Genomic DNA, 230,686 nt, shown 5'->3' on the forward strand with positions numbered 1-230,686 from the left:
TCCCAACTGTGTACTATTTCAGGAGAGGACATATTCGAGAAAGGAGAGAATCGGACGAATTTCCCCGTAAAGATATGTAAAGCGACAAGAGACGAAAATCTCAGAAATCTAGGGCTGACGAAGTTCGAATGCGACGACTAGCGACCCGAGCGGATCGGTGCGCTGCCCCAGCAGAGCTGACGCTGAGGATCGTAGATGGTGGCAAACTGCCCAGCGGCGATACCCTGTATCGGCACGCTGCTGACCAGCTGATAGCCCCCCGAGGGGAGTCGCTCGAGGCGACCCGCGGTGAAGTCGGGCGTGTGACGAATCTTGAAGGTGACCTCCAGCGGACGATCTGATGGGGTCTCCGTCCAGAGCCACGGATCGACCGTGAGCCAGTGCATATCTTCGGTCTCGATGATCGTGCCGTACTGCGTCTTGGGGTCGTAGCCTCGTGAGGCGTAGAGGACGTTGTGATCCACATCTTTCGCCACGACATACCACGGACCGCCTGAGAGCCCCAGCCCTTTGCGCTGCCCGATGGTGTGAAACCAGTAGCCACGATGCTCACCGATCTTCTCGCCGGTCTCATGGTCTATGATGTCGCCCGTCTGAGTGCCTAAGTAGCGCTCGATGAAGTCGTTGTAGTTGATCTGTCCTAGGAAGCAGATGCCTTGGCTGTCCTTGCGCTGTGCATTGACAAGATGCGCCTCGAGGGCAATGCGACGCACTTCCTCTTTGGGCAAATGACCGATAGGGAAGAGAAGACGCTCCATCTGTCGAAAGCCGATCTGCGCCAAGAAGTCGGTCTGATCCTTCACCGGGTCGGGAGAGGTGCCGAGGAAGGTCAAGCCCTCTGCCGTCTTTCGTATCGTAGCGTAGTGGCCCGTGGCAATGTAGTCGTACTCGGCACCACAACGCTCTTCAAAAGCTCCGAACTTGATCAACTTATTGCACATCACATCGGGATTGGGCGTGAGCCCCCGCTTGACAGCATCCATCGTATAGGAGACCACACGATCCCAATAGACTTGGTGCAGGTCGATGATCTCTAGGTGCAGGTCGTAGCGACGAGCCAAGAGCGTCACCAGCTCGATGTCTTCCTCAGCAGGACAGTCGAGGTAGCCGCCATCCTCGTCCTGCATGCCGATACGTATATAGTAAAGATCTGGGCGAAAGCCCGCCTCGACGAGCAGATGCATCGCCACGCTACTATCCACGCCTCCCGAGGCGAGCAGAGCGATGCGATTATCCCGTGGCAGTGCTGTGTAGAGAGTGGTCTCCATACACCTCAAGAGTCAAGCTCTCAAAGCGAACTACATACGCTCGGGCAACTCGATGCCGAGGAGCCCCATAGCACTATGGATCGTCTCGGCAACGGTCTTGCTGAGCTGCAGACGCATGCTACGTAGCGCTTCGTCCTCCTCACGCAGCACAGAGCACTCGTGGTAGAACTGGTTATACCCCTTGACCAAGTCGTAGGTATAGTTGGCAATGCGGGCTGGCGAATAGCTCTCGGCTGCCTCCTGGACGACTGTCGGATAGTCGAGTAGCTGCTGGACGAGTGCCGTCTCGTACGATGAGAGTGCTAACGCGCCACCCTCGGGGAGCTGGTGCTTGTAGCCCATCTCGTCAGCCTTCTGCAGGAGCGAGCAGATGCGTGCGTAGGTGTACTGAATGAAAGGACCCGTGTTGCCGTTGAAGTCGATAGACTCCTCGGGGTTGAACATCATATTCTTCCTTGGGTCCACCTTGAGGATAAAGTACTTGAGCGCGCCTAGACCGACCATCTCGGCGGTGCGTAGTTCTCCGGCTGTCGGCTCGGTAGCTAGCTCTGCACCCTTAGCTTGCTGGGCTGTCCGTGCCACCTCTAGGGCGGTGTCGCGCATAGCGTCCATCAGATCGTCCGCATCGACCACCGTACCCTCGCGACTCTTCATCTTGCCATTAGGTAGCTCGACCATACCGTAGCTAAAGTGCGTCAAGCTCTTGCCCCACTTATATCCCAAGCGGTCTAAGAGTAGCGATAGCACCTGAAAGTGGTACTCCTGCTCGTTGCCCACGACGTAAACCATCTGGTCTATCGGGAAGTCTTGATAGCGGAGCTTGGCGGTGCCGATGTCTTGGGTGATGTAGACCGAGGTGCCGTCACTGCGTAGGAGGATCTTCTTGTCTAGTCCCTCCGCCTCAAAGTTGGCCCATACGGAGCCATCCTCATGCTGCTCGAAGAGCCCTTCCTTCAGACCGCGCAAGACCTCTTCGCGGCCTACGAGGTAAGTGTCGCTCTCGTAGTAGATCTTGTCAAAGGAGACACCCATACGCTTGTAAGTCTCGTCAAAGCCTTTGTAGACCCACTCATTCATCTTGCGCCATAGCGCACGCACCTCAGGGTCGCCCTGCTCCCACTGACGGAGCATCTGTCGCGCATCAGCCATGAGCTGCGACTTAGCCTCTACCTCCTCGTCGCTCCAGTCAGGATGCGCAGCACGTATCTGCGCTAGCTCGGCACGATACTCCTTGTCAAAGCGCACGTAGTAGTCCCCGATGAGGTGGTCGCCCTTTTTGCCTGAAGACTCAGGCGTCTCGCCATTGCCCCAGCGTAGCCATGCCAACATGGACTTGCAGATATGCACGCCGCGGTCGTTGACGATGTTTGTCTTGACCACACGATGACCGCTCGCCTCCAGGATCTGAGCGAGACTGTAGCCGAGTAGGTTGTTGCGCACGTGCCCCAGGTGGAGTGGCTTGTTGGTGTTTGGTGAGGAGTACTCGATCATCACGAGTGGCGACTGCTCTGTCGGCGTGATGTGACCATAGTGTGGAGTCTCGGCAATCTCTCGTAGGGCTGAAAGCCACGCCGTGTCGGTCAGTGTGAGATTGAGAAAGCCCTTGACCACACCATAGGACGCTATGAGGTCTGTCTGCTCCTGGAGCTTGGCACCGATCGTCTCGGCAGTCTCTTGGGGAGACTTGTGCGAAGCTTTGAGGTAGGGGAAGACGACGAGCGTCACATGCCCCTCAAACTCAGGGCGCGTGGCGGTCAGCGTGATCTCATCAGCGGTCGTGTTGAGACCGTAAAGGGTATGTAGTGTCGAGGCGATTGCCTCGCTAAGCTGTCTGTAAAGGCTCATAGTATATCGTATAAGGTGTTAGAGTACTTTCATGCGCCAGGTGACCCCCACGTTGATCTGCGTGCGCTGATCATGCAGCACGGCCTGCGGGTTCGTGTTGGTGCCAAAGGCGTAGTTAGCATGTGCATGCAGACGCACCTCGGGGATGGGTGAGTACTCGACACCGCCACCGAGACAAGCTATCTGCGTGCCATCGGTGACCCCGTAGTCTGCGTGAAAGCCACTCGTATTCTGATCGTAGCTTCCCTTGAGGTAGAGCTTCGTCTGGTTCGTCGGGTGGAAAGCTAGCTGACCGTAGATAGAGTAGTCGGCAAAGAGCTTCTTGCCATCCCCGTCTAGTGGCGCACGGTGCATCAAGTCTAGATCGATGAATGTGCGACGGGTCAGCTGAAATCGGTTGCCCAGCGAGACATAGTTCATAAAGCGTCCAGGCGCATACTCCATAAAGTTGACACTCCACATCGGTACAAACCAGTCGTGGTGCGCCGTCCAGATGAGGTTGTAGGCATACATGTCGGCTGGCTGTCCGCTCCTCGCCTCGTAGTCTTTGCGATAAGGACTCTGGATCACCTGCGCATGGAGGTTGTCCTGCCCATTGGGCAATGTGTAGCTCACGGTAGCGCCCCACTGATAGGCGGGCATGTGATAGCAAAACTCTCCCAGCTGGAAGACATCTATCGGTGCTGGCTCAAACTCCCACCCACCGACGAAGACGATCCACTTGCCGAGTTTGACACTGAGCTGCTCGATCGGGTTGTACTGTAGGTAGAGGAAGTCGATAGACTCGAAGAAGGTGCGGTCCAGATTGATCGAGCTAAGCCGCTGTCGGTAGAGGTAGCTAAACTTTGGCGAGAGCGTGCCACTGAGTATGACGTTGGCGATATTGCCCTTAAAGCCTGAACCCGCTTTGTCCGCTTGGCTGCCTAGATAAATGCGCTGATAGTCCCCGCGCGCCTCTAGCGAGAGCGATACCTTCTTGTCATGCGGTGCCTCTAGCTCAGCATCGGGTGTAGGCTCCTGCGCCATCAGCGAGCCGAGCGAGAGTGATAGTAGGAGTATGATAGCCGCAAGCGACTTCGTAAGAGGTGACATAGTTCTAGCTGAATCGGTTAATACTAAAAGGTGCTCTCATCAGGCGTATCCGTCTCGACTGGAAGCTCCTCAAGCTGGCTCTTCTTACGCCATAGTCCGTACACCTCGCTGACTGGGTCTGAGGTGATAAAGGGATCCATACGCTCGGCACGCAGATGATCTAGTAGCTTGCCAAACTCATCTCTCGTCAAGATGCACTCCAGCTGCTTGTGCTCCTCGCCCGAGTAGCCACCCGTCACGGGGTGGATCGTCACGCCACGATTGAGCGTGTGGATCACATAGTCACGGATATGCTCCCAATCCTTGGAGATGACGTAAACACGTGTCCGCGAGCTCATGCGGGTCATAAAGTAGTCGAGGATCAAGCCATTGAGCCAAGTACCCACCAGACCCATGATCACCAAGCCCGTAGGACTGGTCAGGAAGGCGGAGCAGCAGATCAGACCTCCAGCGATCGTTACCGACACACCTAGTGGCACATGGAGGAACTTATTGAAGATCTTGGCCAAGATATCTAGTCCTCCCGTAGAAGCGTTGATGCTAAAGAGGATCGCCTGCGCCGCACTCATCACCAAGATGAAGCAGACCAAGTCAAACCCTGGATTAGCCACCATCTGGCCATGCACCTCCTGAGCAAACATCGACCCACTGACAGGATCGATCCACCCCATCAAGTCGACAAACGGCCCTAAGATCAGTGCCGTGTAGCAAGTCTTAGCACCAAACTCGTTGCCGATCAGGATGAAGGAGAGCAGTAGCAAGATCGCATTGATGAGAAACATATAGGACCCCAGCGACATCACTGGTAGCAGTCGCTCCAGTACGATGCCTAGTCCCGTCACCGAGCCGACGATCAGACCACTAGGTGCGAGGAAGTAGTGTACCGCCATGGCACCGATAAACATGGCAACGGTCATCAAGACCAGTTCGTACCAAAACTTACGACTAGTGAGTAGGTCAGCGGCCTGAGCAGGCAGAGCTGCTAGGCGGGCACGAAGTTCATCCTTCCTGGGGAGCTTGTATTTCATTAGAAGCGTATTACTGTAGTGAGAGGTCCATCGCGAGGCTACTACGCTCTAGGCGACGCTCTCCGATAGGTATCTGAGTGCAAAGATACAAAATAGCACATACCCACCAGCTAAATCGGACTTCTTCAGAGCTGATAGAGGGTGCTAGCTAGGCTAATGATTGATCTTCGCGTGGATGTCGACCTAGGTGCCGCAAACCGTTACTCGTCTCCTCGGGGGCGAGTTGCGACATGGACGGACTACTTGAGCTTGAAGTAGCAGATGATCGGCTTGTGGTCGGAGATCTCTGCCGTGCGGTCTACGTAAGCGGCTCGTGCCTCGATCTGGTCGCTGTAGAGCATGTGATCGATCCGTACGCCGATGAGCGACTTAAAGTAGTAGCTGTAGTTGGTCCCTCGCCCTGTCGTGGCGATCGCATCGTGCAGTCCCGTCGAGAGGCGATGATGCGTGTAGGAGATCGGCGTGTCGTTAAAGTCGCCACAGATCAGCACGTAGGGTGACTCCTGATAGTTGACATCCTGATAGATCTGCTCGACCTGCTTAGCACGACGCTTGAAGGCTGGTGAGAAGCGTACGCCGAGGGCTTGGGTGAAGCCTTTGGGGTTGACTTCCTGCGCTAGCTGGAAGTAGTGTGCCTGCTCTTCTTTTGTAAAGCCAAAGGACTCTAGGTGTAGGTTGTACAGTACGAGCTTTTTCTCCCCAACAAGGATCGTGAAAACGGCCCCCCCGTTGAAGTCGGAGTGCAGATCTATGGGGCGTGTCGATAGGATGGGATACTTGGAGAGTACGATGAGGCGGCTGCCGTGATCCTTGACCGCATAGGCTGAGCTGTAGTAGGGGTACGCCTTGAGGATGCGCTGCAATCTCCGCTCAGACATGTACTTCGACTTGTTTGAGCTGAGCCATGCCTCTTGCAGGCAGATGATGTCGGCATCGCTCTCGGCGAGATACTCCGTGGTGGGGTGGTAGTCGTGTGGGCCTAGCTTGGCAAACTGGAAGGCGTTGGCGTTGAGACTCACCACTTTGATCCAGTTCTCCCGATCGATCGGAGGCGTCTGGCGTAGTCGTAGAGGGGCGTACAGCAGGAGCGTGGGGAGGGAGATGAGGAGCATCACCGTATTGATCGCGGCGCGACTCCAAGCGCGGATGATAAACCAATAGATCGCCTGCAGTACGACCAGCGCAAAGAGCAGAGGAAAAAGCAATCCCAGATAAGCCGAGAGGATAATGGTCGTCGGCGAAATGTAGCGACTCAGCAAGGCGCCCGCGAAGAGCAGCAAGAGGAGCAAATTACCAAAGGAGACGAAGGTGTGCCAGAAGCCACGGATCATACCCCAGAGGGTACGTCTCTTGGCGGGCTGCTGGCTCTCCTGGCTCTTTGGGCTAGGAGCTACTGGAGGTTTCGTGGTGCTATCCATAGGTTGAGATTGCATGATTAGTTCTGGTCTGACTGGTCAAGCCACTGATTGTTGTGCTCGATGAGCTGCTCACGCTCTTCGTCAGATAGGCTCTGGTAGCCAGACTGCTGCACCTTGTCTAGAAGCTGGCGGTAACGAGCTGCCTGAGCATCTTGTAGGGTCTCTTGCTGCCGTGCAGTGCGCTGTCGCCGACGCTGGTATAGCCCTAAGCCACAGCCCCACAGGATGCCAGCGAGGTGAGCGATCAGCCCGCCTACGTTGTACCCGCCATAGGCGAGGAGTAGGAGGAGGAAGACGAAGAGCCCTACTTGCCACACACGGAGCGATCCGATCAAGGGTAAGGGCATCTCTTCGCGAGGAGCTGAGCCGATCATATAGCCTACGAGTGCTATGACCGATGCGGAGGCACCCACGAGCGGTAGCCCCAGTAGGAGCACCCCACTGCTACGTAGCAATGTGGTGAAAAGCACGAAGGCGCCTCCACCTACGATAGCTCCCCCGAGATAGCTCCAGACGAACTGCCGCCATCCGCTGAGGCGCAGCAGCATCTCGCCAAAGAGCCACAGCAAGAGCAGATTGAGCAGGAGGTGCAGACCACTATTGTGCAGGAGCGTGTAGGTGACGATCGTCCAGGGGCGACGCCACAGAGCATCAGGCGAGCAGGAGAGGTAGAGCTGATCCACGACACTGCGCGTCCACTGCGTGGGTAGCGGTGCAGGTAGCTGACGAACGATAAAGTCCGCCAGCCAGAAGGCTACCAGCAGGAGCGTGATGCCCCACAGAACTTGCCGATTAGGATCTATACGACTCGCCAAACGCATTGTACAGCTTGCCTTGCTTGCGCCACAACAGTATGAGTAGCAGACCACCTAGCATGCCCCCCAGATGGGCAAAGTGTGCCACGTCGCTCTGTAGATTTGCCACGCCGAGAAGGAGCTCGATCACTCCGTAGCCGATGACAAAGTACTTAGCTCTGATTGGTATGGGGATGAAGAAGAGATAGATCGCTGCATTGGGGTAGAGCCAGCCGAAGGCGAGGAGGAGCCCAAAGACAGCTCCCGAAGCACCTATCGTCAGGAGCTGATTGATAAAGAACCTCGTAGCCATGCGGGTGCCATCGGGGAAGGCGATCACCTCATAGCCCGCCACCTCTCGAACGGTCGTCAAGCCCCAGACGAGCTCCTGCGAGAGCGCTGCGGTCAGTCCGCAGACCAGGTAGAAGAGCAGGTACCGCTTAGCACCCCAAGTGCGCTCGATGGTCGTGCCAAACATAAAGAGCGCAAACATATTGAAGAAGAGGTGCGTGAAGCTCCCGTGAAGGAACATATAGGTCAGTGGCTGCCAGATGTGAAAGTCCTGAGCCGTCACATAGTGCAGCCCGAGGAGTCCCGTCAGATCAATGCCCACTCGGGGCAGTACTTGCTGAGCAATGTAGCAGATTGTGTTGATGATGAGTAGGTTGAGTGTCACGGGCGGAATCTGTATCCGAGGTGATGTATCGAATGAGTGCATAGGCGTTGTGTTCTGATCGTTGTGTAGGGAGTTAGTACCAGCTACTGCCACCATAGGTAGGCAGGCTGTGCTGCTCCCACTTGAGGTCACGGAGTAGAGAGGCATTGACACCGATCACGACGTTGTACGACTTGTAGGCACCGAGCGGGATGACACTCGCCGTCAGAGACCAGCAGTGCAGGTCTCGCGTGATATTGATGGTCATACCAGTCAGCTTCTTCAGGTCGAAGTTGTAGTTGGCGTCAAAGGAGAAGTTCCAGTTTGGCGTAGGCTGTAGCTGTCCGCGGAAGGAGAGGTTTTGCGTAAACTTGTAGTCAAACTCCCGGCGGTGTGTATTGAACTTCTCTCTGTCTTGTACCACATTGACACTATAGTTGAAAGAGAAGCTCCACGGCACGTCAAACTTCAAGTAGCCGTCATCGTCCCAATTGTCCGTTTGGCCGTAACTACTGCGCGGTCCACCACCTGGAGACCCGTCGAGACCCATCCCGTCGGCGCCTGGTCTACCGCCCATTGCCGTCGGGTCATCCGCAGGCGACTTAGCAGTCTCATCGTCAGTGGCAGCCGATTTCTTTTTCTTATTAAAGAGTCCATCGATCCAGTTGCCGATCTTCTTGAAGGTCTGCGGTGTAAAGGTGTAGTTGAAGCTCGTACCCGTGCCTAGGAAAGCGCCGATACCGTGTCCATTGAGCAGGCGCAACTTGTCCACACGATAGGGTCTCACATTGCCCTGTGGGTCGGTGTAGTAGTCCCATTCGTAAGGATCAAAAGAGGCGGAGAGACGCAGCACGAAAGTCTTCGTAAGCCTTATCGCAATGTTGGTGCTGAGGTTGCTCCAGCGGAAGGAGTCCGCAGCCATATTATAGGAGAAGCGGAGACCAAACTGATCGATGAGCGAGATCTTCTTAAACTGCTCCTCGACGGCTGTCGAGTCACTCGGCAAGCGCCACTTCATCTCCACGTTGTTGTCAAAGGAGAAGTTGATCGCCCCCATCTTGCCTCGCCCTGGGTAGCCGAAGATGCCTCGCTCGTAAGGCGTATAGATGAAGTTGTGTGCCTGCCCCAGCGTATCGACATAGTCTATCTCACGATAGTAGCCCCAGAAAGGATCGCCAAAGTCCGGAGCATACGATAGTGATATAGAGGGCGTCAGACGATGCCGGATCATCTGCACACGATCGCCAAAGAGCTTCTGCCACGGCTTGTAAAAGCCGTAGAGCGTCGTACTCATCGAGAGCGACGCACTGAAGTTGTTCAAGTGATAGAAGCCGTAAGTAGTGTCTGCATCGACGATGCGCTGCTGCGCCTCGTCCCACTGCTTCTCCACGCGCGAGGTGTACCAGTAGGCCGTATAGCTGATCGAAGGAGAGATCTTGATATAGTTAAAGAGGTCGAAGGAGGCGGAGATAGGTATCGAGTGCTGCATACCATTGCGCCAGTCCTTGACCAGATTGCTCTTGAGGATCAGATTCTCCTTGGTAGTGATGCTGTTACGTAGCGAGCCGTTGTAGCTGAGGGAGATCTTCTCGTACCAACGCTCCTTGCCGACGCGGTTCTTTCGCTTGAAGGGGTAGATCGTCGAGAGCGAGAGCGAGAGGTTCGGCAGGGTCACACTGATGGTCGAGTCGCGCGAGCGCTGATCAATGTTGAAGGCACCCGTCAGCGAGAGCGGTATGCTCGCAAAGCTCCGGCGGTAGCTAATGCTAGAGCCCTTAGTATTCTCAGCGCGTCGCTGATGGTTGTAGACCGCTTGGGTAGCGTTGTGGTTGTAGCTACTGGTCGAGAAGTTGACCGACGCTGAGAAATTGCGTAGCGGATCCGCTTTGGGGTCTTGCGAGTGAGTCCATCTGAGCGATATATCCTGTGAGCGGCTGTAGGTCGAGGGGATGTCTTTGTCTCCCTGCACCGTCGATATGTATCCCGCCTGCACGCTACCATTGTATTTATAGCGCTTGCGATAGTTTGACGACGCATTGACAGCCCAGGAGCCGTTGGTGTAGACATCGCCCGTGAGCGTCAGGTCCCAGTAGTCGTTCAGATTGAGATAAAGGCCACCATGCGTCAGATACAGCCCTCGTGACTGGTCGATACCGTAGCTCGGCATGATGATACCAGAGGTCTGCTTCTCATTGAAGGGGAAGAAGGCAAACGGCAACCCGATGAAGTAGAGCGGCACGTCCGCCATAACCAGGTAGACAGGCCCCGTGACAATCTTGTCCTCAGGCTTAGCCTTGGCACGAGTCAGGTTGATGTAAAAGTGCGGATGATCGTGCTGGTCGCAAGTGGTGTAGCGACCATCCTTGAGGTACATCGTATTGTCCTTGAGTCGCTTCGTCTGCGTAGCCGTCAGATAGCCCTCGCCCTGCTGGGTTGTCACGTCTGTGATGAAGCCTTGACCTGTCTTGAAGTTGTACTTCATTGTCGTACTCTCAAACTTCTGATCCCCATCGGCAAACTTTGGCTTAGCGGTCGGCTGGCCTAGACTATCCAGGACATACTGCGCATAGACCTCAGAGCTATCGGCGACGATCTTGAGGTAGTTTGCCTCGATGCTCATCGTCTGATACTTGACCTCGCTCGGACCGAAGAAGTACATCATATTATCGCCCGTCATGACGAGCGAATCCTCTGCAGAGAAGGTCACAGGCGCCTCTAGCTTAAAGAGCTCGACCGAGTCGCTCTCTGCGACAGGCGTCTCAGCGTTACTAGCTAACGTATCTGCAGCCGTGGGCATCAGCGTCGTATCCGCCTTGATGGCGAGGCTGTCGACGGTCGTTGCTACGGAGTCTATCGCAGGGGAAGTGGGTAGTGTGTCCAGCAAGCGGGTTGTATCTGCCGATAGATCTGCCACGACCGTGTCTAGCTGCTCCGTCGGTGATGGTGTAGCTACGGGCGACTCAGTACGTCGCACCTGCGTCGCACACGACACGACCGCCACGCCTACGCAGAGCAGGAGGAGCAGTCGCAAGAGCGAGCGAGGGACTATGACAGAGCTAGACATGTGCTATAATAACGCGAGCTGGCTTGTGATGATACATCAACCGCTGGCAAAGGTACTAAATAGTGACGTGCAACGGCATACCGCTCACCGCCTACCACACGTCTGACGCATTATAACCGCCTTTTCAGGAGCAACACATGAGCGACAAGCGAGGCTTGGATGAGTTCACTATATAATGTGTCACCCATGGATTGGCTGTTAGCTATTGGCTGTTAGCTATCGGAACCATCGGAGCTATCAGAGTGATCGGATCTCTAATCTCTAACTTCTAACCTCTAATCTCTAATAACATATCTTTACAGGGAAATTCGTCCGATTCCCTCCTTTCTCGAATATCCACGTGGAAAATCTCAAATCTCCACGTGGATATTTTTTCTTCCCCACGTGGGGGCGAATCATTTCTTCCGAAGTTTCATTTGATTCTTCCGAAGTTTCATTTCATTCCTCCGAAGAATTTTTTATTCTCCACGTGGAGATTTCGAAATATCCACGTGGAAATCAGTTTTCCTCGACACAGCCCCGTATCGATATGTAACCTGTTCTAAATAATCGTAGCGAGTCGGCGCCGATTTTTCCCAGCTAGGGGTGACACATTATTATAATGCGCTCATCTATGCCTCGATTGTCCTTGTCTGTAGCTCCTGATAGAGCGATTGTAATACGTCAGCCCAGCGATCTTTATTTTGTAGTTACAGAAGTTTTTACTACTTTTGAATTAGAAAGGGCGTACCGATGTACTTTCTTAGGACTTTTTTCTCCCGAGCGAGTGAGGCCCCTTCTGAGTAAACACCCCCTTGACGGAGGGGTCACGTGAGAGGGCTTGTAGCTAGATACGTGGAGCTATCTTAAGTCGCTGGATTTATGATAGTCCTTCGAGAGACGGCTAGCTGGCAAGTTCCTACTGATTCATTAACCTTAAGAAGATTCTTATGGCTCTATTCGATCCGCCTGAACATCTCTCTTGCCATCACTATGCCACACAAGCCAATACTGGCTGGATACTGGTCGATGGCTCTGAGCTGCAACTATATCAAGGTGAGACTGAGTACCACTCTGTCCTCTTCTGCATACAAGGCTCCGCGCGTCTAGCTAGTGGAGACGATCTGTGTGAGCTACATGTGGGGCAAATGAAGTTTATCCCTCGCGGCTCCTCTGTACATGCAGCCTTGAGTCGTGACTGCATGTTGCTGAGTGCTTACTTTGACATTCTAGACTTCCTCTGTGACAAGATCACTCTGCAGCAGCTCAAGGAGCTCAAGGAGACGGTCACATACAATCCTGATCCTCTAGAGGTGCGGGGAGCTATACCCTCTATGCTCGCTACACTGAAGGTCTACCTTGAAGACAAGGCCCTTTGTGCCTATCTGCATGAACTCAAGGTCAAGGAGCTCTTTTGGAATCTACGGGCCTACTATAGCCGTGAGGAGCTGGCTGCTTTCTTTTCTCCCGTGCTAGGGGTGTCGAAGTTTCACAATGATGTGATCAATGCCTTCACGTGCAATATTCGAGTCGCTGACCTTGCGGAGCGAGTCTATATGGCTACATCGACATTTTACAAGCAGTTTAGGGAGGAATTTGGGGAGTCCCCTGAGCAGTGGATTCGCACGCAGAGCAATAAGCAGATCCTATTCCTCATCCAGGACTATGATCTGACCATCGGAGAGATTGCTGCTAGACTATCTTTTGGCTCGCCATCGAGCTTCTCACGCTACTGCTCCCAAAACTACGGCTACTCGCCTACAGCCCTGCGTAAGGCACTCAAAAATGGAGTCACCTCTGAAGAGTTACTGCAGGCGGCTCACAAAGAGTAGAGACACGCTAATCGCTACACTGTCCGATCAAATTGCGTTTCCCTCGTAGGGAAGAAATAAAACTTCGGAGGAGCCAAATGAAACTTCCGAAGATTTTTTTTGCGCCTACGTGGAGAATAAACAGCCACGTGGAGATTTGAGATTCTCTACGTGAGACTGCTTGCAAAAGTATCTACGTGGCTATTCTTGTGAGAGGTCGTAACGCTTCGATTCTCTCTGGTGACTTGTCGGTGTCTTTCGCACCTAAACTGATCGTTACTCCTTGAACTGTATCTGGTAGAGCTGGGCGTAGAGTCCGCCGCGCTCGAGCAGCTCTGCGTGGGTGCCTTGCTCGACGATCTGCCCCTCCTGCATGACGCAGATGAGGTCTGCGTGCATAATCGTGGAGAGGCGGTGGGCGATGACGATGGTGGTGCGGTCGCTGACGAGACGCTGGATAGCCTCCTGGACTAGTTGCTCGGAGACATTGTCGAGCGCCGAGGTCGCCTCGTCGAGAATGAGGATGGGCGAGTCCTTGAGCAGAGCTCGTGCTATGCTGAGGCGCTGACGCTGCCCGCCACTGAGCTTGCTGCCGCCGTCACCGATGTTGTACTCGAGTCCCTCGGGGAGCTGGTCGATGAACTCGGTCGCATTGGCTGCCTCAGCAGCAGTGCGCACCTCCTCGTCGCTGACGGCGCGCTCCATGCCGAAGGTGATGTTGTTGCGTATCGTATCGTTGAAGAGGATCGGCGTCTGATTGACATAGCCTATGAGCTCTCTTAGTTCGCTCGCCCGTACCTGCCGTATGTCGGTGCCGTCGATAGTGATGCGCCCTGAGGTGACGTCGTAGAAGCGGGGCAGCAGGTCTACGAGCGTACTCTTGCCGGCACCAGAGGCTCCCACGAGTGCGATCATTTGACCTTTAGGTATGGTGAGGTTGAGGTGGCGTAGGATCCAGGGTTCTTGGTAGCGGAAGGAGACATCTTCGTAAGAGATACTCCGCTCAAAGGTAACGGGCAGTGGCTCCGCGGGATCTGTGATGCGCTCGGGGTAGTCGAGGATGGTTTGTATGCGAGTCATCGAGGCGAGCCCCTTTTGGATCGAATAGGAGGCACGGCTTAGCTCTTTGGCGGGATTGATGATGCTGTAGAAGACTACGAGGTAGTAGATGAAAGCATCGGCCGTGATGGAGCTATCGCCTGCAAAGATCAAGTTACCGCCGTACCAGAGGATGATCGCAATGGCTGTGGTGCCGAGGAACTCGCTCATGGGGTGCGCTAAGCCTTGCCTGGCATAGACCTGCGAGATGGTGCGTCGATACTGTTCGTTGGCTTTAGTAAAGCGGTCAGAGATCTGTTGCTCCGCATTGAACGCCTTGATGATGCGCAGCCCCGAGAGGGTCTCCTCGACCATGCTCATGAGTCGTCCCCACTGCGTCTGCCCCTCGAGGCTGTCTCGCTTGAGTCGCTTGCCCACGGCTCCCATGACGTAACCGGCTATCGGCAGGACGATGAGGACGAAGAGGGTGAGCTCCCAACTGATCGCAAAGAGCGCTACGAGGTAGATGATGATGAGGATGGGGTTCTTGATGAGACTCTCTAGGAGGTTGATGATGGAGTACTCGATCTCGGCAACATCTCCCGAGAAGCGGGCGAGGAGGTCGCCTTTGCGCTCTTCGCTGATCAATGAGATAGGCAGCCGGAGGAGCTTGGCATTGAACTCATTGCGCAGATCCTTGACCACGCCTGTACGGATCGGCACGAGCATATAGATGCCACCATAGGTGACGCCGACCTTGATGAGTGTCATGACGACGAGGTAGATGCAGAGGAGGAGTAGCGTGCGAGCGGGGCCGTACTGCTGGATGAGCTGGTAGACGTAGTAGTTGAAGTTGCCCACGATATAGTCTATCGCCACGCTCCACTCCGAGGGCCGTAACCAATTGATGCCGTCGAGCGCATGGTAGACGGGTGTGGTCTGATCCATGCCAAAGAGGATGCGCAGGATCGGCATGATAAGCGAGAAGGCGAGCAGGTTGAGCAGCGCCGAGAGTATGTTGGCGATGATGCCTCCTGTCACGTAGTGACGGTAGGGGCGGATATACTTGCCGAAGAGCTTGAGGAACTGTCTCACGGATTGGCTGGCTAATTACTACTGTTGGATCTCCTCCTCGTACTCCATGAGCGCAAACTCGGCTTCCTCCCACTGAGGAGTGATCTCTTGGATCTCTTTGTTGACCTGGGTGTACTGATCGATGAGCTGCGGGGTGGCTGCCGTAGCTATCTGCAGCTCTAGCTCAGCAAGGCTTTTCTTGAGTTGCTCTAGCTGCTCACCGAGACTCTCGGCAGTGCGGCGTAGGGTGCGCAAGCGCTTTTGCTGCTCTTTCTGCTGCTGGTAGTCGAGCTGGGGCTGGCGATTGGCCGTTGGCTGTTGGCTGTTGGTTGAGGGCTGTTGGTTGAGCTCTTCGTGGAGGGTGGCTAGATAGCCGTCGAGGCCGTCCATACACTCGCGTACGGCTCCATGGCTAAAGGAGAAGATGCGGTCTACTAGCCCCGAGAGGAAGTAACGGTCGTGCGAGACGACGATGACCGTCCCAGGGAAGGCTGCGATGGCTCGCTTGAGGATCTCTTTGGTTCGGATGTCCAGATGGTTGGTCGGCTCATCGAGGATGAGCAGGTTGGCCGGCTCTAGGAGCATCTGCATGATAGCGACACGAGCGCGCTCGCCACCACTGAGTACGCTGATCGGCTTGTCGGCTACCTCCCCGCCAAAGAGGAAGGCACCCAGCATATCATTGATATGTAGTCTCATATCGCCACGCGCCAAGCTGTCGATAGCGTCTCGGATGGTCTGGTTGGCAGGTAGCTCCTGCGCCCTATTCTGAGAGAAGTAAGCGACCTCTACGCCATGCCCTATCTGGAGCTTGCCGGTGTACTCCTCTTGTCCCATGATGCAGCGCATGAGGGTTGACTTGCCGGAGCCGTTCTTCCCGACGAAGGCGACCTTTTCACCACGCTTGATGGTCATCGAGACGCCTCGTAGCACCGAGAGGGAGCCGTAGCTCTTGTCCAGCTCCTCGATGATGACTGGGTAGTCGCCACTGCGCCCCGCCATCGGGAAGGTGAAGTTGATGTGCCGTGTGTCTATCTCGTCGAGCTCGATCTCCTCGATCTTGTCTAGCTGCTTGATGCGGCTCTGCACCTGTGCGCTCTTCGTCGGCTTGTAGCGAAAACGCTCGACGAAGGACTCGATGTCTTGGATCTTCTTCTGCTGATTCTCGTAAGCTCGCTTCTGCTGCTCCAGACGCTCCTCACGTAGCGTGACGTAGTGGCTATAAGAGGTCTTGTAGTCGTAGATGCGTCCCAGCTCGATCTCGATGGTGCGGTTGGTGACGTTGTCGAGGAAGGTGCGGTCGTGCGAGACAAGCAGGAGCGTGACCCCACGGGCGATGAGGAAGTGCTCGAGCCAGTCGATGGACTCGATGTCTAGGTGGTTCGTTGGCTCATCGAGGAGGAGCAGATCGGGATTGCTCAGCAGCACTTTCGCCAGCTCAATACGCATACGCCACCCGCCGGAGAACTCACGCGTCGGCCGGTCGAAGTCGCTCCGCTCGAAGCCTAGTCCGAGGAGCGTCCGCTCCATCTCGGCAAGGTACTGCGACGGGTGATGCATCTGTATCAGGTCGGTGAGATGTCCGTGACGCTCGATCAGCTCTAGATACTCGGGCGAGTCGTAGTCGGTGCGTGTCGCTAGCTCTTCGCTCAGACGGTCGTACTGATCATTGAGCGACTGCACATCCTTAAAGACCTCCTCAACCTCCGCACGCAGCGTGGTGTGGTCGACAAGCTCTTTGACCTGTGGTAGGTACCCTATGGAGAGGTCTCGGGGGCGGCTGACGACACCGCTCGTCGGTTGCTCGATGCCGACGAGGATCTTCATCAAGGTTGACTTACCCGCCCCGTTGTGCCCAACGAGTGCGACTCGCTCGCCTTTGCTGATGACAAAGTTGATCGAGTCAAAGAGGAGTTGCTTACCAAAGTCTACCGTAAGGTCTTGAACGGATATCATCAGCGTGTCTGGATAGTGTGGATGAGAGAATAAGCCTGATAGATGCCCAGCTCACCTGCACGGCTCAGGTCATCTATCGCCTGCTCATGCTGTCCCTGCTGCTCCAGGAGCAGAGCACGATTGTAGTAAGCTTCGCCAGCTTGGGGCAGTAGCTCGATCGCCTTGGTGTAGTCTGCGATAGCTTGGTCTCTATGTCCCAGCGACTGGTGCAGATGAGCACGGTTATAGTAGAGATAGCCTATCTGCGGGGCATGGCCGATGGCTGTAGTGAGCTGACGCATTGCCAAGTCGTACATGATCGTCTGCTGCTTAGCGTCTGTGAGCGTCTCCGCCTGCATGAGGCGCGCCGTGGTCAGTGCGAGAAGCGCGAGTGGCTGCTGAGGAGCCAGCTCGAGACAAGCGTTGAACTGTGAGACCGCCTCGCCGATGTCTCGCAGCAGGAGCTTGTCGATGCCCATACGCAGGTGCCAGTCGGCCGTCTGCTCTACACCACTAGCCTGCAGGCGCGCTATATCCTCCAGCACGACATGGAGCTGCGTACTGTCTAGCGACTGCGTGCCGACGGCAAGCAAGAGACGAGGCTGGTAGCCCGTGCGCTCATTGTACGCCTCTAGCTCTGCGGAAAAGTTCGAGCGAGGCAAAAGCTTGTCGTGACTCTTCTGCACGAAGTAGGTCAGCTCGTAAGCGGGGCAAGCCTCTGACGAAGTGGCTTGTTCTTGGATCGATCCGCGTAGTGAATTGCCTCCCGTAGTAATCGAAGAGGGCGTCGCGTCGCTGCTCGCAGACTGTAGCTCTGCGTGATGATCTAGTGCGTATAGTTCTTCGCTAGCCACACTCGAAGCGGTGCTGTCGGCAATGGTTGGCTTAGGTGCTTTGACCTGCCCACGCTCTAGCTTGTAGGCGAACCAGTAGTCTCTGTCGGCTCCAGCAGCATCCCCGAGCAGACGCTTCACCTCCGAGCGCTGATAGTAACCCGAGAGGAACTCAGGTCGACGGCCTAATATATAGTCTAGCGTCTCGATCGCCTCACGATACTGTCCCGTCTGAGTCTGTACCAAAGCTAAGTTAAAGTGTGCCGTCAGATTGGTCGGCTGCAGACGCACCACCTCTAGCAGATCTTCGCGAGCTCCCTGCAGGTCGCCCACCTCGATACGTAGCAAGGCGCGGTTGTGGCGAGCGACCGCATCGTGAGGCGTTAGGAGGAGTGCCTGATTGTAGTCCTCCATAGCACCGCGGTACTCTTTCAGCTTGTAGCGTGTCAGTCCACGATTGATGTAGTCGCTAGCTTGGCCTGGCTCCTGCTCTATGCTCTTGTCGTGATAGCGTAGCGCCCCCTCGTAGTCTCCCCGCAGGTAAGCAATCGTCGAGAGCATCCGATAAGGCGCAGCGCTCAGCGAGTCTATCGCCAAGCCCTCGGCTATCCGTCCCTCCGCCGCGACTGTGTCTTGCCGTCGCAAAGCTATCTCCGCTGCGAGGAAGTAGCCTCGCGCCTCCTTCGGGTGACGCTGCGTCAAGGCGTGTGCTGCCGAGTCGGCACGCTCATACTGCTCGGCTCCGTAGAGCGAGCCCGCTAAGTTGAACGAGAGGTAAAAGTCGTCTGGCGTGATCTTGAGCGCTTGCGCATAGTCTGTCGCCGCCTCCGCATAGTGCTGCAGATTGTGCCGTGCCGCCCCCCGTACCATGTAGGCTCTAGAGAGGAAAGGGTTGCGCTCCAGGCAGAGCGTCGCGTCTCGCTCGGCACCCGCATAGTCGCCCAGCATAAGCTTCGCAAAAGCTCTGTAGTAGTACGGATCGGCCATCGTAGGCGACACCTCAATCACTTGGTTAAAGTGCTCGATGGCGACCACATAGTCCTTGAAGCCGATCGCATTGCGCCCGATCGTCATCACCCGCTCTGTATCTATCTGCGACCAGAGCGTAGCACTCCACACACAGAGCGTGCAGAGCAGCAAAGAAAGTGATCGTAGTAGCGGGCGCATAAGGGCTAATGTATCGGATTGCGCATGACGGGATAGTCGACACGTACCCGCCCGTCGGCTATATGCTGTAGCTTCTTTTTGATCAAGCGCTTACGCATCGCCGAGATATGATCCACAAAGAGCTTGCCATCTAGGTGATCGTACTCATGCTGCACCACCCGAGCGGCAAAGCCCGAGAGCTCTAGGTGCTGTGGCTCAAACTGCTCATTCATATAGTCCACCACGATCGACTTAGGTCGTACGACCCGCTCGTTAATGCCAGGCAAGCTCAGACAACCCTCAGCCTCCGAGCAAGTCTCCTCACTCAGGGAGCGCATGTGCGCATTGATCATGACTAGCTTGAGCTTGGCACACTCAGGGTACTCCTCAGCCAGAGGTGTCGCGTCGATCACCTGAAGACGTATGTTGCGCCCGATCTGTGGAGCTGCCAGCCCGATGCCGTCGCTCTCGTACATCGTCTGCCACATATCTTCGATCAGCTCTGAGAGGTTCGGGTAGTCAGGCGTTATATCCTCGCTCATGTTGCGAAGCACTGGTTGTCCGTAAAGGTATATAGGTAAGGTCTTAGCCATAAGTGTAATCGGTTAATTCTCTGTTTTAGTGAAGCATACGCAAGCTCTCCAGATAGCTTTGTAAGATGATGGTCGCACTGACACGATCTACCAACCCTTTGTCCTGTCGGCGACGCTGCTTGCCGATGCCCGCCTCGCGGATCGTCTGCTGCGCCAAGACAGAGGTAAAGCGCTCGTCCACATACTCCAGACGTATCTGAGGGTAGAGATGTTGCAACTTTTTAGCCAAAGCTTGTATCGCCTGCCAGGTCGCCGAGGGCGTTGCGTCCATCTGTGTCGGCTTGCCGAGGACGATCGTCTCCACCTCCTCACGCCCCAGGTAGTCCGCCAGATAGTTGAGGAGCTGATGCGTGGGCACTGTGTCGAGCGCCCCCGGAGTGATCTGTAGCGGATCGGTCACCGCCAGCCCCGTGCGCTTGGTGCCGTAGTCGATAGCGAGGATGCGAGCCATAGGCGTGTGGTCTCTTTATGCGTTGTAGTACTTCTCGCGTAGCTCAGCGACCTTTGGATCGGTGATGTAGTCGTCGTAGTTGATGATGCGGTCGATGATCCCATTTGGAGTGAGCTCGATGACACGATTTGCCACCGTGCGGATGAACTCGTGGTCGTGGCTCGAGAAGAGCACATTCCCCTTGAAGGAGATAAGCGTGTTGTTGAACGCCTGAATCGACTCTAGGTCCAGGTGGTTCGTCGGTGTGTCGAGGATCAGCACATTAGCCCCTGGGGGGAGCATCATACGGCTGATCATGCAGCGCATCTTCTCACCTCCCGAGAGGACCGAGGCGCGCTTGTTCACCTCCTCACCGCTGAAGAGCATACGCCCTAGGAAGCCCTTGAGGTAGACATCGTTCGTATCCTTGGCAAACTGTCCGAGCCAGTCCAAAATGGTCATATCGGTGTCGAAGTAAGCACTGTTGTCCAGTGGCAGATAGGCGGTCGTGATCGTCTGTCCCCACTCGTAGCTACCTTGCTGCGCCTTGCGGTTGCCATTGATGATCTCAAAGAGTGCCGTCATAGCACGTGGGTCGTGGCTGATGAAGACGATCTTGTCGTCTCGCTCCACATTGAAGGTCAACCCCTTGAAGAGTACCTCCCCCTCGTCTGTCACAGCCGAGAGATCGTTGACCTCTAGCACCTTATTGCCAGGCTCACGCTCAGGCTGGAAGAGGATGCCTGGGTAGCGGCGTGACGACGGCTCGATCTCGTTGATGTCGAGACGCTCCAGCATCTTCTTGCGGCTGGTCGTCTGCTTGCTCTTTGCCACGTTGGCACTAAAGCGACGGATGAACTCCTCGAGCTCTTTCTTCTTCTCCTCGAGCTTCTTATTCTGCTGCTGTTGCTGTCTGAGTGCCAACTGGCTAGACTCGTACCAGTAACTGTAGTTGCCGGCGAAGAGTCTCACCTTGCCAAAGTCTATATCCACCGTGTGGGTCGACACAGCATCGAGGAAGTGTCGGTCGTGGCTCACCACGAGGACGGTGCTCTCAGTCTCGGAGAGGTAGTCCTCGAGCCAGGAGACGGTCTCTAGGTCTAGGTCGTTGGTCGGCTCATCGAGGAGCAGGTTGTCCGGCTTGCCAAAGAGACAGCGTGCTAGCAGCACACGCACCTTCTGCTTACCGCTAATGTCGCCCATCAGGCGGTAGTGCAAATCCTCCTTGATGCCGAGACCGCTCAAGAGGGCTGCCGCCTCGCTCTCAGCGTTCCACCCATCGAGGTTGGCAAACTGCTCCTCCAGCTCAGCCGCCTTGACACCATCTTCGTCAGAAAAGTCCTCCTTAGCGTAGATAGCGTCCTTCTCCTTCATAATCTGCCAGAGCTTGTCATGCCCCATCAGGACGGTGTCGATGACGGTGTACTCGTCGAAGGCGAAGTGATCCTGACTCAGCACCGAGAGTCGCTCATCGGGTCCGAAGGTGACAGAGCCACGTGTCGGATCTAGCTCACCGCTAATCATACGGAGCATGGTCGACTTGCCGGCACCGTTGGCACCGATGATGCCGTAGCAGTTGCCCGGGGTAAACTTAAGGTTGACGTCGGCAAAGAGCACGCGCTTGCCAAACTGTATCGTGAGGTCGTTGACTATAATCATCTTTCTATTCTATACTGTCTTCTGTCTTGATCTGATAAGGAGGCGAGCCCATCGCAGTCTCGTCGCCAGCCTTACCCGTAGGCGAGCTGCACATAGAGACGGGCTAATCTGCACAAAGGTACACATTTTTGAGGCGTGACGCCTTATCGTCGCCACCGACTACTCTGCAAATCAAGTAGCGGAGAGCGTTTGAAAACGTATCGTCCCAGGGCTGGCGCGTTATAATGAGACTGTCGCAAAAGTCAGCCGTCTCTATAATTGCTCTGTCAGAAGCTACACATGAGCGACCAGCGAAGCATCAATAAGGTCACTATACATAATGTGTCAACCATGGATTGGCTATCGGCTGTTAGCTATCAGAGTGATCGGATCTCTAATCTCTAACTTCTAATTTCTAACCTCTAGCACCTTTACATATCTTTACGGGGAGATTCGTCCGATTCCCTCCTTTCTCGAATATCCACGTGGGGAATCTCAAATCTCCACGTGGATGTTTTTCTTTTTCCACGTGGACGCGAAATAAAACTTCGGAGGAATCAAATGAAACTTCGGAAGAATCAAATGAAACTTCGGAGGAATTTTTTCTTTTCCACGTGGGAATTTCGAAATATCCACGTGGAAATTGTCCTCTTCCTGAAAAAAGTACACAGTTGGGAAGGTATTACTGAGATGGTACTCGGGTCATTTTTGTTAGTCCTGTGAGTGTACTCATTTGTTAGTTTTGCTCTTGCTGGGGTACACGACTTGTGGTCGTTTTTACTGCGGAGGTACACAAAGATAGGTCTTTGTGTGGAGTTAAGCGGCATGAGCTCGGAGATTTGAGGCTCGGAGCTTTTGGTGAATTGTTCTTAGATGTCTGTTTCTTAGAGGGTTGTGTGGTTATAGGGTTGGGGTAATCTGGTATGAGCATCTGCATCGGAGTCTTCTTGTTGATGGCTCGATGAGGACGCGCTGTGTTATAGAGAGCAATCGTTTGCGAGAGGATCTCTCGAACTTGATCTATGGGCTTATCCTCGAAGTTGTAGAGCCAGTCGTTCTTGATGATCCCGTTAAGTCGCTCTGCCATAGCGTTGTGGAGAGGGTTGCCTGTCTGGGTGACACTGGTTACGATGCCTAGGCTGGCCTCGTAGTCGGTCATCTGCTTGGAGACATATTGACAGCCTCGGTCGCTATGGAAGATGAGCCCTTTGAGGTCAAAGCCATGCTTCTGGTAGAAGTCAACGGTCTGTCTTAGTGCGTTGTAGGGGCCCTCTGTGGAGAGCGTGGGCTGCAGGTCAAAGCCGGTGATGATGCGGCTATAAGCGTCCATCGTCAGGGAGAGATATGCGAAGCCCCCTAAACATTTGACGTAGGTTATGTCTGAGACGGTGAGCCGGCAATGGTCTGTGGCGATGTATTTAGGGGTGGTGTTCAGGTGGTCTTGGAAGCCGTGATTGACCACGCCCTTGGTCGTCTGGGGTGGACGCTTGCGCTTGCGACTTCTCAGTAGCATGTCGTTGGCTCCTAATACTTTGTATAGCCAGTCGCGACCTACTTGGAAGGTCCCTTTGAAGTATTCGTTGGCACACTGCTGGAGGGTGTCTACGCCTGCTTTGGGGAGTTGACCGCGCACATACTGGCAATAGTGTAGGACGGAGGCTACTTTGACATCTTCGTCTTGCTCTGTGAAGGTGTGCTTGTAGTAGCCTTTGCGGCTGACTTCTAGTAGCTGACAAAGGTAGGTTATGGAGAGCTTTTGACCTCTCACTTTGGCGGATTCAAGCGTTTTCACGGCTGCAAATCGGTCTTTTTTTTTTAGATCAATATGGTAGCGATTCAAGACCTCTTCGAGTAGTGTCTTATTGACTAAGGCCTTGCTCTCAGCCTGGAAGAGGGCTGCTTTGAGGCGAGCGTTTTCGCGCTTGAGTTCTGCGTACTCTGGATCTACGTCTTTGTTCTTGTTTGTCTTGCTCATAGTGCTACTGCTGCTTTGGTTGGGTAACTCTACTCCAAAGGTACGCAACCAATTTCGAATGGTGCGTGTGGTAATGCCGTAGCGCTGGCTGGTCGTGGCGATGCTCTCGCCAGTGGCTAGGAGGTCATCAATGACTCTCCACTTGAAATCTAGGGGATATCCCTTTCGTCCTCGGTTACTTTTTTCTTCTTTCATAGTTGTTGGGGTTGGCTTCCCAACTGTGTACTATTTCAGGAGAGGACAAATCACTTTTCCCCGACACAGCACCGTATCGATATGTAGTTGGATCTAAATTATTGTAACGAGCCAGCGGTGAATTTGCCCTATAGGAAAAAGTCTCTAGTTCGTATGGTCAAGGGAATATTACTACCTTTGCGATAGTGAGCCTGCTACAGTGGCTGGCTCCTAGAGTGACGATCTATGTGGACGACTGTACTGACTATCCTATACACGCTCCTCGTCGTGGGCGTGGTGGTGGTGATCCTGACGGGGGGCGATGACATCTATCGGATGTTCTCGTGGCTGATGGTCGTGCTCTTTTTGCCAGTGGTGGGGGTGATACTCTATCTGCTCTTCGGTCGCTCGACGGCTTCGATGAAGCTGATACCTAAGGACTTTCTGAAGAAAATCAATCGTATGCCTGTGGAGCATACGGACTTTGACTTTCACCAAGCGATCCTAGAGAACCCTTACTACAGCTCTCTGGGCAAGCTACTCTACAATAGTGACGATCGTACGGTGCTGGCAGCCTCCTCGATGGAGGTGATCACGGTCGGGAAGGATAAGTACCGACAGCTCTTTGAGGATATTCGCTCGGCAAGGCAGGAGATCCATCTGATGTACTACATCATAATGTCTGACGAGCTAGGAGTCGAGCTGCGTGATCTACTGGTGGATAAAGCTCGCGAGGGGGTCAAGGTGCGCGTGGTCTATGATGGTCTAGGCTCCATCCGAAGTGACTTGAAGGGCTTCTGGAGGCCGCTACGGAGAGCAGGTGGTGAGGTCTATGCGTTTCTTCCGGTGCGTCTCCCCTTTTTCGATCTTCGCATCAACTACCGCAACCATCGTAAGGTGGTGGTGATAGATCAGCGTATCGGTTACTTCGGGGGAATGAATGTGGCGCAGTACTATACGCAGGGCAATGAGCTGGGACAGTGGCGGGATACACACTTTCGCATCGAGGGTAGTGCGGTGGCGGGACTGCAGCGTGTCTTTCTGGTGGACTGGGCTGTGGCGGTGCGCAAGCACTTTGACCTAGAGCCTTACTTCGCAGAGATCGACCGAGGCGCTTCTTACGAGCACCCTATAGCGATGCAATTTCTTACTAATGGGCCCCAAGCGCATTGGCAGACGATCGAACAAGCTTTCATCAAGGCGTGCTCGATAGCTCACGAGGAGATTCTAGTGCAGACCCCTTACTTCCTCCCGCCAGAGGGGCTACTGATGAGCCTGTGCAGTGCCGCTCTGCGCGGTGTACATGTCTCCGTCATGCTGCCTGAGCGCGGCGACTCTTATCTGACGCAGCGTGCCTCAGACTCTTATCTGACACAACTGCTCCAGGCGGGCGTAGATGTGAGACGCTATAGGGGGGGCTTCCTACACTCTAAGCTGCTGGTGGTAGATAGGCGCATCGTAGGCATCGGCAGTGCTAATATGGACTTTCGTAGCCTAGAGATCAACCTAGAGGTGATGTCTTTCGTCTATGACAAGCGGATAGCTGAGGAGCTGAGCGAAGCCTTCGAGGAGGATCTCCAGGAGTGTCATCAGCTAACTCTGGAGGAGTGGAGTGAGCGCTCCTTCTGGATACGAAGTCTAGAGGCACTGGCTCGCCTCTTCTCCCCGCTCCTATAAGTACGGACACAAAAAAGCCTGCCGACTATGGCGACAGGCACAAAAAAGCCGCACTGCGGATTAGAAAAACTCCGAAGAACATACAAGTTTTGAGGATCCATCACCCTCTGAAGTCCACTGGAGCAACGAGTGCTCACACACTCACGAGGAGTCTGTCGAGGCCGGTCATCAGGTAGATAGAATGATCTCGGAATAGTCGATTAAATTTGAAGAGTTTCCGTATCGAGCAGTGCGGCTATGGGTCTGCGCCGTCTACATATACTATGTACTAAGATCACGCTGTGCATGCACCTATCGGTGTCTTGCTACCACAAATATAGAGCAATATTCTGAGTCTTGCAAATTGTGATGGCACGAGACGACGTAAAAAAAGAGTCCCTACGAGGGTATGGATGCTCTCGCAGGGACTCTTTGCTTATTTATCGTATAGCTACTCTGTGTAGCTGGTTATTACTTCTCTAGCTCTACTAGATTACGATCTTTGTCGTAGATCTTGTAGTCTAGGAGTGCTACATCTTGATCTTCGATCAGCTTGATGTTTTTGGAGTATTTCTTCTTCCACTTAGTAAAGATAGAAGATCCCAAGAGGGGAGCCTTCTTGATATAAGCGACGACGTAGGGATGTAGATGCATGGCGAAGTTGCGTATCGGCTTATCGCCAGAGGTCAGCTGGGCTATGACCTCCTCTAGATCATCGGTAAAGGTGATGGAGGTCTTGATCTTTCCCGTGCCTTGACAGGTAGGACAGGTCTCCTCGGTGCGTATGATGGTCGCCTGACGGACACGCTGTCGTGTGATCTGCATGAGCCCAAACTTGCTCAGCGGGAGTATCTTGTGGGTAGCGCGGTCGTCTGCCATGAGCTTCACCATGTGCTCGTACAGCTCCTTGTTGTGAGCTGCTTCGTTCATATCGATGAAGTCGATTACGATGATCCCTCCGAGGTCTCTCAGCCTGATCTGTCGGGCGATGAGGTCTGCCACGGCCATATTGACATCAAAGGCGGTCTCCTCCTGTCCTGAGGTGCGACGAGCCTTCTTGCTACTATTGACGTCGATGACGTGCATAGCCTCGGTCTGCTCGATGATGATGTTGGCTCCACTGCGTAGGGTGACTTTGCGCCCGAAGAGAGTCTTCTTTTGCTTTGTCACACCACAAGCATCAAAGAGGGGTCGCTTACTGTCATCCTCATAGAGCGTGACGATCTGCTCTCTACCTGGGTCGATGTCGGCTACGTAACCTCTGAGCTCCTTGTAGTAGTCTGGATCGTTGACGACGATCTTGGTAAAGGTCTTGTTGTAGGAGTCTCGGATGAGGTTGATAGCACGGTTTCGCTCCTCGTAAATCTGTGTAGGAGCCTTGGCACGGACCAGCTTCTTGATACTTGTCTCAAATCGATCTATCAGATCCATCATCTCCTCGACGAGCTCTTGAGTCTTCTTGCCAGCAGCTTGCGTCCGGATGATGGCTCCGTAGCCACTCTTGATGACACTCTGCACGATCGTCTTAAGCCTCGTACGCTCCTCTGTAGAGCGTATCTCGCTAGAGATGGCTACCTGATCGCTAAAGGGTACTAAGACTAGAAATCGACCCGCTATGGAGAGCTCTGCTGAGAGGCTAGGTCCTTTCGTCCCAAAGGCTTCGCGTGTTACCTTAACGAGGATCTTGTCTCCCTTCTTGAGTCCCGAGTTGATGATATTGCCATCCTTAGGAAGGGGGGTACCTTCTTTGACTTTGTCAATGGGGGGTACCTTCTTCTTTTCCGCTATATCTTCTAATAAGTGAGTTGTCGCTCCAAATACTTTGCCTAGATCATTGTAGTGAAGGAAGCCGTTCTTCATGGGGCCTATGTTGACGAAGGCGGCGTTGTTGCCTCTGACCACATTGTCTACCTCGCCGAGCAGGATGTCTCCGACAGCGTAGCGGATGTTTCGATTCTCCGTCCGTAGCTCTACGAGCTCGCCATCTTCGAGCACTGCCATAGACACCTCTTTGGGCTTTACATCGATGATTAGTTCACTATTCACGGTGTCTCAAATAATCTGTGCATTAATAGATTGGAAACGTGTAGAGGTCTAGTATGACCCGCCTCTTCTCTCCTCTGTCTCACAGCTACGTCGTGCCACTGCACTGCCCCGAGCTGGTGAGCTGTCGAAGTACCTAATCGCTACACCTCTACTGGAGTAGCTGGTCTCTATGCGTATCTCGATCGAGACTCTAGGGAGTCACTAGATACACAGAGAGGGGTGGTCTACAGATGCTGCCGTAGCTCTCGTATCACGGGGTATATCTTCTATAGAGTCTGCTAATTGATGCGACAGACCCCGACAGATGGCCGTGAGAGGTGACTACTGCAGGATGATGGAATGAGTTGCTATGCAACGAAGCCAACCACAACCAGCCCCTCATCGGTGAGAGGTCGGTCATGACGGCTTGCTTGGTACGTTTCGTTCGTCAAGATTAGATCGCCATACATACTGTGATGGCTATCTAGTGAGTAGACTAGGACTCCCTAAGACGATCTGCTCGCCTAGGAGGGATCACATACGGTCTCCTCGACCGAGCGCCTACTACTTCTTCTTATGACGATTCTTACGTAGTCTCTTCTTACGCTTGTGCGTCGACATCTTGCGACGCTTGTGCTTCTTACCGTTTGGCATAATTGATTCTTTTGAATTGGTCTATATTGGATCCAAGGTCATGAGGTCCGTAGCTAGCCTCTATGCAGAAGCAACCGATGTCTTCCTCAGGACTATCTGCCTCGACTCACCCCTGGGATACTATTTGATTATGGCTGTGAATGCCTTCGAAGGCTTGAACGTAGGAACCTTGCGAGCTGGTACGATGATCGTCGTCTGCTTGGATATGTTGCGAGCAGTCTTCTCTGCGCGCTCCTTGACGACAAAGCTACCAAAGCCTCTGAGGTAGACATTGTCTCCCTGGCTCATAGCGTTCTTGACTGTATCCATAAAAGCCTCTACGACCTGTAGTACCTCCTGTCGGTCTAAGCCTGTCGTGTCAGCTATACTCTTTACAACTTCTGCTTTAGTCATGTATTCTTAGTAATGGGTCTTATAGTGATTTGCGATGAGGCATCATGCTATAGCTCCGAGAGCGTGTGTGCATGGTGAATAAGTTGTGCATAAAGCAACTCACACCAACCTGCTCTAGCGTAAAAAATCAGAGGAGTGCTCTCGATCTTGTCCAAGAACACTCCTCTTCTTTTTGATATATACTCGCTTGTGGTATCAGTCTAGTGTCTTAAAGCGACTTAGAGGAAAGGGAGGTGGCTGGCAAGGCTCTATGTGTAGCCCCTAGGGGAGTCGAACCCCTCTTTCCAGGATGAAAACCTGGCGTCCTAACCGATAGACGAAAGGGCCAAATCGTTGCGCCAGTATCCTTAATATAGAGTTATATCCTCAGCGAACTGATACAGTATTGCGATGTGTCGTCGTAGACTAGAGAGAATTGAGGTGAAGAGCCAGCTTGGACTTCAGATTCGCAGCCTTATTGCGATGAATGATATTCTTACGAGCTAGACGATCTAGCGTAGAATATACCTTCGGCAAAGCCTGCTCAGCTTCCTGACGATCGGTCATGGCACGAAACTGCTTGATCATCGTACGCGACGTCTTGCTCGCATAGCGATTGCGAAGGCGACGCGTGGAACTCTGACGGATTCTCTTCAGCGTTGATTTATGATTTGCCATTCTTGTGATACTTAATTACTTGGTGTACGGTCGATATGCCAGACTCGCTAAGCGAAACAATGCATACCAGCGATTACTTGTAGCCCCTAGGGGAATCGAACCCCTATTTTCAGAATGAGAATCTGACGTCCTAACCGTTAGACGAAAGGGCCAGTAGCTACTTGCCAACTAATGCCGAATGTTCGGCTCTCGGGCAATTGTGATGCAAAGGTAATACAAATTTTTCTTCTGGCAAAAGATTCTCGCAAGAAAATTCTCCAAAATAGAGATTATACCGCGGGAAACACAGCTCAGAAGGTTGATAGTCACGCTTTTACGGAAAGTTTACTCAAAACAGACTTTCTATCTCAAGTCACGACCCCAAAGGAGCTTTTCGCGAATTACTTGAGCATAAGGCTTGTGTGAGAGGCGCAGCAGATGGGCTCGCTTGTCACTCTTGCGAGCAACGATCTCGACACCACAATCGTAGACCCGCAGATTACCATCGATCACGATAGAGAAGGTAGGATGTAGCGAGGAGACTCTCATCGTCAGCACACTGGTATCGGGGAAGATGAGCGGAGCCATGTTGAGCGTGTGAGGTGCTATCGGCACCAGCAGCAACGTCTGGCACTGAGGGGTCACGATAGGACCTCCCAGGCTGAGCGCATAAGCCGTCGAGCCCGAGGGCGTGCTCACGACCAAGCCGTCGGCAGCGTACTCGGCTAGCAAGTCGCCGTCTAGATCTACACGTATCTTGATGATAGATCCAGTCTCTCGTTTCTGCACCGCTAGATCATTGAGTGCCGTGCCAACATGCTCTCCCGCCACACTTACATCGATCAGCGAGCGAGTCTCTATATCGTATTGCCCAGCCAGTAGGTCATCAAGATGATGCAGAGCTTCTCGTGGCTCCATCTCGGTCATAAAGCCGAGGTGCCCGCAGTTGATCGCCCATATAGGCAGCTCCACATCTCGCAGCTTGTGCACAGCTCGCAGGAGGGTACCATCCCCTCCGAGACTCAGAGCTATGTCGCCATAGGGCATTTCGCCACCCGGCCACATCTGCGGATAACCCTCAGGGATGCCCGCCTGTTGCAGCGCCTCCCAGAGCGGTGCCTCTATGTAAAGGTCTACACCATGCTCTGCGAGTGCCGTCAGTAGTGCCGTCACATCGTCCGTGAGCCGCATTGTAGCGTGGCTCCCATACACTGCTATCGTATTTATCTTGTGCCTATCCATCGGGGATGTCTGATTGCATCGCTACAAAAGTACCGAAAAGAAGGCAGACCCCCAAAGAGCTGTCCCCCGCAAAACAATCGAATGCGTAGCACTTACTCGATCATAAAGAGCTTGGCCGATATGCGCACCCACTCGTTGATCTTCTTGACTTGGACGACCCGAGCGTAAAACTCTTTGCCAGCGTCCATCAGCCGTGATATGACTAGATTGAGCTCTTGTGGCACATAGCCTATGCGGTGCTCCTCGTAGTAGATGGCGATGGCGTTTTCGTCGTACTCGTTTTGCGGCTGTCGTACCATACGTAGCACTGTGTCAGGCAGTAGCGTAGGGTAAAGCTCCTGTACGATAGGGCAGAAGGTGGTCCCAGCGACTACGATGTCTAGGAGGAAGATCTCCCGCTTGGGTAGTCCTAATGCGTTGATGCCTTCAGTGCCAATGAGCGCTAGTAGCTCGGGACTGACTGGTATGATCTCGTTACTCATAGATTATGTGACTTATATTCCTCCATCAGTGTGATGATCGTCTGCAGCTCCTTCTCGCTCGCTTCGAGCTCCTGTATGATTGCTTCTAGCTCAGCTTGCTTCTCTAGTATCTTTACGGGGCTTGACAGCAACTCTTCTTGATCAAATGGGAAGCTTTTCGACCGCTTGGCCATCCTAATCTCGAGGGTACTCTTCTTCTCTCGTAGTTTTTCGATTTCAGCCGAGAGCGTCTCAGGATCTGAGGGGAGCTCCTCCGAGTGCTTCTCCTTATTTAGTAGAGCCAGCACAGCTCGTAGCTGCGGTAGGTCTCCGATCTGATAAGCCTTCACCGTGATTAGAAAGAGTCGCTTGTCCTCCTCCGTATAGTGTGGGTTGAGGTCTGGGTGGAGTCGCTTGACTAGGGTCTTGTAGATCTCTCTGAGCTCTTTGGTCTCTTGGGAAGAGAGGTGCGGCCTGTCCCAATACTCCTTAGCCGCTTTGAGTTGAGCTAGCTTTCGCTCCAGGAGCTGATGAAACTCTAGCCGCTGCTGCGCCATCTGCTTGTCTATCTCGACGAGGTCGGGTGCTTCGTCTCGATTGATGTAAGCCTGCAGGAGCGACCGCCTGAAGCGGAGCGTGGCTAAGGAGAGCCCTAGACGCAACTGGGTGTACAGCAACTTGCCGAAGTAGTGCATGTAGAGCGCAGATAGGTGAGGCGCCTCGTGATCGGTCATCTCCTGATACTGGGAGACGAGTGCCGTGTAGTCCGCGACGAGCGTCTCGTACTGCTCCCGAAGCCTCTGATACTCTGGAGAGCATGCGAGCGGGTTCATATCTGTCATTGCATTCCGTCTATTAGGGCTAATCTGGGAACTAAGATAGTGCTTTTAGCGCAAAGAGCTTAGTATCTCGAAGGGCTTAACCTTCGATCTGCTGCCAGAATGGAGTCGCCACCACTCGGCTTACCAAAGCCTCTGGCGTGGTAGCTAGTTCCTCGGCGAGGTGAGTGTAGGTCGCCTCTATCGCCTTTCGATGCGTAAGTCCGTTGGGGATCTCATCGGTCTCGACGAGGAGTGCCTTCGCCTCATAGGCTAAGTGCAAAGCCTCAGCATCGTAGCGACGGCCGAAGGAGAGCGCAAAGCCCTTGCTCAGCATCATCTGCGCCACCTCTCCTCTAGCGCGAAAGCCGTGTAGCACCATCGGGGGGAGCTGCGCAAACTCTTGCGCCATCTGACTACGCAGCTCAATCATCTCAGCCCACGCACGTACCGCGTGTAGGAGGATAGGGCGATGTAGCTGACAGGCTAAGCGCATCTGCGCCTCTAGCCAGACGAGTTGCTCTGCGAGTGTTGCATTGCTCCGCACCTTGTCGATGCCACACTCGCCGACAGCGACGATCTGAGGAGCAGACGCCAGGCAACTCTGCATCTGATCAATGAGTGCTGTCAGACTTTGCTCTGGAGGCAGTGACCAGGGATGAAAGCCTATCGAGTAGAGCTGGGCCTCCTCGATTGCGACACCTCCGCTCCACTCGAGACTGTTGCATAAAGGCGAATCCCTGTGTTGCTTTCGGGATTCGGCTTCGGTCACATACGGAGGTATGCTCCCTTCAGACCTTACCCTCAGCGCCTTGCGCTTAATCCTTTCTGCAAAGTCAGGACAATCTTGCAAGCAAGATTGTGAGACTGTTGACTTTTGCAACAGTCTCCACTCTGTGTAGGTGAGCGAGCGAATTGCTTGGCAGCCCGTCTCGGGGCTATGCGTGTGGCAGTCTAGAAGTTTGAGACGGCCTGTGCCTTGCTCTGCTGCTCTGATCTCCTGGCTCATTGTCGTGGTGGCACGGGGTCGTAACCCACATGTCGGTTGAAGGGGTTACACCGTAAGAGTCTCCAGATAGTTAGCCAGCTTCCCTTCAGAGCTCCATGCACCCTCAGAGCCTCTAGTGCGTACTGCGAGCAGGTCGGCGTAAAGCGACAGCTGGGTGGCAGTAGCGGTGAGATAAAGTGACGATAAAACTTGACAGGATAGCTCAGCAGGCGTACCGCTAGCGAGAGTTGCTGTGCGTTGTCTTGTTCAGCTTGTGCAGTCTGCTCCTGACGATCGGTTGCGGGTTCAGTAGCGGGGGAGGTCGGGTTAGCTTTTTCTATCTCCTTGACGATACGTGCTACGGCTCGCTCTACCGCTTGCTCCAGCTCCGAGTAGGTCGGCATCGTCTTGGCGACAGATTGTAGTGCCACTCGTATCGTACAGTGGTGCTGTGTCGCAGTCTGCCAGAGCGGAGCTTTGTGGAGGCGATAAGCAACGCGGGTCATGCGCTTGATGCGGTTGCGATCGACTGCATGCTTGAAGCGACGCTTAGCGACCGAGGTCATGACGGCCACCTGCGCCTGCTCTCCTGGCGTCTCCGTGGCGATAGGCTCCGCAAGCCATACGATGCGAATGGGGTAGGAGACGAACGAACGCCCGCAACTATGCAGTCGCTCTATCTCCTCACGCAGATAGAGTCGCTCACCTTTGGGTAGACGTTGGTTCTGGTGGGAGCGAGGGGAGTCTTCCTCCGTAGTCATCCCTCTTGCTCGGCAAGGTAGTTGTGAAGTAGCTTAGGCATCGGCGGATCCTGACGACTGCCCGTAGACTTGATATCTACTCTGAGCCCTAGCTCCTCAGCTTTCTGTGCGGTCTTAGGACCTACTGTAGCGATGATCATATCCTCTTGCTTGAAGTCAGGGACATTCTCAAAGAGCGAGGTGATCCCTACGGGACTGAAGAAGATGATCATATCGTAAGGTAGTGGCTTCTCAAGCTCTAGCTCACGAGGTATGGTGCGGTACATGACCGACTTGGTATAGTCTATCCCAGCCTCTGTCAGCAGGTCGGAGAGCTTAGCGCTGTGCTCCTCTGCGACGGGGAGGAGATACTTTTCCCCTTTGTGCTTGACAATCACCTTGACAAGGTCTTCGGTACGTCCTGTCGGTGAGAAGAAGACCTTGCGCTTGCGGTAATTGACAAACTTCTGTAAGTATGGCGCGGACATCTCTGAGCTGCAGTAATACTTCATCGTGTCTGGCATCGTGATGCGCATCTCTTTCATCAGGGTGAAAAAGTGCAAGATAGCAGTACGAGAGGTAAAGACGATGGCTGTGTAATCCAATGGATTGATGCGCTGCTGGCGAAACTCTTTTGCTTCAACTGTCTCGACACGAATGAACTGCTTGTAGTCAAGCTCCACTTGATACTTTTCAGCGACTTCGGTGTAGGGATTGGCCATCAGTGGAGCGGGCTGAGAAATAAGTATTTTTTTAATCCGGGACATACGCACAGGCAGGGGCTAATGGTATATGATAGATTCTTTCACAGGATCAGCATTCCAAAGCCTATGAGATAGGCAAGAGGAGCCATTTCCTGACTGCAAAGGTACAAAGAAATAAGCAAAGGAGTCACCCCAGCCTCCCCAAGCCAGCGTGCTGTGGGCACGATGATCGCAAGGCGCCATAAGAGGATTACAGAGATCGTCAGCCATAGTGCGACCCCCTGCCAGACGCCCGCCAGTAGCAGCAAGGAGCTCAGATAGAGAGGCAGCGGCCACAGCCACTCTAAGATGCCGTAGTGACGCACCCAGTGTAGGTAAAAGGCGGAGTCGAGATAGATCCCCGCCAGCAGACGGTTGATACCTAGGTACAGTCCGCTTAGGATCAAGCTGCAGAGTGCTAGCAGCCCTACCTGCGAGAGCGTCGTCCACAGTTCGCCAGAGGGAAGACCAGCATAGTAGCGTAGTAGCAGATAACCAGTTACGCCGACCAGCAGATGACGTTGCAACCCTCCGAGGATCGCATAGGTACCGACAGATACCCGATGTACTAAGCTGCGAAAGAAAATGTGTCCTCTATTATATAGTAGCGCATCTACTGAGCGGGACAAGAGAGAGCCGACCCACATCTGCATCAGTGCTGGGAGTAAGAGCAGTATGAGGAGCAATAGTAAGATGATATCCTCTGCTCCTCGATCTACCCCAAAGGGAGTCAACGTCCACAACCCGACCGAGCTCTCCATACACGCAAGACCAATCTACAGAGAGGCTAGATGGGAGCGTAGCTGCGCCACCTGCTCCTCCAGATCCTGCACCCCATCATTATTGATCTGATAGAGAGGGAGCTCAGGATACCTCTGCTGCAGAGCTGTAAAGGTGTACGACGCTTGACGATCGATCCGGGCCTGCACTTGCTCGCGGGAGGCTCCGTCGCGCTCCTGGACACGAGCCACACGCACCGCCTCAGGCGCCGTCACGACGACCACAGCGTCGCAGAGACGATAGAAGCCTGACTGCCACAAGATAGCACTCTCTAGGACGACCCACCCCTCGGGGGAATCCTGCTCCATCGCCCACGCCGTCAGTCTCTCAGACACATAGGGGTGAATGATCTGCTCTAGCTGGTGCAATAGCGACTTACCCGCATCAGATGGTGCGAAAACCTTGCTAGCGATCTCATCATAGCGAGGCTTTCCATCTGGACTATAAACTTCTGCACCTAATAATGCGACCACCTGTTGACGCACCTGCTCGCTCTCGGTGTAAGCTCCACGAGCTACCGCATCACTATCCATCAGGGGTAGCCCCGCCTCGACAAGCATCTGACCGACGAAGCTCTTGCCCGCACCGATCCCTCCTGTCAATCCTAAGATGCGAGGGGGCGTTGAGGAGGAGGTGAGCTGCTTTTCGGTCATGTCCAGTAGCCACTACGGCTCAGCAGTCTCTAGGATATACTGTACCGCCTTGGGAGAGGGCATAGCGCGCACCACCCAGTCGGGTAGTCCCTCGACTCTCACGGGTAGCATCTCCGGTCGTTTCTCGCCCTGCTGCACAGCTTCTGCGAGCTGTTGCAGATCGACCACCACCGAGACCTTGTCCCCGATAGGCTTATTGTAGTCTGTGATAGGCATCGTCAGGGTCAGAGAGACACGAGCTGGGAGCAACTTAGCGACAAAGCCTGAGGGTGTGTTAAGCGCCTCGACAGGTAGCTCGATGCGTCTCTCCGTCAGCTCGACGACTGAGATCTGCAACTGCACACTATCGGGCGAGGTATAGACGTGGGGGATCTCTTCAAACGGCACCCGCACCGCTTTGTCTTGCGACAGGTTCTTGTAGGTCAACGCTTTGGTATGTATCTCGCTAATCCCCGCCAGGGCTTCACGACTACCATACAGCTCGACCGTCGTAGGAGTCATCGTCAGCGGCAGTACCATATAGCCATCCTTTGCAGAGGCCGACACATGGTTCACCACTGGCACCTCTTTCCTCTGGAGAGGATATGCGCGCAGCGAAATCTGATTAGGATAGATGTCTCGGATCTGTATAGAGCTCCCCAGGCTCTCCCGCACCTTCTGTGTCAAGACGGCACTGCTAAAGAGGATGCGCCCTCCCTGCGGCACTCGCTGTGGCATAGAGAGCGAAATCGGAGGCACGCCCTTCATCCAGCGGAAGAGGAGCTGAGAGCCTTTTGCCGAGACGCTGACATCTAACGCCGTCGGCTGATCCCCCTCTAGTCCTATCTCTCCCGGCATCTCCTCATATACGATTGGTACATGGACTATCGAGGTCGTGCCACGTGAGAGCGTCTGCATAAACCATAAGGCGGTCGCTAAGAGTACCCATACAGCGATCCCCAGCAGTCGTCTCAAGCGAGGAACACGCTGCTTACGCACCACAGGATCTCCACCTGTGCGAGGCTTAGGGGTCAGATTGAGTCGCACCGCTCCCGTCTTAAGAGTTCGGAGAGGCTATTAGCGGGCGTTGGGGTCCGTGCCGAGCGGATAGACCGAGCTCTTGGCAATCTCTATGCGCACGTCACGAGCTATCTCTACCTCAAAGGTCTGCTCGTTTACCTTGCGGATCTCGCCATGCACACCACCAGCCGTTATGACTGCATCGCCTACAGCGAGCGCATCACGCTCCTGTTGCAGCTTCTTCTGACGCTTGCTCTGCGGACGGATGAAGAAAAGCCAGAAGATCAAGATGATGATTGCAAAGAAGACGAGCGAAGTCCAGGCAGGAGCACCCTGCTGTGCTGCTTGTAGAAGGAATATATTCATAGGTATCTATAGTTGATGAATTCAATTACTTCTGCAAACTTACAAAAAACCGACCGCATAGCGCATTTCCTCCCTATCGCTCGATCACACAAATCTCGAGGTACTTGTGCGAATAGGGTTAGAATAACGCCTGTAACCCAATGTAGGAACGTCCTCCCTCTAGACACACCCGAGCGTCCGTCCCCGCTAAAGGTTACAACGTCCAGCTTTTACGATGACGGGTTATATGTCTCGCTCTGACGGGACTGACTTCCTCCGACTGGACGCTCAGACCGTGTGTCTCTATAGGGTGACGTCGGGGGAGGGCAGGGCCACGGGCTGGAGGAGGTTAGGAGAGGCGCTCGAGCCAGACGGGGAGGTCGGCGAGGTGGGCAGCGAGCGAGGAGGGGACGGTGGCGGTGGGCGACGAGAGCGGGTTGTCGGCGAAGATGCCGTAGAGGGCGGTGCCGGAGCCGGACATGGCGGCGTAGAGGGCGCCGTGGCGGTAGAGCGTGTCTCGCAGAGCGGCTAGCGCGGGGTAGTGCGCGAAGACAACGGACTCGAAGTCATTGACGATGCGCTCACGCCACTGCGCTATCGGTTGCTCTAGTAGTGCAGCGAGCTTGCCCTCCGCCTCGGGGTGGCGTGTCACCTGTCGATACGCCTCGGCAGTGCTCATACCGATGGGGGGCTTGACGACGAGGAGCCATTTGCTGAGGAGTGCGGACGGCATCGTGAGCGGTGTGAGCCTTTCGCCACGGCCTGTGACCAGCATGGGGCGGGACTGGATGAAGAAGGGGCAGTCGCTCCCGAGCTCTCCAGCCAGCGTCTCCAGTTGTTCTGGAGAAAGCTCTAAGCGGCACAGTTCGTTGATCGCTAGGAGCGTGTAGGCGGCATCGGCGGAGCCCCCGCCGATACCAGCTTCCGTCGGAATTCGCTTCTCAAGCTTGAGCCGTAGCGGAGGTATCTCCGGGTGGTGCGCTCGGAGTAGCTGCACCGCTTTGTAGATCAGATTGCGCTCGATGGGTAGTTCGCCTGCCAGACCAGCTATCTCGTATGAGTCCGCCGTGGCTCCAGCAGCTATCTCTACCGTGAGCTGGTCCGCCCAGCCAATGGGGAGCATGCAGCTCTCGATGTCGTGGTAGCCGTCTGGTCGGCGACGTAAGATACGCAGCCCGAGGTTGATCTTAGCGTGTGGGTGTAGGATCATATCGTGGTCACTCTTCGATTACTTATTCTTATACAGATGTACCCCGTCGGTACGGTAGCGGTCGTCTGTCTCAAGGAGCTGCTGCAGGATCGGGAGCAAAGCTTTCGGCTTGACCTCAAGTCTCTTAGCCAAAGTCTGCAAAGTAAGCGAAGGCACCTCCATTTGCTCTAGAAAACTCTTGAGGCGTGTCTCTAGATCCTCCTCACTACGCTGGGAGTGCGCCTTACGAGCTAGACAAAGGTCACAGCGCCCGCACGGCTCAGCCAGCTCCTCGCCGAAGTAGTGTAGGAGCATCGCCTGTCGGCACCCCTGCTGACCGTCTAGGTATGCGATCGTGGCGGTGAGTCGCTTGGTCATCGCCTCCTTGCGCAGCTCGTACACTTCGGGGGGTATGAGGAAGTGGTGCTTGCGCTCCCGCCGTGTGTAGAAGAGGATACGGGGCAAACGCTTGCGCGGGACGTAGTGAATGATGCCTCGCTGGCTCATTCGGACTAGGCTGTCATAGACCTCCTCTCCCGTCAGGTGGGTCTGTATGGAGAGGGTTCGCTCGTCGATGAAGACGTAATCGGCAAAGAGTCCCGAGTAGTTTCTCAAGACAGCTCGTAGCACTTTGTCATCTTGGGCGGACAAGCCTCGGATGTAGTATAGCTCTTCTCTAGAAACCTCTACGATGAGCCGTGAGCGTGCCTCGTCGAGGAGTAGCTCCCAGGCGCCCGCCAGCTCGAGGATATGCAGTGCGCTCAAGCTACGTATCGGGTGTAGATGCTCCGTGCGTACAAACGCCTCTAGATCTATCTCATAGCTACGCTCCATGCCCTCGCCGAGACCTATCCCTAGGTAGCTGTAGAGGGTATCGTAGATGTCACGGATGTAAGCTTTGTCGGGAAATTCGTTTTGCACCCGCTGCTGGAGCATGCCACGATCCCGTCGCTCATATAGCACCACGGCAAAAGCGCGTAGCCCGTCACGCCCCGCACGCCCCGCCTCTTGGAAGTACTCCTCCAGAGCCACCGGCATACTCCAGTGCACCACGAGACGCACATCGGGCTTGTCTATGCCCATGCCGAAAGCATTCGTGCAGACCATCACACGCACTTCTCCCGCCATCCAGGCGTTTTGCTTGATCTCTCGCTCCGCATGCGTCAGCCCTGCATGGTAGTAGTGTGCCGAGACGCCCGCCTCTTGTAGCATCTCAGCCAGCTCTTGCGTCTTCTTGCGATTGCGACAGTAGACGATCGCGCTACCACTCGTCGAGGCGAGGATATGGAGGAGCTCCGTCGCCTTGTCCGTTGTGGGGCGTACGATATACTGCAGGTTGTCCCGTGCGAAAGAGCTACTGATGACATGCGGCTCACGAAAGCTCAGACGCGCCATCACGTCCGCCACCACCTCAGGAGTAGCGGTCGCTGTGAGTGCCAGCAAAGGGACCGAGGGGTAGTAGCGACGTATCTCTGCGATCTTCAGATAGCTAGGGCGAAAGTCGTAGCCCCACTGCGAGATACAGTGACACTCGTCCACCACGATCAGCTGTATCGGTAGTTCGGGTAGACAGGCGAGAAAGAGCGGCGAGCTGAGTCGCTCAGGCGAGAGGTAGAGGAACTTACACCCGCCATACAGGCAATTGTCCAAGGCACGATGGATCTCCTTATACTCCATGCCCGAGTGGATAGCCACGGCAGACATGCCCCGCTTGTTGAGGCCATCGACCTGATCCTTCATGAGTGCTATGAGCGGTGTGACCACGAGCGTCAGTCCGTCGTGTAGCATCGTCGGCACCTGAAAGGTGATGCTCTTACCTCCACCCGTGGGTAGCAGCCCGAGCGTGTCTCGTCCCGCCAAGACGCTGTCGATGATCTCCGCCTGCTTGAGCCGGAAGGCGGGGTAGCCCCAGTAGCGATGAAGTACTCCTAGGGGGGTAGTCTCATCGTCTGCAGAGGCGGTCTGCGATGTCTCTAGTTGGTCGCTCGCTGGCTGCGTAGTCGCCTCGCCTAGCTGCTCGTGCTCGGTGTCAACTCGCGGATCGGTCGCTATATCACGCCACAGGTCCTCCTGCTCCTCGAGGAGCAAGTCCCAGTCGACAGCTTCGCTGTGCTCAGAGGAGTTGCCTGCCACCTCATCGCTGGGAGGCAAAGAGGTCCTCTCCGGGTCGTTGAGGTTTGACATCCTTGACTAGTAATTGCAGAGAGACAACTCCGTTAAAGTGGTTTTCATCTATTTGGTAGACAAGGGCAAAGGGCGCATTCGCTCTCCCCGCCGAAGACTTCTTAACGAAGCGGAAGGCTGGTGCTTGGTTGAACGCGATCCCTGGGCAGTGCTTCTTAGACCCCAGAGTAGGTATAGCATCTACCTTAAAGTGCTCGCCATTGCGCCCCACAGCTCTGCTCGCCCCCCCGTCATAGAGTTGCTGCGTCACAAAGAGGGGCTGGTAGTTGTCCGGCCCATACGGGGCAAAGCGCTGTATCGTCGTGTAGAGTCTCTGCGTCACCTCACGCAGCTCTATCTCGGCATCGATCTCTATCGGTGTGGACTGTGCTCGGTCACTAGTTGTCACCGCATTGACTCCCTGTATGTAAGCACGAAAGTCGGGGAGCTTGTCTGGCAGGAGGGTCAGCCCAGCGGCATAAGTGTGGCCACCGAAGTTTAAGAGCAGATCTCTAGCCTCCTCGATGATACTGTAGATGTCTATCCCGCCGACACTTCGCGCCGAGCCCACGATCCGGTCGCTCGTGCCTGTCAGCACGATCGTCGGTCTATTGGTATACTCGGCCACACGCGAGGCGACGATCCCTATGACCCCTTTGTGCCAGTCAGGCTGGTAGAGGACTACGATGGGCTGATGCGCCAGCTCGGGATTGACCTGTAGGAGCTGCATAGCCTCGTCAGTCGTAGAGCGGTCTAGCTCACGACGACGCACGTTGTACTCGTCGATCAGCTCGCTCATGCGGGCTGTCGTCTTCGCATCATTGCTCAGAAGGAGATCAACCGCTTCGCGGCCATTCATCATACGTCCCGAGGCATTGATCCTCGGCCCGATCTTGTAGATGATGTCGGCCATCGTGATCTTACGTCCCTCGAGACCGCAAGTCTTGATGATCCCCTTGAGTCCCATCGATGGATTGCGATTGAGCTGACGCAGCCCGTAGTGCGCCAGGATCCTATTCTCATCCATCACAGAGACCAGATCGGCAGCGATACTGACCGCGACCAGGTCTAGGAGCTTAAAGAGCGAAGCCGAGGGGAAGCCATTGTTCATCCCAAAGGCCTGCATAAACTTAAACGCCACGCCACACCCGCAGAGCTCCTCAAAGGGGTAGTGACAGTCTGGTCGCTTAGGATCTAGGACGGCCGCTGCATCGGGCAACTGGTCGTCTGGGTGGTGGTGGTCGCAGATGATAAAGTCTATGCCCAGCGTCTTAGCATAGGCTATCTCATTGATAGCCTTGATGCCACAGTCCACCACGATGATTAGTGTCGCACCTATCTCGTGGGCATGATCCACGCCTCGATAGGATACACCGTAGCCCTCATCGTCTCGTCCGGGGATATAGTAGCTGAGCAGATGCTCGCTACACCCCGCCGAGCGGAGGTACTTATAGATTAGAGATACAGCCGTCGTGCCATCTACATCGTAGTCGCCGTATATCATGATATGCTCCTTGCGTCCTAGCGCCTTGTTGAGACGCTTGACCGCTAGATCCATATCTTGCATCAGAAAGGGGTCGTGCAGATCCTCCAGCGATGGATGAAAGAATCGCTGTGCCTCTGCTTCCGTACGGATACCACGACGATAGAGTAGGCGTCCCGCCACAGCGGGTATTCTCAAGGCATGCGCCAGTTGAGAGCCACCCACCTCCTCCTCTCGGGTGAAGGGAGTGTATTGCCATTCGTTCGTCATTATATTGTTTTATTTTTTTTGTCATAGGGAGAGTGGATAGGCTAGGAGCAGACCAAGGCACTAGACCCGCTATGGGAGCGGTCCGGGCAACTTGGATAGAAAACGATTTACAGCTCATTACTAGCGTATTATATTGTCATCGCCTAGAGCGAAGCTTGCGATAAGGTCGCATCTCCGCATTTTAGGCTCCGTAAATGTACGAAATAATCTCGAGATGGCGTATGCAGGGCTGACGCATTATAAATGACAAGCTGATTGTGATCTTAAGAGGGAGAATGAAAGGCCTAAAAAGTGAACTCAATATAGTCGCAAAAACTCTTCATTTTTCTCTTCAAAAAGCTTGTCCATGTCGTAGGTTTTTCGTACCTTTATAACTGATAATCAATACAATGAGTAATCTCTATGAGCATATTCAATCAGCTTCTAATGGTCGAAGATCCACGCATAAATCGATGCAAAAAGTTCCCCCTAGGATACATCCTTACGACGGTATTCACAGCTACTCTCTCTGGCTGCTCCTCTTGGTACGAAATAGAAGACTATGCAGAGGAGTACAAGGTTGATCTGGAGGCTCTATATGAGCGTATATCAGGAGAGTCGAGCTCTTGGGGAGTCCCCTCTCACGACACGCTCAATCGGGCTATCAGTCTTCTTGATCCCAATCAGATAGAGCTAGTCTACAAAGCCTTCCTGGAGGAAAGCTTTGAGATAACAACGGGCAAGCACATCTGTCTAGATGGTAAGACGATGCGAGGCGTTAAGAAGCTAGACTTCGATGCCGACAGCCATTGCGTTACAGCCTTTGACCCTCAGCAGCAAGCTTCATTGGCTCAGGTATATATCTCCACTAAGTCTAATGAAATCAATGCCATCAAAGAAATTCTCAAGGCTCTAGATCTGCGAGACACCGTCATCACTATTGACGCTATCGGCACTCAAACCGATATAGCAACCGCAGTGGTCGGGAAGGGTGGTGACTACCTACTCCAAGTTAAAGATAATCAGAAACTAACGAAGGAAGAGATGCAAAGTTTCTTTTGTCCCCTCTACGATGCTCATATCGTGCATCAAGAGCAGAAAGACTTTGGTCACGGGCGAATAGAAACACGCACGATGAGTAGCATCGTAAACCCTTTATCTCTAGATCCAGACTCGACTTTAGACAAATGGAAAGGGCTGAAAAGTATCCATATGATGACAAGAGTACGGACGGACAAGAAGACAGATAAGTCCAGCACCGAAACCACCTTCTATATTTCTAGCCTGACAGACGGAGCGGAGATCTTCAAATTAATACGTGAGCATTGGGCTGTGGAAAACAAGCTACACTATATGCTGGATATGCTTTTTAGAGAGGACTACTCTACCAAGAGAGCCCGCAACGCAGCTCAGAACATGAACATTATAAACAAGATAAACCTGACTATCATTCAACGGCTTAAAGACAAGCTCAAAGGCACATCAACGCTACGCCTGAGGAAAAAGCTTGCACGAATGACTCCAGAGGAAATCTTCGAAATGGAATTATAATGCGTCAGCCCTGATAGCGTATGCCGTCGCGTCACATTTCACAGCTGACACATTATAATAATGAGTTCATCCAAGCCCCGCTTGTCGCTCATGTGTAGCTCCTGAAAAAAAAAGAGACTATGATACATCGGCTCTGGCTAGGTAAACGCAACGCCGAGTCGTTACAATAGCTTAGAACTGACTACATATCGAAACGGTGCTGTGTTGGGGAAAAGTGATTTCCACGTGGATATTTCGAAATCCCCACGTGGAGAATAAAAAATTCTTCGGAGGAATGAAATAAAACTTCGGAGGAATGAAATGAAACTTCGGAAGAAATGATTCGCCCCCACGTGGGGAATAAAAAACATCCACGTGGAGATTTAAGATTCCCCACGTGGATATTCGAGAAAGGAGGGGATCGGACGAATTTCCCCGTAAAGATATGTAAATAGAGACTAGAGGTTAGAAGTTAGAGATTTGAAATTAGGGATCGGAACTATCGGAAGGATCGGGAGTGTTTAGCGAGATGGCGTTCGCCCCCCGAACCAGCCTGGACGGGTAACAAACTTAATGCTGTAACCCTTCGAAACAGCGGACTCATGAGACGTGTAGTGATATGTGAGGATGCGGTAGCAGACGCGGGAGAAGGGGACGCAGAGTTCGTGCGGCTAGCCTTTGCGGTGCTGTATCGTCGAGTAGGCCTGCTGGAGTAGCTCGAGGGTGTCACGCGCTGCCTCCTGCTGAGCGCGCTTCTTACTGCTGCCAGCACCGCGCCCTACGGGCTTGCCATCGATCCAGACGCTGTAGACGAAGTGATCGTGTGGCGCCATATCGTGCTCCTCGAGACGGAATTCGTGCGAGAGGTGATGCTTTTGCACCCACTCGATGAGCTCGCTCTTATAGTTCTGAATGCTCGCCACCGTGTGCGCCTGCATATCGCGATAGGTGGGGAGGATAAAGTCGCGAACGAAGTCCTGCGTACGGGCATAGCCCTGATCGAGGTAGATGGCTCCGATGAGTGCCTCCACGGTGTTGCCGTAGATGTCTACCGAGTTGTCTAATGCGCTCGGCACCATGACGATATAACGCTCTAGATGCAGACGTCGCCCCACCTCGTTATTGACGGGACGGCTCACGAGCGAGCTCTTGCACTTGCTCAGTTCGCCTTCGTCCCATGTGGGATGGAGATGATAGAGGTAGGTGCAGATAGAGGCTTCGAGGACTGCATCACCGAGGAACTCAAGTCGCTCATTATTGAGCTTCTCACCACCCTCCCCGATGATCGTGCAGGAGCGGTGACGCATCGCTAGCAGGTAGAGGTCTGTGCGGACTGGCACGATGCCTATCCGATCGAAGAGTGTGGTCAGATTGGGCGTGCGCTGCGAGCTGCCACTACGTATGCCGCGCCACCAATGCAGCCAACGCTCACCTAGCTCCTGAAGCCACATCCTAGTCCTAGAGCGTCTCATCAAACTCATAGCACTGTCTGTCTAAAGGAGCAAAAAGAGCGACACCCCTCCACACTCGTCGACTCTAAAGTAACGTGCGTGAAGGGGTGTCGCTGATATAGTGTCATGAGTTGATACGGTGCGTGTGCGCTTACTGAACCTTCTTGAAGATGACGCAGGCGTTGTGGCCTCCGAAGCCGAAGGTATTGCTCATGGCTACGTTGACGGTACGCTTTTGCGCCTTGTCAAAGGTGAAGTTGAGCTTGTAGTCTATCTGATCATCTTCGTCGCCTGGCTCATGATTGATGGTCGGTGTGACGACATCTTCCTGGATGGACTTGACGATAGCCATGGTCTCTAGAGCTCCCGTAGCACCGAGGAGGTGCCCTGTCATAGACTTTGAGGAGCTGATGTTGAGATCGTAAGCTTTGTCGCCCCAGACGCTCTGGATTGCTTTGACCTCTGAAGCGTCACCAACGGGTGTCGAGGTACCGTGAACATTGATGTAGTCTACATCCTCGGGCTTCATGCCAGCATCCTCTAGGGCGCGGGTCATCACGAGCTTGGCACCCAGTCCCTCCGGGTGGCTAGCGGTCAAGTGATATGCATCGGCCGATAGACCGAAGCCAGCGAACTCAGCATAGATCTTAGCACCACGAGCGACCGCATGCTCATACTCCTCTAGTATAAGGATAGCAGCACCCTCGCCTAGCACAAAGCCGTCACGACTTGCGCTGAAGGGACGAGAGGCAGTCTCGGGAGAGTCGTTGCGTGTGGAGAGAGCGTGCATGGCGTTGAAGCCACCGATACCAGCGACCGTCACTGCAGCCTCACTACCACCAGCCACCATCATCTTTGCCTTGCCAAGACGTATCATGATAGCGGCATCGATGATCGCATTTGTCGAGGAGGCACAGGCTGAGGCGACACTGTAGTTGGGTCCGTGGAAGCCGTACTCGATCGATACGAGTCCAGCAGCGATGTCGGAGATCATCTTCGGAATGAAGAAGGGGTTGAAGCGAGGCCCTCGCTCGGGATCATACTGCATGATCTCCTCCTGGAAGGTCTCTAGCCCTCCGATACCCGCGCTGATGATGACGCCGACCTCGTTTTTGTCGACATGCTCTAGGTCTACAGCTGAGTCTGCAATCGCCTCTTTTGTTGCCACGAGGGCGAGCTGAGTGTATCGGTCATAGCGACGTACCTCCTTGCGGTCGAAGTGCTCTTCTGGATTAAAACCCTTGACCTCACAGGCGAACTGGGTCTTGAACTTGGAGGCATCAAACTGTGTGATGGGAGCTGCTCCACTCTTACCAGCTAGCAGATTTTGCCAAGTGGTAGGAGCGTCATTGCCAATGGGGGTGATGGCACCTAGGCCAGTCACGACTACTCTGTTAAATTGCATAGGCTATATCAAAGTCAAGCGTCAGGGATATGAGGAATCTGCTGCTACAAGCAACAGGTTCTAGCGGTGTAAACTGAATGTGGGAAAATGCACAAGGGCAAGCCCAGCACCCATGCTGGGAGATCTGAGACTTGCCCTCGGGCTATGTATATACGACAGAGGATATAGGTGGTCGCATTAGCTATGCGATGAGACCTCTGTATCGCATGGTGAGGAGAGCACGGTGTCTACTCCTCGAGGTGCTTATGCTAGCTGCTTCTCGATGTAGTCGATAGCGTCGCCAACGGTCTTGATACCCTCAGCCTCCTCGTCGGGGATGGTCATATCAAACTCCTTCTCGAAGGCCATCATCAGCTCGACTGTGTCGAGTGAGTCAGCACCAAGATCGGTCGTGAAGTTGGCCTCACGAGTTACCTCTGAGAGCTCGACGTTGAGCTTGTCTGCGATTAGGTCTTTGACCTTGCTTTCTACTTCTGCGTTCATTGCTTAATAGGTTATTTGATGAATAATTGATTAGTCATACTAGATCGGTAAAGCATCGGTGCAGACCGCTTGGCTCTGAGGCGTAGCGCATCCGCAGATTTAGCTGTACCTTTGTACAGAAGAGGCGTGAAAGCGTGTAGATGCCACTGCATTTTGCACACATGCGCCCCTTATGTGCAACAAATGTACGAATAAAAATGGAAACCATAGCTATCTTCGCCTCAGGCAATGGAACAAATGCGGAGGCACTTGTCCACTATCTGGCTCATATCGACGACATTTCTGTCGCGCTCATAGCGACCGACAACCCCCACGCTGGAGTTCTCAAGCGTGCTGAGAGACTGGGCATACCGTCCCTCACCTTCCAGCGCAAGGAGATGCGTGAGCCCGCATTTGCTAAGCAACTCCGAGAGCAATATCAGGTGACTGCGATCGTCCTCGCGGGCTTCCTCGGCTTGGTGCCTGAGAGCTTGCTACGCGCTTTCCCGCAGCGCATCCTCAACATTCACCCAGGGCTGCTACCCGACTATGGGGGCAAAGGGATGTATGGCGATCGCGTCCATGAGCGTGTACTAGAGGAGCACTGCGCCATGAGCGGCATCACGATCCACCTCATCGACGAACAGTTTGACCGTGGCTCGACGCTCTGCGAGGTGCGCCTAGCGGTTCACCCTGACGACACGGTCGAGACGCTCGCTGAGCGCATCCATCGTCTGGAGCACGCCTACTACCCAGTGGTCGTCGCCGACTACCTTACACGTCCCGACCTCCCGCCACTCGTCTAGCGCAGTTAAATGAGACTGTTGCAAAAGTCAATAGTCTCTTAATGATAGAGGGGACCCGATCGCACGGTAGCGGTCGAGTCCCCTCTCTATATATCGTGTTTGGAAGCCTAATCCTCTGACGGCTGTTCAAGTGCTCGCTGCGCTTTGAGCTCCTTAAACTTAGCCTGCATCGTCGGGTTCTTGTAGGTGAGCTTGTGAATGGTCAGTTCCTCCGCCTTGTCGTTGGCTAGGCGCAAGTAGTTTTCGCTACCCATAAGAAGCCCTTTGATCTTTTGCAGATGCTCGATAGAGGTATCGATTTCTTTGATCGCCTTCAGAAACTTATCATTTGCTAAGCGTATGTCGCGCCCGAATCTGTTCTTGAAGTCCTTCACTTTCTCCTCAAAGTGTGTGATGTCGATGGACTGCCGCTGCGCCTCGAAGAGCTGCTTGCGTATATCGAGGCTCTTGCGTGAGGCGGAGACGAGGAGCGTGATGAGTGGCACGAAGAACTGGGGACGGATCACATACATCTTCTCGTAGCGGTGTGACTTGTCGACGATACCGCCGTTATAGAGTTCGTTGTCGCCCTCCAGGAGCGACACGAGGACGGCGTACTCGCACCCCTTCTTGCGTCGATCCTCGTCAAGCTTCTTGAGAAAGTCTTCGTTGCGATGCTTCGTGGAGGTCGTGTCAGACTCGTTTTTCATCTCAAACATGATGGAGATGTACTCTAGCTCACCTTCATCGGCATAGTCACGAAAGACAAAGTCTCCCTTGGTGCCACCGACCACGTCGTTGTCCTTCTCAAAGTATGCGTTGGGATAAAAGGGTCTCAGCTTCTGCTCAAACTCCAAGGCGCAGTGCTGCTCGAGTGTCTCACCCAGCATCTTGGTGGACATGCGAGACTTGAGGTCTTTGTAAAAGTCTACCTCTTGCTCTAGCACCTTCTTCTCTAGCTCGTGTTGCTCTTGCAGTTGCTTGACCTCTAGCTGAGCCTCTTTGCTCTGTAGCTCCACCTGAGCCTGCAATGCTGTGATCTCTTGCTCCTTAGCTTGTAGTGCTTTCTGGCTCTCGGCCTGCACCTTCAGGCGCTCATTGTCTCGTAGGCTCTCTTGCTGCGCTAGCTGCGCCTGCAGCTCGATGAGCGTTTGCTCTTTGTTGGCCAGAGCTAGCTTCAGATCCGCTTGGCTCTTCTCGCCCATAGCGTCGAGCTTGCTCTGGAGCTGTACCAGCTCGTTGTCTCGCTTTGAGATCTGCTCCTTGAGCGTCGCCTCAGCCTGTGCCACAGCGAGCTGCTGGGCCTGTCGGCTCTGCTCCTCGACCAGCGCCACGCGCTCAGCGAGCGCCTTGTCAAAAGCCTCGCCACGCACCTGCTCTAGCAGCTGCGCATAACCACGCTCATCGATACTAAACGGCTGATGGCAATTCGGACAAACCAATTCGTGCATAGGGATTAGAGGTTGGATGTTAGAAGTTAGAGATTAGAAGTTAGAGATTAGGGATTAGAAGTTAGAGAGGGATCGGAAGGTATCTGAGCTATCGGAAGTTTCGGAGTGATCCGATCGGCCTCTCTCTACTTGAGACTACGTACATTCCACCCGCTAATGCAATTTCTCAAGAATGATGTTTTTGATGACTTCATTGGGTGTCTTATAGTTTAGGTTTTTACGGGGTCTATTGTTTAGTAGGTTCTGAAAGCGTCTAAGGTCAGCGTCAGTTAAGTCTTCGAAAGTAGAGGCCTTAGGAATAAACTGGCGTAGCAGTTTGTTTAGGTACTCAATATGAGGCTTATCCCAGGATTGATAGGGGTGGGCAAAGTAGACGGGCGTTTTGAGAGACCTCTCTATGGTCTTAAACTTGGCAAACTCACTTCCATTGTCGGTTGTGATCGAGTGTAGCAGTCCCATCTTCTTGTAGTACCTCAGAGCTTTATTCACCTCTCTGGCGAGAGCTTTGGCATCCTTGCCATGCTCCAGAAGTCGTATGATAGTAAAGCCTGTAACACGCTCTACAAGCGTTAAAATTGCTCCTTTCTGCTCTTTGCCTATAATGGTATCCATCTCAAAATCTCCTACTCGTGCCTTCTGGTCAATGCACTCAGGACGAGTCTCTATGGACTTTCGCTTAGGCCAGTCTGTTTTTATTGGTACGGCCAGGCGTCGCTTGCGATAAGCTAGCCCATGCCTTGTGTGTTTGTAAAGCTTGCCTCCAGCTTTCTTGTCTTGATGCAGGAACTTGTAAATGGAGGTCTTACCGACCATCGGCTTGCCCTCCAGCTTTCGCCTTCCAGCAATTTGCTCTGGAGACCATTTATGCTCTACAATGCACTGGACAATATCAGCTTTCATAGCATTCGTCAATTTAGCTCTTGCCTTGTTCTTCCAGTCTTGTCGCTCTTTGGCAAACATCTGAGCCTGAGTAGGGCTATAGTTGCCAGCGGGTGTCAAGTTCCTCTTAATCTCTCTACAGATGGTGCTAGGGTGTACTCCTATGACCTCTGCGATCTTTTTTTGAGGCGTGTTAGTCTTCAGAAGAGCAGCAATTTCGTATCTTTGCGCTTGGGTTAGATGCATACTTGTATATAGCTAAGTTTTTGTTTCCACAGCAAATATACTGCATTAACCTTAAAGGGACGGTGAGCGCATCGTCCCTTTTTTCGTCTCGGCAGCTCGCTACCTGCTCCTCCCGCCCTCCTAGGAGAGGAGGGGGCGTCCGGAGCAGGGCGAGCTCCACTCCAAATTGCATTTTGGAGTGGAAAATACGCTATTGCATAAAGGCGAATCGCTGTGTTGTTTTCGGAATTCGGCTTAGGTCACATACGGATGTGTGCTCCCTTCAGGCCTCACCCTCAGCGCCTTGCGCTTCATCCTTTCTGCAAAGTCCGGATAATCTTGCAAGCAAGATTGTGAGACAGTTGACTTTTGCAACAGTCTCTACTTGCAAATATACACCTTCTCAGTCTAAGGAGATGTGGAAAGCTTGGCTAGTTACGGCTCTAGGCGAACCGTCATAAAACAAGATAAGCGTAGGAGCCATGTAGCTCACTACGCTTATCTGTTCTTACTCTAAACCAATATCTTTGTCTTTCGAAGAGCGGAAGACGGGACTCGAACCCGCGACCCCAACCTTGGCAAGGTTGTGCTCTACCAACTGAGCTACTTCCGCATTTCGGACCTTCCCTCTTATGCCCCTCTTGTATTACTATGAGTATCCCAAAAAAGACGCTACTCAGCCTAACCTCCGAGAGGTGCTAAAGGGTGTCCTGCCGATTTGTGAGTACAAAGGTACGAAAACTTTTTGAATCTGCAATAGCTTCGGGGAAATTATTTTTTGGGATCTCCTCCCGCAGCTAATTTTCCACCTAGGACTTTCGGCTTGCTGCGCTGCTTAGAACTTCGTCGTGTGACGGATGCCAAGGTCAGCGATGAGCTTACGATAGCGCTCGATATCCTTCTTGGCGAGGTAGTCTAGCAGACGACGACGCTTACCTACGAGCATCTTCAGGCTACGTGACGTAGAGAAGTCCTTCTTATTCTCCTTAAGGTGCTCCGTGAGGTGCTGAATACGATAAGTAAAGAGAGCTACTTGGCTCTCGACACTGCCGGTGTCCTGTGCAGAGGCTCCGTACTTTGCGAAGATCTCTTGCTTCTTGGTACTGTCTAGGTACATTTTGTTATGAGGTTATTTGTGAGACATTCATAACATCCTCGCCACCCAAGGCCCCACCTCAATGGGGCGACAATGAGTACGACGATGCATTTCGCCTGCAAAGGTACAAATAATCTTTCACCCCGCAAGCCTGCCCCTCCGCAAAGGGTCACTCGATAACGACGACGAGCGTGGCAAGCGTGGGGCAGTTGTCATAGATAAACTGAGCGTGAGAGCTGGCGTTGCGGACGCACATGTGAGAGCGGGGGGTCGTGCCAAGTGACGGACTGTACTCGACGATCTTACCCTTGGGATTGTTTACGGGCACACCATGTATATAGGCTCCGCAAGTGAAGCGGCTAGCCCACGGTGCAAAGCCGGCGATGCGACTGGAGCCGTCACTGGTGTAAAACATCTTTGACTTCTTCTGCTGTAGGAGGAAGATGCCTAGAGGTGTCTCCTTAGCGTGGGGCGGCTTGTGACGCCCCGTCGTGGCGGGGTTGATACTCCGCACGAGGTAGTGCGCTGGCGACTGACGCTCCAGCACGACGATGTGCTGGTTCTTGCGATCTACTACGACCACGTGCGAGAAGGTGACGTCAGGCTTCAGTAGCTGTATGTAGCGCCGTGGCACATACCACTCCGCCTCGGGAGACTCGACTTTGCCTTGCCAGAACTTGCTACCTAGGGTATCGGTCATCGCTATGAGCGTCCCGTCGCGACCATAAAGCTCGGGCTTGAGGGTGTCTGTGGGTGCGTAGAGTGGCACCGCCTGATAGCGCTCCACACCGAGCGAGTCAGAGACTAGCTTGTAGCTATCGCGAGACCATACTTTCGTGAGGGGAGCTTCGCCGTTTAGGTTCTTATAGTTTTGCAGTACACCCCACCGATGAGGCGCAGCCTGTAGTTGCTCTATGCGGAGGAGCTGCTCTCGTATCTTATCCCACTGTATGGTGCGAGTCTCATCTTTATACTCATAGGAGTCCTCGAGCGTATACTTGTCAAAGGTTAGCTCTCGGTCTATGACGATCTGCTCAGCCGTAAGCTCAGGCTGAGGCTCAGCCACGACAGTGTCTACGGTTGTGATCGTGTCCATAGGTACCTCGGCACTGCTTTCAGTGGAGGGCTGGCAAGCCAGTAGGAGCGTGAGGGCAAGGGGTAGGAAGGTCATAATGTTTTTCATAAGATCTATAAGTTAATGGGAGCTGTCGATCCCTTTGAGCTGGGGCAGGTGCCAGTGATAGTGCGCTGCGAGGATGCGTATCAGGATGACCATACCAGCTGATATGAGCTGTGCGTAGACCGTATCTATAGGTACGAAGCGGAGCATCAGGGTGTAGATGACTCCTCCGGCGATGCAGGCCAAGGCGTAGATGTCTTGGCGACAGATGAGTGGGGTCACGTTGAGGATGATGTCTCGCAACAAACCTCCGAAGGAGCCTGTCACGGTACCCATGATGACAGCCACCCAACTGGGGAAACCCATAGCAAGCGTCTTGTCGACACCCACCACCATAAAGAGTCCTAGTCCGATAGCATCAAAGATAAAGACTGTCGGCGCTGTGCGAATCACGATCTTCCTAAAGATATATACGTAGAGCAACGCAACAAAGGTAATGATCATATAGGAGGGCTGCAGCATCCAGAAGGGGGTCGTGCCGAGAAATAAGTCACGTAGCGTACCTCCGCCCACAGCTGTCGTGACACCCAGCACATAAGCTCCGAACCAGTCCATCTGCTTGGTCGATGCTAGGCGTATGCCAGAGATAGCGAAGGCGAAGGTCCCAATGAAGTCTAGGATCCTCGTCACTGTCTCCTCAGACCATACGAAAGCTGAGAAGTCAAAGCCTAATATCTGATCCAACATCTGTCCGCTAAGTATTTAACCTCTAATGCTTAGCTCTTGAGGATAGGAGCGAGCGCACATTATCTATGAGCAGACGCACCGCTACGGAGTTAAAGCCTCCCTCGGGGATAATCAGGTCAGCGTAGCGTCGTGAGGGCTCGACAAACTGCTGGTGCATTGGCTTGACCGTCGTGAGGTATTGCTCGATGACTGAGTCGACACTGCGTCCCCGCTCCTTGACATCGCGCTGTATGCGTCGTGCTAGGCGCACATCATCGTCCGTCTGTACGTAGATCTTGACATCCATCAGGTCACGTAGCTCCTCATTCTCAAAGATCAAGATGCCGTCGATGATCAGCACACAAGGCGGATCTATGGTGACCGTCTCGGGGATGCGGTTGTGATTGACAAAGGAGTAGACGGGGCGCTCCACGCTGTGCCCCTCGCAAAGCTGGTTTATCTGCTCGCACATCAGCCTCGTATCGAAGGCGTCGGGGTGATCATAGTTGAGCTTAGCACGCTGCTCCAGAGGTAGCTCATCGTGCGCCTTGTAATAGTAGTCGTGACTGAGGACTACGACATCCTCATCAACAAAGGTCTCCTGCAGACGGCGCACTAGGGTGCTCTTGCCCGAGGCAGTGCCGCCCGCTACGCCTATGATAATCGGTTTGTGCTTCATAGCTTCAGCGAAATAGTCTTATGGGTTTACTCTAAATAGGTATTTCCGCGCAGCGCAGCGCTCCATAGTCTCTAGCAGGGCATCGTACGAAGCCCCCGCCAGCGACACTTCTAGTCGAGTCCCTAGGGGGAAAGCCTCTACATCTGCACTTAGCTCGGCAAGTGTCAGCGAAACTGTGTGCGGTGCAGGTAGCGTGACGTGCGAAGCTCTCGCTTTGCGCCGCCCCTGCGCCAAGCGCCGCTGCACGTTGATGGCAGCAAGTACCAGTGGCGTGGTCACGTGCCGGCTCCACCAACTCTCCCCCTGATGCTTGAGGTAGAAGAGGCGCATCGCTCCGTAGAAGTTCTCCTCGTAGCGCACCCTGTCGGCGGCCTGCTCTGACTCGCCCTTGTAGTGTAGTACAGGCGTGGGGAGGTAGTAGTTGTGGTAGCCCGCTCGCTCTATCGTGTAGCAGAGATCTATGTCCTCGCCATACATGAAGTAGCGCTCGTCGAGTCCACCCACCGCTAGGTATAGTGCCCGTCGCATCATTAGGAAGGCACCCGTCAGCACCGGCACCTGCTGCACTTCGTCGGACGAGCGATGCCCCTGGTAGTAGCCATTGAGCCATGCAGAGTGAGGTGCCAAGCGGTAGAGACGTGTGAAGCGACAGAAACTATGCCACAGCGTAGGCACGCCCCGCTTGCTCTCGGGGTGCATCGCTCCAGACTGGTTAATGAGGCGAGGCCCCACGGCACCCGCCTCGGGATGGGTCTGGAGGAAGGTCAAGCAGTAGGCGAGCGTTGACTCCCCGATTAGTGTATCAGGATTGAGCAACAGGAGATAGTCTCCACGCGCCTCGGCAATCGCTTGGTTATTGCCACGGGCAAAGCCTCCATTCGTCGGACTCTCCAGTAGCTTCACCCTAGGCTCTGCGCCCAAGGCTGTGCGGAGACGCTCCATCGAGTCATCGTCCGAAGCATTGTCCAGCACGATCACCTCTACTTCGCCCTCGATCTGACGACAACTAGCCAGCACCGAGCGAACCGCCTCGATGGTCAGTTGTGGCACCTTGTAGTTGACTAGAACGACCGAGAGGAGCATAGGGCTTCCCTTTTTGTGCTAGGCAGAGACCGTGATGAGGTAGTAGTTCTTCTTACCTCGCTGCACGATCAGATACTTGCCTGCGATCAGGTCATCGGTGGTAACCACACATTCTTGGTCAGCAACCTTCTCCTTGTTGAGGCTGATGCCGTTCGAAGCGATCAGCTTGCGCAGCTCGCCCTTGGACTTAAAGATCGGCGCATGCTCTACCAGTAGGTCTAGCAGCTTGACGCCGTCTGCCTGCTCTAGGAGCGTCCGGGCCACATCGTAGTGCGGCACGCCTGCCATCACCTCCTTGAGTAGTTCTTCCGACATCTGACGCAGCTGGTCGTGCGTGTTGTTGCCAAAGAGTATCTGCCCGGCCGACATGCTCTGCTCGTAGTCCTCGCGTCCGTGTACCATGACCGTGAGTTCCTCGGCAAGCGTGTGCTGGAGGAGGCGCTCATGCGGTGCCTGGCGGTGACGCTCTATGAGTGAGTCGATCTCCTCTAGTGGGATGCTGGTAAAGATCTTGACAAAACGCTCGGCGTCCTCGTCCGAGACGTTGAGCCAGAACTGACAGAAGGTGTAGGGCGACGTGTAGCGACGATCTAGCCAGACGTTGCCTTGTTCTGTCTTGCCAAACTTTGTGCCGTCAGCCTTCTTGATCAGTGGGCAGGTCACACCAAAGGCTTCGCCGCCATCGATACGGCGTATCAGCTCCGTACCAGTCGTGATATTGCCCCACTGGTCCGAACCACCCATCTGCACACGGCAGCCGTACTCACGGTAGAGGTGCAGGTAGTCGTAGCCCTGGAGGAGCTGGTAGGAGAACTCGGTGAAGGAGAGTCCCGCCTCAGCATTTGCCTCGAGGCGACGCTTGACGCTGTCCTTCGCCATCATATAGTTCACCGTGATATGCTTACCGATGTCTCGGATGAAGTTGAGGAAGCTGTAGTCCTTCATCCAGTCATAGTTGTTGAGCAGAAGTGCCTTATTGGGAGCGTCAGACTCAAAGTCGAGGAAGTGCCCCAGCTGCCGACCGATGCACTCCTGATTGTGTCGGAGCGTATCCATGTCTAGTAGGTTGCGCTCTTGGGACTTCATCGAGGGGTCGCCGATCATACCGGTAGCTCCACCCAGTAGAGCTATCGGCTTGTGTCCAGCACGCTGCAAGTGCCGGAGCATCATCACGCCGACAAGGTGACCGATATGGAGCGAGTCAGCCGTCGGGTCAAAGCCCACGTAGGCCGTCGTCAGATGCTCTGTGAGTTGCTCTTCGGTGCCTGGCATGATATTATGAATCATCCCACGCGCCTTCAGTTCGCTAATCAGTGAGGAGTGGCTCATAGTTATTCTTTTGTATTACCTAGGTTACAAAGGTACGAATTATTACTAGCTAATAGACGCTTCCTCCCTTGGAGCCGAAAAGTTCCCCTCTTGGAACTAAAAAGTTCCAAGAGGGGAACTGTTTTTGGAACTCGTATGTATAAGTAGTAGAGGACGATACAGGCGATGAGGGGAGCGACTCCTCCTCAGCCACTCTCCCAAACTCTCTAGACGACAACGGGCGGACTCACTACATGGTGAGCCCGCCCGCATTATTGTTGTCGATGTTATATCGCTCGGTCTAGCACTATCGCTTCAGACGACGTGCCATGGGGACAGACGCACTCTTGAAGTTCTCAATAGGACTGAAGCTGAAACCCGTGATGATGGTCCCCTCATCTATCTGAACCATGACGCCCTCCTGCTCGTTGATATAGGTGGGCAGTAGGATGGATCTCGTCTTGTCATAGACAAATCCACGACGCTCCAAGCGATCTATGAGCGATGGAGAGCGGAGTGCCTTGAGATCTGTACAGATAACCATCGCTGCACCATAGAGCGACTCGTCATTGTCACTAGGCCACAAGATAATGGTCGGGAAGTACTTGCTACGTGTCTGTACGGCTGGAAAAGGCATATCAGCGGCAAGCTCCGGCAGAACCGTTGCCGTGTAGTCCTGATCGCCATACTTCTTCATGATATCCTCCATCTTCTCCTTCTCAAAGCCAAAGAGTGGCATCGGGAAGTCTACCTCCTCATAGGGGAGAAGCTGCTCTATATCACTATTGGTATAGTACTGGATACCTGGGCGGAAAGTCTTTTTAGCCTCGGCGGCCTTAGGGATATTCATATCTACGTTGGCAATGAGCTTGATGCTCTTGTCGTAGTAGATGGGGTTGCCCTCCTTGTCCTTGAGGCCTGTAGGCTTGAAGCCCTGAGCCTTCAGGTAAGCGTCAAGCTGCTCAGGCGTGGGGCGATGGAGCGTATCGCAAGAGACTTTGCTCTCCTCGAGGAAGTGGTTCGTCTTTACGTCAAACCAATAGGTGGTCTGTGTGTACACCTCGTGACCCGTCTTGAACTTGTAGACGCCCCTATCAGGCTTGCTCGCCTCGGCATCGAATGTATGTCCCATACGTGCCTCAAAGAGCTGAACCATCTCTAGTGTAGCTCCGTAAGGTAGGAGCGGCATCCAGATGCCAGTAGTCTGATCCTGAAGGGGATCGACACGTAGCCAGTTGGTCTTCTTGTTGTCATTGTTAGTCCACCAGAAGATTGGCTCGGTCTGCTCACCATCCACGAGGATGACTGAAGAGACCTGGCTACCGCGTGGTGCGCTGATGTAGATCTCCTCCGAAGCCTTAGCGGTGCGAAGGTTGCTCTTGACGAAGCCGTTGTTGAGCAGATACTCATCGATGAACTGCTTGGCACTCTCTTGCGAAGCAAACTTTACGCGAGCCACCTGATAGTGGCCAGCCCGATCAAAGTAGTAGACGATCTCTTGTACCACCTTGGTGTCTTGAGGCGTAGCGGTGAGGGTCATCAGCTCGTCTGAGCGCTCGACCTTGTTGCCACGTCCCTCCTCGATCTGAGTTGCCTCATCGAGGGTGATGCCGTAACGCTCTATGGGGAGCATCCACTGCGAGATCCGCTCGGGCTCCTGAGGCGTGTCACCGCCCGTGATGGGGTTATCCCAGCCACAACTAGTGAGGGCGAATAGTCCTGCTACGAGGAGCAGGAGGGTTGATGTGATTCTTTTCATAGGGGAAACGTTTTATAGTTAAACTGCTTAGTGTATATGTGCGCTTAGTACGCATCATCAGCGTAGTGTGTTGATGGCAGCGATGAAGAGTATCTTGCCCGTCTCGGGGTGTACGATAGAGGCAAAGAATGGTCTGTCGAAGGCGATGCTACGAGGCTCAAGCGGGTCACCTACACCAGGCTCCACGACTCCTGTCTTACCCTGAAAAAAGTTGACTCGTAAGTAATATAACTATGAGTACAATGAAACAGACAAAAGACACGAAGTCGAAGCCCACGAAGGGATCAACAAATCGCCCAACCAAGGGACATGCCACAACGGCCGAACGGCTTGAGGCACTCAAGCGCTACTACGTAAATGGCTATTCAATCAAGATTCTAGCGAGCCAGTATCAGGTAACATCATGTACGATTCGCAATTGGATTCGTATCTTTGAGCAAGAAAACCCTGAAGTGGCTAAAGCTATGAACAAAAAGAGAATACCCCCACGATGCACCCCCTCTGAGGAACTCAGCAAGGACGACTATGTCGCTCTGAAAGCACGTATCATGGAGCTCGAAAAAGCTCTTGACCAAGCCTGCTTAGAGCGAGATGTCTTCAAGACCTGCTTGGAGGTGTACAGCATCGATGAGCAAAAAAAAAATGGCCACTAGTTGTGACAGCTGTGAAAGATCAATATGAACATCCAATCAAGCAGGTCTGCAAGGCACTGAACAAGAGTCCACAAGCCTATTACAAGTACCTCAAGTCCGACACGCCCTTGAGAGAATCTGAGCTTGAGTTTATAGTGATAAGCTATATTGTGGAAGCACGTAAAAGCAATCCAGGTATTGGAGGCGTATCGCTTTGGATGCAGTATTGCAGGGAGTGGGGAGCCCGCTATCCCGTTGGCAGAGATAAGTTTGTGAGCTACATACGCAAGCACAAGCTCTACGTCCGCATACCGAGGCGCTACAAAGCTCCCCGCACCACGGACTCCAGCCACGACCAGCCCACCTACCCCAACCTCGTTCGGGACCTTATCCCCGATGGTCCAAATCAGGTGTGGAGCAGCGACATCACCTACATCCCCTTGGAGCGAGGGGACAACAGGGTTGAGTTCTGCTTCTTATCCCTGATTTTGGATAACTATACGAAGGAGATTGTGGGCTATAGTCTAGGGGACAGTCTCGCCTCAGAATACCCCTGCGAGGCACTAAAGCAAGCCCTCAAGCGGCTCCCCAGAAAGGACGCTTCCGATCTCATTCACCACTCCGACAGAGGCACTCAATATGCCAGTCTGCAGTATACTAAGATACTCAAGAAAAGAGGAATACAGATCAGCATGACAGAGTCAGGAGAACCCAAAGAGAACTCCCAGTCAGAGCGGGTGAACAGCACCATTAAGAACGAACTCTTAATGGGCAAAGTGTTCCATAACATCTCTGAAGCGGAAAGTGCAATCAGCAAAGCTATAGAGACTTACAACACTACTCGCCCTCATATGAGCATCGACTATATGACCCCACAAGAAGCTAGGGAATGTACGGGTCCCCTGAAGAAGCGATGGCGCAGCTATCGTGAAGACGCGATTCAGAAAGCTCGAAAAGACAAAGAGTCAAAGGAGCTAGTAACCAGCTAAATAGAACTTATATCAGCAAATAAAGAAGAGACTGGATTTTTCATTTTCAATCGGAACACAAAGAGCGGCAATGCACCTGACACACCAAACGCCCTCCGCTATGCTACAGGCGTTTGGCTTAGTCAGTTGCATTACCAACGGGGTGTTTGTCCGATTTGAAAAAAGAAAAAAAACAAGCCCGGGGTATACCACGAAAAACTACCCCAAATTGCCAGAGTCAACTAAAATCAGTATCTTTGAAAAGTCAAGACAACTCATTCTAGTTTGACGACGAAAACGATGTCAACCGACATCCGTTTTAACAAAAAAAAAGTCAACCATTTTCAGGGAACCACATCCACGTGGGCGTGATTCATTTCTTCCGAAGTTTCATTTGATTCTTCCGAAGTTTCATTTCATTCCTCCGAAGAATTTTTTATTCTCCACGTGGAGATTTTGAAATATCCACGTGGAAATCACTTTTCCCCGACACAATGCCGTTTCGATATGTAGTCAGGTCTAAATTATTGTAGCGAATCGGCGTCGATTTTTCCCAGCTAGGGCTGACGCATCATAATTGCTTTTTCAGAAACTACACATTAGCGACCAGCAAGGAGTAGAGTGGTCGATGAGATCATTATATATAATGCGTCACCCCTGGAAAGGTTGTAGGCTCAACTATCAAATGTATTCATTTGTCCTATCTTTCTTATCTGGGGGGTGTCGGGGAGCTTGTGGGGCATAGGGTCATCTTGAGTCCACTAGAGCTTAGGCGCGATGGACTTTCGTATTTCCTTGGCAATGTCTACCAATGAAATAACGACAAATATCTTGACACCCAATCGTCTAGTCCGACCCTCAAGGGGTCGATCTTCTAGCACGTTCACCTAACCATCGGTCGTTCGGGGCTGTTGCCCCTCCGACCGACGGCTACGAAGCGTCCGACCGCAAGCGGTCGTCTGCTCTCCGTAAAGACGCACGGGACGTATAGCCCGCTGTAGGGCTACAGGCGTAGTCCTAATAAGAGAGAAATAGTTGCTGTTTAGCTCTGAGCGATGTGTCTTTAGCCAAAGCTGTCTGGCAAAAGTTTTTCAGCGGAGGATGAGCCTCATATTTCATCAGACGGCAATAATCAGATATATCCGTTTGTGATCAATTTGTATGTTAAGACGCCAATGATCTCAATAATTATAACAATGAGATTGAGCAACAACGAAGTGAACAACTTCTCCCTGGTAGTCTTGACGTTCAATAGTATTCTTTTGATGATGGCAAGGAGCAACATGGCTAAAGAGGTCACGAATGAAGTTATAACAAACGAGACAGATCCTTTAATGAGAGTGACCTCCAAAGGATTGCTATGATATATTTCCATCAGACCCTCTTTACTAGCCAACGAAAAGTATGATAGAAAGATTATGATTGGGAGTTCAATCGAAGCAAATGCTATGGTCATTGTCCAACTATTATTTCTTAGTGCCGTCTTCATCACAGACCTGAATAGCAATAGTGTTCTAAGCGTTGTCTCTGCTGAACATTAGGAGGGAGCAAAGGCTTTCTCCCCTTAGTTGAGAAAACAATGTGATAATACAGAGCTGTGTAGTTGCCTACATACATGACTTATTGATTTATTTGTCAGGGCGAGCGAAGAGTGCTTTGTAGAGCGTCGAGAGGATTTTGTCGGCTTGGTAGACGGTGGTGACGTTATGCCACTTGACGCTGCGGTGACCCTCACGGGTCTCGCGCACTTCGCACGCTTTGCCGTAGCTAGCCACGCTCTTGAGGAGTATGTCGAAGGCTTTGCTCTGATAGTATGCCGAGCCACTGGGCGGTAGGAAGAGGATCATCTGCTCACGACGTAGCGATACCTTGACGATGCCAAGGTGGCTGGCCATCCGTCGCAGACGGGGTACCATGAGAAGCCCCTTGGTCTGCGGTGGTAGTGCGCCAAAGCGGTCTCGTAGGCGATCGGCGAAGTCTTTTAGTTCGCGGTCGCTCTCCAGCTCGTCTAGTTCACGGTAGAGCAAGATGCGCTCGCTGTCTTGCGGTATGTATTCGTGGGGTAGGGAGAGGTCGAGGTCGGTATCGATCGTGGTGTCGGTGAGCGCATTGCCCAGCTCGGCCTGTTGCTCCGTCTGAGCGGCAAAGAGCGCAGCAAAGTCCTCCTGCTTGACCTCTCGCACCGCTTCCTCAAAGACTTTGCGGTAAGTCTCGAAGCCTAGATCCGCAATGAAGCCACTTTGCTCGGTGCCTAATATGTTGCCGGCACCTCGTATGTCTAGATCCTGCAGAGCGATGCGCATACCGCTGCCGAGATCGGAGAAGCTCTCGATAGCCTTGACACGCCGTGAGGCAGCCTCTGTGAGGGTGCCTAGCGGAGGGGTGATCAGATAGCAGTATGCCCGCTGGCTACCACGCCCCACACGTCCGCGGAGCTGGTGCAGGTCGCTCAGTCCGTAGCGGTGAGCGGAGTTGATGATGATCGTATTGACATTGGGCATGTCGATGCCATTCTCGATGATCGTCGTGGCTAGAAGTAGGTCGTACTTGCGCTCGGCAAAGTCTAGGAGTATCTGCTCCGTCTCGCTTGGGGTCAAGCGCCCGTGGGCAATCGCTATGCGGATGCCGGGGACGCACTCCTGGATCTGTCCCGCCACGCCGTGGATCGACTCAATGCGGTTGTGAACGAAGAAGACCTGTCCGTGGCGTGCTAGCTCGTACCCGATAGCGTCGGCGATGGTCTCTTGCGACCAGCGAATGAGTCGTGTCGTGACCGGCTGACGATTGCGCGGAGGCGTATTGATGTTGGAGAGGTCACGAGCACCCATCAGGGAGAACTGCAGGGTGCGGGGTATCGGTGTCGCCGAGAGCGTGAGCGTATCCACGTTGACCTGAAGCTTGCGGAGCTGCTCCTTAGCCTTGACGCCAAACTTCTGCTCCTCGTCTATGATGAGCAGTCCGAGAGACTTGAAGGTGACTCCTTTGCCCAGTAGCCGGTGCGTACCTATTAATATGTCTACTCGTCCCTCCGCTAGATCTGCTAGGATAGCCTTCGACTGCTTGTCGCTCTTAGCCCTTGATAGGTACTCGATACGGCAGGGCAACCCCTCGAGTCGCTGGCTAAAGGTCTGGTAGTGCTGATAAGCTAGGATCGTCGTCGGCACCAAGACTGCCACCTGCTTGCTGTCGGCGACCGCCTTGAAGGCTGCTCGTATCGCCACCTCTGTCTTGCCAAAGCCCACGTCACCGCAGACCAATCGATCCATCGGACGGTTACTCTCCATGTCCGCCTTGATCTGCTCGATCGCTTTCAGTTGGTCGGGCGTCTCTTCATAGGCAAAGGAAGCCTCCATCTCGTGCTGCAGGTAGCTATCGGGCGAAAAGGCAAAGCCCGGCTGCTCTTTGCGCGCTGCATAGAGCGCAATGAGGTCACGAGCGATCGACTTGATCTTGGTCTTCGCACGCTCCTTGAGCTTTGTCCAGGCTCCCGTACCTAGTTTGCTGAGCTGTGGCGAGCCCTCCTCTTGCGCCTGGTACTTCGAGAGCTTGTGCAGGCTGTGGATGCTCACGAGGAGTACATCTTTGTTTTGGTAAACCAGCTTGACCACCTCACGTGGCTTGCCGTCTACCTCCGTGGTGAGGAGCCCGTCAAACTGCCCCACGCCGTGGTCGCTGTGGACGATGTAGTCGCCAGGCGAGATGGCGTGTAGCTCCTTGAGCGAGATGGCCGCATCGGCATTGCGTATGCGGTCGCTCTTGAGCTGGTAGTGGTGGTAGCGGTCGAAGACCTGATGATCGGTCAGGAGTAAGACGTCCAAGTCCTTGTCCTCAAAGCCCTCGTGGACGACTAGTGGCACCCACTCGGGGAGTAGCTCCTCGGCCTCGCGCTCGATGAGTATCTCCTTGAGACGCTGCGCCTGTGCCGACGACTCGGAGAGGAAGAAGCTCTTGAAGAAGCCCCGCTTGCGCACTTGCAGCTCCTCGACCAATAGGTCAAAGTGTCGATGGATCAGTAGCTGTGGCTTGGTTGTAAAGGTGATCCGTCGGTCAACGATCGACAGCCCCTTCGTCGGAGTAGCTAGGATCTTCGTGCGCTGCTTTACCTCAGCCGTGAGTTTGTCAGGTGGGAGTAGTAGAGCTCGCATTTCCTCCTGCGTGGCAAAAGCACCCTCGTACTCCACTGCCAGCTCCGCATCGTAGAGTGCTCTCCACTGCTCAGAGAGCGACTCGTAGCGACTGATCCAGAGTTGGTAGTCAGGAGAAAGGAGCGACAAGAGCGAGGTCTCTCCGCCAGTGGCATCGCCTTTGACCTGTAGTGCGGGTGCTATCTCGGCACGCTCGCACTGATCTACAGAGAGCTGGCTCTCGATGTCAAAGCGGCGTATGCTATCGATCTCATCGTCAAAGAAGTCGATGCGATACGGATAGGTGCTGCCATAGGAAAAGATGTCCACGAGACTACCACGGTAGACCACTTGTCCAGGGCTGTAGACGTAGTCTACCTCTTCGAAGCCCTCCTCGAGTAGTCGCTCTCGTAGCGTGTCACGGCTGATGACATCGCCCACGCTGAGTGTGAAGCAGCTCTGTGACACCTCCTGCTGGGAGGGTATCGCCTCGGCAAGAGCTTCGGGGTAAGAGACGATCAGCGGTGTATCGCCCGCAGCAAGGCAGGCGAGCAATTCGGCACGCAGCACCTCCTGCGCCGGCTCTCGCTGACCATATTTAATATGTCTATTGAAGGCTGAGGGGTAGTAGTAAGCTTTGACCCCTAGAGCCTCTAAGTCGCCCAGCATATAGCCCGCACTGTCGGCATCCTCGGCGATCACCAGATAAGGGTGCTCACGCGCCAAGGTGGCGAGGATAAAGGCGGGTGCCGAAGCGGTCACCCCCTCGAGCTCTACACAATGATCCTGCTGTAGGGCTTGACGAAGCTCTACGATGCGCGGATGATCGTGCCAGAGATCGAGGAGGGACATAAGGAGAGATTACTTCTGGCGTAGCTGGCGGGCCAGGATTGTATTGCGCATCAGCGTGATGATGGTCATAGGACCTACACCGCCTGGCACAGGCGTGATGTAAGAGCAGAGCGGAGCTACCTCGTCAAAGTCGACGTCGCCCACGATGCGAGAGCCGCTCTTCTTCGTTGCGTCGGGAACACGTGTGATGCCCACATCGATGACGATGGCGCCCTCCTTGACCATCTCCTTCTTGACAAAGAGCGGGATGCCGATCGCAGCGACCACGATGTCAGCCTGACGGCAGATGGAGGCAATGTCCTTCGTGCGGCTGTGGCAGATCGTTACGGTCGCATTACCCTGCGCACCCTTCTGGAGGAAGAGCTGCGCGATTGGTTTGCCTACGATGTTGCTTCGTCCGAGGACTACCACATGTTTGCCCTCTGTGCTGATGTTGTAGTGCTTGAGTAGCTCGATGACCCCCTTAGGCGTGGCTGGCACGAGGCATGGCTCGCCAAGGCTGAGGAGTCCCACGTTGATCGGGTGGAAACCATCCACATCCTTGCGGTAGTCTACTGCGTGAATGACCGCCTGCTCGTCAATATGCTTCGGCAGTGGTAGCTGGACGATAAAGCCATCCACCTCGGGATCTTTGTTGAGTTGCTCGATCTCAGCGATCAGCTCCTCCTGCGTGATCGACTCGTCAAAGCGCTTCGTCAGCGAGATGAAGCCGACCTCCTCGCAAGCCTTGATCTTGCTCGCTATGTAGGTCTCGCTGGCACCGTCATGCCCCACGATGATAGCACCTAGACAGGGCGGACGCTGCCCCGCAGCGACCATCTGCTGTACCTCCTTGGCAATCTCCTTCTTGATCTCGGTCGCAGTGGTCTTGCCATCTAGGCGAATGAATGATTCTTGTGTCATAGAGTGGTATTTGTATAGATGAATTTGTTGTTCTGCTTCTGATAGCGAGGTGGGCAAAGCTATCGCTGTGATGTCCCCCTCTGCAAAGTTGCCGTACAAAGATACCGAAATCTAGGGGATTAACTCAGCCGTAGTCTACCCGCCAATAGTTTCCTACGGAAGAAACTGGAGTGCCAACAGGGGGGGACTAGAGTTCCACCCTATTGGCACCAATGTCTCAGGCGTATTGGAGGGTATGAAGGTTGGGAGCCACGAAGGAGAGCGGCTCGCTAGCGACGCTGGGGGTAGATGTAGGGTCGGCCGGAGGCGGGGGCGGGCTGCACGAGGACGGTGGTGTGGTAGGCCGTCTGGAGGTGCGCCGCGGTAAGGACCGTCTGGGGCGTGCCGTGCGCTAGCAGGCCATCGGAACCAAAGAGGATGAGCTCCTCGCAGTATTCGGAGGCTATGTTGATGTCGTGGAGGATCATCAGGATCGTCAGCCCCTCCGCGTGAAGGGTCTCGAGGAGCTGCATGATCTCGCTCGTGTAGCCGATGTCTAGGTGCGAGATCGGCTCGTCGAGGAGGAGGAGCTGTGGCTCCTGCGTGAGTGCTTGTGCTATGGCGACCATCTGCTGTTCGCCACCGCTCAGTTCGTCGAGTCGCTTGTCGGCTAGCCGGGTGATGCCAGTGCGCTCGATGTAGTGGGTGCAGCGTGCGTGATCCTCCTCGCTGTAACCGATCTGAAAGCGCTTGAAGTAGGGCAGTCGTCCCATGAGGACGTAGTCGTAGACCCTGAGTGGCTGAGGCGTGATCTGCTGATTGACCATCGAGACGAGGCGAGCACGCTCACGGAGGGTGTAGTGGGCGAGGGGTTTGTCGAGCAAACTTATCTTTCCAGAGAGTGGGAGAAGGACGCCCGTAAGGGTTTTGAAGCAGGTGCTTTTGCCCGCTCCATTAGGCCCGATGATGGCGGTCAGGGAGCCACGAGCTATGGCGAGGTCGAGGGGGCCGATGACCGCTTTGCGACCATAGCCACAGATGAGTTGCTCGGCACGTAAGATCGTCTGACTGGTCATATCTGGTGCGAGCGTCTGGTGCGGTGAATGAGGTAGAGGAAGGCGACGCCACCGATCAAGCCAGTGATGACGCCTATCGGCAGCTCGATGGGCGAAAGGATGGTGCGTGCCAACATATCGCAAAGAATGAGAAAGATGCCGCCATTGATGAAGCTCCCGATGAGGAGGACTCGGTAGTCATTGCCTAAAAGGATGCGTGTCGCCTGCGGGATGACTAGCCCGACGAAGCCGATGACGCCAGCGACGGCGACGCAGGCACTAGTCAGCAGCGAACTGAGTACGAAGAGCCACAACACGACCCGTCGGGTGTCGATGCCGAGCTGCTGCGCTTTGAGTTCGCCTAGACGAAGCGCATTGAGCGACTGCACGAAGAGGTAGCTGACCCCTAGGAGGAGCAAAGTGAAGAGGAGCATGCCCCAGACGATGAGCGGTTTACTCTCTTGTAGCGACCCCATCGTCCAGAAGATGATGCGGGAGAGTTGCTCGGCACGAGCTACCGAGAGGAGGAGCATGACGCCTGACGAAGCCATAAAGCTGACCATCACACCGACGAGGAGCATGCGCTGCACGCTTAGCCCGTGACGCTGGTAGCTATTGGCATAGACCAGTAAGATGGTGACCAAGGCCCCGATGAAGCCAAAGGCGGGGAGCGTCAAGAAGGCGGAGGACAAGCCTAAGACGATGGCGAGCGTTACTCCGAGCGAAGCACCGCCCGAGATGCCGAGGGTGTACGGCTCGACGAGTGGGTTGCGAAAAAGCCCCTGCAGGATAGCTCCACAGAGGCTTAGCCCGCCACCGATGGAGATGGCGTTGATGATGCGTGGCAGACGTAGCTGCATTAGGATCGTGTACTCGACCGAGGTGGGGTCGGAGAGTATCTCCGAGAGCTGCCAGAGAGAGATGGGATGCGCCCCGACATGTAGCGACAGGATGGCGACAAAGAGGAGCAGCAGCACCATCAGTGGAAGCGTCCAATAAGACTTCGCAAGAGTCTGTCGGTGAGGCATGGGGAAAAGAACTTTTGCTAGATGAGGGGAACTCTAGGCGGGCGGAGGGGCTAGGTCCTTTTACTCACTAAGGTAGTCAGTCATCAGCTGCAGTGCCTCGACAAAGTGCTGTGGCGTGGGCTGGCTGACGACTTCTCCTGGGAGCGGGCAGTAGTTGCCTTGCTGCACAGCTGTGACCGAGCGCAGCTTGTGCCACGACTCTTCTGATCCGCTCTCGCTACCATGATTGGTGATCAGGAAGAGCACCTCGGGGTCTTGCTCTACGACATACTCCAGATTGAGCTGACCATTGCCCGCCATGGTGACAATGTTTGTACAGCCGCTGAAGGTGATCAGATCGTTCATGTAAGTCGATGTGGAGGCACCAAAGAGCGGGTCAAAAGCTATCTGCATGAAGGCGCGCGGATGCCAAGGACGTACCGCATTGAGCTCCTTGAGCCAGTCGACGCGTTGGTTGATCTCTGCGAGCTGAGCCTCGGCACGGTCGCTCGCGCCGACTAGCGTGGCAATCTGGCGGTACTGCGCCTGTATGGCGTCGTAGCTGGCGGGGTTGGTGAACTGAACGACCTCGATGCCAGCGTTCTCTAGGGCGGAGATGGTCTGTGGAGCGGTGAAGTCTGAGGCGAAGACGAGGGTCGGACGCTGTGCGATGAGTAGCTCTAGATTGGTCTGTATGGCAGAGCCTACGATGGGGACGCTGTCGGCAATCGCTTTGGTGCAGTAAGAGGTGCAGCCGACGAGGAGCGAGTCACACGCGAGGTCGTAGATCTGATTGGTTACAGAGGGTACGAGCGAGACGATGCGTGGTGCTGGTGTCTCCTCTTCTTGCTGACTTGCTTTGTGGCAACCAACTAGGAGGGGGAGCAGGAGCAGGAGCGATAGCAGGCTCAGGAGCGGTCTGCGGGACGAAGAAGTTAGAGCGGTCATAGTACGTTAGGAGTGAATGGTAAAGGTGTCGCTGTCGCGCCATACGGGGAATTTTTGCCGAAAGGCTTCCAGAGGCTCTCGCTCTAGTGTGGCGCTGAGCTGTTGGTCTGCGTATGGCTCCACCTCGCAGATCGGCTGCCCGAGGTAGTCGTAGGCTAAGCTTTCGCCTGAATAGTCGGTGCCAAAGGGGTCAGAGCCGATGCGGTTGACACCGATGACGTAGGCGACATTCTCGATGGCACGAGCTTGTAGGAGTGCGCGCCAAGCGGTGATGCGGGGACGAGGCCAGTTGGCGACGACGAGTAGGAGGTCGTAGTCGAGCGATCCGTCCGTGTGGGTGCGGTTGCGGCACCAGACGGGGAAGCGCAGGTCGTAGCAGGTGATCAGTCGTATGCGCCAGCCACGATAGGTGACGATGTCGTAGCCGTCGCCTGGCGTGAGTCGGCGATCTTCGCCAGCCATGGAGAAGAGGTGCCGCTTGTCCTGCGCATAGATCGATCCGTCAGGGAGCATGATGTAGGCGCGGTTGTAGTAGTGTGTCGGTTGCGTCTCATCGTCCCATACGAAGGCTGAGGAGGCGATCGCTATCTGATGCTCCTGCGCCAAGGCTCGAAGACGCTCCAGCTCAGCCCCTTGCCAGGGACGAGCTGACTGAGCCACCTTGAGGTTGAAGCCCGTGAGCATCACCTCGGGGAAGACGACGAGGTGCGCCCCCCCTTCGGCAACTGTGCGTATGTCCTCTGCCATGAGGCGAAGGTTTGCTTCGGGATCTGTCCAGACGATGGGACGCTGTGCGAGGAAGATCTGTAAAGCTTCGTGCTCCATGTCGAGGACTCCTTATGACTCCGCAAAGAGGTGAGGCTTCTTTGCTTGGTCGGCGTGGTACTTACTCCTTATATATAGTATGTCCTTGTCGAGGTCGCCCGTCGGGACAAACTGCTCGAAGATGCCCAGCACCTTACGCTTATAGTCGATGACGGCCAGCTGTATGGGTACGCCAGCCTCCTCAGCGATATGGTAGAAGCCAGTCTTCCACCTATCTCGAGCTTTACGCGAACCCTCAGGTGTGATTGCCACCGCAAAGTCGTCCTTAGCTCGAAAGCGATCTACGACCTGCCCGACTGTATTTCCCTTGCGACTACGATCTATCGGGATGCCTCCCATTGCCTTAAAGATCCAGCCGAGTGGCGGGACAAAGAGCTCTTTTTTCATCAAGAAGTGCGCTCCCTGTCCCACCGCTTTGTAGTATAGCTTGCCCCATATAAAGTCCATATTGCTCGTGTGGGGAGCTACACAGATGACGCTCTGGCGTGGATAGGTGGCTGGCTCGAGGAGCTGCCAACCACACCAGCGCAGTATGAGCCGTGCTAGCTTCATGCGACAGACTAAGCCTCGGGAACTAGAAGCTCATCGCAGAGCTTGTTAACCTCACCCTCGATCTCGTTGACGAAGTGTGTGTACTCCTCACGGAGCTTGTGGTAGTAGTTGCGGACGAGCTTAGGCTCACCCTTGCCGTCTGTGTGCGAAATGCGAGCGACGAAGTCTCTCTCAGCATCGATCACCTTCATAATGAGCTGCTCGATGGCGTACTCACGCTCCTCGGGAGCTACGGAGTAGAGGATAGATAGGTCAAAGAGCATCTCCTCAACCTCTGTGTGTATTGCTTGCTTTAGTTTTCTACGACTTGCCATAGTTAAATTGGTTATTTGGTTCTTAGCTTACGAAAAATATGATGAGCATCTGTGCCGTCAAGACACGGAGGAACATCGTCAGTGGGTAGACCGTCGCATAGCCCACGGCGGGAGCATCCTCCTCGGTGAGTCCGTTGGCATAAGCGAGTGCAGGGGGATCGGTCATACTACCAGACATCACGCCAGAGAGGGTGAGATAGTTGACCTTAAAGAGCTTCTTGCCGAGGAAGCCGACGACCAGCATCGGTATGATGGTGATGATAAAGCCGTAGCCGACCCAGTGATAGCCCCCATTTACAATGGTATCAACGAAGCCATCGCCCGCACCAATACCGACACAGGTGAGGAAGAGTGCGATGCCGATCTCACGGATCATGAGGTTGGCACTCTGTGTTGTATAGGTTACGATGCCAAACTTAGGCCCGAAGTTGCTCAGTAGGATAGCTACGATGAGGGGACCGCCCGCTAGGCCTAGCTTGACAGGCTGTGGAATGCCGGGGAACATGAAGGGAATAGAGCCGAGGAGCACACCGAGTGCGATACCGATGAAGATGCCGATTAGGTTCGGCTCGTTAAGATGCTTCTGCGAGTCACCGACCAGCTCACGCACCTTGTTGACAGAAGCGTCTGAGCCTACGACACGTATCTGGTCACCCATCTGCAGGCGCATACTAGGATGTGCTACGAGATCTACACCTGCACGGGTCACGCGGGTCACGTTGACACCATAGATCTGACGTAGCTGTAGCTCTCCGAGACGCTTGCCGTTGAGCGTTTTCTTGGTGATAGTGTACTTGTTGCTGATGAGGTTTGACCCCGTGGGGATCCACTTCTTACGATCTATCTCGATGCGCTGTCCGAAGATTGCCTCTGTATGATCCAGCTCATGTGGCTGCCCGATGACGAAGACGCGGTCATGCTCCTGCAGGATGGTGCTCCCGTTAGCGACCGTAATCTCTTGCGTCTCATGACTGTAGTGTCGTGATATGACGATGTCGCCATGCGTGAAGTAGCTCGAGAGGAGCTCCATGATAGACTTACCAAAGATAGCGGGGTTTGCCACGACAAAGGATGCTGAGCGTGCCGTATGCTCCAATGCATCATCTTGAGAGACGAAGTCCTGCTCCTCCTTGCGTAGGTTGATGCGCAAGACGGCGCGCACCACCATCATAGAGAGGATGATGCCGATCACCCCCAGCGGGTAGGCGACTGCATAGCCCATCGCTATGGAGGGGTCGGACGTACCCATGATGTCTGTGTAGGTCTGCTCAGCAGCACCTAGACCAGGCGTATTCGTTACGGCTCCCGAGAGGATACCGACCATCGTCGACATAGGTAGTCCCGAGAGGTACTTGATGACGATAGTGACGCCCACACCGAGCATGACGACTAGGACGGCTAGTAGGTTAAGCTTCAGACCTCCCTTCTTGAGCGAGGGAAAGAAGCCAGGACCCACCTGTAGACCGACTGCATAGATAAAGAGGATCAGTCCAAACTCCTTGACAAAGTGTAGGACGCCAGGGTCGATCTGCATCCCTAGAGCACCAAAGAAGATACCCACGAAGAGTACCAGCGTGACGCCTAGGGAGACCTTGCCGATCTTGATGCGTCCTAGGAGCATCCCCACGGCGATGACTAGGGCTATCAGGAAGACAGAGTGCGCTATCCCCGTGCCGACAAATAAGTTTTCAAACCAATTCATTGTACAATAAGCTTTTTACTTGATATAATGTAGCGTATATAGTGATGAGATGTCTGTGTCACAAGAGGCCTATAGAGAGGTGACTGAGATGTTACTTTCCCTTGAGTAACTGATGATACGTGGTCAAGTCTCCTAGGAGCGAGACAGCGCGCTGTGCTACTTTGTCGCGAGACATATAGTACTCGAGCCTACCCTCATCGTAGTAGCAGCGTGAGAGGATCTCCATGTTGAGGTAGTCACGGATGAAGCTCTCGTAAGTCTTCATCAGCCGAGGCGTGTCGGCCTTGAGACTTTTCTGAAAAGCGGCAAACTCGTCCGATACTTCATCGTAGCGCTGCTCCCCCTTGAGTGCTTCCACCACCTTCTTGACCAGTTCGTCAGCGATAGACTTAAAGGTGAAACCGCTCTCTATCACCTTCTGCTTGTAGGCTGCATACGCCTCGTCTCCGAGGTCGAAGCTCCTGAGCGTACTCCGCTCGGGAGCTTTGTGCGTCAGTAGGTAGTCGGTGACAAAGTCATAGGTGATCGCATCAAAGAGCAGGGTACCTAGCAACGATGGGATCGAGTCTGACGGGCAGACGATGTCGGGCATGATACCTCCGGCAGCGTAGACGGTCCGTCCGCCCGCAGTTAGATAGGGTGTACCTAGCGAATCGGTCGCATTGACCTGCTCAGCACCTCCACGATGGTTGTAGGAGAGCTTCTGTATCGAGCGTCCACTAGGTATGTAGTATCGAGCGGTAGTCAGCTTGAGTAGTCCGCCATCGGGTAACTCGAGCGTCCCCTGTACCAGGCCTTTGCCAAAGCTCTTGCGCCCCACGATCACCGCACGGTCATAGTCCTGTAAGGCACCCGCCACAATCTCCGAGGCAGAGGCCGAGCCTTCGTTGATTAGCACGACGAGTGGGAGCTCTGTGTCAAGCGGCTCTTTAGTTGTCTTGTAGCTGTTGCTCTGCTGCGGGTAGCGTGCCTTGAGTGAGACTACCGGTTGCCCCTTAGGGATAAATAGATTGACCAGCTGTATCGCTTGCTCCATCAGCCCGCCACCATTGTCGCGGAGGTCTATGACTAGCCCGTTTAGCTTGCCACCAGCCTCTTTCTGCAGGCGGTCGTAAGCCTTGAGAAACTCCTGACTGGTAGTCGTGGAGAAGGTGTTTACCGAGATAAAGCCTATACGACCAGCGAGGAGCTCTGTGTAAGATATGGGGTTTAGGTCGATGCGCTCACGATCGAAGATGACCGTCAGTGAATCCTGCGCATACCCAGGACGACGCACTACGAGCGTGATCGGTGTACCCGGCTCGCCACGTAGCTCGTTGCGTACATCGACTACCTTCGTGTGAGAGAAGTCCTTGCCGTTGATGCGCCAGATGATGTCGGCAGGGCGTAGCCCTGCTTTGTCGGCCGCTTTGCCCTGCATGAGCGAGCCAATGATGACGACCGAGTCTTGATGCTGTCGTAGTATCGCCCCGATACCTCCGTACAGCCCTGTCGTACTCTCTTCAAAGGCTTGGGTCTCCTCTTTGTTGAAATAAACCGTGTAGGGATCCAGTTGTTGTAGCATGTAGGTGAGTGCTCCGTCGTAGAGCGTGGTCAGGTCGACCGTGTCCACAAAGAAGTTGCGCACGTTGCTCAGTACGCTCCCCATCACTGCCATGGTGGTGGTAAAGTCATTCGCAGAGCGTGACGTAGAGTTCTCTTGAGCCGACAGCCTCGTCGGGGTCCATGCTAGGACGCTGAGGAGGAGTAGCGTGAGTAGGGTGTTGGGGAGTTGTTTCATGCGATATTCACGACATTGCTACAAAGATACGGAATAAGTAGATACCTCGTTAGAGGTTAGAGCTTAAAGATTAGAGGTTAGAGCTCCGATAGTTCCAGCCAACACCTCTGACTGGGGAAAATCGAACGATGACTCGTTACAATAATTTAGAGCCGATTACATATTGACGTGGTGCTATGTCGGGGAAAACTGATTTCCACGTGGATATTTCGAAATATCCAGGTGGAGAATAAAAAATTCCTCGGAGGAATGAAATGAAACTTCGGAGGAATGAAATGAAACTTCGGAAGAAATGATTCGCCCCCACGTGGGAAATAAAAAATATCCACGTGGAGATTTGAAATTCCCCACGTGGATACTCGAGAAAGGAGGGGATCGGACGAACTTCCCCGTAAAGATATGTAAATAGAGATTAGAGGTTAGAGATTAGAGGTTAGAGATTAGAAGTTAGAGATTAGAAGTTAGAGATTAGAGGGGAGCCTCTAGAGGACTTTAGTTAGAAGCCTCGCACCTCAGAGACGAGCGTAGAGACCTGTGCTTTGAGTTCGTTGAGAAACTGTCCTGGGTCGTACTCCCGACTCTCTATCTGTCGTAGCTTGAGCTCCCAGCGACCCGTCAGCTCGGCACTCTTGAGTAGGGGATCTTGTATCGACTCGATCAGCTGTATGCCAGCCGGCGTGGCACGTAGCGACTTGCCCTCACGAACTATGTAGCCCCGCTTGAAGAGCGTCTCGATGATAGCTGCGCGTGTGGAGGGGCGACCGATGCCGTTCATCTTAAGCGCATCTCGTAGCTCCTCATCCTCGACACCCTTGCCTGCCGTCTCCATAGCACGTAGGAGCGTTGCCTCCGTGTAGTAGCGGGGTGGCGTAGAGGTGCTCTCACGTATCGATGGCTCGTGCGGTCCCGACTCGCCCTCCTTAAAGGGGGGGAGTGTCTGCTCCTTGTCTTTCTCTTTGGCACCCTCAGTGGTGTCGTCTCCCTCCTTGCCACTGTCGGGCTTGAGTACCTCACGCCATCCCTCCACGAGGATCGTCTTGCCAGAGGCGCGTAGCGGGTACTCCTCGACGGTAGCGCGTACGGTGGTCGTCGAGACCTTAGCATCGGGGTAGAAGGCGGCTATGTAGCGCAGTGCCACAAGGAGGTAGATCTGCTCCTCATCGGGCGTGAGTCCGCTACTCAGCTGTCCTGTTGGGATGATCGCATGGTGGTCGGTGATCTTCTTATTGTCAAAGACCTTCTTGCTCTTCTTCAGCGGTTTGCCACTGCTCAGTAGCGGTGCGATGAAGCCCCCGAGAGCCGCATGCCGTGCAATGCCTTGGAGTGTCTCTCCCACCTTAGGGTATTGGTCTTCGGGTAGGAAGGTGGTATCGACACGTGGGTAGGTGGTCACCTTCTTTTCGTAGAGAGACTGTATGAGTCGGAGCGTCTGCTCAGCCGTGTAGCCAAACTTCTTATTTGCCTCTACCTGTAGCGAGGTGAGGTCGAAGAGTCGTGGCGGGTACTCCGTCGACTTCTTCTGCTCGACCGCCTGCACGACGAGTGGCTCCTTAGCGATTCGCTCGATCAGCTCCTCAACCTGCTGTCGCTCGGCAAAGGTCACCTCGACCTCTTGCGTTGTGTCTGCCCTAAAGAGCGTCCCCCGGTAAGTGGTCTGCATCTCGTAGGTTGTGACCGGTACGAAGCTCTCGATCTCCGCCTGTCTGTCAACGACCAGTGCCAGTGTCGGGGTCTGCACACGACCTACTGAGCGCACACCTCGCTGCCGACCGCCATAGCGATCTGTGAGGGTGTAGAGACGTGTCCCGTTGATCCCTAGGAGCCAGTCGCCGATGGCTCGTGCCAAGCCAGCGTAGTAGAGTGTGTCTAGCTCTTTGCTGGGGCGCAAGTTGGCAAAGCCCTCGCGAATTGACTGGTCCGTCAGCGAGGAGATCCAGAGACGCTCCACGGGACAGGTGCAGCCCGCTAGTTGGAGTACCCAGCGCTGTATCAGCTCGCCCTCTTGGCCTGCATCGCCGCAGTTGATCACACGCTCAGCTTGCGAGACTAGCTCTTGGATAATGGCAAACTGCCGCTCGATGTGCTCCTCCTGGATCAGCTTGATGCCGAAGCGCTCTGGGATCATCGGCAGCGAAGCGAGTCGCCATCCCTGCCAACTGGTCTGGTAGTCCTCTGGCTCCTTGAGCGTGCAGAGGTGACCATAGGTCCAGGTGACGGCATAGCCATTGCCCTCGATATAGCCCGAGCGAGCTGTAGTGGCTCCGAGTATCTTGGCTATGTCACGCGCTACGGACGGTTTCTCAGCGATACAGACGATCATAGAGGGTTACTTATTCATTAGTCGTACCAGCTCCCGTCTGCATCAGGTAAGCCTTGATAAAAGCGTCTAGATCGCCATCCATGACCCCGTTGACATCGGAAGTCTGATAGTTCGTACGGTGATCCTTGACACGACGATCATCGAAGACGTAGCTGCGTATCTGGGAGCCCCACTCGATCTTCTTCTTATTTGCCTCGACTTCGCTCTGAGCAGCACGGCGACGCTCCAGCTCCTTGTCGTAGAGCTGCGAGCGCAGGAGGCGCAGAGCGTTCTCACGATTGTCCATCTGTGAGCGGGTCTCAGTGTTTTCGATCACGATCTCCTCCGTCTCGCCTGTGTCGGGGTCGGTGTACTGGTAGTGGAGGCGTACGCCCGTCTCCACCTTGTTGACATTCTGCCCGCCAGCTCCGCTCGAGCGGAAGGTATCCCACGAGAGCAAGCCGGGGTTCACCTCGACCTCTATCGTATCGTCCACGAGGGGTACGACAAAGACTGAAGCAAACGAAGTCATTCGCTTGCCTTGTGCATTATAGGGAGAGACGCGTACGAGGCGGTGCACGCCGTTTTCACTCTTGAGGAAGCCGTAAGCCAGCTCGCCCTCGATCTGCATGGTGACCGTCTTGATGCCGGCATCGTCGCCGTCCTGCCAGTTGGTGATGGTCACCTTGTAGCCCGACCGCTCTGCCCAGCGCTGGTACATACGCACCAGCATAGAGGCCCAGTCCTGGCTCTCGGTGCCACCCGCACCCGCATTGATCTTGAGGACAGCCCCTAGGCGATCCTCCTCAGCGCTCAGCATATTGCGCAGCTCGAGGTCTTCGACCAGCTTGATGGCACGGGCATAGGCGTCGTCCACATCTTGCTCTTCGATGGCCTCCTCTTTGTAAAAGTCGTACGCCAGAGCCACCTCTTGCGTTGCGGCATCGACAGCCTCAAAAGCCTCGATCCATGAGCGTATCTCGCCCACACGTCGCATCTGCTGCTGGGCTCGTGGCACATCATCCCAAAAGTCTGGAGCTTGTGTCCGGAGCTCCTCTTCTTCTAGTTGGACACGTCGCTGGTCGATGTCAAAGATACCTCCCCAGCGCCTTCGTGCGCTCCAACAGCTCTGCTAGTTGGTCCTGTGTTATCATAATATATAGTGTTGTCTAGAGAGCGTATGTCACGATGGTGTGGCGCGCGCTCTTTGATTTATTGTGTGAAATGGGAGGTCAAAGGTACAGCTTTTCGATCAGCTCGGCGTACTGCTCGAGGATCGCTTTGCGCTTCAGCTTGAGCGTCGGGGTAAGTGTACCCGCCTCGATGGAGAATGGCTCGGCGAGCAGGGCGATGCGCTTGACCTTCTCAAAGCCCGCTAGGTGCGCCTGCAGGGGCTCTATGTGACTTAGGAGCATGTCGCACACCTCGCTGCGCTGCGCTAGATCTGCCGTGGGGAGATCGGCCAGTGCCTCCTGACCACGCTCACGGAGTCGACGACGTAGCTGCTCGTAGTTCGGATAGATCAGTGCTGCGACAAACTTGCGCTCGTCGGCCACCACAGCGCACTGCTCGATGAGCGGACTGCTACTCAGGAGTGACTCGATCTGCTGCGGAGCGATGTACTTACCATTGCTCGTCTTGTACAGCTCTTTGATCCGCTCGGTGAAGAATAGTGTACTCCCTTCGAGCCGTCCGGCATCGCCCGTCCGGAACCACCCGTCCTCGGTGAAGGCGGCAGCATTTGCCTCATCATTGTGGTAGTATCCAGGCGTGATAGTCTCGCCACGTAGCTGTATCTCTTGCGTCTCGGGATCTATGCGTACCTCTACGCCTGGCACGACTTCCCCGACGGAGCCTATGACGTAGCGCCCCAGTAGGTAGCAAGAGACTGTGGCTGAGGACTCGGAGAGCCCATAGCCGACGACAATGTTAAAGCCGGCCGACTGCAGGAACTCGTTGATCTCATTCGAGAGGGGAGCCCCTGCTGTCGGGAAGAAGCGTCCTCGCTCCAGTCCTAAGACACGCTTGAGGATATAGAATACGGTGTAGCGGTAGAGGGCGTTGGAGATGCGTAGGCCCCACGGAGCTTTGCGCCCATGGATGCGGTAGTCGATATGATACCTATGCCCCACGCGTAGTGCCTTCCTGTAGATGCGCTGCATCATAGGCTTCGCCTGCTCGATGTGCTCCTGTACGCCTTGGTAGACTTTCTCCCAATATCGTGGCACATTGCACATCACCGTGGGGCGTATCTGTGGCATCAGCTCCATGATGCGCTTTGGGTTCGTCACAACAACCACTTTGATAGCAGTGGCAAGGCAAAAGTAGACCCAGAGCTTCTCGAAGACATGGCTCAGCGGGAGGAAGTTGACCGAGACGTCATGATCGTTTAGCGTCGGGAAGAGCTTCTGGTGCCGCTCTACCTGCGCTAAGATCATGTGATGGGTGATCTGTACTCCCTTGGGAGTGCCTGTGGTGCCTGAGGTGTAGATGATGACAGCTGTCTCATCGGCCGTGCCAGCACCCAGCTGCGCCCGCACCTCTGTCTCGTAGGGCATCGCATCGCCCATCGATAGGAAGGTATCAAAGTACTCACTCCGCTCGTCGGCTGGATCACGCACCACTCGCTCGTCTAGTATGACCAGCTGCTGTAGTGTAGGGTGGGTCGCTAGGAGTGGGTAGACATTGTTGTACTGAAACTGCTCCCCCACGAGTATTAGCTTGACTCCTGCATGCTCCGTGATGTAGGCAACCTGCTCTGGTGAGCAAGTGGCATAGAGGGGTACGCAGACGGCACGTATAGCCATCAGTCCCAGCTCGGTGATGATGCCCTCCATCATGTTTTGCGAGTAGAGAGCCACGCGGTCGCCTGGCTGCACACCAGCCCGTACGAGAGCCTGTGCCGCCAGCATAATCTGCTCAGCAAACTGCTCTCCGCTCCATTCGTGCCACTGCTCCTCAGGAGTCCGATCCATATAGCGTAGGAGGGTCTTGTGGCGATAAGTGGTTGTAAAGAGTTTGAGCAGATCACTCAGATGGTTCATGGTCAGGGTAGAGCTTAGAAGTTAGAGATTAGAGTTTAGAGGGAGCACTCCTTGTTGGCGGTTAGCGTGCGTGATGGTCGATAGGCATCTTCTGGACTAGCTCAGCTAGATCCGTATCTCGCTCTGAGAGAAAGAGTGGATGATTGCTCTCGTAGAGCTGCTCATGGAGTGAGTGGAGGAAGATCTTTTGGTCCCACGAGAGATCTCGTAGGAGTATATCGCTACTCTGCTGCATACGCGGTAGTAGCTCCTTGACTACCTCTCGCCCCTTAGGGGTGATGCTGAGGAGTAAGCTACGTCTATCCTGTAGATTGCGCGTCTGCGAGATCAGTCCTCCCTTGAGTAGACGACGGATGATCTCACTCCCAGAGGTTTTTTCGACTACGTTGTAGTTGTTGAGCTCGGTCTTGGTCATCTCCCCTTTTGCCATGAGTGTGATGAGGTAGGAATACTCATCGATGGTCTGCAGGGGTGTATCTTTGATCGCTTTACGCACGAGGCTACGCATATAGCGGTAGACGAAGCTGATGTCACGAGCGATCATCGCATTGAGATAGGCATGACGATGTGCCCCTGTCTTAGGTTCTTCGGAGCTTTTTTGCTGCTCAAGGGACTGATCGGCAAAGTGCAAAAAGTTGCTCATTGACTGCTCTGCATTCCCACGAAACTCTTCGTACCTCTCGACTAGGTCGAGCAGCTCATGTAATAAAGGATAACTCATAGTGCTGTGTGCTAAAGCCTTTAACGGTTTCTATACCGCTCTAGTGGGACGAAAATCCACAACAGGACGTAGATGGGGATGCCCGCAAAAGCAGTTGTAAATGTAAGCACTAAGTAGATGAGCCGTACGATCGTCGGATCCCACCCGAAGTAGTCTGCGATGCCGCCACATACGCCTCCTATCCATGCTTCGCGAGAGCGATAAAGTCTCTTGTTGTTAGCCATAGCTGTATTGGTTGGTTTTATATTGATAAGTCTATCGTAGTTTCTTAGGCCTGGACGACCTCGGAGCTGCACTGGTTCTGCTACAAATGTACAAAAAGTTCTAGACTCAGTAGACGAGCGAACTGTGAGATGCCCGACGGCTCCATGCGCACACTGCTCGGAGTGCTACAATCTGAGGAGCAGGTGGTCGCATCGTGGTACGTATCGTAAGCAATACTCCATCTCCATGTGGAGATTTAGAATTTTTACGTTGGAGTCCTCGCTTTCTCTTCGCGGGGGGGGGGAAGGATATCGACTCGGAACGAAGAAAAACGAACAAATGCCCCCGATTTGACCATAAAATGACTCTTAACAAGAGGATATTGAGAGATTTTTGCCCAAAATAGTTGCAGAGAACGAAAAAACCACTATCTTTGAGGCGTGAATAGAACTGAACATCAAGCAGAACGACTCTAGAGAGCCACTTCGCAAGTCGTCAGAGCTATTCGCAAGAACCTATATGTAGGACAAATGTATTACTAATCATAAACAAGTTTATCTATGAATAAAACAGATTTCATCAAGACTGTTGCCGAGAAGGCTCAGCTAACTCAGAAGGACGCAAAGGCTGTCTATGAGGCTATGGTAGAGACCATCCACGAGGAGATGAAGAAGGGCGAGCGCCTTACACTCGTAGGCTTTGGCTCATTCTACGTTTCTCAGCGCGCTGCTCGCAAGGGCATCAACCCACAGTCTGGCAAGACAATCCAGATCAAGGCTAGCAAGTCTATCAAGTTTAAGCCTAGCTCAGCTCTAGACATCAACAAGAAGTAAGCACTAGCTACGCACATGGATACCATCGGGAGTGCTATCGCCCTCTCGAGGTGTATCAATAAAAGAGAGAGGGGCAGACTCCGTACAGAGTCTACCCCTCTCTCTTAACTATAAGTTGCTTGCTATCGAGTCGCCCTACGGAAGGAGTACCTGAGGATGAGCCCCAAGAGCGTGAGGCTCACGGGGAAGGCAAACCAAATGCCCATCAATTGCAGTGGCGCACCATGCAGTCCGATGTTAAAGCCGAAGAGCCACGCCATAGCAGGCGCCACAATCAGGTGACACAGAGCAGCTGCGGGGGCCAGTACCGTCACACGACTGATCCCTCTGAGCGCATTGGCATAGATGATCTGTAGTGCATCGCCTATCTGGTAGATGCAGAGTGGAATGAGTGCTAGGTAAGTCGCCTCAGCGACCGAGAGATCGGCATTGAAGAGGCGCACCACTGGCTCGCGAAACAGAACTAGGAGTGGCATCATCACAGCTGCTACAAAGAGACAGAGGTAGACGCCCGCACTAGCCACGTGGCGGGTCTCTTGTCGCTCTCCTTGTGCTAGGAGCGTGCTGCTACGTATCGCTGTGGCTGCGCCGATGCCGTAGTAGACCATGAAGCCCAGCGTACTGACTGTCGCAATGATCTGATGCGCTGCCAAGGCTGACGTACCGATCCGAGCGACCAAGATGACCGCTATCGAAAAGGAAGCTGCCTCCATACCCATCTGCAGTGCTACGGGAGTGCCTAGTCGTAGCAATGGTGCCATCCCCTCACGCCACGACCAGCGCAAGCGCCGCAACCGCTCCAGGATCTCACGATAGCGTGGTAGCAGAGCAGTCACAGCAACGATTGCTAGCAGCATCGCTATACGACTGCTCAGCGTTGCTATGCCAGCACCATACAAGCCCCACTCGGGGAAGCCCCCTTTGCCATAGATGAGAAGGTAGTTGAGACCGATGTTGAGCACATTGCCCGCTAGGGTGATATACATCGGGATCTGCGTATCTCCCATCCCCTCGGTGTACTGCTTGAACGTATTGAAAAGCATCACCACCATAAAGCCCAAGATCTGGATACGGTAGTAGGGTAGGGCTATGGCGTGTAGCTCATGGGGTAGGTTGAACAGCTCCAGACTCCCCTCGAGGAGTAGGAGTCCCCCGCCGATTAAGAGGGCGATCAAGAGGTTGAGCAAGAAGCTATGCCCTAAGTAGTGCGCCACTTGATCGGAGCGTCCCCACTCCTTATTGGTTGCCACCAGCGGTGTCAGACCGTAGGAGAAGCCCATCCCGAAGATGATGACTAGGTTGAGAAAGTTATTGACAAAGGAAGCTGCCGCCAGCTCGTCTAGGCTGTGATGGCTCACCATCACATTGTCGGCAAAGCCCACGAGGATCAGTCCCACCTGTCCGATGATCACGGGCAGGCCCAGCCGCAGCAAAGGCCTGTAATGCTCCCGACAGCTCCGATAGTATGCACTCCAGCTCATATCAAACGAATCTCACCGGACGACTAAGAGTTGAGGCGAGCGAGAAACTCCTCCTCCGTGACGAGCGGGATGCCGAGTTGCTCCGCTTTGGCACGCTTTGAGGGACCCATATCGCTACCCATCAGGACGAAGGTCGTACGGCCGGAGATGCTCCCCACGTTGACGCCGCCGTGCTGCTCGATGAGCTGCTTGTACTCGTCACGGCTGTGCTGGGTGAAGCTCCCTGAGATAACGATCCGCTCGCCTTCGAGGCGGTTGGACTGAGGCGTATCGGTCGTCTCCTCGGAGCATTCCTCTAGGACTACACCACAGCGCTGTAGCTCTGCAATCAACTGCTGGTTACGCTCTAGCGAGAAGAAGTAAACGACCTGCTCCGCTATCTTCGGTCCCACATCGGGCAGAGCTTGCAGCTCGTAGTCGGTCGCCTGAGCTAGACGCTCGATGCTCTGAAAGTGTCGTGCCAGCGTCTTCGCTGTTCCCTCGCCTACATAGCGGATCCCAATGCCGTAGAGTAGACGCGCGAAGGGACGACTCTTCGACTGCTCGATGCTGGCGAGAAGGTTATTGATCGACTTCTCCTTAAAGTTCGGTAGTTGCGCCAAGTCGCTTGCGGTGAGCTTGTAGAGGTCGTCGATGTTTTCGATAAGATGTCTGTCAAAGAGCGCGTCGATCGTCTCAGGGCCCACGTTGATGTCGGCAGCTCGTCGTGTGCAGTAGTGCTCGATGCGTCCCATGATCTGTGGCGGGCAGGCGTAGCTGTTGACACAGTAGTAGCCCACCGAGCCATCGATCTGCTGAAGTGGCGCACCACAAGCGGGACAACGCTCTGGCAGGCGTACAGGCTCCGCCTCGGGCCGTCTGAGACTGGTCTCCACGGCAGTAATCTTAGGGATGATCTCGCCCCCCTTCTCTATGTATACGTAGTCATGGTAGTGCAGGTCGAGGCTCTTGATGAACTCCTCGTTGTGTAGCGTAGCGCGACGCACCACCGTCCCCGAGATGAGGACCGGCTCCACATTGGCCACAGGCGTGACGATACCTGAGCGACCCACCTGGTAGTCCACCGAGAGAAGCTCTGCGCGTGCGTTCTCCGGCTGATACTTGTAGGCAAAAGCCCATCGTGGCGACTTCGCCGTATTGCCGAGCGCGCGTTGCTGTGCGAGGCTATCCACCTTGAGGACGATACCGTCCGTGGCGTAGGGCAGATCGCCCCGCTGCACGTCCCACTCATCTATATAATGGTATAGCGCCGACAGATCGCTACTTCTAAATGGTGCGACGCCCGTGTCAAAGCCCATCTCCTCGAGGAGCTTCATCCGCTCATAGTAACTGTCCGGCAGACGAGACTCGTCGTCCAGCGCATAGAGGTAGTAGCAGATGCAGAGCAGACGGCGCTGCGCCACGATACGACTGTTCAGCGTCTTGAGCGTACCAGCAGCCGCATTGCGCGGATTGGCAAAAGGCGCTTCGCCCTCAGCCGCACGCTCCCCATTGAGTCGCTCGAACTCCTTGAAGGGCAGTAGCACTTCGCCCCGCACCTCGATGCGCCCCATCGTGTAGTCGGGATGCTCCGCAACTGGGCGCAAACGTAGCGGCACCGACTGGATCGTTCGCACATTGACCGTCACGTCATCGCCGAGCGTCCCGTCGCCTCGCGTCACGGCACGCACCAGCACCCCCTCCTCGTAAATCAGCGATATGGAGGAGCCGTCGTACTTCATCTCCGCCACCCACGGCACATCGTCCGTAGCTAGGAGCGTGTCGGTACGCTCGCAGATCTCAGCGATCTCGTCGTAGTTGTACGTATTTGAGAGCGAAAGCATCGGCCGCTCGTGCGCCACCTGAACGAAAGCATCGTTTCGATCCCGTCCTACACGGAGGGATGGCGAGGTAGGGTCGGCAAACTCAGGGTGCTCCGCCTCCAACGTGAGGAGTCGCTGCATCAGCGCATCGTAGTCCGCATCGCTAATGGTCGGGGCATTGTCTAGGTAGTAAGCGCGGTTGTGCTGCTCGATGGTTTTGCGCAGCTGCTCTATCTCTAGCTCTGTATTATTGGATGTCATAGGGAGTTACTTCACTTGGTCAAAGGGGGTGCGATTCGCGATGGCGCTCCCGAGCGTCACCTCGTCGGCATACTCGATCTCGTCACCGATAGAGATACCCCGTGCGATGAGCGAGACCAGCACACCCGTAGACTCTAGACGCTTATATATATAGTAGTTGGTCGTGTCACCCTCTAGGGTCGATCGTATGGCGAGGATCACCTCACGGACAGGCTCCTCCTGGACACGCTCGTAGAGAGACTCAATCTCCAGGTCGTTTGGTGTGATGCCATCTATCGGAGAGATGATTCCGCCCAAGACGTGGTATAGACCTTTGTATCGGTGCGTCTGCTCGATGGTCAGCACGTCCTTCACCTGCTCGACGACGCAGACGGTGCTCTGGTCTCGCTGCGGATCGGAGCAAATGTCGCAGAGCGGGCTGTCGCTGATACAGTGGCATCGCTCGCAATAGCAGATCTTCTGGCGAAGGTCTATGATTGCCTCCCCCAGATGCTGCGCATAGGAGGGCGGCTGACGAAGCAGGTGCAGCGCCATACGCATAGCAGTCTTGCGCCCTATGCCAGGAAGGAGGGAGAGCTGATCTACGGCACGCTCGAGCCATTGGGAGGGGTACTGATCTTTCATAGTCTAGTAGGTCGCCACAAAGATACGAAAATGGAGACTGTCGATTGTAGGATATCAAGACGAGTAACGATTTGTAGGGACGCACGGTCGTGCGTCCGTTGTGTCAAAGATTACAGCATTGTGATTTAACGGGGACGGACGCCCTTCCGCTAGACACGACCGTGCGTCCCTACATATCGTTACACGTAATAGAGTCCCCCAGAGGGTCCTGAGCATGGCTCTTACCTCTAGGGGACTCTATATATTGTATGTGCCGCTACGTAGCGTGCTTACTTAGCAGGCTCTAGCTCTACCGTGAAGTGACGTAGCACAGGCAGCTCACGGGTGATGACGTAGCCACGTGTGATCGACTCACGACGGTCATAGACATTCTTGCAGGCAGCTGCGATGACGTCCATGTGGTTGTTCGTGTAGGTACGACGTGGTATAGCAAGGCGGAGTAGCTCTAGCTTAGGATAGCGGTTCTCACCCGTCTTAGGATCGCGGTCTGCTAGGATAGAGCCGATCTCGACGCCACGGATGCCAGCCTCTAGGTATAGCTCGATGCCGAGCGTCTGAGCGATAAACTCCTCCTTGGGGACGTGCGTCAGGATCTTCTTTGCATCGAGGAAGATCGCGTGTCCACCAGCAGGACGCTGATAGGGTACGCCGTACTCGTCTAGCTTGCTGCCAAGGTAAGCTACCTGACGGATGCGCGTGTCTAGCATGTCAAACTCCGTGTTCTCATCCAGACCGATAGCCAGTGCGTTCATATCACGGCCGTTCATACCGCCGTAGGTGAGGAAGCCCTCATTCATTACAGCGTACATAGAGCACTTGTGATAGAGCTCCTCGTCACGCATAGCGAGGAAGCCACCCATGTTGACCACAGCGTCCTTCTTGCTAGACATGGTCATGATGTCAGCGTAGCTGAGCATCTCACGGACTATCTCCTTGATCGACTTGTCAGCATAGCCCTCCTCACGAGTCTTGATGAAGTAAGCATTCTCAGCAAAGCGAGCGCCGTCGATCTGTAGCGGTATGCCGTACTTGTGGCACAGTTCGCTCGTCTCACGTACATTCTTCATAGAGACAGGCTGACCGCCAGCCGTGTTGTTGGTCACCGTCAGGACGCACATAGGGATCTGCTCCTTGGGGTACTTCTTGAAGCAATCCTCCAGCTTGTTCAGATCCATCTCACCCTTGAAGGGTAGCTCTAGCTCCGTATTGCTAGCCGCATCGATCGTGCAGTCTACGGCTACAGCCTTGCGAAACTCGATGTGCCCCTTCGTTGTGTCAAAGTGTGAGTTGCCCGGTACGATGTCGCCCTCCTTGAGCGTAGCCGAGTAAAGCACATTCTCAGCAGCGCGGCCCTGGTGTGTAGGGATCACGAGGGGGAAGGTGCAGATCTTCTCGACAGCATCCTTGAGGTTTTGGAAAGAGGAAGCACCCGCATAGCTCTCATCGCCAACCATGATGCCCGCCCACTGACGGTCACTCATAGCGCCCGTACCAGAGTCCGTGAGGACATCGATAAAGACCTGCGACGACTTGAGACTGAATAAGTTGTAGTGTGCTTGCTTAATCCACTGCTCGCGCTGCTCGCGCGTACTCTTGTGTATCGGCTCTACCATTTTAATGCGGTATGCCTCGGAAAAAGGTATCTCCATAGTAGTTCTATTAAATTATTGTGTTCTTTTACTGCCCCAAAGATACGGAAAAAGACACACTAATGGTGTACGAGTAACGATTTTGTAGGGCGCTCGGTCTGAGCGTCCGTTGTGTCAAAGCGAAACGTCGTCCTGTAGGGACGCACGATCTGTGCGTCCGTCTCCGTTAAATCACGATGCTGTAACCTTTGACACAACGGACGACGTCTCGCTTTGACACAACGGACGCACAGATCGTGCGTCCCTACAGGATTTCGTCACGACTAGACACTAGCCGTGAGTCCCTACGACGGAGTTACACGTCGAGGGCTCTGTCGCTTGTCACCTCGGGTAGATTTACTACCTTTGCTTCGACTAAAAAGGATATTACGAATCACACAAAAGCATCTACAGATATGCAAATAGTAGACATCAAAGGGCGCGAGGTACTAGACTCGCGCGGCAATCCAACAGTGGAGGTAGAGGTCATCCTAGATAGCGGAGCCATGGGGCGTGCCGCTGTACCCAGTGGAGCCTCTACAGGGGAACATGAAGCACTCGAGCTACGTGACGGCGATAAGAGCCGTTACCTCGGCAAGGGCGTCCGCAAGGCGGTCGAAAACGTCAACGAGGTGATCGCTCCAGCTCTCTTCGGCATGAGCGCGCTCGAGCAGCGTGAGATAGACCAGAAGATGATAGACCTAGATGGTACAGATACCAAGAGTGTGCTCGGTGCTAACGCTATCCTAGGCGTCTCGCTAGCTGTCGCTAAGGCTGCTGCTGACGAACTAGCTATACCGCTCTACCGCTACATCGGTGGTGTCAACGCACACACGCTCCCCGTGCCTATGATGAACATCATCAACGGAGGTGCACATAGCGATGCTCCCATCGCTTTTCAGGAGTTTATGATCCGTCCCATCGGTGCCAAGAGCTTTAGCGAGGCGCTCCGCATGGGTGCCGAGACATTTCACGCACTCAAGAAGGTGCTCCACGATCGTGGACTCAGCACTGCCGTAGGTGACGAGGGTGGCTTCGCTCCTAAGCTCGATGGCGTAGAGGATGCGCTCAATAGCATCATCGAGGCGATTCATCAGGCTGGCTACAAGCCTGGTAGCGACATAACCATCGCTCTAGACTGCGCCGCTAGCGAGTTTTACCATGAGGGCGTCTACAACTACGCCAAGTTTGAGGGTGAGAAGGGTCAGCAGCGCACTCCCGCCGAGCAGGTCGCTTACCTAGAGACGCTCGTCAGCAAGTACCCCATCGATAGCATCGAGGATGGTATGGACGAAAACGACTGGGAGGGATGGCATCTGCTTACCGAGAAGCTAGGCGACCGCCTGCAGCTCGTCGGTGACGACCTCTTTGTGACCAATGTGGACTACCTCAGCCGAGGCATCAAGGAGGGTTGCGCTAACTCCATCCTGATCAAGGTCAACCAGATCGGTACGCTCACAGAGACGCTCGACGCGATCGACATGGCACATCGTCACGGCTTCACAGCGGTCGTATCGCACCGCTCAGGTGAGACCGAAGATACCACCATCGCTGACATCGCCGTAGCAACCAATGCGGGACAGATCAAGACTGGTTCGCTGAGCCGCACCGACCGCATCGCTAAGTATAACCAGCTACTGCGTATCGAGGAGGAGCTAGACGCACGTGCTACATACGGATATCGTCGTCTACGCTAAGTAGTCGGTGATCGTCTCCGAGCGGTCGCAATGCACGATCGCTCTCGTCGTTAGCCCAACAAATAGATATCCACGTGGAAACTCGCAATTTCCGCGTGGATATTTTTTATTCCCCATGTAGTTTACTGGCTGTTGGCCGTTGGCTGTTAGCTGTTGGCTGGAGAAATTCAACGCTGGGCTGTTGCAATAATTTAGAGTTGATTACATATCGATGCGGGGTTGTGTCGGTGAAAACTGATTTCCACGTGGATATTTCAAAATCTCCACGTGGAGAATAAAAAATTCTTCGGAGGAATGAAATGAAACTTCGGAAGAATCAAATGAAACTTCGGAAGAAATGATTCGCCCCCACGTGGAAAATAAAAAACATCCACGTGGGGATTTGAGATTTCCCACGTGGATATTCGAGAAAGGAGGGAATCGGACGAATCTCCCCGTAAAGATATGTAAATAGAGATTAGAGGTTAGAGTTTAGAAGTTAGAGATTAGAAGCTAGAGATTAGAGATCCGATCACTCTGATAGCTCCGATGGTTCCGATAGCTAACAGCCAATAGCTAACAGCCAATCCATGGGCTGACACATTTTATATATAATGAGCCCCCCAGAAAAAGAAAGTACCTACTATTAGGTAGTGTCTAAATCTGAGCACTCGGTCAGCTTTTGCTAACTTTGTGGCGCATGAAATTGTCGGAGTTACATAATGGCGACCGGGCTCGTATCCTATCGGTCGGCGGGCATGGAGCCTTTCGCAAGCGTATCCTAGAGATGGGCTTCGTGCAGGGGCAGGTTGTGGAGGTGATCCAAGCGGCTCCGCTACGAGATCCTATCTACTATCGGCTGATGGACTACAACGTCTCGCTGCGTCGCAAAGAGGCTGGACTCATCACGGTAGAGCTCATCGACCAGTCGTCCTCTGCGGAGGAGCTGCCACCGCTGGCACATACGTTCGTACATGGTGGTGCGGGGGCATCACTTACAGAGAGCGCAGCCTCCGATCGTGTCGCCATCTCCCGCTCGCTGAGGGTAGCACTCATAGGTAATCCCAACAGCGGCAAGACGACCCTCTTCAACCATGCCAGTGGGGCGCATGAGCGTGTCGGCAACTACAGCGGGGTGACTGTCGAGGCAAAGGAGGCGCACTTCGACTATCAAGGCGTTCGCTACGAACTGATTGACCTCCCCGGTACCTACTCGCTATCGCCCTATTCGCCAGAAGAGCTTTACATTCGTGATTATCTGACCAACGTGGAGACGCGTCCCGACGTGGTCATCGATGTGCTCGACGCGACCAACCTAGAGCGTCAGCTATACCTAGCTGTGCAGGTACGCGAGATGGGCATCCCGATGGTTATCGCACTCAACATGTGGGACGAGTTCGAGCAGAAGAAGAATCAGCTCGACATACAGCAGCTCTCCCACCTCCTCGGCACGCCGATGGTTCCGACCATCTGCCGCAAGGGTGTGGGGGTCTTTGAGCTTTTTGATAAGGTGCGCCAGCTCGTTGATGAAGATCTCTATGCCGATCGTCGCTTCCTGCAGATCAACTACGGGACGGATCTCGAGCAGAGCATAGCAAACCTTCAGGAGAAGCTCGCCGAGCATGCGACCTTCCCCGACCACTTGTCTCCGCGCTACTTAGCGGTCAAGCTCCTCGAGGGGGATCCGCACACGCAGAGCTTTATCAAGCAGCAAGCGAAGGGTGAGTACCTCCTCACCGCCACGGCCTACGAGGAGAATAGGCTGCGCAAGAACCACTCCAGCGAGGAGGACCTGGAGAACTATATCATCAATCAGCGGTACGGCTTCATCGCAGGCGCGCTCAGAGAGACCTACCGCCCGAACAAGCGGCGCATACGCACCATGACGGATCGTATAGACAACCTCCTCATACACCCTATTTGGGGCTATCCGATCTTCCTCGCCTTCCTCTTTATCATGTTTGAGGCGACCTTTGCCTTGGGAGCCTTCCCAATGGACTGGATCGAGACGGGCGTAGATGCTCTCGGTGCGTGGATCTATGGAATGATGGCTCCAGGACCTCTGCGAGATCTACTGGTGACGGGTGTCATCGGTGGCGTGGGCGGTGTGCTCGTCTTCCTACCGAATATCCTCATCCTCTACCTCTTCATATCCATCATGGAGGACACGGGCTATATGGCTCGAGCCACCTTCCTGATGGATAAACTAATGCACCACATGGGACTGCACGGCAAGTCCTTCATCCCACTCATCATGGGCTTCGGGTGCAATGTGCCAGCTGTGATGGCCTCCCGTACCATCGAGAGCAGGCAGAGCCGTATCATCACGGTACTAGTCACTTCGCTGATGAGCTGTAGTGCCAGACTACCAGTTTACATACTCATTGCGGGTACCTTCTTCCCACAGCATGCGGGGCTGGTACTCTTCGGGCTGTACGCACTGGGTGTGCTACTGGCCTTCCTACTGGCGAAGCTTTTCCGCCGCGTACTCTTCAAGTCGGAGGATCTCCCCTTCGTCATGGAGCTACCTCCGTATCGTATCCCTATGGCGCGTGCTGTGGGTATACACATGTGGGACAAAGCGCGTGAGTACCTCCACAAGATGGGATCAGTGATCCTCGTGGCGTCAGTCATCATCTGGGCTCTGGGCTATTATCCTCGCGAGGAGGTGATGTCTCGTGCGGAGGAGCAGATAGCTCAGGTGCAGCAGCAGAGTACGCTCTCTGAGGGCGAGCGCAGTGAGCAGGTCGCCGAGATAGAGCGTCAAGCGCACATGGAGCAGCAAGAGGGCTCTTACCTAGGACGCATCGGGCAGACGGTGCAGCCGGTCCTAGCACCGCTCGGCTTCGACTGGAAGCTCAGCGTAGCACTTGTGGCTGGCCTACCGGCCAAAGAGGTGGTCGTCAGCTCCCTCAGCGTCATCTATACGGGTAATGAGACGGTCGACGAGGATAGCGAAGACTTTGCCGTGGGTAGTTCAGCGCTCTCCCGACAGATGCGCCAAGAGAAAGACCCCGTCACGGGAGAGCCTCTCTACACACCGCTGATAGCGATCTGCTTCCTCATCTTCGTCCTTATTTATATTCCTTGTGTTGCCACTGTGGTGGCCGTCTCTAAGGAACTCAACAGTGGCTGGTGGGGGCTCTTTGTGGTCGTCTACACCTGCGTACTGGCCTGGATCGTCGCTTATCTGGCACGACTGATAGGACTACTCATTATATAATATAGGTGTCACTATGGATCTGCAGACAATCATTGTACTCCTCATTATCGCAATCACACTGCTCTACATCATTCGTAGTGTGTGGCGCCTGATCCGCCGACCGCGAGGAGCCTCAGGCTGTGCCGGTTGCTCTGCCTGCCACCATAGCAAGCCGATAGCAAAGCCGAGGGAGAAGTCGAGAGGTTAGCGGTGAGCGTCCCGACTTGCGGACACTAGGCGGTGTGGGATTATAGTCGTAACTTTGGTCTTACGACGTAATCAGACAGCCTAGCAGGTCAACTACTAGACTGAGCACTAGTAGTATAAGTAGTGACAAAGCAACGAAGAAAGATAGGTTTGCGGAGTAGCTCTCCTGCACTGACGATCGTACTCCTCTTTGGAGTAGTCAGCATGCTGGGTGACCTTGTGCATGAGTCTGCTCGTAGTGTCAACGGGCAGTACCTCAGCTTGGTGGGGCTCTCAGCGACACAGGTGGGACTAGTCTTCGGGCTAGGCGAGTTCCTCGGCTATGCGCTGCGTCTGCTCTCAGGTGCTTGGCTGGACAAGAGCAAGCGCTACTGGCTCTTCCTCTTCATAGGCTATGGGGTGCATTTGGTGATTCCTCTGATGGGCTTGACCACCTCGTGGGGGTGGCTCTACACCTTTATCCTCCTCGAGCGAATAGGCAAAGCCTTACGCAGCCCAGCTAAAGACACAATCCTCTCAGCCGTCGCAGAGAATCAGATAGGCTTGGGGTACGCCTTCGGCATTCAGGAGGCACTGGATCAGTTGGGCGCATTCCTAGGACCTCTCATCTTTACGGCACTCTTCTACTTCGTGGGGAGCAGTGGGCTAGAGGTTTTTCAGCTAGGCTACCAGTTGCTGGTTATTCCCTTTATCATCTTGATGGTAGTCCTCGCCCTGGTGCATCGCAAGTTTGTGCGAGAGGAGCTCACCCCGGAGGTGGACACCACCCAAAAGCCCCCTCGCCTACAACCAATCTTCTGGATTTACTCGGCATTTACCTTTTTCGTTGCCTTCGGACTAATCAACTTCAGCCTGATAGGCTATCATCTTAAGACGCAGCAGATAGTTTCTGATGGGATGGTGCCGATCCTCTACGCTGTAGCCATGGCGGTGGATGCCCTCGTCGCAATCTTCATCGGAAAGGGTTACGACCGCCTGAAGCGCCAGCTGAGGCACAAGACGGGAGGCGTCTTGATTCTGCTCATTGTTCCGCTTCTGACAGCCTTCGTGCCACTACTAACCTTGTCTCACTCGGTGAGTATGCTCTGGATCGGCATGGTGCTGATGGGGGTCGTACTGGGAGCGCACGAGACGGTCATGAGGTCCGCCATCGCAGACATCACGCCCTTCAGTAAGCGTGGCATAGGGTTCGGAATCTTTAACACGGTCTACGGTCTGTCGCTACTCCTCGGCTCGCTCCTGATGGGATGGCTCTACGACCTGGAGCAACAGCCAATTATCGTCGCTATGACGATCATCTCTGAGGGTGCTGCTGTCGCTCTGTACGTCGTCCTCTACAAGCGAATCCAGAGGGAGCGGGTCAGCAACTAGCGCCAAACCTCTATGAGCGCCGTTTAGTAGGAGGTGAGAGAAATCAGAGAAAAAGCGTATTTTAGCACTCAGAAAGCGAGCTAATGCGCTTCTCCCATTACACGATGCAACAGACACCCCCCACAACCTACCAAGGCAACGATCGAGTCCTCTTCGGATTTATCTTTGGCTTGCTCTCCTTCTGGCTCTTTGCCATGACGCTCCTCAATATCCATGTGGATATGAACAAGGAGCTGGGACTCTCCATCTCGACGCTTAGCTTTGCCGTGTCGGTCACCTCGCTGGTGAGCGGCCTCTTTATCGTGGTCTTCGGAGGCTTGGCCGATCGCCTCGGACGTGTCAAGCTCATTCGCTGGGGCTTTTACGCAGCTATCCTAGGGGCTCTGTGCATCGCGCTGACACCCGCTCAGAGCGCTCTGACAGCACCGATACTTATCGCGGGTAGAGCCTTACAAGGTCTCTCGGGTGCGTGCATCATGCCCGCCTCGCTAGCCCTCCTCGGTGTCTACTGGAGTGGCAAAGGGCGACAGCGCGCAGTCAGTCTCTGGAGTATGGGTACGTGGGGAGGCTCTAGCTTTGCAGCCCTCTTCGGAGGCTTTATGATCAGCACTTTGGGGTGGCGAGCTATCTTCTACGTTTGCGCCCTATTTGCGATAATAGGGCTGCTGCTCATCAAGGGGCTCCCAGAGAGTCGTGCCGAGCAGCAACAAGCGAAGCGATTTGACATCTTCGGCTTTGTCACCTTCTTTGTGGGTATCTTGTCGCTACAGCTTTTCATCGCCAATGCGCCCGTCTGGGGCTGGCTCAGTCTTTACTCGCTCTCCAGTATAGCGATCTCGGTCATTGCTATAGTGGTCTTCATCTATGTGGAGCATGGACGAGAGGGCGCCTTTATGAACTTTGCCCTCTTTCGCAATAAGACCTTCACAGGAGCGACCATATCCAACCTAATCCTCAATGCCACAGCGGGCGTACTCGTCGTGTCGCTCAGCGTACTACAGCAGGGCGGTCGTATCGATCCCGCCACGGCGGGCTACCTGACCATCGGCTATGGGGTCTCCATCTTGCTCTTCATCCGTGTGGGTGAGAAGCTCCTCCAGCGCTTTGGGCCTCGCAAGCCGATGATCTGGGGCTGTATGCTGATCATCGTCTCAATCATCCTCATGTCTCAGACGCAGCTCATGACGGGCGTCTATATGATCCTGACGGGTGTGGCGTACGTCCTCTTTGGTACTGGGCTAGCCTTCTATGCGACACCCTCGACCGATGCGGCACTATCGAGCCTACCTCGAGATCTCTCGGGACAAGGATCCGGCATCTACAAGATGGCTTCGTCCCTTGGCGCTGCCTTCGGACTGGCCATATCACAGGCTATCTACAATGGCATCCAAGTGTCGGGAGAGCCGATCGAACTGCTAGGCAATCTGATCAACTTCGTGGGGCAGCAGGGCAACCTCAACTTCCGTCACGCAGCGATGGTGACCATGTCCTTCAATATAGGCCTGCTCCTCCTCGCTATCCTATCCATAGCTCTGACAATACCCAAGCAGAAGAAGCAGGCTGAGGCATAGACACAACTAATATATAGACACACACAACTATGAAATCTAAGATAAGTGAAGCCATCTGCCGAGATATGGAGCAGTGGTTCGAGAGCTTTCATCAAGCTCCAGAGACAGCTATGCAAGAGTACGACACCTCTCGCATCATCGCCGAGAGGCTACGCGACTTTGGCTATGAAGTGACGGAGGGTATCGGCAAGCTCGGCATCGTGGCTACGATGCAGCGTGGTGAGGGGACGCGCTCCCTAGGCATCCGTGCGGAGTTTGACGCACTAGCTATACAGGAGGAAAACGACCTGCCCTACCGTAGTCGCATCCCGGGGCATGCACACCTCTGCGGGCACGATGGACATACGACGATGCTCCTCGGAGCTGCCAAGCAGTTGGCCGAGAGTGGTCACTTCAATGGTAAGCTCACACTCATCTTTCAGCCCGGCGAGGAAACGATGCAGGGAGGTGCCGCAATGGTTGCCGATGGGCTCTTCGAGCGCTTTCCCGTGGACGCGGTCTATGCGATGCACAATCTGCCTGGTCTGCCCCTCGGCACGCTACACTTCTGCTCTGGCGAGATGATGTCTGCCGTGGACAACTGGGAGATCAAGCTCATGGGTCGCGGCTCTCATGGCTCTATGCCTGAGCTTAGCATCGACCCCGTCGTCGCAGGGGCCTCGCTCGTCTTAGCTCTGCAGAGCATCGTCTCACGCAATGTATCCCCTTGGCATCACAGCGTGGTGACTATCGGAGCCTTTCTCGCAGGGGATACGGGGAATACGATCCCCGACAGCGCTACCCTCAGACTCTCTATCCGCAATATGGAGCCAAAGACGCGCGTTCAGGTGCTGGAGCGCATCCGCACCATCACGCAGCACCAAGCCGAGAGTTATGGCTGTGCCTATGAGATCACCGAGGGGCAGCCTGGAGCCGTCCTGATCAATAGCGAGGAGGAGACGCGCTATGCTGCCGAGGTGGCGCGCAAGACCTTTGGCGAGGAGCGGGTCGTCTACCCCAGCGCACGCTATATGAGTAGCGAGGACTTTGCCTTCATGCTACAGAAGCAGCGGGGCTGCTACCTAATGATAGGTAATGGCGAGACCCCGATGGTACACAATCCTAAGTTTATCTTCAACAAGCAACTGCTTCCGATCGGCGCCTCCTATTGGGTTGCGCTAGCCGAGGACTACCTCCGCTAGTGGCTCACTGCTCTACGTGGTAATTTCGTACCTTTGCGCTTATTATGACCGAGAGAGTAGAGCAAGAGAACAAGTGGGTCTATATCGAGACCTACGGCTGTCAGATGAATGTGGCTGATAGCGAGATCATAGCTGCGCAGATGCAACTGGCGGGCTATCAGCTCACCGATCAGATCGATGAGGCGGATGCCGTACTCATCAATACCTGCTCGGTGCGCGACAATGCGGAGCTGCGTATCATACGTCGTCTGGACAATCTCAATGGTCAGCGCAAACGCTCGGGGCATCCGCAGATCGTTGGTGTGCTGGGCTGTATGGCAGAGCGTGTGCAGGAGACGCTCATACGGGACCATGGCGTGGATCTGGTGGCAGGCCCTGATGCTTACACCGATCTGCCGCACCTGATAGCTGCCGCTGAGGCGGGTGAGCCGGCTATTAGCATTGAGCTGTCGAAGAGTGAGACCTACAGCGATGTGATCCCTGTGCGTCTCCCAGGCTTGCATATCAGTGGCTTCGTCTCGATCATGCGTGGGTGTAACAACTTCTGCACCTACTGCATCGTCCCCTACACACGAGGTCGTGAGCGTAGCCGTGATCCCGAGAGTATCATCCGAGAGGTGCAGCGTATGGCGCAAGAGGGCTACCGTGAGGTAACTCTCCTAGGGCAAAATGTCAACTCCTACTGCTGGCAGTCTGAGACGGGCGCCAATTACACTTTTGCTGATCTGCTGCGCAGCGTTGCTGAGGCGGTGCCTACGATGCGCATTCGCTTTACCTCGCCTCACCCCAAGGATATGAAGGATGAGACGCTCGAGGAGATGAGCCACTATCCCAACATCTGTCGCCATATCCACTTCCCCCTGCAGAGCGGTAGTAATCGCATCCTAGAGCGTATGCACCGACGCTATACGCGTGAGTGGTACCTAGAGCGTGTGGATCGTATCCGTGAATATATGCCCGACTGCGGGTTGAGTACTGATGTCTTCTGTGGCTTCTCGGGTGAGACGGAGGAGGACTTTCAGGAGACGCTGGAGGTGATGAGGCTGGCACGGCTGGATAGTGCCTTCATGTTTAAGTACTCGGAGCGTCCCGGCACCTACGCCTCGCGTCATCTCGTCGACGATGTCCCCGAGGAGGTCAAGGTAGAGCGGCTCAATCGTATGATCGCCCTGCAAAACGAGCTGAGCCTCGAGAGCAATGAGCGTGATGTGGGCAAGAGCTTTGAGGTGCTCATCGAGGGTTACAGCAAGCGCTCGCGCGATGACTTCTTCGGGCGTACCCAACAAAACAAGGTAATCGTCTTCCCCAAGGGTCATAACCAGATCGGCAAGCTAGTGACCGTGCGTGTGGAGCGTGTCACCTCGGCAACGATGATCGGTAGCGAGGTCGAAGGGTAGGGGACAAGCTGGAGAGGCATCCCAATAAGCAGGTAGCCGCAGGGTATCTTTAGCCTTTGCGAAGAAAAAAACATCATTCCAATACCTAGAAGTAGGTATTCTCAGAAGTTTGTTGTATCTTTGCACTACCAAAGCATGAGAGATAACCTATTTTGGTGTCCCAAGGCGGTGGTAACATCATAGATAATCTTATACACTCAACTTAAAACCAATAAAATTATGGCACACGTAATCACTGACAGCTGTGTAGCTTGTGGCACTTGTATCGATGAGTGCCCCGTAGGCGCAATCTCTGAGGGCGATATCTACTCTATCGACGCTGATACTTGCATCGATTGTGGCGCATGCGCTGCAGCTTGCCCATCAGGCGCTATCGAGGGTTAAGATACACACGGAGGTGTCGCCCCTAGGGCTTCGCTACCTCCACACCCTCTAGCGTGTAGCCATCGCACACGGTCGCTACACACTTAACTACAGAAAAAAGGCGTCCCCCAGCTAGTGTCTATGTACACTAGCTGGGGGACGGTCTCGTTTGAGGTGTTGTCGCATATTAGTATCTTTGCATAAGATAAGAAGGGTAGGCACCTGGCAGGAGCTTGCTACGTAAGTCAGCGACTGTCAATGCGGAGGAGCTACTCTTCGAATAGATACACACGACATCATGAACGCTAGCGACTATCCTATACTCTCGCAGATCGATACACCTCATCAGTTACGTCAGCTACCTCTCTCGCAGCTCCCAGAGTTGTGCCGTGAGTTGCGCCGCTATGAGCTAGAGGTGCTCTCGCATGTGCCGGGTCACCTGGGTTCTAGTCTGGGTGCGGTAGAGCTCACGGTAGCTCTACACTACGTCTGTCGCACCCCCTACGATCGTATCGTCTGGGACGTGGGGCATCAAGCTTATGGGCACAAGATCTTGACTGGTCGACGCGATCGCTTTGAGACGCTACGACAGTGGGGCGGACTCTCGGGTTTTCCGCTCCCGAGCGAGAGTGAGTACGACACATTCCCCGCGGGGCATGCCTCGAACTCGATCTCCGCAGCGCTAGGTATGGCAATCGCTGCTAAGCTCAAGCAGGAGGAGCGTCATGTCGTGGCTGTCATCGGTGATGGATCGATGACGGGCGGGCTAGCCTTCGAGGGGCTAAACAATGTGAGCTCTTATCCCAACGATCTGCTTGTGGTGGTCAATGATAACAACATGTCGATCGATGCCAATGTGGGCGGGCTCAATAAGTATCTTGTCGACCTCAACACCAGCCACGCCTACAACACAATCCGCTACGACCTCTACCGTGGCTTGCGACAGATGAACCTGATGAACGATCGTCGCAAGAAAAACATCCAGCGGATCAACAACAGTGTCAAGTCGCTCCTGACGCAAAACCACTCCTCCTTCTTTGACGGCCTAGGGATCCGTTACTTCGGTCCTGTAGATGGGCATGACGTAGAGCATCTCGTGGAGACGCTACGACGTATCCTCCCGATGCGGGGGCCGAAGATCCTACACCTCAGGACAATCAAGGGCAAAGGGTATAAACCGGCTGAGGAGAATGCGACCGTATGGCACGCTCCTGGGTGCTTTGACGTGAAGACGGGAGAGCGCATCAAGAGCGAGCGAGGCGCACACCCGCCGAAGTTTCAAGAGGTCTTTGGGACGACGGTCACCGAGCTGGCTGCCGAGGACAAGCGGATCGTGGGGATCACGCCAGCGATGCCGTCGGGCAGTTCGCTGAATGTGATGATGCAAGCTTTCCCTGAGCGAAGCTATGATGTGGGCATTGCGGAGGCGCATGCGGTCACCTTTAGCGCGGGAATGGCGCGTGAGGGGATGATCCCCTTCTGTGTCATCTACTCCTCCTTCCTACAGCGTGCTTACGATCAGCTGATACATGACGTCGCCCTGCCTGGCTACCATGTAGTTCTTTGCATTGATCGTGCGGGCTTGGTCGGGCAGGATGGAGCGACCCATCAGGGAGCCTTCGACCTAGCTTATCTCTGTACCATCCCGAATATGACGGTGGCAGCTCCGATGAATGAGCACTACCTGCGTCATCTGATGCGTACCGCTTACGAGGGGCAGGAGGGGCCTATGGCTATCCGCTATCCGCGTGGTGAGGGTTCGCTAGTTGACTGGCACTGTCCTGCGGAGCTTCTACCGATAGGCAAGGGACGTGTACTGCACGAGGGCGGACGTATCGCTCTGCTCTCTATCGGCACCATCGGTGTGACCGCCGAGGAGGTGCGTGAGCGTCTGCTCGCTGAGGGTGTTGAGGTGGCGCACTATGACTTGATCTTTGCGAAGCCTCTAGACGAAGAGTTGATCACGACTGCTCTAGAGCGTTACGACCGCATTGCCACGCTCGAGGAGGGTACGCTCATCGGTGGGGTAGGCGAGCGGATCGCCGCACTGGCACAGCGTCAGGGCTTCCGAGGACGGATGATACATTTTGGTCTGCCCGACACTTTTGTTGAGCAAGGCACTGTCGCCGAGCAACGCCGCTACTGCGGCATTGATGCCGACACAATATATAATAGAATCAAAGCTGAGCTATGCGAATAGTTATTGCTGGTGCTGGCGAGGTGGGTACTCACCTAGCCTATAAGCTATCGGGCGAAGAGCAGCAGTCCACGACTCTCATTGACTCTGACAAGGAGCTGTTGCGTCGTGTACAGCGCAAGTTTGATGCCTACACGATCGTGGGCGACCCAACGAAGCTGGAGGATCTGCAGCTGACGGAGGTACATGACTGCGATCTCTTTGTGAGCGTGATGCCTGGCGAGGCGGAGAATCTACTCGCCTGTATGCTTGCGGCGCAACTGGGTGCCAAGCGAACCATAGCTCGTATCAATAATCACCGCTACCTGGCGGAGCATTATCGACGCTTCTTCGGGAGTCTCGGTATAGACCAGCTTATCTACCCAGAGGAGCTGGCCGCTGAGGAGATAGCCAACAGCTTCAAGCACCCCTGGGCGAGAGTTTATGTGGAGCTACTCAATGGAGCTTTCGTCCTCGTGGGTGTCAAGGTGCGACAGGGAAGCATCCTCGTGGGGCGCCCGCTGAGCTGGACCAAGGGTCTAGACGACAAAGCCTTTCACGTGGTCTCTATCAAGCGTGGCGAAGAGACGCTCATACCTGATGGTCAGACGGTCATAGAGCATGGTGACGTGGTTTTCTTCACCTGTCTCAATAAGGACATAGACCTCGTCCGTCAGTACTGCGACAAGGATCAGCGTCCCGTGAAGCGAGTGGTCATCCTCGGGGGTAGCCTTATTGCGCTTCGTACGGTCTCCAAGGCTCCGAGTAATATCGACTTTCACCTGATCGAGCGAGATCTGGAGCGCATCAAGGAGATCGAAGATGAGATCCCCTCTAATGTCAAGCTCTACGATGGCGATGGACGTGACCTTAACCTGATCTCCGAGATAGGACTGGACGAGGAGAGCATCTTCGTAGCACTAACGGAAAACTCGGAGACAAACATCCTCGCTTGTCTTGCTGCCAAGCGCTTTCAGGTGGCTAAGACGATCGCTAAAGAGGAGAACATCGACTACATCCCCCTTGCTGAGAAGCTCGACATCGGTACGATCATCAATAAGAAGGTGATCGCTGCGGGCAACATCTTTCACGCACTCCTCGGCTCCGACACGAAGACCGTCAAGTCGCTCACCATCGCTCACACCGATGTAGCGGAGCTACAGGCTAAGAGCGGATCTACCATTACTGAGCGTCCGGTCAAAGAGCTGGATCTACCGAAGGGTATCACCCTCGGAGGTCTGGTGCGCAATGGTGTGCCGATGCTGATCGACGGTGATATGGAGATACAGCCCTACGACAGCGTCGTGGTCTTCTGTACCAATACACCTATGGAGCAGCTCTCTAAGCTATTTGACTAAAGCCCCTCGGCTTTCTAATTTCTCTATTCTCTTTTTGATCCAACCAAGCTCATGAGACGTATCAATCTACCCTTCGTAGGGAGCATCGTGGGGGGTATCTGTCTGATCGAGTGTATCTTCCTCCTCCTCAGTGTTGTCGTATCGCTCATCATGCGAGACTACACTGTAGTGCCACTCTTGGTCACGCTAGGGATATCCCTGCTGGTAGGCATAGTGCTACTCCTCTGTGGACGGCTGAAGCACAGCGACAAACTCGGTCGTCGCGAGGCTATGCTTGCCGTGTCGATGACGTGGCTGGTGGTGGCACTGATTGGTATGATCCCCTTCTTGGTGGGAGGCTATCTGCCACGCTTTAGTAACGCGCTCTTTGAGTCGGTCTCGGGCTTTACCACTACGGGCGCCTCGGCCTTTACCTCCGTGGAGCACCTCCCCAAGGGGATCCTCTTCTGGCGCTCCATCATACAGTGGCAGGGCGGTATCGGCATCGTCGTCTTCTCTCTAGCACTGAGTCCTGTGCTGGGCAAAGACATCGGACTCCTCTATCAAGCCGAGGTGACGGGCGTAGATCATGACCGCTTTATGCCACGCATCAAGGAGGTCGCTATACGACTGGCAGCTGTCTACACGCTCCTGACGATCGTGCTGATCGTGCTGCTACGACTCACGCCGATACCTTTGTTCGATGCTACTTGCATGGCTTTCACTTGTCTCTCGACAGGTGGCTTCTCTATCTATGATCAGCCCTTTGAGGTGATCAATAGTCCTTACTTTGAGACGATACTGATGATCTTTATGGTGATCGGTAGCCTTAACATGACGCTCATCTACTTTGCCTTCAAGGGGCAGGTCAAGCAGCTCTTCAAGGACGAGCAGACCCGCTGGTTCCTCGGCATCATCCTTGTCACAGCTACGCTCGTGACCCTACACCTTGTCATCAGCCAGATACAGCCTCACCTAGGGAAAGCTATCCGCGACGCTTTCTTTCAGATTATATCGCTCATCTCTACCACGGGATATGTCTATGCGGACTATGGTAGCTGGGGCCCCTTCTTTATGCTGTGCGGGATCTTCGTCATGCTCATCTGTGGTTGTGCTGGATCCACGGCGGGCGGTCTCAAGGTGATCCGCTTCGTCATCATGTCCAAGACACTCCCCAAGGAGATTGCCCACCGCGTCTCTCCGAGCCTTGTGGCTCCTCTGCGGATCAATGGCAAGAGCGTCCCCGACGAAGTGGTCTACAAGGTGATGGGCTTCTTCTTTGGTTACATCGCCCTGATCTTCCTAGGCACCTTCTGTCTCACCTTCACAGGCAATGACTTTATCTCTGCCAGCACAGCCTCTGTCACAGCCATCGGCAATGTGGGGCCCGCCTTCGGCGACTACGTCTTCAACTTTTCGAGAGCCTCTTCTTTTGACCTCCTTGTGCTGAGTTTTCTTATGCTGGCGGGTCGTCTAGAGCTTTTCACCGTGCTGAGTCTCTTCGCTCCAGCCTTCTGGCGTCGCTAGTCTCTTCACTAGCGCGGTGCAAGACGGTAGAGTACGAAGGAGATGGCTAGGTAAACCAAGTTTGGTAACCAAGCTGCGACCATTGGCGACATGGCTCCCGTGACTGCAAAGGAGGAGGTGACCGTCATGAAGAGGATGTAGAGGAAGCTGAGCGACAGTCCCACCGCGAGGGCTAGCCCCATGCCGCCCTTGCGCTTGCGAGCCGAGAGCGAGACGCCCATGAGCGTTAGTATGAAGGAGGCGGGGATCATCGCTATGCGCTTGTGTAGCTCGATAGCGTAGAGCTGTGTCGCAGCTCCTCTCATACGTTGCTGCTCGATCGTGTGGTATAGCTGTGGCGTGGTGAGCATCTCGACATCCCCCTCGGTGACGAGAAAGTCCTTGGGCGTGATCGGTATGATGGTGTCTAGCTGATTGCCCCTACGGAGCGAGTCTTGCCTCTCGCCAAAGTATGTAATCGTATAGTCCTCCAGCTGCCAGTTGTGGAGGGTGTCGTAGACGATACTATTCGCTATCACGCGACTCTTGAGATCTTTGCCCTCAAAGCGATCCATCGAAAAGGTGTACCCGACCTTGCTCTCATCATTGTAATAAGACATAAACATAAAGGTCTCGGGCGCCACCTGCATCTGGATCGCATTGGCGTAGGTGATGCGCTTGTCCTTGATATACTTATTCTGAAAGTCTATCCTGATGCGATTCCCCGGCGGTATGACGAAGCTACTCAAGAGGAAAGTCAGTATCGCGATCACGGCAGCGCCCATCATGTACGGCTTGAGAAGCCTACGGAAGCTCACACCGCAGCTCAGGATGGCTATGATCTCACTATTCTCTGCTAGACGCGACGTGACGTAGATGACCGCTATGAAGACAAAGAGCGGACTAAAGAGGTTCGCATAGTAAGGAACGAAGTTCGCATAGTAGTCCCAAATGATGGCTCGTAGTGGGACCTCCGGCTGTAAAAGACTGTCTAGCTTTTCGGTTACGTCGAAGGCTATCGCCACGGCCAAGATCAGGACAATGGAGAAGAAATAGGTGGCCAGAAACTGGGTAAAGACGTACCTATCGACCGTAGAGATTACCTTGCGACGCATCTGCCTTTCTAGACGTTTGACTCTTTATATCGTAGCTTGAGACCTCGGGAGGATCACCTTCCGGGGGCTTGTACTATGGTATAGATCGATACTAGAGCTGGTCATAAGCTCACTACTTAGCATAGCTCACGGCACGAGTCTCACGGATCACCGTAATCTTGACCTGTCCTGGGTAGGTCATCTCGGTCTGTATCTTGTGAGCGATATCTGCCGAGAGCGTCTCGGTAGCCTGATCGTCGATCTCATCGGCACCGACGATGACACGCAGCTCACGACCCGCTTGGATCGCGTAGGTCTTGACCACGCCTGGATAAGAGAGTGCCAGCTGCTCGAGGTCTTTGAGACGCTTGATGTATGCCTCGACGATCTCGTGACGAGCCCCTGGTCTAGCACCGCTTATCGAGTCACAGATCTGCACGATAGGGGCGAGGAGCGTCTCCATCTCCACCTCCTCATGGTGAGCACCGACGGCGTTGCAGATGTCGGGCTTCTCCTTGTACTTCTCACAGATCTTCATGCCGAGTATAGCGTGTGGTAGCTCAGGCTCCTCGTCAGACACCTTGCCAATGTCGTGTAGCAAGCCTGCACGACGAGCTTTCTTAGCATTAAGCCCCAGCTCAGAGGCCATCGCCGCACAGAGATTGGCCGTCTCACGCGCATGCTGCAGGAGGTTTTGCCCATAAGACGAGCGATACTTCATCTTACCCACCAGACGTACCAGCTCAGGGTGCATACCATGTATACCGAGGTCGATGATCGTCCGCTTGCCCGTCTCGATGATCTCCTCCTCGATCTGCTTGCTCACACGATCTACCACCTCCTCAATGCGAGCCGGGTGTATACGTCCGTCCTGTACCAACTGGTGCAGAGCTAGACGAGCTATCTCGCGGCGCACTGGGTCAAAGGCTGAGAGCACGATAGCCTCTGGCGTATCATCTACGATGATCTCCACACCCGTGGCAGCCTCTAGAGCGCGTATGTTACGCCCCTCACGACCGATGATGCGTCCCTTGACCTCGTCATTGTCTATGTGAAAGACAGAGACAGAGTTCTCTACCGAGGTCTCCGTAGCGATACGCTGTATCGTCGCTACGATCAGTCGTCGAGCTTCTTGCGAAGCATTCATCTTAGCCTCTTCGATCACCTCTGCGGTGTAGGCAGCCGCCTGATCACGAGCCTCTAGGCGTAGGGACTCGATGAGCTGCTCGCGAGCTTGCGCTGCGGATAGGCCACCTATCTCCTCCAGCTTAGCTTGCTGTGTGAGGATGGCGGCGCTTAGCTCCTCTTGCTTCTGAGCGACTAACTGCTCCTGCTGAGCCATCTGCTTGCGCTCACGCTCTAGGTCAGTCGAGGCATCTTCCAGCTGCTTGGTACGTGCTGTGAGCGTCTGCTCGAGCTGCTGTAGGGTAGTCTCTCGGCTCTGTACCTGAGCCGTGCGATCGGCCAAACGCTCCTCCAGCTCCCCTTTGAGCTGCAAGGCGTATTCCTTAGCCTCGATCACCTTCTGTTGCTTAATTATCTCAGCATCCTGCTTAGCTTTCTCTAAGATGCTGTCAGCCTCATGTAGCTCCTTCTTTTTAGTCTTATGAGCCTCGAGGATAACCTGGTCGGCACTCTCCTGGGCCTCTTTTAGGATGCGCTCCGCTCTCTGCTTGTAGAGGCGCATCACGGCAAGCCATACGGCTCCACCGCCTACGACGAGGGCTAATAATATGAATAGTATCAGTAGGTATATGCTAATCTCCATAAATCGTTATCACTAAAGTGTGTATATCTAATCCGTCACAATGTCTCTGACATGATCGGTAGAGATACAGACTCACCCTAATGAGAGAAGTCCTAGTGGTCAAACGCGTGGATCCCAGCTATACATCCAGTCCTTGCTAACAAAGGAAAGAGACGTCCTCCCGCAGCCTACAACTGTCGCTTTAGTAGGCTATTTACCTCAGAGAGACGCTTCAGCAGCTCTGTCGTGTCATTACTCTCCTTGAGTACCTCACACTGTACGGCTATATCCACAGCCGCCATAAGCCAGTGCAACTGCTCATCGCTCTCCGCAGGTTGCGGGTAGGCTGCACGATACTTCTTGACGAGAGCCGATATCGTATGCTGTGCACGACGATAGTAAGGCTCCTCGCTGCGTGGCACATCGATGGGGATAGCGATACCATCGACAAGTAGCGTGATACTCTGCATCTCGTCCTGACGATGCTCTGGTTTAGTGCTATGCAGATCCATCTGTGCCATTAGTGAGGCTGAGTTGTAGCTGTACTATGTTGTAGCTCTAGGAGAGCTATACTTTGGTCCATTCGTTTGATCATCTGAGACAGTCGCTCCTTAGCGATGCCCATATCAGTACCACTGACGATAAGCGCACGCGCCATCAAGAGTTGCCGGTTGCGACTCTCGAGTCCCTCCAGCTCATCACACCGCTCACTGAGCCGTGCCTTGAGGTCTGCTATCTCCCTGCGCTGCGCCTCTATCTCTTGTTGCAGCGCATCACGCTGCTCGATGAGTCGCAGAGCATTCTGGTAGAGTGCATCCACCTGTAGTTGCTCGTCGTGCGTCATTTCGTCACCATGTGTATCACAAAGGTACAGAAAAAAAAGACTCATCCCAAGATTTTGTCGCACCCTGCCCCGCAACGACACCTCCACACACCTACCCCAGCATCTCCAAAACAGGAGTTGGCCGTTTGTAATGCGGTTTGCGGAGTTGAAGGTCGGGTTGGCGTTTGGCGGTCTCAGATATTCTTCGTACCTTTGCAGGTACAAACGATCGCGGAGTGGAGCAGTGGTAGCTCGTTGGGCTCATAACCCAAAGGTCACAGGTTCGAGTCCTGTCTCCGCAACTAATGATAGACGCATTCCTCATTTGGGGTGCGTCTTTTTTGTTGTCCATACGCTATGGTGTGCGCTGAGCGGGGCGAAGAGGAATGGGACAGCCGTCGCTTTAGGAGTTTGCGGACAAAAGCTGTCAGATGAGACTGTTGCAAAAGTCAACAGTCTCACAATCTTGCGAGCAAGATTGTCCTGACTTTGCAGAAGACTTTGCAGAAAGGATGAAGCGCAAGATGCTGAGGATGAGGTCTGAAGGAAGCATACCTCGGTATGTGACCGAAGGCGAATCCCGAAAGCAACACAGCGATTCGCCTTTATGCAACAGCCTCCAGATACGAAAAGCACGCTACACACCCCTCTCAAGGGTCTGTAGCGTGCTTTGTGATTTAGGTGAAGCCGAGAGACGCAGACGGTGCTCTCAGACTGCGATATGTGGCTTACTTATCAGCCTTCTTACCACGATTGCCGTAGCGGCTCATGAACTTATCGACACGTCCTGCCGTATCAACGAGCTTAGCCTTGCCCGTGTAGAAGGGGTGAGACGTATTGGAGATCTCTATCTTGATGAGCGGATAGGTCTCGCCATCGATCTCGATAGTCTCCTTAGCGTTGGCAGTACTCTTCGTGATGAAGACTTCGTCATTGGACATATCTTTGAATGCCACTGGACGGTAATTCTCAGGATGTAGATCCTTTTTCATTGCTTTGTTGCGTTTAAGTAGTTAATAATCTTGCAGGGGCGTGGCTCTCCTTCCTCCTAAATAGTAGTGAAAGAGGGCTAGCGAAAGGCCTTCCTCTCGTCTAGCACCACGTGGATACCGCAAGGGCTTGTCTCGATCAAGTAGCAATCGGTGAGCTGCTCACACTTGGGAGATAAGCTTCGGAGGGCAAAGGTACAATAAATATCTGAATCTTCAGAATCTGGGTCTTGGCTGTTAGCTGGAGTGATCGGAGCTATCAGAGCTATCGGAGCCATCGGGACTCCGCTCTCTAGTCTCTAACCTCTAACCCCTAATCTCTAGTCTCTAACCTCTAACCCCTAGTCTCTAATCTCTAAATTCGTACCTTTGCGGTAGCACCGATGCGATGTGACAGTCGCTGCGGTGCCTGAACCGCATTTTATCACGAACAAAGTATACCTAACATGAAGATTACAAAAGATAGCTACGTAACCTGCGAATACGAACTCTACACAGGTGAAGGAAAGGGAGACATCGTCGAGAAGGCTACTCCCGAGGCTCCTCTAGCTCTGATCGTCGGAGCTGGATTTCTACTGGAGGCTTTCGAGAAGCAACTGATGGGACTAGAGCCTGGCGACAAGTTTGACTTTACCCTCAAGCCCGAGGAGGCGTATGGAGAGGTCTCTGACGCTTACATCCTGGAGCTGGAGAAGGATCTCTTCAAAAACGAGAAGGGCGAATTCCACTCAGATGTCGTTTTCGAGGGCAATGCTGTCCCTATGCTCGACAACCAAGGCAATCAGCTGGTTGGCATCGTCGAGAAGATCACCGACGATACGGTGACGATGGACTTTAACCACCCGCTGGCTGGTCAGACGCTACACTTCATCGGATCTGTCCTAGAGGCACGTCCTGCCACTGAGGAGGATCGTCAGAGACTGACGGCACAGTTCTCGGGCCATGCGGGCGGTTGCTGCGACGGCGACGATCACGAGGGTGGTTGCTCTTGCTGTAGCGGTTGCCACTAAGCAATCACACGATGAATAGCTTCGGACGGCATCTGCGACTGACCACCTTTGGGGAGTCGCACGGAGTGGCCATGGGGGGAATCCTCGATGGTATGCCTGCGAGCTTCCGGATCGATCGGGAGGCTGTGCAGCACTTTGTCAACCTACGTCGTCCGGGCTACTCACGATCTACGACAAAACGCCGAGAGCCAGACGAAGTGGTCTGGCTCTCAGGCTTGACTGACGAGGGACGGACGCTGGGGAGTCCGATAGCCTTCGTGATACAAAACAAGGATGCTCGCTCGCAAGACTACGCCACCGCCACGAGTGAGCTAGGAAAACCCTTTAGAGCAAATCATGCCGACCTGACTTACTGGCTTAAGTATGGTCTCGAGCCACAGCCTGGTGGAGGTCGGTCGAGTGGTCGTGAGACGGTCGCTCGCGTGGTGGCGGGAGCCATTGCTCAGCAATGGTTAGAGCAGGAGCGAGGCGTCACGGTGCAGGCTTTCATACAGCAGGTGGGTACTCTGTCGCTAGCTGGCGACTACACGACCTACCCCTTAGAGCATACTTATGACCGCCTCTGCTACTGTCCTGATGAGACACTAGATGAGGAGATAGCCACTTACCTGACTAAGGTACAAGCTGATCGAGACAGCGTGGGCGGTGTCGTGGGCTGTGTGGTGCGTGGTGTGCCTGCAGGCCTTGGAAACCCCGTATTTAACCGTATACCAGCACTCCTGAGCTATGCCGTGATGAGCATACCGGGGAGTCGTGCTTTTGCCTTTGGCGATGGCTTTGACCTAGCGGGGCAGCGGGGTAGTGCCGTGCTAGACGAATTGCTCGCGATGAGCGATACGGGTATGGTGACCTTCGGCAGCAATCACAATGGCGGTGCGCTCGGCGGGATCACGACGGGACAGGATCTGGTGATGAAGGTAGCGTTTAAGCCGACCCCTACCATTGCCCGTCCGCAGCAGACGCTCACGACCGATGGAGAGAGCGTGACACATACCTTCACGGGTCGTCACGACCCGTGCATAGCACTACGGGCGGTGCCTGTCGTGCAGTCGATGGTGACTCTGACTCTTGCCGACCTACTGATTGCTGTCGGCGATTAGTTGCTGGGCGACCTGCGTGCCTTGCGTGATGCGGTGCGCCATACCGATACCATCCCGACAATTGCCCGCAATGATGAGCCCCGGGTAACGATGCTCTACCTCCGCAATGGCTGCGCAGCGTCTCTCGCTGTCGGCACCGTACTGCGGGATCGCATGGCGGTGGCGCGAGATATGCACCATACTAGGCACTATGCGTGGGTCGATGTCGAGCACTTTGTAGAGATCTTTGAGTGCCAAAGCTTGTAGCTCTTTCTCTTCCATATCGATTAAGTCGGGGCGTCGTGCGCCTCCCATGAAGATGCTGTAGAGTACCCCTTCGCTGGTCGGTGTACGGTCGGCAAAGCAGTCGGACGGGAAGAGAATCCCGAGGATGTCCACCGGCTCTGACGAAGGCATGAGCGCACCGAAGCCACGATAGTTGCTGACCTTATGGTCAAAGCCGACAGCCACCTCGACGATCGGCGCATAGTAGAGACTTGTAATGGGCGATAAGAGTTCGTCTGGGAGGGTTTCGCCGAGGAAGCTCGCCAAGGCGTGGGCACCTACGGTCGAGACCACCTGCTCGGCTGAGACTTCGTGTAGCTCTCCGCCTTGCTGGTAGGTGACAAGCCAGTCGCCTGCAGCCCCCTGTCTGACTGAGGTGACGAGGGCTCCCGTGCGGACATGCTCCGTGCCGATCTGCTCGACCATCTCGTGGATCATTGTCTCCAGTCCGTGACGTGCTGAGTAGACCTCTTTGGTGGCTAGGCGATCACGGTCGCTCTTGGGCTCTTTGGCTTTTGCCATAGCTCCACGAATGAAGCTCCCATACTCCTGCTCTAGGTTGTAGAGCTTGGGGAGTGCGTGGCGGGTCTCTAGCTTCATCGGATCGCCGGCGTAGATGCCCCCGACGAAGGGGTCGACGGCATACTGCAGGAAGCTCTTGCCTAGACGTCGCTTCGCAAGAGAGCCGACAGACTCGTAGGGATCGTTGCCTTTCTTGCGCCACGGCTCACCGAGCAGGCGAAACTTATCGCCTAGCGTAAAGAGTGGTGTCGTGAGCCCGCTCCAAGGACCCGAAGGGAGCTGGTGCAGCCGTTCTTTCTTATAAATGTATCGACAGTTGCCCGCTGGTGTGGCGGCCTCGTAGCCTGAGGGCAAGAGCGCAAAGAGCTCGGCAACTTCGGGAAAAGATATCGACCCTGTGTTAGGTCCCGTCTCGAAGGTGTAGCCCTCCTCCTGCAAAGTGCGGATTTGTCCACCTGCGCGCTCCGCCTCCTCGAGGACGAGTACGGGCAGTCCCGCTTTCCGTAGGTAGAGTGCCGTGGTGAGACCTGTGATACCTGCGCCAATGACTATCGTTTGTTTCATACTGCGTGACTTTTATCGTGATTGTCTCGTGACCATCTCCTGGACGACCGTGAGCAAGCCTGCGGTGAGCTGGGAGAGTTCGTCGGGTTGGATAATGTATGGGGGCATGATGTAGCAGAGCCGGCCGAAAGGTCGTACCCAGATGCCAAGCTCCACAAAGCGTCGCTGCATAAAGGCCATATCGACCGGCTCATCTAGCTCGATCACGCCGATAGTGCCGAGGACGCGCACCTCAGTGACCCCTGCGAAGGTGCTGGCGGGTGCTAGCTCACGCTTCAGTTGCGCCTCGATCTTGGCAACACGCTCTAGCGTTGGTTCCCGCTGCAGGAGCTGCAGGCTGGCGAGAGCTACGGAGCAAGCCAGAGGGTTGGCCATAAATGTGGGGCCGTGCATAAAGCAGCCCGCCTCACCACGGCAAACGGTCTCAGCGACGCGCTGCGTCGTGACAATGGCGGAGAGCGTCATATAGCCTCCCGTGAGTGCCTTGCCGAGGGTGACGATGTCGGGCAAGACGCCCGCATGCTCCATCGCAAACATACGTCCCGTACGTCCGAAGCCTGTGGCTATCTCGTCGAAGATGAGCAGCACGCCATACTGATCGCACAGCTTGCGTGCCTCCACGAGGTAGTTGGGATGGTAGAAGTACATACCGCCGGCTCCCTGCACGATAGGCTCTAAGATGAGTGCTGCGATCTGCTCGCCGTGCTGAGCGAGCACTTGACGGAGAGGCTCCATAGCATCGTCACGCCACGGCTCGCCCCACTTGACCGAGGGCGGTGCGAGGAAGTGTTGTTGTGGTAGTGCCGTGCCGAAGATACTATGCATCCCCGTGACAGGGTCGCAGACGCTCATAGCGTGCCAGGTGTCGCCGTGGTAGCCTCGACGAATGGTGACGAAGTGGTCTCGCTGCGTCTCACCGAGGGACTGCTGGTACTGGATCGCCATCTTGAGCGCCACCTCGACAGCCACCGAACCGCTGTCTGCGTAGAAGATCCAATCAAAGCCATCGGGAAGCATTTTCAGGAGTTCCTCGCCTAGTGCTATGGCTGGCTGATGCGTTAGCCCGCCAAACATGACGTGGCTCATCTTCCCTATCTGCGTCTCCACGGCAGCATTGAGCACAGGGTGGTTGTACCCATGCACAGCGCACCACCAGGAGCTCATGCCGTCGATCAGCTCTGTGCCGTCGGCTAGGTAGATGCGTACCCCCTCGGCGTGTGATACGGGGTAGACTGGTAGCGGATCTTCTGTTGATGTGTAGGGATGCCACAGGTGCTTGTGATCCCACTCTAAGGCTTGCTGGACTGTTGGGTCGTATTGCTTCATAGTTTAAGCGGTTTCTTCGGTACGCCAATCCTTTTCGTTGGTATTGCGATAGCCCATCTCGGCGATGAGCTGCATATCTTCGCGCGCCTGCATACCGCTGGTCGTCAGCATGTCGCCCGTGATGGCACTATTGATGCCGATGTACATAGCTTGGCGCATCACCTCTGGCGAAAGCCTCAGCCGCCCCCCACTAAAGCGCAGGAAAGCCGTCGGATTGATCAGACGAAAGAGTGCCACCGTGCGCAGATACTCCTCGTCCGTCAGGCGAGGCTCGTCGGCTAGTGGCGTCCCAGCGATCGGCTGGAGTATATTAATAGGTATGGAGCGTATGGCGAGCGAACGGAGATAGCAGGCGAACTCGATGCGCTGTGCCATCGTCTCGCCCATGCCGATGATCCCTCCCGAGCAAACTTGCAGCCCTACCTCCCGAGCCCAACGAATGGTCTGCTCTTTCTCTGCCTGCGTGTGGGTCGTGCAGAGCTTGGGAAAGTGTGACGGAGCACTCTCTAGATTGCAGTGATAGGTGGTGACACCCGCCTCGTGCAGGCGTCGGAGCTGCTCCTTCGTTAGCAGTCCCATAGAGGCGCAAAGCTTGATGTCGCTCGCCTGGTGCATCGCCTCATAGTGCTGCGCGATACGCTCTATCTCCCGATCACTCTGTCCGCGTCCACTGGCCACGAGTGCGATGCGCCCGATGCCCGCCTGACGATTGGCTCGTGACTCATCCACGCACGGCTCGACATCCAGCAGCGGATAGGCCTCCGCTTGCGTATGGTAGTGAGCACTCTGCGCACACCAGTGACAATCCTCGGAGCAGTGTCCGCTCTTGACGTTGATGATCGAGCAAGTGTCGAAAGCGTCTCCCATACAGTGCCGCGTCACGCGGTGGGCTGCCTCGTAGAGAGCCTCGCTAGTTGCTTCTTTGGCGAGTTGGAGTGCTTCTTCTTGTGTTACCTCCACGGGATCGGAAGAGCAGAGAGAGGTAACGATGTCTGATAAAGGTCTCATGAGCATTCTATTGTATATCTATAATCGAATGGACGCATCGCCCACCCCTTGCTTAGTAAAGGAGTCTGCGATACGTCCATCGTTATTGGTGGAGAATTGATACAGTCTTTTGTTGGAGACTGTTATCTCATAGTACAGCCTCTTTAGTCTGCCGTAGCGCGCTCGAGTCGCTTCATAACAGCAAATATGAAAGCGGCAGAGAGTAGACAGCAGATGATTAGCACGCCCCAGAACCAGCCCATAGGCATCTTGTCCCAGAGAGAGCCCATCACGCCGACGAGCAGGTTACCTATAGCGGTTGCTGCGAGCCAGCCACCCTGCATAAGACCAGCGTACTGTGGAGGAGCTACCTTAGAGACGAAGGAAAGACCCATCGGGCTAAGGAAGAGCTCCGCAAGTGTCAGTACGAAGTAGGTGCCGATCAGCCAATTAGGCGATACGAGCGTATCACTGGTACCATGGATATGAGCAGGAGCGGGTAGTGCGTACATAATCGTTGGAAGCAGTAGTACGCAGAATCCAACAGCTGCTAGGAGCATACCGATACCTATCTTGCGAGGAGCTGAGGGCTCCTTACCACGACTGGCTAGGTAACCAAAGAGACCTACCGTGATAGGCGTTAGCAGGATGATGAAGAATGGGTTGAACTGCTGGAAGATCTGAGGTGTAATGTTTCTCAGAGCATCACCGATAGGCTTGATGTCTACGAAGTATCCACCAGCGAGACCAGCGATACCTAGCACAACGAGGATTAAGCCTGTCTTGACATTCTTCTTACCGCCTAGTAGTCCGAAGGTAGAGAGATAAATACCGTACATGAAGCAGATGAAAGGTATCAGCATCAGTAGACTAAACGGCATATAGCCCGCAGCGTCTACACGTGATACGGTATAGTCTCGTGCGAAGAAGGTCATCGTCAAGCCGTTCTGGTGGAAAGCCATCCAGAAGAAGATCACAACGAAGAAGACCAGTCCTAGTGCGATGAGACGCTCCTTAACCTCAGCCTTAGACATCTCGACGACATGCGCTGAGCTGTCGCCCTGTGCTGCCATAGCCTTAGCTTGCTTGACGGTTACGTCTGCTGCCTTCCAGGTCTTACGACAGAGTACGAAGACCAAGATAGATATGATCAAGCTGATACAAGCCACAAAGAACGAGAGACTATAAGATTGTGACAAGGTCGTCGACACATAGTGCTCACCGAAGGCACGCTCGAAGCTTAACTCTTGAGCTGCTTCACCTCTGTCTTCACGCTCCGCATTGAGCTTGTTGTTTAGATCAGCCGTCCACTCAGCTGGGATCTGCAGCATAGCCACGCGCTCATTGATAGCAAACTTGGCTGGTTCGTCCTTAGCATTGCGACTGATGAGGATCTCATGGTCGGCATCTGTGATCTGCAGTTGAGGATCACTCACTAGCCCAGCTTTAGTATACTGGCGGAGAGCTGCTATACGTAGGTCGTGAAGAACCTGTGCCTCGTCCTCGGGGAACATGACGCCAGCCTTCTTCTTAGCAGCTGAGATCTTTTGAGCCTGCTCCTCAGCCGTCAGCTGAGCATACTCAGGGTGCTTAGCTTGTAGCTCTGCGATAAAGGCGTCAGCATCGACCGTCTCGTCGTTGAGCTTATTGTAGTTTGCAGGAACGGTTGCATCGTAGAAGTAGTTCTCCTTAGCTAGTACATTGTTCGTAATCCAGTTACCCATGCTAGGAGCAAAGAAGGCACCGATATTGATGAACATGTAGAAGATAGAGAACGCCATATCACGTCCCTTAGAGTAGCGTGGGTCGTCATAGATCTTACCCACGAGTGCCTGTAGGTTACCCTTGAAGAGTCCCGTACCAGCAGCAATCAGGAAGAGGGACAAGAGCATGATCGTGATACCTGCACTTCCAGAGCCAAAAGGTAGCCCCAGGAGGAGGTAACCAGCGAACATGATCGTGACACCTGTAAAGATGGTCTTACCATATCCGAGCCATTTATCAGCTATGATACCACCGAAGATTGGGAGGAAGTAGACCAGCGCTAGGAAGGTCCCATACAGCATACTAGTCGTTGCCGAGGAGAAGCCGAACTTCGCCTGTAGGTAGAGCGTCAATATGGCTAGCATCGTGTAGTAGCCGAAGCGCTCTCCCATGTTCGTTAGGGCCAATACGATAAGCCCCTTGGGGTGTTTATTTTCCATATGAATGGTTCGTTTATAGATTAGTATTTTTCAAGTTATTCATTGCTGCGGTAGCTCGATCAGCTTGATAGAGCCACTCGTGAGGTCGAAGTATATCGTGTAGGGCAGCTGGCCTAGCTTGTCAGCACCGAGCTTGTGCTCTAGGAGTGCTGTACGCCCCCACTGCGCCACCGAGAACTCTAGCATGATCGCCTGGCTCCGCTCGGGCAGCTGTAGTGCTACACGAGCTCGTCCTGGCTCGATGTAGCGCAGTGCCTTGCTCTTGGTCAACTTATGTAGTTCCGCATCGCTCTGCTGCGTGGGATGATCTAGTGCCTCGACACTTATGTATATAGGAGCTCCCGAGAGATCTGCCTTGTCGACCAAGCCGTACTGTGGCGCAAAGCGAGCCACCACCTGCTGTGAGGCCGGCTCGTCAATGGGTACGTCCACGATCTCCTCGTAGTATCGTCTCGTAGTACGACCAGCGAAGAGTGCCTGCAGTGCTGCTATCTCTTTGTCCAGTCCGTCTAGAACCATCTTGAGTGCTGGCCCGTCGCACGGCATCGTCTCGACTTGACCCGAGAGCAGCTCCACACGGCGCTCTCGTAGCTCGAAGAGTCTACTGGCCGCCACCTCAGCCTGCTTGGCACGTGAGGTCGCTAGGGCATACTCTTGAGGCAGTGCCTGGCTAGCCTCCTGTTGGGTTACCCCCTTAGGATAGTCCGCGAGGTAGTCTGTCGTGGAGGGCTTGTACGCCTTGCCGTGGAGTGAGTAGAGCAGCCCTTCGGGCGTTAGTGCCACCAGCTGCTCGACAGAGGGTGTCGCCACCGACTGGATCAGATAGCTCTGTGTCGTGTCGGGTACGCCATGAGCGTGCATCGCCACACGCTCTATCTGGTAGCGTGTCGTGGGCTGCGTCGCATAGCTCTCACCTAGATACCTAGAAGCGTAAGCGACCAGTGCACCAGGCTCAAACTGCTCCTCTGAGATAACAAAGTGTATACGTAGTTGTGTCTTCGGTAGATAGTAAACGACCCCGTTCGCAGGCTGTTCGTCAGCCACGTACGGAGTCACAGTCGCCTGACGACTAGCGCAGCTCGTGAGCCACACCATCGTCATCGCAAGTACCCATCTAATTAGTCGGGTAGGGGTCTTAGGTCTGTGCATAATCTACCAGTGAAAAATAGACTTGGGACAAAGATACGAAAAAGAGATTAGAGATCAGAAGTTAGAAGTTAGCTGTTGGCACTAGCACTCCGATTACTCCGATGGCTCCGATAGATCCGATTACTCCGGTAGCTCTAGCCAACAGCAACCCCCCTCAAAAAAAACTGGGCAAATTCGACGTCAGATCGCTGCAATAATTTAGAGTTGACTACATATCGATACGAGTCGGTGTCGGGGAAAAGTGATTTCCACGTGGATATTTCGAAATGCCCACGTGGAGAATAAAAAATTCCTCCGAAGTTTCATTTGATTCTTCCGAAGTTTCATTTCATTCCTCCGAAGTTTTATTTCGCGCCCACGTGGAAAATAAAAAATATCCACGTGGAGATTTGAGATTTACCACGTGGATATTCGAGAAAGGAGGGAATCGGACGATTTCCCCCGTAAAGATATGTAAAGGTGCTAGGGGTTAGAAGTTAGAGATCAGAGATTAGTTTGAGGAGAATCTAGCCACAGGGTCATCATGCAGTGGCGACAGTCGTTTGCGACGCGCAGCCGATCTCGCCCACGGACTAGATAGAGTGGCAACGCAAAGGGTGGCTTGCGCCCCGTCCGTGTACAGTAGCCGAGCTGATGCAGTAGGCAGTGACGGGTAAACATCACGGGGATTGATCCCTCGGGACGCTCAACCTCGAGGGCGGGAGCGATGCTCCCTGAGACGCCTAGCTGGCGGTAGAGCTGACGTGCCGACTCATTGGCCACATTGTAGGTGAAGTCTAGCGTGTCGGGCAGACCATACCGCTGACGTGCCGTAGGGTCTGGCGTGTGGAGTCGGTCGATGCGCTTCTGCTGTAGTGGCTTACCGATGGCATCTCTGCGCTGTAGTGCTAGAGCGATGCATTGACGCTGCAGCTCCTCCGCGAGCTCTCGTCGCAGCTCCGCAACGAGCGAGGGCGGGACGAAGAGTCCGTATAACTTTATGGTCACCTCTGTAGCTCTGTATGGTGTGTCGCCGAGCTTGCGAAGGGTGCGCTCTACGTGAGCCGTATTGTCTCGCTGCGCAGGCTCTAGCGTGACCGATCGGCTACGTGTGATCGACAGGTCGGGTGCCTCCGTGAGTTGCATTTGTAGTGCGAGCCGGTCGGGCGTTGCCTCCAGATGTAGCGACACCGGTATAGTGCGGGTAGAGGCATCGGGGCGTAGGAGCTGAGCCTCTAGGAGATGATTGAGGTTGCGCCAGAGCGTCGACCCCTGTGGCAGTTCTAGCGCTTGGGAGAGACGCAGACGATAGTGTCCTGCTCGCCTAGCGGGCGTCACTTGGTTGATCTGTGCTCCGATGAGCTTCTTGTCGATAGCGTAAGCGACCACCCCGTCGCCATTAGCGAGCATGATGTCGTCGCTCAGGAGTGCTATCTCTAGCTCTTTGCCTCGGCTCTGGATTACCGTACCGATCGGCTGACCGAGGCTTTTGCTGCTAAAGGGTGTGATGCTGTCGGTAGGAATAGGCGAACCGAGGGGCGTATTGTAGCTAGTAAAGGGGCGGGCAAAGGTCGCCTCAGGCTGCGGCGTGAAGGTGTACTCCGCCACTCCCCATGAGGGACGTCGCAACTCGCCACTACGACGAGTCAAGATCTCGTCTAGCACTCTACGATAGTGGGCGATGACGTTGCGCACGTAAGGGATCGCCTTGAGTCGCCCCTCCACCTTGAAGGAGCTGACGCCCGCATCGATCATCTCTTCGATGATCTCGGTGCGGTTGAGATCTTTCAGAGAGAGTAGGTGCTCGCCCTGGCGTAGCTTTTGTCCCTGAGCATCGACGAGATCATAAGTCATGCGGCAGTACTGAGCGCATTGCCCCCGATTGGCACTGCGCTGCGAGAGTGCCTCGGAGATAAAGCAGCGACCACTGTAAGAGACGCAGAGTGCCCCATGGACGAACGCCTCTAGTCGCAGCGGGGTCTTGTCGCGCACCGCCACAATGTCCTGACAGCTCCACTCGCGTGGCAAGACAGCCTGCTCGAAGCCTAGATCGGAGAGCATCTGCAGCTGCTCTAGCGAGTGATTATGGCACTGCGTGCTAGCGTGTAGCGGGATAGGCGGTAGCTCCTGGGTGAGTAGTCCGAGATCCTGTATGATGAGTGCGTCTGCGCCCGCCTCGTAGAGCTGATGCGCCATCTCGACGGCGTGCGTTAATTGACTATCAGTGAGGATCGTATTGAGCGCTACATAGACTCGTGCGGCATAGCTGTGAGCTGCATCGCAGAGTTGCCGTATATCTTCGAGCGAGACCCCGACAGCACTCCTAGCACCATACTGAGGAGCGCCTACGTAGACCGCATCGGCACCCGCCGAGAGTGCCACCAGACCACCCTCGAGCGAGGAGGCTGGAGCCAAGAGCTCTATGTCGCGTAGTGTAGTCAACGGAGCTACTCTTTTAGAGCTTACTACCGAAGGCTAGATCGCCTGCATCGCCTAGTCCTGGGACGATGTAAGCATGCTCGTTGAGTGCTGGGTCGATGACAGCCACCCAGAGTGTGACGGGATCCTTGTCGTCAAACTGAGACTGGAGGAAGTCGATAGCTTGCTGGCTAGCCACGATGGCGACCATGTGGGTGTGGCGAGGTGTGCCACAGCTCTTGAGGAGCGCCTGCCAGGATAGATGCATAGAGCCTCCCGTGGCGAGCATCGGGTCAACGAGGAGTAGCTCCTTGCCAGTCAAGTCTGGCGCAGCAACATACTCGACATGGATGTCAAAGTCTTCGTCATCCTTGACTTTGCGATAGGCGGAGATGAAAGCATTTTCGGCACGATCGAAGAAGTCTAGGAAGCCGTGATGAAGGGGTAGTCCAGCACGGAGGATCGTTGCCACGACGAGCTGCTCGTCTAGTACGGCTGTGGGGGCAGTGCCGAGTGGCGTCTCCACGGGACGTGTCTGGTAGTGGAGCTGCTTGCTCAGCTCGTAAGCCATGATGTGGCCGATGCGCTCGATGTTTGCTCTAAAGCGTAGGGGATCTCTCTGGATCTCTCGGTCTCGTATCTCAGAGATGAAGTGGGTCAGGAGTGAAGGTCTCTCGGATAGATTGTATACCTGCATGAGCTTTACTATGTTTGGGTGCTTAAATTAGGCAAATATACAATATCTTTGCCGGATAGACGTTTGAATCACGTAGTCAATTACTCTTTTGTGAAGCAAGACGCAAGTACATATCATACCTATTCACTAGGTCGTCGCCATGGGCTGGTGGGGCTGCTGCTACTGCTGCTACTGGTGCCGATGGCTACCACGCTCTCAGCACAGACGGCGCGACCGATGACGCGACCCTATGCGGATCATAGACGATTTAACTGGGGATTTCACGTGGGAGTGCATGTGGAGGATCTAATCATCGACAACCTAGGCCCGACGGAGGGGGAGGCGCAAACGCTCTATGCGGCAGTGCCGAGCTATAGTCCAGGCTTTAGCGTAGGGGTCATAGCCAACTACAACCCGCACATGGACTGGAGTATACGACTGCTTCCGACACTACACTTTGGGGAGCAGCGATTGCTCTTTAGGTCTTGGGAGGCAACGGGCGACGAGGCTTTTGAATCGATGCCGATGCGCAACAGTCAGATCGAGTTACCACTGCTGGTTAAGTACAGCTCTGTGCGCTTTAACGACACCCGCCCATATCTCGTGGGGGGCGTCTACGGCTTGCTACACATGGGTCAGAAAAAGGGTGCCCCCTTGCAGTTCGCACCGCTCTCAGCGGGCTGGACCTTTGGCGTAGGGTGCGACATTTACCTGCGCTACTTCAAGCTCTCGCCGGAGCTACGCTTTGACTTTGGCTTTACTGACCTGATCCGTCACAACAGACCCGACCTGGATGAGGGTGCTAGCATGCGCTACACCAATGCATTGCGCCGTGGTACGGGGCGGATGATCATGCTCACCTTCTGCTTCGAGTAGGCGAGACGGCACACAGCTACTCCTCCGACTTCCACTGCGTAGAGAGCGCGTGGTAGATCCTCTCGGCTGCCACCTGCGAGGCTACTCGTGACGGCTCTAGTCGCTGGCGCACCATACGATATTGCGCTTGCTGCGTCTGATAGGCTGTGCTCTCACGATCGAGAAGTGGCGTCAGCGCTTGAACTAGTCGCTGCGCTGTCACAGCATCGCCCAGCAGTTCCTCGACGACGGGAGACTCGGCAATCAAGTTGACCAATGAAAAGTATCGGATCGGCAGGAGATGGTCGAACGCCCAACGCGCTAAGCGCCCTGCAGGGAGACGATAGGCGACCACTTGTGGGGTGCCTATGAGTGCTGTCTCAAGCGTGGCTGTCCCGGAGGTGACCAACGCTGCCGAGGCGCCAGCCAAGAGCGGGAGCGTCTCATCGATGACGAGCTCTATGCGCTCACTGAGATAGGGTGTGTAGTGCGCTGGATCGATGCTCGGTGCTCCTGCGATGACGGCTCGCCAGGGAGCGGGTAGGAGGTCTATCGCTCGGCGCATGATCGGTAGGTTACGGGCTATCTCAGCTTCGCGACTCCCTGGGAGGAGTGCTACGTAAGGTCGTTCCGTATCGCACAGCTTAGCATTGCTATCCAGTAGCTCGCCCACGCTCTGTATACTCGGATTGCCCACGTAGCGGGCATTGACGCCACGCTGCGAGAGGTAGTCCGCCTCAAAGGGGAGGATCGTCAAGCAGAGATCCGTGTAGCTCCGGAGACGCTTGATGCGTCTACGACGAGAGGCCCACACCTTAGGCGGGATGTAGTAAACCACTGGCACGCCGTGACGATGCGCCATCGGGAGCGTGTAGCGCAGGTTAAAGCCTCCGTAGTCGATCGGGATGACTACGTCAGGCGGATTCGAGCGCATCTCCTCTTGTAGTAGGCGCGCTGCTAGTCTTATCTTGCTCATACTGCGCAGCACACTCGTGAAGCCCATGACCGCTATCTCACGGTAGTGGTAAAGGGGAGCTACACCCGCCTGCTGCGCCATCTTGTCCCCCCCAATAAAGGCAAAAGCGGCCTTCGCATCGACCGCTTTGAGTGAGGCGATGAGCCGTGCACCATGCTCGTCGCCAGAGGCTTCGCCAGCTATGAGGAGGTATTTCATAGCTTGTCTGTCTATTGCTCTAGAGATGTAGCGGCCACTGCTGGGCGACCTGCTCTAGGAAGGGGTGATCTGTCATATCGATCTGCAGGGGTGAGATCGTAGCGTAGCCCTCGATGAGCCAGTAGTGATCCGTCCCCGTACGTTGATCGGGATCGACCTGATCGCCCTGCATCCAGTAGACAGGAGTGCCGTGCGGCGTCTCGGCACGCATATACTCATTGACGAAGCGACCCGTACCTTGTGGTGCCCACTTGATACCCTTGGCAGAACCCTTCGGGAAGTTGACATTGAGCATCGTCGTATGCGGTAGCCCATGCTCGACCACCTGCGGGATGAACTGCTTGGCAAAAGCGCATACCTCGCTAAAGTCGCACTTGTCGCTGTGGTTAGCTAGCGAGAAAGCAACCGCTGGTATACGTGCTATGGCGGCCTCTATGGCAGCTCCCACGGTACCTGAGTAGATGGCGCAGATGCCGTCGTTGCGCCCATGGTTGATCCCTGAGATCACCAGGTCTGGCAGCTCAGAGGCAAAGAGCGTATTAAGAGCCAGCTTGACACAATCTACGGGCGTACCCGAGCAACTGTAGAGCTGATAGGGGAGCTGCGCACTCTCCTCCATAAAGGAGAGCCGTAGCGGTGTGCGGGAGGTAATCTGCGAAGAGGCTCCCGAGCGGGGCTCCGTGGGGGCGACGACCGTCACCGTCGCTATCTGGGCAAGCGTCTCCGCCAGCTCACGGATCCCCTGCGCATGGACGCCATCATCGTTAGTCAGTAGTATCTTCATAGTGTATAGATTTAAGGTTTACAGTAGGACAAGTCTAGTCTTCAGCCACCGCCGAGCGCTGGCTCTCGGGGATGATCTCCTCGAGCTTGACACGAAACTTCAGTGCCGTGTAGGGGTTGATCTCGCCAGAGCGTCTCTCGCCATAGCCTAGATACCAGGGGATGATGATCTCCGCCTCATCGCCTACGACCATCTGCTGGAGACCTATGCGGGCTCCCTCGACGAGCTGATTTTTCGGGCCACGATTGATCGCAAACTCGGCTGGACGCTCTGACCCGTAGTTACCATCGACCACCTTGTCGCCTACGAGCAGACGCATCTCGTAGTGGCACTTGATGCGTGAGGTCTCGATGGGGTGCTCCTTGCCTTCGCCATGAGCCAGCCACTTCATATAGACGTAGGCTGAGGAGCCTTCGATAGAGGCTTTGGAGTACTCCTCCTTAGAGCCATACTCATTGAAAGAACTCTCATTATTGATCCGCCACTGAGTGGTCGCATCAATAGGATCTTCGCAAGCTGTGAGTAGGAGCAGCGAGAGCAGTGCTAGGAGGCTCGCTCTCAGGGATAGATTATATTTCATCTTCGATCTTCTTGAGTAAGGTGTTGATACTAGTGCGCTCGGCAATGAGGTCATGTAGCGCAGAGATAGCTATACGCTCCTGCTGCATTGTGTCGCGGTCACGTAGGGTGACTGTGTTGTCTTCGAGCGTCTGATGATCCACGGTGATGCAGTAAGGCGTACCGATAGCATCCTGACGGCGGTAGCGCTTGCCGATGCTATCCTTCTCGTCATATTGGCAGGTGAAGTCGAGATGCAGGAGACGGACCACCTCCTGTGCCTTTTCATCCAGCCCGTCCTTGCGTACGAGCGGCAGGACAGCCAGCTTGACCGGTGCTAGTGCAGGCGGTAGCGAAAGCACGACACGGGTCTCGCCATTCTCTGTCTGCTCCTCCTTGTAAGAGCCACAGAGCACAGAGAGGAACATACGATCCACACCGATACTGGTCTCCACGACGTAGGGAATGTAAGACTCCTTCGTGTCGGGATCGTAGTAGCGGAGCTTCTTGCCCGAGAACTCCTCGTGGCGTGATAGGTCAAAGTCCGTACGACTATGGATCCCCTCGACCTCCTTGTAGCCAAAGGGCATGAGGTACTCGATGTCGGTCGCAGCGTTGGCATAGTGCGCCAGCTTCTCGTGATCGTGGTAGCGGTAGTCGCTCTGCGGGAAGCCTAGAGCGTAGTGCCAGTGCAGGCGCAGCTTCTTCCAATACTCAAACCACTCCAGCTCAGTGCCTGGCTGTACGAAGTACTGCATCTCCATCTGCTCAAACTCACGCATACGGAAGATAAACTGACGTGCTACGATCTCATTGCGAAAGGCTTTACCGATCTGTGCGATACCGAAGGGGAGCTTCATGCGTCCCGTCTTCTGCACGTTGAGGTAGTTGACAAAGATTCCTTGCGCCGTCTCGGGGCGTAGGTAGATTGTCGAAGCGCCCTCGGCCGTCGAACCAACCTCGGTGGCAAACATCAGGTTAAACTGACGCACCTCCGTCCAGTTTGTCGTGCCACTGATGGGGCAGACGATCTTTTCGTCGATGATGATCTGGCGTAGCTCCTCGAGGTCGTTATCGTTGAGTGCCTTTGCCATGCGCTGGCGCAGAGCCTCCGCCTGCTCGAGGTACCCCTTGACACGAGGATTGGTCGTGCGGTAGAGAGACTCGTCAAAGGAGTCTCCAAAGCGCTTGCGCGCCTTCTCGATCTCTTTCTCCGCCTTACCCTCGATCTTTGCAATCTGATCCTCAATGAGAACGTCCGCGCGGTAGCGCTTCTTGGAGTCTTTATTGTCGATCAATGGATCGTTGAAAGCATCTATATGTCCCGATGCCCGCCAGATGTCTGGGTGCATAAAGATCGACGAGTCGATGCCGACCACGTTGGGGTGCAGGCGTGTCATCGCCTCCCACCAGTAGCGCTTGATGTTGTTCTTAAGCTCTACACCGTTCTGACCGTAGTCGTAGACAGCGCTCAGTCCATCGTAAATATCAGATGAGGGAAAGACAAACCCATACTCCTTACAGTGGGATACAATCTTCTTAAAGAGGTCTTCTTGTGATGCCATAATGATTTCTTGTCCTAATTCTTATGGTTACAAAGATACGAAAAAGAGGTTAGTTGCTGGCCTTTGGCTGTTTGCTCTTGGCTCTTGGCTCTTGGCTGTTGGCTCTGATCACTCCGATGGCTCCGATAGCTCTGATAGCTCTGATAGCTCTGATAGCTCTGATAGCTCTGATAGCTCCGATCACTCCAGCTAACAGCCAATAGCCAACAGCTAACAGCCAATAGCCAACTACGCCGTTACCGTGCCGACCGCTAGGACGCCGACAGAGACTTGTGCTAGGGGCGTGTCCGCTAGGGCATTGAGCGCAGCCGTGAGGGTCGCTCCAGTCGTGAGCACATCGTCTAGAAGTAGGATGTGGCTATCTGGGGGGATCGCTTCGCTACCTAGAGTGAAGCTCCCGAGCATAGCCTCCAGACGATGCGTGCGGTCACGATGCGTCTGACTACCCTGAAAGCGCGTACGTCGCAAAGCGTGTGGCAGATAGGGGATACCCGTGACCGAAGAGATTCCCTCGGCCAGCAGTACAGCCTGATTATACCCTCGCTCCAGTGTGCGGGCCGGCGTTAGCGGCACAGGTATGATGTAGTCTACCTGCTCCCGCTCTAGCGGTAGGAGCGTGCCCATGAGGCGACCCATATACCTTGCGAGTGGCTTATTGCCGTGATACTTGATGTCGTGGACGATCAGTGCCATCGCATCGTCACGAGCATAGAGATAGGGCGCCAGCACCCTGCGAGGCATCGGGTGGGCACCACGCAGACGGTCCAGCGCACCGACCGTACGCTCGTGATAGCGTCCCAGTGCGCCTTGACAGGTGAGGCAGAGGGGCGGAGCATTCGGCGGGAGTAGCGTGTGACAGACAGGGCACCAGCGCGGGTAGAGGAGCTGTAGGAGCGACTCACGAGCCGTCGCCCGCCATCCTTGTGGCGGTGGCGGGGCGATGCGTCCTGCGGAGGGGCTTTTCGTTGGTCTGTGGCTCATCAAGGTACGGCTGCTTTTACACTTTACTCCTCCTCCGACTCGTTATCCTCTTCCTCCTCTCGCATCCTCTGGAGCACCTCTTGCAGTGCTTCGTACACTTCGCTCGGGGGGTAGCCACGCCCCACACCATAGCGCATCATCTTGTCAAAGAGCGCACGAGGCGTCCGTGCCGAGGTGCGACGCAGCTTGCTCTCGAGTAGCTCCGCGAGGGAGTAGTTCGGCTGCTCCGCCTCGATGATCTCTGGCAGCACCGCGTCGATGATCTCTGTCGGCACCTCCTGCATACGCAGTGCTTGACGTATCTTGCGAGGGCCTTGGCTCATGTCGCGATAGCGTGTGCGGGCGTAGCTCTCGGCGTAGCGCTGCGGGTCGTAGTAGCGACCCTCTTGGAGCAGGGCGAGATACTCGTCAATCTCGTCCGAGGGTACCTCCCGACGCATTAGGAAGAGGCGCAGATTGCGGGGCGACCGCTCGGCGCGTGCGCAGTAGTACTTGGCTTTGTTGAGTATATCGGTGTCCATGGTTTCGTTTTTACTGAAAAGTGGCTTGTACAAATCGCTCTCGACCCGTCAAGTCTTTGAGCACTTCTGACGAAGCTGCTCCCGCCTGTTCGCACAGTGCTGCCACTTCGTGCGCCAGCTGGTGATGTGTCTCGCAGTAGAGCGTACATGGTGCGTGAGGCGAGCGGATCTGTGGCACGAGCGTCACGAGTGCTCGGTAGTAGCGGAGCGGATCGGCATCTGGTACGAAGAGTGCCTCACGAGGCTCTCCCACGAGTACGTTGGGGCGCATCGTCGCTTGGTCGCATTCGGGGATGTAGGGCGGATTGCTCACCAAAAGGTCTATCGGAGGAAGCTTGGCGGGGATACCTTTCCCCTGACACCAGGCGAAGAGGTCGCCACGGAAGAGCTGGACGGCGACACCTGTCTGGCGAACGTTTTGCTCTGCATAGCCTAGCGCCTGCTCTGACTGATCCATCGCATAGAGGCTCCACTGAGGGCGCTCGCTACCTATATAGATAGGGATGCAGGCAGAGCCACACCCCACGTCGAGGAGTCGCAGAGGAGCCACCGTGGCGGGGTGACGAGCGAGGATCAGTTCGCACAGCTCGGCCGTCTCGGGGCGTGGTATGAGCACCCCCTTGCCGACCGCTAGATCGAATGAGCCAAAGGGTGTCACCCCTAAGATATACTGTATCGGCTCATCGTGCGCCAGTCGCTCGAGCGCCTGCCGGAGCCAAGCGGCCTCCGTGTCGGACAATTGTCTAACTTTGTGGTCAAGCAGATAGCTTGTCTGGCTGAGCCTGGTGATATGCTGCAGGAGCATCTCGCTCATAGCCCGACGCTCCCGCACCTCGGCATAGTACCCAGGCAGCGCCTCCGCTATCGCCAGTGCCGCATCACGCAGCGTCATACCAGCAACTATCATAGCCTCACTCATTTTGTAGCGACCTTTACTTAGATGAAACATACAGCACCTACCACACCAGACGAGATCTATATGCAGCGCTGTCTGCAACTCGCAGCCTTAGCGCAGGGACGCACCAGTCCCAATCCGATGGTCGGCTCGGTAATTGTCTACAAAGATAAGATTATTGGCGAAGGTTACCACCATTACGCCGGTGCTCCCCATGCCGAAGTGATGGCGTGGCGTAGCGTCCCCGAGGAGCTGCGGAGCGTTATCGGCGAGGCGACCTGGTATGTGAGCTTAGAGCCTTGCGCTCACTACGGCAAGACACCACCCTGCGCAGAACTCATTGCGGGGTTGCGACCCGCCCGAGTGGTCATCGCGATGCTGGATCCCTTTGCCAAAGTGGACGGACGAGGCGTGGCACGCCTTCGCAAAGCGGGTATAGAGGTCTCGGTCGGATGCTTAGAGCAAGAGGCTATCGCGCTCAACCGCCACTTCCTCGTGGCGCAAACCTTAGGACGCCCCTACGTCACGCTCAAGTGGGCTGAGAGTGCCGACCACTACATCGACCGCCTGCGTCACGATGCGAGCGATGCGCCTTACATCTTCAGCTCGCCACTCCGCCAGCACTCGGTGCATCATCTGCGAGCACTTCACGACGCTATCTTGGTGGGGCATCACACGGCCGAGCTGGACGACCCACTCCTGACCAATCGCTCGGGTAGTGGCGGTCAGCCGATCCGTCTCCTCTGGTGTCACAGTCGGCTACCTCGTCCCGAGCTGCGTATGCTACAAGACGCTACGGCACCAACGATCATTCTCCTCCCGCCTGCACTCCTCAAGCAAGTGTCCGATGGGCAATACCCGCCCCACGTCTCCTGCCTCGCCACGACGGGCGAGGTGCGCGACCTGCTCACGCTCCTGCATAGTCAGGGCATCGAGTCGCTCCTCGTCGAGGGAGGCGCACAGCTCCTGCAGCGCTTCCTAGACGCCGACCTCTACGACGAACTCAACGTCGAGCATGCCCCCGTCCAGCTCCACAACGGCGTCCCCGCCCCTCACGACGCAGACCATCAGAACGCAGACCGTCGGAACGCACATCTCGTGCATCCCGACGGTTTGACTCACCAGTAACTTAATATAGTAGCTGTCGAAAACTGAGAGGAGGCGTAGCAGCGGAACTTGCGTGCCGACTGGTTACGCACTCTCCTCAGAACTACTAACAGCTATTTTTTGTTGGCTGTTGGCTCTTGGCTGTTAGCTTTTAGCTGTTGGCTGGGATCACCTGTTGCACTAGTGCTACTAGTGGCACTAGAGGTACTAGCCACACTAGCCCTTCTAGAGAAAGCCTCTAATCTCTAATTACACTCCGATCTTTTCTCCTAAGAGAAAACAAAAGGTTAACTTTGTGGCGTGGAAACTTAGCCGGAGCTCTTACGGAGCACCGCTATCTAGGTAAAATAATCAGCAACAGGATATGAAACGAGACTTATTACGACTCCTTGCGATGCTTCCGCTTTGGGTGCTCGCGACGCTCTACACGACCGCTCAGCAACCAGCGGCAGCTCCGTCAGCTACGACGGATCAACCAGACACCCTCACCATCGTACCGCTACAGGTGCAGCAGTATCGGGTGATGATGCCGTTTATCTCGGATAGTCTCGATGTGCAGGGCAAGGCGTACGACGCTACCGACCTACTCAAGCCGGTGAACCATATCAAGCTGAGCCAGGCGCATGGCACCCTGCCCTTTGCGAAGGAGGGCGTCGTCACGCTGCGCACCGCAGAGGATGCGATTACGACCTATGCGGTACGCCTGCGCACGCCGAGCTATGAGCAGGCGACGCTACAGATCGAGGCGTCGGTACCCTTTGTCTTAGCACTCGATGGTGCCAAGCTCTCGTCTGCTACGCTGTATCAGAGCGAGCTAAAGCTGGCTTCGCCTGCGTCACTCACGCTGACGCCTGGACGGTCGCACCTGCTCACGCTGCAGCTACTCACCAAGGGGGGCGAGCCGGCGCAGTATCGTATGAAGCTCATCCCTGCCAAGGCTGACAGCCAAATAGAGCTACGTCACGACGACAAGGAGTACTTGAGTCTAGAGTATATGATGACAGGTCGCAATCTCTACTCAGTCTCTGTGTCGCCTACGGGTCGCTATACGCTTCTCATAGAGCGCGAGACGAACGCTCTGAAGAGCAATTACCGCACCTATCTGTACCAAGGCGATAAGCTCCTCTCCACGCTAAGCGAGGAGTATCGCTTCGCCAGCTGGATGCCCAAAGAAGACAAGCTCTACCGCACGCTTACGACAGATGATGGACGGCTGTTGATCAGCTACGATCCCAAGACGCAGGAGGAGCGTGTCGTAGCAGAGCAGATCCCCACTGGTTCCTTCTTTATACTCCCTGACGGCAAGCAATTGCTCTACACCATCGAGGAGGAGGGCCCCGCACGAGGCAAGATCACCGAGCAGGTACTGGGACGCTATGACCGTATGGCAGACTTTCGCAAGCGCACCTTCCTCGCCCTTTACGACCTTGAGAGCGGTCGTTATCAGCCGCTCACCTTCGGCCATCGCTCTACCTATCTACATGATGTCAGTCCCGACGCTCGTGAGATCATCTTGAGCACATCGGAGGATATCACCGAGATCCCCTTCTCTCAGAGCAACTTCTATACGATGAACCTAGAGACGCTAGAGGTCAAGCCACTCTTTACCCAGGAGCGCTCTATCTCGTCGATCTCCTACACGTCGCAGCCTCATGTGCTACTCATACAGGGTGATGCGAATGCTTTCGATGGGATCGGGCGCAATCTGCCTGAGGGGATGATCACCAATACATACGATGGTCAGCTCTTCCTCTATGACCGCCAGAGTCAGCAGGCGACGCCCCTGACCAAGGAGTTTGACCCTGCCATCAAGCGGGTCAAGGTCAGCACGGTCCGGCCCGTTGCTTACTTTACAGCGGAAAACAAAGACCGCATCTCCCTCTACCGCCTCGACCTTACACGCAAGCAGATCGAGCAGGTAGCTACGACGGAAGACCTCGTGCGTTCCTTTGACATCAGCGATGACGCTAGTCAGCTCGCCTACTATGGGCAGAGTGCGATGAATGCAGATCGCTTCTATACGCTCAGAGGAAAGCGTGAGACGCTCCTCTACGACCTCGCTAAGAGCAAGATGCAGGATCTAGAGCTGGGTACCATGAGCGACTGGGTACACACGATGCCCAATGGCGACAAGGTGGAGGGACGCTACTACTTGCCGCCTCACTTTGACGCTACGAAGCAGTACCCGATGATCGTCTATTATTATGGAGGTACCTCGCCGACGACTCGCTTCTTCGAGGGCTCTTACTCACTGCCGATGTATGCAGCGCAGGGCTACGTGGTCCTCACACTCAACCCGAGCGGTACCACCGGCTTCGGTCAGGAGTATGCGGCTCGCCACGTCAATGCGTGGGGCAAGGTAACGGCCGACGAGATTGTGGCTGCGACGAAGCAGTTTTGCCAAGAGCACCCCTATGTCAATGCGAAGAAGATCGGCTGCATGGGTGCTAGCTACGGAGGCTTTATGACGCAGTACCTGCAGACCATCACCGACATCTTTGCGGCAGCGATCAGCCATGCGGGCATCAGTGCGCTCTCCTCTTACTGGGGCGAGGGTACCTGGGGCATCGGCTATAGTACGGTGGCGAGCTACAACAGCTATCCGTGGAATAATCCTCAGCTCTACACGGAGCAGAGTCCGCTCTTCCATGCCGACAAGATCCACACGCCGTTACTGCTGATCCACGGCACGGCCGACACGAACGTCCCCATCGGCGAGAGCATCCAGATGTACAACGCTCTGAAGATCTTGGGTCGTGAGGTCGCCTTTGTCAAGGTGCATGGCGAAGATCACATCATCACGGCTCCCGAGAAGAAGATCGAGTGGACGAATACGCTCTTCGCGTGGTTCCAGAAGTGGCTCAAGGACGACCCCACCTGGTGGGATGCTCGCTATCCGGAGGCACACCTCTAGTTGTTCGGAAAAATCAACGCCAGCTGGCTACAATAATTTAGAGCCGACTACATATCAAAACGGTCCCGCGTCGGGGAAAAGTGATTTCCACGTGGATATTTCAAAATCTCCACGTGGAGAATAAAAAATTCTTCGGAGGAATGAAATGAAACTTCGGAGGAATGAAATGAAACTTCGGAAGAAATAAATCACGCCCACGTGGAAAATAAAAAACATCCACGTGGAGAATCTCAAATCTCCACGTGGAAATCCGCAAAAGGCGGGAATCGGACGAATCCCTCCGTAAAGATATGTAAAGTCGCAAAGAGCGGATCGGAGGTGTCGGAGTGAAACGTCGTCCTGCTTTCGTCCCCGTCATCCCCCCATGTCGTCCTGCTTTCTAAGTTCATGTGCAAGTAAAAAGCGAAGTTTTTTCTCGTTTCGCAAGCTCGGTCTACTTCTCTTCGGGGGACCGCTCGTCGGGGTGGGGGCTCCCACCCCTTGCCGCGGGGCGCTCCCGGAGCGGAGACTTTCCTTTCTGAACTTGACTCGGAGGACTCGCTTCTCTTCGGGTGAACCGCTCGGCGGGGTGGGGGCTCCCACCCCTTGCCGCGGGGGCGCTCCCCGAGCGGAGACTTTCCTTCCTTGGACTAGGCTCGAAGAGCTCTCTTCGCTTCGTGGTCCAGCTCGAAGTCGCAGTCGTGCAGAACCAAAGAGAAGAGAATGTGTACGAGCTTATTGTTGACATTGTTGAGGATGACCCCGTAGGGCTTACCTTGGGCTTTCATGCGTAGGTAGTATTGTCTTAATGTTGGGTTATGAGTTATGGCACTTCGGGCTGCTTGGGTCAAGATTCCTTTTAGCCGTCGGTTACTGTAGCCACTTGTGTTGGCTTTGTGAAAGACTGAGCTCCCAGAGCTCTCGTAGAAAGGTGCTATACCGCAGTAGCTAGCCATCTTCTTGGGACTCCAGCTCTTGAAGTTGTCGGTGTAGATGATCAGCATGACAGAGGTGACGAGCCCCACTCCTTTGCAGGAAATGAGGTGTAGGTAGTTGCGGTACATCTCCTCGTCTTCCTTGATGATCTCGAGCATTTGGCGCTCGCACTCCTTGATGCTTTGGGTCAAGAGGTCAATGGCTTTTTGGGCATTTCGGTAGATGAAGTTGTCGGATTTAGACTCGCTAGAGATGTACTGTTTTTCCTTGGAGCTAACTATCTTAGCCTGCCTCTCAGCAACTAGTGACTGCCTGTAGAGGAAGAGGTCTCGTAGGCTACGCATGTTTCCGTCCAGAGGTTTATAGAGAGTGGCTTTGGAGCGGAAGCGTAGAGCGTAGTAAGCGATCATCTCCGAGTCGGCTTTGTCATCCTTGCCTTTGCGCAGCCCCATGCTACGCTTGATCTGCAGGGCGCTCTCGCGCCAGATGTCTAGACCATTGCCGTAGAGCCAGTCGCAGAGTGCGCGATCGTATCCTCCTGTAGTCTCGCAGCAGAAGAGCATGGTGTCGGTCTTGACTCCTCGACCAGCGTTCTTCTTGCTCCAAGAGACGAGGCTCCGGAACCCCTTAGGGTTGTTTTCTACAGTGGTGTAGGCGAGCTGCTGCTCGCTGTCTGATTTTGATTCGTAGTGAATCAAGGTGGCATCTAGTTTCTCTTTGGATACGTCAATGCCAATAAAGTAGTATTTCATAACTTTGTACTTGAATATTTGATAAGGCAGCTAGGCTACATTAGGCTATTACTTTAATTAGGCTCTGAGCCTCTCTTTCTAATAAGTCTCGAGTAGCTGAACTCCAGAGGGTCTCTAACAGAGCTTAGGCTCGAAGCCTCGTAGGGACGATAGATTACCCTCTGGTTGCTGTCCTTACCTTACTACAACAAAGGTAAGAACAACCCGTTCAACTGACCTAATCTCGGGTCGATTTCTTTTCACTCTGCAAACTTAAAGTAGGGACGCACGAGAGTGTCTAGCCGGAGGGCGTCCGTTGTGTCAAAAGTTACAGCATCGTGGTTTTAACGGGGACGGACGCACAGATCGTGCGTCCCTACAGGATTCAGTCACGGCTAATGTCGTCAAGATCGTTCGACAACGGACGCCCTCCCGCTAGATACTCTCGAGCGTCCCTATAGGGCGCAGTAGTAGCCAACAGCCAACGGCCAAAGGCTAGCGCGTGGCTATGCGGCGCTGCAGGAGGAGGCTGTTGACGACGACGCAGATGGAGCTGAGCGCCATGGCAGCCGCCGCGATGGCGGGCGTGATGGTCAAGCCCCATCGTGTGAAGAGCCCCGCAGCGATCGGTATGGCGATGACGTTGTAGAGAAGTGCCCAGAGGAAGTTGAAGCGTATCGTGCGTACCGTTTGTCGTGCTATCTCGGTAGCCTCGACGAGGAGCGATAGGTCGGGTTTGGAGATGACCAGCTGCGCCATCGAGGTGGCTAGGTCGCTACCCCCGGCGAGTGCTATGCTCACGTCGGCACGAGCTAGTGCCTGTCCGTCGTTGACGCCATCGCCTACCATGGCTACGACGAGGCCTTGCTCTTGTAGGGAGGCTAGTATAGTCTCTTTGTCTTGAGGCATGAGCTCGGCATGTAGCGTGTCTATTCCTATTTGCTGAGCGATGCGCTCCGCTTCGGGTTTGCGGTCTCCCGTGAGCATGAGGAGCTTTTTGCCTTGTGCCTTAAGCTGTGCGATCGTCTCGGCAGCGTGCGGTGTGAGCGTGTCCGAGAGAGCTATGATAGCGACGAGCTGGGCCCCCTGCGCCACATAGACGAGCGAGCCAGTGAGGTCGCAAGAGGGTACCGACGCAACGCCCCCCTCGGCAATCCACGAGGCGCGTCCGATGCGCAGCTCACCCTCAGGCGTCGTGACGAGCAAGCCTTGCCCTGGTTGCTCGGTGACGGTCAGTTCGCTGGTCGTCGCTCCCTGCGCCTCGCCATAAGCGACGATCGCTTGCGCCAGTGGGTGCAGACTGTGTTGCTCGGCAGAGACGATGAGCGAGAGCATGGCGGCGCGCTTCTCCTCGGGGATGAACCATTGCAGCTCCGTGACTGAGGGGCTGCCCAGGGTGAGGGTACCAGTCTTGTCTAGGAGGAAAGCCTCGACACGGGGCAACGTCTCCAGTGCCGTGGCCTCGGCAAAGAGTATGTTCCTCCGAGCCGACTCGCCGACAGCTACGGTCAGTGCGGTGGGTGTGGCTAAGCCCAAAGCGCAGGGGCAGGCGATGACGAGGACGGAGATAGCGTAGCGTGCAGCTAGATCGAGTGCGCCTGGCTCTACGACCCAGTGCCATAGGGCAAAGGTGAGTAGCCCGAGGAGGAGTATGGCGGGTACGAAGTATTGTGCGATGCGATCGGCCAAGAGACGTAGCGGAGGTTTGTCCGCCAAGGTCTTGCGCACAGTTGCAACGATATGTCCCAGCGCGGTGTCGGCGCCGACGCTTTCGGCACGCACCTCTATGGCGGTGGAGAGGCAGATGGTGCCAGCGAAGACTTTGTCACCCTCGCCACGCTCCACAGCCTCTGCTTCACCGGTGATGGTTTGTTCGTTGATGTGGGTTGCACTTTGCGAAGTGATTACGCCATCGACAGGGATCGCTTCGCCAGGGCGTACCCGCACGGTCATGCCGGGCTGTACCAACTGCAGTGGCACGCGTCTTGTCTCCTCACCGACGACGAGCGACGCCTCACGAGGTGTCAAGTCGAGGAGTGCCCGCAAGGCACTAGCTGTGGAGGCTGTGGCGCGCTGCTCGAGCCACTTGCCGATGAGTACGAAGGCGGGGATCATGACCAGCGCATCGAGGTAGAGGTGTAGCTGATGCCCCTCGGAGCCGTAGGCGAGGATCAATCCGATGACGGAGCAGGTGGTGCTGAGGGAGACCAATGTGTCCATGCCCATGACGCCCCGTCTTAGTTGCTTCACGGCTCTCCAGTGAAAAGGTCCTGAGACATAGATGTATGCCACGAGTGCGACGAGCGGGGCGACCCAATGCTCGCCGACACCTCCGAGTAGATACATCCAGATCATGACGCCGATGGTCAGAGCTGCGCCGATGGCTGTGCGCCATGCTAGCTGACGCGCTGAGCGACGCTCTTGCTCCAACGCTTGGCTGACGGCCTCGGTCTCGTCTGTTGTGAGTATGAGTGAGAAGCCTAGTGAGGCGACCAGGTCAGCGATCTGCTCGCGGGTGATCTGCTCGGCGTCGTACACGATGTATAGGGAGCGGGTGTCTATCTGTGCGGTGGCCTCGAGGACACCGGTGACACCTTGCAGTTTGTTTGTTACGGCAGCAGCGCATCCGGCGCAGTGCATGCCGACGATGGGAATATATTCGGTAGTTTGTTTCATAGTGAGTGATATTTCTCTATAGGCAAAGATACGCCAAATCAATTGCAAGGGAGTTGCAAACTAGGGACACTGCGTGCGTACGGATGTCGTCATGCTATTGCACTGATTCGGTTGCGCATACGAGTTCCAAGGAATGGCTTTTTAATTTCTACGTAGAAAATCGGATTAGAGGTTAGAGGTTAGAAGTTAGAGTGATTGGAGTGATCGGAGCGGGGCGTCTTGCTTTGACGCAACGGACGCCCTCCCGCTAGATACTCTCGTGCGTCCCTACAGGACTCGTCTCTGTGCGTCCATCGTGTCAAAGGTTACATCTTCAAGTTGGTTCGACAACGGACGCACAGATCGTGCGTCCCTACAGGACTCAATCACGGCTAGATACTCTCGTGCGTCCCTACAGGGTGCAGTAGTAGCTAACAGCTAACAGCTAACAAAAGCGCAGACCACCAAGACGGATGAGTGTCTTGATGGTCTGCGTTTCGTTTAGGAGTATTAGCTGACTAATTGGTCGCTGGGGATTACCGTAACGGAGCCTTTGTGACCTCGTAGACCTCGCCAGTCTTGTGGTCGTAGAGTATAGCGACGACGGAGCAGTGGTCGGGGTTGATGACCTCTCGCTCGATGGCGCTGGTCTTGTCGTAGCTCTTGCCCAGCTGGTAAGCCTCTCCGTCGATGCCGTTGAGCGTCTGACGGAAGATGTGATTGTGCTGGTAGTCCTCCTGGAGTCTAGCTGAAAAGTGCTGGGGAGCTATGATGTCGTCCTCGATGAGCCAGAGCTGTAGGTATAGCTCTGGATCTGTAGCTACCTCGGCACCCTCTAGAGCGGTAGCGGTGCATTGTGCCGTAACCTTGCGGTTGCTCTCAGAGACCTGCAGGTCTATCTTGTAGAGCTGCGGAAGCTCGCGCACCGCTTGCATCTCGCCAGGCCACTGTGCAGCACTGGTGCTAAAGGTTTTGTCACCATTGCTGGCTAGCGGACGACGATTGAATGTCGCAACAGGTAGTTTGTCCGAATGGAGTCGCTCGAAGTAGGTCTTTGCCTCGAGATTGTATAGCCCCTTGGGGTCCTCCTTGGGTCGTGTGCCGATGCCGGTATTGCTCCCGTGTATCGCAACGATGACTACCTTGTTGCCATGTGGCTGTGCGGCCTCGGTGATCGTCTGAGCAGCGCCCGGGCAGTTGATACAGCCCACACCACTGTAGTCCTCGATGAGTACGGAGCGCCCCTTTGTGGTCTCGATCTCATTGGGAATGAATCGCTCACTCTCAGGCATAGGCTTGCAGGCTGCCATAAGGATGAGAGCTAGAGCTGAGAGGATTGTATAGCGTGTATATAGTTTCATCTTGATATAATGGTCAAATGTGATAATGAAGTGGCGGCGCATTAGAATGATCCGTTGTAGCTTAGGTATATACCCTTCGTCTCGGGCATATAGCGGCATACGCCCCCAGAGCAGTTGATACCAGCGCGTGTACGTCCGTAGCCGAGCTGTAGGCGGTGATTGCCCTTGGCGTAGGTGAGTGAGCCCATGTAGTAGTGCTCCTTGGTGGCGTCTATATTGTACTGATCCGATAGGGAGATCATCCAGTGTGGTGCTACTGATAGCTCGGCCAGACCAAAGAGCCAGCTACCCTCAGCCTGACGACTGTATAGGTACTGTAGCTCGGTGCGTAGCGTGTAGCGAGGAGCTAGTCTAAACTTGCCGTCGAGGACGAAGATGTTGCTATAGACGAGCGGGTTATTGATGGCGTGCCCCTCGACGACCTGCTGGTTGTAGATCTGGTGGTAGTACTCGAAGGTCATGGAGACGGTGCGAGAGAACTTCTTGCTCAGCTCGAAGTTGAAGTCCGAGTAGTATAGCTCACCCATGCCAAAGAAGGGGTGCTGATAGCCGTCAGTGCCATAGAGCTTGTTCTTCTCCGCATCTAGAGGAAGCTGGTCTGTAGCGACGCTCTTGAGGCCTCTGACATGTGCATAGTTGACTCGTAGTCCAGTGCCATACTTACCGCCTAGGAGGGTACCTCTGGGGATGGTATAGCGTATGTCACCCTGTAGAGCCCACTCGCCATCAGGCTGTGTAGCGTAGGGGTAGAGTGCTGCGAGGGTGTAGGTATGATTAGCGGTAAAGGCTGGCAGGTGGTTGATATGTAGAGGCGTACCGACAGAAGAGCGAGCCGAGAGGTAGTTGAAGTTTTCGCTACGCTTAGCTTGTAGCAGGAGGCTCAGCCCACGCTGTGAGTAGGAGGTGGAGAGCATAGCTACAGAGCCGGGAGAGTAGATGTAGTGGTTGGTCGCTGTGGGGTCGCTACTCTTGTAGGCGTACTCGCCGTTGAGTACCCATCCACCGAGTGTAAACTTAGCGCGCCCCCCGAAGGCGTGCACCTGACGGGGCAGGTTGAGTCGCATGGGACCTGTCATCCCTGCGGGCGTCTCTACGGGTATGATCTCATCGCCTTCGACCTTATTGACATAAGCACCGCCTAGTGTGAGCGTCATCTGATTGTCTCGTAGAGCTGGTACCCACTGGTGGATAGCGAGCTCTCCATCAGCACCTGATATGAAGCCACGATCTTTGTTGAATAGGCGGAAGGTGCGGTCGAAGTAGTTGCGCTGCTGACCTGTGAATCCCTTGAGTCGTACGCCGTCGTATGGAGTGAGAGATACGTGTACACCTCGTACGGCATTGTCAATGCCTAAGGTACGCTCCTCATAGCTGCGGAAGAGGATGCCTGATCCAAACTGATCGTAGAAGTCACCCAGCGTGACCTCAGCATACTTGCCTACGAAGCCCTTGAGGTGTAGGTGTGGTATGCCACGCCCCTGCTCAGGCTCGTGACCGGGCATGGGTCGTAGTAGCTCTTCGTAGCGAAGTCCTAGCTCGAGGTAGTTATTTCGTAGGGTACCTGTTACGTAGCTATTGCCCATCCAGGTTTTGTACCCGTTAGCTTTGTTGTCTAGAGAGAAGAGCATATCGCTCTGCACGCTAAAGGAGGGGGAGAACTTGTCCCAAGGCTTCCACTCGCTATCACTTTGAGCCGTGAGGGCCGTTAGTGTAGCGAGGCCCATACAGGATAGTATGCAAAGGTGCCGTACGATGCGTAGCGTATATCGCATATAGATTGTGTCTAAAAAAAAGGAGGGTTGAAAAATAGAAGGATCGATCGTATTCGGTCCGTTAGCTTGTCAAAACATCTCAGAGGAGAGATGCTAGCACTCTATGTGGGTGCTAGGTCTCTCCTCTTACTTTGTGCTATGATCTAGTTACTCTTCTGTGGCTTGTAGTAGCTCACGCACCTTTGCGATGAGCTCTTGCTCACCACCATCGGTGTATCCGCTATGAGAGAATGCGACACGCCCCTTGCCATCGATGACGAATACGTGGGGTATCATATTGACATTCATAGCTCGCTTGAAGTCTCCATTGGGATCCAGTAAGACTTCGTACTCAAAGCCTAGCGCATCGACTAGCGGCTTGACGCGGTCAGCGTTTTGCCCCTCATCGATCGATACAGCGATGAGCTTGACGCCCGTCTCCTCCTGCCAGTCTACATACTCCTCGTGTATCGCCTTGAGCTCACGGAGACAAGGCTTGCACCAGGTGGCGAAGAATGAGATGATAAAGGGCTTGCCGTCGTTACTCAGTTCGCTCGTGTTGACTACATTGTTCTGTAGATCCTTGAGCTCGACCTGAGGTAGCTGGGCTTGCGCTAGAGTGACTACTATGAGGGATAGTAGTATAGTTAGAACGTGCTTCATATCAGTGTCTATTGATTTAGGTGTGTGTTACTTGACGGTGATTGCGACGTTGATCGTCCAAGAGAGAGTCTCGCTACCATCTTCAGGGATGAGCTTGACGACGATCCGGTTCTTGTAGGTCTCACCAGCAGGTGTAGAGAGCTTGAAGTGGAGCCAACCACCAGTCATATCACCCTTATTCTTGATAGGGCCCTTCTCGCTATCTGCTGTGTACTCTGTAGCATCAGCCTTATAGGATTTTATGTTATTGACCGTCTCGCACTCACCTATGCAGATAAATCCATCGAACTCATTGTCGAAGGTTATCTCAGTCTTGTATTTCATCGTCTTGATGACGCTAAAGAGGAGGTCTAGGTCACAGTTCCCAGCATCTTCCTCAGATATAGTTGTTACGTAGTCGATGGTGCTGCCTGAGGGGTACTTCTTGCCATCTAGCTTGTTAAAGATAGAAACGTTCTTGCCCTCAATGACAGTGATGGTGCAGGTAGCCTTCTTGTCACCGGCCTGAGCCGTGATGGTAGCTGTGCCTGGTGCGATAGCCTTGACGACACCCTTCTCGCAAACTGTTGCGACAGCGGTGTTACTTGAAGAGAATGTCACCTTAGCATCAGCCGGTGAGACGGTGGCCGTGAGCTCTAGCGTCTCTCCAGTCTGCAGTGTGGCAGCAGACTTCTGGAGCGTTATGCTGGTCACCTCAGGGGTGGGCTTGTTGGCCTCAGGGCCACAAGATGTAAAGAGAACTAGCGAGATGAGAGCTAGTGTGAGTGATAGATAAGTTGCTTTCATTGGAATGCTTAGTTAAGTTTCGAAGTAGTTTAACACCGCCAAAGGTAATAAATATCTTGCAAATGGGAGAGCTTTTGGTTTTTGGTTTTTGGCTGTTAGCTGTTAGCTTTTGGCTATCGGAGTGGATCAGAGCGGATCGGAGTGCTAGGGGCTCTAGTAGCACTAGCCAATAGCCAACAGCCAAAGGCTAACGGCCAAGAGCTAACAGCCAAGAGCTAACAGCTAACCGCTAAATTCGTTACCTTTGCATGAGGCTTCTGTAAGGAGCCTTTTTAATCTAGAGACTGATCTATGCGATTGCTTATAGCACGTCACGGAGAGACGGAGGAGAACTTGCGCTCTATCTGTCAGGGGCAGACAGCTGGCACGCTGACCCGACGAGGGGTGGCGCAATGTCTACAGTTGGGGGACAGACTGAAGGGATGCCCCATCACACATATATATAGTAGTGATCAGCTACGGGCACGCCGCTCGGCTGAGCTGATGATGTCGTCGAGTGGCTGTAAGGCTCCTTTGGTGCTGGACGAACGACTGCGCGAGCGTGCCTTCGGACGATGGGAGGGGCGCCCCTTTGTTGAGCTCCCGCCACTAGAGGAGGAGCCAAACGAGATCGAGACGGTGGAGGCTATTGCGGAGCGTCTGCAGAGCTTCCTGGAGGAGTTAAAGCAGCGGCACAGCAATACAGAGGATCTGGTACTGCTCATGGGGCACGGCTTTACCATGAGGGTGCTAGAGGCATTGCTCCAGGGCGGACCTCTAGACAAGGTGGAGGAGATCACTTTCCTACCCAATGGGGACTATCGTCTATATGAGGATGGCAAGCTTTGTCAGCGCCCTCGAGTGATCTACATATCGGGTGGGCAACGCAGTGGCAAGAGTGGCTACGCTCAGCGACTGGCGCGCTCGCTCTCTGACCGGCCGATATACCTTGCTACGGCACGTCACTGGGACGAGGACTTCGAGCGTCGCATAGCGCGTCACCAAGCGGATCGGGGACCTGAGTGGACTACTATCGAGGAGCCGCGCTACCTGAGCCAGACGCAGATAGCAGGGCGTGTCGTATTGATAGACTGCGTGACGCTGTGGCTGACGAATATATACAGCGACTTGGAGTTTGACGCTGAGGCTTCGCTCAGCGAGGCGCGTCGTGAGTGGCAGCAGTTGCTGCATCACTGCGAGGCGGATACGCTCATCGTGGTGAGCAACGAGATCGGTATGAGCCTGCACGCTCCCGATGCGGGTTCACGAGCTTTCGTAGATCTGCAGGGATGGGTCAACCAATATGTATCTGCCACGGCTGACGAAGCTTACTTGATGGTCTCTGGCAGAGCTTTACGGACGGAATTGATTTCAGACTTATATAGAGAGATATGACTTTTGAGGAGACACTACAAGAGCGGATCGACAGTCGCACGAAGCCAAAGGGTTCGCTGGGGCAACTAGAGCGCATCGCCTACAAGGTGGGCATGATACAGCATAGCGTGACGCCTCAGCTGGTCGATCCCGTGCTACTGGTGATGGCCGCAGATCATGGGATCGTCGAGGAGGGCGTGAGTCCCTGTCCTAAGGAGATCACCTGGCAGCAATGCATCAACTTCGTCTCGGGGGGCGGAGCTTGTAGTGTCTTGGCACGGCAAAATGGCTTTCGTCTGCGTGTCATAGATGTTGGCGTCGACTACGACTTTCCTGAGACTTGTCGTATCGAGTCGGCTAAGGTGATGCACGGCACCCGCAATATGCTTCACGAGCCAGCTATGACGACCGAGGAGTGTGCTGAGGCAATGCTGATCGGTGCTCAGTGTGTGACGCAAGAGGCGGAGCGAGGAGCTAATGTGATTGCCTTCGGCGAGATGGGCATCGGCAATACTTCGCCAGCGACGCTGATCCTACACAAGATCACAGGACGCTCTATCACCTCGATCATTGGCCCAGGCTCGGGACTGCGTGGCTCAGGGCTAGAGCATAAGGCGAAGGTGCTCGAGGCGGTGGCTGCACGCTACAATCCGCAGAGTCCTATGGAGCTATTGTCGCAGATGGGCGGGCTAGAGATTGCCGCCATCTGTGGCGGTGTCCTAGAGGCGTATAAGAGGGGTATGCTGATCCTTGCGGATGGAGTGATCGCTACCTCAGCCTTTATGGTGGCACACGAGATGGAGCCACGCATTGTGGACAATGTACTCTTCGCTCACACCTCCGAAGAGCCAGGACACCAAGCGATGATCGACTATCTAGGCGGAGAAGCGATCTTGTCCCTAGAGATGCGCCTCGGCGAGGGTACGGGCGCACTCGTTGCCTATCCGATCATTCAGTCGGCCGTTGCCTTTATGAATAATATGCGCGGCTTTGACGATGCGGCGGTGTGCCGTGTAGACTAACAAGAAAAGAGACTCATTGACCTATGGCTTGGCATCTGTGGCGCACGATACGCTCTGAGTGGGACCTGCTTCGTCTCTCGCTACTCTTCTACACCCGCATACCGGTGGGACACGTGGAGTATCGTGAGGAACGTATGGAAGCGTCCTTTCGCTACTTTCCTCTGCTGGGAGCGATCGTAGGAGCTGTGATGGCGGGGATCTACGCTTTGGCTGGCTACTATCTACCAAATGCGGTGGCTGCGGTGATGAGCGTGATCGTTGGCTTAGTTGTCACGGGCGGGATGCATGAGGATGGCTTGTCGGACTATTGCGATGCTTTCGGAGGGTATCACGATAGGGATACGACGCTACGCATTATGAAGGACAGCGCGACAGGCGTGTACGGTATACTGGGGCTGGTGATGCTCCTCATGAGCCGTGTCGTCCTGCTGAGCTACATACCTTACGAGACCGCCATCGGGACGATCGTGGCTATGGCTGTGGTGGCGCGCTGGATGCCCATCCTCGTGATGCGCCTCTCGACCTACGCACGTAAGAGTGGCGAGGCGAGCAAGGCAACGCATCTGCGACAAGCGGTCACTACGAAGACGCTACTCATAGCGGCTGTCTGGGCACTCCTAGCCCTCTTGCTCCTGCCCTGGCAGGCTGCCGTTGTGGCTCCCGTGCTGATGATAGGGCAGTCGCTACTGATCATGCGTATTAGCAACAAGCGTATCGGCGGACACACGGGCGATGTGCTGGGAGCTATCGTCTGCTTGGCTGAGCTGACGCTACTGCTGGTCACACTTGTGGTAACTATCTACGCCTGACCGGTATGAGTCTCTACCTCGTGCGTCACACCCCTGTTGCCCTACCGAAAGGCATCTGCTACGGCTGGCTCGAAGTGCCACTCTCGGAGGAGTACCCTCGCTATGCGCAGCAGATCGTCGCAGAGCTGAGGGAGGTTCAGCTAGACAAGATCTACAGTAGTCCATCGCTCCGTTGTGCTGTCCTCGCTGAGGCGATAGCCCTGACCAAGGGACTGACCACTTGTCAGGACGAGCGACTGCGCGAACTGAACTTTGGCGCATGGGAAGGGCTCTCTTGGCAGGAGGTCTACGAGCAAGAGGCGGGACGAGCCTGGTTTGCCGACTACTGGCACGCTAAGACAGCGGAGGGCGAGAGTCACGACGACCTACTGGCGCGGGTTGCAGACTTTGAGGCGGAGCGGGACAAGGATCGTCAGACGCTGCTTGTGACGCACGCAGGGGTCATTCGCGCTTATCGTATTTTGCTGGGCAAGCTCTCGCCTAGCGAAGCGATGGCGCAAGAGGTTAACTTTGGAGAAATCTATCAATATGAATAAGCTAAAGCCGATCATGCTCGTCGGAACAGGCTCCGACGTAGGGAAGTCCATCGTGGCGACAGGCATCTGTCGTATCTTGCTGCAGGAGGGGTATAAGCCTGCTCCCTTTAAGGCGCAAAACATGTCGCTCAATAGCTATCCCACCCCCGAAGAGGGCGAGATAGGTCGTGCGCAAGCAGTGCAGGCGGAGGCGTGTGGCATACCTTGTCACACCGATATGAACCCGATCCTCCTCAAGCCGACGGCCGATCAGACGACGCAAGTGATCCTCAATGGCAAGGCGGTGGGCAATCAGTCGGCACGCTCTTACTTCAATGCGGAGCAGCGCAAGCCTCTCTTTGTAGAAGCGATGAAAGCGTTCGACAGGCTAGCGAGCCAGTACAACCCGATCGTGATAGAGGGTGCCGGCAGCATCTCGGAGGTCAACTTATGGCCCATGGACATTGTCAACATGCGGGTGGCACTGCGTACGGGTGCTGACGTTTACCTCGTGGCAGACATCGAGCGTGGGGGGATCTTCGGTAGCCTCTACGGGACGATCGAGCTCTTGCCCCCTGCAGAGCGCGCTGCGATCAAGGGGATCATCATCAATAAGTTTCGAGGCGACAGCTCGCTCTTTGACTCGGGGCGGGAGATCATTCAGGAGTTGACCAAAGTGCCAGTCGTGGGGCTGCTCCCTTACCTGCCCAATATGCAGATAGATGCTGAGGATGGGGTCTCCATCGATAGCTACGCTGCGCAGCCTCGACCCGACACACTCAATGTGGCAGTGGTGCGACTGCCTCACATCTCCAACTTCACCGACTTTGACTCGCTACGCTTCATCTCTGGCGTCACGCTCTACTTCACTTCCGATGCGGAGGCGCTGCGCCAGGCGGACATCATCATGCTCCCCGGGAGTAAGAACACGATCGACGACCTCCTCTGGCTACAAGCTGAGGGGCTCGATGCGGTCATCCAGGCTCACCACAAGGCGGGCCGGCCACTCTATGGCATCTGCGGCGGTTATCAGATGATGGGTCTGCGCATCACCGACAGCGATGGCGTCGAGGGCGAGCCGCGTACCGTCTGTGGTTTAGGACTTCTACCCACAGAGACCACGCTGCAGAGCAATAAAGCGGTACGTACCTCCACTTTTACCTACCTCCCTACGGGTACTCCCGATTGTCAGGGCTACGAGATCCACTGCGGGGTGACGCAGCCCGTCGATGCGCCCGACTCACCGGTAGTTATGAGGGCTGGTGAAACGCCCGACGGCTACTGGGTCTCTCCTCGCCTGTGGGGTAGCTACATGCACGGCATCTGGGACAATGAAGCGATCGTGCAGCAGATCCTGCACGAGGTAGCTCCGGATCGAACCTTCCACCTAGAGCGCACCTTTGCTACACGCGAAGCGGCTTACGACCGCCTCGCCGAGCACATGCGTCAGCATCTAGACATAGAGTATATGCTACAAAGTCTGCGTAACGTATGATAGTAGGACACGGGGACGACCGATACAGCTACGGAGCGCTCGTGCGCTACGACTTCTCTAGCAATGTACCTTACCGCAATCATGCGGGCGAAATTATAGACTATCTCTCAGGGAGGCTAGAGAGCTTGACACACTATCCAGACCCTCAGGCGAAGGAGTTGCGGGAGCTCTTGGCACAGCACTGGCACCTTGATCCCGACTGGCTACTAGTGACCAGTGGATCAACGGAGGCTTTTTACCTCTTAGCGCATCTCTTTGCGGGAGGCGAGACGCTCATCACCGTTCCCTCCTTTGCTGAGTATGAGGACGCTTGCCAGCTTTATCGCCATCACATTACCTATATCCCGACAAGCGATATAGCCAGCCAAAGTGCCTCTGTGGACCTTCTCTGGAGTGCTCTGCCAAACAATCCCGATGGTGAGATCTCGCATCGAGCTGCACTGCTCAACTATTGCTCGGCGCATCCAGATAGTTACGTGATCGTGGACGAAGCCTACGCCGAGCTCTGTGCCGAGCCAGTGACGCTCCTAGACGAAGTGACGCATCACCCCAATCTGATCATCGTTCGTTCGCTGACCAAGAGCTTTGCGCTCCCAGGCATACGTCTCGGCTACATTGTTGCTCACCCCTCCTTGCTGGCACGCCTAGAGCCACTTCGCTCACCGTGGAGCGTCAATGCCCTTGCCCTAGAGGCGGGTGCTTACATCTGCCAGCATTACGAGCAGTTGCTACCTGATGCTGCGGGCTTGGTGCGGGAGGCGCAGCACCTCGCTCACGAGGAGGCGCAGATCGCCGGTGTCTCGCTGATACCCAGTCCTACACCTTACTTCCTCGCTTGTCTAGATGAGGACCGAGGCGCCGCCGCTCAGCTCAAGGAGTACCTCGTCACGCAGCATGGAGTCTTGATCCGAGATGCGGCCAACTTCCGCTCGCTCACGCCTCGCCACTTCCGCCTCTCGGTGCAGTCTCCCGAAGCTGGTCAAGCGTTGCTCCGTGGTTTGTCAAGCTACTTATAGTATGTACCCGCTACTCTTCGGCCTGCTCCTCGACCTGCTCCTCGGTGATCCCCGCTGGGCACTCCATCCGATACGACTCTTTGGGCAGCTCATCGCATGGGGCGAGCGGTGGCTCAACCATCCGCCCCATCAGAAGGCAAAAGGCACACTCCTCGCCCTCACGCTCGTGCTGGGCGTCTGGGGCTTTTTCTATGCTGTCGAATGGCTCCTAGCGGACTATCGTTACGTCTTATTGGCTTGGCAGACGATCTTTTTCTTCTTTGCGATCTGCCCGCGGAGCTTGATCGGCGAAGCCTTGGCGGTAGAGCGTTATGTGGTGGCTGACGACCTCGAGGGGGCTCGCAAGCGTCTCTCGTGGATCGTGGGTCGTGACACCTCGCAGCTCACCTTTGCGCAGATCCGCACCGCTGTGCTGGAGACACTTGCGGAGAATCTCTCCGACGGCGTCATCGCTCCGCTCTGCTTCTACGCTCTGGGTGGGGTGCCGCTCATGATGGCTTATAAAATGATCAATACGCTCGACTCCATGATCGGCTACAAAGATCAGCACTACAAAGACTTCGGCTACTTTGCGGCACGTATCCTCGATGACGCTGCGAACTATATTCCGTCTCGTCTCACGGCGCTCCTGATGCTCCTCGTGGCTCCGAGTCGGCGAGCCGTGCGCACCGTGTGGCGGGATGCACGCAAGCATGCTAGTCCCAATTCGGGCTATCCCGAGTCGGCTCTGGCGGGTATCCTTGGGGTGCAGTTTGGCGGGCCCAACATCTACCACGGTATGCTCGTCGAGAAGCCCTATATCGGCACCCCGATCCATCCTGTCACTGCACAGACACTCCGACGCACCATCCGCATCGTCATCGCTGTCACGCTGCTCGCCAGTCTACTCGTTCTCCTCACCTATCTCTATCGCTAGAAATCGGCAAAAGGCTAAAAGCCAAAGACTAGAGACTCTAGTGCCACTGGGATCACTAGCCCTCCTAGCGAAAGTCTCTAACCTCTAACCACTATTTACACATCTTTACGGGGAAATTTGTCCGATTCCCTCCTTTCTCGAATATCCACGTGGGGAATCTCAAATCTCCACGTGGATGTTTTTTATTTTCCACGTGGGGGCGTTTTGATTCTTCCGAAGTTTCATTTGATTCTTCCGAAGTTTTATTTCATTCCTCCGAAGAATTTTTTATTCTCCACGTGGGGATTTCGAAATATCCACGTGGAAATCAGTTTTCTCCGACACAGCACCGCCTCGACATGTAGTCAGATCTAAATAATTGTAACGAGCCGGCGCTGAATTTCCCCTACTTTTTGGCTGTTGGCTGTTGCCCGTAGGCTAGGGGCTACTAGTGCCACTCGAATCTAATCTCTAACATCTAACCTCTAATTTCGTATCTTTGCGGGTGTATACCTTTCCCGATCTCTATGTCGCAGCTGAGCAATAGACCTTTATCAGACACTCTGGATCTTACCTCCCTAGGAGGCGAGGGTGAGCGTCGTGTCGTCATCGTAGGACACAAGTCGCCCGACGGGGACTGCATAGGCAGTGCCTTGGCTCTACGTAGCTATCTGCTAGCACGCGGTGCTAACGAGGTCTCTATCATGGTCGTGGGGCGTATGCCGGACAACCTCCTCTGGCTCCCTGGCGCTGAGACGATACATCAGCTCTCACCGCAGAGCGACTTAGAGCCGATACGTCATATATTGGCTCAAGCTAGGCTACTGCTTTTGGTCGACTTCAACCATTTGGGGCGCATCGGCAACCCGCTTGAGCCCTTGATCGCTGAGGTCGTGCGTAAGCCCGAGGTGCGCTCCGTGATGATAGACCATCATCCAGAGCCTGAGATGGGACTGGTCGATGAGATGTATAGCGACACCTCGGCGTGTGCTACGGGCTTCCTCATAGCGGAGCTACTTGGTGGTGAGTCGAGAGAGCTAGAGCTACATGGCGGTGCCGATATGGCGACCTGCTTGCTGGCAGCGACCTATACCGATACGGGACTCTTGCGACATGGCCAGATTACGCCGACGCTCTTTAGGACCATCGCTCATCTCCTAGAGGTCGGTGCAAGGCATGAGGAGATCGTGCTACGGATCTTCAAGAGTGACAAGCTGAGCCGACAGCGCCTCCTCGGCTATATCATCAACGAGCGCACGACTTACGACCTCGATCTAGGGGTGGCGGTCTTTACGCTCAGACAGGAAGACTTTGACCGCTTTGGCATAGAGCCTGGAGATACAGAGGGTCTTGTTAATGTGCCCCTTGATGTGGCGGGTATACGAGCAGTTGCGTTCCTTAGGGAGCAACGTGATCCCGACGAACCAGTTAAGATCTCACTGCGCTCGCAAGGTAACTTGCCTGTCAATGAGGTGGCGAGCAAACTCTTTGATGGGGGCGGGCATCTGAACGCTGCAGGTGCTGAGTACCAAGGCACGCTGTCGGATGCGCTAGCACTCGTGTGGCAGGGACTGCGCCAGCTCGTACAGGATTACCCGGGTTGTTAGAGATTAGAAGTTAGAAATTAGAGATTAGACAATAGATATATGAAAGCAACAAACCATACCATCACCACCCTTGTGACACTCGTCCTGATGCTCCTACTGGGGCAGGGTGCCTTGACCAGCTGTCGCGATAAGCAGCATATCAAGTCGCTCTCGGAGATGCTACGCGACGAGAAGAAGATGATAGACAACTTCGTCCAGGAGCAAGGAATGAACGTGCAGGAGGGTGCCGAGGAGCAGCGCGAGTTTGACCCCAATGTGTGGTACAAGTTCCCCAATGGCGTCTACATGCAGGTCCTCAACAAAGGTGGCGAGCTGGCCAAGCCTGAGCGTACGCGCGTCATGCTACGTATGAAAGGTCGCTTCATCGCACCAAACTACAACCACGCCTTTGACAACCTCTCTAAGGGTTACCAGCAGTCTACGGAGTTTATCTACGTCAATACCCGCGACCGTACGGGTTCTGTCCACTATAAGCTGATCCAAGAGCAATACGGCCACTCCATCGATGCGCTAATGTGTGAGGGCGTCGCCTATCCGCTCACGATGGTGGGCGATGGTGCTAGGATACGTCTTCTCGTTCCCTTCCTCCTCGGGCCCAATGTCGCATACAATGCGGGTGCACCGATGTATTGCGAGGAGGTATGGTACCAGTTTGTAGAGGAGGCCTAGCGTCCTACGGACCTCTTAGGTGCTGTCTCGTGATACGGGACGCAAACTATTCATTTTTGCAACAACACACTTAATCAAAACTATGACGGTCATCAAATCAATCTCTGGAATACGTGGCACGGTCGGAGGCTCTCCGACAGACGGCTTCAACCCACTGACGATAGCACACTTTGTCGTGGGGTATGCACAGCACATCAAGCTCTACGAGTCTATCAGCAGACCAACCATCGTGGTGGGACGCGACGCCAGACTATCGGGAGAGATGGTGCAGCAAGTGGTCATAGGCACGCTGCTTGGTATGGGCTGCGATGTAATCAATATAGGACTGGCTACGACACCCACTACGGAGATGGCTGTCTTAGGACACCGTGCCAACGGCGGAATCATCATCACCGCTTCGCACAACCCGATCCAGTGGAACGCGCTGAAGTTCCTAGGTAGCGACGGCACCTTCCTCAATGCAGATCGTGGCAACGAAGTGCTACGTCTCTCGGAGGATCACACCGTGCCTTTTGCTTCGGTAGAAGATTTGGGACAGGTCATCTCGACCGACTCGTATCTGCAGAAGCATATCGACGCAATCCTCGCACTGCCCGAGGTGGACGTGGAGGCTATCCGCAAGGCTGAGCTGACTGTCGCCTACGATCCGATCAACTCGGTCGGAGCTATCGCTCTGCCCCCGCTCTTTGAGGCACTGGGCGTCAAGCAGTGGAGAGGGATCAACGACACCCCCGACGGTAAGTTTGCGCACAACCCGGAGCCACTACCCAGCCACCTCGTAGATCTCTGCGAGCTGGTACGCATAGCACGTGCCGATGTAGGCTTTTCGGTCGACCCAGACGTGGATCGCCTAGCGATCATTGACGAGACGGGGCACCCCTTTGGCGAGGAGTACACACTGGTCTCTGTCGCTGACTACCTCCTAGGCTATCATGAGGGTGGCAACACGGTCTCCAACATGAGTTCGACACGCGCTCTGCGCGACATCACCGAGCAGCATGGCGGTAGCTACACGCCCGCAGCGGTCGGCGAGGTCAACGTGGTCAAGCGTATGCGAGAGACCGATGCACTCATCGGCGGCGAGGGCAATGGCGGTGTCATCTATCCGCATCTGCATGCCGGACGCGATGCGCTCGTCGGCATCGCGCTCTTCCTCACGCACTTGGCAAAGAGCGGCGAGACAGTTAGCCTGCTACGTAAGCGCTACCCCGACTACGCCATGTGCAAGCGTCGTGTGGAGCTACCTGCGGGGACGGATGCGGTAGCCCTCTTTGCAAACTTAGAGCGTGAGGTCGCCTCGCTGAAGCCCCTGACAGAGGATGGTCTGAAGATCGACTTCGACGACTCGTGGGTGCAGGTACGTCCCAGCAATACGGAGCCGATAGTCCGTGTCTATACGGAGGCTCCCACCGAGGAGGCTGCCTCGGCACTGGCTGATGAGTACGTCTCTCTCGTCGAGCAGCAGCTAGCCCGCAAGTAGCCTATGGCAAGAGGTCGCAAAGAGCCTAGATATCTAGACGATGTACTCATCGAGCGGATGGGTGCCGAGGGGCAATGTGTAGCACATGTCGAGGACAAGGTGCTCTTCGTCCCCTATGCGGCACCAGGTGACCGCTGTCGCATACGTGTAGGTCGCTCCAAGCGGAGCTATATGACAGGCACCATCGAGGAGCTGCTAGAACCTTCGCCACTGCGTGTGGAGCCTCGCTGTGAGGTCTTTGGCACTTGTGGCGGCTGCAAGTGGCAGCAGCTACCCTACGAGGAGCAGCTTCGTGGCAAAGCGCAGCAAGCTGCAGACGCGATGACCCGCATCGGACACATAGCAATCGAAGAGACCGAGCCGATTGTAGGTTGTGAGGATCCGTGGCACTACCGCAACAAGGTCGAGTTCACCTTTAGCAAGAAGCGCTGGCTCACCGAGGAGGAGCTCAAAAGCTTGCCCGAGGAGGCGAGCGAACAGGAGCTTTGCGGGGTGGGCTTTCACAAGGCTGGTATGTTTGACAAGGTACTAGACCTGCATGGCGTGACTTGTCAGATAGCCGACCCGATAGCTTCGGAGATACGAGACTATCTCAATGACTACTGCCTAGCGCGCTGGGAGGAGTACCCTTACTACGACCAGAGAGCGCACGAGGGTGTGATGCGAACGCTCCTGATCCGCACCACGACCCTGGGCGGGCTGATGGTTTTGATTGCTTTTGCTGAGGGCACCGAGGAGCTGCGCGTACAGCTCCTCGAGGCACTGCGTGTGCGCTTCCCCCAGATCACGTCACTCTACTACATGGTCAATACGAAGCTCAACGACAGCCTAGCCGACCTCCCAGCGCAGCTCTACAGCGGCGCGCCATACATCGAGGAGGATATGCACGGCTTGCGTTACCGTATCGGACCTAAGTCCTTCTATCAGACGAATAGTCGGCAGGCGGAGCGACTCTATGAGAAGGTGCGTGAATATGCTCAGCTCACGGGCGATGAGGTGGTCTACGACCTCTACACAGGTGCTGGGACGATTGCCAACTACTTGGCACAAAGCTGTCGTTCTGTCATCGGGATCGAGTATGTGCCAGAGGCTGTCGAGGATGCGTTTGTCAATAGAGACCAGAATGGGATTGTCAATTCCACATTCTACGCTGGAGATATGAAGGCTATCCTGACAGATGACTTCGTCGCAGCGCATGGTCGTCCTGATGTTCTGGTGACCGACCCGCCACGTGCAGGTATGGATGCGCCCGTCGTAGAGGTAATCCTGCGGGCGGCTCCACAGCGCATCGTCTATGTCAGTTGCAACCCTGCGACCCAGGCACGAGACTTAGCTCTTCTTACGGCTGAGGGGCAGTACAGAGCCGTGAAGGCTTGCGCTGTCGACATGTTTCCCCATACGCATCACGTGGAGACGGTAGCTCTGTTGTCCAAACTAAATACAGAACATCATTTAGATATAGAAATAGGGGAAGATGAAGATTAATAATGAATGTTGTTGTGGATGCAAAACAGAAAAGCCGGATCAAATTAAAGACAATTGTCCTGTATGTAATAATGAAGGGATTTCCGTTAGTAAAGTAACTGTTGAACATCTAGTGGTAGATGATTATCGTAATGCTGTTAACGGAGATCAATATAAGATTTGCATGAACGAGGACTGCGACGTTGTTTACTATAACTTAGATAATGAAATAAAATTCTTGAAAGACCAAGTTAGAGTTCCTATCTGGTTTAAGAAAGATGCAGATCCTAAGTATGCTTGTTATTGTAGCGAAGTAACAGAAAATCAGGTAATTGAAGCAGTTGTAAAGCATGGCGCGAAATCCGTAAAAGAAGTAAATGCCATCACTGGGGCAATGAAAAATTCTAATTGTAAAGAAAACAATCCGTTGGGAGTTTGTTGTCATAAGATTATTCAGGAAGCTATCGATAAAGGTTTGAAAATGAAATAATTACAGTCGATATGTTCCTACAAACGAGAGCCAATCTTTGATATGTTTCCATCTACGAGCGTGGATATGTTCCCCATAACCATAGGGGTTGAGCATGTGGTGCTACTGGAGCGTACTGAGTAGCAGGAGAAGAGCGCATAGGATCGAATAGTAAGAATTGCTTAACTTCGCACAAGAAACGGCAGATTACAGCGCCCATCGCCAAAAGCATCGTCAGTCGCTTACGACTAAGTCTGGATATGCCTCTGGACACTGTATGAAGACAAGTCATATATCCCAACTCTAATCACAAAACATATAGACTATGAAACAGTACTATCTCGTCATCAATGGGGAGAAGAGTGGCCCGTTTACCATCGACCAGCTGGCTACACAGCAGCTCACCCCTGAGACTCCTGTATGGACAGAGGGCATGAGTGACTGGATGCCGGCACAGCAGGTCGCTGAGCTTAGCTCATTCTTTGCACCACAGACTCCAGGACCAGAGATGGCTCAGCCCACAGTTCCTCCACAGGCGCCGGCTTACAACGCTGCTCCTTCCTATGGCAATCCCCAGCCTCAGACGCCAAACGGTCAGGTTATGCCTCCCAACTACCTCGTCTGGAGCATCCTCGTGACGCTCCTCTGCTGTTTGCCTGGTGGAATCGTCGCCATCGTCTACTCAACGCAGGTCTCCTCTCGCTTCCTACAGGGCGACTACGAGGGTGCTAATGCTTCGAGCCGCAACGCTCGCAAGTGGGCGATTATCTCAGCCGTCGCGGGAGCAGTGATTGGTATCATATACGCAATTATCATTGCTGTCACAGGAGCTTCCGCCTTTGCCTTGAGTCAATACTAAAGGCATGGTGTAGACCTATTCGATAGTTCTATCAAGTCAAAAGAGAGGGAGTCCCCGTGGTGGGGCTCCCTCTCGTCGCTTCTGTTCAATTTACAACTAAAACTAATCACAAAACAGTCTTGCCACACGGAGCCTTATGGGCTCGCCGTGTATGAAGTGTGTACGGTACTCACGTATGGTCACGCTTCGCAAGTTGCTACAGTTACGTGTAGCCCGTTTGTAGGTACTTATTGAAAGGTTAAGTAGATGGGTCTAGGTGTACAAGAGACAAGAGTTACCTTTTGTGCCTGCGACTGTTGTCTTGGGTGACCGCCTTTTCGAGCTGTCGACGGGAGAAGCTCCCCGAGAAATTGATCACCGTGTATTCGTCATCGCCCGTGACGATCATGTATAGCTCGGAGGCGTTGTCGCCCTGTAACTGTCCGATCAAGTTGACGACGCCGTCTTCGTTCTTGACATACATTAGCTGCTCCAGGTCAGCATTACGTAGCTCTGTGATAGGGGCGAAGGTACGACGTAGCTCTTGTATCGCCTTGCGGTCGGAGGAGGTGTAGATATGTATCGATGTGATGCCGTCCATGATGCCTGACATAGCGTCAGCGCCGTCTATCTTAAGGCTCGCCTTGGGTACGCTCTGGAGCATTGCGGGGGATATATATATGACATCCACGTTTTTGATCTCCATGAGTCTAGACGTGTTGATACGTGTACGGGCTGAGCCACGCTGTGCTACTGCGGGTAGTCCCATCAGGAGGAGCATCGTGAGCGTGACGATGCTCAGACGTGAGAGATGAGTAATGTATGCTTTCATAATCTGTACGTGTCTGTATCAGAGATTCTATATATAAGTCGTTTGAGAGAGCAGATTGTTGCAATCATAGACGAAATCAATTGCCCGTCAGGGTCCACCCACCCTCTGAGACAAAGGGGATCTTCTCCATCGAGCTCTGGTAAGAGTCTTGTAGGCGACCGAAGAGTTGGTCTATCTGCTCATTTTGCTCAGAGCATAGCTCTACACAGTCTCCCAGCTTGGTGAGAGCAGCGAGCGTATACTCATTGACCTGCTCCTGCGGTATGGGCTGACCATTGCGAAGGGATAGCTCTGCCTGTCGGCTATTGCGTCCCCACTGGAAGACGGAGACCCCTACGCCACCGATGAGTAGTACGGCAGCGACGGCTGCGTACTTACGCACCCACACCTTCCAGCGAGGGGTGGCTTGATAGGATAGGGATGGCTCTGCCTCTGAGCTCTTCGTCTGTGAGGCAGCACGCTGCAGTGTAGCCTCTAGGAGCATACGATCGGCATAGTATGGCGATCCTGGCTCCTCCTGAAGGAGTGCTAGGTAGAGGACAAACTCCTCGTCGGGCGTGGATAACCCGTCGTAGTAGCGCTCTAGTAGCTGATCTATGTCGTGTGATGAATGTATCATAGTGGCTTCTGTATTCTATATATAATAAGGTATGCGGATTACGCCTCCATATCTGCAAAAAGCTTTCGTGCCTCCTTGCGCAGTCGTGAGATCATTGATCGGACGGTCACCTCTTTGAGTCCCATACGCTGGGCGGTTTCTTCGTTGGTGAGCATGAGCTCCTGTCGTAGTCTCCACACCTCTTGCTGCTGCTCAGGAAGCGTAGCGACCCAGTCGTCGATGCGTGCTAGCTGCTCCTGGGCTATGAGTTGCTCTTGGGGTGTCGTCGTGACTAGAGGCATCTCTAGTTCTGTGGGCTCCTCCGCATTGCGCAGACGCTGTGCTGGCGCCCGTAGCGTGTCGATGCATTTGTTGCGAGCGATGCGGATGGCGTAAGCTTTCGGTGAGGCGACCTCCTCTAGATGGTCTCGTTGCTCCCAGAGCTTGATGAGCACATCTTGGGTCACATCCTCAGCCTCCATCTCGTTGGATAGAAGAGCCATACAGACCTGTAAGATCGTCGGCCGTAGGGGGACGTAGGTCTGTATGAAAGTGGCTCCATCCATTGTAATCACTGTAAACTAAAAACTATTCAATGTGTAACTGTATTCCGCTCGGACTAACGGTCCAGAAGAGCGTCGTACATCATTAAGACGAGTGAGTCGCCGAAATGTTGCAACGCATAGCACAAAGTTAGCTAGGGGTACTAGTGCTACTAGTGGCACTAGACGCACACCCTCCTCAGGCGAGTGCGTAGAAACTGGTGCGAGGAGTATGGAAATACCTTCAAGTAGGTATTGATAAGCATAGATGTCAAATAGTACCTTTGCACAGCCAATTTGAAATACGATAAAAGCAAAACAACTATTATGAAGAAACTCTCACTACTTACACTCTTGGTACTGCTCCTGTGCGCTGCTTGTGACAAGCCTGCGCCGAAGCCTACGCCAGAAAACCCTAACACTCCAGACACGCCCGCCGCACCACCTGCTAATCCTGAGAAGGAGTGGATGGTCAAGCGAATGACCATCGATGCGACTGACTATACCAAGTGGGTCTACCTAAACTTTGCTACTGGTGAGCTGGTCCAGGTGACTGACCCAGCCAATGACCTCTCGTGGGATCTCGGCCTGCACCGCTACGACTTCAAGACCAATGGTGGAGTGTCGGGCAAAGGCAAGGGCGCTGCTGTGCGCATTGCCAAGCAGAAGATCCTTACAGAGGAAATACCTACACCTAAGGATAACCAGTGGGAGCTAGATCGTGAGGGGCTACTCCTGATGCAGTTTGAAGATGATGGGCTCGGCTCTCATAGGACTAAGTATGAGATGCAGCAGGCTAACTTCCTCCTCTCCTCTGAGTGTGATGGCTATGGCAGCTATCTCAACAAGGGAGCTATCTGGCAGGAGGGTATGCCACCTCAGGTCATAGTAGACAACGGTATCTATCTCGTCCGCTCAGCCTCTGGAGAGATCGTACGCATGCGCGTCCTAGACTATCAGGACAACAAGAAGCACCGTGGCTACATCACAATCCAGTATGCCATACAGGTAGATAAGAAGTAGCAAGACGACTACGCTACGTGCTATACAAACATCAAAACGCAATCAATCAATGAATCAACAATTACTACGGCTCCTAAAGCTCTTTGGCGTAGCCCTATCCTTGTGGCTATTCACCCTCCCAGTGGGTGCGCAGGAGATGACTTTTATGGAGAAGCCCTTTGACCCCGCTACAGATCAGGCTCAGCTACTTCCGGCAGACCAGAAGGGCTCCGTCTCCTGGACGGCTGCAACTAGGACGCTCACACTGCGAGATGTCCAGATCAATACCATCTCGAGGATACTCACAGGCTGGATGTCTGACGAAATAACTATACAGGTCGAGGGCACCAACCAGCTCGTATGCACAGGCTCTGATGACGCCATCACGATGCGTTCGTCCGTCCGCATTACAGGTTCTGGCTCTCTCAGCATTACTTCTGAGCAGGCTTATGCCTATGCTTGTCGATCTGGGGCTAGCCTGACCATTGCCGATGGGGTATCCGTTACAGCCATCGGGCTCAATGGCGGACTCGTGGGCGACTTCGTCTCTTCTCTCCTTTTGATTGACAAAGCTTATGTCACCGCATCAACCCTCCACGACGATGGGATGGTTTCTATCGGCTATTTCAAGGAGCTAACCCTCGAGGGATGTGCTATCACCTCCCCCAGCGGTGCTAAGGTGGCAGAGCTCAACGAGGTAATGTCCATCACCCTCGATGGCAAGGAGGAGTATGCGGGCAAAGTAATCATCGCTCCCCAGCAGAGCTATCACAAGGTAACCATAGCTCAGGCTGAACATGGCCGCATCGTAGCTCCCGAGGGTGTAGACCTGACGCACCTCCTGGCGGGTAGCGCAGTGACCTTTACCGCAGAGCCTGAGGATGGGTATGCCCTGACCAAGCTTATGGCAGGTACAGAGGACATTACCAACACCCGCACACTCATCGTCAAGGCTGATGTCACCGTCACGCCAACCTTTAGCCCTGTCAAGAGCTATCGTGTCTCACTTCAGAAGCCTGAGCACGGTACCCTTACAGTAAAGGAGCGAGAGTATGACCTCACAAAGGTCCCCGAGGGGGCTATCCTACACTTCATCTGCACCCCCGATGAGGGCTATGAGTTAGAGCATCTAATGGCTGGAGACAAAGACATTACGGCTGAGAAGTATATCTCCGTAGCGAGTGATGTAGAGATCAGTGCCTCCTACAAGCTTATCCCAGTGGACACCTACAAGGTGACGATCGTTAAGCTGGGCAAGGGCGAGGTAAAGCCCGACTGCCCCGACCTCAATGCTGTGCCAGACGGCACCAAAGTACAGCTCACCTGCACCCCAGATGAGGGCTATGAGCTTAAGTACCTTAGAGCTAACGGGGAGGACATCCTAGAGGACCGATACTTCTTCATAGATGGTTACAACGTCCGTGTTGAGGCGACCTTCACTAGAGTGGGTAATAGTAATGCAGTCAGTAGCCCAGTAGGAGAGACTTGCTACACCGTAGAGGTTTCTTCAGATCACCTGACCATCACTGGAGCATCTGCTGGCACTCCTATTACACTGTACACACGGCTCGGCGAGACTATCTTCACTACCGTGGCTACGGGAGCTAGCACGGAGCAGATAGACCTTACCAGTACTCCCTCTGGTCTCTACCTCCTTACGATCGGTGAGACAACACTCAAACTATCTCTTTAGACAAAGACTACAACATCACTTCTCAATATGAAAGCACTACACAGGACTCTCTGCCTCCTCTACCTACTATTAGGCAGCACCATACTTTTATCCGCTCAGATGCTGGAAAACAATCTGAAGGCTCTCAGCGATTTCTACCACGTACCAGATCAAGCCACCTATCGTCTTTCTAAGGTGGTCGGCGTCTTTGGTGATCAGGATATTGAATTTGAATACAATGCCCACAACGACATCACCCGCTGTAGCTACTTCGAGACGGATACGATAACGAGACAACGCAAAGCAGGGCTATACCTAGATTATCTCTACAATGACAAGCACCAGTGCATCGAGCAGGTGGAGTATGGAGAGCGTAGTGGCTTTGACGACCTAGTCATCGCCAGGCGCTACTGCTATACATACAACGACCAGGGGCAGATGACCCTCTTCGTGCGCTGGAACAACCTCAACACCAACCCCGAGGATACTACTCTCGTGGAGGACTACAAGCTTAATATAGAATATAGTGCCGAGGGACTACCGAGCAAAGCTACGGTTCACTTTCTGGATCCTAATGCCTTTGAGTGGTACGAAGGCTTTACCACTACGCTCGAATACAACAAGAGGGGGCAGCTCTACAAGCGCACAGCCGTGAATCCAGACGGAAGCCCCTTTGAGTCAGAGGAGATAACCTTTGACGCAGATGGGAGGTACATGCTAGGGCTCTCCTATCTCAAGGCGGGGAGTGATCTCGTTGAGACGGTTCTTGACTATGATGACAAGGGCAATCTAGTAGCCCTAGGTAGTGGCGGGTTTATCTATCAGTTTACATTTAAGACGGGACAACCAGCCGCTAAGACTTACTATCCTCTCCCCACGTTGGCACGTCTTTTCCTCTATGGATTTAAGAACTATAACCTAGAGGCTCTCAACTATCCGCTACTGTACAATGGCTCCAAAGACGCCGTGGCGACCGATGTGGACAGTGGCGGGACATTCGTCTATGAGTCCAATAAGCCACTCGGCTTAGAGCCCCTAGCGACACCCTCTCAGAGTCATTTGGTCTGTGACGATATGAGCTGGACGATTACCAATGCGACGACCGCCGTAGCTCTCTATGACTTACAGGGGCAATGCCTACAGGTCGTAGAGCCCGTAGCGGGCGTGGCTACTATCAGTACAGCTACACTCCCCGCTGGCTCTTACCTAATCAAGGTTGGTAGCCAGACCTTCAAGGTCGTTCGCTAGGAGCCACTCTAGCCAGCAACCTTAGGTACACGACTCGCTCATCTCGTGCGCACTTGCATACGGGATGAGCGAGTCGTGTGTTCTATGGGGTGCGTTATACGTAAGATGTGCGAAGTTGGGGAGCTGAATGACAATTCGTACATTTGTAGCCAGACTCAATGCAGAAAGAAAAGTAGTACGATCCTTATGAAAAACAGATTCCACCTAGATAGCAACTTCTCATGGTTTTGCTCCTTCATTGCCGCTTGGGTGCTGATGGTCTCCTCTCTAGGAGAAGCCTCTAGTGAGCTTCATGTGCAGATGGCAAAGAGTCTAGCACTCTCGGTCACATTCCTACTGATCGTACTGGTCGCCTGGGTCTGTCGCAAGGTTAATCATGGAGACTACCCAATCATAGGTATCAAAAAGCTCCTCATAGTCTTAGGCACTAGCTATATACTCCCTCTGTTTAGCCTCTTATTCTGGTTAGATAGATATTGGATCTACGCCTTTGCGCTGCAGCTACTCCTCATAGTCTCTCTCTGGGTCGGAGAAGTTAGTAAGTCCCAAAAGAGCTAGACGACCTTACGCTTATTGAGTTAACTGTCGTATAGGCTCAATCTCACAACAGCCCGAGACGTAGTAGCCAAAAGCCGGATCACAGAAAGACCACCAAACAAAATAGGGACGGACACAAGGTCCGTCCCTATTTGGTTAGTGCTTTGTGCGTCTAGAGAGACGACTAGAAGGCGGTCCAGCCTTGTAGCCAGTTGCCCTTGCTAGCAGGGAAGGCACCGACCTGAGCTCCTGTGAAGTCGGCTGGAGTGCCGAAAGGAGCCTTCATGCCGAAGGTAGCTGCGGAGTCTTTGTTGACCACCTCGATGATGCCTGTGGCGGGCTTGGCGGAGCCGTTCTTGATCTCAAAGGCAGTGTCAAAACCGTGGAAGGAGCTACCCTCTATCTTACTGTGCTCCATCTTGTCGGCATCGGGGTCGAGGACGAAGCCCTTAGGATAACCGGTGAGGATGCAGTCCTTGAGCGTGATCTGACCACCACGACGTACACGAGCTGCGTATTTGTAGGCATCGCCCTGGAAGTTGTTGTGGACGTTGGCTACACGGGTAGATGCACCGATGATAGAGACGTTGGTCAGTGTGGGGTGCGTCTTAGGGATTAGTGAGAAGGTCTCGTCCTGAGCCTTAGCATTGTTGTCTAGCTCGATGCCGTTGCTGTCAGACTTACCCTTGCTGTCGGAGTGTGTCGAGGCGGGGTTGGCAATAGCTACGCCGTAAGTGATGCTACCGGTGAAGCCGTTGTCAAAGTCAAAGTTGTCATCGTCGCAAGCGTAGGAGACGAGGTGGGTAGCATTGACACAACCACCGAAGAACTCGAAGCTGTCGTCTAGCCCCCAGCTAACCTGGATATGGTCTAGCGTGGTGCCACGACCTACGCCACCGCAGGTGAGACCATTGATCTCGTTGCTGTCGCCTAGGATGAAGCCAGCGTACTCGATGCGTACGTAGCGCAGTACACCGCTATTGTCCTCATCGTTGTCGCCACCGTAGCGGTACTCCTCGACACCTTGGTTGAGGCCCTCGATAAACTGAGCGTCGGTCGGGGTATTGACCTTAGCTTTACCCAGTATGATGACACCACCGAAGTCTCCAGGAGCGGGGCGACCTGCATTGCTGTCGACAGCCTTGGAGGAGGTGAAGACGATAGGCTTCTGGGCGGTACCCTCGGCCATGATCTTAGCGCCACGAGTTACGACGAGTACGCCCGTAGCACCTGATGGTGTGGGTTCCTCGATGATGGTGGTACCAGCGTCGATGGTGAGCGTCTCACTGGCTGGTACGGTGACGATGCCCTTGAGTGCGTAGACCTTGTCAGCTGTCCAGTGATTGTTCTTGCCATTGATGCGTCCCTCGACGACTACGAGCTCCTTGCCACCGATGGTGCGACCAGTGACTTTGTTGTTGTCGCCACCTCCATTAGGCTCATTGCCTGTTTCGTCGCAGGAGGTAAGTAGTGCTAGGCTCATGAGGGTAGCCATCACGAGGCTTAGTAAACGGATTGTCTTGTTCATGATATTATGATAGATAATTAAAGTGTTAGTATCTCTGATTCTTTAGAAAGTCCAGCTAACGGAGGCACTCAGCGAGATGCCGTCGCGGTACTGGTAGACGACGTTGTCGTGACCTGGGTCGTAGTCGCTAGAGGTGCCATGTCTCATGGTGTCTAGGATCTGATTATTGTCAGCGGCACGCTCGAAGTCGTCCACATGGTTGGTGTAGATGATATGCTTAGCGTTGAGTAGGTTAGAACCATTGACCTTGATGGTCACGCCATACTTGGGGAAGGTGTAGGAGAGCTGTGCATCGAACTGACTGAAGGGTGCCTCGTACTCCTGCTCGTAGGCTTGGTTCGTGTTGAGGACGAGCTTGCGTCCAGAGCGGTTCATGGTGAGATTGGCCCCAAAGGTCTCGCTCTCGTAGGAGAGACCCACATTGTACATATAGGGCACCTGACTGTACATCGGTCGGCGCTGTGTGACGGGCACCCAGTGCAGGATACCACGCTCGTCGGCACGTGAGACCATACCGGTGACGATGCTCTGGGTGAAGGTCGCATTAGCATTGAGGTAAAGGTGCTCGAGCCAGGAGCCTAGGGGAATGAAGCCAAAGTTCTTGCGAAGCTCTAGCTCGACGCCGTAGCTGTGCGCTTTGTCGCTATTCATCAGCATGTAGAAGCGGGCGAAGGAGGCGGTCTTCTGAGCGATGCGCTCGATAGGCTTGTCTAGGTAACGGTAGAAGCCACCGATGGAGATCACCTCGCCAGCGCCGGGGTACCACTCGACACGGAGGTCAGCACCGTCTACAGTCGTCGATATGACGCTCTGGTTAAAGATCTCCCCGCCGAGGAAGGGATCGTAGAAGCGGTAAGCTGTGCGCTCCATAAACTGTGGGCGTACCGTGTTGCGGCTGTAGCTCAGTCGTACGTTGAGGTCTTTGATCGGTGTGATCGTGAGATTGATCGACGGCATGATAGCCACCGGCTTCTCCTTGCGATCCTGCTCGACAATGTTTAGCTCGCCCATCGACATAGAGGGGTTGCTCAGCTCTTGGTAGAGGTAGTGCTCGACACGCAGCCCCCATACGAGGCGTAGTAGCTCGCTGTATCGGTCATCGAGCATAGCGTAGAGGGCATTCTGAATGACCCTCCCGTGGTACATACGTCCGTCACCTTGTAGTCGCTTGAGATCCCAGGCGAAGCCCCCGTCGCGCATGTTCTCCTCTTTGATGAGATCAGCGATCGTGCTGGTGGTGAAGTCAAAGCCTCGTGTGTTGAAGAGGTGCATCGAGAGTTCCCAAAACTCAAAGCGGTTCTCCTTGAAGGCGCCGTCGTACCCTGCCTTGAACTTGTGCGTCCAGTCATTGCCAAAGAGGTCGAAGGGTAGCTCCACATTGACCTGTCCGTTGAAGTCTCGCTCATGGTTGAGGTACCAAGCACGGGTTAGCGGGAAGAGCGTCCCCGACTGCACACCCACCTGATTGTAGAAGTGACGCGCTCCAGCCTCGTCTAGTCGGCTCACCTGCTGTGTGAAAGCGGCGTCCTTCTGATTGCGCTGTACGTAGGTGTGTGCTAGCGCCCAGTCGAGGCGGAGTGACTCGCCTAGCTGATGCTTACCGCTGAGCTTGTTTTGCAAAAGGTCTTGGAAGGTCGGGTAGTTGACCTGCTGTCGGTAAGGATTGCTCTCGGGGTTGGGGTCTTCGTCACTCAGACCGGTTAGCTCTGAGAGGTCGTTGTCATACTTATGAGTATAGGTGTTGCGCAGGCTGAGGCGATTAGTGCCCCGCTGCCAACCGATGTTGAGGACGCCCGCAAGGGTCGTGTTGTACTTGTAGTTAGCTCCGCTATTGCGTATGCCGGTATCGACAAAGCTCTCTTGTACCTTATTATATTGCTTGGCATTCATCCACTCGCCACGCTCTATGTGGTCGATGATGGTCTGCTGCTGCGTATTGCGATAGGTGAGCGAGGCGATCAAGCCGAGCCGATGGTTGCCGCTCTTGTTGAGGTCCCAGCTCTTGCCGAGAGAGACTTGATAGTTTTGCGCGAGCGGGGTCTTGCCCTCATGGATGGTGAAGTTGTCGGTGGTCAGTCGCTTGCTCTGCTCGAAGAGCTCGGGAACGGGATTGTACGGGTCGAAAGGTATCTCGTGGAGTCCCTTAGGGAGGGCGCGCCGACCGTCGTCATAGCCGAGCCAGTCCCACTGTCCTCTGATGCGGTACTTCTGTGTCTGGAAGGTGCTGAGCGAGTTGTAACTGGTGCCGGCACTGATGGAGATAAAGTCTTTCGTCGGAATGTCTCTCGTGGTGATCTGGATAAGACCGCCCGAGAAGTTGCCACTAACATCCGGCGTAGCCGTCTTGAGGACCGTCACATTGTCTATGAGCGAGGTAGGGATCAGGTCAAAGCCGAACGCCTTGGCATTGCTCTCCGTACTGGGTAGTGGGATGCCATCGAGCGAAGCTTCGTTCCAGCGCTCGCCCATACCCCGCACGGCGACATACTTATTGCTCATCGTGGTGACGCCCGTGACACGTTTGAGCGCCTCGCCGAGGTTCTTATCGGCCGTCTTACCGATCATCTCGCTCGATACGACCGTGGAGAGTTGAGGCATGCTTTGCTGTATCTTCATTGCACCCGCCGTATTGCTCGTCTTGTAGGAGCCAGTCACGACGACGGTGCCGAGGACATTGTCCGCTATGGCGAGATCAACCGAGAGGTTCGTCTCTTTTCCAGCGGTAATGTGTACCTCCTTGATCTGCTTGGTAGCGTAGCCCACGTAAGCGATCTCCACGGTATAGGTGCCAGGGTTCAGACGTAGAGAGTAGTTGCCATCGAAGTCGGTGACCTGTCCGCCGCCTGTCTCGATGATGCGCACGGTAGCTCCGATGAGCCCCTCGCCGTGCTCGTCGACGATGCGTCCCGTGAGGGTGCCTAGTCGTAGATCCGCCTCGCTGTGAGGGATAGGCTGCCCGTGAGGCTGAGCCATTAGTGCAGTGCCAGCGGTGAAGAGTGTCAAGAGGGCGAGTGTGTAGAAAAGCGCCTTGTGTAGCATACGAAGTGTGTCCTGTTTCAAATCTTACGCTGCAAAGGTAGCGCGGCGATGTTATCATACGGTTACTCGTTTGTTTCGTTTCGCTGACAAGGGAATATGTGGCGCAAGCTCGCCTTCGGAAAGAAGTGTCGCTAACTTGACAAAGTTTCCTCCGTATGAAACTCCAGTTTCACCAGGGTTGACGCATTATATATAATGATCTCATCGACCACTCTACTCCTCGCAGGTCGCTCATGTGTAGCTGTTGGCTGTTGGCTGTTAGCTAGTAGTGCTAGTGCTCTTGGCTGGGCAAATTCGACGCTGGCTCGTTGCAATAATTTAGAGTTGATTACATATCGGTACGGCGCAGTGTCGGGGAAAAGTGATTTCCACGTGGATATTTCGAAATCCCCACGTGGAGAATAAAAAATTCTTCGGAGGAATGAAATGAAACTTCGGAAGAATCAAATGAAACTTCGGAAGAAATAAATCACGCCCACGTGGAAAATAAAAAATATCCACGTGGAGATTTGAGATTCCCCACGTGGATATTCGAGAAAGGAGGGTGTCGGACGAATTTCCCCGTAAAGATATGTAAAGATGCTAGAGGTTAGAAATTAGAAGTTAGAGATTAGAGATCCGATCACTCTGATAGCTCCGATGGTTCCGATAGCTAACAGCTAACAGCTAACAGCCAATCCATGGGTGACACATTATATATAATGAGCGCATCTATGCCTCGCTTGTCGCTAATGGGTTGCTTCTGAAAAGACGATTATAATGCGTCAGCCCTGCTAGTTTCACCCAAGTGGTACTGATAGTTAGCTCATTTCTGTAGAGTGATCTACTCGCCCCCTCAAGAGACTGTTGCATAAAGGCGAATCGCTGTGTTGCTTTCGGGATTCGGCTTCGGTCACATACGGATGTATGCTCCCTTCAGACCTCACCCTCAGCGCCTTGCGCTTCATCCTTTCTGCAAAGTCTAGACAATCTTGCAAGCAAGATTGTGAGACTGTTGACTTTTGCAACAGCCTCCTCAAATAACTCTTACGGGATAGCAATAACCTACCATGAGGAGAGCACGATACGATCGGGCCGGAAAACGAAAAGAAGGAACGCACGCTCGGTGCATTCCTTCTAACCTATATATTATATGTGTCTGGGCTAGCTGGCGTAGATGGCGTCTAGTCGCTGGCGCAGCGTGTCGATGTCGACGTCGACGTCGATGACTCCGTTTTGTGCTAGAGAGATCTTGCCACGCTCCTCGCTGATGACGATGACGAGACAGTCTGTGGCCTGCGAGAGTCCTAGTGCACTGCGGTGACGTAGACCTAAGTCTTTAGAGAGATTGGGATCGTTGGAGACGGGGAGGATACAGCCAGCGGCTCGTATGTCGTTGTCGACGATGATCATGGCACCATCGTGGAGCGGGCTGTTTTTGAAGAATATGTTTTCGATCAGGCGGGCATTGACATCTGCTCTAAAGACCTCTCCCGTGTGGAGGTAGGCGGTGAGCTCCTGCTTGGCTTGGATAGCGATGAGGGCACCCACCTTCTTGCGCGCCATATTCATGCAGGCTAGGACGAGTGCTGCGACACAGCGCTGCTCCTCTTGGGCACTCTGATCATCCCCCTTGAAGATCTTCCGCAAGAAGCGCCACCTATTGGTACTCCCTAGCGTGATTAGGAAGCGTCTTATCTCCTCCTGAAAGATGATCACCAGGATGAGCATACCCGTGCCGACCAGCTCGTCTAGGATACCTCCCAAGAGGATCATGCCGGCCCACTTGGAGACGATGACCCACACGAGGATAAAGGTGAAGATACCTAAGATCAGCGCTCTCGAGGCGGTCGCTCTCAGTGTCCGATAGACATAGTAGAAGAGGAGTGCCGAGAGGATAATGTCAAAGAGGTCGACAAGCGTGAAGGATAACCAGTCTAGCGTCACAGTCCTAAGTCTCTAAGCGTGATAGTTAATGGATTTCTAGCGGTCTCTGCCAGTGGGTGTAGCTACTCGCCCCCGTAGCGTCGGGGAGATGCTTGCGGATCATGTCGGTCACCTTGATCGCCTCGACAGCGAGACGCACATCATGGGTGCGGATGATCTGTGCGATGCCCTCCATCAGAGCGTAAGTGTGTAGCACATTGGTCGCATCGCCTGAGTGCATGGCATCGGCTCCGATGACCGTCTGCACCATACGCTTGCGGGAGAAGCCAACCAGTACTGGCTCGGCAAACTCTTGCAGCGCCTCCCGCTGATGCGTGAGCAGGCGGTAGTGGTCGTCCATGCTTTTGCTAAAGCCATAGCCGGGGTCGAGGATTACATCCTTGACACCACAGTCGTGAAGCTCTTCGAGGCGACGACGGAAGTAGTCCGCCACGCACACCTCTACAGAGGGTTTGTAGTCCACTACCTGATGCATCCCCTCGACGTTGTGCTCTAGGTGCATCAGTATGTAGGCGACGCCCAGCTCCCCCACGGTGCTGTACATCTTCGCATCGGCCTGACCGCCAGATATGTCGTTGATGATCTCCACGCCATACTCCTCGACGCAGGCTTTCGCCACGTCAGCACGGTAAGTATCTACCGAGATAGGTAGGTCGGGCACCTCGGCACGGATGATCTCTAGTGCGTGGCGCAGTCGGCGTAGCTCCTCCTCGCCATCGACCAGTTCGCCTCCCGGACGTGTCGAGCAGGCGCCGATGTCGATGATCCGCCCTCCCTCCTGGACGATCTCGTGGGTGCGCTCAGCGATCGCCTCGGCGGTCTGCTTGCGACTACCCGCATAGAAGGAGTCTGGCGTCACATTGAGGATGCCCATCACGACAGGCTCCGACAGGTCAAAGGCGCGTCCCCCTAGGTTGAGTATGTAAGACATAAGCGTGTCAGGTCTTGTGGGTCGTTGTGATCGCTCCTCGTCACTTACTATATGGTAGTGGCGAGGAGCGGTTGCTTTTAGCGATTAAAGTTTAGCTTGGCGCATATCCTTTGACTCTGCCAGGGCTTTGTGGAAGGCGAAGGCTTTCTCCAGACAAACAGGTGTCTGTCCCTCCGAAGCCTGAGCCAGATAAGCACGTAGCAGTGGACGGTAGTCGGGATGGGCGCAGTTCTCTATGATGCGCTCAGCACGCTGTCGTGGAGAGAGCCCTCGGAGGTCGGCGATACCGTACTCAGTGATGAGTACCTTGACCGAGTGCTCGCTGTGATCCACGTGGCTCACCATCGGCACGATAGCGCTGATAGCGCCGCCCTTAGCGGTCGAGGGCGTGGTGAAGATAGAGATGTAACCATTGCGGGTGAAGTCGCCCGAGCCACCGATACCGTTCATCATCTTAGTGCCGAGGACGTGCGTTGAGTTGATGTTGCCATAGATGTCTGCCTCGAGAGCGGTATTCATCGTGATGACCCCGAGACGGCGCACGATGCCTGGGTTGTTGGAGTACTCCTCCGGGCGCAAGAGTAGCTTGTCCTTGAAGAAGTCCCAGTTCTGATAAATGTCTAGGATAACATCGCGACTGACCGAGAGCGAACAGCCTGAAGCAAACTTAACGCGACCCTCCTTCATCAGCCCAATGACGGCATCCTGGATTACCTCGGTGTAAACCTCAAAAGGTGGGATCTTAGGACTCTTGCCTACGGAGGCTAGGACCGCATTGGCGATATTGCCTACGCCACTCTGTAGCGGTAGGAACTCACGGGGGATGCGTCCCGTGCGGATCTCCTCCTCGAGGAACTTCGTGACATTGTCTCCAATTGCCTGCGTCACCTCATCGAGCGGCGCAAAGCCTCCGTCATCGTTTGGCTCGCTAGTCTTGACGACCGCTACGACCTTCTTCGGGTCGAGCTGTACGTAAGGCTTGCCGACACGATCAGAGGGCTTGTAGATAGGTAGCTCACGACGTGCGGGTGGGTCAAGAGGCTCAGCGATGTCGTGGAGTCCACGTATCTTGGCGGGGTGACGGTCATTGATCTCGACGATGATCCGGTCTGCGAGACGGCAGATGGTGGGTAGGATACCGACGCCCGTGGTGGGTACCAGCTGACCATCTTCCGTTAGCTCGGCAGCCTCGACGATAGCCACATCGATCTTGCCAAAGAAGCCAGCACGCATCTCCTGTGCTAGCTGCGAGAGGTGCATGTCGCAGTAAGCTACCTCACCGCTATTGATCTCAGCACGTAGGTCTTTGTTAGACTGATAGGGTGCTCTAAACTTGATCGCATGAGCACGTGCTAGGGCTCCGTCGAGGCGGTCGCCTGTCGATGCTCCCGTGAAGACGCTTATGCGGAAGGGCCTTCCTGCTGCGTGCTCCTCCTCGGCGTAATGAGCTATGGCTTGTGGCACTACCTTAGGGCAACCAGCAGGCGTAAAGCCACTGAAGCCTACCTGATCGCCATCGTGAACTAATCTCGCTGCCTCTTCGGCAGTCATGATTGGGTAAGACATACTATATATTGGGTTAAGTGTTGGTGCTATAAGAGCCCGCCACCGCCTCACTGCGGTAGCGTTTCTCAAAGGTACGGAAAAAAGAGATTAGACCTTAGAGGTTAGACCTTAGAGGTTAGAAGTTAGAGATTAGAGGTTAGAGAAACGAGTAACCCTTTGTAGGGGCGGACCTACGTGTCCGCCCGTCCCCGTTGAAGTGCTGTATGCCTTGTGGGCGGACACGCAGGTCCGCCCCTACAGCGGGTTACACGAACCAATAGCTAAATAAGTAGGGAAATTAGAGGTTAGAGATCAGAGGTTAGAGAAACGAGTAACCCTTTGTAGGGGCGGACCTACGTGTCCGCCCGTCCCCGTTGAAGTGCTGTATGCCTTGTGGGCGGACACGCAGGTCCGCCCCTACAGCGGGTTACACGAACCACTAGCTAAATAAGTAGAGAAATTAGAGGTTAGAGATTAGAGGTTAGAGAAACGAGTAACCCTTTGTAGGGGCGGACCTATGTGTCCGCCCGTCCCCGTTGAAGTGCTGTATGCCTTGTGGGCGGACACGCAAGTCCGCCCCTACAGCGGGTTACACGAACCAATAGCTAATAGCTAACAGCCAAAGGCCAACAGCCAAGGGCTAGAATTGAAAGTAGATAAAGGGTTGCACACCACTGCTCTGGAACTGGACGACGAGCAGCACGACGAGGGCGAAGAGGAGCGCCTGACCGACGAGCGGCATGCGACTGATGCTACGCTCGAGGGGACGGAAGGCGCGCTGCGGAACGAAGTGGGCTACGAAGCCTAGCACGATCAGCGTCACGACGAGCCAGTAGCCCTCGAGGAACTGCGGGATGATCTCGGGGTGGAACTCGTACCGTATCATTTCAAACATTTGTCCGATGCCCTCCATCGTTGGCATACGGAAGAAGATCCACGCGAAGCAGACGAAGTGGAAGGTGATGAACATGCCTAGGTAGCGTCTCAGCCGTCCCATAGAGGCTCCATCGGGGCGTGCCCACGGGCAGATCTGCATATAGAGCTTGTGCAGGGCAAGTGCGACGCCGTGCATACCACCCCAAAGGATGAAGCGCAGGCTGGCTCCGTGCCATAATCCGCCGAGGAGCATCGTGATCAGAAGGTTGAGATAAGTGCGCAGCCGACCACGACGACTTCCCCCGAGCGGTATGTAGAGGTAGTCTCGCAGCCAGGAGGAGAGGGAGATGTGCCAGCGTCGCCAGAACTCGGTGATGGTAGCGGAGCGGTAGGGAGAGTCGAAGTTGATATTAAAGCGAAAGCCGAGCCACAGGGCGATGCCGATAGCCATATCGGAGTAGCCGGAGAAGTCGCAGTAGATCTGGAGTGCGTAGCCGTAGATGGCCATAAGGTTTTCGAAGCCACTGTAAAGGGTAGGGGCATCGAAGACACGATCCACAAAGTTGAGCGAGATATAGTCGGAGATGATCGCTTTCTTGATGAGTCCCGAGAGGATCAGGAAGAGCCCCTCGCCAAACTCCTTTTTGGTGACCCATACGGGCTTGTAGATCTGCGGGATAAAGTCTTTGGCACGTACGATAGGCCCCGCGACGAGCTGAGGGAAGAAGGAGACGTAAAAGAGGTAGTCGACCCAGCGTCTCAGCGGACGTATCTCGCCTCGATAGATGTCGATGACGTAGCTGAGCGACTGGAAGGTGAAGAAGGAGATGCCAACGGGGAGAAAGATGTCGAGCGGACCTAGCTGTGTCGTGCTTACCTCGCCAAGCCCAACCAATCCGCCGATCCACTGCACGAGCGGGGTGAAGAGCTCGAGGAGGAAGTTGGTATACTTAAAGTATCCGAGCATGCCGAGGTTGAAGCAGAGGGAGAGCGTGAGCCAGCGGCGCTTGACCTTGCGCTCTGGTGTGGATGCTATGAGGTGGCCAATGATGAAGTCGACCGTGGCGGTCATGATGAGGATCGTAGCGTAGTAGCCACTGCTCTTGTAGTAGAAGAAGAGGGAGAAGCACACTACATAGATGATCCGTGCCAACGTGTGCCTACGCAGCAGGTAGTAGAGCGGCAGGAAGAGCAGGAAGAGGACGAGAAAGAGTCCACTATTGAAGAGCATTGGTGCGGAGCTATCGTAGGTGAGTAGCTCGGCAGCTCGTGAGAGATAGGGGGTGAGCATACGGAGGTTAGTCTTCGGAGGCTTGAGGGGTGACGTGGGGGGAGCGTTGGCACCACTGCTTATAGTCGTCTTGAAGGGCGGTAGCAATCGCCTCGCCTACCTTATTATAGCCAGTAGCGGTGAGGTGAACGCGATCGCCAGAGAGGATGCCACTAGAGAGTAACTGTGCAGCACCCGCCGCTCCACCGAAGTGGGCGAAGAGATCGATGTAGCCACACCCCAGCTCCCGAGCTTGCTGCTGTAATTCGTCGGCAATGAGCTGGCAGTTGGCATTAGCGCGGTAGGTGGTGCGGTAGACAGTGCGACGACGCCTACGCTTGCCACGACGACTTTTGTGAGCTGTGCGGATCTTCTGATAGTTGGCAAGAGGCGAGGTGAGGACGATGGCGCAGTCGGGATTGCTCGCTTGGAGCCTGCGTACCAGCCGAGCGACCTCCGCGCCAAAGTTGTTGCGATCGAACTGACGTGCGATCGACTCATTAGTGCCCAGCGAAAGGATGATCAGCCGAGGACTCAGGGTGGCAACGGAACTAGTGAAGCTTCCCTTGCTGTAAGTGTAGTAGGTAGCACCATTGTAGCCGATCGTGTGGACGAGTGCGCCACCGCTGCTACGCTCCAGGCTAGCGCCATACCAGACGGCCGAGGCAGGAGCGGTCACCTCTGCTGAGCTTACGTAACGACCCACGAGGAGCGTGTCGGTGACGATCTGCTCGGTGGTCAAAGTGTCGTGAGCAATAGCGATCTCGCAGGAGTTAATGCCAGACAAGGTGAAAGGTTGCGTTCCCCGCTGTCGGTAGATAACGATGCGGTCGAAGGTTTGCCCGCCACCACATTGCAAGGTGTAGGTGATGGCACCACTCGGCCTCGTCTGTAGCACCATACCCGTAGGACTCTCCCGATCGTAGTCTCTCTGGGTGATCTTAACGCCTGACGTGCCTGCTGAGGAGGCTCGTATCACCGTGTGGATAGGCGGATTGGTTCCCAACAAGCGAAAAGGACCTACCCAACCCATTCCACCGTTGCCCCAACGCTGTGTAAAGGATTGACGGATCGGCATGGTGAAGTGTCCTGCCTGTATGTGCGAGTCGCCCAAATGGATGATCGAGATAGTCTGCCCAGTCGCTTTCGCCTCGTCACAAGCGGACCAAAGTTTATCGAGGTAACCAGCGGGGGCTATGAGCTGTGCCATAAGCGTCTGCGCCATAAGGAGTAGGCTCCCTATGACGACACAACTGATCCGTATCAATCTGCTACTCCTCATCGCCGATCAGATCTGCTGTGAGTAACTTAGCGAGCTGCCGCCCACCCGCCATAGAGATGTGGGTGTAGTCTTTTGCCGCCCATCCTTTGTCCACAAAGCCTTTGATGCCGCCGAGCGAAGCCATCGCCTCATGCGTATTCCAAAAGAGGAGCCCGTAGCGCTGCGCCAAGCGGTGCTGTATGCGGAGCACACGAGCCACCCCATTGAGCGGGTGGATCTCACCCTCACGCAGTGTGGCGCGGTCGGAGAGCGACATGAGTAGGATCGTGGCGTGTGGGTAGAGCTGCTGGATATGTTCGATGCTCTTAGCCATGGCGGCGTAGTACCAGTCGTAGCTGTCGTTATTGTCCTGAGCACTTACCACATTAAGCCCATAGGAAAGGATGATCAGATCGTAGGGGCGGAAGCGTGAGAGTTGCATCGTCAGAGCTGAGGAGACAGCATTGAGTTTTATGCCAGAGGAGCCACGGAGACTGAAGTTGTCCACAGCGACGCCTGTTATACCGTCGAAGCATACGCCATAGAAGCGTGTGCCATCGCCTCCCTCGGTAGCAAGCTCAACCCGCTTGACGCCCCTCTGCGGCAGGGTGTACTCGGCCATAGCTCCGTGGCTAGCGGGTAGCTCGGCACGCTGATGCTCGCCACCATTGATGCCGTAGGTGATCGCCACCGGGATCGAGTCGCTCACGTAGTGAAGCGTCACACGGTCGGCGGCACTCTTTAGCTTATAGCTTGTGGAGGCGGTAGCGGTTGCTGTGGCAAAGGTCTCTGCCAGTGTAAAGAGGGAGCGAGACTTACTCTTATTGGCAGAAGTCTCCTGCCAAGCCCCCTCAAAGCGCTGCTGTATGCTCTGCCTAAAGCGAGCCACTGGCGAGGTGAGTGGTACGTAGCCCACGCCTTGACCGCCATAAGTCTGCTGGAGTGCCTGACGAAAGGGTTCTACCAATATGTCGCCCTCTATAAAGGAGTCACCGACGAAAGCGATACGTACCGCCCTCGAGCGCCCCTCCCGTAGTGCAGCACGTAGGCGGCGCAACGCACTCTGCCCCTCAGAGTAGTCTACTAGACGGCTGGAGAGCTCTAGCGGAGGAAGCGTGTCGATAGCTACTTGCGTACGACCGGTCGAATCTCCTATTGCGCCAGTGGAGCCCTCCAGAGCTTCTTTCGGATCAAGAGGGTTGTCAGATTCGTCTAGGGGTATGGAGAGCGTCTCCGACGATTGGTTTGCTGTCGTGTCAAGGAGGTCACTCAGCGGGTTGAATCCCTTGAAGTGGTAGCCCGCGATAGGGCCGACAGCGACGAGTAGCTCCGAGAGTCCATACGCTAGCAGACCGCCAACGAGGAGTAGCAAGAAGCTACGGTAGAGATGATTCTTTCTTTTCATGAGCTATGCGAGAGCCTACCTCGGGAGTCAATCAGTGCTTGGCGTCTCTTCTATCTTCCGCCTCTTTGCGTCGCGCCTCTTGGAGTAGCTTGTCCGCCTCGACGAGTTGATCGTAAAAGTGTGCCCCGAAGGCTGCTATCAGCGGTTCACGCACGAACTGGTAGACCTTGATGCCGAGCTTGCGGCCTCGCTCCACAGCCGCCTGACAGATGTCCCAGCGGTCGTAATGTAGGGACGAGAAGTACTTGAACTGACGCACACGGATAGGGTAGAGGCGACAACTGATCGGCTTCTCTAGCTGCACCTCGGGATGGGTCGAGGTATACCACTCGATAGCGCAGCGTACCCCTTCGGGCGGTGTGGGGTGAAGCGTGAAGGCGCAGTTCTCGCCGTTCACTATAGAGAGTACCCGCTCGCCAGTTATGTCCGTGTAGCTCACGCCCTGATGATGGATCAGCTCACACGCCTCGGGAGCTAGGTGCGGCTCAAGGAGCGAGAGATGACGCTGATAGCTACGGCACTCATGCTCTGTGGCAGGAGGGCCCGCATCGCCATGCACGCAGCAAGCTCCACGGCATACAGCGTAGTCGCAGGCGAAGCACTCCTCAAGGATCTCAAAGCTCACCACCTTGTCATCGATCTGTATCATAGCTCTGTGGGCGTTAAGGTTATCATCAAGGCTTTTCCCTCGCCCGGTGCTACCTGCATCGGGAGCGTCTCAGCGGGGAGCAGGAGCGCTTCGTGGGGAGCTAGTTGCCACTGCTCTGTGTCTTCACCGCTTAGTAGCAAGCTTCCAGAGATACCGACAAGGATCGCACAGCTCGTTCCATCGGTTGTGATGAGCTGAGATGAGTCTGGTGTGGCGATCACCTCGTGACAGACGAAGCGTGGCGTATCCAAGGGTAGGAGACGAGCGTCTAGCTTATGCGGCTCTAGTGTCGCACTGCGGAGTGCCTCCTCGATGTGTAGCGTTCGCTTGGTACCCTCGTCGTCTACTCGATCGTAGTCGTAGAGACGATAGGTCGTGTCGCTCGTGTCTTGCACCTCAATCAGCATCGAGCCAGCCCCTAGTGCGTGGATCGTACCAGCCGGTAGGGCGATAGCTTCTCCTGATCTCACAGGTTCCCAGTGCAGGTAGTGCATCAGATCACCACGCTCGATGGCGGAGCGCAAGGCATCGGCACTCATCGGCTCGGTCAGTCCGAGACAGATACGGCTCATCGGCTCCGTCTCTAGAAAGTACCAAATCTCATCTTTGCCCCCCTCCTCTGGCGATGGGTGTACCTGTACAGAGAGATCTGTCGCTGCGTCTAGCAGCTTGATCAATAAGGGGAAAGCTCCACCACATCGTGCTGTCTGTCCTGGTCCTAGTAGGCGATCGCCATAGCGAGATACCAAAGAGTCTAGCGGAGCTCCCTCGTAGTCGGCACCCTCTGTGAGGGTCTCCTGCCCTGCGAGGGCTGAGAGTAGCCACACCTCGCCAATCTGCTTGTCGCCTCCCGTAGGGGCAAGACGACCTCCACCCCATATCTTGTGATAGTATTGGGGCGTACAGCGTATCGGTGTGAGCTTACGAGACATATATAATAATAGGAGAGATGTGGCAATGGTTACTTCTCTTCGTCCTCAGACTGCTCTAGAGCACGACGCTCCTGCTCGGTGCGGTAGTTCCTATGCCATATCCAGGCGAGGAGTGCGATTACCACAAGCGTGCCGATACTGGAGCCGACACGTATCCAGTCAAAGGGGGCACGCTGTAGGATCCAGACCCACACGTTGAGGGCTATCCACCAGATGAGGAGGAAGTAAAGCTTGAGGCGATCTCTGCGAGACATGGCTAAGCCTTCTTCTCCGGTGGCACCTGACGTACGTAGTGTGCCATCTCGTGGGGGATGATCATCGATAGCTCCATAAAGCCAGCGTACTCGCCATTTTCGTACCACGGGATCTGGTAGATGAGCTTCTTCTTGTCGCCCTTTGTGATGGTGTAGACATGCTTCGTCTGGTGCGCCATCATGTCAGCGAGTAGCGAGCGTGCCGGCTCTGGGTGGCAGTCGAGGACATTCTTGCCGATCAAGCTTTGCCCTGGCTTAAGATTGACCTGACGCGACTGCTCGTTCATCTCTATAATGCGCCCCTCACGGTCACAGATCGTGACCGCGACGTCGGCCTCTTCAAAGAATGGTATCATGTGATTGGGACTCTAATTAGTCGTGATGGTAAGGCTCTCCCCGCAGTATCGTGCAGGCTCGGTAGATCTGCTCGACGGCAAAGAGGCGCACCATCTCATGCGTCAGTGTCAAGCGACTGAGCGACCAAGCCTGCTGCCCGAAGTGCTGCTTAAACTCCGGCGTAAAGCCATAGGGCCCGCCCACCACCAGGAGTAGTCGCTTAGCACCGCTATTCATATAGCGCTGCAACTGCTCTGCCCACTGACGGCTCGTGTACTCCTTGCCCCGCTCATCGAGCAGAACCACCAGATCACTTGGTGTGATCACGGAGGCAATAGCCTCGCAGGTCGCCTGTTGCTGATTTGCTATGGAGGCTTGCTGCTTGCGCCGCTTAGGGTCGGGCAAGACCTCTATGTCGAAAGGTATATACCCACCGATGCGCTGCCGATACTCCTCGATGAGGCGGTGTAGCTCTGGCGAAGAGGTCTCACCCACTACGAGGAGTGTCGTGCGCATACGATGCAGAGATAGTGCTTAGAAAGGTAGGTCGTCAGCGTTGTCACCAGCGGCTGGGTCAAAAGAGCCACCAAACTGGTTTTGCGCCCCAGCCTCAGGAGCTTGCGAAGCGAAGCCCGTGCTAGGAGCTGATGCTGCACCGCCCTCTACGTAGGGAGCTTTGCCTGCAAAGGGATCAGCCTCAGGCGCAGCAGCTGCTGTTTGGTCTACCTTGGAGACGCTGTAAGCGGTCACGTCTGTGTACCAGCGCTCCATATACTCACGGCTCTCTACATCAAAGCGCACCTCGACGAAGTCACCCTCAGTGAGTGCATACTCGTCGATGCGATTATTCCAAATGTTGAAGCAGATGGTACGTGGGTACTGTGAGTCGGTCTCTATGACAAAAGAACCCCTGCGCCAAGCGTTGCCTGACTTGCTGACACCCTCCTGTACAGGGAGAACGCGTATGACGGTGCCTCTTGCGATAAGTGGGTTGGGACGGTTATTATTGCTGTCCATATCTAGTCTATAAGTGGTTAGTTATTAGTCGATAGTTGTTTGTGAATAGTTATCGGAGTGTCGGAGCAAATCCAATGATCTCTCTGACCTCCTCGATGGTCTTGCGAGCACTCTCACGCGCCTTCATAGCACCCTCGGTAGCTACTCGGTGTAGCTGCTCCTTGTCGCTAGAGAGCTCTAGGATGCGCTCACGGATGGGTGCTGTCGCAGTAAGCAGGTCAGCTGCTAGTTGCTTCTTCAGATCGCCGTAGCGTATGGAGCAGTCCGCATAGGACTGGCGAAAGTGTGCTACCGTCTCAGGCGCAGAGACCAGATCCATAATGGTGAAAAGGTTCTCCACCGGCTCCGAGGGCTTGCTATTTGGCTCCGTAGGACCAGCATCCGTGACAGCGCGCATCACCTTCTTCGTGATCGCCTTGTCATCTTCGTAGAGATAGATTGCGTTGCCCTCACTCTTGCCCATCTTGCCGGAGCCGTCGAGCCCCGGCACCTTGATTGGCTTAGACATAGCGGTCCACGAGGCAGGCTCTGTGAAGTACTCCACGCCGTAGATCGTATTAAAGCGACGAGCGAAGCGACGCGCCATCTCCATGTTTTGCTCTTGATCCTTGCCCACAGGCACCTTGACGGCACGTTGCAGCAAGATGTCGGCCGCCATGAGCGTCGGGTAGGTGAGCAGACCAGCATTGACATTGTCCGGTTGCTTACGCGCCTTCTCCTTAAAAGTGGTGGTGCGCTGTAGTTCGCCTAGATAGGCGTTCATATTCAGGTAAAGGTATAGCTCCAGCACCTCAGGTACATCGCTCTGACGGTAGAGGACCACCTTGTTTGGGTCGAGTCCACAAGCCAGGTACTCCGCGAGGATCGTGTCTGTATCCTGCACGATGTCTCCCGGGTGTGGGTGCGTGGTCAGCGAGTGCCAGTCAGCGATAAAGAAGTAGCAATCATACTGCTCCTGCATCTCTAGGAAGCTACGCATAGCTCCGTAGTAGTTGCCTATATGTAGATGACCGGTAGGTCGGATACCGCTGACGACTCGTTCCATACTGTGAATGTACTCTCTATATTAATGTATAGTTATAGCGCAAAGGTAGTACTTTTTGCGCTCTTGGAGCAACTGCGTAGGATCGCAATGACAAATGCCTTCGCGTCACACCTTGCAGTGAGTGTGGGTGTTCAAGTCTTTGGAGACCGCCTAAATTGCTAAGTCTAAATGTCAGAATACTAATAACTGGGTATGAAAAAGCTCGTCGCGCCTAGCATCTTTGAGATACCTTTGGATGTTAAAATGAGGAGAGGACAACGATGATGGCTTTAGCATCAGTAGCTAGCTCCTCTCCCGCTAGATTCGTCTATATATAGTAAAAACAAGTTGATATGAAACGTACTCTTATCGCCCCGCTACTCACGCTCGGGCTACTGCTCTGGGGGCTGCTGGCTCTTCCCGCCAAGGGGATTGCACAGACTCCAGCAGATGCTGCTACCACAGCACTCAGGCAGTCTCAGGGCTGCTACATCAAGCTCACCACGGCACGCGCTGTCGGTGAAACCATTGACATGAAGCTCATAGCTGAAAATCCTAAGCTCAAAGACATAACCATCGAGGGTGTCAAGGAGGCCCCCCAGATCGGTAATAAGAAAGTGAAGTACACACTCTCCAGTCAGACTATCGTACTGAGAGGATCTATCAAGAGCTTTGACTGTGGCAAGAGTCAGATTACTAAGGTCGAGTTAATCCAGTGTCCTACGCTCGAGAGCTTCTTCCTCGGAGATAACCAAATTTCCGAGCTAGACTTCACCGCCTGTGTCAAGCTGACGAACTTCAATTGCTACAACAATCAGCTTACCGAGCTGGATCTCACTCCCCTCAAGAAGCTCAAATGGTTTAACTGCTACGGCAATAAGCTCACCAAGCTAGACTTAACCTCCTGTCCTGGAGTCTCAGCCATCCGCTGCCAAGACAACCAGATCTCCGAGATAATTATTCCTCAGGGCTCTCTCCTCTCTGCTATCGACTGCTCTAAGAATCAGCTCACCAAGCTAGACATGTCTCACTGCACCAAGCTCAGAACTCTCAATTGCAGTGACAACCTACTCACCGAGCTAGACCTCTCACAGAGTCCTGCACTGGACAATCTCGTCTGCTACAATAATAAGATACGAGGCAAAGCGATGACCCTGCTTATCAAGAGTCTCGCTGACCGCTCGCAGAAGAGTACCAAGGGCAAGTTTAAGGTGCACTTTAACCCTACCCAGCGACCTCAAGATGGCAATGTATGCCTTAAGAGTGACGTCGCTCTTGCGACCAGCAAGAACTGGGTCGTATCCTATGCTGATCAAGAGTTAAAAGATCCAGCCTACGAAGGCGAAGAAGCCCCGCTCAATGGCTCCATCACGCTCACTACGAGTCGCCAGATCGGGAGCAAGATAGGACTAATCATCGAGGCGCCTGGTGCTGTCCAGATGGCGGGAGTCAAAGAGACACCTGTGCTAGGTAAGTATCAGAACTACACCCTCACCAGCCAGCAGGTCACTATACAAGGAGAGATCACCAAGCTACAGTGTAGTAGTAACAACCTCTCGGCACTCCAGCTGACAGACTGCCCCACGCTACGGACGCTTGTCTGTTTCAATAATGAAGTCACAGCTCTCGACCTCTCGCATGCTCCTAGCCTTGACTCTTTGATCTGCTACATCAATAAGATTGAGTCGCTAGACTTCTCTCAGACTCCACAACTGCAACTCATAGATGTACAGCAAAATCAACTTGCCTCTATAGACTTAGCACCGCTCCAAAAGCTCAAGAAGATCAACTGCGCTAAGAACAAACTCAAAACTCTCAACCTTACCACCGCCAAGGCTCTAGAACGTCTAGACTGCTTTGACAATCAGCTCACGCAGCTCGAGCTACCACAGACGGCCACCCTTACCTGGGTCAACTGTGGAGGCAACCAGCTATCCTCACTAGACGTCTCTGCATGTACGGGACTGCAGACACTCTCTTGCTACAAAAATCAGATACGCAAGCAGGCCATGACTCAGCTCGTGCAGGCTCTCCCAGATCGTACAGGTATGGAGCCTGCGGGCATGTTTGGAGTACACTTTGATGAGACCAAGATAGACGAAGATGGCAATATATGCCTTCCCAGCGATGTAGCCATAGCTCGGGGCAAGAATTGGCTCGTGCGTGCTGTATCCTCTCAGACAGACTACTCTGGACTAGCTACGGGTGTCATCATGATTACCCCCAGTGAGGGCGTTGAGGAGATATCGCTGACCATCCAGGCTGTCGGCGATGTCACCATAGAAGGTGTCATAGAGGAGCCCACTGTCGGGGAGAAAGCGACCTACACGCTCCTAGACAAAGTTGTCACCATACGAGGTGACATCACCTCTCTCGGATGTAGTAGCTCCAAGCTACAAGAGCTGGACCTCATCAGCTGCCCTAATCTGACGCAGCTCTCCTGCTATAGCAACAACCTCGTATACCTCTCCCTCTACAAGTGTCCTAAACTCACCTCACTGAGCTGTCACACCAACAAGATAGAGAGACTAGAGCTCGTAGAGTGTTCCAGCCTCAGCTCACTCGACTGCTCTAGTAATCAAATCAAAGGCGAGGCTATGACTCAGCTCATGAAGAGCCTACCCGACCGCACGGGACTCAAGCAGGGTGAGATGACCCTCTACTTCTCTAGAGACGAGATAGACTTTGATGGCAATGTGTGCTACGATACGGACGTAGCTATTGCTAAGGCTAAGAACTGGAAGGTGGGCTTCACTATGTCCAAAGATGAGTACGAGGGCAAGGAGTCGCCCCAAGCCAAGCAAGCCACCATCACCCTCACCACCAGTCGCCCCATAGGTCAGAAGATCTCTCTAATGATCAAGGCTGAGGACGACTTCACCATCGAGGGGGTCGATGGAGTACCTTTTGATGGCTCCCATATCAAGTACACCCTCACCAGTCAGACCATTACCATACGTGGGCGCATCACACAGCTCGCTTGCTGGGGTAATGATCTCACAGCTATCTCACTAGAGAACTGCCAGGATCTGACGATACTAACCTGCTCATCCAATAAATTGACCACCCTAGATCTCTCGCACTGCCCTAAGTTATCACTCCTAGCCTGTGCTAGGAATCAAATCAAAGGCGAGGCCATGAAAGCTCTCGCTGAGAGTCTCCCTGATAGGAGCAATACACAGCCTGGCATCTGGCAGGTGCATAAGTCTCTAGATAAGATAGCCGAAGATGGCAACATCTGTCTCAAGAGCGACGTAGCCATTGCGACGCAACGGGGGTGGCGAGTCGTCCTCTCAGAGACCAACGAGGACTACCCTGGAGCTGATCCCAGCGCATCAACCTATACGGTAGACCTCAAGATCGGCACTGGCGGTACAGCCTCTATCACAGGCTACTCAGACCTAAAGGCAGTCCCCATGGGGACCACGCTTACAGTCGTTGCATCCCCAGATGAGGGATACAAGCTCGCGCAGATACTTGTCAATGAGGTAGACTGCACCGAGAGCAAGAGCTTTGTCGTCAAGCAAGCAACGATAGTCCAGGTGACCTTCCAGAAGGCAGATCGCATCGAGCGCGTCACAACGCCAGCTCTAGAGATTTACCCCAACCCTGTCACAGACTATCTACTCGTGCGAGGTGGGGCTAGCGAAGCTACAATACTCCTATACGATACTACGGGAGTGCTCGTCCTGACGGATCAGACCGACTGCCAAGGCTCCGCCACGCTAGCACTTGGCTCCATCCCTAGCGGGCTGTACATCCTAGTCGTAGGTGACCAGCCTATGTCCGTCCTAGTCGCCAGGTAGAGCAAGGCCAGACCTACGGCCTATCTATAAAGAAGGGAGACGCTCCAACGGTGGAGTGTCTCCCTTCTCATTGTGTATAGCAGTCGTGTTAAGTGACTCGGGTGGGATTCAAACCCACGACCTTCAGAACCGGAATCTGACGCTCTATTCAGCTAAGCTACCGAGCCTCGTCTTATCGCCACAAAGGTACGGAAAAAAGAGATTGGCTGTTAGCCTTTAGCCTTTGGCTGTTAGCTGTTGGCTAGAGGCACTAGGGCACTAGCACTCCGGTCGCTCTGATGGCTCCGATCGCTCCGACAGCTCCTATCAGGACTGGTGCATTACAATAATTTAGGTCTGACTACATATCAAAGCGGAGCTGTGTCAGGGAAAAGTGATTTCCACGTGGATATTTCGAAATCCCCACGTGGAGAATAAAAAATTCCTCCGAGGAATGAAATGAAACTTCGGAGGAATGAAATGAAACTTCGGAAGAAATGAATCACGCCCACGTGGAAAATAAAAAACATCCACGTGGAGATTTGAGATTTTCCACGTGGATGTTCGAGAAAGGAGGAAATCGGACGAATTTCCCCGTAAAGATATGTAAATAGAGATTAGAGGTTAGAAGTTAGAGATTAGAAGCTAGATGTCCGATTCATTCCGATAGCTCTGATTCACTCTAACCTCTAATTTCTAACCTCTAACCTCTAACCTCTAATTTAGTACCTTTGCGGTAGAGATTGTCGCGAGGGGTAGTAGCTTCCTCCACATTAGCACACAAGACTATGACACAGTTCAAGACGACACACCTATATGCCCTGCTGACCTTTATCCTTCTGGCATTGGTTATCACCCTGCTCTCGCCACATGATGAGGAGACCTTTCAGTACCAAGTGGTGGAGGGTAAGCCGTGGGTGGGTGAGGAGCTACTGGTGGCGCCTTTTACCTTCCCGATCTACAAGTCGGACGAGATGATACAGCGGGAGCGTGACAGCGTGCGCCAGACGATCTTGCCTTACTATCAGATTGACACGATCACGGGTAGTAAGATGCTACGCAAGTGGGATGAGGACTGGAGCAGCAAGTGGAGCCGTGAGGTGACGGACGATGCCTATTACTTCTACATCCGTGACTACCTCAGGGATCTCTATCGCAATGGAATCATAGAGGAGGAGATAGCCTCTAAGCTAAGGCAGGAGGACGTGCTGGAGGTTAAGCTACTAAGCGCCGATCAGGTGAGCCGTCTGACGCCTGCGACGCTCTTCTCAACGCCTATGGAGGCGTACCAGCAAGCTACTGAGAGACTACCTCAGGGGATGAGTAAGTCTATCGTCCGCAAGTTTGACCCCAGCAAGTATATCGAGGTCAATGTCTATCCTAACGAGGCTAAGACGCAACAGGTGATCGACGATGAACTGCGCAATCTCTCTAAGTCTATGGGAGTGGTCCAAAAGGGCGAGCGCATCATCGGTAAGGGCGAGATCGTGAGCCCTCATCAGTACGACATCCTACAGTCACTGCGTCGTGTCACGGAGGAGCAGCGAGAGGGCACCCTGCGGCAGGTGCTGCCGATGAGTGTGGGGACTTTTTTGATTATAACCTCGCTACTGCTGGGGCTGTGGTTCTTCCTCTTCTACTACCGACCGCAGATTGTCAAGGAGTACAAGAACACGCTCTTCCTCTCGCTACTGATCTTGATCTATGCGATCTTGACGATCATCTTTGCCCGCAATGAGCTGGGAGCGTGGGTCTATGCGATCCCGTTTGTGTCGGTAGCGATACTGGTGCGTACCTTCTTTGAGTCTCGTACGGCGATCTACGTCTTTCTCATCACGGTGCTGATCTGTGCGCTCTATGTCTCATTTCCGCTGGAGTTTGTCATCATACAGTTTGTCGCTGGTCTGGTGGCGGTCTTTAGCCTTCGATCTCTCTCCTCACGAGCGCAGATCATCCGTGCTACCTTCCTGATCTTCGTAATATACAATGTGATGACCTGTAGCTACTCGCTGATGACAGGGGGCACGCTGGGCAGCAATGACCTGAGCAATCTGCTATACTTCTCCTTTAACCTGATCTTCAACATGTTTAGCTACCTGCTCATCTACCTCATCGAGAGGACCTTCGGCTATGTGTCGAACATAACGCTTGTAGAGCTCAGTGACGTAAATCGTCCGCTACCACGGCAGCTCTCGGAGCAGGCTCCTGGTACCTTCCAGCACTCGATGCAGGTGGCACTCCTAGCGAGCGATGCGGCTACCGCTATCGGTGCAGATGCTCGCCTCGTACGTGCTGGCGCGCTATACCACGATATAGGCAAGATGCGCAATGCAGCATACTTTACGGAGAATCAGGGCGCGATCAATCCGCACAACCAGCTCTCTCCCACAGAGAGTGCGGAGGTCATCATCAAGCATGTGACCGATGGACTGGCTATGGCGCAAAAGCACAATCTCCCGCAGGCGATACAAGACTTTATCCGTATGCACCATGGACGAGGCATAACGAAGTACTTCTACAACCAGTATTGCAACGAGCATCCCGACGAAACGGTCGATGTGGATAAGTTTACCTATCCAGGACCCAATCCGAATACTAAGGAAACGGGTATCCTGATGATGGCGGACGCTATCGAGGCGAGCAGTCGCAGCCTCAAGGATCTCAGCAAGGAGACCCTCATAGCACATGTCAATAAGATCATTGACTCAATCGTCGCTGATGGACTGCTCAACGATACACCGCTGACCTTTAGGGATATCCAAACGATCAAGGATGTCTTTGCTGAGAAGCTCGCCACCATCTACCACTCACGTATTGCTTACCCAGAGCTCAAGCGATGACCCTCTACCTAGTAGGCTATATGAGTGCTGGCAAAAGCACCGTGGGGCGAGCTCTGGCGGAGTTGCTCGGCTATGAATTCGTAGATACGGACATCTACATCGAGAGTCGCTTCCGTCAGCGGGTGTCTGACCTCTTCCGGCTACATGGCGAGGAGTACTTTCGCCAGAAGGAGCGGATGATCCTAGAGGAGATCGCCGGACTCCCCGATGCGGTCATCGCCACGGGCGGGGGGCTGCCCATCTACCATGACAATATGGACCTCCTCCTAGAGAGTGGCACCGTGCTGTACCTACGTTATAGCAGTGAGGAGCTAGCTCAGCGCTTGGAGCTGACGAAGCGTACCCGCCCCTCCGTGGCGCACCTCACGGGAGAGGCGCTACGGCAACATGTCGAGGAAGCGATGCGTCTCCGTGAGCCGATCTACAGCCGTGCGCATCAGATCATCGACATGGAGGCTCTCGCCACTCGCGGCATCTCCTCAGAGGCGAAGATAGCACACTGGATCGCTCAGCAACTGCCCCCTGCCGAGTGAAGCTTACTTTCTAGACAAGTGGAGACTGTCGCAAAAAGGCGAATCGCGGTGTTGCTTTCGGAATTCGGCTTCGGTTACATACGGAGGTGTGCTCCCTTCAGACCTCACCCTCAGCGCCTTGCGCTTCATCCTTTCTGCAAAGTCTCATAAATGAGTTCATCGACCTCGCTATGGAGAAAGTTGCCCTCCCCCCCAGACACGGAGCTATTGGGGATATTTCTAGACAGGGCGATTAATAGTCGGTCCTATTCGGTAAGCGTTTCAGTCGTTTCGGTCATCTCAATGTGCGTTTCGGTAGGTAAAGGGTTGTAGGGGCATTTTTGGTTCTCTACCTTTGCCCCAGAGTTCGTTGATCTATTGCGATCGGATAGGTCTACAGGACTCGAAACAGAAACGTATAAGTCTAACGAAACAAACAGAAGAAAGTATGAAACGCAACATCATCGCTATCGTAGCAACCGCCCTCATGGGTATGACGGCTGTCTCAGCTGTCGCACAGACCACATCACTCAACTATGGTGTCAAGGCTGGTGTCAACTGCTCTAGTATGATCCTGAGTGATGACTTTAACGTTCTCAAGACAGAGGTTAAGCCTGGAGCTGACTTCGGCGGGTTTATGAGGATTAATCTACACGAGAACTTCGCTATCCAGCCTGAGCTAGAGTTTTACTACCGTGGCACAGGTATCAAGGCTGAGGCAGGTCCTGTCTCACTAGAGAATAAGATCAACCAGTGGGGTATGCAGATTCCGGTGTACGCTTTGGGTAAGGTAGAGCTAGGCAAAGGCCAGTTTTACGGAGGTGTAGGCCCTTACGTCGGTGTAGGCTTCTCTGCCAAGACTGATGAGATCGAGTTTGGTCCATTTAAGAAGGATCCGATAGATCTGTATGAGCAGCACAACGACAAGTCAGCACTCCAGAGATGGGACGTAGGTGTCGCTTGTCAGCTGGGCTATGAGTTTGCCAATGGTATCCAGATCAACGCTGGCTACAAGTATGGCTTCATCAATCAGGTAGACGATCTCAAGTCGACAGTCAACGATGTCGCCTCTCGCTTTGGCACCTCTCTCAAGGATGACGCTTACAAGGCTAATGCTAGCGTCTTTACGGTAGGTGTGGGCTATCGCTTCTAGTGTCAAGTAAGAAATAGGGACCCTATCTCCGTCGCCCTAAGAGGGGAGGGGGATGTAGGGTTCCGCTATTTCTTGCTACCTTAGCACGAGCATACTGATAGTGGCAGAGCCGCCACGTAGAGTAGACAAGAGGTATATGACGAGACGCATCATAACGGGTCGCCTGAGACGGCGACAAGGCAAGGGCTTCATACTGCTCAGCAATGAGCGCAAGAGCGTGCTACTGGCTACGCTGATCATCAGCTTCTTGCTGGCATTTGTGATGCTGTCGTCATCGATCTACTACTACAGCTTGCTGGATACGAACCGAAAGATTGACCTAGGAGCGATCCTATCGCTAAATTCGCTAGCCTCGCTACTGGTCAATATGGTTTTCTTCTATCTCTTGCTCAGCATCCAGTCCTGGGCGATCAATAGATACGAGATACGTCAGTATCAGCTCTGGCTGATCTTGCTGGGACTACTCGTGGGGGTGATCTTCATCTCGCCTTACTTGTCTCGACTACAGCGCTGGTGGTTTAGAGATCTCTTTAGCTATCATGCCTATGCTGCGATGCAGTATGTCAAGGACTTGGTGATCCTCGTGGTGACCTTCCTCTTTACTATGACCATCTATCTGATGAAGCAAAATCACCTGGCAGTGGTCGGTATGCAGGAGCTAGACTTTGAGAATCTGCAAAACAGGTATACGGCACTGAAGAACCAGACGGACCCGCACTTCCTCTTTAACTGCCTCAACACGCTCAACGGGCTGATAGGTCGCGATGATGAGCGTGCTAGAGCCTATGTGCAGGAGCTGGCGACCGTCTTTCGGCACACGATGCGCGACAAGGTGGTGGTGCGTCTCTCGGAGGAGCTAGAGTTTGTCCACTCGTATCTCTACCTGATGTGTATCCGCTACTTCGACGGGCTGCGTGTGGAGTGGAATGTGGATAAGCAGTATCTAGACTACTATGTCATCCCATCGGGACTACAGATCTTGGTGGAGAATGCGATCAAGCACAATATAGCTAGTGCCAAGGTGCCGCTGACTATCTACATCACTACCAGAGAGGGAAAGATCGTGGTGGACAATAAGATCCAGCTGCGAGAGGATAGCAAGTCGGGTAGCACGGGCGTAGGTCTAGACAACCTGATGGAGCAGTATCGCTTGCTCTTTGGCAAGGATATAGATATTGTCTCTAAGGATGGACACTTTACGGTCTCCCTGCCCCTGATCCGAAGCTTAGAAGAAGTCGAACCCAAAGCCAAATCACTGATATGAGAGTAATAATCGTAGAGGATGAGTACTTTACCGCCACTGGGCTGCAAGCACTCCTCACTGAGATAGACCCTGACATAGAGGTGCTGACCATGCTGCAGAGTGTATCTGAGTGTGTCGAGTGGTTCGGGAGTCATCCGGAGCCTGATCTGGCTTTTATGGATATTCACCTGGCAGATGGACCCGTCTTTTCACTCTTTGAGCGGATTGAGGTGACCTGTCCGATCATCTTCACGACAGCTTATGAGGAGTATGCGCTGAAAGCGTTTGAGGTCAACAGTATCGACTACCTCCTCAAGCCGATCAAGGAGAGAGACCTCCAGAGAGCTCTAGATAAGGTGAAGCGGTTTAGTCATACGGAGCAGAGGGTAGACAACCAAGCTCTGATGGCTAAGATGATGCAGGCGCTCAATGAGTCGCAGATGAGCTACAAGAGCCACTTCCTGATCCCGTGGAGAGATAAGCTGATCCCTATATCGGTGGACAAGATCGCCTACATACGTGCAGATAGTAAGGCTTCGGTCATAGTGACGACGGATAGGAAGGAGCACTTTGTCGACCTGTCATTAGAGAAGATGGCGCAGGAGCTCAATCCGAGGCTTTTCTTCCGAGCCAACAGGCAGTACATCGTGGCACACAGTGCGATACAGAGTATGTCGACCTGGTTCGGTGGCAAGCTGACGGTGACCCTCGACATAGAGACTCCAGAGAAGATCGTAGTAAGCAAAGCGAAAAACAAAGAGTTTAAGGAGTGGTATCAGGGAGCTTACGATCCCACCACTAAGTGATGTCGTAACGAATAGACATTAGCAAATCATGAGATATAGACTTAATGGGAGGAGTTTTCTTCTCCTAGGCACGGCTCTTGTCTTTACCTTTGGGTGGCGTGCCGAGGCGCAGACCCAAGAGCAAGTGCAAGAGCCGATGTCGCTAGAGCAGTGTAGAGACCTCGCTCTAGAACACAACAAGCAGATACAGATGGCGCAGGCAGATGCCGTGGCCTCCGACTACTTAGTCCAGTCGGCCAAGACGAAGTATCTACCACGCGTCGACTTCGCTGGGGCGTGGATTAATCCGGGGGATAGAGCCTTGCGCCCCTTTGCGATCGACTTTAACATCCCAGGAGTGACACCGCCGGGGCTATCGATGCCGCTAGACTTCATCAGTGTCGCTCCTCGGGAGATCTATACGGGTGGCTTCACCTTACGTCAGCCACTCTTTATGGGCGGTAAGATTGTCGAGGCAAATAAGATGGCGCGCTACACCTCCGACCTAGCACATGAGAAGGTCAAGATGAAGGAGGCTGACGTCCTAGCCACTGTCGATGAGGCATACTGGCGCGTCCTCTCTGTACAGGAGAAGGTGCGCCTCGCTCAGACCTACAAGTCGCTCCTAGACCACCTCGTGCAGGACTTGGAGAATGTCTACGCCGAGGGCATGACGACTAGAAACGAAGTCCTGAAGGTGCAGGTCAAGCAAAACGAAGCGGAGCTTACCCTCGTGAAGGCGCAAAACGGCCTCCAGCTCTCCAAGATGCTACTCGGGCAGATCATTGGCCTAGAGGCTGAGCAGATTGAGCTAGATAGTGAGATCATTAGCGAGGAGCAGCTGAGCAGTCGTCTCTTGGCACTAGAGAGCAGTAATGCTGAGCGGGCTGAGATCGTCATGCTGCGCAGCAAGCTCGCCCTCACGGAGTCGGCAAGAAAGATGGTCAAGTCGCAGTTCCTCCCCAACGTCTTCCTTACTGCTGGGTACAACTGGGTCGAGCCAAACGTCTACAAGGGTAGCCAGAGCAATCTCGGAGGAGACTGGATGGTAGGCATCGGTGTACAGGTGTCCATCCTCACGTGGGGAGATCGGATACACCAGGTACATATAGCCGACCAAGAGGTAGCCAAGGCGGAGCTGGAGCTGCAAGATGCTCAGGAGATGATCACCCTGCAGGTACAGCAAAACAGATTTAAGCATGCCGAGGCACTTAAGAAGATGGAGCTGACGAAGCTCTCGAAGGAGCAGGCCGAGGAGAATCTCCGCATTACCAAAAACAACCTCCTGGAGGGGATGAACAGCGTCCGTGACATCCTCGAGGCGCAGACTATGTGGGAGAAAGCCGCCTCCGAAGATATCGACGCCCGCGTAGAGGCTGCCGTGACGCTCTCTGAGCTTGAGAAGACCACCGGGGCGCTCTATCAGTATGCGACCGAGCATACACAGCCCCAAGAGGAGAAATAAATAGAAGATCAGAACTAGATAGAAAGATCACATCACAATATGCATACTAAAGAACTTAAGAGCTACTTGCTCCCAACGATATTACTCCTGCTAACCTTAGGCTCCACAACTGCCTGCAACAAGCAAGGAGATCAGGATCAGAAGTCCGAAGCGGACAAAGTGATCCCCGTAACCATCGCGCAGGCTAAAGAGATGACCTTTATGCCGAGCGTTCGCTTCTCTGGTACAGCCGAAGCCTCCAAGAGTGCCAATCTAGGCACCGCGCTACCCGGCAAGGTAGAGCGCATACGCTACAGCAAGGGGAGCTTTGTACCCAAGGGGGCCGTCATCGTAGAGATGTCGGACGAGATGCTATTACAGGCACAGGTGGAGAACGAAGCGATCAAGCGCGACTTCGACCGTGTCACACGTCTGAGAGAGAAAGAGAGCATCAGCCAGATGGACTACGACCATGTCAAGGCTAAGTACGATGCCTCTGTCGCTAAGGTCGCGATGCTCAAGAAGAATACCTCCATCGTGGCACCCTTTAGCGGAGTCATCACGGAGATCATGATCAACGAGGGTGAGACCTACGCTTTCACCCCCAGCCTCAGCAGTGATCTCAAGCTCGAGAGCGGGATCGTCGAGCTGCGCCAGATCAATCCACTCAAAGCGACCATCGAGGTCAATGAGAAGGATCTGAGCTATATAGAGAAGGGGCAGCAAGCCACGATCATCTTCGACGCTTATCCCGATGAGCCCGCTACGGGTAAGATCTCTTACATCTCTCCAGTCCTCTCATCGATGACGCGTACCGCCTCTGTAGAGGTCAATATCCCGAATAGCAACAACCGGCTCAAGCCTGGCATGTACTGCAATGTCTCTATTGCCCTGCCCGAGCGCGAGGGACTATTTGTACCCCTCAATGCGATCTATCGTCTGGCGGGTACGGCTGAGGAGTTTGTCTTCAAGCTCAACGAAGATGGCACGACCGTGAGCCGCATCGCCGTGAAGCGTGGCGAGATTAAGGACGGTTGGGTTTACGTAGACAGCAATGAGGTCAAGAGCGGCGACACCATCATCGTAGATGGCAAGAACAAGCTCAGCGATGGCTCTAAGGTAAACGTGGTGAAGAAGTAAGCCTATGAAACTTCCCGAATTTGGTGTAAAACGGCCCATTGCGGCGGCGATGATCTTCGTCGCCATACTGGTCATCGGTGTCTTCTCGCTGACGAAGCTACCGCTAGACCTGATGCCAAACATGGAGTTCCCCTCCCTGACGGTCATCACGGTCTACCCAGGAGCCTCAGCGATAGAGGTCGAAGAGCAGGTCTCCAAGCCTCTGGAGGCAGTGCTCTCCTCGGCGGAGAACCTCGTCGAGATCAAGTCTATCTCTAAGGAGAATGTCTCCTTCATACAGCTCCGCTACGAGTGGGAGGAGGATATTACGGCTGCGGCAAACAATGCTCGAGACCTCCTCGAGCTGGTTAAGTCCCGTATGCCGTCGCAAGCTTATACGCCGATCATCTATAAGATTAACGCCTCCATGATGCCTATCCTCGGTTACGCAGTCAATGCGGACGAGAACTACAACGGACTGGAGGATATCGTCGAGGATCAGATCGCCTCAGCTCTGAGGAAGGTCGACGGCGTCGGTACGGTCATCTATCTAGGACAGCCTCAGCGTGAGATACGTGTCGAGATAGACCCCACGAGGATGCAGGCCTATGGCATGTCGGTGGCGCAGCTGTCGATGATGCTCAAGGCAAACAACATCAACGTACCCTCGGGCTTTGTCACGGAGGGTGCTTACGACTTTTCCGTGCGTATGCCTGGCAAGTACGAGAGCGTCGAGGAGCTGGAGAATACAGTCATCAAGGCGGTCAATGGTAGGGTAGTACGTGTCAAAGATGTCGCTACCGTCCGAGATACCTTTAAGGAGACCGATGCCTCAGCCTCTAACCATATAGGCAAGGGTATTGCCCTGCTCGTACAGAAGCAGTCTGGGGCCAATACGGTCGATGTGGTCGACGCAGTACGTGCTGAGATCACTGAGATACAGAAGGATCTACCCTCAGATGTGCAGATCTTTGAGGTGATAGGTTCGGATGAGCTGGTTACTTCTTCAATCAACAATCTCAGCTCGTCAATCTGGTACGCTCTAATCTTCGTGACCCTAGTGGTCTTGCTCTTCCTACGAGAGTGGAAGTCTAGTCTCATCGTCTTCCTGACGATGCCTGTGTCGCTGATCTCGGCCTTTATCGTCATGAATGTGCTGGGCTACACGATTAATATCTTCTCACTCGTAGCACTTGTGATCGCTATCGGTATGGTGGTGGACAACGCCATCGTCGTACTCGAAAACATCACGCAGCACATCGAGCGAGGAGCCATGCCCAAGCAAGCGGCCATGTTTGGAGCCTCGGAGATGGGACTAGCCATTGCCGCCTCGACGCTGACCACAATCGTCGTCTTCCTCCCGCTCGTCTTCATGGGCGGTATCGTCGGTGTGATGTTTAAGCAGCTAGCCGTCCTGACGGTGACCTGTATGATCACCTCCCTCTTTACCGCACTGGCACTGACCCCGATGCTCTCGAGCGTCTTGCTCAAGCCCGCACCTCGCAATGGCGAAGGCAAGAAGCACGGCAAGCTCTACAACTGGAGCGAGCGTATGTTCCAAAGCATCGAGCGTGTCTACCGCAACTTCCTCGGGTGGGCAGTCTTTCACAAGGGCATCACCCTCGTGTCGGCGCTAGTGATCTTTGTTTTAGTCCTCTTCTTAGGTAAGGCGGTCGGTACGGACTACATACCCGACATCGATGCGGGCTCTGTCTCTATCCAGTTTGAGACGGAGCAGGGTACCTCACACAGGCTCACAGAGCAAGTCGGTAATCAGATAGTCCAGCTACTGCAGGAGCAAGTGCCAGAGGTTGCCGAGGGTGGTATCGCCAGCATCACGGGACAGACCGATGATGGCGTCCTGACTGCCGTCGGCTTTAAAGAGGGTAAGAACATCGGTACCATCTTTTGCCACCTCAAGCCTGTCGATGAGCGTAAGCGCAGTAGTCAGCAGATAGCAGACGATATACGTCCGCTCATTGAGGCGATCCCTGAGATTGAGAAGGTGACCGTCTCTGGTGGTAGTGCTATGGCGACCGCGCTGACTGGCAATAGAGCGCCGATTGAGTTTGTCATCTATGGCAAAGACATCGACCAGATGAATCAAGTTGCCTTTGAGATCGAGCGCAAGGCGAAGGAGTGCCCTGAGTTTGCCAATGTTGAGGCGCTTGTCTCGGCAGGCAATCGTGAGGTGCACATCCGCGTGGACAAGGACAAAGCCTCTCAGATGGCTCTCAACCCAGGCGTGATCGGCATACAGGTACGCGAGAACCTCTATGGAGCTAAGGCCGGTGCCTATACCGAAGATGGTACCGACTACGATATCCGCATACAGTATGCGCCTGACTATCGTAACTCAATCAGCAAGCTGCGCGAGATGCAGGTGACCAACCTTCTGGGACAGCAGGTGCCACTGATTGCCGTGGCTGATATTCAGGAGAAGGAGGGACCCGTACAGATCGAGCGACTCACCCAGCAGCGCTATGTCAAGGTCACAAGCAACCTCAACGGCATCTCGCTCGGGGATGGCGCTAAGATTGCGGAGCAGATCATCGATGAGCTCGAGACACCACAAGGGGTAACCGTCTCGCTAGGCGGTCAGGTGGAGGATCAGGGTGATACTTTCTCTTCGCTCACACTTATCTTCATCATCGGACTGCTCCTAGTCTTTATGGTGATGGCTGCTCAGTTTGAGTCGCTGCTCGATCCCTTTATCATCCTCTTTGCGATACCCTTTACCCTCGTAGGCGTTATCTTAGCCTTCCTCATTACTGGTACCACGCTCAGTGTCGTGACCTTCATCGGGCTCATTATGCTCGTAGGTATCGTGGTGAACAATGGTATCGTCCTCGTGGACTACAGCAATATGCTCGTGCGTCGTGGCTATACGATACGAGATGCGGTGATGGAGTCCGGTCGCTCACGCTTGCGTCCTGTCTTGATGACCTCTATGACCACCATACTCGGTATGCTACCGATGGCACTCAGTAGAGGTATGGGTAAGGAACTCTATGCACCGCTAGGCATCACCATCATCGGAGGTCTCCTGATCTCTATGCTCGTGACGCTCATCTTGGTGCCCACAGCCTATGCTGCTGTGCACCAGCGCAAGCTCAATAGAGAGCGCAGAGTAACTAGATTGAGGAAACACATTAAGAATAACTAGTATGAGATTTATCTATATCACCTGCAATGTCAGTATGCAGGAGCAGATGGAGTCGCTCCTGCGGGAGCTGGAGATAAGTGTCTACCAAGTCATCCCGAAGGCACTCGCTGAGAGCAACTTCGACATCCCGCACAAGGATACCGCCGTATGGCCGGGCTTCAACACTTGCCTGCTGGTGCAGGAGGCAGACGCCGCTAAGAGTGATGCCCTCCTAGCACGTATCCGCGAGATGAATGCTCAGGCATACAACAACAGCGAACTCATCGCTGCATACCTCTGGTCTATCGACTTCCACATAGCACCAGAGCCCATCACGCCCGTGCAGGAGCGTGACCCATTAAGTGGAGCGTAAGCTACATTTAGTATGTGATTGGAGAGAATGCGTCAGAGTCGCTTGTACTCTGGCGCTTTCTTGGTATGACATGCCCGTCATACCGAAAGTAGGTTAGAAAACTTTTGTTTCCCGACCTACTCGATTCTATTTCAAAGCCGTAGCACCACCACGTATGGTGCTATGGTCTTTTCTATTGGTCGCCCAGCCGAAATGAGCTAACTATCAGGAACACTTGGATGAAACTAAGTTTCATGGGTAAGAAGCTGGAGTTTCATTCGAAGGAAACTTTATCGGACAGCAATAAAATAGAAATGAGCGGTAACGCCATTGCAAAACGTATTTTCCACTCCAAAATGCAATTTGGAGTGGAGCTCGCCCTGCTCCGGACGCCCCCTCCTCTCCTAGGAGGGCGGGAGGAGCAGGTAGCGAGCTGTCGAGACGAAAAAAGGGACGATGCGCTCACCGTCCCTTTAAGGTTAATGCAGTATATTTGCTGTGGAAACAAAAACTTAGCTATATACAAGTATGCATCTAACCCAAGCGCAAAGATACGAAATTGCTGCTCTTCTGAAGACTAACACGCCTCAAAAAAAGATCGCAGAGGTCATAGGAGTACACCCTAGCACCATCTGTAGAGAGATTAAGAGGAACTTGACACCCGCTGGCAACTATAGCCCTACTCAGGCTCAGATGTTTGCCAAAGAGCGACAAGACTGGAAGAACAAGGCAAGAGCTAAATTGACGAACGCTATGAAAGCTGATATTGTCCAGTGCATTGTAGAGCATAAATGGTCTCCAGAGCAAATTGCTGGAAGGCGAAAGCTGGAAGGCAAGCCGATGGTCGGTAAGACATCCATTTACAAGTTCCTGCATCAAGACAAGAAAGCTGGAGGCAAGCTTTACAAACACACAAGGCATGGGCTAGCTTATCGCAAGCGACGCCTTGCCGTCCCAATAAAAACAGACTGGCCTAAGCGAAAGTCCATAGAGACTCGTCCTGAGTGCATTGACCAGAAGGCTCGAGTAGGAGATTTTGAGATGGATACCATTATAGGCAAAGAGCAGAAAGGAGCAATTCTAACGCTTGTAGAGCGTGTTACAGGCTTTACTATCATACGACTTCTGGAGCATGGCAAGGATGCCAAAGCTCTCGCCAGAGAGGTGAATAAAGCTCTGAGGTACTACAAGAAGATGGGACTGCTACACTCGATCACAACCGACAATGGAAGTGAGTTTGCCAAGTTTAAGACCATAGAGAGGTCTCTCAAAACGCCCGTCTACTTTGCCCACCCCTATCAATCCTGGGATAAGCCTCATATTGAGTACCTAAACAAACTGCTACGCCAGTTTATTCCTAAGGCCTCTACTTTCGAAGACTTAACTGACGCTGACCTTAGACGCTTTCAGAACCTACTAAACAATAGACCCCGTAAAAACCTAAACTATAAGACACCCAATGAAGTCATCAAAAACATCATTCTTGAGAAATTGCATTAGCGGGTGGAATGTACGAAATCGAAGAGGCGAGGTTTGATGTCGCTCATTTTAGTACCTTTGCACCTATGAATGTGGATCTACAGCAGGTGATGCAGCGCTTTGGTATCGTGGGACGCAATCCGAGCTTCCTACGAGCTATCGAGACGGCCGTACAGGTCGCCCCGACAGACCTCTCTGTGCTGGTGACTGGCGAGAGCGGTGTCGGCAAGGAGTTCTTCCCCAAGATCATACACGCTTACAGCCTCCGCAAGCATCAAGGCTATGTGGCGGTCAACTGTGGTGCGATCCCTGAGGGTACGATCGACTCCGAGCTCTTCGGGCACCGCAAGGGTTCCTTCACGGGTGCTATCTCCGACCGCAAGGGTTACTTTGAGGAGGCGGATGGGGGCACTATCTTCCTCGATGAAGTGGGGGAGCTACCGCTTGCCACGCAGGCTCGTCTGCTCCGTGTCTTGGAGTCGGGAGAGTTTATCCCCGTAGGTGCCAGCAAACCTCTCAAGACCGATGTGCGAGTGGTCGCTGCAACCAATGTCAATATACAGGAGGCGATCGCTCGTGGACGCTTTCGCGAAGACCTCTACTATCGTCTCAGCACGGTGCCTATCGTAGTGCCTCCGCTACGTAAGCGGCAGGAGGACATTGTTCTGCTCTTCAAGCTCTTTGCTTCGCTCAGTGCGGAGAAGAACCAAATCCCGATGCTCGAGATCACGCCCGAAGCGGAAGAGTTGTTACGACGCTACCCTTGGCCGGGCAACATACGCGAGCTGCGCAACTTGACAGACCGTATCAGCATCTTGGAGTATGACCGACATCTGACGGCTGAAGACCTTCGAGGCTATCTGCCTGAGAGACCGCAGGAGCTGAGCACTTCGCTAGTCCCCGTGGAGCGTCAGTCGGAGGAGCGTAGCTTTGCCAATGAGCGAGAGATACTTTACCAGGTGCTTTTCGACATGAAGCGAGACATCACCTCGCTCAAGCAGACCATCGCCACGATGCGTCAGGAGCCTCACTACGAGCCGATCCATACGACGCTCGTGCCTGCCGAGATGGAGCCCATGCACACTGAGGCCGAGGAGGTGACCGAGCCAGATCCAGAGCCTTACCTAGAGCCTTACAAGGAGTTGACAGAGAAATCTGTAGAGAAGTCTCTCTTACCCGACAGACCGATGACCATCGACGAGGCTGAGCGCATACTGATCAAGCGTGCCTTGGAGCGACACGGGGGCAATAAGACAGAAGCTGCTGAGGAGCTAAACATATCGCCACGAACGCTATACCGTAAACTGCGAAGCTATGGTGAGGAGTAAGCTACTATACATAATAGGTGTCGTGATGCTCCTACTGATGGGGACGAGCTGCTCGATCAAGTATAAGTTCAATGGAGCTACCATCGACTACACGCGTATCAAGACGGTGACGATCGAGGACTTTCCCAATCAGGCTCCGCTGGTCTATCCGCCTCTGTCGCAGATGTTTTCGGAGCGACTGAGAGATCAGTTCCGACGTAATACACGTCTTGAACCAGTTCAGACGAATGGGGACTTGGTTCTCGAGGGTGCCATCGTCGGGTATGAGCTTACCCCTATGGCGATGCAGGAGGATGCGCTCTCGGCGATGACACGCTTCACGATCACCGTGCGCGTATCGTACACCAATATGGTTGAGGAGAAAAAGAGTTTCTCAGGGCGCACCTTTACCTCCTCGCAAGAGTTTGACAGCAACAACCTCTTCTCAGACATTCAGGAGGGGCTGGCTAATGAGCTGATTGACGATCTGGTCAAGCAGATCTTTAACGCCACTGTAGAGGACTGGTAGTGAAGACGATGACGCTAGACGAGCTGAATAGGCTGACGGCTCACCCTGAGGAGCTCAGCCGCCACACGCTCTCGCCACTGGCCGAGCTGGTGGAGACCTATCCCTATGCGCAGAGCATCGTGATGCTCTACCTACTCAATCTGTCGATCCTCGGTGACCTGCGCTACGAAGCGGAGCTGCAGCGTTGGGCTCCCCACCTACCTAGTCGCGAGAAGCTCTACCTGCTAGCTCGGTTGCACATGCCGCTAGCAGACTTGACGCCCGTGCTGGCTCACGACCCATCAGACTCCTTTGCTCTCGTAGATCAATATCTGCGCAAGGTGGCCGAGCGCGAAGGCCCGCTCTCGAACGAGCTAGAGTACGACACGGCAGAAGCTCTCCCCACGGAGGAGCATACCCCAGACTACTTCTCACAAGCGGAGTACGAGTCGGCACCCTCAGATATGTCGCTCTCGGGGCTTCTCGCCACACCTTCACCAGAAAGCGCGTCAGCTGCCGACGCCGCTCCGCAGCCTATGGCACCGCCATCCGATGATGCGGAGCCGAGTGATACGCTTTTTACCGAAACACTAGCCTCCATCTACATCAAACAGGGGCATTATGAGCGAGCAAAACGAATTATTGAGGGGCTAAGCTTGAAATTTCCAGAAAAAATTAGTTACTTTGCAGTTCAATTGAACTTTCTCGAGAAGCTAATCGACAATGCTTCTCACTCATAAATACGCATTCATAGACTAGTAGACATGCAAATCTTTCTAAGTATCCTGATCCTCATCGCAGCTATCCTGCTAATCCTTATCGTCGTCGTTCAGAACTCTAAGGGCGGTGGTCTAGCAGCAGGCTTCGGCGAGAGCAATAAGTACATGGGGGTACGCAAGACGACGGACTTCCTCGAGAAGGCCACATGGACGCTCGCAGGAGCTTTGGTCGTGCTCAGCATTGCCAGCTCATTCTTTGTGAAGCCTCAAGTACAGGCTAAGCAGAGCGAGAGCTTTATCGAGCAGTCTCAGCAGAGTGCTCCTCTGCTACCTCAGCAACCTGAGGCTACGTTACCACTACCCGCTGCTCCCGCTACTCCCGCTGCTGAGGCTCCAGCCCCAGCACCTGAAGCACAGCCTGAGGCTCAGCAGCCTGCCGAGTAAAGCCTGAAGAGGGCTTAGCCAGCTAGGTAGCTCGTCAGATATTGATGAGGGGAGGACTCACGCTTGTGTGGGTTCTTCCCTTGGTTGTGCCTATAAATGCAGAAGAAACTGTACCTTTGTAGCATAGCTTGTTGCTAAGCGTGACAAGCTCCTCACTCGTAATAACTCAAAGAAGTAGGTAATGCTTACCATCAAACAAATATTGGATGACCCACAGGGAGTCATCGAGCGGCTCGCCGTCAAGCACTTTCCCGCAGAAGAGCCCATAGCAGCTATCATCGCTCAGGACAAGCTGAGACGCGATGCACAGCACAAGAAGGACGACAGCCTGGCTCAGCAAAAAGTCCTCTCACGCTCTATCGGTGAGAAGATGAAAGCGGGTGCCCGCGAGGAGACTGAGCAGCTCAAAGCTGAGGTGCAAGCACTCAAAGAGATCTCTAAGCAAGCTGAGGAGACCATGCGACAGGCCGAGGAGACCATGCGACAGCTCCTACTCTCCGTACCTAATCTGCCACACCCCGACGTGCCACATGGCACCTCTGCTGAGGACAACCTCTGCGTCGCTACGGGTGGTAAGATGCCGACACTAGCTGACGATGCTAAGCTACCACACTGGGAGCTGGCTAAGCAGTACGACCTTATAGACTTCGAGCTGGGAGTCAAGATCACGGGCGCAGGCTTCCCCGTATATAAGGGTAAGGGCGCAAGACTACAGCGCGCTTTGATCAACTTCTTCCTCGACAGAGCTACGGCAGCTGGCTTTCAAGAGGTCGAGCCTCCTATTATGGTCAACGAGGACTCCGGTGTCGGCACTGGTCAGCTCCCTGACAAGGAGGGGCAGATGTACCACGTGCAACTGGACAACCTCTACCTCATACCGACGGCTGAGGTGCCTGTGACCAACATCTTCCGTGATGTCATCCTAGAGGCGGACCAGTTACCTATCTGTTGCACTGCCTATACGCCTTGCTTCCGTCGTGAGGCGGGCTCGTATGGCAAGGACGTACGCGGGCTCAACCGCCTGCATCAGTTTGACAAGGTAGAGATCGTCTCCATCGACCGTCCCGACCACTCGTGGCAGCAGCTCGACAAGATGATCGCACACGTCAAGAGCCTCGTTGAGGAGCTTGAGCTCCCTTATCGTATCCTCCGCCTCTGTGGTGGTGACCTAAGCTTTACGAGTGCTATGACTTACGACTTTGAGGTCTTTTCAGCTGCTCAGGAGCGTTGGCTCGAGGTGAGCTCCGTCTCTAACTTCGAGAGCTATCAGGCCAACCGTCTGATGTGTCGCTACCGTGACCCTGAGGAGGGGATTACCCTTTGTCATACGCTCAACGGCAGCGCCCTCGCTCTGCCACGCATTGTCGCTGCCCTACTAGAGAACAATCAGACACCCGAGGGCATTATCATCCCCAAGGCACTGAGACCCTACACTGGCTTTGACAAGATAGACTAAGCAATCGCCCCCAACCCACACCGCTATGGCTAAGAAAGGCAAGCAATCCGCCCGAGCGATCAACATACGCAACAAGCGCGCTACCTATGACTATGAGCTCCTCGACCAGTACACCGCAGGCATCGTGCTGGTTGGTAGTGAGATCAAGTCTATACGTGCGGGCAAAGCGGCTCTCGTGGATAGCTACTGCTACTTCTCGCGTGGTGAGCTGTGGATCAAGAATATGTATATAGCGGAGTACAGCTACGCTTCCTACAACAATCATGTGGAGCGACGGGAGCGCAAACTGCTACTCAACCGCAAGGAGCTGCGCAAGCTCGAGGAGGAGATGAAGAACCCTGGGCATACGATCATCCCCGTGCGTCTCTTCATTAACGAGCGGGGGCTCGCCAAGCTGGTCGTTGCACTAGCCCGAGGTAAGAAGCAGTATGACAAGCGCGCTGCCATACGCGACCGCGAGGACAAGCGACGCCTAGAGCGTGCGATGCGCTTCTGACGAGCAAGTCCCCGAACAGCGAGACGTGTAACCCGCTGTAGGGACGCGCGGCTCGGACGCAGACTGTCGGTGCGTCCGTTGTATCAAAATGAAACCATATCCGTTGTCGAACAGCAATACGAATAACAATTTGTAGGGGCGGACCTATGTGTCCGTCCGTCTTCGTTGGAACGCAATATGCCTTGTGGGCGGACACGCAGGTCCGCCCCTACACGAACTACATCAACACGACCAGTCCAACCATCAGACGCTGTAACCTTTGACACAACGGACGCACGACCGTGCGTCCCTACAAATTGTGACTTGTGAGACTCGCGAAGTCTAGTCCAAGAGATTGGGCGAAGTCTAATTATTAGACGATGCAAAGGTAATAGAACAGACCATCGAGCCTGCACTCAGCTGCACTCAGCCTCACTCTGTAGCTTGCAAACGCCTCAACAGGTCCTAACGTGGAGCGGACACAGCATACGACTCCCGATCTACAAGCGAGGCAATGTCGTGTGATCATCTTTTGCTGTTAGTACGGACAAACAACCCAACGAGGGGACTCAGCCGCTTCTAGTAAGCGATTGAGTCCCCTCGTTGTATTGTTGCTAGCTATACTAGAGAGCTGTCGTCATCTAGTGGGCGAATGGGTTACCACGCCATGCCAAAGACGAGCTGAGGCATACCCATAGTGACAACGGTCGTGGTGTGATGATCTTTTGGTCCCACTTGTATCATACGAGAGCTGTAGACATAGCCTAAACCTACATAATAGTGTCCGATGCTCTTACGCACGTCTACCGAGATATTTGACCCGAAGCCGTGCTGCAGGCTGTTGAACGCATCGTAGTCGCCAAGTAGCGTAGTGCTATCTTTCGTTTTGTCCCTAAAGAGCAGGGTATAGCCGATGGAGAGAGAGCCCTGAACACTCCAGCCTGAGCGACTGTCGCGCAGACTACTAAGGGCAATAGAGGGGCCTATGAATAGTTGGTTGAGCAGGCGTTCCTTATGAGGGATCAGGGGCTGTGTACTCTTGAGCTCCATCTGAGTATATGAGAGTTCTCCGCCCACCTTCCAGTGGTTGTTCAGCCAACCGCTCACCTCCATAGAGGCATTAGCGACTATAGGCGATAGGAGATTATTGGTCGGGGTGACAATGCCCGCACCACCTCGTGCGGTGTAGTCTAGGATAGGTTTGTTTTGGGCATGAATTAGCGAGATGCTACAGAGGAGGGCTAGAATGAGTAGTCCAGACTTGGTCCATTTACTTGTTTCCATTCTAATACAGATTGAGGTTTATGATATGAGAGTGGCTTACGTTTGGTCTTAAGTCTACACCCCTTTGATAACGCAGTTGGGTCTACGCCATTCTTTCGAGCACTGCTAGTCATAGGTGATCGGATCTTGAAGAGCAACATACAGCCTCAGTGCCCTCAATCAAGATGAAACGAAAGTATGCTTCCTTTCGCTCCCTGCTCTAAAAGCAAAGTTACAAAACGCTTCTAAAAAAAACAAGTGGCAACTTTACTTCGCTATACTCCGCTACTCTTGCGCTCCGTATGAGCGTAGCGACTTTGATCTGGACGCACCACAAATGTTCCGACTGAAACGCCACAAATGTTCCGACTGAAATGCCACAAATGTTCCGACTGAAACACCACAAATGTTCCGGTCGTATTGTCTATTTGATTGATGTTTAGTAACTTTGCCGTATAAAGTTATTTGGATATGGCAGCGTATTACAAAAGAACATCTGATCGTATGCTTTGTGAGCTTCTTGAAGCTTTTGGAGCGGTTCTAATCGAAGGCCCTAAGTGGTGTGGTAAAACAACAACCGCCTCTCAAGTTGCCAAAAGCATCATTAAGATGCAAGACACCGATATGAGAGCCGAGTATCTCGCCACAGCTCGTTCTAAGCCCTCTCTCTTACTTAGAGGAGAGCCTCCAGTCTTGATAGATGAGTGGCAAGATGCACCTATCCTATGGGATGCTATACGTACTCAAGTTGATGAGAGGGGACTCCCAGGTCAGTTTATCTTGACAGGTTCTAATACTGTAGATAAGTCCGAGATACTGCACTCTGGTACTGGCAGAATAGCCAAGCTGCGGATGCTACCTATGAGTCTGTGGGAGTCAAGAGAGTCCACTGGAGAGGTCTCTTTGCAAAGGCTCTTTGATGAGGCTGACTATGATATCGATGGCAAGAGGTCGAGTCTAACCATAGAGGGACTGATATTCGCAGCATCTCGTGGCGGGTGGCCTGCATCTTTATTTGCTCGATCTGAAAAAGCACAGCTGATGATTGCCAAAAACTATGTTCGCTCTTTGTGTGACGAGGATATTTCTCGCATAGATGGGAAGCAACGGGATAGCAAGGTCGCTGAGTCCTTATTGAGATCCTATGCGCGAAATATCTCTACACTAGCACAAAAGAAGACTTTGCTATCAGATGTCGCATCCTCGGGAGAAACTGTCTGGTCAATGGATACGTTTACTGATTATGAAAGAGCTTTCGAGCGCTTGTTTATCATTCAGAATATTGATGCGTGGAGCCCTGCGATACGCAGCAAAACCGCCATCAGGAGTAGCCCCAAGAGAAGTTTTTGTGATCCATCCATTGCGGTAGCATCACTGGGCGTATCCCCAGAGGCGATGTCTGTCCAGCTGAAAACCTTTGGCTTCATCTTCGAGCAGATGTGTATCCGTGACTTGCGGGCATATACGATGGATCTAAATAGTCATGTCTCATACTATCGGGATCGCTATGGACTCGAAGCGGACATAGTACTTCATCTTGAAGATGGTAGATATGCCCTGATAGAGTGCAAACTTGGAAGCAGAGAGATAGACGAGGGTGCTGAGCACCTTCTCGAATTAAATAGACTCATCAAGGAAAACAACAAACAAGAAGTACAAGTACCCCTGAGGGAGCCAGATCTCTTGATTATCTTGACAGGTGGGCAAATGGCCTATACCAGACCTGATGGTGTTAAGGTCATCCCTCTTGCCTGTCTGAAGGATTGATCGACTCTTGTCCCTTATCTCTCAGTTAGAGCTTTATGAACTCCCGCTAGTCTTGCGCTCCGTGTGAGCGTAGTGACTTTGACCTGGACGCACCACAAATGTTCCGATCGAAATGCCACAAATGTTCCGATCGGATTGGATATCTGTCTGACATTTAGTTGTTTTGACTGTTATCCCATTTTGGGGTAAATAAGAAACGGATTAACCGCCTTCTCTAGGAAGACGACTAATCCGTTTCTTCTGTTTTGTAGGGGTGCACGGGTTTACTGACAATACGAGTAACCCTTTGTAGGGACGCACGGTCGTGCGTCCGTTGCATCAAAAGTTACAGCATCGTGGTTTTAACGGGGACAGATGCCCTCTCACTAGACACTATCCGAGCGTTCCTACAAAGAGTTACACGTCAGGTCGCTACACGCACGAGCCGAGCGTCCCTACAAAGGGCTACACCTCTCTTGTGAAGTGGTGTCTATGTCCTAAAGCAGGTAGTTAGAACTGGAGCATCCGCTCGATGGAGCGCCACGCTCTCTGGCGTAGCTCTTCGTCGACATGCACCTCGTACTGCTCGTAGAGGAGTGCGTCGCGGAGTCCCTCGAGGGTGATCATCTTCATATATTCGCAGACCTGGTCGGGGAGGATGGGGATCAACTCCTTGTCTGGATAGCGTCTCGTCATCTCAGCCAGCACCTCAGGCTCCGTGGCGATGATGTACTGCTTCAGGTCAGAGACCCCAGGACGATTGATGATCGTGGTGGTCGAGCCGATGATGCAGCGAGGATTGTCGACGATCGACTGGTCGCTAGCAGCTACCGACTCAGGGTGTATCAGGATCTCTGCCTCGGGATACTGATCGAGCATCGTGTGAACCAGCTCGGAGGTGATGTCAGCATGCACGTAGCAAGCTCCCTGCCATAGATCCATCTCCCGTCCCGTTACATTCATGATGTACTGTCCGAGGTTCTTGTCAGGACCAAAGAGGATCGGTTGACCCGTGGGGAGGGCGCGTACGATCTTCAGGGCATTAGCACTGGTCACGCAGTAGTCGGTGACCGCTTTGACAGCTGCTGTCGTATTGACATAGCTGACCACAATGCCGTCGGGGTGCTTGACGCGCCAAGTGTTGATACCCTCAGCCGTGGCGCCCTCAGCGAGGGTACAGCCAGCATGTGGTACGGGGCAGAGCACCTTCTTATTGGGCGAAATGATCTTTGCGGTCTCACCCATGAAGCTAACTCCGCAGAAGACGATCATGTCCGCCTCCGTCTCGCCAGCGATCTGTGAGAGTGCCAGTGAGTCGCCTAGATGGTCTGCGATACGCTGTATCTCGGGGCGAGCATAGTAGTGCGCTAGGATGACAGCGTTCTTCTGCTCCTTGAGCGTACGAATCTCTGCATAGAGAGCCTCTATCTGTTGTTGTGTCATGTGTAAGTAGTCAGTTAGTGTGTAGTTGGTAGTGTGTCAAGCCTTTTTATTGGATCGGCTTGATCTTCATACTAATGTCGAAAGCACGTACCGAGTGGGTCAGTGCTCCAATGCTAATGTAGTCCACGCCGACAGCAGCCACGGCAGCTAGACGCTCAGCCGTCATATTGCCTGAAGCCTCTACCTTAGCTTGTCCATCGATGAGCTCGACGGCACGGCGCATCGTCTCTATGTCCATATTGTCCAGCATGATGATGTCAGCACCAGCGTCTATAGCCTCCTGCACCTCCTCCAGTGTGGTGGTCTCGACCTCAATCTGTATAGAGATCGGCAGATGAGGACGCACCTCCTCCACGGCAGGCAAGATGCCACCCGCCATGGCAATGTGATTGTCCTTGAGCATCACCATGTCAGAGAGCGAAGCTCGGTGGTTAGTTCCCCCGCCGTCGCGTACCGCCATCTTGTCCGTGAGGCGATGTCCCGGAGCTGTCTTGCGGGTGTCTAGGATTTGTGTCTTGGTACCAGCGACGCACTGCACACATTGGTGGGTGTAGGTAGCGATGCCGCTCATGCGCTGCATGAAGTTGAGCATGATACGCTCAGCCCGTAGCAGGTCCGCATAAGGAGCCTCGATGGTGGCTAAGATATCGCCCTTGCACACCTCGTCGCCATCCTCATACTCTGATGTAAAGGTGATCTCCTCCTCAGGAGTGCATCGACAGAGGACCATATAAGCTACCTCAAGTCCAGAGACGATGCCGTCGTCCTTGGCTATCAGTGTGGCGATAGCTCGGTCGCTCTCGCTCAGTATGTAGCGTGTCGATAGGTCTCCCGTAGGAGCATCCTCGCGGTAAGCAAGCTCGATGAGCGTGGCAAACTCCTCGCTGTTGTATATATCAGTCATACCTCTTGTGTGCTAATTGATGGGTTGATGTGTTATTTGTCCATTGAGCAGTCTCGTTCGATAAGCTTCGCTCTCAGGTAGTGTCTCCGTGTAGTCGCTGCGGTAGTGACCTCCACGGCTCTCCTCACGCAGTAGTGCAGCATGCGCCATCATGTGCGCCACCTCTACCCGTCTGCGAGTCATGTAGGCGTGGATGCTGTGCTGTGCATCCTCTGCGAGTCCGTCTGAGAGATGCTGTAGCTCATGGAGCGCTGAGACGAGCCCCTCCTTAGAGCGGATGATCCCCACCCGGCTCATGAGTATGTCGCCCAGCTGTCGATTGATCTTCGTCTGCTGCTCTAGCGCATAGATCTGCTCTTTGTCTAGGCTCCACGACAGGTCGGGGAGGTTCGTCGGGGTCGCTAGCGACGCAGTCTCAGTAGGCGTAGTCGGGTGGGCGATTGCATAGTTAGCAATCCGCTTGCCGAAGACGATACACTCGATGAGCGAGTTAGAGGCCAAGCGGTTGGCACCCATCACCCCTGTCGAGGAAACCTCTCCGACAGCATACAGCCCAGGCAGGCGAGTACATCCGTTGAGATCTACGCCGATGCCCCCTACCGTGTAGTGCGCTGCGGGAGCTACGGGTATCTCGTCTGTAATGTCTAGTCCCAGCTGGCGGCAGTGCTCCGAGATGGTCGGGAAGCGCTGTAACAGTCGCTTCGGGTCAATGTGTCTCAGTCTCAGTCGTACATGGTCGGTACCCTCCTCTTGCATCTTGAGGAAGATGCTTCGCGCCACCACATCTCTCGGTGCCAGCTCTGCGAGGGGGTGTAATGCGGGCATAAAGCGCTCACCGTGCTTGTCTACAAGGTAAGCACCCTCGCCACGTACCGCCTCACTAATGAGAAAAGAGGCGTACCCAGGCAGATAAAGAGCTGTGGGGTGAAACTGTATAAACTCCAAGTCCATCAGCTCGGCACCCACTTCACTGGCTAGCCACAAGCCATCGCCCAGAGCCGTGGGTGGATTGGTCGTGGGGTAGTAAAGCGCGGCAGCACCGCCAGTGGCTAGTACGACAGCCGATGCGAGGATCGTATCGTAGTGATGAGCGCGCTCGTCATAGGTTACCAGTCCCTGACAATGTGTCCCGTCAGCAGAGCGTAGCACCTGCACGGCACTGTGATGGTCGAAGATCGTGATGTGCTGTGCCTTCCTGATCTGCTCGATCATAAAGGTGGTCACTAGTCGTCCCGTAGCGTCTCCACCCGCGTGGAGGATGCGACGATGGTGATGTCCCCCCTCGAGACCGAGGGCTAGATGTCCATCTTCGCTGTCGAAAGCCATACCCATCTGGATCAACTCATTGATCCGGTCGGGTGCTTCGTCTGTCAGCACCTTGACCGCCTCTGGGATGCAGAGCCCACGCCCCGCCACGATCGTGTCTTCGTAGTGATCTGTCGGTGAGTCCTTCTGGTCGGTGACAGCAGCCATCCCACCCTGTGCGTAGTAGGAGTTGCTCTCCTCGATGGTGCGTCGAGCAATGAGCGCTACCGACCCATGCTGCGCTAGAAAGTAAGCGCAGTAAAGCCCCGCGAGGCCACCACCTATGATGATGTAATCATATCGCTGAGGAGATTGCTGCTGTTTCATATACTATTGCCCGTTAACTAAGTCGCACCATGCAGAAGCCGTAATCATAGCTCGCAGAGTACTATTGCGGAGGCAAATGTAGTGAAATAATCCTTACGAACGAGTGACAACAGCCCAGGAAGCTCATATTTCGCACCTCAACACCACCGTTTTGCAATGCTTAGTTGTCAATTGGCGTTTTTAGACTTCGTTTCTGATAGGCGCGCAGAGCGTTTTGATGGGGCGCGCGATACGAGACGAGCGTCCCGATATGTCGCTACTCGTTCCGTTGTCGTACAATAAGGCGAGTGCAGGTGGCGAGCTCTCGATACGAGAAAAAACTGACCTTTACGTCTCTATTTTTATGGTTCAATCGCAGGCTGAAAAGATAAAGTGGGGGCGCATCGTTTCACACAATGCGCCCCCACTGAAGTGTTGAGGAATGTGGATTTATCCTTGGATGATAATTTTCTTATTCATTCCATTGATGGTCACCATATACACGCCTGCCGGCAAGTAGTAGGTGTGAGTATCCTGAAGGATTCCCGAGTGTATGGTTTTGCCATCTATAGAGTAGATGACCACTTCGCCCGGATTCAAGGTGCTTATTGTGAGCTTGTTGCCATCGACGATGAATTTGACCCCCGAATCTGAATCAGCCTTCAAGTCTTCTAAGCCACCCGTGTGATGGCCTACGTAGATGGGAAAGGAAGCCTTTGACTCGCCTCTGTTGTAGAGCACAGAGACTTGATAGCCATATTTCCCATCGGGCAGGTCGTGGTCGATGTATGTTGTCTCGGTCAACAAGTCACTGTTCAGTTTCAGCCCATTTCGGAAGATGTTGTAACCACTCACCTTTAAGGCGTAGAGGCCAGAAGTGTAGCTGATGTCATCGACTAAAATGCCAGTCTTTAACGATGCTGTATACCTGATGGCAAAGTATCTTGCATCGTCGGGTAGTGTGACAGAGACTTTTTCCCAGTCGGCGGGTGCCTCTTTTTCGACGATTTTCTTAAACTGGTCAGGCTCTTGAGTCGTCGAGGAGTACATGATTTCATAGGTCTCGCCTGTAAGATTGGGGTTGATTCTTTGGATGTAGAAGCTCACATCGGTCCCTCCCTTCACTTCGGGCGAAATAAGGTAATCATTGTTGTATGGAGTTGCGCCGTCAATGCTCACGTTGGCATACCATGAGACGAAGCACTGATTGCCGCTGCGTGGCTGCAGGTGAGGATAAGCCTCTGGGGTCACGCCCTCCAGCAGGCTCGGATTCCACACTTGGAAAGCCTGGTTTTTGCCCGTGTTAGGAAACTCGGGAAGGCCGGTCAGTTTTCCAGCGCCTAAGCCATCGCCGTCATAGGTGATCCAATTGCCGATGTAGTCGAGGATAAAGGCGTCATAGCCCTCTACGCCCTCCACTGTCGCTTGGTCGGCAGTAGGAAGGACGGGAGCTTCCCAATCTATAACAATGTCATTTTGATTGCTTTCGGCAGTCACATGCTCAACCCCAGGATACCATGAATCCTTGACTTTGGTATAGGCGTGCCCCGAGCGATTGTTGCCCGGCTCCTGGTCGGCAGAGAATGCGATTTCGGCATAGTAGTCGCATTCTTCCCCGGCTTTGGTGGAATAGATTAAGGACGGGATTTCAATTTCCTTGATCTCACCAGGCGTGATGGGTTCTCCAGCCAGCGAGTTGACGAGGGTGCCATCCTGATAGAGATTGATCTTGTAGTCATCAACTTCCTTCAGTCCTCTATTGAAATATTTCACTGAGTAGTAGCAAGTGTCGTTCACATGAGTCTCAGTTGGACCATTCAATTCCGAGATTGCCAAGTCTTCTTCATATTGCTCGTCGATATGTATGTTGTCAACGTAGTAGTACATCCAATCGTTGTCGGTTGACCCTCTCAAGCCTATCTTGATGTGGCTGTATTCTTTATACGGAGCCAATGGAATGCGGTGCTCCACCCAGCCATAGACTGGATAGGCTGCCGTAATCGTATCACTAACCACCTCGAACTCGCCATTCTCAGGGGCAACTTCAATCACGACCTTTGTTGCGTGATTGTCGCTCTCTACTGTTGAATCCAGCCAGTGGAACATGAAGAAGCTGAACATTGGCTTTTGGGCTTTTTTCAGGCAGATTGCTGGCGAAATGAGCCGGCTGTCGACTTCATTGTCTCCAGCGATGTTGTAGAATTTCGTCATTCCATTATCTTGGTCTTGAGAGTAGACTCCGCCCTCTACATCATCTCTGATGCACTCCCAGGAGAAATAGCCGTTTATCGCTTTAATCGTCCATGGTCTGATGTTGAATTGCCCATCTGGGAATGATTCGCTTACGGGGAAGTCATGAGGTTTCCCGACCACAATGAAAATGGGTTCTACTTCACTGCTGCCCGATTTCGTATCGGCTGTGACTGCATAGTAGAATGCGTCTTGAGCGCCTGCGAGCTCTTTCTCGATTTGGCTATCGGTGTAGTTGAGTTTCTTCAGGCTGGTTGCGACCTGCACGAAGTTTTTCGCGTCAAGGCTGCGCCACACAGAATAGGTGACTTCATCACGATTGAAGTAGCCACCGTGTACGCCTTTTTCGGGCTGTGCCCAAGTCAATTTCACGTGTAAATTGTTATCGATGGTCATGGCCTTCAAGTCACGCACGGGTTCTGAGATGTCGTGCCCTACCCAAACCTTACGCGACACAGGCAAGCCCTCTTTACCGTTTATACGCGCCATGACCTGATAGGTGTATTCTCCATCTTGAGCAGGCTTGTCCACATCGTCAACCTGCTGTCCTGGCGATACGGGAATCGTTTTCACCAATTCATTGTCGCGATAAATCAGCATGTCGAATAGCTCAGGCATGTCATGCCCGTTCAATCGTAGCCTGGGGGCTTTGAAAGAGATTTTTGCCGACACCTCGCCGTTTTCGGCAGGTATAACGCTCAAGTTTGCCACCGAATCGGGAAGAGCGGTTTCAATCCCTTTCTCTACCTTCACGTCGAATAGGTTGAAATAGAAGCTCTCTGGATCGTTATAGTTATAGAATCCCACGTAATAGATGCTGTCCTTTGGCACTTTGACGCTGGCATGATACTCCGTTTTCCATGGGTCGTGAATGCCGTTGAGGTCAAGAATAGTTTGATGGTCAGCGGGATTGGGTGATGTTCCGATGGTAACTTTCAAGTTGGAGGGAGCGCCCATGTTGACATTGAAAGTGAGGTTGTACAGGTTTTTCGCATCCAGGTGGATGGCCGGAGTAATCAGCCAGTCGTTGCCTTGATGCTGCTTGTCAGAGCAATATTGCATCAGCTTTTCGTCTTCTTTCCAGAACCACATGCAGGTGTTGTCATGCCCGTCTTGATCAACATCAATAAAGGTATATAACTGGTTGCACAATTCCCCGTTGCTGAAATTGTCGTAGAAGGGCAGCTCATAGGCTCCCACAGACAGCACCTCGTTGGAGTAGGAGGTACCCCCATCGCCTTTGTCAGAGACCGAGGTCACGCTATATCGGTACTTTGCAGTGGCAGAGGGTATGTCTTCGGTGAAAGAGCTTGCCCCAACTTCTGTTTGCGCCACGGACACTCCGGTGTCGCTGCCGTCATATCTCATGATGTTATACCTCAATGAGGCTGGGTTGATGTAGCCATCGCGAAGACCCTTTTGTGGCGCTTTCCATGTCAAGCTGGCTTTTTGGTCATTGATTGCCAACTGCACATCCAAGGGGGCTGCGGCAATATCTGTACCGATATAGGTAGTGAGCGTCGATTTGCTGCTGCTTCCATGCTCGTTAGAGGCTTGAGCGTAGATTGTGTACAGGCTTTCTTGGTCAAACGACACGTTATCTTTTTCTACTTTTGCCCCAGGATGAACAGTTTCTTGCAGCAACACTTCATCTCCACAGAAGATGGTGACCTGCACATCATGAGTCAAGGCACTGCCGCCGGCTGCCGTTTGCGGGGCCACGCACGATAATTTTCCAACGGTCGCCCCCGCCGATGCGGGTTCAAACTTCAATTCGGTGACCCTTGCCGGAGCTTGAGCATGAATGGAGTCTTTAAGGATGTAAAGACCTATCATTTCCTCAAGATTAGGCATGTCGTCAATTTTGTATGCCGTGGCCGTTTGGGTATTGACTTGATAGAGGCCCGACTTCTCCTCTTCCATATATGCCCAGTAGAGCAGATTGGTGTTGGGGTCGAAAGTCAGTCCCTGGGCGTACTTTGGCGTCAGTCCTGTCTCGCCTATATATTCCGATTTTCCATTTGACTTGTCAATCGTGTAGAGCTGTCCCGTATCGGCGATGCCATAGAGCGTCCCGGTGCTTGACGCGGCCAGGGCAATGTAGGGGCGTTCCACGTCACACACTTTGGTAAACGTTCCGTCAGCCGTGTTCAGTGTGCTCAGAGCCATTCCGCCCTCATTGGTGAAGGTGATCCCGTAAATCTTTCCTGATTCTGGGTCGTAGGATAGCGAGGAGGAGTAAGGCACATTGTTCCACTCGGTGGGTGGCGTGAAAATGTTCTCGACTTCCCAAGTGTCAGTTTTCACGACGGTGCAGGCAATGTACGCCACCATGCCAAATGCCTGTTCGACATTGAATAAGTAGTACTTATCACGGGCATAAACGGCAGCATTCGCTTTGAAAAGCTTGTCTACCTTGATGGGGGCGAACTCAAAACCGCTTTTTATCGGCAAGCTGTACATGCCGTAGTCGAGTTTGTCTTGAGTCCATTTTTGAGAAAACACCATGCAGCCGTAGAGTGCAGTGTTGTCTCCAATTGACTTGACTTGCGTGGGAGACATCGAATGCTCTTTGCGTCTTGACAGCCACGGTGTGGCTTGGTCAGAAGCAGAAGAGGACAGTTGGCGCTGAAGTCCGGTAAACCTCGCCTCGTTGATTGACTGGCGAGTTGGGCTTGGAGGATTGATCACGCTCGATCGCTGTGCATACAGATGCTGCGAAATCAAAAGCAGCATCAGAAGTCTTAACCAAAGTTTCATAGACTGTTTCATAGACTAAAGAGTTAATAGATACAGAAAGAAATTTTGACGAGATAGGCACACGTCGTATTGCTTGGCTCAGTCAAAATGGTTACACTGGACGAAGTTATGGAAATATTCCGTTCTTAGCAAGTTTTCAATGAATTGATACTGAAAAAACTATGATTTGATCTTGAATGTCTGTGATTCTTACTAGACTTTATGCCAAGAAGCTTCGCTTTTTCGCTTCCATTTGAACATAGGAAGCAGGTCGTCATCCGTCAGGTTGTTCCCCGTCCCGCTGTCCTACCACAACTAGTCGATAGCTTCATTACTGGGAGCTCCATAAGCTACTCTCGGACACCAACCAAACCAAGTAGAGACTATTGATAATCTATGCTAAAGTCTCACATGTAGCTCGTGTGGAAGCTCACCAGAATGAAGTCTATACGGGGCGAGTGCGTTGTCGCATTATGCCGCCTTCTGAGCTGATCGCTTATGATGCCATGCTAGGTATGCACCGATCAGAACGAAGGTGACGAGGATCGCGATCATCTCGCCGATATGCTCTAGCGGAGCGATCCAGATCTCGTTAAAGAGGTTGTTGCGCCCCAGTATCTCGACAGGGGTCCAGAGGACGATGACGGCTGGGATCGCCATGCGTATGTTGGCACCCCACTGCTTGCGAGCGAGCTGCTTGCGAAAGATGAAGAAGAAGCCTATGAAGCAGCCCACCCCCACGGCGATCGTCACGGGATGACTCTGACCGAGGAAGCGAGGATCGTAGCAAAACATCAGTAGCAAGTAGCAGCTCCACAGTAGCATCATCGTCTCCATAAAGGTCACCATAGCTGGGTGGCGTGTCATGCCCGAGCGCACCACAAGGTCGCGCTTCTTACCGAGGAGTACCCGCTGACACCAAAGTATGAAGTTGCACCCCGTACGTACATTAAATATATAGAGTAGCATGATCGACACCCAGAAGCCAAACGTCGCCGGCATCAGTAGGTACTCTGGTCTAGTCACAACGATATCCTTGATGTCGTGCATGTGCTGTACGGGTACACCATCGATAGAGAGGATGGGATTCGCAGCTATCCCCTGCACGTAGGTCGTCGTAGTGGTCACGACTCCATTGACAATCTCTGGGTGGGCACCAAAGCGCTGAGCGTAGTACATAAAGAGGAACTCGACCCACCCAGTCCATAGGAATAGTCCCCCGATGAGCCCACAGATCGTCTGAGGAGTATCTTTCTTAGCAAAGACCCCACACACAGCGATCACCAGTCCCAGTAGTCCCAGTCCGAAAGCACTATATGGCAGCACCGCTGGGGCTATGAGCAGCTCCATGAGGATCATAAAGGCGTGTCCTAGAGGCATCAAGCATAGGACAAGGAGGAAGGAGAGCAGCGACTGCCTCCATGCGAGCTTAGGCTGCAAACTAGCTGATTGTGTAAATTTATCCATAAGGTTGTACCATGGTTTGTTGTGAATAACGACGCAAATATACGAAATAGATCCTATATAGAAACAATAGTGTACTAAAATCGCGGAGATGACGCATTATATATACAATGAACTCATCGACCTCTCTACTCCTCGTTTGTCGCTAATGTGTAGCTGTTGGCTATTGGCTGTTGGCGGTTAGCTGTTAGCTAGTAGTGCTAGTGCTCTTGGCTGGGCAAATTCGACACTGGCTCGTTACAATAATTTAGAGCCGAGTACATATCGAAACTGTACTGTGTCGGGGAAAAGTGATTTCCACGTGGATATTTCGAAATCTCCACGTGGAGAATAAAAAATTCTTCGGAGGAATGAAATGAAACTTCGGAAGAATCAAATGAAACTTCGGAAGAAATGAATCATGCCCACGTGGAAAATAAAAAACATCCACGTGGAGATTTGAGATTCCCCACGTGGATATTCGATAAAGGAGGGGATCGGACGAATTTCCCCGTAAAGATATGTAAAGATGCTAGAGGTTAGAAATTAGAAGTTAGAGATTAGAGGTTAGAGATCCGATCACTCTGATAGCTCCGATGGTTCCGATAGTTAACAGCTAACAGCCAACAGCCAATCCATGGCGGACACATTATTATATAGAGTGATCTCATCTATGCCTCGCTGGTCGCTCATGTGTAGCTCCCTGACAGAGGCCTCGTTAAGAGACTCATCCTGTGGCTGTCTGCCCATACGCTCTCTCTTTGCAACAAATAGAGCGTTAAATCGTCTTTACAATAGAATCGCATTAATAAACAAGTAGACCACAAACTATGAGTAGCAAGAATTACCTCCGTTTGTGGGGAGTGATAGCACTCCTCCTCATCACCGCAGGCGCGCTGCGTGCGCAGACCATCACGATTCAGGGGCGCGTACTCGCTAGTAGCGACTCGACCGCGCTCGTCGGGGCTAGCGTCGGGCTATTTGACGACAAGGGGCAGCTAACCGCAGGCGTCTCGACAGAGAGCCAGGGGCAGTTTGTCCTGAAGGCAGATCCGCAAGTCGCTAGAGAGCTGCGGATCAGTAGCGTAGGTTACACACCGATCACCATCGAGATAGCGGGCGATGCACAAGGGGTGATCGCTCTCGGCACGCTCTACATGTCGGAGGATAGTCAGCTACTAGACCAGGTGGTCGTGCAGGGCGAGCGAAGCCGTGTAGACAAGATGCTACTCTTCCCCAAGCAGGCAGAGCTGGCGCGCAGTCAGGACTTTCTCAGCTTGCTACAGACCATGCATCTACGTGGTCTGACCATTGACCTGATGAACAAGCAGGCGACTATCCGTGGCGGGGCGGTGCAGTGGCAGATCGATGGCGTACCCCGCACGATAGAGGATGTGCAGAGCATCGACCCTGAGCGCATCCTGCGCATCGAGTACTCTGACATGGTCTCAGCGCGCTACACCGATCGTGGCATCGGGGGAATCGTCAATGTGATCCTCAAGGAGCGTCTGCATGGAGGCTCCGTCTGGGCGCAGGTAGAGTCAGCACTGACGACGGGCTTTGTCAATGGAGCTTTGGGGGCTCGCTACGATCGAGGGCGTCATTCCTTTACACTAGACTATAACAATGGCTTCCGAAACTACCGCAAGCGCTTTGCCTACCTAGAGACGAAGTACATAGCTCCGCATCAGGAGCTGATTCGCACGGAGACGCCCGAGGCTAGTCCCTTTGGTTATTTGGTTCAGGACCTTAACCTCTCCTATTTATATAAGCCCAGCGAGCGACAGCAGTTCAGTGCTACGCTACGCAATGAGTTCTTAAATTACCACAGCAACTCCACCTCGCAAATAGCGCAGAGCGACAGCGACCCCTTTCATAGGGAGTCTAGCGTCAAGGAGCGTAGCTACACGCCAGCACTCGATCTGTACTATGCCAATATGCTGAGCAATGGGGGCAAGCTGGAGGTCAATCTCGTAGGCTCTTACAGCGGTGGTCATCGAGACTTCTTGCTACAAGATCAGATGCCCACGCAGCTACGTGAGGTGCAGAACTCTGTCGACGTGAGCCGCACGGCCCTCATCGGGGAGGTGGTCTACAACCATCCTTTCAGCAGTCACTTCATACTCGCCACAGGCCTGCAGCATACGACCGCCTATTCGCTCAATAAGTATGTTGAGGTGACGGACAATCTACTGGAAAACAACAGCTACCTCTTTGCCAATGCGCAGGGACAACTCGGTAAGGTGCAGTACAGTATCGGTACGGGTGCCAAGCTCTTTGTCGTGCAGGATGCGACCGACCGAAAGAGCTTCGTGCGAAATCAGAGTACGCTCTCGCTTTTCTACAGCCCGATCAACCATCTGACGCTCGTCCTCAAGTCTACCTACCTGCCTACGCTCCCCTCGCTGAGTATGCTCTCACGGGTGCGACAGCGTGTGGACGACCTGATGGTGACGAGTGGCAATCCAGATCTTAAGGCGGCTCAGTCGCTCTACAACCGCCTCGGGGTGTACTACCAGACGAACCTCTTCACGAGCAATGTAGACTTCTCAATAAACAACACGTGGTCGCCTATCCTCTGGGATGCGACCTACGATGCGGCGGGCGGTTATTTCCTCAACCGTGCTATGAATGGACGCTACAATCGTCAGTATAGTATCTCTTGGCAGGGCGGGCTAAACAACTTGTGGAACTTCCTGACGCTGCAAAGCACCGTGCGCTACGATCTGTTTCGCACGCATACGGGTGTCGCCGCCTACAAGCTCAACAGTCTCTACTGGGATGCCAGCGTGATGATGAACTACAAGGGGTGGACGCTCGGCTATGCCTATCTCCATCCGCAGTGGACGCTTTCGGGGCATACGAAGTCTCTGGGCGAAAACTCCTCCCGCCTGATGCTCCTCTACAAGTATCGCGACTGGAACTTCTATGCGAGCTGTATCTTCCCCTTTACGCCACGTGGTGCCGAGTATCGTAGCGAGTCTCTCTCGCCCGTCATACCCAGTACGAGCCACGTTTACATCCTAGACAACCGCAATATGGTGACTGTCGGGGTCTCTTGGCGACTGAACTTCGGTAAGCAGCTCCAGCTCATCGACCGCACGCTCCAAAACAAGGACTCCAACGAGAGCGTCGTTAAGTGAAGTGAGAGCAGACTCATAACATTTAAGTATTTCGATACACAAGACTGGTCGCAAGGTTTGTCGCTTTGTGGCGTGAAGACTCTTGCCTAGTCAGATATATTGTCTTATATTTGCCTACATCGAGATCGGAGCAGGATTTACCTCTTACCTTCTCGCTACTAAATAGTTTAACCAGTTATAGAAGTACTATGAAAAAGAATCTACGCATTATTCCGCTGCTGATTTTACTAAGCTTCGCTTTCGGAGCTTGTGATTCTGACAGTTGCAATGAGCCCGTCTGTATAGCGGTGGCTCCATCTGAATTGACCCTAGAGGTGGGGGAGATGCAAGCACTATCCGTCTCGGTCGGTGAGAGTGCCCGTGGGCTCGAGGTGTCATTCACGAGTAGCGCAACAGACATCGCAACTGTCGATGCCAAGGGGTGCGTGACCGCCATCAAGGTTGGCTCTGCCACCATCTCCGTTCAAGTCGGATCTAGTACGACCTCTGTTCCAGTGACGGTCGTGCCCAACAAAAACGACGCTCCGCAGCAGTTACCGCTGATTAAGTTTGATGTCACTTACGATGACTCGGGAAATGTCTCTGATGAGGATATCTTAAACCACGAAAAGAGCCTCGGGCGTGAGTCACGTCCTATCTTTTACTCAGAGACCATCGTCTACAAGGGCTTCGTAAATACGAATCTTAGTACCATCACGGGTGCGATATACGGCCTAGAGCTGGGAGACGGTTCGAAGATCGTCGTCGCCTATAGCACGGAGACAGTCAGTGACTGCCCCAAGACGAGGGAGATGCTACGTCAGCTGGGCTTTAGCCACATAGAGGAGCGCTCCGTAGGGCTGGATGTACTAGGCAAGACGACGCCTGGACTTTATGCAATCCATGACAGTGATCCTAGTCTGTCCGTCCTTATGTACGACCAGCGTAACAAGGACCTAAAGTCCAATATGTACATCCAGTTTAGCCGCATAGCCACTGTCGAGGCACAGCACCCGCTCATCCCGGATGTGCTAGACTTCCCCTCCTTGGAGATCTTTGCTAAGCATGATGTGGATGCGATCAAGGCCTTCGAAGAGCGTATCGGCTTCAGAGACTTTAGCCAAGAAGAGTCTTACGAAACAAATCTCTGCTTTAACACAAAGAGCGATAAGGTAGACAAGAGCAATCTTGCGTGGGTCATTTATTGCAATGAGTCAGAGGCTGGACCTGCTTTCATCAACTCTGAGGTGACAGGTATCCGCACGCTACGTGAGCTAACCTCTGATGATGTGCGTAACTATCTAAGCAAGAATGGATTTGACCGTAATTACAGCATCACCACGGGCAACTACATCCAAGTCTACAACGCACAGGGAGACCTATGCCACCTATTCATGCAGGCGTATGAGGATGGCAACGCCTGTATGATGCAGTTCATCTGCAAGTCTGATCTCGCAGAGGAAGAGGCGCAAGCACGTCTGCAGCTCCCGACTCAATTAGCGTCGCCAAAGCCCCTTGCCTCAAAAGGAGTAAAGCGAAGACTCTGGAGAGCTAAGTAATCGTCTGAGAGGGTTACTAGTCTCTGATGAGTAAGAAGGCGATTCGTGTAGAGGCGGACGAAGCTGTCCGTCTCTACACTAATATATATGGAGAAAACTCAAGACTCTCTCTTCCCTTCAAGTGAAGCATGCGTATTTTCCACTCCAAAATGCAATTTGGAGTGGAGCTCGCCCTGCTCCGGACGCCCCCTCCTCTCCTAGGAGGGCGGGAGGAGCAGGTAGCGAGCTGCCGAGACGAAAAAAGGGACGATGCGCTCACCGTCCCTTTAAGGTTAATGCAGTATATTTGCTGTGGAAACAAAAACTTAGCTATATACAAGTATGCATCTAACCCAAGCGCAAAGATACGAAATTGCTGCTCTTCTGAAGACTAACACGCCTCAAAAAAAGATCGCAGAGGTCATAGGAGTACACCCTAGCACCATCTGTAGAGAGATTAAGAGGAACTTGACACCCGCTGGCAACTATAGCCCTACTCAGGCTCAGATGTTTGCCAAAGAGCGACAAGACTGGAAGAACAAGGCAAGAGCTAAATTGACGAATGCTATGAAAGCTGATATTGTCCAGTGCATTGTAGAGCATAAATGGTCTCCAGAGCAAATTGCTGGAAGGCGAAAGCTGGAGGGCAAGCCGATGGTCGGTAAGACCTCCATTTACAAGTTCCTGCATCAAGACAAGAAAGCTGGAGGCAAGCTTTACAAACACACAAGGCATGGGCTAGCTTATCGCAAGCGACGCCTGGCCGTACCAATAAAAACAGACTGGCCTAAGCGAAAGTCCATAGAGACTCGTCCTGAGTGCATTGACCAGAAGGCACGAGTAGGAGATTTTGAGATGGATACCATTATAGGCAAAGAGCAGAAAGGAGCAATTTTAACGCTTGTAGAGCGTGTTACAGGCTTTACTATCATACGACTTCTGGAGCATGGCAAGGATGCCAAAGCTCTCGCCAGAGAGGTGAATAAAGCTCTGAGGTACTACAAGAAGATGGGACTGCTACACTCGATCACAACCGACAATGGAAGTGAGTTTGCCAAGTTTAAGACCATAGAGAGGTCTCTCAAAACGCCCGTCTACTTTGCCCACCCCTATCAATCCTGGGATAAGCCTCATATTGAGTACCTAAACAAACTGCTACGCCAGTTTATTCCTAAGGCCTCTACTTTCGAAGACTTAACTGACGCTGACCTTAGACGCTTTCAGAACCTACTAAACAATAGACCCCGTAAAAACCTAAACTATAAGACACCCAATGAAGTCATCAAAAACATCATTCTTGAGAAATTGCATTAGCGGGTGGAATGTACGATGTAATGCCACAGAGGGTGGGGTATTGTGAGATCCAAAAAGAATGTGTACCTTTGCACCAGCAAACGTGAAGGGAAGTATCTCCCAGGAGTAGCGAGGTGGCTACTTTTAGTGCGGTTGCTGCGATGGTGATCATAGCTCAGCTGGTTAGAGCATCAGATTGTGGTTCTGAGGGTCGTGGGTTCGAATCCCACTGGTCACCCTATAGCTTCGCTAGTTTTTTTCTTTTCTCTGTCCTAGCGTTGTTATTTCGATCAGTTTTTTGATTACAACTTATTTGTTTTGAGGTTGCTAAGACGTTTGTTTTAGCAACCTTTTTTCTTTGCTGGGGAGGGGAGAGGGCAGTGTTGTGTCGTCTCAAAGTGTAGCCTTGTGGCGTCAGGGTGTGTCGTAGACAAGGAGATTTTTACTATCTTTGCACCGTATTGTTGTCTTGCAGACAATAAGTGGCTGGGATGTCTGGCCAAGTTGCTCTGCCTTTGCTGGTCTATGTGTTGCCAGAGGCGGTCTGTCTAGCAGATCGTGTGAGACGACGATGTCGAGGGTGACTATCACGGTGGTGGCGGTCGCTCAGCTCAATCACTTACTTAATTACTAACAGAATACCAAATATAATTTCCCCCAAATGAAGAACAAGAAGAGAATCTACACCTTTGGCAATGGAAGTGCCGAGGGTAATGCTCAGATGAGAGATCTACTTGGAGGTAAGGGTGCTAACCTTGCGGAGATGAACCGCATAGGTGTGCCTGTACCTCCCGGATTTACTATTTCGACTGAGGTATGTACAGAATATTATGAGCGTGGCCGTGAGGCTGTTGTCGCTGACCTCAAGGATGACTTGATGGCTGCCGTCAAGCATATCGAGACTATCATGGGCTTTAAGTTTGGCGATGTAGAGAATCCTCTTCTCGTCTCTGTCCGCTCGGGCAGTAGAGCCTCTATGCCTGGTATGATGGACACGATCCTCAACCTTGGTCTCAACGATACGGTCGTCGATGGCTTGGCTCGCAAGAGTGGTAACGAGCGCTTCGCTTGGGACTCTTATCGCCGCTTCGTGCAGATGTATGGCGATGTCGTACTCGGTATGAAGCCTGTCAATAAGGACGACATTGACCCCTTTGAGGCAATCATCGAGGAGGTCAAGAAGGAGGCTGGCGTCAAGCTCGACAACGAGCTCACGACAGATCACCTCAAGGATCTCGTCAAGCGCTTCAAGGCAGCCGTCATGAAGGCTACGGGACACGACTTCCCCACTGATCCATACGAGCAGCTATGGGGCGCTATTATGGCGGTCTTTGGCTCATGGATGAATGACCGTGCAATCCTCTACCGTAAGATGGAGGGTATACCCGATGATTGGGGTACTGCCGTAAACGTCCAGGCGATGGTCTTCGGTAATATGGGTGACACCTCCGCTACGGGTGTGGCTTTCACTCGTGACTCAGCTACTGGCGAAAACCTCTTCAACGGTGAGTACCTAGTCAATGCACAGGGTGAGGATGTCGTCGCTGGTATCCGCACGCCTCAAGAGATTACAATAGAAGGCTCACGTCGCTGGGCTGAGCGTGCTGGTATCGACGAGGCAACTCGTAAGGCTCAGTATCCCTCTATGGAGGAGACCTTCCCCGAGATCTATGCTGAGCTAGATGCTATACAGCACAAGCTCGAGGAGCACTACCACGATATGCAGGATCTTGAGTTTACCGTACAGGAGGGCAAGCTCTGGCTCCTCCAGACACGTAATGGTAAGCGTACAGGTCAGGCGATGGTCAAGATCGCTATGGACCTCCTACGCGACAAGCAGATCTCCGAGGAGGAAGCGCTACTACGTGTGGAGCCTGCTAAGCTTGATGAGCTACTGCACCCTGTCTTTGACAAGAAGGCGCTACAGTCTGCTAAGGTGCTGAGCAAGGGTCTCCCCGCCTCTCCAGGTGCAGCTACAGGACAGATCGTCTTCTTTGCTGATGACGCTGCCAGCTGGCACGAGCAGGGCAAGGAGGTGATCATGGTACGCATCGAGACCTCGCCTGAGGATCTCGCTGGTATGAGCGTGGCACAGGGTATCCTCACGGCACGTGGTGGTATGACCTCACACGCAGCTGTCGTGGCTCGCGGTATGGGTAAGTGCTGTATCACGGGTGCTGGTGGCCTCATTGTCGACTATAAGGCTCGCACCGTAACCGTCGATGATAAGGTCCTCCACGAGGGTGACTTCATCTCGATCAATGGCTCTACGGGTGAGATCTACGAGGGACAGGTCGAGACCATCGCTGCTGAGATGGATGCTGACTTCCGTCAGCTAATGGAGCTAGCCGACAAGCACTCTAAGCTCGCTGTACGTACCAACGCTGATACGCCTCATGATGCTGCTACGGCACGTAACTTTGGTGCTGTCGGTATCGGACTCTGCCGTACGGAGCACATGTTCTTTGAGGACAACAAGATCAAGGCAATGCGTGAGATGATCCTCGCTACAGACACAGAGGGTCGTCGCAAGGCTTTGGCAAAGCTTCTCCCGATCCAGACTGAGGACTTTAAGGGTATCTTCCGTGCTATGAAGGGGCTTCCCGTCACCGTGCGCCTACTAGATCCCCCGCTTCATGAGTTCGTGCCTCAGACGGAGGCTGGTCAGGTAGAGCTGGCGAAGGCTATGGGCGTCGAGCCTAAGTTCGTTCACGACCGTGTCGAGCAGCTTCACGAGCTGAACCCAATGCTTGGACATCGTGGCTGCCGTCTAGGTAACACCTATCCTGAGATCACCGAGATGCAGACACGTGCTATCCTAGGCGCCTGCCTCGAGCTCAAGAAGGAGGGTGTCGAGACGCATCCTGAGATTATGGTGCCACTCGTTGGTGTCGTCGAGGAGTTTAAGCTACAGGCTCGCGTGATCCGCGAGGCCGCTGAGGCTCTCTTTAAGGAGCAGGGCGATCGTATTGACTTCCACATTGGTACTATGATCGAGGTGCCACGTGCAGCTCTGACCGCCGATGAGATTGCTAAGGAGGCTGACTTCTTCTCCTTCGGTACGAACGACCTCACGCAGATGACCTTCGGATACTCTCGTGACGATGTCAATACCTTCCTACCTACCTATCTAGACAAGAAGATCCTCAAGGTAGATCCCTTCCAGCAGTTGGATCAGAGAGGCGTAGGTCAGTTGGTAAAAATGGGCGCCGAAAAGGGTCGCTCCGCGAAGTCTACGATCAAGCTCGGCATCTGTGGTGAGCATGGTGGTGATCCATCATCAGTAGAGTTCTGCCACCGTGTAGGGCTCAACTACGTCAGCTGCTCGCCCTTCCGTGTGCCTATCGCACGCCTAGCAGCAGCTCGTGCCGCAGTCGAGGATAAGAAGTAAGCAGCGCAGGTGAGCAGTGCTCTCGTTGCAGAGTGCTTCGCTCGCTAAGCTAACTACAATAATAAAGCAACTCTCTGGAGTCGCTCCCTAGGCGGAGTCTCTGGAGAGTTGCTTTTGTTTTGTAGCTCCTGATAGAGCGATTATGATGCGTCAGCCCTGTTTGCTCCAGTGGGTTTATTGCCAGTTTGCAAAATAGTTGTACCTTTGCGGTGCTGATTATTATCGAAACGAGATAACCAGAGCAAGCTTTTGACCTCACATGAGTGTCGTAGTGGTGTCTGTGTCGGTGTATAAGGAGTGCGTCCACGCTCCATCGATAGCCTACCGACAGGTGAACGGATCCCTCGCGACAGCCTTAGAGTGACACTCCTCATATAATAGTAGAGGTGTCATGATCGGGGAGCTCGAGGAGCCTGCGCCTAGGGAGATCTCCTTTTGTATTAATCCCAATCAAACTATTAGCGTGAACACATTAAGCTATAAAACACAATCCGCCACCAAGGAGTCTGCTCAGAAGGAGTGGCTCGTGGTAGATGCCGAGGGGCAGCGTCTCGGACGCCTCTGCTCTATTGTTGCTAAGATACTGCGTGGCAAGTACAAGCCTTGCTTTACACCTCATGCAGACTGCGGTGACAATGTTATCATCATCAATGCCGACAAGATCGAACTTACAGGCAATAAGTGGGACACCCCAAGCTATCTGACCTTCTCAGGCTATCCTGGAGGGCAGAGGATATTCTCCCCAAGAGACTTCCAGAAGAAGAGCTCTCGCAAGCTCTTCGAGAAGGTGCTCAAAGGGATGCTCCCTAAAAACAAGCTCGGTGCTGAGCTGCTGACGCACGTCCGGGTCTTCGATGGTCCCGACCACACTATGGAGGGTGTACAGCCCCGTAAGATCGATATCAATACACTTAAATAAATACGCGGTAAACGATGGAACAAATCAATGCTATAGGTAGACGTAAGGCTGCAGTAGCCCGCGTATATCTCACAGAGGGTTCGGGCAAGATAACGATCAATAAGAAGGATATCGCTAACTACTTCCCCTCATCAATACTTCAGTACATTGTGAAGCAACCTCTCCTCAAGCTAGAGGTGGCTGACAAGTATGATGTCATGATCAACCTCACGGGTGGAGGCTTCAAGGGACAGAGCGAAGCAGCTCGTCTTGGCATCGCTCGTGCACTGATCAAGATCAACCCTGAGGACAAGGCTACGCTGCGTGCAGCAGGCTTCGTAACACGTGATCCACGTGTCGTAGAGCGTAAGAAGCCAGGACGTCCTAAGGCTCGTAAGAAATTCCAGTTCAGCAAGCGTTGATGGTGCTGGGGGAATGCTATCGCAGCTTGAGCAACTCATTGTGGTGCTCCTCCTGTGGTACTGCACACCCCGCACGATCTCTCGCGTTTAGTATCTAAATTGCATCGATGGTGTACTAGACTTTAGACTTTAGAAATTAGACCTTAGAGGTTAGACCTATCTTGCTTCAGTCTATATAGTAGCCCTACCCTGCAATTGCTTATTTCACAAGAACGTAAACGAAAAAACAAAGACTACTATGTCACAAGTATCATTTGACCAGCTACTAGAGGCTGGTGCACACTTTGGCCACATGCCACGTAAGTGGAACCCCGCTATGGCTCCCTACATCTTTATGGAGCGCAACGGCATCCACATTATCGACCTGCACAAGACTGTCGCTAAGATCGATGAGTGTGCTGAGATTATCAAGAATATGGCCAGCTCGGGCAAGAAGATCCTCTTCGTCGGCACCAAGCGTCAGGCTAAGGATCCTGTTGCTGAGCTCGCTAAGAGCGTAGGGATGCCCTACGTTACAGAGCGTTGGCCAGGTGGTATGCTCACCAACTTCCCCACGATCCGCAAGGCTGTCAAGAAGATGGCTCAGATCGACAAGATGCGTGAGGATGGCACCTACAACAACCTCTCCAAGCGTGAGCGCCTACAGCTCGATCGCCAGCAGGCTAAGCTAGACAAGAACCTCGGCTCTATCCGCGACATGAACCGTCTGCCTAACGCTCTCTTCGTTGTAGACGTTATGCGTGAGCACATCGCTGTACGTGAGGCTCAGCGTCTAGGTATCCCCGTATTTGCTATCGTCGATACGAATGCTAACCCCAAGGATGTCGACTACGTCATCCCAGCTAATGATGACTCTACACAAGCTATCGAGCTGATCATCTCGGCTATGTGCCAAGCTATCAACGAGGGCCAGGTAGAGTACAAGGCTATCAAGGCTGAGAAGGAGGCTGAGGAGGCTGCTGAGCTAGCTCCCTCAGGACGTCGCCAGCGCACAGGTGCTCGCCGTGAGCGCATCCGCCCCGCCAATGCTGAGGCTGAGCGTGAGGAGGAAGGTGCTGAGGAGGCAGCTCCCGAGACTGTAGAGGCTGAAGAGACTGCTCCAGCTAATGAGGAAGCAGCTAACCAACAATAATACTATACACCATGAGCGTAACAATTGAAGATATCAAGAAACTTCGTAAGATGACCGGTGCTGGTCTCTCTGACTGCAAGAATGCACTCAACGAGACTGCTGGAGACTTTGAGAAGGCTATCGAGATCATACGTGCCAAGGGTAAGGCTGTCGCAGCTAAGCGTTCTGACCGTGAGGCTGCTGAGGGCTGTGTCCTAGCAGCACATAGCGAGGGCTTTGCAGCCATCGTATCACTCCAGTGCGAGACTGACTTCGTTGCTAAGAACGAGGGTCACATCGCTCTCACACAGCAGATCCTAGACGTGGCTATGAAGGAGCAACCCGCCACTAAGGAGGAGCTACTCCAGCTACCTCTAGCTGATGGACGTGCAGTCGCTGAGCATATCACCGACCGCATCGGTAGCACGGGTGAGAAGATGGAGCTGGGTAGCTATGAGTATCTCAAGGCTCCCTACACCACTTCCTATATCCACTTCGGCAACAAGCTGGCTGCTATCGTCGCTTTCAACGAGGCTATCGATCAAGAGATGGCTCGTGAGGTAGCTATGCAGGTAGCGTCTATGAATCCAGTCGCAGTCTGCGAGAAGGACGTACCAGCTCATGTCCTAGAGGAGGAGCGCAAGGTAGCTATGGATCGTGCTCGTGAGAGTGGCAAGCCTGAGGCTATCTGTGAGCGCATCGTCGAGGGCTCCATACAGAAGTTCTACAAGGAGAGCACGCTACTCCACCAGCCTTTCGTCCGTGACAACAAGATGGATGTACAGGGCTACCTGCACACCGCATCTAAGACGCTGACGGCTACAGGCTTCAAGCGTGTCAATCTAAACGAAGACTAATCAATACTGAGGATAAGTAGTCGCTTTCCGGCGGCTATGAAGCCTAATTGAGAAAGCCCTGTACACCTTTGTGGTGTGCAGGGCTTCGTCGATGTTAGGGGGGGGAGCATAGGAGACTGTTGCAAAAGTCAGCAGTCTCACAATCTTGCCTGCAAGATTGTCTTGACCTTGCAGAAAGGATGAAGCGCGAGGCACTGAGGGTGAGGTCTGAAGGGAGCATACCTCCGTATGTAACCGAAGCCGAAGCCCGAAAGCAACACAGCGATGCGCCTTTATGTAACAGTCTCCGTATGTGACCGAAGCTGAATCCCGAAAGCAACAGAGCGATTCGCCTTTATGCAACAGCCTCTATAGATGTTTTGCTTTCGCTTGCCTTGGTCATCTCTCAGAGAGTGCGTAGGTAGGCGAAGTGGGAGGCGGTGGCGAGATCAGTGGCGGTGAGCGGGAGAAGGCCCGAGCGGAGGCGACCAGCGTCGTCTAGGGTAGGGGCATTCGCTGTGGAGAGGAGTGCTTTGGCGCGCGGTGCCGAGAGGATGCCAAAGCGGTATTGGTCGTAGCTGCCTTGAGGCACGCGCTCGCGGTAGAGGTCGAGGGCGTAGTGCCCCATCGTATAACGCAGATTGATCTCGACCCACGGGTGCAGGGCGATACGGCTGCTGACTCCGTCGGGGCGGTAGGTGAGTAAGTCGATGCCAACGGCCCCACGGTAATAAGGTGCCACCTCACGGGAGAGATAAGCTCGGTGCTGCGCCAGCGCTTGGGTGAGTTCATCGGGATCGGAGAGGCTGTCGGTGAGTTGTCGGAGCGTCTCCTCGGGAGCTTGGCAGAGACTCTCTAGATAGCGTCCCTGGCCGTCCGTCTCAAAGGCGCACAGCCCGACGAACTGAACTTCGCCAGCTTCGTCTATGTAATACTCGGCACCATAGTCCTGCAGCTTGTCGAGCAGCGGCTCCACGAGGAGGGTGCCGTGCCGTTGCAAGAGCTTGCGGAGCGTTCCCTCAAGTTGGCAGTCCAACTGGTTGATGCGCCAGAGTCCTCTCCCCGAACTGCTATACGGGAGCTTCACCAGACAAGCCCCTTGGGTCAAAAGCTTCGCTAGCTCCTCTACCTGCGTAATCATCGCCACACGACTGCGCCACGGCACGCTACTGTACTTCTCAAAGAAGCGCTCACTCGCAGCTCTCGTCCAGCAAGGCATCAGCTCCTGGGGCAGTTCGCTACATGCCTCTCCACCGCTCAGCCCATACTGCTTCGCGATGCTGTGCGCCAAGCTTTGCTCGTGACCCCACAGCATGAGTTCCGAGTCCCCGACATCCCCTTTCGCTATATGGCTCAGTTCACGGTCGGTCAGATAGGGCGAGAGGCTTTCGCTAAAAGGGTGTACCCACCACGAGGCACCATCTAACCACGCAGGGACCGCCCAGAGCGGGAGGCTCCAAAGGACGGAGCGCATCTGTCGGATGAGCCGTGGCGGGGTGTAGTGAAGCGGGTCGCCAGCCTCCAGAGCGACCTCATGGCCGATGTTGCAGACGATGAGTGGCGTGCGCATGGCCTCAGTGACGACGTGGCTACTTACGGCCGAAGTCTGCGGGGATCTCGCCCCAAGCGACTGTGTCCCACTTCAGCAGTGGTACCCGAAAGGTGTGCGTCTTCAGCCAATGTGTGGCACGCACGATCAGTTCGTAGGTCTTAGCACTACGTGGATCCGTCGAGTCCAGTCGCGTGCGACAACGTGCCTGAGCCACCCAGCCGAGTGCCACCTTGCTGTCGGAATAGATAGGCAGAGGCGGGAGCTTGCCCTGCTCCATAAGCGCCAAGGCGTGCACGATGGCTAGGTACTCGCCAATGTTGTTCGTACCCCACGGGATCACCGCTCGAAAGAGCTCCGCATGGCTAAAGGTGTAGACGCCACGATACTCCGTCACACCTGGGTTAGACGAGCAGGCACCATCGACAGCTATCGAGTGGTTGAGGAAACCTTTGGGCGCGATCTTGTCTCCGATGAGTTGATCAGGGGCTTGCTCCACACTGTGCTGCACTTGTAGCTTATTGCTCTCAGGCTTAGCAACACGATGCTGCTGTCCCAGCTTGCGTCCCTCGTCGTAGCCTAGTTCGAAGGCCTCTTGCGCTTGCTCTGCCGTGGGGTAGGACTTATACTTAGCCCCTTGGAAGCCCTCGATCTGCATCTTGCAGTCCTGCCAATCATCATAGATGCCTGGCTGATAACCCTCCCATACGACGTACCACTTGCGCTGCTTGGCTGACATAGAGTTCGTCTGTTCTAGTAAAAGCCACCAGCGTACAGATTGGCGAAGTTGACTTCACCCGCCTTTGTCTCAGCGTCGTCAGGAAGATCCACCAGCATCTGCTGCACTCCCTCGTACAGCTCCGTGCGGTCGCACTCCTTATACAGTGAGGCGGCATACTCTAGGAGCGCACGGGTCGGCTGGGGGATCATATCCAGAGCCTGCTCCATCTCATCGGCAGCAGCCTCCTTGCCCCGTAGCTCCTCCACGAGATGCGTCAGGTGCATGTAGCCCTCCACGTTGAAGGGATCCGTCTCCACCACCTGTCGGAAAGCATGCTCAGCACGCTCCTTGTCGCCCTCGTGGTAAGTGATCAAACCCTCGTAGAGGTAAGCTCGCTCCTCCTCGGGAAACTTCTCCGCCGTCTCTAGAGCAACCGCCAAAGCCTCCTCCCAACGCTCCAGTGCTATCAGCACTTTCACCTTGATGAGCCAGTAAAGGGGCACTTCATCCGTCAGCTGTAATGCTTGGTCGATGGTCGCGAGTGCTTGCTCAGACTCACTTAGAGCCAGCTGCGCCTGCGCTTTCATACGGTGCAGCTCAGCTTGCTGTGCCGTCTCCAGTTCGGTCGCCAAGGCGCGCTCAGCGTAGGCAATCGTCTCGCTGTGCTGATCCAGTCCGTTAGAGACCTTGGTCGCCTCATAGAGAGCCATCGGATAGTCAGGATAAGCCTCTAGTATGGTCGTCAGCTCAGCCAATGAACCCGCTAGATCGGGCTTGCGTTGCAAAGCCTGCGCTAGGTAAAGGCGACACTCAGGGTCGTCGATCTCCTCCAGCGAAGTGTGCAGAGCGCGTATCGCAAAGTCCACCTCACCTATCTTGAGTGCCCGGAGCGCGTCAAACTTCAGCGTGTTCGCCTTGAGCGTATCCGCCTTGGGGTCCGTTGCTTGCTCCGCTACCTCCTGCGTGACGTCAGTCGTCTCCTGCTCAACCTCTTCGGTTGAGACAGGAGACTTTTTATTTGATTTCTTGAAGCGTGAGAATAGTCCCATAGCTCTTGTCCACTAGCGGCAAAGCTCCTCGATACGCTGTGCCACCGCCTCAGCGGTGAAGCCGAGCTTCTCATCGAGTACCGTGTAGGGAGCGGAGAAGCCGAAGCTCTCCAACCCGTGGATATGCTCCATATCACCGACTAGGCGGAGGAGCGTCACAGGTAGCCCAGCGGTCAGACCGAAGCGTGCGCCCTTAGTGGGGATCACGCTCTCACGATACGCCTCAGGCTGATCGAAGAAGAGCCCTTCGCTCGGTACCGAGACGATGCGTAGCTTGTACCCCTTGCCCTTAAGTAGCTCAGCAGCCTGCACTAGCGTACTCACCTCACTACCCGAGGCGATGAGCGTCAGGTCGGGCGTATCGCCAGCAGGCGTCGTATCAGAGACCACGTAAGCGCCACGCTTCAACTGACAAGCACGCTCATAGGTGGGGTTAGGTAGGTCCTGGATGTTTTGGCGAGAGAGGATGAGGGCTGTCGGCGTGTGGAGGTTTTCCATAGCCATCTGCCAGGCGACCGTAGCCTCATGTACGTCGGCAGGGCGTAGCACCTGTAGGGCACGACGACCCGAGTGATTGTGCAGATGCTCGAGGAGACGTATCTGCGCCTCCTGCTCGACCGGCTCGTGCGTAGGCCCGTCCTCACCAACCCTAAAGGAGTCGTGCGACCAGATGAAGATGACCGGTTGCTCCATCAGCCCAGCCATACGAACGACGGGCTTCATATAGTCTGAGAAGACAAAGAAGGTACCGCACGCCGCACGCATACCGCCATGCAGGGTGATACCCACGCAGAGCGCAGCCATCGTAAGCTCCGAGACACCCGCCTGGAGGAACTTGCCGGAAAAGTCGTCCGCCTGAAGTGCCTTCGTACCCTTGAGATAGCCGTCCGTCTTGTCCGAGTTCGAGAGGTCGGCAGAGGCAACGATCATATTGTCCACCCGCTTGGCCAGTTCGCTCAGTACCGTTGCCGAGGCG

General features: G+C 54.0%; 184 protein-coding genes, 6 tRNA genes and 2 pseudogenes (1 of these 192 running past the window's edge). 70 read left to right on the forward strand and 122 right to left on the reverse strand.

Annotation, left to right across the window (positions count from 1 at the left end; genetic code table 11):
• Positions 1 to 137 precede the first annotated feature (137 nt).
• The 8 genes from mnmA to Q2J34_RS03495 all read right to left on the reverse strand — a co-directional run bounded on the left by mnmA (position 138) and on the right by Q2J34_RS03495 (position 11,164).
• The gene (gene mnmA, locus Q2J34_RS03460; RefSeq protein WP_300969289.1) at positions 138 to 1,268 is read right to left on the reverse strand and encodes a tRNA 2-thiouridine(34) synthase MnmA; all 1,131 of its coding nucleotides are present in this window, start codon (positions 1,266 to 1,268) and stop codon (positions 138 to 140) included.
• 30 nt (positions 1,269 to 1,298) lie between these two features.
• Positions 1,299 to 3,113, reverse strand: a complete 1,815-nt coding sequence (gene argS, locus Q2J34_RS03465) for an arginine--tRNA ligase (protein WP_300969290.1) — start codon at positions 3,111 to 3,113, stop codon at positions 1,299 to 1,301.
• Positions 3,114 to 3,131: 18 nt separating this feature from the next.
• Complete coding sequence (locus tag Q2J34_RS03470; RefSeq protein ID WP_300969291.1) at positions 3,132 to 4,205, reverse strand: porin; 1,074 nt, start codon at positions 4,203 to 4,205, stop codon at positions 3,132 to 3,134.
• Between the two features lie 23 nt (positions 4,206 to 4,228).
• Positions 4,229 to 5,233 carry a YitT family protein gene (locus tag Q2J34_RS03475; protein ID WP_300969292.1) on the reverse strand — a complete coding sequence of 335 codons (1,005 nt, stop codon included), beginning with the start codon at positions 5,231 to 5,233 and terminating at the stop codon, positions 4,229 to 4,231.
• 239 nt (positions 5,234 to 5,472) lie between these two features.
• The gene (locus Q2J34_RS03480; protein ID WP_298889370.1) at positions 5,473 to 6,651 is read right to left on the reverse strand and encodes an endonuclease/exonuclease/phosphatase family protein; all 1,179 of its coding nucleotides are present in this window, start codon (positions 6,649 to 6,651) and stop codon (positions 5,473 to 5,475) included.
• Between the two features lie 17 nt (positions 6,652 to 6,668).
• On the reverse strand, positions 6,669 to 7,472 hold the full coding sequence (locus Q2J34_RS03485; protein ID WP_300969293.1) for a rhomboid family intramembrane serine protease: 804 nt from the start codon (positions 7,470 to 7,472) through the stop codon (positions 6,669 to 6,671).
• Positions 7,444 to 8,163: a rhomboid family intramembrane serine protease gene (locus Q2J34_RS03490; RefSeq protein WP_300970147.1), complete on the reverse strand. Its 720-nt coding sequence runs from the start codon at positions 8,161 to 8,163 to the stop codon at positions 7,444 to 7,446. The genes Q2J34_RS03485 and Q2J34_RS03490 overlap by 29 nt, the downstream gene beginning before the upstream one ends.
• Before the next feature lie 31 nt (positions 8,164 to 8,194).
• Positions 8,195 to 11,164 carry a putative LPS assembly protein LptD gene (locus tag Q2J34_RS03495; RefSeq protein ID WP_300969294.1) on the reverse strand — a complete coding sequence of 990 codons (2,970 nt, stop codon included), beginning with the start codon at positions 11,162 to 11,164 and terminating at the stop codon, positions 8,195 to 8,197.
• A 929-nt stretch (positions 11,165 to 12,093) separates the two neighbouring features.
• Between Q2J34_RS03495 and Q2J34_RS03500 the strand changes: the two genes are divergently transcribed.
• Positions 12,094 to 12,975 (forward strand): helix-turn-helix transcriptional regulator, encoded by an 882-nt coding sequence (locus tag Q2J34_RS03500; protein ID WP_300969295.1) that lies wholly within the window; start codon positions 12,094 to 12,096, stop codon positions 12,973 to 12,975.
• A 255-nt stretch (positions 12,976 to 13,230) separates the two neighbouring features.
• Here Q2J34_RS03500 and Q2J34_RS03505 read toward each other — a convergent pair whose 3' ends face one another.
• The 7 genes from Q2J34_RS03505 to Q2J34_RS03535 all read right to left on the reverse strand — a co-directional run bounded on the left by Q2J34_RS03505 (position 13,231) and on the right by Q2J34_RS03535 (position 23,811).
• On the reverse strand, positions 13,231 to 15,087 hold the full coding sequence (locus Q2J34_RS03505; RefSeq protein ID WP_300969296.1) for an ABC transporter ATP-binding protein: 1,857 nt from the start codon (positions 15,085 to 15,087) through the stop codon (positions 13,231 to 13,233).
• A gap of 18 nt (positions 15,088 to 15,105) precedes the next feature.
• Positions 15,106 to 17,022 carry an ABC-F family ATP-binding cassette domain-containing protein gene (locus Q2J34_RS03510; RefSeq protein WP_300969297.1) on the reverse strand — a complete coding sequence of 639 codons (1,917 nt, stop codon included), beginning with the start codon at positions 17,020 to 17,022 and terminating at the stop codon, positions 15,106 to 15,108.
• A complete protein-coding gene (locus Q2J34_RS03515; RefSeq protein ID WP_298887725.1) occupies positions 17,022 to 19,001 on the reverse strand; it encodes a tetratricopeptide repeat protein in 1,980 nt (659 codons plus the stop codon). Before Q2J34_RS03515 ends, Q2J34_RS03510 begins: the two co-directional genes overlap by 1 nt.
• A 5-nt stretch (positions 19,002 to 19,006) precedes the next feature.
• A complete protein-coding gene (gene def, locus Q2J34_RS03520) occupies positions 19,007 to 19,573 on the reverse strand; it encodes a peptide deformylase (protein ID WP_298887722.1) in 567 nt (188 codons plus the stop codon).
• Between the two features lie 25 nt (positions 19,574 to 19,598).
• Positions 19,599 to 20,024 (reverse strand): Holliday junction resolvase RuvX, encoded by a 426-nt coding sequence (gene ruvX, locus Q2J34_RS03525; protein ID WP_298887719.1) that lies wholly within the window; start codon positions 20,022 to 20,024, stop codon positions 19,599 to 19,601.
• 15 nt (positions 20,025 to 20,039) lie between these two features.
• A complete protein-coding gene (locus Q2J34_RS03530; protein ID WP_298887715.1) occupies positions 20,040 to 21,662 on the reverse strand; it encodes an ABC-F family ATP-binding cassette domain-containing protein in 1,623 nt (540 codons plus the stop codon).
• 715 nt (positions 21,663 to 22,377) lie between these two features.
• On the reverse strand, positions 22,378 to 23,811 hold the full coding sequence (locus tag Q2J34_RS03535; RefSeq protein WP_300969099.1) for an IS3 family transposase: 1,434 nt from the start codon (positions 23,809 to 23,811) through the stop codon (positions 22,378 to 22,380).
• A 225-nt stretch (positions 23,812 to 24,036) separates the two neighbouring features.
• On the opposite strand from Q2J34_RS03535, the gene cls reads away from it, so the two are divergent.
• Positions 24,037 to 25,467 (forward strand): cardiolipin synthase, encoded by a 1,431-nt coding sequence (gene cls, locus Q2J34_RS03540; RefSeq protein WP_298887712.1) that lies wholly within the window; start codon positions 24,037 to 24,039, stop codon positions 25,465 to 25,467.
• A 450-nt stretch (positions 25,468 to 25,917) separates the two neighbouring features.
• Here cls and Q2J34_RS03545 read toward each other — a convergent pair whose 3' ends face one another.
• From Q2J34_RS03545 to recJ, 18 genes are all read right to left on the reverse strand, one after another.
• On the reverse strand, positions 25,918 to 27,492 hold the full coding sequence (locus Q2J34_RS03545; RefSeq protein WP_298887710.1) for an Rne/Rng family ribonuclease: 1,575 nt from the start codon (positions 27,490 to 27,492) through the stop codon (positions 25,918 to 25,920).
• A 753-nt stretch (positions 27,493 to 28,245) separates the two neighbouring features.
• Entirely contained in the window at positions 28,246 to 28,518 is a 273-nt protein-coding gene (locus Q2J34_RS03550; protein ID WP_004331463.1) for an HU family DNA-binding protein, read from the reverse strand.
• Between the two features lie 255 nt (positions 28,519 to 28,773).
• A tRNA-Glu gene (locus Q2J34_RS03555) sits at positions 28,774 to 28,845 on the reverse strand.
• A 78-nt stretch (positions 28,846 to 28,923) separates the two neighbouring features.
• Positions 28,924 to 29,175 carry a 30S ribosomal protein S20 gene (gene rpsT / locus Q2J34_RS03560; protein WP_293965600.1) on the reverse strand — a complete coding sequence of 84 codons (252 nt, stop codon included), beginning with the start codon at positions 29,173 to 29,175 and terminating at the stop codon, positions 28,924 to 28,926.
• 80 nt (positions 29,176 to 29,255) lie between these two features.
• Positions 29,256 to 29,327 (reverse strand) — tRNA-Glu (locus Q2J34_RS03565).
• A 190-nt stretch (positions 29,328 to 29,517) separates the two neighbouring features.
• Positions 29,518 to 30,396, reverse strand: a complete 879-nt coding sequence (locus Q2J34_RS03570) for an NAD(+)/NADH kinase (protein ID WP_298887700.1) — start codon at positions 30,394 to 30,396, stop codon at positions 29,518 to 29,520.
• Positions 30,397 to 30,488: 92 nt separating this feature from the next.
• Complete coding sequence (locus Q2J34_RS03575) at positions 30,489 to 30,878, reverse strand: HIRAN domain-containing protein (RefSeq protein ID WP_293964614.1); 390 nt, start codon at positions 30,876 to 30,878, stop codon at positions 30,489 to 30,491.
• A complete protein-coding gene (locus Q2J34_RS03580) occupies positions 30,875 to 31,690 on the reverse strand; it encodes a molecular chaperone DnaJ (protein ID WP_298887697.1) in 816 nt (271 codons plus the stop codon). The genes Q2J34_RS03575 and Q2J34_RS03580 overlap by 4 nt, the downstream gene beginning before the upstream one ends.
• Positions 31,691 to 31,775: 85 nt before the next feature.
• Entirely contained in the window at positions 31,776 to 32,447 is a 672-nt protein-coding gene (locus Q2J34_RS03585; protein WP_298887694.1) for a TatD family hydrolase, read from the reverse strand.
• Between the two features lie 233 nt (positions 32,448 to 32,680).
• Entirely contained in the window at positions 32,681 to 33,424 is a 744-nt protein-coding gene (yidD, locus tag Q2J34_RS09945) for a membrane protein insertion efficiency factor YidD (RefSeq protein ID WP_479692273.1), read from the reverse strand.
• A complete protein-coding gene (locus Q2J34_RS03600; RefSeq protein ID WP_422763835.1) occupies positions 33,421 to 34,170 on the reverse strand; it encodes a uroporphyrinogen-III synthase in 750 nt (249 codons plus the stop codon). The genes yidD and Q2J34_RS03600 overlap by 4 nt, the downstream gene beginning before the upstream one ends.
• A gap of 38 nt (positions 34,171 to 34,208) precedes the next feature.
• On the reverse strand, positions 34,209 to 34,907 hold the full coding sequence (locus tag Q2J34_RS03605; RefSeq protein WP_298887690.1) for a DUF4271 domain-containing protein: 699 nt from the start codon (positions 34,905 to 34,907) through the stop codon (positions 34,209 to 34,211).
• A 15-nt stretch (positions 34,908 to 34,922) separates the two neighbouring features.
• Positions 34,923 to 35,579: a dephospho-CoA kinase gene (gene coaE / locus Q2J34_RS03610; protein WP_298887688.1), complete on the reverse strand. Its 657-nt coding sequence runs from the start codon at positions 35,577 to 35,579 to the stop codon at positions 34,923 to 34,925.
• 12 nt (positions 35,580 to 35,591) lie between these two features.
• Positions 35,592 to 36,605, reverse strand: a complete 1,014-nt coding sequence (locus Q2J34_RS03615) for a CdaR family protein (protein ID WP_298887686.1) — start codon at positions 36,603 to 36,605, stop codon at positions 35,592 to 35,594.
• A gap of 30 nt (positions 36,606 to 36,635) precedes the next feature.
• A complete protein-coding gene (gene yajC / locus Q2J34_RS03620) occupies positions 36,636 to 36,944 on the reverse strand; it encodes a preprotein translocase subunit YajC (protein ID WP_298887684.1) in 309 nt (102 codons plus the stop codon).
• 328 nt (positions 36,945 to 37,272) lie between these two features.
• Positions 37,273 to 38,133, reverse strand: a complete 861-nt coding sequence (gene ispE / locus Q2J34_RS03625) for a 4-(cytidine 5'-diphospho)-2-C-methyl-D-erythritol kinase (protein WP_298887682.1) — start codon at positions 38,131 to 38,133, stop codon at positions 37,273 to 37,275.
• An 18-nt stretch (positions 38,134 to 38,151) separates the two neighbouring features.
• The gene (locus Q2J34_RS03630) at positions 38,152 to 40,296 is read right to left on the reverse strand and encodes a RecQ family ATP-dependent DNA helicase (protein ID WP_422763839.1); all 2,145 of its coding nucleotides are present in this window, start codon (positions 40,294 to 40,296) and stop codon (positions 38,152 to 38,154) included.
• The gene (gene recJ, locus Q2J34_RS03635) at positions 40,247 to 42,028 is read right to left on the reverse strand and encodes a single-stranded-DNA-specific exonuclease RecJ (protein WP_298887678.1); all 1,782 of its coding nucleotides are present in this window, start codon (positions 42,026 to 42,028) and stop codon (positions 40,247 to 40,249) included. Before recJ ends, Q2J34_RS03630 begins: the two co-directional genes overlap by 50 nt.
• A 396-nt stretch (positions 42,029 to 42,424) precedes the next feature.
• Between recJ and Q2J34_RS03640 the strand changes: the two genes are divergently transcribed.
• Positions 42,425 to 43,558, forward strand: a complete 1,134-nt coding sequence (locus tag Q2J34_RS03640) for an ISAs1 family transposase (protein ID WP_300970142.1) — start codon at positions 42,425 to 42,427, stop codon at positions 43,556 to 43,558.
• Positions 43,559 to 44,208: 650 nt separating this feature from the next.
• Here the strand turns inward: Q2J34_RS03640 and rnc are convergent.
• From rnc to Q2J34_RS03655, 3 genes are all read right to left on the reverse strand, one after another.
• Positions 44,209 to 45,018, reverse strand: a complete 810-nt coding sequence (gene rnc / locus Q2J34_RS03645; protein ID WP_298886602.1) for a ribonuclease III — start codon at positions 45,016 to 45,018, stop codon at positions 44,209 to 44,211.
• Between the two features lie 121 nt (positions 45,019 to 45,139).
• Positions 45,140 to 46,393 (reverse strand): beta-ketoacyl-ACP synthase II, encoded by a 1,254-nt coding sequence (fabF, locus tag Q2J34_RS03650; RefSeq protein ID WP_298886599.1) that lies wholly within the window; start codon positions 46,391 to 46,393, stop codon positions 45,140 to 45,142.
• A gap of 243 nt (positions 46,394 to 46,636) precedes the next feature.
• The gene (locus tag Q2J34_RS03655) at positions 46,637 to 46,876 is read right to left on the reverse strand and encodes an acyl carrier protein (protein ID WP_004331282.1); all 240 of its coding nucleotides are present in this window, start codon (positions 46,874 to 46,876) and stop codon (positions 46,637 to 46,639) included.
• Positions 46,877 to 47,073: 197 nt separating this feature from the next.
• Between Q2J34_RS03655 and purN the strand changes: the two genes are divergently transcribed.
• Complete coding sequence (gene purN / locus Q2J34_RS03660; RefSeq protein WP_300969299.1) at positions 47,074 to 47,661, forward strand: phosphoribosylglycinamide formyltransferase; 588 nt, start codon at positions 47,074 to 47,076, stop codon at positions 47,659 to 47,661.
• Between the two features lie 107 nt (positions 47,662 to 47,768).
• On the opposite strand, the gene Q2J34_RS03665 is transcribed toward purN, so the two are convergent.
• From Q2J34_RS03665 to Q2J34_RS03715, 11 genes are all read right to left on the reverse strand, one after another.
• The gene (locus tag Q2J34_RS03665; protein ID WP_300969300.1) at positions 47,769 to 49,091 is read right to left on the reverse strand and encodes a DUF2130 domain-containing protein; all 1,323 of its coding nucleotides are present in this window, start codon (positions 49,089 to 49,091) and stop codon (positions 47,769 to 47,771) included.
• Positions 49,092 to 49,244: 153 nt separating this feature from the next.
• Entirely contained in the window at positions 49,245 to 50,216 is a 972-nt protein-coding gene (locus Q2J34_RS03670; protein WP_300969182.1) for an IS30 family transposase, read from the reverse strand.
• Between the two features lie 519 nt (positions 50,217 to 50,735).
• Positions 50,736 to 50,808: transfer RNA gene (locus Q2J34_RS03675), tRNA-Gly, on the reverse strand.
• Between the two features lie 222 nt (positions 50,809 to 51,030).
• The gene (gene rpsO, locus Q2J34_RS03680; protein WP_293964974.1) at positions 51,031 to 51,312 is read right to left on the reverse strand and encodes a 30S ribosomal protein S15; all 282 of its coding nucleotides are present in this window, start codon (positions 51,310 to 51,312) and stop codon (positions 51,031 to 51,033) included.
• A 148-nt stretch (positions 51,313 to 51,460) separates the two neighbouring features.
• Positions 51,461 to 52,474: a L,D-transpeptidase gene (locus tag Q2J34_RS03685; RefSeq protein WP_306424745.1), complete on the reverse strand. Its 1,014-nt coding sequence runs from the start codon at positions 52,472 to 52,474 to the stop codon at positions 51,461 to 51,463.
• A 12-nt stretch (positions 52,475 to 52,486) separates the two neighbouring features.
• Entirely contained in the window at positions 52,487 to 53,158 is a 672-nt protein-coding gene (locus Q2J34_RS03690) for a trimeric intracellular cation channel family protein (RefSeq protein WP_300969302.1), read from the reverse strand.
• A 22-nt stretch (positions 53,159 to 53,180) separates the two neighbouring features.
• A complete protein-coding gene (udk, locus tag Q2J34_RS03695) occupies positions 53,181 to 53,816 on the reverse strand; it encodes a uridine kinase (RefSeq protein ID WP_298886583.1) in 636 nt (211 codons plus the stop codon).
• Between the two features lie 18 nt (positions 53,817 to 53,834).
• Positions 53,835 to 54,899, reverse strand: a complete 1,065-nt coding sequence (locus tag Q2J34_RS03700) for a glycosyltransferase family 2 protein (protein WP_300969303.1) — start codon at positions 54,897 to 54,899, stop codon at positions 53,835 to 53,837.
• A gap of 18 nt (positions 54,900 to 54,917) precedes the next feature.
• Positions 54,918 to 56,228: a tyrosine--tRNA ligase gene (tyrS, locus tag Q2J34_RS03705; RefSeq protein ID WP_300969304.1), complete on the reverse strand. Its 1,311-nt coding sequence runs from the start codon at positions 56,226 to 56,228 to the stop codon at positions 54,918 to 54,920.
• A gap of 286 nt (positions 56,229 to 56,514) precedes the next feature.
• A complete protein-coding gene (locus tag Q2J34_RS03710) occupies positions 56,515 to 57,966 on the reverse strand; it encodes a hypothetical protein (protein ID WP_300969305.1) in 1,452 nt (483 codons plus the stop codon).
• 57 nt (positions 57,967 to 58,023) lie between these two features.
• Entirely contained in the window at positions 58,024 to 58,152 is a 129-nt protein-coding gene (locus Q2J34_RS03715) for a hypothetical protein (RefSeq protein ID WP_300969306.1), read from the reverse strand.
• A 47-nt stretch (positions 58,153 to 58,199) separates the two neighbouring features.
• Between Q2J34_RS03715 and Q2J34_RS03720 the strand changes: the two genes are divergently transcribed.
• Positions 58,200 to 58,619: a helix-turn-helix domain-containing protein gene (locus Q2J34_RS03720; protein WP_300969307.1), complete on the forward strand. Its 420-nt coding sequence runs from the start codon at positions 58,200 to 58,202 to the stop codon at positions 58,617 to 58,619.
• Positions 58,620 to 58,630: 11 nt separating this feature from the next.
• Entirely contained in the window at positions 58,631 to 59,587 is a 957-nt protein-coding gene (locus Q2J34_RS03725; protein ID WP_300969308.1) for an IS3 family transposase, read from the forward strand.
• Between the two features lie 1,503 nt (positions 59,588 to 61,090).
• On the opposite strand, the pseudogene Q2J34_RS09925 reads toward Q2J34_RS03725, so the two are convergent.
• The 16 genes and pseudogenes from Q2J34_RS09925 to Q2J34_RS03800 all read right to left on the reverse strand — a co-directional run.
• Positions 61,091 to 61,183, reverse strand: a pseudogene (locus tag Q2J34_RS09925) (IS200/IS605 family transposase); the annotation flags it as partial.
• A gap of 11 nt (positions 61,184 to 61,194) precedes the next feature.
• Positions 61,195 to 64,542 carry a transcription-repair coupling factor gene (mfd, locus tag Q2J34_RS03730; protein WP_300969309.1) on the reverse strand — a complete coding sequence of 1,116 codons (3,348 nt, stop codon included), beginning with the start codon at positions 64,540 to 64,542 and terminating at the stop codon, positions 61,195 to 61,197.
• Positions 64,543 to 64,551: 9 nt separating this feature from the next.
• Positions 64,552 to 65,445: a bifunctional methylenetetrahydrofolate dehydrogenase/methenyltetrahydrofolate cyclohydrolase FolD gene (gene folD, locus Q2J34_RS03735; protein WP_298886566.1), complete on the reverse strand. Its 894-nt coding sequence runs from the start codon at positions 65,443 to 65,445 to the stop codon at positions 64,552 to 64,554.
• 269 nt (positions 65,446 to 65,714) lie between these two features.
• Positions 65,715 to 66,500 (reverse strand): ABC transporter ATP-binding protein, encoded by a 786-nt coding sequence (locus tag Q2J34_RS03740; RefSeq protein WP_298886563.1) that lies wholly within the window; start codon positions 66,498 to 66,500, stop codon positions 65,715 to 65,717.
• Complete coding sequence (locus tag Q2J34_RS03745) at positions 66,497 to 67,507, reverse strand: FecCD family ABC transporter permease (RefSeq protein ID WP_300969310.1); 1,011 nt, start codon at positions 67,505 to 67,507, stop codon at positions 66,497 to 66,499. Before Q2J34_RS03745 ends, Q2J34_RS03740 begins: the two co-directional genes overlap by 4 nt.
• A gap of 60 nt (positions 67,508 to 67,567) precedes the next feature.
• Positions 67,568 to 68,434: an ABC transporter substrate-binding protein gene (locus Q2J34_RS03750; RefSeq protein WP_300969311.1), complete on the reverse strand. Its 867-nt coding sequence runs from the start codon at positions 68,432 to 68,434 to the stop codon at positions 67,568 to 67,570.
• 6 nt (positions 68,435 to 68,440) lie between these two features.
• A complete protein-coding gene (locus Q2J34_RS03755; protein ID WP_300969312.1) occupies positions 68,441 to 69,259 on the reverse strand; it encodes a nitrilase-related carbon-nitrogen hydrolase in 819 nt (272 codons plus the stop codon).
• Positions 69,260 to 69,271: 12 nt separating this feature from the next.
• The gene (locus Q2J34_RS03760; RefSeq protein ID WP_300969313.1) at positions 69,272 to 69,811 is read right to left on the reverse strand and encodes a lysophospholipid acyltransferase family protein; all 540 of its coding nucleotides are present in this window, start codon (positions 69,809 to 69,811) and stop codon (positions 69,272 to 69,274) included.
• A gap of 8 nt (positions 69,812 to 69,819) precedes the next feature.
• Positions 69,820 to 70,125 (reverse strand): poly(ADP-ribose) polymerase family protein, encoded by a 306-nt coding sequence (locus Q2J34_RS03765; RefSeq protein ID WP_300969314.1) that lies wholly within the window; start codon positions 70,123 to 70,125, stop codon positions 69,820 to 69,822.
• Positions 70,126 to 70,147: 22 nt separating this feature from the next.
• Positions 70,148 to 71,827, reverse strand: coding sequence for a putative transporter (locus Q2J34_RS03770; protein ID WP_300969315.1), 1,680 nt, complete (start codon positions 71,825 to 71,827; stop codon positions 70,148 to 70,150).
• 91 nt (positions 71,828 to 71,918) lie between these two features.
• Entirely contained in the window at positions 71,919 to 73,607 is a 1,689-nt protein-coding gene (locus Q2J34_RS03775) for a S41 family peptidase (protein WP_300969316.1), read from the reverse strand.
• A gap of 496 nt (positions 73,608 to 74,103) precedes the next feature.
• The gene (locus Q2J34_RS03780) at positions 74,104 to 75,927 is read right to left on the reverse strand and encodes a DNA topoisomerase 3 (protein WP_300969317.1); all 1,824 of its coding nucleotides are present in this window, start codon (positions 75,925 to 75,927) and stop codon (positions 74,104 to 74,106) included.
• 10 nt (positions 75,928 to 75,937) lie between these two features.
• Positions 75,938 to 77,060, reverse strand: a protein-coding gene (gene prfB / locus Q2J34_RS03785; RefSeq protein ID WP_300969318.1) for a peptide chain release factor 2 whose coding sequence is annotated in 2 segments (ribosomal slippage) — positions 75,938 to 76,996 and positions 76,998 to 77,060 — 1,122 coding nt in all. Because the reading frame shifts where the segments join, the coding sequence is not laid out codon by codon here.
• Positions 77,061 to 77,138: 78 nt separating this feature from the next.
• A complete protein-coding gene (locus tag Q2J34_RS03790) occupies positions 77,139 to 78,950 on the reverse strand; it encodes an AMP-dependent synthetase/ligase (protein WP_300969319.1) in 1,812 nt (603 codons plus the stop codon).
• 61 nt (positions 78,951 to 79,011) lie between these two features.
• Positions 79,012 to 79,671, reverse strand: a complete 660-nt coding sequence (locus tag Q2J34_RS03795; protein ID WP_300969320.1) for a MarR family winged helix-turn-helix transcriptional regulator — start codon at positions 79,669 to 79,671, stop codon at positions 79,012 to 79,014.
• A 20-nt stretch (positions 79,672 to 79,691) separates the two neighbouring features.
• Positions 79,692 to 79,895 (reverse strand): PspC domain-containing protein, encoded by a 204-nt coding sequence (locus tag Q2J34_RS03800; RefSeq protein WP_298886530.1) that lies wholly within the window; start codon positions 79,893 to 79,895, stop codon positions 79,692 to 79,694.
• 540 nt (positions 79,896 to 80,435) lie between these two features.
• On the opposite strand from Q2J34_RS03800, the gene Q2J34_RS03805 reads away from it, so the two are divergent.
• Positions 80,436 to 80,708, forward strand: a complete 273-nt coding sequence (locus Q2J34_RS03805; RefSeq protein WP_298886527.1) for an HU family DNA-binding protein — start codon at positions 80,436 to 80,438, stop codon at positions 80,706 to 80,708.
• 122 nt (positions 80,709 to 80,830) lie between these two features.
• Here the strand turns inward: Q2J34_RS03805 and Q2J34_RS03810 are convergent, their stop codons facing one another.
• The 4 genes from Q2J34_RS03810 to Q2J34_RS03825 all read right to left on the reverse strand — a co-directional run bounded on the left by Q2J34_RS03810 (position 80,831) and on the right by Q2J34_RS03825 (position 86,525).
• Positions 80,831 to 82,189, reverse strand: a complete 1,359-nt coding sequence (locus Q2J34_RS03810; RefSeq protein ID WP_300969321.1) for an MATE family efflux transporter — start codon at positions 82,187 to 82,189, stop codon at positions 80,831 to 80,833.
• A 23-nt stretch (positions 82,190 to 82,212) separates the two neighbouring features.
• The gene (gene ligA, locus Q2J34_RS03815) at positions 82,213 to 84,252 is read right to left on the reverse strand and encodes an NAD-dependent DNA ligase LigA (protein WP_300969322.1); all 2,040 of its coding nucleotides are present in this window, start codon (positions 84,250 to 84,252) and stop codon (positions 82,213 to 82,215) included.
• Between the two features lie 6 nt (positions 84,253 to 84,258).
• Complete coding sequence (gene recR / locus Q2J34_RS03820; RefSeq protein ID WP_007364610.1) at positions 84,259 to 84,876, reverse strand: recombination mediator RecR; 618 nt, start codon at positions 84,874 to 84,876, stop codon at positions 84,259 to 84,261.
• A 269-nt stretch (positions 84,877 to 85,145) separates the two neighbouring features.
• Positions 85,146 to 86,525, reverse strand: coding sequence for a tryptophanase TnaA (locus Q2J34_RS03825; protein WP_298886517.1), 1,380 nt, complete (start codon positions 86,523 to 86,525; stop codon positions 85,146 to 85,148).
• Positions 86,526 to 86,920: 395 nt separating this feature from the next.
• Here Q2J34_RS03825 and eno point away from each other — a divergent pair, with 395 nt between their 5' ends.
• The 11 genes from eno to Q2J34_RS03880 all read left to right on the forward strand — a co-directional run bounded on the left by eno (position 86,921) and on the right by Q2J34_RS03880 (position 102,512).
• Entirely contained in the window at positions 86,921 to 88,201 is a 1,281-nt protein-coding gene (gene eno, locus Q2J34_RS03830) for a phosphopyruvate hydratase (protein ID WP_298886513.1), read from the forward strand.
• 679 nt (positions 88,202 to 88,880) lie between these two features.
• Entirely contained in the window at positions 88,881 to 91,403 is a 2,523-nt protein-coding gene (feoB, locus tag Q2J34_RS03835; protein ID WP_298886605.1) for a ferrous iron transport protein B, read from the forward strand.
• Between the two features lie 13 nt (positions 91,404 to 91,416).
• Positions 91,417 to 91,590 carry a FeoB-associated Cys-rich membrane protein gene (locus Q2J34_RS03840; protein ID WP_298886510.1) on the forward strand — a complete coding sequence of 58 codons (174 nt, stop codon included), beginning with the start codon at positions 91,417 to 91,419 and terminating at the stop codon, positions 91,588 to 91,590.
• 122 nt (positions 91,591 to 91,712) lie between these two features.
• Positions 91,713 to 92,960 (forward strand): MFS transporter, encoded by a 1,248-nt coding sequence (locus Q2J34_RS03845; RefSeq protein WP_298886507.1) that lies wholly within the window; start codon positions 91,713 to 91,715, stop codon positions 92,958 to 92,960.
• A 104-nt stretch (positions 92,961 to 93,064) separates the two neighbouring features.
• Complete coding sequence (locus Q2J34_RS03850; protein ID WP_298886475.1) at positions 93,065 to 94,531, forward strand: MFS transporter; 1,467 nt, start codon at positions 93,065 to 93,067, stop codon at positions 94,529 to 94,531.
• Between the two features lie 29 nt (positions 94,532 to 94,560).
• Positions 94,561 to 95,712, forward strand: a complete 1,152-nt coding sequence (locus Q2J34_RS03855; protein WP_298886472.1) for a M20 aminoacylase family protein — start codon at positions 94,561 to 94,563, stop codon at positions 95,710 to 95,712.
• Between the two features lie 44 nt (positions 95,713 to 95,756).
• Complete coding sequence (gene miaB, locus Q2J34_RS03860) at positions 95,757 to 97,109, forward strand: tRNA (N6-isopentenyl adenosine(37)-C2)-methylthiotransferase MiaB (RefSeq protein ID WP_300969323.1); 1,353 nt, start codon at positions 95,757 to 95,759, stop codon at positions 97,107 to 97,109.
• Positions 97,110 to 97,328: 219 nt separating this feature from the next.
• Entirely contained in the window at positions 97,329 to 97,493 is a 165-nt protein-coding gene (locus tag Q2J34_RS03865) for a DUF362 domain-containing protein (RefSeq protein ID WP_007365969.1), read from the forward strand.
• A 277-nt stretch (positions 97,494 to 97,770) separates the two neighbouring features.
• Positions 97,771 to 99,672: a 1-deoxy-D-xylulose-5-phosphate synthase gene (dxs, locus tag Q2J34_RS03870; protein WP_298886465.1), complete on the forward strand. Its 1,902-nt coding sequence runs from the start codon at positions 97,771 to 97,773 to the stop codon at positions 99,670 to 99,672.
• Positions 99,663 to 101,006 (forward strand): Trk system potassium transporter TrkA, encoded by a 1,344-nt coding sequence (gene trkA / locus Q2J34_RS03875; protein ID WP_298886462.1) that lies wholly within the window; start codon positions 99,663 to 99,665, stop codon positions 101,004 to 101,006. The genes dxs and trkA overlap by 10 nt, the downstream gene beginning before the upstream one ends.
• Before the next feature lie 51 nt (positions 101,007 to 101,057).
• Complete coding sequence (locus Q2J34_RS03880) at positions 101,058 to 102,512, forward strand: TrkH family potassium uptake protein (RefSeq protein ID WP_298886459.1); 1,455 nt, start codon at positions 101,058 to 101,060, stop codon at positions 102,510 to 102,512.
• A gap of 8 nt (positions 102,513 to 102,520) precedes the next feature.
• Here Q2J34_RS03880 and Q2J34_RS03885 read toward each other — a convergent pair whose 3' ends face one another.
• From Q2J34_RS03885 to Q2J34_RS03900, 4 genes are all read right to left on the reverse strand, one after another.
• Complete coding sequence (locus Q2J34_RS03885) at positions 102,521 to 103,606, reverse strand: LptF/LptG family permease (protein WP_298886455.1); 1,086 nt, start codon at positions 103,604 to 103,606, stop codon at positions 102,521 to 102,523.
• Positions 103,607 to 103,718: 112 nt separating this feature from the next.
• Positions 103,719 to 105,347, reverse strand: a complete 1,629-nt coding sequence (gene rny, locus Q2J34_RS03890) for a ribonuclease Y (protein ID WP_374044565.1) — start codon at positions 105,345 to 105,347, stop codon at positions 103,719 to 103,721.
• A gap of 173 nt (positions 105,348 to 105,520) precedes the next feature.
• A complete protein-coding gene (locus Q2J34_RS03895) occupies positions 105,521 to 105,853 on the reverse strand; it encodes a cell division protein ZapA (protein WP_298886449.1) in 333 nt (110 codons plus the stop codon).
• The gene (locus Q2J34_RS03900; protein WP_300969324.1) at positions 105,853 to 106,221 is read right to left on the reverse strand and encodes a hypothetical protein; all 369 of its coding nucleotides are present in this window, start codon (positions 106,219 to 106,221) and stop codon (positions 105,853 to 105,855) included. The genes Q2J34_RS03895 and Q2J34_RS03900 overlap by 1 nt, the downstream gene beginning before the upstream one ends.
• Before the next feature lie 164 nt (positions 106,222 to 106,385).
• Here Q2J34_RS03900 and Q2J34_RS03905 point away from each other — a divergent pair.
• Positions 106,386 to 106,457 (forward strand) — tRNA-Met (locus tag Q2J34_RS03905).
• 426 nt (positions 106,458 to 106,883) lie between these two features.
• Here the strand turns inward: Q2J34_RS03905 and Q2J34_RS03910 are convergent.
• On the reverse strand, positions 106,884 to 107,147 hold the full coding sequence (locus Q2J34_RS03910; RefSeq protein ID WP_004330764.1) for a type B 50S ribosomal protein L31: 264 nt from the start codon (positions 107,145 to 107,147) through the stop codon (positions 106,884 to 106,886).
• A gap of 443 nt (positions 107,148 to 107,590) precedes the next feature.
• Here Q2J34_RS03910 and Q2J34_RS03915 point away from each other — a divergent pair, with 443 nt between their 5' ends.
• A complete protein-coding gene (locus tag Q2J34_RS03915) occupies positions 107,591 to 108,154 on the forward strand; it encodes an FKBP-type peptidyl-prolyl cis-trans isomerase (protein ID WP_298886443.1) in 564 nt (187 codons plus the stop codon).
• 11 nt (positions 108,155 to 108,165) lie between these two features.
• Positions 108,166 to 109,254 carry a chorismate synthase gene (gene aroC / locus Q2J34_RS03920; protein WP_298886441.1) on the forward strand — a complete coding sequence of 363 codons (1,089 nt, stop codon included), beginning with the start codon at positions 108,166 to 108,168 and terminating at the stop codon, positions 109,252 to 109,254.
• Here aroC and hemG read toward each other — a convergent pair.
• The 7 genes from hemG to upp form a co-directional block, all read right to left on the reverse strand.
• The gene (gene hemG / locus Q2J34_RS03925) at positions 109,231 to 110,604 is read right to left on the reverse strand and encodes a protoporphyrinogen oxidase (protein WP_298886439.1); all 1,374 of its coding nucleotides are present in this window, start codon (positions 110,602 to 110,604) and stop codon (positions 109,231 to 109,233) included. The genes aroC and hemG overlap by 24 nt on opposite strands.
• A 12-nt stretch (positions 110,605 to 110,616) precedes the next feature.
• Positions 110,617 to 111,930, reverse strand: a complete 1,314-nt coding sequence (bioA, locus tag Q2J34_RS03930) for an adenosylmethionine--8-amino-7-oxononanoate transaminase (RefSeq protein WP_298886436.1) — start codon at positions 111,928 to 111,930, stop codon at positions 110,617 to 110,619.
• A gap of 3 nt (positions 111,931 to 111,933) precedes the next feature.
• Positions 111,934 to 112,938, reverse strand: a complete 1,005-nt coding sequence (bioB, locus tag Q2J34_RS03935; RefSeq protein ID WP_298886433.1) for a biotin synthase BioB — start codon at positions 112,936 to 112,938, stop codon at positions 111,934 to 111,936.
• Between the two features lie 143 nt (positions 112,939 to 113,081).
• Positions 113,082 to 115,121, reverse strand: coding sequence for a peptide MFS transporter (locus tag Q2J34_RS03940; RefSeq protein ID WP_298886429.1), 2,040 nt, complete (start codon positions 115,119 to 115,121; stop codon positions 113,082 to 113,084).
• 39 nt (positions 115,122 to 115,160) lie between these two features.
• Positions 115,161 to 116,270 carry a DUF4831 family protein gene (locus Q2J34_RS03945; RefSeq protein WP_298886426.1) on the reverse strand — a complete coding sequence of 370 codons (1,110 nt, stop codon included), beginning with the start codon at positions 116,268 to 116,270 and terminating at the stop codon, positions 115,161 to 115,163.
• Between the two features lie 483 nt (positions 116,271 to 116,753).
• The gene (locus tag Q2J34_RS03950) at positions 116,754 to 118,691 is read right to left on the reverse strand and encodes a peptidase U32 family protein (protein ID WP_298886423.1); all 1,938 of its coding nucleotides are present in this window, start codon (positions 118,689 to 118,691) and stop codon (positions 116,754 to 116,756) included.
• 13 nt (positions 118,692 to 118,704) lie between these two features.
• On the reverse strand, positions 118,705 to 119,364 hold the full coding sequence (gene upp, locus Q2J34_RS03955) for a uracil phosphoribosyltransferase (protein WP_298886418.1): 660 nt from the start codon (positions 119,362 to 119,364) through the stop codon (positions 118,705 to 118,707).
• A 90-nt stretch (positions 119,365 to 119,454) separates the two neighbouring features.
• Between upp and porT the strand changes: the two genes are divergently transcribed.
• The gene (gene porT, locus Q2J34_RS03960) at positions 119,455 to 120,219 is read left to right on the forward strand and encodes a type IX secretion/gliding motility protein PorT/SprT (protein WP_298886415.1); all 765 of its coding nucleotides are present in this window, start codon (positions 119,455 to 119,457) and stop codon (positions 120,217 to 120,219) included.
• A 16-nt stretch (positions 120,220 to 120,235) separates the two neighbouring features.
• Here the strand turns inward: porT and lpxB are convergent, their stop codons facing one another.
• From lpxB to Q2J34_RS03980, 4 genes are read right to left on the reverse strand one after another with little or no spacing between them, the layout of a single operon-like run.
• Positions 120,236 to 121,372 (reverse strand): lipid-A-disaccharide synthase, encoded by a 1,137-nt coding sequence (lpxB, locus tag Q2J34_RS03965; protein ID WP_300969325.1) that lies wholly within the window; start codon positions 121,370 to 121,372, stop codon positions 120,236 to 120,238.
• Positions 121,373 to 121,391: 19 nt separating this feature from the next.
• On the reverse strand, positions 121,392 to 122,156 hold the full coding sequence (gene surE / locus Q2J34_RS03970) for a 5'/3'-nucleotidase SurE (protein ID WP_300969326.1): 765 nt from the start codon (positions 122,154 to 122,156) through the stop codon (positions 121,392 to 121,394).
• A 34-nt stretch (positions 122,157 to 122,190) separates the two neighbouring features.
• A complete protein-coding gene (locus tag Q2J34_RS03975) occupies positions 122,191 to 122,736 on the reverse strand; it encodes an FKBP-type peptidyl-prolyl cis-trans isomerase (protein WP_298886405.1) in 546 nt (181 codons plus the stop codon).
• Complete coding sequence (locus Q2J34_RS03980) at positions 122,726 to 124,279, reverse strand: glycine--tRNA ligase (protein ID WP_298886402.1); 1,554 nt, start codon at positions 124,277 to 124,279, stop codon at positions 122,726 to 122,728. The genes Q2J34_RS03975 and Q2J34_RS03980 overlap by 11 nt, the downstream gene beginning before the upstream one ends.
• Before the next feature lie 71 nt (positions 124,280 to 124,350).
• On the opposite strand from Q2J34_RS03980, the gene Q2J34_RS03985 reads away from it, so the two are divergent.
• Complete coding sequence (locus tag Q2J34_RS03985; protein WP_300969327.1) at positions 124,351 to 124,482, forward strand: hypothetical protein; 132 nt, start codon at positions 124,351 to 124,353, stop codon at positions 124,480 to 124,482.
• 25 nt (positions 124,483 to 124,507) lie between these two features.
• Here Q2J34_RS03985 and Q2J34_RS03990 read toward each other — a convergent pair whose 3' ends face one another.
• The 3 genes from Q2J34_RS03990 to prmC are packed head-to-tail and all read right to left on the reverse strand — an operon-like array spanning position 124,508 to position 126,730.
• Complete coding sequence (locus Q2J34_RS03990; RefSeq protein WP_300969328.1) at positions 124,508 to 125,260, reverse strand: ComF family protein; 753 nt, start codon at positions 125,258 to 125,260, stop codon at positions 124,508 to 124,510.
• 23 nt (positions 125,261 to 125,283) lie between these two features.
• Positions 125,284 to 125,781, reverse strand: a complete 498-nt coding sequence (locus Q2J34_RS03995) for a regulatory protein RecX (RefSeq protein ID WP_300969329.1) — start codon at positions 125,779 to 125,781, stop codon at positions 125,284 to 125,286.
• Between the two features lie 10 nt (positions 125,782 to 125,791).
• Positions 125,792 to 126,730, reverse strand: coding sequence for a peptide chain release factor N(5)-glutamine methyltransferase (gene prmC / locus Q2J34_RS04000; RefSeq protein ID WP_300969330.1), 939 nt, complete (start codon positions 126,728 to 126,730; stop codon positions 125,792 to 125,794).
• Here prmC and ribD point away from each other — a divergent pair.
• Complete coding sequence (gene ribD / locus Q2J34_RS04005) at positions 126,722 to 127,804, forward strand: bifunctional diaminohydroxyphosphoribosylaminopyrimidine deaminase/5-amino-6-(5-phosphoribosylamino)uracil reductase RibD (protein WP_300969331.1); 1,083 nt, start codon at positions 126,722 to 126,724, stop codon at positions 127,802 to 127,804. The two genes, prmC and ribD, sit on opposite strands and share 9 nt — an antisense overlap.
• Positions 127,805 to 128,147: 343 nt before the next feature.
• The gene (locus Q2J34_RS04010) at positions 128,148 to 130,697 is read left to right on the forward strand and encodes a S9 family peptidase (RefSeq protein WP_300969332.1); all 2,550 of its coding nucleotides are present in this window, start codon (positions 128,148 to 128,150) and stop codon (positions 130,695 to 130,697) included.
• A gap of 629 nt (positions 130,698 to 131,326) precedes the next feature.
• Here Q2J34_RS04010 and Q2J34_RS04015 read toward each other — a convergent pair.
• The 6 genes from Q2J34_RS04015 to Q2J34_RS04040 all read right to left on the reverse strand — a co-directional run bounded on the left by Q2J34_RS04015 (position 131,327) and on the right by Q2J34_RS04040 (position 139,559).
• Complete coding sequence (locus tag Q2J34_RS04015; RefSeq protein ID WP_300969333.1) at positions 131,327 to 132,364, reverse strand: IS110 family RNA-guided transposase; 1,038 nt, start codon at positions 132,362 to 132,364, stop codon at positions 131,327 to 131,329.
• 474 nt (positions 132,365 to 132,838) lie between these two features.
• Positions 132,839 to 135,019, reverse strand: a complete 2,181-nt coding sequence (locus Q2J34_RS04020; protein ID WP_300969334.1) for a heavy metal translocating P-type ATPase — start codon at positions 135,017 to 135,019, stop codon at positions 132,839 to 132,841.
• 515 nt (positions 135,020 to 135,534) lie between these two features.
• A complete protein-coding gene (locus tag Q2J34_RS04025; protein WP_300969335.1) occupies positions 135,535 to 136,359 on the reverse strand; it encodes an Omp28 family outer membrane lipoprotein in 825 nt (274 codons plus the stop codon).
• A gap of 41 nt (positions 136,360 to 136,400) precedes the next feature.
• Entirely contained in the window at positions 136,401 to 138,131 is a 1,731-nt protein-coding gene (locus tag Q2J34_RS04030; protein ID WP_300969336.1) for a DUF6029 family protein, read from the reverse strand.
• Positions 138,132 to 138,278: 147 nt separating this feature from the next.
• Positions 138,279 to 138,773 carry a TlpA family protein disulfide reductase gene (locus tag Q2J34_RS04035; RefSeq protein ID WP_298889541.1) on the reverse strand — a complete coding sequence of 165 codons (495 nt, stop codon included), beginning with the start codon at positions 138,771 to 138,773 and terminating at the stop codon, positions 138,279 to 138,281.
• 27 nt (positions 138,774 to 138,800) lie between these two features.
• Positions 138,801 to 139,559, reverse strand: coding sequence for an Ig-like domain-containing protein (locus Q2J34_RS04040; protein ID WP_300969337.1), 759 nt, complete (start codon positions 139,557 to 139,559; stop codon positions 138,801 to 138,803).
• A gap of 291 nt (positions 139,560 to 139,850) precedes the next feature.
• Here Q2J34_RS04040 and Q2J34_RS04045 point away from each other — a divergent pair.
• The 14 genes and pseudogenes from Q2J34_RS04045 to Q2J34_RS04110 all read left to right on the forward strand — a co-directional run.
• Positions 139,851 to 140,291, forward strand: a pseudogene (locus Q2J34_RS04045) (histidine phosphatase family protein); the annotation flags it as partial.
• A 108-nt stretch (positions 140,292 to 140,399) separates the two neighbouring features.
• Complete coding sequence (locus tag Q2J34_RS04050) at positions 140,400 to 140,933, forward strand: bifunctional adenosylcobinamide kinase/adenosylcobinamide-phosphate guanylyltransferase (RefSeq protein WP_300970148.1); 534 nt, start codon at positions 140,400 to 140,402, stop codon at positions 140,931 to 140,933.
• Positions 140,930 to 141,934: a nicotinate-nucleotide--dimethylbenzimidazole phosphoribosyltransferase gene (gene cobT / locus Q2J34_RS04055; RefSeq protein ID WP_300969338.1), complete on the forward strand. Its 1,005-nt coding sequence runs from the start codon at positions 140,930 to 140,932 to the stop codon at positions 141,932 to 141,934. Before Q2J34_RS04050 ends, cobT begins: the two co-directional genes overlap by 4 nt.
• Before the next feature lie 23 nt (positions 141,935 to 141,957).
• Positions 141,958 to 142,743: an adenosylcobinamide-GDP ribazoletransferase gene (gene cobS, locus Q2J34_RS04060; protein WP_298889535.1), complete on the forward strand. Its 786-nt coding sequence runs from the start codon at positions 141,958 to 141,960 to the stop codon at positions 142,741 to 142,743.
• 5 nt (positions 142,744 to 142,748) lie between these two features.
• The gene (locus Q2J34_RS04065) at positions 142,749 to 143,279 is read left to right on the forward strand and encodes a histidine phosphatase family protein (RefSeq protein WP_298889533.1); all 531 of its coding nucleotides are present in this window, start codon (positions 142,749 to 142,751) and stop codon (positions 143,277 to 143,279) included.
• The gene (locus Q2J34_RS04070) at positions 143,272 to 144,753 is read left to right on the forward strand and encodes a cobyric acid synthase (protein ID WP_298889532.1); all 1,482 of its coding nucleotides are present in this window, start codon (positions 143,272 to 143,274) and stop codon (positions 144,751 to 144,753) included. Before Q2J34_RS04065 ends, Q2J34_RS04070 begins: the two co-directional genes overlap by 8 nt.
• The gene (locus Q2J34_RS04075) at positions 144,750 to 145,769 is read left to right on the forward strand and encodes a pyridoxal phosphate-dependent aminotransferase (protein ID WP_300969339.1); all 1,020 of its coding nucleotides are present in this window, start codon (positions 144,750 to 144,752) and stop codon (positions 145,767 to 145,769) included. Before Q2J34_RS04070 ends, Q2J34_RS04075 begins: the two co-directional genes overlap by 4 nt.
• Before the next feature lies 1 nt (position 145,770).
• Positions 145,771 to 146,685 carry an adenosylcobinamide-phosphate synthase CbiB gene (cbiB, locus tag Q2J34_RS04080; protein ID WP_298889528.1) on the forward strand — a complete coding sequence of 305 codons (915 nt, stop codon included), beginning with the start codon at positions 145,771 to 145,773 and terminating at the stop codon, positions 146,683 to 146,685.
• A 506-nt stretch (positions 146,686 to 147,191) separates the two neighbouring features.
• Positions 147,192 to 148,271, forward strand: a complete 1,080-nt coding sequence (locus Q2J34_RS04085) for a DHH family phosphoesterase (protein WP_300969340.1) — start codon at positions 147,192 to 147,194, stop codon at positions 148,269 to 148,271.
• A gap of 39 nt (positions 148,272 to 148,310) precedes the next feature.
• Positions 148,311 to 148,940 carry a DUF4827 domain-containing protein gene (locus tag Q2J34_RS04090; protein ID WP_300969341.1) on the forward strand — a complete coding sequence of 210 codons (630 nt, stop codon included), beginning with the start codon at positions 148,311 to 148,313 and terminating at the stop codon, positions 148,938 to 148,940.
• A gap of 82 nt (positions 148,941 to 149,022) precedes the next feature.
• A complete protein-coding gene (gene glmM, locus Q2J34_RS04095; protein WP_300969342.1) occupies positions 149,023 to 150,420 on the forward strand; it encodes a phosphoglucosamine mutase in 1,398 nt (465 codons plus the stop codon).
• 3 nt (positions 150,421 to 150,423) lie between these two features.
• Positions 150,424 to 151,905 (forward strand): 23S rRNA (uracil(1939)-C(5))-methyltransferase RlmD, encoded by a 1,482-nt coding sequence (rlmD, locus tag Q2J34_RS04100; RefSeq protein ID WP_300969343.1) that lies wholly within the window; start codon positions 150,424 to 150,426, stop codon positions 151,903 to 151,905.
• A complete protein-coding gene (locus tag Q2J34_RS04105; protein WP_000700631.1) occupies positions 151,895 to 152,374 on the forward strand; it encodes a Csac_0668 family 2Fe-2S cluster-binding (seleno)protein in 480 nt (159 codons plus the stop codon). The genes rlmD and Q2J34_RS04105 overlap by 11 nt, the downstream gene beginning before the upstream one ends.
• Positions 152,375 to 152,678: 304 nt before the next feature.
• Positions 152,679 to 153,212: a CD225/dispanin family protein gene (locus Q2J34_RS04110; protein WP_025883915.1), complete on the forward strand. Its 534-nt coding sequence runs from the start codon at positions 152,679 to 152,681 to the stop codon at positions 153,210 to 153,212.
• Positions 153,213 to 153,486: 274 nt separating this feature from the next.
• Here Q2J34_RS04110 and Q2J34_RS04115 read toward each other — a convergent pair whose 3' ends face one another.
• The 3 genes from Q2J34_RS04115 to Q2J34_RS04125 all read right to left on the reverse strand — a co-directional run bounded on the left by Q2J34_RS04115 (position 153,487) and on the right by Q2J34_RS04125 (position 155,187).
• Positions 153,487 to 154,023 (reverse strand): DUF4252 domain-containing protein, encoded by a 537-nt coding sequence (locus Q2J34_RS04115; RefSeq protein ID WP_300969344.1) that lies wholly within the window; start codon positions 154,021 to 154,023, stop codon positions 153,487 to 153,489.
• Positions 154,024 to 154,099: 76 nt separating this feature from the next.
• On the reverse strand, positions 154,100 to 154,642 hold the full coding sequence (locus Q2J34_RS04120; protein WP_300969345.1) for a hypothetical protein: 543 nt from the start codon (positions 154,640 to 154,642) through the stop codon (positions 154,100 to 154,102).
• Between the two features lie 38 nt (positions 154,643 to 154,680).
• Positions 154,681 to 155,187 carry an RNA polymerase sigma factor gene (locus tag Q2J34_RS04125; protein WP_300969346.1) on the reverse strand — a complete coding sequence of 169 codons (507 nt, stop codon included), beginning with the start codon at positions 155,185 to 155,187 and terminating at the stop codon, positions 154,681 to 154,683.
• A 303-nt stretch (positions 155,188 to 155,490) separates the two neighbouring features.
• Between Q2J34_RS04125 and Q2J34_RS04130 the strand changes: the two genes are divergently transcribed.
• The 4 genes from Q2J34_RS04130 (at position 155,491) to Q2J34_RS04145 (ending at position 159,643) form a co-directional block, all read left to right on the forward strand.
• Entirely contained in the window at positions 155,491 to 156,186 is a 696-nt protein-coding gene (locus Q2J34_RS04130; RefSeq protein WP_300969347.1) for an HmuY family protein, read from the forward strand.
• A 49-nt stretch (positions 156,187 to 156,235) separates the two neighbouring features.
• On the forward strand, positions 156,236 to 157,858 hold the full coding sequence (locus tag Q2J34_RS04135) for an InlB B-repeat-containing protein (RefSeq protein ID WP_300969348.1): 1,623 nt from the start codon (positions 156,236 to 156,238) through the stop codon (positions 157,856 to 157,858).
• 27 nt (positions 157,859 to 157,885) lie between these two features.
• The gene (locus tag Q2J34_RS04140; RefSeq protein WP_300969349.1) at positions 157,886 to 159,085 is read left to right on the forward strand and encodes a T9SS type A sorting domain-containing protein; all 1,200 of its coding nucleotides are present in this window, start codon (positions 157,886 to 157,888) and stop codon (positions 159,083 to 159,085) included.
• A 186-nt stretch (positions 159,086 to 159,271) separates the two neighbouring features.
• On the forward strand, positions 159,272 to 159,643 hold the full coding sequence (locus tag Q2J34_RS04145; RefSeq protein WP_300969350.1) for a hypothetical protein: 372 nt from the start codon (positions 159,272 to 159,274) through the stop codon (positions 159,641 to 159,643).
• 163 nt (positions 159,644 to 159,806) lie between these two features.
• On the opposite strand, the gene Q2J34_RS04150 is transcribed toward Q2J34_RS04145, so the two are convergent.
• From Q2J34_RS04150 to trpS, 15 genes are all read right to left on the reverse strand, one after another.
• Entirely contained in the window at positions 159,807 to 161,150 is a 1,344-nt protein-coding gene (locus tag Q2J34_RS04150; protein WP_300969351.1) for a hypothetical protein, read from the reverse strand.
• Between the two features lie 42 nt (positions 161,151 to 161,192).
• Positions 161,193 to 164,210, reverse strand: coding sequence for a TonB-dependent receptor (locus tag Q2J34_RS04155; protein WP_300969352.1), 3,018 nt, complete (start codon positions 164,208 to 164,210; stop codon positions 161,193 to 161,195).
• 1,122 nt (positions 164,211 to 165,332) lie between these two features.
• Entirely contained in the window at positions 165,333 to 166,115 is a 783-nt protein-coding gene (cdaA, locus tag Q2J34_RS04160) for a diadenylate cyclase CdaA (protein ID WP_300969353.1), read from the reverse strand.
• 25 nt (positions 166,116 to 166,140) lie between these two features.
• Positions 166,141 to 167,046 carry a dihydropteroate synthase gene (gene folP, locus Q2J34_RS04165; RefSeq protein WP_300969354.1) on the reverse strand — a complete coding sequence of 302 codons (906 nt, stop codon included), beginning with the start codon at positions 167,044 to 167,046 and terminating at the stop codon, positions 166,141 to 166,143.
• Between the two features lie 84 nt (positions 167,047 to 167,130).
• Complete coding sequence (locus Q2J34_RS04170) at positions 167,131 to 168,612, reverse strand: butyryl-CoA:acetate CoA transferase (RefSeq protein WP_300969355.1); 1,482 nt, start codon at positions 168,610 to 168,612, stop codon at positions 167,131 to 167,133.
• Between the two features lie 619 nt (positions 168,613 to 169,231).
• On the reverse strand, positions 169,232 to 170,758 hold the full coding sequence (locus Q2J34_RS04175; protein ID WP_300969356.1) for an MBOAT family O-acyltransferase: 1,527 nt from the start codon (positions 170,756 to 170,758) through the stop codon (positions 169,232 to 169,234).
• A 7-nt stretch (positions 170,759 to 170,765) separates the two neighbouring features.
• Entirely contained in the window at positions 170,766 to 171,962 is a 1,197-nt protein-coding gene (locus tag Q2J34_RS04180; RefSeq protein WP_300969357.1) for a GDSL-type esterase/lipase family protein, read from the reverse strand.
• Positions 171,963 to 172,008: 46 nt separating this feature from the next.
• Positions 172,009 to 173,403, reverse strand: coding sequence for an SGNH/GDSL hydrolase family protein (locus Q2J34_RS04185; protein WP_300969358.1), 1,395 nt, complete (start codon positions 173,401 to 173,403; stop codon positions 172,009 to 172,011).
• Between the two features lie 31 nt (positions 173,404 to 173,434).
• Complete coding sequence (locus Q2J34_RS04190) at positions 173,435 to 174,052, reverse strand: DUF3109 family protein (RefSeq protein WP_300969359.1); 618 nt, start codon at positions 174,050 to 174,052, stop codon at positions 173,435 to 173,437.
• Entirely contained in the window at positions 174,049 to 174,984 is a 936-nt protein-coding gene (locus tag Q2J34_RS04195; protein WP_300969360.1) for a type I phosphomannose isomerase catalytic subunit, read from the reverse strand. Before Q2J34_RS04195 ends, Q2J34_RS04190 begins: the two co-directional genes overlap by 4 nt.
• Positions 174,985 to 175,013: 29 nt before the next feature.
• Positions 175,014 to 175,238 carry a hypothetical protein gene (locus Q2J34_RS04200; RefSeq protein ID WP_298886043.1) on the reverse strand — a complete coding sequence of 75 codons (225 nt, stop codon included), beginning with the start codon at positions 175,236 to 175,238 and terminating at the stop codon, positions 175,014 to 175,016.
• A 2-nt stretch (positions 175,239 to 175,240) separates the two neighbouring features.
• Positions 175,241 to 175,594, reverse strand: coding sequence for a PAS domain-containing protein (locus tag Q2J34_RS04205; protein ID WP_273475009.1), 354 nt, complete (start codon positions 175,592 to 175,594; stop codon positions 175,241 to 175,243).
• A 16-nt stretch (positions 175,595 to 175,610) separates the two neighbouring features.
• Entirely contained in the window at positions 175,611 to 176,090 is a 480-nt protein-coding gene (locus Q2J34_RS04210) for a 23S rRNA (pseudouridine(1915)-N(3))-methyltransferase RlmH (protein WP_300969361.1), read from the reverse strand.
• An 18-nt stretch (positions 176,091 to 176,108) separates the two neighbouring features.
• Complete coding sequence (locus Q2J34_RS04215; RefSeq protein WP_300969362.1) at positions 176,109 to 176,591, reverse strand: DUF3127 domain-containing protein; 483 nt, start codon at positions 176,589 to 176,591, stop codon at positions 176,109 to 176,111.
• Between the two features lie 49 nt (positions 176,592 to 176,640).
• Entirely contained in the window at positions 176,641 to 177,636 is a 996-nt protein-coding gene (gene trpS / locus Q2J34_RS04220; RefSeq protein WP_300969363.1) for a tryptophan--tRNA ligase, read from the reverse strand.
• Positions 177,637 to 177,968: 332 nt separating this feature from the next.
• Between trpS and Q2J34_RS04225 the strand changes: the two genes are divergently transcribed.
• A complete protein-coding gene (locus Q2J34_RS04225; RefSeq protein ID WP_300969364.1) occupies positions 177,969 to 181,421 on the forward strand; it encodes a T9SS type A sorting domain-containing protein in 3,453 nt (1,150 codons plus the stop codon).
• 93 nt (positions 181,422 to 181,514) lie between these two features.
• Here the strand turns inward: Q2J34_RS04225 and Q2J34_RS04230 are convergent.
• Positions 181,515 to 181,588 (reverse strand) — tRNA-Arg (locus Q2J34_RS04230).
• A 600-nt stretch (positions 181,589 to 182,188) separates the two neighbouring features.
• Between Q2J34_RS04230 and Q2J34_RS04235 the strand changes: the two genes are divergently transcribed.
• From Q2J34_RS04235 to smpB, 16 genes are all read left to right on the forward strand, one after another.
• Positions 182,189 to 184,240 carry an HD family phosphohydrolase gene (locus Q2J34_RS04235; protein ID WP_298886033.1) on the forward strand — a complete coding sequence of 684 codons (2,052 nt, stop codon included), beginning with the start codon at positions 182,189 to 182,191 and terminating at the stop codon, positions 184,238 to 184,240.
• A complete protein-coding gene (locus Q2J34_RS04240; RefSeq protein ID WP_298886031.1) occupies positions 184,237 to 184,773 on the forward strand; it encodes a shikimate kinase in 537 nt (178 codons plus the stop codon). The genes Q2J34_RS04235 and Q2J34_RS04240 overlap by 4 nt, the downstream gene beginning before the upstream one ends.
• Positions 184,774 to 185,200: 427 nt before the next feature.
• Positions 185,201 to 185,905 (forward strand): porin family protein, encoded by a 705-nt coding sequence (locus Q2J34_RS04245; RefSeq protein WP_298886028.1) that lies wholly within the window; start codon positions 185,201 to 185,203, stop codon positions 185,903 to 185,905.
• A gap of 136 nt (positions 185,906 to 186,041) precedes the next feature.
• Positions 186,042 to 187,169, forward strand: a complete 1,128-nt coding sequence (locus Q2J34_RS04250) for a sensor histidine kinase (RefSeq protein ID WP_298886023.1) — start codon at positions 186,042 to 186,044, stop codon at positions 187,167 to 187,169.
• A complete protein-coding gene (locus Q2J34_RS04255; RefSeq protein ID WP_298886020.1) occupies positions 187,166 to 187,954 on the forward strand; it encodes a LytR/AlgR family response regulator transcription factor in 789 nt (262 codons plus the stop codon). Before Q2J34_RS04250 ends, Q2J34_RS04255 begins: the two co-directional genes overlap by 4 nt.
• 28 nt (positions 187,955 to 187,982) lie before the next feature.
• Entirely contained in the window at positions 187,983 to 189,398 is a 1,416-nt protein-coding gene (locus Q2J34_RS04260) for a TolC family protein (protein WP_298886017.1), read from the forward strand.
• A 39-nt stretch (positions 189,399 to 189,437) separates the two neighbouring features.
• Positions 189,438 to 190,517: an efflux RND transporter periplasmic adaptor subunit gene (locus Q2J34_RS04265; RefSeq protein WP_298886014.1), complete on the forward strand. Its 1,080-nt coding sequence runs from the start codon at positions 189,438 to 189,440 to the stop codon at positions 190,515 to 190,517.
• A gap of 4 nt (positions 190,518 to 190,521) precedes the next feature.
• Positions 190,522 to 193,662, forward strand: a complete 3,141-nt coding sequence (locus tag Q2J34_RS04270; RefSeq protein WP_298886011.1) for an efflux RND transporter permease subunit — start codon at positions 190,522 to 190,524, stop codon at positions 193,660 to 193,662.
• Position 193,663: 1 nt separating this feature from the next.
• Positions 193,664 to 194,014, forward strand: coding sequence for a PG0541 family transporter-associated protein (locus tag Q2J34_RS04275; protein WP_298886008.1), 351 nt, complete (start codon positions 193,664 to 193,666; stop codon positions 194,012 to 194,014).
• 507 nt (positions 194,015 to 194,521) lie between these two features.
• Positions 194,522 to 195,493 carry an IS30 family transposase gene (locus tag Q2J34_RS04280; protein ID WP_300969182.1) on the forward strand — a complete coding sequence of 324 codons (972 nt, stop codon included), beginning with the start codon at positions 194,522 to 194,524 and terminating at the stop codon, positions 195,491 to 195,493.
• Between the two features lie 65 nt (positions 195,494 to 195,558).
• Complete coding sequence (locus tag Q2J34_RS04285; protein ID WP_298888510.1) at positions 195,559 to 196,800, forward strand: sigma-54 interaction domain-containing protein; 1,242 nt, start codon at positions 195,559 to 195,561, stop codon at positions 196,798 to 196,800.
• Positions 196,787 to 197,308 carry an LptE family protein gene (locus tag Q2J34_RS04290; RefSeq protein ID WP_298888508.1) on the forward strand — a complete coding sequence of 174 codons (522 nt, stop codon included), beginning with the start codon at positions 196,787 to 196,789 and terminating at the stop codon, positions 197,306 to 197,308. Before Q2J34_RS04285 ends, Q2J34_RS04290 begins: the two co-directional genes overlap by 14 nt.
• A gap of 8 nt (positions 197,309 to 197,316) precedes the next feature.
• Positions 197,317 to 198,027, forward strand: a complete 711-nt coding sequence (locus Q2J34_RS04295; RefSeq protein ID WP_298888507.1) for a hypothetical protein — start codon at positions 197,317 to 197,319, stop codon at positions 198,025 to 198,027.
• A 24-nt stretch (positions 198,028 to 198,051) separates the two neighbouring features.
• Positions 198,052 to 198,450, forward strand: a complete 399-nt coding sequence (secG, locus tag Q2J34_RS04300; protein ID WP_298888504.1) for a preprotein translocase subunit SecG — start codon at positions 198,052 to 198,054, stop codon at positions 198,448 to 198,450.
• A 181-nt stretch (positions 198,451 to 198,631) separates the two neighbouring features.
• On the forward strand, positions 198,632 to 199,906 hold the full coding sequence (gene serS, locus Q2J34_RS04305) for a serine--tRNA ligase (RefSeq protein ID WP_298888502.1): 1,275 nt from the start codon (positions 198,632 to 198,634) through the stop codon (positions 199,904 to 199,906).
• Between the two features lie 25 nt (positions 199,907 to 199,931).
• Positions 199,932 to 200,402 carry an SsrA-binding protein SmpB gene (smpB, locus tag Q2J34_RS04310; RefSeq protein ID WP_298888500.1) on the forward strand — a complete coding sequence of 157 codons (471 nt, stop codon included), beginning with the start codon at positions 199,932 to 199,934 and terminating at the stop codon, positions 200,400 to 200,402.
• A 636-nt stretch (positions 200,403 to 201,038) separates the two neighbouring features.
• Here smpB and Q2J34_RS04315 read toward each other — a convergent pair.
• Entirely contained in the window at positions 201,039 to 201,665 is a 627-nt protein-coding gene (locus Q2J34_RS04315; RefSeq protein WP_298888497.1) for a hypothetical protein, read from the reverse strand.
• Positions 201,666 to 202,115: 450 nt separating this feature from the next.
• On the opposite strand from Q2J34_RS04315, the gene Q2J34_RS04320 reads away from it, so the two are divergent.
• On the forward strand, positions 202,116 to 203,411 hold the full coding sequence (locus Q2J34_RS04320; RefSeq protein WP_298888495.1) for an ATP-binding protein: 1,296 nt from the start codon (positions 202,116 to 202,118) through the stop codon (positions 203,409 to 203,411).
• Positions 203,412 to 203,900: 489 nt separating this feature from the next.
• Here Q2J34_RS04320 and nadA read toward each other — a convergent pair whose 3' ends face one another.
• The 6 genes from nadA to Q2J34_RS04350 all read right to left on the reverse strand — a co-directional run bounded on the left by nadA (position 203,901) and on the right by Q2J34_RS04350 (position 214,530).
• Positions 203,901 to 204,833, reverse strand: coding sequence for a quinolinate synthase NadA (gene nadA / locus Q2J34_RS04325; protein WP_298886658.1), 933 nt, complete (start codon positions 204,831 to 204,833; stop codon positions 203,901 to 203,903).
• A 46-nt stretch (positions 204,834 to 204,879) separates the two neighbouring features.
• A complete protein-coding gene (gene nadC / locus Q2J34_RS04330; RefSeq protein ID WP_298886661.1) occupies positions 204,880 to 205,737 on the reverse strand; it encodes a carboxylating nicotinate-nucleotide diphosphorylase in 858 nt (285 codons plus the stop codon).
• Between the two features lie 12 nt (positions 205,738 to 205,749).
• Positions 205,750 to 207,369, reverse strand: coding sequence for an L-aspartate oxidase (gene nadB, locus Q2J34_RS04335; RefSeq protein ID WP_300969365.1), 1,620 nt, complete (start codon positions 207,367 to 207,369; stop codon positions 205,750 to 205,752).
• A gap of 429 nt (positions 207,370 to 207,798) precedes the next feature.
• Complete coding sequence (locus Q2J34_RS04340; RefSeq protein WP_298886667.1) at positions 207,799 to 212,358, reverse strand: choice-of-anchor J domain-containing protein; 4,560 nt, start codon at positions 212,356 to 212,358, stop codon at positions 207,799 to 207,801.
• Positions 212,359 to 212,808: 450 nt separating this feature from the next.
• Positions 212,809 to 213,804, reverse strand: a complete 996-nt coding sequence (locus Q2J34_RS04345; RefSeq protein ID WP_298886670.1) for a hypothetical protein — start codon at positions 213,802 to 213,804, stop codon at positions 212,809 to 212,811.
• A 585-nt stretch (positions 213,805 to 214,389) separates the two neighbouring features.
• Complete coding sequence (locus tag Q2J34_RS04350; protein ID WP_298886673.1) at positions 214,390 to 214,530, reverse strand: hypothetical protein; 141 nt, start codon at positions 214,528 to 214,530, stop codon at positions 214,390 to 214,392.
• A gap of 80 nt (positions 214,531 to 214,610) precedes the next feature.
• Here Q2J34_RS04350 and Q2J34_RS04355 point away from each other — a divergent pair, with 80 nt between their 5' ends.
• The 9 genes from Q2J34_RS04355 (at position 214,611) to tsf (ending at position 226,412) form a co-directional block, all read left to right on the forward strand.
• Positions 214,611 to 216,923 (forward strand): TonB-dependent receptor, encoded by a 2,313-nt coding sequence (locus tag Q2J34_RS04355; protein WP_298886678.1) that lies wholly within the window; start codon positions 214,611 to 214,613, stop codon positions 216,921 to 216,923.
• A 188-nt stretch (positions 216,924 to 217,111) separates the two neighbouring features.
• Positions 217,112 to 218,461, forward strand: a complete 1,350-nt coding sequence (locus tag Q2J34_RS04360; RefSeq protein WP_298886681.1) for an Ig-like domain-containing protein — start codon at positions 217,112 to 217,114, stop codon at positions 218,459 to 218,461.
• Positions 218,462 to 218,782: 321 nt separating this feature from the next.
• Positions 218,783 to 219,754, forward strand: a complete 972-nt coding sequence (locus Q2J34_RS04365) for an IS30 family transposase (protein ID WP_300969182.1) — start codon at positions 218,783 to 218,785, stop codon at positions 219,752 to 219,754.
• 143 nt (positions 219,755 to 219,897) lie between these two features.
• Positions 219,898 to 219,971 (forward strand) — tRNA-His (locus Q2J34_RS04370).
• 423 nt (positions 219,972 to 220,394) lie between these two features.
• Positions 220,395 to 223,124 carry a pyruvate, phosphate dikinase gene (ppdK, locus tag Q2J34_RS04375; protein WP_300969366.1) on the forward strand — a complete coding sequence of 910 codons (2,730 nt, stop codon included), beginning with the start codon at positions 220,395 to 220,397 and terminating at the stop codon, positions 223,122 to 223,124.
• 463 nt (positions 223,125 to 223,587) lie between these two features.
• Positions 223,588 to 224,043: a 50S ribosomal protein L13 gene (rplM, locus tag Q2J34_RS04380; protein WP_298888961.1), complete on the forward strand. Its 456-nt coding sequence runs from the start codon at positions 223,588 to 223,590 to the stop codon at positions 224,041 to 224,043.
• A 14-nt stretch (positions 224,044 to 224,057) separates the two neighbouring features.
• On the forward strand, positions 224,058 to 224,444 hold the full coding sequence (rpsI, locus tag Q2J34_RS04385) for a 30S ribosomal protein S9 (RefSeq protein ID WP_296928961.1): 387 nt from the start codon (positions 224,058 to 224,060) through the stop codon (positions 224,442 to 224,444).
• Between the two features lie 238 nt (positions 224,445 to 224,682).
• On the forward strand, positions 224,683 to 225,576 hold the full coding sequence (gene rpsB, locus Q2J34_RS04390; protein WP_300969367.1) for a 30S ribosomal protein S2: 894 nt from the start codon (positions 224,683 to 224,685) through the stop codon (positions 225,574 to 225,576).
• 11 nt (positions 225,577 to 225,587) lie between these two features.
• The gene (gene tsf, locus Q2J34_RS04395; RefSeq protein ID WP_293964207.1) at positions 225,588 to 226,412 is read left to right on the forward strand and encodes a translation elongation factor Ts; all 825 of its coding nucleotides are present in this window, start codon (positions 225,588 to 225,590) and stop codon (positions 226,410 to 226,412) included.
• 385 nt (positions 226,413 to 226,797) lie between these two features.
• Here tsf and Q2J34_RS04400 read toward each other — a convergent pair whose 3' ends face one another.
• The 4 genes in view from Q2J34_RS04400 to Q2J34_RS04415 are tightly spaced (at most 19 nt apart) and all read right to left on the reverse strand, a layout consistent with a single transcriptional unit that may run on beyond the window.
• Positions 226,798 to 227,961, reverse strand: coding sequence for a hypothetical protein (locus Q2J34_RS04400; protein WP_300969368.1), 1,164 nt, complete (start codon positions 227,959 to 227,961; stop codon positions 226,798 to 226,800).
• 19 nt (positions 227,962 to 227,980) lie between these two features.
• Positions 227,981 to 228,679 carry a ribonuclease H family protein gene (locus Q2J34_RS04405; RefSeq protein WP_300969369.1) on the reverse strand — a complete coding sequence of 233 codons (699 nt, stop codon included), beginning with the start codon at positions 228,677 to 228,679 and terminating at the stop codon, positions 227,981 to 227,983.
• Between the two features lie 14 nt (positions 228,680 to 228,693).
• Positions 228,694 to 229,710, reverse strand: coding sequence for a tetratricopeptide repeat protein (locus tag Q2J34_RS04410; RefSeq protein WP_300969370.1), 1,017 nt, complete (start codon positions 229,708 to 229,710; stop codon positions 228,694 to 228,696).
• 12 nt (positions 229,711 to 229,722) lie between these two features.
• Positions 229,723 to 230,686, reverse strand: the 3' portion of a protein-coding gene (locus tag Q2J34_RS04415; protein WP_422763888.1) for a transketolase family protein. Its footprint extends 1,124 nt past the window's final position; only the last 964 of its 2,088 coding nucleotides appear in the window; the start codon falls outside the window, past its right edge — the gene reads right to left on this strand; it ends in the stop codon at positions 229,723 to 229,725.

Origin of the sequence: Porphyromonas vaginalis (assembly GCF_958301595.1) — a bacterium.
GTDB lineage: Bacteria > Bacteroidota > Bacteroidia > Bacteroidales > Porphyromonadaceae > Porphyromonas > Porphyromonas vaginalis.

What these genes read in the sequence shown, in the direction of transcription:
- mnmA (WP_300969289.1), bottom strand. Translation starts at nt 1,268, where the DNA reads ATGGAGACCACTCTCTACACAGCACTGCCACGGGATAATCGCATCGCT.
- argS (WP_300969290.1), bottom strand. Translation starts at nt 3,113, where the DNA reads ATGAGCCTTTACAGACAGCTTAGCGAGGCAATCGCCTCGACACTACAT.
- Q2J34_RS03470 (WP_300969291.1), bottom strand. Translation starts at nt 4,205, where the DNA reads ATGTCACCTCTTACGAAGTCGCTTGCGGCTATCATACTCCTACTATCA.
- Q2J34_RS03475 (WP_300969292.1), bottom strand. Translation starts at nt 5,233, where the DNA reads ATGAAATACAAGCTCCCCAGGAAGGATGAACTTCGTGCCCGCCTAGCA.
- Q2J34_RS03480 (WP_298889370.1), bottom strand. Translation starts at nt 6,651, where the DNA reads ATGGATAGCACCACGAAACCTCCAGTAGCTCCTAGCCCAAAGAGCCAG.
- Q2J34_RS03485 (WP_300969293.1), bottom strand. Translation starts at nt 7,472, where the DNA reads ATGCGTTTGGCGAGTCGTATAGATCCTAATCGGCAAGTTCTGTGGGGC.
- Q2J34_RS03490 (WP_300970147.1), bottom strand. Translation starts at nt 8,163, where the DNA reads ATGCACTCATTCGATACATCACCTCGGATACAGATTCCGCCCGTGACA.
- Q2J34_RS03495 (WP_300969294.1), bottom strand. Translation starts at nt 11,164, where the DNA reads ATGTCTAGCTCTGTCATAGTCCCTCGCTCGCTCTTGCGACTGCTCCTC.
- Q2J34_RS03500 (WP_300969295.1), top strand. Translation starts at nt 12,094, where the DNA reads ATGGCTCTATTCGATCCGCCTGAACATCTCTCTTGCCATCACTATGCC.
- Q2J34_RS03510 (WP_300969297.1), bottom strand. Translation starts at nt 17,022, where the DNA reads ATGATATCCGTTCAAGACCTTACGGTAGACTTTGGTAAGCAACTCCTC.
- Q2J34_RS03515 (WP_298887725.1), bottom strand. Translation starts at nt 19,001, where the DNA reads ATGCGCCCGCTACTACGATCACTTTCTTTGCTGCTCTGCACGCTCTGT.
- def (WP_298887722.1), bottom strand. Translation starts at nt 19,573, where the DNA reads ATGGCTAAGACCTTACCTATATACCTTTACGGACAACCAGTGCTTCGC.
- ruvX (WP_298887719.1), bottom strand. Translation starts at nt 20,024, where the DNA reads ATGGCTCGCATCCTCGCTATCGACTACGGCACCAAGCGCACGGGGCTG.
- Q2J34_RS03530 (WP_298887715.1), bottom strand. Translation starts at nt 21,662, where the DNA reads ATGATTATAGTCAACGACCTCACGATACAGTTTGGCAAGCGCGTGCTC.
- Q2J34_RS03535 (WP_300969099.1), bottom strand. Translation starts at nt 23,811, where the DNA reads ATGAAAGAAGAAAAAAGTAACCGAGGACGAAAGGGATATCCCCTAGAT.
- cls (WP_298887712.1), top strand. Translation starts at nt 24,037, where the DNA reads ATGTGGACGACTGTACTGACTATCCTATACACGCTCCTCGTCGTGGGC.
- Q2J34_RS03550 (WP_004331463.1), bottom strand. Translation starts at nt 28,518, where the DNA reads ATGACTAAAGCAGAAGTTGTAAAGAGTATAGCTGACACGACAGGCTTA.
- rpsT (WP_293965600.1), bottom strand. Translation starts at nt 29,175, where the DNA reads ATGGCAAATCATAAATCAACGCTGAAGAGAATCCGTCAGAGTTCCACG.
- Q2J34_RS03570 (WP_298887700.1), bottom strand. Translation starts at nt 30,396, where the DNA reads ATGGATAGGCACAAGATAAATACGATAGCAGTGTATGGGAGCCACGCT.
- Q2J34_RS03575 (WP_293964614.1), bottom strand. Translation starts at nt 30,878, where the DNA reads ATGAGTAACGAGATCATACCAGTCAGTCCCGAGCTACTAGCGCTCATT.
- Q2J34_RS03580 (WP_298887697.1), bottom strand. Translation starts at nt 31,690, where the DNA reads ATGAACCCGCTCGCATGCTCTCCAGAGTATCAGAGGCTTCGGGAGCAG.
- yidD (WP_479692273.1), bottom strand. Translation starts at nt 33,424, where the DNA reads ATGACTACGGAGGAAGACTCCCCTCGCTCCCACCAGAACCAACGTCTA.
- Q2J34_RS03600 (WP_422763835.1), bottom strand. Translation starts at nt 34,170, where the DNA reads ATGTCCCGGATTAAAAAAATACTTATTTCTCAGCCCGCTCCACTGATG.
- Q2J34_RS03605 (WP_298887690.1), bottom strand. Translation starts at nt 34,907, where the DNA reads ATGGAGAGCTCGGTCGGGTTGTGGACGTTGACTCCCTTTGGGGTAGAT.
- coaE (WP_298887688.1), bottom strand. Translation starts at nt 35,579, where the DNA reads ATGACCGAAAAGCAGCTCACCTCCTCCTCAACGCCCCCTCGCATCTTA.
- yajC (WP_298887684.1), bottom strand. Translation starts at nt 36,944, where the DNA reads ATGAATATATTCCTTCTACAAGCAGCACAGCAGGGTGCTCCTGCCTGG.
- ispE (WP_298887682.1), bottom strand. Translation starts at nt 38,133, where the DNA reads ATGATCCTACACCCACACGCTAAGATCAACCTCGGGCTGCGTATCTTA.
- Q2J34_RS03630 (WP_422763839.1), bottom strand. Translation starts at nt 40,296, where the DNA reads ATGTCAAACCTCAACGACCCGGAGAGGACCTCTTTGCCTCCCAGCGAT.
- recJ (WP_298887678.1), bottom strand. Translation starts at nt 42,028, where the DNA reads ATGACGAACGAATGGCAATACACTCCCTTCACCCGAGAGGAGGAGGTG.
- rnc (WP_298886602.1), bottom strand. Translation starts at nt 45,018, where the DNA reads ATGAGTTTGATGAGACGCTCTAGGACTAGGATGTGGCTTCAGGAGCTA.
- fabF (WP_298886599.1), bottom strand. Translation starts at nt 46,393, where the DNA reads ATGCAATTTAACAGAGTAGTCGTGACTGGCCTAGGTGCCATCACCCCC.
- Q2J34_RS03655 (WP_004331282.1), bottom strand. Translation starts at nt 46,876, where the DNA reads ATGAACGCAGAAGTAGAAAGCAAGGTCAAAGACCTAATCGCAGACAAG.
- purN (WP_300969299.1), top strand. Translation starts at nt 47,074, where the DNA reads ATGGAAACCATAGCTATCTTCGCCTCAGGCAATGGAACAAATGCGGAG.
- Q2J34_RS03665 (WP_300969300.1), bottom strand. Translation starts at nt 49,091, where the DNA reads ATGCACGAATTGGTTTGTCCGAATTGCCATCAGCCGTTTAGTATCGAT.
- Q2J34_RS03670 (WP_300969182.1), bottom strand. Translation starts at nt 50,216, where the DNA reads ATGCATCTAACCCAAGCGCAAAGATACGAAATTGCTGCTCTTCTGAAG.
- rpsO (WP_293964974.1), bottom strand. Translation starts at nt 51,312, where the DNA reads ATGTACCTAGACAGTACCAAGAAGCAAGAGATCTTCGCAAAGTACGGA.
- Q2J34_RS03685 (WP_306424745.1), bottom strand. Translation starts at nt 52,474, where the DNA reads ATGAAAAACATTATGACCTTCCTACCCCTTGCCCTCACGCTCCTACTG.
- Q2J34_RS03690 (WP_300969302.1), bottom strand. Translation starts at nt 53,158, where the DNA reads ATGTTGGATCAGATATTAGGCTTTGACTTCTCAGCTTTCGTATGGTCT.
- udk (WP_298886583.1), bottom strand. Translation starts at nt 53,816, where the DNA reads ATGAAGCACAAACCGATTATCATAGGCGTAGCGGGCGGCACTGCCTCG.
- Q2J34_RS03700 (WP_300969303.1), bottom strand. Translation starts at nt 54,899, where the DNA reads ATGCTCCTCTCGGTCGTTCTAGTCAACTACAAGGTGCCACAACTGACC.
- tyrS (WP_300969304.1), bottom strand. Translation starts at nt 56,228, where the DNA reads ATGAGCCACTCCTCACTGATTAGCGAACTGAAGGCGCGTGGGATGATT.
- Q2J34_RS03710 (WP_300969305.1), bottom strand. Translation starts at nt 57,966, where the DNA reads ATGAAAAGAATCACATCAACCCTCCTGCTCCTCGTAGCAGGACTATTC.
- Q2J34_RS03720 (WP_300969307.1), top strand. Translation starts at nt 58,200, where the DNA reads ATGAGTACAATGAAACAGACAAAAGACACGAAGTCGAAGCCCACGAAG.
- mfd (WP_300969309.1), bottom strand. Translation starts at nt 64,542, where the DNA reads ATGTCCCTCCTCGATCTCTGGCACGATCATCCGCGCATCGTAGAGCTT.
- folD (WP_298886566.1), bottom strand. Translation starts at nt 65,445, where the DNA reads ATGACACAAGAATCATTCATTCGCCTAGATGGCAAGACCACTGCGACC.
- Q2J34_RS03740 (WP_298886563.1), bottom strand. Translation starts at nt 66,500, where the DNA reads ATGACCAGTCAGACGATCTTACGTGCCGAGCAACTCATCTGTGGCTAT.
- Q2J34_RS03745 (WP_300969310.1), bottom strand. Translation starts at nt 67,507, where the DNA reads ATGCCTCACCGACAGACTCTTGCGAAGTCTTATTGGACGCTTCCACTG.
- Q2J34_RS03750 (WP_300969311.1), bottom strand. Translation starts at nt 68,434, where the DNA reads ATGACCGCTCTAACTTCTTCGTCCCGCAGACCGCTCCTGAGCCTGCTA.
- Q2J34_RS03755 (WP_300969312.1), bottom strand. Translation starts at nt 69,259, where the DNA reads ATGGAGCACGAAGCTTTACAGATCTTCCTCGCACAGCGTCCCATCGTC.
- Q2J34_RS03760 (WP_300969313.1), bottom strand. Translation starts at nt 69,811, where the DNA reads ATGAAGCTAGCACGGCTCATACTGCGCTGGTGTGGTTGGCAGCTCCTC.
- Q2J34_RS03765 (WP_300969314.1), bottom strand. Translation starts at nt 70,125, where the DNA reads ATGGCAAGTCGTAGAAAACTAAAGCAAGCAATACACACAGAGGTTGAG.
- Q2J34_RS03770 (WP_300969315.1), bottom strand. Translation starts at nt 71,827, where the DNA reads ATGAATTGGTTTGAAAACTTATTTGTCGGCACGGGGATAGCGCACTCT.
- Q2J34_RS03775 (WP_300969316.1), bottom strand. Translation starts at nt 73,607, where the DNA reads ATGAAACAACTCCCCAACACCCTACTCACGCTACTCCTCCTCAGCGTC.
- Q2J34_RS03780 (WP_300969317.1), bottom strand. Translation starts at nt 75,927, where the DNA reads ATGATCGTCTGTATCGCTGAGAAACCGTCCGTAGCGCGTGACATAGCC.
- Q2J34_RS03790 (WP_300969319.1), bottom strand. Translation starts at nt 78,950, where the DNA reads ATGAACCATCTGAGTGATCTGCTCAAACTCTTTACAACCACTTATCGC.
- Q2J34_RS03795 (WP_300969320.1), bottom strand. Translation starts at nt 79,671, where the DNA reads ATGAGTTATCCTTTATTACATGAGCTGCTCGACCTAGTCGAGAGGTAC.
- Q2J34_RS03800 (WP_298886530.1), bottom strand. Translation starts at nt 79,895, where the DNA reads ATGGCTAACAACAAGAGACTTTATCGCTCTCGCGAAGCATGGATAGGA.
- Q2J34_RS03805 (WP_298886527.1), top strand. Translation starts at nt 80,436, where the DNA reads ATGAATAAAACAGATTTCATCAAGACTGTTGCCGAGAAGGCTCAGCTA.
- Q2J34_RS03810 (WP_300969321.1), bottom strand. Translation starts at nt 82,189, where the DNA reads ATGAGCTGGAGTGCATACTATCGGAGCTGTCGGGAGCATTACAGGCCT.
- ligA (WP_300969322.1), bottom strand. Translation starts at nt 84,252, where the DNA reads ATGACATCCAATAATACAGAGCTAGAGATAGAGCAGCTGCGCAAAACC.
- recR (WP_007364610.1), bottom strand. Translation starts at nt 84,876, where the DNA reads ATGAAAGATCAGTACCCCTCCCAATGGCTCGAGCGTGCCGTAGATCAG.
- Q2J34_RS03825 (WP_298886517.1), bottom strand. Translation starts at nt 86,525, where the DNA reads ATGGAGATACCTTTTTCCGAGGCATACCGCATTAAAATGGTAGAGCCG.
- eno (WP_298886513.1), top strand. Translation starts at nt 86,921, where the DNA reads ATGCAAATAGTAGACATCAAAGGGCGCGAGGTACTAGACTCGCGCGGC.
- feoB (WP_298886605.1), top strand. Translation starts at nt 88,881, where the DNA reads ATGAAATTGTCGGAGTTACATAATGGCGACCGGGCTCGTATCCTATCG.
- Q2J34_RS03840 (WP_298886510.1), top strand. Translation starts at nt 91,417, where the DNA reads ATGGATCTGCAGACAATCATTGTACTCCTCATTATCGCAATCACACTG.
- Q2J34_RS03850 (WP_298886475.1), top strand. Translation starts at nt 93,065, where the DNA reads ATGCAACAGACACCCCCCACAACCTACCAAGGCAACGATCGAGTCCTC.
- Q2J34_RS03855 (WP_298886472.1), top strand. Translation starts at nt 94,561, where the DNA reads ATGAAATCTAAGATAAGTGAAGCCATCTGCCGAGATATGGAGCAGTGG.
- miaB (WP_300969323.1), top strand. Translation starts at nt 95,757, where the DNA reads ATGACCGAGAGAGTAGAGCAAGAGAACAAGTGGGTCTATATCGAGACC.
- Q2J34_RS03865 (WP_007365969.1), top strand. Translation starts at nt 97,329, where the DNA reads ATGGCACACGTAATCACTGACAGCTGTGTAGCTTGTGGCACTTGTATC.
- dxs (WP_298886465.1), top strand. Translation starts at nt 97,771, where the DNA reads ATGAACGCTAGCGACTATCCTATACTCTCGCAGATCGATACACCTCAT.
- trkA (WP_298886462.1), top strand. Translation starts at nt 99,663, where the DNA reads ATGCGAATAGTTATTGCTGGTGCTGGCGAGGTGGGTACTCACCTAGCC.
- Q2J34_RS03880 (WP_298886459.1), top strand. Translation starts at nt 101,058, where the DNA reads ATGAGACGTATCAATCTACCCTTCGTAGGGAGCATCGTGGGGGGTATC.
- Q2J34_RS03885 (WP_298886455.1), bottom strand. Translation starts at nt 103,606, where the DNA reads ATGCGTCGCAAGGTAATCTCTACGGTCGATAGGTACGTCTTTACCCAG.
- Q2J34_RS03895 (WP_298886449.1), bottom strand. Translation starts at nt 105,853, where the DNA reads ATGGCACAGATGGATCTGCATAGCACTAAACCAGAGCATCGTCAGGAC.
- Q2J34_RS03900 (WP_300969324.1), bottom strand. Translation starts at nt 106,221, where the DNA reads ATGAGTCTTTTTTTTCTGTACCTTTGTGATACACATGGTGACGAAATG.
- Q2J34_RS03910 (WP_004330764.1), bottom strand. Translation starts at nt 107,147, where the DNA reads ATGAAAAAGGATCTACATCCTGAGAATTACCGTCCAGTGGCATTCAAA.
- Q2J34_RS03915 (WP_298886443.1), top strand. Translation starts at nt 107,591, where the DNA reads ATGAAGATTACAAAAGATAGCTACGTAACCTGCGAATACGAACTCTAC.
- aroC (WP_298886441.1), top strand. Translation starts at nt 108,166, where the DNA reads ATGAATAGCTTCGGACGGCATCTGCGACTGACCACCTTTGGGGAGTCG.
- hemG (WP_298886439.1), bottom strand. Translation starts at nt 110,604, where the DNA reads ATGAAACAAACGATAGTCATTGGCGCAGGTATCACAGGTCTCACCACG.
- bioA (WP_298886436.1), bottom strand. Translation starts at nt 111,930, where the DNA reads ATGAAGCAATACGACCCAACAGTCCAGCAAGCCTTAGAGTGGGATCAC.
- bioB (WP_298886433.1), bottom strand. Translation starts at nt 112,938, where the DNA reads ATGAGACCTTTATCAGACATCGTTACCTCTCTCTGCTCTTCCGATCCC.
- Q2J34_RS03940 (WP_298886429.1), bottom strand. Translation starts at nt 115,121, where the DNA reads ATGGAAAATAAACACCCCAAGGGGCTTATCGTATTGGCCCTAACGAAC.
- Q2J34_RS03945 (WP_298886426.1), bottom strand. Translation starts at nt 116,270, where the DNA reads ATGCACAGACCTAAGACCCCTACCCGACTAATTAGATGGGTACTTGCG.
- upp (WP_298886418.1), bottom strand. Translation starts at nt 119,364, where the DNA reads ATGCAGGTATACAATCTATCCGAGAGACCTTCACTCCTGACCCACTTC.
- lpxB (WP_300969325.1), bottom strand. Translation starts at nt 121,372, where the DNA reads ATGAAATACCTCCTCATAGCTGGCGAAGCCTCTGGCGACGAGCATGGT.
- surE (WP_300969326.1), bottom strand. Translation starts at nt 122,156, where the DNA reads ATGAAGATACTACTGACTAACGATGATGGCGTCCATGCGCAGGGGATC.
- Q2J34_RS03975 (WP_298886405.1), bottom strand. Translation starts at nt 122,736, where the DNA reads ATGAAATATAATCTATCCCTGAGAGCGAGCCTCCTAGCACTGCTCTCG.
- Q2J34_RS03980 (WP_298886402.1), bottom strand. Translation starts at nt 124,279, where the DNA reads ATGGCATCACAAGAAGACCTCTTTAAGAAGATTGTATCCCACTGTAAG.
- Q2J34_RS03990 (WP_300969328.1), bottom strand. Translation starts at nt 125,260, where the DNA reads ATGAGCCACAGACCAACGAAAAGCCCCTCCGCAGGACGCATCGCCCCG.
- Q2J34_RS03995 (WP_300969329.1), bottom strand. Translation starts at nt 125,781, where the DNA reads ATGGACACCGATATACTCAACAAAGCCAAGTACTACTGCGCACGCGCC.
- ribD (WP_300969331.1), top strand. Translation starts at nt 126,722, where the DNA reads ATGAAACATACAGCACCTACCACACCAGACGAGATCTATATGCAGCGC.
- prmC (WP_300969330.1), bottom strand. Translation starts at nt 126,730, where the DNA reads ATGTTTCATCTAAGTAAAGGTCGCTACAAAATGAGTGAGGCTATGATA.
- Q2J34_RS04010 (WP_300969332.1), top strand. Translation starts at nt 128,148, where the DNA reads ATGAAACGAGACTTATTACGACTCCTTGCGATGCTTCCGCTTTGGGTG.
- Q2J34_RS04015 (WP_300969333.1), bottom strand. Translation starts at nt 132,364, where the DNA reads ATGAAATACTACTTTATTGGCATTGACGTATCCAAAGAGAAACTAGAT.
- Q2J34_RS04020 (WP_300969334.1), bottom strand. Translation starts at nt 135,019, where the DNA reads ATGAAACAAACTACCGAATATATTCCCATCGTCGGCATGCACTGCGCC.
- Q2J34_RS04025 (WP_300969335.1), bottom strand. Translation starts at nt 136,359, where the DNA reads ATGAAACTATATACACGCTATACAATCCTCTCAGCTCTAGCTCTCATC.
- Q2J34_RS04030 (WP_300969336.1), bottom strand. Translation starts at nt 138,131, where the DNA reads ATGCGATATACGCTACGCATCGTACGGCACCTTTGCATACTATCCTGT.
- Q2J34_RS04035 (WP_298889541.1), bottom strand. Translation starts at nt 138,773, where the DNA reads ATGAAGCACGTTCTAACTATACTACTATCCCTCATAGTAGTCACTCTA.
- Q2J34_RS04040 (WP_300969337.1), bottom strand. Translation starts at nt 139,559, where the DNA reads ATGAAAGCAACTTATCTATCACTCACACTAGCTCTCATCTCGCTAGTT.
- cobT (WP_300969338.1), top strand. Translation starts at nt 140,930, where the DNA reads ATGACTTTTGAGGAGACACTACAAGAGCGGATCGACAGTCGCACGAAG.
- cobS (WP_298889535.1), top strand. Translation starts at nt 141,958, where the DNA reads ATGGCTTGGCATCTGTGGCGCACGATACGCTCTGAGTGGGACCTGCTT.
- Q2J34_RS04065 (WP_298889533.1), top strand. Translation starts at nt 142,749, where the DNA reads ATGAGTCTCTACCTCGTGCGTCACACCCCTGTTGCCCTACCGAAAGGC.
- Q2J34_RS04070 (WP_298889532.1), top strand. Translation starts at nt 143,272, where the DNA reads ATGAATAAGCTAAAGCCGATCATGCTCGTCGGAACAGGCTCCGACGTA.
- Q2J34_RS04075 (WP_300969339.1), top strand. Translation starts at nt 144,750, where the DNA reads ATGATAGTAGGACACGGGGACGACCGATACAGCTACGGAGCGCTCGTG.
- cbiB (WP_298889528.1), top strand. Translation starts at nt 145,771, where the DNA reads ATGTACCCGCTACTCTTCGGCCTGCTCCTCGACCTGCTCCTCGGTGAT.
- Q2J34_RS04085 (WP_300969340.1), top strand. Translation starts at nt 147,192, where the DNA reads ATGTCGCAGCTGAGCAATAGACCTTTATCAGACACTCTGGATCTTACC.
- Q2J34_RS04090 (WP_300969341.1), top strand. Translation starts at nt 148,311, where the DNA reads ATGAAAGCAACAAACCATACCATCACCACCCTTGTGACACTCGTCCTG.
- glmM (WP_300969342.1), top strand. Translation starts at nt 149,023, where the DNA reads ATGACGGTCATCAAATCAATCTCTGGAATACGTGGCACGGTCGGAGGC.
- rlmD (WP_300969343.1), top strand. Translation starts at nt 150,424, where the DNA reads ATGGCAAGAGGTCGCAAAGAGCCTAGATATCTAGACGATGTACTCATC.
- Q2J34_RS04105 (WP_000700631.1), top strand. Translation starts at nt 151,895, where the DNA reads ATGAAGATTAATAATGAATGTTGTTGTGGATGCAAAACAGAAAAGCCG.
- Q2J34_RS04110 (WP_025883915.1), top strand. Translation starts at nt 152,679, where the DNA reads ATGAAACAGTACTATCTCGTCATCAATGGGGAGAAGAGTGGCCCGTTT.
- Q2J34_RS04115 (WP_300969344.1), bottom strand. Translation starts at nt 154,023, where the DNA reads ATGAAAGCATACATTACTCATCTCTCACGTCTGAGCATCGTCACGCTC.
- Q2J34_RS04120 (WP_300969345.1), bottom strand. Translation starts at nt 154,642, where the DNA reads ATGATACATTCATCACACGACATAGATCAGCTACTAGAGCGCTACTAC.
- Q2J34_RS04125 (WP_300969346.1), bottom strand. Translation starts at nt 155,187, where the DNA reads ATGGATGGAGCCACTTTCATACAGACCTACGTCCCCCTACGGCCGACG.
- Q2J34_RS04130 (WP_300969347.1), top strand. Translation starts at nt 155,491, where the DNA reads ATGAAGAAACTCTCACTACTTACACTCTTGGTACTGCTCCTGTGCGCT.
- Q2J34_RS04135 (WP_300969348.1), top strand. Translation starts at nt 156,236, where the DNA reads ATGAATCAACAATTACTACGGCTCCTAAAGCTCTTTGGCGTAGCCCTA.
- Q2J34_RS04140 (WP_300969349.1), top strand. Translation starts at nt 157,886, where the DNA reads ATGAAAGCACTACACAGGACTCTCTGCCTCCTCTACCTACTATTAGGC.
- Q2J34_RS04145 (WP_300969350.1), top strand. Translation starts at nt 159,272, where the DNA reads ATGAAAAACAGATTCCACCTAGATAGCAACTTCTCATGGTTTTGCTCC.
- Q2J34_RS04150 (WP_300969351.1), bottom strand. Translation starts at nt 161,150, where the DNA reads ATGAACAAGACAATCCGTTTACTAAGCCTCGTGATGGCTACCCTCATG.
- folP (WP_300969354.1), bottom strand. Translation starts at nt 167,046, where the DNA reads ATGTCTTACATACTCAACCTAGGGGGACGCGCCTTTGACCTGTCGGAG.
- Q2J34_RS04170 (WP_300969355.1), bottom strand. Translation starts at nt 168,612, where the DNA reads ATGTCTTACCCAATCATGACTGCCGAAGAGGCAGCGAGATTAGTTCAC.
- Q2J34_RS04175 (WP_300969356.1), bottom strand. Translation starts at nt 170,758, where the DNA reads ATGCTCACCCCCTATCTCTCACGAGCTGCCGAGCTACTCACCTACGAT.
- Q2J34_RS04180 (WP_300969357.1), bottom strand. Translation starts at nt 171,962, where the DNA reads ATGGCGCAGACGCTTATGGCACAGCTCATAGCCCCCGCTGGTTACCTC.
- Q2J34_RS04185 (WP_300969358.1), bottom strand. Translation starts at nt 173,403, where the DNA reads ATGAAAAGAAAGAATCATCTCTACCGTAGCTTCTTGCTACTCCTCGTT.
- Q2J34_RS04190 (WP_300969359.1), bottom strand. Translation starts at nt 174,052, where the DNA reads ATGATACAGATCGATGACAAGGTGGTGAGCTTTGAGATCCTTGAGGAG.
- Q2J34_RS04195 (WP_300969360.1), bottom strand. Translation starts at nt 174,984, where the DNA reads ATGTCTCGTAAGCTCACACCGATACGCTGTACGCCCCAATACTATCAC.
- Q2J34_RS04200 (WP_298886043.1), bottom strand. Translation starts at nt 175,238, where the DNA reads ATGTCTCGCAGAGATCGCCTCAAGCTTTACTTCCTCCTCATCTGGTGG.
- Q2J34_RS04205 (WP_273475009.1), bottom strand. Translation starts at nt 175,594, where the DNA reads ATGATACCATTCTTTGAAGAGGCCGACGTCGCGGTCACGATCTGTGAC.
- Q2J34_RS04210 (WP_300969361.1), bottom strand. Translation starts at nt 176,090, where the DNA reads ATGCGCACGACACTCCTCGTAGTGGGTGAGACCTCTTCGCCAGAGCTA.
- Q2J34_RS04215 (WP_300969362.1), bottom strand. Translation starts at nt 176,591, where the DNA reads ATGGACAGCAATAATAACCGTCCCAACCCACTTATCGCAAGAGGCACC.
- trpS (WP_300969363.1), bottom strand. Translation starts at nt 177,636, where the DNA reads ATGGAACGAGTCGTCAGCGGTATCCGACCTACCGGTCATCTACATATA.
- Q2J34_RS04225 (WP_300969364.1), top strand. Translation starts at nt 177,969, where the DNA reads ATGAAACGTACTCTTATCGCCCCGCTACTCACGCTCGGGCTACTGCTC.
- Q2J34_RS04235 (WP_298886033.1), top strand. Translation starts at nt 182,189, where the DNA reads ATGACACAGTTCAAGACGACACACCTATATGCCCTGCTGACCTTTATC.
- Q2J34_RS04240 (WP_298886031.1), top strand. Translation starts at nt 184,237, where the DNA reads ATGACCCTCTACCTAGTAGGCTATATGAGTGCTGGCAAAAGCACCGTG.
- Q2J34_RS04245 (WP_298886028.1), top strand. Translation starts at nt 185,201, where the DNA reads ATGAAACGCAACATCATCGCTATCGTAGCAACCGCCCTCATGGGTATG.
- Q2J34_RS04250 (WP_298886023.1), top strand. Translation starts at nt 186,042, where the DNA reads ATGACGAGACGCATCATAACGGGTCGCCTGAGACGGCGACAAGGCAAG.
- Q2J34_RS04255 (WP_298886020.1), top strand. Translation starts at nt 187,166, where the DNA reads ATGAGAGTAATAATCGTAGAGGATGAGTACTTTACCGCCACTGGGCTG.
- Q2J34_RS04260 (WP_298886017.1), top strand. Translation starts at nt 187,983, where the DNA reads ATGAGATATAGACTTAATGGGAGGAGTTTTCTTCTCCTAGGCACGGCT.
- Q2J34_RS04265 (WP_298886014.1), top strand. Translation starts at nt 189,438, where the DNA reads ATGCATACTAAAGAACTTAAGAGCTACTTGCTCCCAACGATATTACTC.
- Q2J34_RS04270 (WP_298886011.1), top strand. Translation starts at nt 190,522, where the DNA reads ATGAAACTTCCCGAATTTGGTGTAAAACGGCCCATTGCGGCGGCGATG.
- Q2J34_RS04275 (WP_298886008.1), top strand. Translation starts at nt 193,664, where the DNA reads ATGAGATTTATCTATATCACCTGCAATGTCAGTATGCAGGAGCAGATG.
- Q2J34_RS04280 (WP_300969182.1), top strand. Translation starts at nt 194,522, where the DNA reads ATGCATCTAACCCAAGCGCAAAGATACGAAATTGCTGCTCTTCTGAAG.
- Q2J34_RS04285 (WP_298888510.1), top strand. Translation starts at nt 195,559, where the DNA reads ATGAATGTGGATCTACAGCAGGTGATGCAGCGCTTTGGTATCGTGGGA.
- Q2J34_RS04290 (WP_298888508.1), top strand. Translation starts at nt 196,787, where the DNA reads ATGGTGAGGAGTAAGCTACTATACATAATAGGTGTCGTGATGCTCCTA.
- Q2J34_RS04295 (WP_298888507.1), top strand. Translation starts at nt 197,317, where the DNA reads ATGACGCTAGACGAGCTGAATAGGCTGACGGCTCACCCTGAGGAGCTC.
- secG (WP_298888504.1), top strand. Translation starts at nt 198,052, where the DNA reads ATGCAAATCTTTCTAAGTATCCTGATCCTCATCGCAGCTATCCTGCTA.
- serS (WP_298888502.1), top strand. Translation starts at nt 198,632, where the DNA reads ATGCTTACCATCAAACAAATATTGGATGACCCACAGGGAGTCATCGAG.
- smpB (WP_298888500.1), top strand. Translation starts at nt 199,932, where the DNA reads ATGGCTAAGAAAGGCAAGCAATCCGCCCGAGCGATCAACATACGCAAC.
- Q2J34_RS04315 (WP_298888497.1), bottom strand. Translation starts at nt 201,665, where the DNA reads ATGGAAACAAGTAAATGGACCAAGTCTGGACTACTCATTCTAGCCCTC.
- Q2J34_RS04320 (WP_298888495.1), top strand. Translation starts at nt 202,116, where the DNA reads ATGGCAGCGTATTACAAAAGAACATCTGATCGTATGCTTTGTGAGCTT.
- nadA (WP_298886658.1), bottom strand. Translation starts at nt 204,833, where the DNA reads ATGACACAACAACAGATAGAGGCTCTCTATGCAGAGATTCGTACGCTC.
- nadC (WP_298886661.1), bottom strand. Translation starts at nt 205,737, where the DNA reads ATGACTGATATATACAACAGCGAGGAGTTTGCCACGCTCATCGAGCTT.
- nadB (WP_300969365.1), bottom strand. Translation starts at nt 207,369, where the DNA reads ATGAAACAGCAGCAATCTCCTCAGCGATATGATTACATCATCATAGGT.
- Q2J34_RS04340 (WP_298886667.1), bottom strand. Translation starts at nt 212,358, where the DNA reads ATGAAACTTTGGTTAAGACTTCTGATGCTGCTTTTGATTTCGCAGCAT.
- Q2J34_RS04345 (WP_298886670.1), bottom strand. Translation starts at nt 213,804, where the DNA reads ATGGATAAATTTACACAATCAGCTAGTTTGCAGCCTAAGCTCGCATGG.
- Q2J34_RS04350 (WP_298886673.1), bottom strand. Translation starts at nt 214,530, where the DNA reads ATGGGCAGACAGCCACAGGATGAGTCTCTTAACGAGGCCTCTGTCAGG.
- Q2J34_RS04355 (WP_298886678.1), top strand. Translation starts at nt 214,611, where the DNA reads ATGAGTAGCAAGAATTACCTCCGTTTGTGGGGAGTGATAGCACTCCTC.
- Q2J34_RS04360 (WP_298886681.1), top strand. Translation starts at nt 217,112, where the DNA reads ATGAAAAAGAATCTACGCATTATTCCGCTGCTGATTTTACTAAGCTTC.
- Q2J34_RS04365 (WP_300969182.1), top strand. Translation starts at nt 218,783, where the DNA reads ATGCATCTAACCCAAGCGCAAAGATACGAAATTGCTGCTCTTCTGAAG.
- ppdK (WP_300969366.1), top strand. Translation starts at nt 220,395, where the DNA reads ATGAAGAACAAGAAGAGAATCTACACCTTTGGCAATGGAAGTGCCGAG.
- rpsI (WP_296928961.1), top strand. Translation starts at nt 224,058, where the DNA reads ATGGAACAAATCAATGCTATAGGTAGACGTAAGGCTGCAGTAGCCCGC.
- rpsB (WP_300969367.1), top strand. Translation starts at nt 224,683, where the DNA reads ATGTCACAAGTATCATTTGACCAGCTACTAGAGGCTGGTGCACACTTT.
- tsf (WP_293964207.1), top strand. Translation starts at nt 225,588, where the DNA reads ATGAGCGTAACAATTGAAGATATCAAGAAACTTCGTAAGATGACCGGT.
- Q2J34_RS04400 (WP_300969368.1), bottom strand. Translation starts at nt 227,961, where the DNA reads ATGCGCACGCCACTCATCGTCTGCAACATCGGCCATGAGGTCGCTCTG.
- Q2J34_RS04405 (WP_300969369.1), bottom strand. Translation starts at nt 228,679, where the DNA reads ATGTCAGCCAAGCAGCGCAAGTGGTACGTCGTATGGGAGGGTTATCAG.
- Q2J34_RS04410 (WP_300969370.1), bottom strand. Translation starts at nt 229,710, where the DNA reads ATGGGACTATTCTCACGCTTCAAGAAATCAAATAAAAAGTCTCCTGTC.